This is a genomic window from Achromobacter sp. B7, assembly GCF_003600685.1.
Classification (GTDB): Bacteria; Pseudomonadota; Gammaproteobacteria; order Burkholderiales; family Burkholderiaceae_B; genus Achromobacter; species Achromobacter spanius_B.
In genome coordinates this window covers 6037217-6236552 of sequence record NZ_CP032084.1, presented here as the reverse complement: position 1 = coordinate 6236552, position 199336 = coordinate 6037217, and the positions used below count along the sequence as shown (strand labels likewise).

Sequence of the window (199336 nt, the reverse complement as noted above, 5' to 3'; positions counted from 1 at the left end):
GTCGCTCTTATTCAAACCTCGATTCTACCTTGCCTGGGCTGGGGTTATCCACAGGGTAGGACATAAGCGTCTACACTGCCCTGGCTTAACTGTTTGACAAGACAGGGAAAACTTGCTGAAATGGTGGGCTTTTCCGAATTCTGTCTGTCAGAAGGTTTCACAGAGAGCTTAGCCGGAGTTGTGGCAAGTACCCTCCTTTCATAGGTTTGGGCGCTTACTGCACTGTCCGGTTTTTAGCTTTGCTGAATAGGTCGCCTGGGGAGAAATCCCTTGTCCAGAGCCCCGTCTATGCGTTGTTTTTTGCACATGTTGCAAAAATGCTCACTAGATACCCGCTTCTGAATCCGCGACCTGGAACCCTCCGGGCAGGTCCCTTCTGACTTTTGTTCTTTTTGTGGATCGTCCATGAAACGTACCTACCAACCTTCCGTCACCCGCCGCAAGCGCACCCATGGCTTTCGCGTGCGCATGAAAACCCGCGCTGGCCGCGCCATCCTGAACGCCCGCCGCGCCAAGGGCCGCAAGCGTCTGGCTGTCTAAGTTCTGGTTTTCCGGTTCCTTTCCGGAAAAACCTGACTATTTGCACGGACCGGCCATATTGCAAGACCTCTCGCAATCTCGTTCTGGTTCCGCGCAAACGCCTGACCCGCAGTCCATGCCGCGCTCCACGCTTCCCCCGGAGGCGCGGCTGCATCGCCCCTCCGAGTTCGCCGCTGCCCTGAAAGGCCGGCGTCTTGCTCGAGGGGCGTTATTCATTGTGACTTCGGCTCCCAATGATCTGCCCCCCGGCCAGGATGCCTGTGCACGACTGGGGCTGATCATCGCCAAGCGCTTCGCCGCCCACGCCAGTACGCGCAACGCCATCAAGCGGGTCATCCGCGAAGCGTTCCGCCACCGGCGTCTGGCGTTGCCGGCCAAGGACTACGTCGTGCGTTTGCATAGCAAAGTCGCGCCCACTTCGCTCACCTCGCTAAAACGCTTGGTCAGAGCCGAAGTGGACGCTCACTTTGAGCGGATCCTGCGATGATTTTCAAAGCACTGCTCATTCTTCCGATCCGGTTCTACAGGTTCTTCCTGAGTCCCTGGATCGGCAGGCAGTGCCGCTTTACCCCCACTTGCTCGGCGTACGCGATTGAAGCAATCGAACGCCATGGCGCCTGGCGCGGCTTTTGGTTGGCGGTCCGGCGCATAGGCCGTTGCCATCCGTGGTCGCCCGGCGGCTGGGATCCGGTTCCGCAATCCAAGGGAACCAATGGCCCCCCGTGCTGCTCCCACAGCCACCGCACCGAGCACGATTGACGCTAAACTGGCGGGCTTTGCTGGCCCGTATTCACTTCAGTAGGCACCATGGATATCCGACGAACCGTCCTCTGGATGATTTTTTCCTTTTCGCTGTTGCTCCTCTGGAACAACTGGCAAATCCATAACGGCAAGCCGTCCCTGTTCGGGGGCCCGACGCCCGCGGCCAGCACGGCTGAACCGCAGGCCGGCGCCAATAACGCCACGCCTTCGGTGCCCAGCGCCCCCACATCCACGGCCACCGCGCCGTCGGCCGTGCCCGGCGCCACCGCACCCGCTGCCGCGCGTTCGGAAGAAGTCGTCATCACTACGGACGTGCTGCGCCTGACGTTCGACACCATGGGCGCCCAGTTGGTGCGCGCCGAGCTGCTGAAGTACCCGGCAACCGGCCAGGCCGACAAGCCCACCGTGCTGCTGGACCGTTCGGCTGGCTTGAACTACGTCGTGCAGTCCGGCGTGGTCGGCGCGCCCAATGGCCAGAGCTTCCCCACGCACCAGACGCCTTTCCGCGTCACGTCCACCGAACGCCAGATGACCGGCGACAACCTGGTCGTGTCGTTCGAAGGTGAATCGGGTGGCGTGAAGGTCACCAAGACGTTCACCCTGCACAAGGGCCGCTACGACATTGACGTGCGCCACGACCTGGCCAACGTCGGTTCCGCCCCCGTCACGCCCGCGCTGTACCTGCAGCTGGAACGCGACGGCAACGACCCGGCCGACACGTCCAGCTTCTATCACACGTTCACCGGTTTCGCCGTCTACTCCGAGCAGGACAAGTTCCAGAAGAGCACGTTCAGCGACATCGAGAAGAAAAAGGCCAACTACATCAAGCAGGCGGACAACGGCTGGATCGCCGTGGTGCAGCACTACTTCGCCACTGCCTGGGTGCCGCCGCAAGGCAAGCCGCGTACGAACGAACTGCTGGAAGTCCAGAAGAACCTGTACGCCGCCCGCAGCATTGAAGCCGTTGGCGAAATCGCCCCCGGTTCGGCCTCGCGCGTGGACTCGCACCTGTGGGTCGGTCCGCAAGACCAGAAAGCCATGGCGGCGCTCGCCCCCGGCCTGGAACTGGTGGTCGACTACGGTTGGCTGACCATCATCGCCAAGCCGCTGTTCACGCTGATGACCTGGCTGCACTCGTTGCTGGGCAACTGGGGCTGGACGATCGTGGCGCTGACCGTGCTGATCAAGGCCATCTTCTTCCCGCTGGCCGCCGCAAGCTACCGCTCGATGGCTCGCATGAAGCAAGTGGCCCCGCGCCTGCAAGCCCTGAAGGAAAAGTACGGCGACGACAAGCAAAAGCTGAACGCCGCCATGATGGAGATGTACCGCACCGAAAAGATCAACCCGCTGGGCGGCTGCTTGCCGATGGTGGTGCAGATCCCGGTGTTCATCTCGCTGTACTGGGTGCTGCTGGCCAGCGTAGAAATGCGCGGCGCGCCGTGGATTCTGTGGGTCCATGACCTGTCGATCCGTGACCCGTACTTCATTCTGCCCGCCATCATGATGGCCACCATGTTCCTGCAGATCAAACTGAACCCCACGCCGCCGGACCCCATCCAGGCCAAGGTCATGATGATCATGCCGCTGGTGTTTGGCGGGATGATGTTCTTCTTCCCGGCCGGCCTGGTGCTGTACTGGTGCGTGAACAACACCTTGTCGATCGCGCAGCAGTGGTCCATCACCCGCTCCATGCAGCGCAAGACCGAAGCGGCGGCAAACCGGTAAATCCGATCCGCCTGACCTTTGAAGTCTCAAAAAAACCGGTCCTTGTGGCCGGTTTTTTTATGCGCGCCGGGCGTCCCGGCGCCACAGACCGTTCCTGGAGATGAGTCCATAGTCGATAGGTTTTAATAATCGACAATGCTGTTTCAATCAACTTCACAAACGCAACCTTGGCCCCTATGATGTGTCCCACATACTGCCCTGCGCCACGCGTCGGGCAGTATCCACAACACGGCACGGGCCCGCACCGGCTCGCGCCTCCCAGAATTACGTACGGAGTGTGCTATGACCGACAAGAAGAATCTGACCACCGCCTCAGGCGCCCCGGTGGCAGACAATAACAACACGCTCACCGCCGGCCCGCGCGGCCCCGCGCTGTTGCAGGACTTCTGGCTGATTGAGAAACTGGCCCACTTCGACCGCGAACGCATCCCCGAACGCGTGGTTCACGCCAAGGGCTCCGGCGCCTACGGCACCTTCACCGTCACGCACGACATTTCGCGCTACACGCGCGCCAGCATCTTTTCGCAGGTCGGCAAGCAAACTCCGTTGTTCCTGCGCTTTTCGACCGTGGCCGGCGAACGCGGCGCGGCGGACGCCGAACGCGACGTGCGCGGCTTTGCCATCAAGTTCTACACCGACGAAGGCAACTGGGATCTGGTTGGCAACAACACTCCGGTCTTCTTCATCCGCGACCCGCTGAAGTTTCCCGACTTTATCCACACGCAAAAGCGCGATCCCAAGACCAACCTGCGCAGCGCCACCGCCGCCTGGGATTTCTGGTCGCTCAGCCCCGAATCGCTGCACCAGGTCACCATCCTGATGAGCGACCGCGGCATTCCCGCCAACCTGCGCCAGCAGCACGGCTTTGGCTCGCACACGTTCAGCTTCGTCAACAAGGACGGCGAACGCTTCTACGTGAAGTTCCACTTCAAGTCGCAGCAGGGCGTGGTCTGTATGAGCGACGAAGAAGCCGCCCAGGTCGTTGCGCATGACCGCGAAAGCTCGCAGCGCGATCTGTTCGAGAACATCGAAAACAAGAACTTCCCGAAGTGGACGCTGAAGGTGCAGATCATGCCCGAGGCGGAAGCCGCGACGTATCACATCAACCCGTTCGACCTGACCAAGGTCTGGCCGCATGGCGACTACCCGCTGATTGAAGTGGGCGTGCTGGAACTGAACAAGAACCCCGAAAACTATTTCGCGGAAGTGGAGCAGGCCGCCTTCACGCCGGCCAACATCGTGCCGGGCATCGATTTTTCGCCGGACAAGATGTTGCAGGGACGCCTGTTTTCCTACGGCGACACGCACCGCTACCGCTTGGGGATCAATCACCACCAGATTCCGGTGAACGCGCCGCGCTGCCCGTTCCACAGCTTTCACCGCGACGGCGCGGGCCGTGTCGACGGCAACGTGGGCGGCACGCTGAACTACGAGCCCAACAGCGCCGGCGAGTGGAAGGAAACGCCGTCCGCCGGCGAACCGCCGCTGGCGCTGGACGGCCAGGCCGCGGCACGTTGGAACCATCGCGTGGATGACGACTACTACTCGCAGCCGGGCAATCTGTTCCGCCTGATGACGCCGGAAAAGCAGGAGCTGCTGTTCGGCAACATCGGCCGCCACATGGCGGGCGTGCCGGAAGAAATCCAGCGCCGTCAGCTGGAACACTTCAAGAAGGCCGATCCGGCCTACGCGGCGGGCGTGGCCAAGGCGCTGGGGCTGACGCTGTAACGCTATAAGGCGATAGAGCGATAAGCCTGTAAGCCCGGCAAGCTGCCATCCCGTGGCACGAGAAAAAAGGGCGGTTCCACACGGAATCGCCCTTTTTATTTAACGCTGCATGCCCCAGCGCCGCACCGTCAAACGCTCCAACGTGTCGAACGCCAGGTTTTCCACAAGCAGGCCGATAACCACCACCGCGGCCAGCCCGGCGAACACGCGATCTGTGTATAACTCGTTGCGGTTCTGAAAGATGTACCAGCCCAGGCCCCCCTTGCCGCTGGACGCGCCAAAGACCAGTTCCGCGGCAATCAACGTGCGCCATGCGAATGCCCAGCCAATCTTCAGCCCGGCCAGGATCGCCGGCAGCGCGGCCGGCACCAGAATCTGCAACACATAGCGCAGCCCCGTCAGCCCGTAATTGCGGCCTGCCATGCGCAGCGTTTCGGATACGCCCAGAAAGCCCGCATACATGTTCAGCGCCAACGCCCACAGCACGGAATGGATCAGCACGAACACCAGGCTGCCTTCGCCCAGGCCGAACCACAGCAGCGCCAGGGGCAGCAGGGCAATAGCCGGCAGCGGGTTGAACATGGCCGTCAAGGTGGAAAGCAGGTCGCGGCCGAAGCGCGTCGACACGGCCAGCGTGGTCAGCACGAAGGCCAGCACCACGCCCGCCAGATAACCCTGCACCAAGACGCGCAACGACTGGCCGGCGCGCGCCAATAGCTCGCCGTTGGCAATGCCCTGGGCGAACGCCTGCGCGGTCTGCCACGCGCCGGGCAGCAGCAGGTCGTTATCGGTATAGCGCGCCGCCAGCTCCCACACGCAGGCCAGCAACACCAGGATGAACGTTTTGCGCAAGGCGGCGTGCCGCCACAGCCGCTCTTGCCAGGGCAGGGGCGTCTGGGCGGTCTGCGCGGGCAAGGGCGGCAGGTCGTATTCCACCTCGGCGCGGATCGGGGGCGTGGCGGCGTGTAGCGTATTCATCGGTCGCCCCAGCCTTAAGCCGCCGCGCGCTCGGCCACCGCAGGGGAAGCCGCCGGCGATTCGAACAACAGGTCGTGGATGCGGCGCGCGGCAGCCTGAAAGCCGGCGGAGCCCTGCGTCTGCAAGCCATAGGCGTGCGCATTCAGTTCCGCCCGCACCCGACCCGGATGGGGTGACAGCAACAGCACCCGGCGCCCCAATACCAGCGCCTCTTCGATCGAATGCGTGACGAACAGCAAGGTAAAGCGCACGTCATCCCATAGCGCCATCAGTTCTTCCTGCATGCGTCGACGCGTCAGGGCGTCCAACGCGGCAAAGGGCTCGTCCATCAACAGTACTCGCGGTTGCATGGCCAACGCCCGCGCAATCGCCACACGTTGCTTCATGCCGCCCGACAGCGTGTGCGGATAGGCGTCGGCAAACGCAGCCAGACCCACCTTGTCCAGATAGTGCATGGCGCGTTCATCCGCTTCGCGCCGCCCCAGCCTGCGCGACGCCACCAGCGGAAACGCCACGTTCTGACGCAAGGTTTTCCAAGGTGGCAACTGATCGAATTCCTGGAAGACGACAATGCGGTCGGGCCCGGGCCCCGTCACGGCCTGCCCATCAATCGCGATGCGGCCATCCGTGGGTGGGATGAAGCCGGCCACGGCCTTGAGCAGCGTCGATTTGCCGCAACCCGACGGCCCCAACAGAATGAATCGATCCGCTGCATGCACGTCAAAACTGACCTCGTGCGTGGCGCGCACGCGCCTTTCACGCGTCTTATATTCGATCGTCACCTTATCCACAGCCAGCAAGGGCGACGCTTTTTGAACGTTATCCACAGGGCCGGGCGCGATCGATGACATGTCAGCTTCCTTGCGCGGTCACCGCGTCGTCGAAGAAGTAGTCACGCCAGCTGGCCGGCGCGTTCTTGATGGCGCCCACCTGATGCATGAATTGCGCCAGCGCGTACGTGTTCTGCGGTTCCAGCTTGAATTGCACGTCCGGGTTCTTGATGACCTTGATCAAAAACTCGCGGTCCTGTTTGGCGCCGGTCACGCGCAAATACGTATCGGCGGCCTTCTCGGGATTGGCGGCGGCGAACGCGGCCGCTTCTTTCAGTGCCGCCTGGAACGCCTTGTACGTCTTGGGATTGTCGCGGCGGAATTTCTCGGTGGCGAACAACACGGTGGACGAACTGGGCCCGCCCAGCACGTCATAGGAATTGAGCACGATGCGCGCGTTGGGGTTTTCGGCCAGCTCTTGCTCCTGGAAGGGCGGGTTGCCGAAATGCCCGGTGATTTCGGTGCCGCCCGCAATGATGGCGGCGGCGGCATCCGGGTGCGGCAACGCCACGGAAATCTTGTCCAGCTTGTTGAATTGCGCGTCGCCCCAGAGCTTGGCCGACGCCAGCTGCAATACCCGCGACTGCACCGATACGCCCACCGCGGGCACCGCGATGCGGTCCTTGTCGGTGAAGTCGGCAATGGTTTTCACATTGGGGTTGTTGGTGACCAGGTAATAGGGAAAATTGCCCAGCGACGCCACGCCCTTCACGTTCTGCTTGCCGCGCGTGCGGTCCCAAATCGTCAGCAGCGGTCCCACGCCTGCGCCCGCGATATCCACCGCCCCGGACAACAGCGCGTCGTTCACAGCCGAGCCGCCCGACAGCTTTGCCCATTCAACCGAGATATCCACACCTTCGGCCTTGCCGTGCTTTTCGATCAGTTGCTGGTCGCGCGCCACATTCAGCAGCAGGTACACGATGCCGTATTGTTCCGCGATGCGGATGCGCCCTTCGGCCATGGCCGGCGTGGGCGAGGCCAGCGCCAACACCGCCAAGACCAACGCCAGACCCGCGCCGGTAGCGGTTTGGATCAGACGATCCCGAAGTGCAGATGACATGCGCATGGTGTTCCCTGTGGATAAGTGCTTTGTGTCGGCGCCGGCGCGTTTTCAGAACGGCACATCGCCTTCGATGGTCGTGCGGTACAGCTTTCGGCGCAGGTGGTCCGGCGTGCCGCCCGCCAGATGGATCAGCGAGCGGTTGTCCCAGAACACCAGATCGTGCGGCTGCCAACGGTGGCGATAGATGTGTTCGGGGCGCACGCTATGCGCGAACAGTTCCGCCAGCAACGCCCGGCTTTCGTCTTCGGGCAGTCCGACGATGCGCGTCGTGAATCCTTCGCTGACGAACAACGCGCGACGGCCGTTTTCGGGATGCGTGCGCACGACCGGATGCACCACCTCTTGCACCTGCGCAATCTGTTGCGCGCTGAGGTTAGGCCGCCAGTTGCCTTCTTTTTGCAGCTGCCCGTACTGCGCCAGGTACGAGTGCACGGCCCGCTTGCCGACGATGGCATTGCGCAACGCCGCGGGCAGCGTGTCATACGCCAGGTGCATGTTGGCGAACAAGGTATCGCCGCCTTCGGAGGGCAGCTCCTGCGCGTGCAGCAACGAGCCCAGGCTGGGCAATTCCTTGTATGAAATATCCGAATGCCAGTACTTGCCCGCATCGCCCAGGCCGATGGGCTTGCCGTCTTCCACGATGTTGGACACGGTAAGGATTTCGGGATGGCCAGGCAGATGAAACTGATGCAGCACATGGATCATCAGCGGACCAAAGCGGCGGCTGAAATCGATATGCTGTTGCGGCGTGATCCGTTGGTCGCGGAACACCAACAGGTGGTGGTCCAGATGCGCCTGATGCACGCGAGAGAAGTCCGCCGTGGTCAGCGCCTGAGACAGATCCAGGCCAATGAGCTCCGCGCCGACGGGGCCGGGCAGGGGCTTGATATCAAATGACTGCGCCCGAAGGGCGGGGGCGGCGTCTACTTCGCGCCGCAGGGCGTTGCTCTGGGACATCGATCGCTCCGTGTTGCCTTGCGGCCTATCTGGAACGATCGATTATGGAAACCTCGCCTTGTATCTCAAACGAAGTTATCGGCGTTTGATCAAAGCTGCACGTCATATAGAAAAAGCCGCGAGACAAAGGCTCGCGGCTTCATGGCTGTCGCGTATTAGCAAATAGCCGATCGGTTATTGGCGGGCGTTACGCAGCCGGCAAATAGGCCTCGACCAGCTTCACCCAATACGTGGCGCCCACCGGCAACAACGCGTCGTTGAAGTCATAGTTCGGGTTGTGCAACTGGCACGGACCCATGCCGTGATAGCTTTCCATGCGGTGATCGCCATCGCCATTGCCCAGGAACAGATACGCGCCGGGGATCGCTTCCAGGAAGAAAGAAAAATCTTCCGCGCCCATGAAAGGCGGCATGTCGCGCAACACGTTTTCCGCGCCGAACGCGTCTTCAGCCACCTTGGCCGCAAAGGCCGTTTCGTTTTCCCAGTTCACCAGCGGCGGATAGGCCCGCACGAAATCCAGCTCGCCCGTGCCGCCATAAACCTGCGGCAAGGTCGTGGCGATGCGGCGCATGTCGGCCTCGATCTTATCCAGCGTTTCCACCGAATACGTGCGCACGGTGCCGCGCAGCACGGCCTCTCCGGGAATCACGTTGTAGGCATCGCCCGCGTGAATCTGCGTGATCGACAGCACGGCCTGTTCCAAGGGGTTCTTGCTGCGCGAGATCACCGTCTGCAAGGCGTGCACCATGTCGGCCGCCACGATGATGGGGTCGACCGACGCATGCGGTTGCGCGGCGTGGCCGCCCACGCCCTTGATGACGATGTCCCACCGGTTGCTGGAGGCCATCGTGGGGCCGGCCCGAAAGCCAAACTGGTTGACCGGCATGCCCGGCATGTTGTGGATGCCGAATACCGCGTCGCACGGAAACTTGTCGAACAGCCCGTCCTGCATCATGGCGCGCGCGCCGGCGTTGCCGCCTTCTTCGGCCGGCTGAAAAATGAACACGACGGTGCCGTCGAAATTGCGATGGGTGGACAGGTATTGCGCCGCACCCAGCAGCATGGCGGTATGCCCGTCATGGCCACAGCCGTGCATGCGGCCGCTGATGGTGGACTTGTGCGCAAAGCGGTTGTGCTCGGGCATGGGCAGCGCGTCCATGTCGGCGCGCAAGCCGATCGTCTTCTTGCCGCTGCCGCCGCGCAACACGCCGACCACACCGGTCTTGCCTAGGCCCGTATGCACTTCCAGGCCCCATGCGCGCAAGCGTTCCGCTACCAGATTGGACGTGCGCGTCTCTTGGAAGGCCAGTTCGGGATGGGCGTGGATGTCCCGTCGCAAGGCAGTCAACTCGCCGTGCGCGCGTTCGATTTCGTCTATGGTTTTCATGGCGTTGGAATTAGGAATTAGGAGATTCAGATACGGCTTTCAATCGCTCAATCGCGGGCGCGCAATGCAAACACGCGTTTTCATTGAAGGATTCTCGCGCTTCGCCTCGTTCACGTCCAGTACGGCCATGCATGTGGGCTAGGCCATATCGTTCAAGTGACAGGCGCTGTACTGGCCCGGCGATATCTCGCGCAACAGGGGCCGCTCTTCTTTGCAGCGCGGCATCGCATGCGGGCAACGCGGATGAAACGCGCAACCGCTGGGCGGATCCAGCGGCGACGGCAGCTCGCCCTTGATCGGCTGATATGTGCGCCGCCCGGGCGTCAACGTCGGCAGCTCCTTCAACAGGGCCTGCGTGTACGGATGATTGGCGCGTTGAAAAACGGTGTCGGTCGGGGCAAGCTCGACCACGCGGCCCAGATACATGATGGCCACGCGGTCCGAGATGTGACTGACGACGCTCAGGTTGTGGCTGATGAACAGATACGTCAAATCCAGGTCATCGCGCAGCTGTTCAAACAGGTTCAGCACCTGTGCCTGGATGGACACGTCCAGCGCCGCGACGGCTTCGTCGCACACGATCACGGATGGCTTTAAGGCCAGCGCCCGCGCAATCCCGATACGCTGGCGCTGCCCGCCCGAAAACTGATGCGGATAGCGTTGCGCGAAGGATGGGTCCAAGCCCACCTGCCGCATCAATCCCGCCACGTAGTCGGCCTTGTCGCGGGATCGAATCAAGCCGTGCGCAACGGGCGCCTCGCCGATGATCTCGCGCACGCGCATGCGTGGGTTAAGTGATGCGTAGGGGTCTTGGAAAATCATCTGCACGCCAAGCTCGTAGGCGCGCCGCTGTGTGCCCGTCATGGACTTCACGGCTTTGCCCTGATAGTGCACGTCGCCGGAAGTGGGCGGCAAAATGCCGGACACGACACGGCCCAGCGTGGATTTCCCGCAGCCCGACTCCCCCACAATGCCGATGACTTCACCCGGCTGCACGTCCAGGTCCACGCCGGCCACGGCATGCACCACTTGCGTCTTCAAGCCCGCGCCCAGCAGGTTGGCGATGCGGCCGGCCAGGTCCACGGGCTGCACAAAGCGCAGCGCCACGTCGCGCAGGGACAGGATGGGGGTGGCGGCGTCGCGTTGTGCTTCGCTCATTTGGGGTCTGGGTCTCCGGCATGCCAGCAGCGCACCCATTGCGCCGGGCGAACTTCAGCGGGCTGCGGTTCGATCAGACAGGCGTCGGTAGCGCGCGGACAGCGCCCCCGGAACGCACAGCCTTGTGGCAGGTTCAACAGCGAGGGGGTCATGCCAGGAATCGGCACCAACGGCTTGCCACGCGATTCCGGCGTGGGGATGGATGCGATCAAGCCATGCGTGTACGGATGCATGGGATGCGTGATGACGTCGTGCGTGCTGCCAGTTTCCACGACGCGCCCCGCGTACATCACCGACACGCGGTCCGCCAGGCCGGCCACCACCGCCAGGTCGTGCGTAATCCAGATCAGGCCGGTGCCGGTCTCGCGGCACAGCTTCTGCACTTCAAAAAGAATCTGCCCCTGAATGGTGACGTCCAGCGCGGTGGTGGGCTCGTCGGCGATGATCAGGCGCGGGGAATTAAGCAGCGCGATGGCGATCGCGACACGCTGGCGCATGCCGCCCGACAACTGATGCGGATAGGCGCGCAGGCGCTCTTGCGGCGACGGAATGCCCACCATCGTCAGCGTCTGCAAGGCCCGCGCGCGCGCCTGCTCGCGCGACACGTTGTGATGTGCGCGCACGGCCTCGATCATTTGCGTATCCACGCGCAGAACGGGGTTCAGCGTCATCATCGGGTCTTGGAAGATCATTGCGATCTCTTCGCCGCGCAGTTGACGCCAGCGCGCGGGCGTCGCGCCGCGCAGGTCTTCCCCATTCAGGCGCAGGTGGCCTTCAACGATGCGGCCGGGCTCATCCAGCAGGCCCATCAACGAGAAGCCCGTGATGCTCTTGCCCGATCCCGATTCGCCGACCAGCCCCAGGATCTCACCTTCAGCCAAGGTCAGGTCCACGCCGTCAACGGCTTTCACCACGCCATTGCGCGTGAAGAAATGCGTTTTAAGTCCCTGGACCTCAAGTACAGGCCGGGCCACGGCCAGGGGCGATTGCACGGCGTTTGTCTGCATCGCGTTCGCCCTTAATTTGCGTGACGCGGGTTAAGCACGTCGCGCAGGTGGTCGCCCACCAGGTTGATGGCGATGATGGCCAGCGCCAGCGCGATGCCGGGAAAAAACGATATCCAGTACTGGCCGGACAACAGGTATTCAAAGCCGTTATAGATCAGCATGCCCAACGACGGCTCGGTTACCGGCACGCCCACGCCCAGGAACGACAACGTGGCTTCCAGCGCGATGGCGTGCGCCAGGTCGATGGTGGCGATGACGATCAGGGGAGGCATGCAGTTGGGCAGCACATGGCGAAACAGCACGCGGCCCCACGACAAGGACATGCAGCGCGCCGCTTCCACATATTCCTTGCCGCGTTCCACCAGCGCCGCGCCGCGCGCGGCGCGCGCGAAGTACGCCCACTGCACAACAATCAGCGCGATGATCACCTTATCCACACCCTTGCCCAGAATCGCCAACAGCATCAGCGCAACGAGGATGGCGGGGAAGGACAACTGGATATCCACAATCCGCATGAGCAACGCATCGATGCGGCCGCCAAAATAGGCGGCGATCAGGCCCACCGTGGCACCGATGCCAAACGCTGCCAGCACCGAGATCGTGGCCACCATCAAGCTGGTGCGCATGCCGTACAGGATGGCCGACAGCAAGTCTCGCGCTTGGCCATCCGTGCCCAGCCAGTGATGCATGGACCCGTCACTGCTTTCGCTGCCGGGCTCGAGCTTGGAATCCATGATGTCCAGCGATGCCAGGTCGTACGGGTTCTGCGGCGCGATCCACGGCGCCAACACCGCCGCGCCGACGATGACCAGCAGCATCACCAGGCCCAGGGTGGCAAGCTTGCTGGCGAAAAAATCAGAGACGAAGCGGCGCCAGGGCGTTTGTTCTTTTTTGGCAGCGATGGGCACGGCCGGGCTGGCGGGGCTGACGGGACTATTCATCGGCGGCTATCCAAGCGTACGCGGGGGTCCAGCACCGTGTAGATGATGTCCACCACCAGGTTCAACATGACCAGAAAGAACACGATCAAGAGCAGGTAGGCCACGACCACGGGGCGGTCCAGGTTGATGATGGAATCGATCAGCAGCTTGCCCATGCCGGGCCACGAAAAGACCGTTTCGGTGACCACGGCAAACGCCATCACCTGGCCAAATTCCAGGCCTGCGACGGTCACGACGGGGATCAGGATGTTCTTTAACAGATGCACGCCCAGCACGCGTCTTTCCGACAGGCCCTTGGCGCGCGCGAACTTGATGTAGTCCATCGGCAGCGCTTCACGCGTGGCGGCCCGCGTCACGCGGATGATCATGGCGCACTTGGCGATGGCGATCGTTGCGGCGGGCAGCGCCAGGCTCATCCACCCGCTTAAGGTCAACACGCTAAGCTGCAACGAGCCGATGCTGACGGTCTTGCCGCGCCCACCCGCAGGCACCCACCCCAGCATCACGGCGAACACCATGATGAGCATCAGGCCGACCCAGAAGTTGGGCAAGGAAAAGCCCAGCACCGACCCCGTCATGATGGCGCGCGAGCCGGGCGCTTGCGGCTTCAAGCCCGCCAGGATGCCCAGCGGCACGCCGATCAGCACGGACAGCAGCATTGCCACACAGGCCAGTTCCACGGTGGCCGGCATGCGCTCAAGGATGAGGTGCATGGCGGGCTCGCCCGTCAGAAAGCTGTTGCCGAAATCACCGCGCACCGCCTGGCCCATGAAGATCAGATATTGCCGCCACAGCGGCAGATCCAAACCCAGCGATGCGCTGATGGCGGCGCGCTGCGCCTCGGTGGCTTCCGGGCTGGCCAGCATCGAGACCGGGTCGCCCACCATGTAGATGCCCGCAAAGACCAACGCCGACATGACCAGCATGACGACGATGGTTTGCAGCAGTCTTCTTACGATTGTTGCCAGCACTGGAGACCGCCCGCGTAGCGCGTTACTTCTTCAGGGTTGCGAACTGCGCAAGCGTGACCTGGTCGGGGCGGCCCTGGTAGCGGATGTCGCCCTTCATCGCCCATACCGACAGTTCAAAGTGCACCGGCAGCATGGCGTAATCGTCCATGGCCATGTTGCTGGCCTTGGACAGCAACTCGGCGCGCTTGGCCTCATCCATGGTGGAAGACGCTTCCTTGACCAGCTCGTCCATCTTGGGATTGGAATAGCGGCTGCGGTTGGTCGTGCCCAGACCCGCTTCCGGGTTGCGCGTGACCAGCAAGGACGTCAGCGCGTTGGACATTTCACCGCTGGTCACGGACCACCCTGCCAGATACGCCGAGAACTGATAGCTGTCGCGATTCTTGAAGAACACCGGCGGCGCCATCGCGTCCACGCTGGTCTTCACGCCGATGCGCGTCCACATCGATGCGATGGCTTGCGCCACCTTCGAATCGTTCACGTAGCGGCCCGACGGCGACCCCAGCGTGATCGAAAAGCCGTTGGGATAACCGGCTTCCTTAAGCAGGGCCTTGGCCTTTTCCACATCGGCCTTGGGTGCCTTCGAATGCTCTTTGCTGGAGCCGAACATGGGGTAGGGCAGCAGGTTGCCGGCGGGCAGCGCCACGCCCCCCATAACGCGTTCCACCAGGGCATCGCGATTGATGGCCAGCGACAGCGCTTCACGCACGCGCTTGTCTTTCATGGGGTTCTTATCGGTGCCCTGGATACCGGGTGACGGCTCGGCGTACTGGTCCAGCGCCACGTACACGACGCGCACCGACGGCGTCTCTTCCACAAAGAGCTTTTTGTCCGCCTTGAGCTTGGGCAGATCGTCGGTGGGGGGGTCCTCGATCATGTCGACGTCGCCGGCAAGCAATGCGGCCACGCGCGCGGCGGCATTGCTGATCGGGCGATACACCACACGGTCCCACTCCGGCTTCTTGCCCCAGTAATTCTCATTGCGCGCCAGCACGAATTCGGCGCCGCGTTTCCATGACACGAACTTGTACGGACCCGTGCCCACCAGGCCATCGCCGCTATTCAATTCGGTGGTGGTCTTGCCTTCAGCCGCCGGGCCCGACGCGGCCTTTTTCGACATGATGGGCAACTGCGCAAGGTTCACCAGCAGGTTGGGCGCGACTTCCTTCGTGGTGATGCGTACGGTCATGGGATCGACCGCTTCGGTCTTCGCCACCGAGCCAAGATACAGCGTGAAGGGCGAGGGGCTGTTGGGTACTTTGGGGACTCGGTCGTAGGTAAATACGACGTCTTCCGCGGTGAACGGCGTGCCGTCCGAAAACTTGACGTTGGGACGCAGCTTGAACGTCCAAACCTTGCCGTCGACCGTCCACGATTCGGCCAACGCGGCCTTCGGTTTCAACTGGGCGTCGGTAGCAACCAGGGTGTCGAAGATGGTTTGGGAGATTTGCGTGTTGGGCGTCAACGCGTGGTACTGCGGATCCATCGATGAGGGCTCGGTCTTCAAAGCGATCACCAGATCGCGAGCCATAGCGGAACTAAATGTGCCAAAGGCCAACATCACCGCGGCCGAGCCGCAGGCCAAGACACGCGAAAACCGAGATGCCATCGTGATCTCCCAGAGTTGTTTCGGGTTTTGAACCTCGGGGCCACATTAACCAGCAAACAAGGAGCCGCGCAACAGTTATATTCCCCTATTGTTCTCGCTTCCCCGCCTCTCAGATATGTCCGCTTACGCCCCTATTGCCGCCATTGCCACCGCCCCCGGAAGAGGTGGCATCGGCGTCGTGCGCGTTTCTGGTGCGGACCTGTCCGAATTGGTGCGGCGCGTTTTCCAACGCGAACTCACGCCGCGCCACGCGCACTATCTGCCGTTCAAATCCATCGACGGCGAACTGCTGGACGAAGGCATCGCCCTCTACTTTCGCGCACCGCATTCCTATACCGGTGAAGACGTGCTTGAGCTGCAAGGCCACGGTGGCCCCGCCGTGTTGCGGCGCGTGCTGGAAAGCTGCCTGGCGGCCGGGCGCGACCTGGGCGTGCGCCTGGCCGAACCCGGTGAATTCACGCGTCGCGCCTTTCTGAACGACCGCATGGATCTGGCGCAGGCCGAAGCCGTGGCGGACCTGATCGATGCGTCTTCCGTGGCGGCGGCGCGAGGCGCCATGGCGTCGTTGTCCGGCGAATTTTCATCGCGCGTGAACGACCTGTCCGACCGCATCATTCACCTGCGCATGCTGGTCGAGGCGACGCTGGATTTCCCTGAAGAAGAAATCGACTTCCTTGAAAAGTATCAGGCGCGTCCCACCTTGGACGCGCTGACGGCGGACCTGTCCAAACTGATCGCGCAAGCCCGCCAGGGCGTCATCCTGCGCGAGGGCCTGCATGTGGTGCTGGCCGGCCAACCCAACGTCGGTAAATCAAGCCTGCTCAACGCGCTGGCAGGCGACGACATCGCCATCGTCACTCCCATTGCGGGCACGACACGCGACAAAGTGGTGCAGGAAATCCATATCGACGGCGTGCCATTGCACATTGTGGACACGGCCGGATTGCGCGAAACCGAGGACACGGTTGAGAGCATCGGCATCGCGCGCACCTGGCAGGAAATCGAACGGGCTGACGTTATTTTGCATCTGCAGGATGCAACGCAGCCGGGCGATGAACTGGACGCGCAGATCACCGCGCGCCTGCCGCCCCGTACCCCGGTGTTGAAGGTGTTCAACAAGGTGGACCTGTTATCCACAGCGTTCACGCCGGGCGCGGGCGAACTGGGTATCTCCGCCAAGCGCGGGGCCGGCCTGGACGCGCTGCGCGCCGAACTCTTGAACATCGCAGGCTGGAACCCCGGCGCCGAATCACCCTGGCTGGCGCGCGAACGTCACCTGCACGCCTTGCAACAGGCGGCTGAACATTTGGAATTGGCCGGCGAACACGCGGGTCAGGACGACCGGGTGCTGGACCTGTTTGCGGAAGAGCTGCGGCTGGCGCATGAAAGCCTGACCAGCATCACCGGAAAATTCACCAGCGATGATTTGCTGGGCGAGATTTTCTCCAGCTTTTGCATCGGTAAGTAACCGGACAAGGGTCTGATTTGAAAGGCCATATAGCAGATAGCTTTCACGATCTGCTCCTCGATGCGCGTCCCTACGCCTCGTCAAGAAAACAGGATCTATCTCACGCGCTTATCGGACTGTTCTTATTTACCGGGTCTGGCAGTTTCTTCTAAAAGTGGTCATCGCTAATTGACGCCATCGACGACTACCAAAGTGGGTCGTCCCCAAGAGCACGCCATGCCCTCACCATCTGACTTGCCCACAACCCCACCATCCGGCGGTTACTCAAGGCTACGTTCAAGGCTGCAAGCCCCCCGAGAGCGACCTGATGAACACGTTGCCCGACCAACCCCATTGGTCGCGTCAAGTGGTGAATCCGCTGCCTGACATGTGCTGGGCCAAGCTACAACAGGGGGCACGCCCTTGGCTTTGGCTAAACGGAGCACACAGCGAAACTCTTGAAAAAGACGTGCTGGCAATAACCAGGGCTTTTAACTATCGCCGGCTGTGGCGCGACACAGCTGTACCTTTTTGGCGTGGACTACAGCATGGACCCGCCGACAGAAATCTGTGCGGCATGCGGCAATCTTGGCATGTTTGACGGCGACCGTTCGGCCAAGGCCCTTTGGTCCTATTTGCAAATCTTCATGGAACGAGGTCCTGAAGGCCTGCCCAAGCCCGCGCCGCTGCCGCCGCGACAAAGCCGCTGGCAAGAGACCCTGCAACCATACCGGGACTGGTATGCAGGGTTACGACGCCGGCTGGCGAAGCCCTATGGAATGTTCAAGGCTCCCCTCACCATCCCGCTCTGGCTGGGCTGGCTGCTCATCAACGCATTTCCGGACAGCGTCGAGGCCTTCATCCAGTACAACGTGCCGTACACGCTGTTCCCCAAGGAAATCGATAAGTTGTGCGGCTTCGGTGAGAAGCGCAGTCCGGTGATCCGCGTAAACGGGGAACGCATTGATCCATGAAGTGCTGCCGACGCATGACAGACAAGGCAATCGAAGGTCTGACTGAACAATATGAGCTTTTGCTCATGTTATTCACTCAGCTTTCCTTTCAATACCTCTTGCCAAATTTCACCTTTAGGCGTCACCTCTCGACGTCAGTTTTCGCCGCCACTTTCCACACCGCACGCTGCGCGCGCTCGTTGTTCGCCAGTGATTTCGCATACACCGATTCCGGCCGTATCCGATGTGCAATGACGTACCCCGTAATGCAGGCCAACATCAGCGGCAGCATCACTTCATAGCTCAGCGTCATCTCAAAAATCATCAGCGTCGACATCAGCGGCGCGTACGTGGTGGCGGCCAGCAACGCCCCCATGCCGACCACGGCATAGCTGGAAATTGCCGACACATCACCCGCCGGCAACAGCGCTTGCAAGCCGCTCGCATACAGCGCACCCAAGGCCGCTCCCACAAACAGCGTCGGCGTGAACACGCCGCCGACCGCGCCCGACCCCACGCTGGCGCCCGTGGCCACTATCTTCATCAGCAAGATGGCCGCCACGGCCTGCCAGGCCCATTGCGTATGCAGCATGCTGTTGACCACGCTGTAACCATTGCCCCAGACCTGGGGGTTGACGACCGATAAGGCACCGACCACCAGTCCGCCCAACGCCATCCGGAGCCAGAGCGGGAAGGGCAGCCGCGAAAACGTGGCGCGCGACAGATCCAGAAATCGCAGGAATTGAGGCGCGACCAGGCCTGCGGCCACGCCCAGACCCAGGTAATTGATCACTTCCCACCCCGACACAAATTCAAAATGCGGCATATGGAAGACAGCGTCGTAGTGCAGGATCTGGCGCGTGACGATGTTGGCCACCACTGACGACACCACAAGCGGCACCAGCGTGGCGGACGAAATCACGCCAAAGACGATCTCGGATATGAACAAGGCGCCCGCAATGGGCGCGTTATAGGCGGACGTGATGCCTGCCGTGGCCCCACAGGCGACCAATAGCCGCAGATGGCGGGGCGGCAGCAGCAGGAATCGGCCGGTCAGCGATGAAAACATGGCGGCCAGCTGGACCATCGGGCCTTCGCGCCCGATCGACGCCCCGGAGCCGATTGAAAAAATGGACGACAGGCTGCGCGCGAGTGTCTGGCGCAGGCCAATGACGCCGCGGCCAATGGAAATGGCTTCCATATAGTCGGCTGCGCCCCGCTTTGGCAGCCACCGGGCAGCCATTTGCAGGACGAGACCGGCGACGGCGCCCCCCGCAGCGGGCAGCAGGAACCGTTGCCAGGGGTCCAGCCCCCGCGCCAGCGACACCATGCCGCGCGGAACCTCTTCGCCGCCCAGCAACATTTGCGTCCAGCCCAGCAGTTCGCGAAACACCACGGTTGCCAGGGCGCCGAACAGCCCCATCAGCGCCGCCGCACACAAGGTGGCGGGCAGATTGTCGGCCACCAAGCGGGCCCTTAACCGGTAAACCAAGCCGTGTTTCGCCCTGGATTTCATGATGCTTTTTTCTATAGCCATCGCCGGATTTTACGGCGGAAGCTGCTCACTTTTTGTTCAGTCCCCTGTCAAGAAAGCGCCGGCGCGCCCCCTCGAATGCCCGGTCGCCCAAGTGCCTCAAAAGGCGATTTTGACCCCCTGCAAGGGCGAAAAACCCGGTAGGCAACGGCCGGTTTTTCGGGGTAAAAGTGCCGCTTTCCATCCTATTTCCCATGGCCGACCCTGTGGATAACTCCTAAGTAGCCAGGTTGTGCACATTGTGTGGAGGCAAGTTGAACAAGGTGGTGTTTTTGGGGGTGGCCGAAATGTTGTCCAACTTCAACTTTTTTCCCACACAGAGTTCTTGCACAGGCAAAAACCGCTGCAAGCTGATGAAAAGAATGAGGTTTTCAAGGTTAAGGTAGTTATCCACAGGCCTTATTAATCATTAGTCTTTATATAAAGAGAAATAAAGGAAAAGCCAAACATGCTTTCCCATTCCGCCCAGCCACTCCCCCCCGGACTCCGTCCATGCGCATCCTTCTGATAGAAGACGAAGCCGAACTTGCTCGCTGGCTTTCAAGAAGCCTGGCCCGACACGCGGGCTTTGTCGTTGAATGGGCTGACGACGGATTGGTCGCCGAAAGACGGTTGGCAATCGAAGAATTCGATGCGGTCGTCCTGGATCTGGGACTTCCCGGTATGGACGGCCATGCCTTGCTGGCAAAAATTCGCGCGCGAGACGATCGAACGCCGGTGTTGGTCTTGACCGCGCGCGATTCCTTGGCCGAAAAAATTGGAACGCTGCACCTGGGTGCAGACGATTTCCTGCCGAAACCGTTTGTTGTGGAAGAGTTGGAAGCGCGTTTGATCGCACTGATTCGGCGCAGCCGGGGACGCGAACACCCGCGTCTGTCTCTGGGAAACCTGGTTTTTGAGACTGCGGCTCAAAAATTCATGGTCTCGGGACAGACTTTGCAGTTATCCCCACGTGAACATGCCGTACTTCGGGTGTTGATTCAGAAAAGTGGCGAGCCCATCAACAAGCAGCAAATTCTTGACCGCATCGTCACGGACGATGCGGACATCAACCTGGAAGCCATCGAAGTGCTGGTACACCGCCTGCGCAAGAAATTGGCGGATACCGGTGTGCAGATCGTGACCATGCGGGGCATGGGCTACTGCCTGGAGAACCTTGTTGACAACTAGAAATCCGAAAAAAACGGGTTTTTTCGCGGGAAAAAAACGTAATCGCACCCTGAAAACGCAGTTGCTCTGGTGGCTTATCCCCACGTTGGTCCTGGTGATGATGGGCGCGCTGTGGCTGTCGAACCATCAACTGCGCAACCAGGTCGACATTGCCTATGACCGATCGCTGGCTGGCGCGCTTCGCGCGATCGACCACAACATATCCACAGCCAGCGGTGGATTAGCCATGGAACAGCCTTACCTGATGCTTGAATTTTTTGAGCTGACGGCCAATGGCAGCGTTTTCTATCGCGTGGCAACCGAAGACGGGCTGGCCGAAATCGGGCATCCCGGCTTGCCGTTGCCCGAGCAGCCGCTGGAATCGGGCGAACCGCGTTTTTTTTACGCGACCTACCAGGGCGCTCCCGTGCGCGTCGCCGCCCTGGCCCGGCCGATGGATCCGCCCCTGTATGCAAACAAAGGGGGACGGGTAATCGTGCAGGTGGCCGAGGGGTTGGAAGGCCGCCAGGCGTTCATGCACCAGGTGCTGTTGCGCTCGGTGGAACGGGACCTGGCCGTGATTCTGATCAGCGTTCTGGTCATCATCCTAGGGGTTTTCATGGCGCTGCGCCCGTTGGTTCGACTAAGGCAGGAGGTAGAAGGGCGTTCTGGAGACGATTTAAGCCCCGTCAGCGCATCCGAGATGCCGGGCGAGGTCCTGCCCTTGGTTTCGGCTGTAAACCTCCACATGGCCCGTTTTGCGGCCCAGGCGAGGGTGCAGAGCCAGTTCCTTGACGACGCCTCGCACCAATTGCGCACGCCCTTGTCCGTTTTGCGTACCCAAACAGCCTATGCCCTGCGCGAAACAGACCCCCAGGAGGTCCGTACAGCCCTTCTGGCGATGCAGGAGGGCCTGGACAGGGCCGTGCGCACCACCAACCAAATGCTCGCCCTGGCGCGCGCTAAGGACGCTTCCGTGGCCGAAGGGGGGTTTACCGCGGAACCGGTGGATCTGGTCGAGCTGGCCGACGCCGTCATCAGAAGCCTGCTGCCCGCCGCGCGAGCGCGTCAGCTGGACATCGGGCTGGAAGCGGAAAGTCGGCCGGTATGCGTCAGCGGCGCGGAGTGGCTACTGCGCGAGGCCGTCACGAACCTGGTCGATAACGCCATCCGCTATGCGCGGCCGGCCGGCGAGGTCACCGTGACGGTGCACGTGGAAGGGAGCCAAGCGCGTCTGGCCGTCGAGGACGACGGCCCGGGGATGTCCGCGGACGACATCGCGCGGGCCTGCGTGCGCTTTCGCCGGGGTGCGGCAGGCAAGAACACGTCGGGGGCGGGCCTGGGCCTGGCCATTGTGGGCACCATTGCCGGAATACTGGGCGCCACCCTCGTGCTGGAAAACCGCACGCCCTTGCCGGGCTTGCGTGCGGCCCTGGTGTTTTCCCTGGCGCCCGCCCGCAACCGCGACCCCGATGCTGCGCCGCGTCACGAAATCGGGCGAAATTGAAAGGCTTTGGAAAGCTTCGATTTTGTACGGTAGGGTCCGCTGGGCCCATGCAGGCAAGGCATCGCCGGCCTGGCGGCATCAGCCATACCTAGACCTATAAAACCTGGAGAAGAGACAAATGCAGACCAGCCTGAAGCTGCGCCTGGCCGCCGTGGCCGCACTTGGCGCGATGACCCTGTCCCTGGGCGCCGCCCACGCCGCCGACGAGCCGCGCCGCCCCGAATGCATCGCACCGGCCCAGCCGGGCGGCGGCTTTGACCTGACCTGCCGCCTGGCGACCGAGGGCTTGAAGCAAAGCGGCGCGATCAAGAACACGATGCGTATCGTCTACATGCCGGGCGGCATCGGCGCGGTGGCCTACAACAACATCGTGGCGCAGCACCCCAATGAGCCCGGCACCATCGTCGCGTTCTCGGGTGGTTCGCTGCTGAACCTGGCGCAGGGCAAGTTTGGCAAGTACAACGTCGACGACGTGCGCTGGCTGGCGGCCATCGGCACCGACTACGGCGTGGCTGTGGTGCGCAACGATTCTCCGTACACGGACCTGAAAAGCCTGATGGACGCGTTCAAGCAGGATCCCACCAAGATCGTGCTGGGCGCCGGCGGCACGGTGGGCAGCCAGGACTGGATGAAGGCGGCGTTGACCGCCAAGGCGGCGGGCGTGGACTTCAAGAAGATGCGATTCGTCGCATTCGAAGGCGGCGGCGAAGCGGTCACCGCGCTGCGTGGCGGGCATATCCAGGCGTACATGGGCGACGCGGCCGAAGCGTTCACCATGCTGGAAGGCGGCGCACCGATCCGCGTGCTGGCCGTGTTCAACGACCAGCGCCTGCCCGGCAAGTTGGGCACGGTGCCCACGGCCAAGGAACAGGGCTACGACATCGTCTGGCCCATCATCCGGGGCTTCTACGTGGGTCCGAAGGTGTCCGACAGCGACTATCAGTTCTGGGTCGACGCGTTCAACAAGGCGACTGCCTCACCTGAGTTCGACAAGCTGCGCCAGCAACAGGGCCTGTTCCCCTTCAACAAGACCGGGCCCGACCTGGATGCCTACGTCAAGAGCCAGGTCAAGGTCTATGGCGAACTGGCGGATTCGTTCGGCCTGATCAAGAAGTAAGCCGGCCGCAAGGCCTTCCCACCGATCGCGCCTTGCCGGCGCCCCCGCGCCGCCGAGTTTGTCGGTGGCGCGCGGGGCGACTGCGTCCGCGCATTCATTCACAACGGAAAGTGGATCATGAACGATCGAATCCTGGGCATCGGCGCGTTGGCGCTGGCCGCCTTCATGACATCAGCCGGATGGGGCATCGAAGCCCCGTTCGCCTACGAACCTGTCGGCCCGCGCGCCTTTCCCCTGTTGGTGGCGGCCATGATCGGCCTGTGTGGCCTCTGGCTGGTCTACAAGGGCGGCCACCCCGTTGAATCAAACCCGCCGGGCGCCAACGGGCGCATCGCGCTGATGATGGCGTTTACGGTCGCCTACGCGTTCCTGTTCCAGTGGCTGGGATTCATCGTCGCGACCACCCTGATGACGGTCTTCGTCGGCCGCCTGTTTGCCGGCAGCTGGATCAAATGCGCCATCGGCGGCATCGTCATGAGTCTTCTCTTTTTTGTGTTGTTCGACAAAGTGCTGGACGTCGTCCTGCCGGGCGGCTTGCTGGAGACCCTGCTATGAGCAGCATTCTTGATCATCTTTCGATCGGATTCGGCGTTGCGTTTTCGCTGACCAACATTTTGGTTGCCATGATCGGTTCGTTCATCGGCACCTTGGTGGGCGTGCTGCCCGGCCTGGGGCCCGTCAACGGCGTGGCGATGCTGATTCCCATCGCGTTCGCGATGAACCTGCCGCCGGAAACCGCGTTGATCCTCTTGGCCGCGGTGTACGTGGGTGCGGAGTATGGCGGCCGTATCACGGCAATTTTGCTGAACGTACCGGGCGAGGCAAGCGCCATCATGACGACGCTTGATGGTTACCCGCTGGCGCGACAAGGCATGGCCAACGTGGCGTTGTCGCTATCGGCATGGTCGGCGTTTTTCGGCGCCATCGTGTCGGTGGTGGGCATCATCCTGCTGGCGCCGTTGTTGGCCAAATGGGCGTTGGCGTTCGGGCCGGCCGAGTACTTCGTGCTGATGATCTTCGCCTTCTGTTGCCTGACCAGCTTGCTGGGAAAACAGCCGGTCAAAGGCGTGCTGGCGGCGATGATCGGTCTGTCGATTTCGGTGGTCGGCGTGGATGCGAACTCGGGCGTATATCGCTACACGTTTGAATCGGTGCACTTGGCTGACGGTATTGATTTCGTGGTGGTGGTTATTGCGTTGTTCGCGGTCAGCGAGATGCTGGAAATGTTGGAAAAGGTGATGGCCGGGCATAGCGTCGAGGTCACGCCCAGCGGGCGCAAAATTTTCAATCTGAAAGAGCTGGCGTTCACGTGGTGGAGCGTGGTGCGCAGTGCGCTGGTGGGCTTCGGCGTGGGGGTGTTGCCGGGGGCGGGCGCAAGCGTGGCCGCGGCGGTCGCGTATTCGCAAGAAAAACGCATCATCGAAGCCAAGGACCCCGATGCCAAGTTCGGCAAGGGCGACATGCGCGGCCTGGTCGCGCCGGAGGCGGCCGCCACCGCATCGGCGATCGGTTCTTTTGTGCCGATGCTGACGCTGGGCGTGCCCGGGTCGGGCACGACGGCGGTCATGATGGGGGCGCTGACGCTCTACAACATCACGCCGGGGCCGGTGCTGTTCGATACGAAGCCCGAACTCGTGTGGGGCCTGATTGCGTCGTTGTTCGTGGCAAACGTGCTGCTCTTCGTCATGAACGTGCCGCTGGTGCGCCTGTTCTCGAAGGTACTGTCGGTGCCGGGGTGGTTGATGGTGCCGGGCATTCTGTGCATCAGCTATATCGGCGTCTATGCCATCAACGCCGGCACGTTCGACCTGTTGCTGGTGGCGGGCATCGGCGCGCTGGGATACTTCCTGCGCAAGTTTGGCGTGCCGATGGCGCCGCTGGTGCTGGGCGTCGTGCTGGGCAACATGATGGAACAGAACCTGCGCCGTGCCTTGTCGATGACCGATGGCGATGTGCGAGTGTTGTTCGCCAGTCCAGTGTCGATGTCGATGTGGGCGGCGGCGGTTGCGGTCGTCGTAGTTCCGCAGATTCTTCGCCGCGTGCGGCGCGCGCGAAAAGCGGCAGAGAATGCGGCTTGACGTAGGCAACAGGGGCGCTTTTAAGCGCCCCTGTTGTTTGATTTATGAATATGAGTAATCACTCATATTCCGGTGCTTTGGTTTTGGTTTTGGTTTTGGTTTGGCCTCTGGCTAGACTTGCGCCAATCGTTCCAAGGCGGCGTCCAAGGTCGCGTCTTTCTTTGCAAAGCAGAAACGGACGATACGGTGGTTGGATTCCGCCGCGTCGGGTTGGCGATAGAAAGCCGAAACGGGAATCACGGTCACGCCGTGGTTGACGGTCAGGTCGCGGGCGAAGTCGGCTTCGTTCTGCTTGGAAATCTGGCTGTAGTCCGCCAGCAAAAAGAACGTGCCCGGGCTGGGCAACGGCCGGAAACGCGTCTTGGCCAGGCCTTCCGACAAACGATCGCGCTTGGCTTGGTAGAACGCCGGCAAATCCAGATAAGGCTTGGGATCACGCATGAACTCGGCCAGCGCGAACTGCATCGGCGAGGGCACCGTGAACACCATGAATTGATGCACCTTGCGCAGTTCGGCGCTAAGTTGGCGCGGCGCGCAGCAGTAGCCGATTTTCCAGCCGGTGGTGTGATAAGTCTTGCCGAAAGAAGAAATCACGAATGCGTGTTCGGCCAGCAACGGACGACGCGCGACGCTGGCGTGCGGCTTGCCGTCAAACACGATGTGTTCGTAGACCTCGTCTGACACCAGCAAAACGCCGGTGTCCCGAACGATGGCTTCCAGCGCATCCAGGTCGCTGTCATCGAGCACGGCGCCCGTGGGGTTGTGCGGAAAGTTCAGCATCAACAGGCGCGTCTTGGACGTGATGGCGTCACGCACGCGCTGCCAATCGATGCGGTAGTAGGGGTCGGCTTCGGTGGGCGCGCGCAGCGGCACCGGGACCGCGGTGCCGCCGGCCAGACGGATCGCGGGCAGGTACGAGTCATAGCAGGGCTCGATGACCACCACTTCGTCGCCGCTGCCGACGGCGGCCAGCACGGTGGCCATCAGGGCTTCGGTGGCGCCGCTGGTCACCGTGATTTCGGTTTCCGGGTCGTAGGCGTGGCCATACAGGGCCTGGGTCTTTGCCGCGATGGCTTCGCGCAAGGGCGCCACGCCGGGCATGTACGGATACTGGTTATGCCCGTTCGCCATGGCCTGTGTGACCAGCGCGCACAGCGCTGGATCGGGATCAAAGTCGGGAAAGCCCTGACCCAGGTTGATGGCCTTGTGCTCGATGGCCAGGCGGCTCATGACGGTGAAGATGGTGGTGCCAACGTCGGGAAGTTTGGATCGGATCATGGTGGATGCGAGGGAATGCGCGATGGGCGAAGAGAGTTTTCGTAAGTATCCCACTAACTCATAATTCGTTTTTTTCGCAATGAGCGAAAGCGATGAACGTGGACGGAATCGTGCGGCGGAACATGTTGTTGAGGGTGGCGGGGGGATTGTCGATTGCGTCGGTGGGCGCGCTGTTGGCGGTGTGGGCGCAACTGCCCTTGCCTTGGATGCTGGGCGCCTTGCTGGCGACGGCTGCAACGCGTATTGCTGGCGTGGGAACCGCCTGCCCGCGCCCGGCGCGCAATGGGGGCCAGTGGGTGATCGGCACGTCGCTGGGTTTGTATTTCACGCCGCAGGTGGTGGAACACATCGGCGGCAACGCCGGCCCCATCATCGTCGGCATGGTGTTCGCCCTGGGGCTGGCGTTCATGGGTACCGCGATGCTTCGCCGCTATACGGATGCCGACTTTAAGACTGCCTGGTTTGCATCGGCCATCGGCGGGGCCAGCGAAATGGCCAGCCTGGCGGAACGCCACGGCGCGCGCATTGACCGCGTTGCCACAGCTCATAGCGTGCGCGTCCTGCTGGTGGTGATAACGGTGCCGTTTATCTTCCAGTGGTGGGGCGTGGCCGGCCTGGATCCGACGGTGCCTGGACCCCAGAGGGTGCACGGCTCGGGCCTGGCCGCATTGGTGCTGCTGACGTGCTTGGGCGGGCTGGCATTCATGAAGCTGCGCTTGCCAAATCCGTGGGTGCTGGGGCCCATGGTGGTGGCAATGCTGTTAACTGTTTTCGGCATTGAACTGTCCGCGCTGCCCGACTACGTGCCCAAGGCGGGACAGCTGCTGATCGGCTGGTCGCTGGGAGACCGTTACCGACCGGATTTCTTTCGCGCGGCGCCGCGTTTTATTGCGGTGGTGGCCGCCTTCACGCTGGGCGCCCTGGTGCTGGCTTTTGGTTTGGGCGCACTGCTGTCGTATTGGTCGGCAGCCCCGGCCCCGACGCTGATATTGGGGACGACGCCGGGGGGCATTGCTGAAATGGCCATCACGGCCAAGGTGCTGCAACTAGGCGTGCCGGTGGTCACCGCGTTTCACGTTACGCGCATGGTTTTTGTCGTGACTGCGACGGGACCGATTTACGCCGTTCTTGCGCGGCGGCAAGCCTAATTCCGCAGTGCGGGCCTTGGGCCGAGTCTGAAAAATGCGACATTGGGGTAAACAACAATATGAGTCGCCGATGCCGGATGAGTATGCTGATTCCGCAGTTGATTCAAGCAGCGCGCGGACTCGTTCTGTTGCTTGGCGACGAGCGAGAACACAGCGGCAACGCAGGGTTTTATACCGGTCGTTCAGTTCTCACGGCGTCCCCCTTGATTCATTGCATTTCAAGTTAATTACAGGACGCTAGAGAAAATGGCTCAGAAGGGCAAAGTTAAGTGGTTCAACGCTGACAAGGGTTATGGCTTCATCACCCCGGATGTTGGCGGAACCGAAGTTTTCGCACACTTTTCCGCCATCCAGGGCCGCGGCTATCGCAGCCTGAACGAAGGGCAGGAAGTCGAATTCGAAGTTAAGGATGGTCCGAAAGGACCTCAAGCGGCCGAAATTCGCCCGCTCTAAATCGGGAAATCCCTTTTCCCGTCTGCCAGGTCCAAACCTGGCTACAACGCCCCAAGATCTCCGGATCTGGGGCGTTGTTTCATTTGTGCGGCCTAATGGTCAGCAACGCCTCTGGGTCAGCGACAGCTTAATGTTAGTGTCCACTAACATGTTCTCAAACCTTGGATAACTCTGTGGATAATTATTTTTGAGCATCGAGGTTTGGGTGCTCATTAATGAAGCACCGTGCTCGGCATATACGGGGTTTTGCACAGATTTTTGGTTTTTACCATTTACTCGATGGCGCCGGCCAAGCAAGGCTCAAATGGCGGCCTGCCATGCCCTCGTATCAGAAGAAAACCAGCATTTCCCCAGGGAAAACGGGCGCTTGGCGGCACTTTTCAATGGGGCCGTCTTTCGGATGGGGCCGCCCTCGATGAGGGGTTTAGCGGCCGTTTAGACCGGCCTTTTTTTCATTTCGGCGCGGTTGTTCACAAAGATATCCCCATCCCGGTTATGCACAGATTCTTGCCCGAAAGCCGCCAAAATAGCCTGCTCAGCCTGTGGATAGAATTGGGGATAGGAACGCGGGCCGGCCCGTTTTGGCATCGCGTCCAGCCCGCCAGATTGTGCTTTCGCTGTTCGCTGTGGGAGTTTTCTGCCCAGGCCGCGTCAATCGCGAAACAGGTTCTCTCCAAGTGCGGAAGAACTCTGCGAAGCCGGCCGAGCGAGTTTTCCACAGGGTTCACATGAAACCGCCGCCTCTCCTCCAAATGGATGATGGCGCACGGCGTTTCCGCCGGGCAAGATACTTGTGCAATCAATAATTGCTGCGCCCGTGCTTGCGGAAAATACGCGTGACAAAAACGGTAAGTCTGCACAAGTTTGTGGATAAGCCGTGCGCGAGTTTTCGTCGCAATTTGACTTGCCGCTGCGGATCTAGTTCCCGGCAATGGCGATCGCTTCAAATTAAAAGTGTGCAGGACTTGTGGGCGGTATTGCGTGCGGATTGGCATCTTATCCACAAAGTTGTCCACGTGAAAAATAGCGTTCGCTTGGGTTTGGCTTAATGCCAGATTACTCGCGCGTCTGACGGGGAATTCCTCTTATTTGAAGCGGGTTCTCCTATGAAGCCCGCTCTAGTAATTTAAATGCCAATGCTGATGTTGCCGTCGCGGACTGGCTGGTTTGAATCACGGTAAGGCCCGGTGGTTGTCGTCGGCCCAACAAGTTATCCCCAAAGTTGTTCCACGTGAATTCGCCTGCGGTTATTAGATTTTCAGCTCGCCAGTTGTTGATAAGTCGTTCGTCTGGGTTTCAGGAATGGAGTCGACTTACTCACATGACGGTGTGCATAACCTGGAGCCATTAGGTGGCCTCCGACTGATTGGCCCGTCCTCGGAAGTTCGACGCTGGCGCGACCGTGAGAGTTCGAATTCGGGAGCTGTACACAAATGCTCTGTCGGACTTATTGCATGGCGATGCAAGCGGTGATATTTCCTGGGCTCGATTTTTGCTGTACAGAAAAGTTTGCCTTCGCGCTCTCCGTGGTTTTGTCGGTGGACGGTTTACCTAAATAAGAAAATAACGGCTTGTTCTGGGTAAGGGGTAGGGTAGGGGGTAGAAAACGCATTTTTTTAGATATGGGCGTTGCGTTTTCTTTGCAGTTAATTGGCCGAGTCATCGCGCGCTCAAGGCCGATCAAGTCGATGCAACGTTGCAAGTTTGGATAGACGTCGGCATACACGCGAGGATGTTCCACGTGAAACACCCGCGTTATGGCGATTACGCGTCAACGAGCGCGCGGGTGTTTCACGTGGAACAAATACCGCAGGCATGATTGAAGAGATTGTTGTCCTTTCCCCTCGGGCGCTTAACCGATGTTTCACGTGAAACGTCGCCCGCTACTACTTCATCGGACCGTGGATACAGTGCAACCATTCCACGCGAAACGGACCGCTGTTTTCTTTGCCCACTACGTTCGGCATGGTTTCGACGTTTCACGTGAAACATCGCGGACGGCCGGTTGTTCCACGTGAAACATCGGGGTGGGCTCAGGATCAAGGGCGAGGAACCTCCACGCCGACCCCCGTCAGCTCGCCAGCGTGCTATTCGTTCTTCACATCCGGCGATATGTTCCACGTGAAACATTGAACGGGACGCCGGCACTTGCCGACATATTCGTCGATCGCACCTACCCGCGCGTTGTCAATAACAGACGCCGCAGCTGCAACCGCCGGCTCAATCTGAGTGCCGGAATGTTTCACGTGAAACATGCAATCCCTGCCTCTATAATGAGCACCGAACGCCTTCTTATCTTTCCTTCCCATCATGGACTATCCCCGCGAATTCGATGTCATCGTCGTTGGTGGCGGCCACGCCGGCACTGAAGCGGCACTGGCTGCTGCCCGCGCTGGCGCGCGCACGTTGCTGTTGACGCACAACATCGAAACCCTAGGCCAAATGTCTTGCAATCCCTCCATTGGCGGGATCGGCAAGGGCCATCTGGTTAAAGAAGTCGACGCCCTGGGTGGCGCGATGGCTTTGGCCACGGACGAAGCGGGGATTCAATTCCGCATTCTCAACGGCTCGAAGGGGCCAGCTGTGCGCGCCACGCGCGCCCAGGCCGACCGAGTCCTGTACCGTCAAGCGATCCGGGGCCGCCTGGAGAATCAGCCGAATCTCTGGCTGTTCCAGCAAGCGGTGGAAGACCTGATGGTGGAAGGGGACCGTGTCGTTGGCGCTGTGACGCAGGTTGGCCTGAAGTTTCGTGCAAAGACCGTTGTCCTGACGGCCGGTACCTTTCTGAACGGCCTGATTCACGTGGGACTGCAAAACTATTCGGGCGGTCGGGCGGGTGATCCTCCCGCCATTTCCCTGGGCCAGCGACTGAAAGAACTGAAGCTGCCGCAGGGGCGCCTGAAGACCGGAACGCCCCCGCGCATCGACGGGCGGACCATCAACACCAGCATCCTGGAAGAGCAACCCGGTGACCTGGACCCGGTCCCCGTGTTCTCTTACATGGGCAATGTGTCCATGCACCCCCGCCAGCTTCCCTGCTGGATTACGCATACCAACGCGCGTACCCACGACATCATCCGCGGTGGCCTGGACCGTTCCCCGATGTACAGCGGCGTCATCGAAGGGGTGGGCCCGCGATACTGCCCGTCCATCGAAGACAAGATCCATCGTTTCGCCGACAAGGAATCGCACCAGGTCTTCCTGGAACCCGAAGGGTTGGATACGCACGAGGTCTATCCCAACGGCGTCTCCACCAGCCTGCCGTTCGATGTGCAGCTAGAGCTGATCCACTCTCTGCGGGGGCTGGAAAACGCGCACATCATGCGCCCGGGCTACGCGATCGAATACGACTACTTTGATCCACGTGGATTGAAGAGCACCCTTGAGACCAAAGCGATTGGCGGTCTGTTTTTCGCGGGTCAGATCAACGGTACGACCGGGTACGAAGAAGCTGCCGCGCAAGGCCTGCTGGCAGGCGTCAACGCCGCGCTGCTTTCCCTTGGCCGGGACCAGTGGACGCCGCGCCGCGACGAAGCCTATCTGGGTGTGCTGGTGGATGACCTGGTCACGCGCGGCGTGACCGAGCCTTATCGCATGTTCACCTCGCGTGCGGAATACCGGCTAAGCCTGCGCGAAGACAACGCCGACCTGCGCCTCACCGAAATCGGTCGACAGCTGGGTATTGTTGACGACGCCCGTTGGGACGCCTTCAACCGCAAGCGGGACGCTGTGGCGGCGGAAGTGGAACGGCTAAAGTCCTCGTGGGTAAATCCGCGAGTCATGCCGGTAGAGATTGCCGAGCCGTTGTTGGGCAAGGCGATTGAACGTGAGTACTCACTAGCTGATCTGTTGAAGCGCCCGAATGTTTCCTATGAAGCATTGATGGCCGTGCAAAACGCCGACGGCTCATTGTTGGCCGGCCCCGGCGTGGTCGCTGACGACATCCTGGCCGAACAGGTCGAAATCCAGGTGAAGTACGCCGGCTACATCGCGCGGCAGCAAGATGAAGTCCAGAAGCAGATCTCGCACGAGCTGCAGCCCATTCCGGCGGACGTCGATTACGACGCCGTGACCAGCCTGTCGTTCGAAGTGCGCCAGAAGCTCAAGACGCATCGCCCCGAAACCGTCGGCCAGGCCGCGCGTATCTCGGGCGTGACCCCGGCCGCGATCTCGCTGCTGCTCATACACCTGAAGCGCCTGCACTACGGCTCGCGCAAGCAAGCCGCATGACCGCCCACACCGATCAGGCCGGCGCTGACATGGCCGGCCGCCTGTCTCGTGCGTGCGAGCAGCTGGGGCTGCCTGCCGATGCAGATCAGCAAGCCAAGTTGCTGAACTACATGGCGCAGATGCAGCGCTGGAACCGCACGTACAACCTCACCGCCATCCGCGATCCGCAACAGATGTTGATCCAGCATCTGTTCGATAGCTTGTCGGCCGTGGCGCCGTTTTACAAGGCGCTGGGCGACGCGGGCGTATCGGCAAAGGTCTACGACGTGGGATCGGGCGGCGGCTTGCCAGGCGTCGTTCTGGCCATCATGCAGCCCGCATGGTCGGTGACCTGCATCGACGCCGTTGAAAAGAAAACCGCATTCGTGCGTCAGATGAGCGGCGCGCTCAGCCTGCCGAATCTGCACGCACTGCATGCACGCATCGAAACGCTGGAGCCCGCCGAATGTCACATCGTGACCTCGCGGGCCTTTGCTTCGCTGGACGATTTTGCGCAGCTTGCGGGTCGCCACGTGCGCAACGATGGTACCCTCGTCGCGATGAAGGGCAAGGTCCCCGAAGAAGAAATTCTTGCGCTGCACGCGCGCGGGGACTGGCAGGTCGATCACATTCAGCCGCTTCGCGTGCCGGAGCTGCAAGCAGAACGCTGCCTGATCTGGATGCGCCGCAATCAAGGGCGCGGCGAAGGACGCAGTCAAGGAACCCTATGAAGAACTTACCCCCCAGCACAGCCGCCCGCGTCTTCTGCATCGCCAACCAAAAGGGCGGTGTGGGCAAGACGACGACCGCCATCAATCTGGCGGCGGGCCTTGCCACGCACAATCAACGCGTGCTGCTGGTGGACCTGGACCCGCAGGGCAATGCCACGATGGGCAGCGGCATCGATAAGAATGCGCTGGAATCGAATCTGTACCAAGTGCTGATTGGCGAGGCCACCATTGAACAGGCCCGCGTGAAGTCCGAATCCGGCGGCTATGACGTGCTGCCGGCCAATCGCGAACTTTCCGGCGCCGAGATCGACCTGGTTCAGATGGAAGAGCGCGAGCGCCAGCTGAAAAGGGCGATCGATACTGTTTCGGGCCAGTACGATTTTGTATTGATCGATTGCCCGCCCACGTTGTCGCTGCTGACGCTTAACGGCCTGGCCGCGGCGCACGGCGTCATCATCCCGATGCAGTGCGAATACTTCGCCCTTGAAGGCTTGTCCGATCTGGTCAACACCATCAAGCGCGTTCACCGCAACATCAACGATGATTTGCGCGTGATCGGATTGTTGCGCGTCATGTTCGATCCGCGCATGACGTTGCAACAGCAAGTGTCCGCGCAACTTGAAGCGCACTTTGGAGACAAGGTGTTCAAGACGGTCGTGCCCCGCAACGTGCGCTTGGCCGAAGCACCCAGTTACGGCATGCCGGGTGTCGTGTATGACCGCGCGTCACGCGGCGCACAAGCCTATATCTCGTTCGGCGCCGAAATGATCGAGCGCGTCAGAAAGGATCTGGATTAAGCCTTTCGCCATGTCCGTCACCGCGCTCTTTTCCCGCCCCGTATCGCCCACGTTTCGCCCGCCGCCTGCCGACGAGCGCGACCGCCTGCGCGTGCGCCTGGAAGAGGCCGCGTTGAATGCCACGGCGGTGCGCGCGCAGCTGCTCTATGATGGCTGGCTCGTGCGTTTTGCAGCGTCGCCCGCCAAGCGGGTGCGCAGCGTCAACGTGCTGGGGTTATCCACACGTCCGCTGGACGAGCGGCTGGCGTATTGTTCTTCGTTGTATGCGCGCCAGAGCTTGCCCATGGTGCTGCGCATAACCTCCATCGGCCCCGATTTCTCGCTGGATGCCGAGCTGGAGGCCCGAGGCTATACCTACACCGGTGAGACCCGAGTCATGAGCATGTCGCTCGCCCCCAGACTCAGCGCCCGGGGCGGCCTGTCTTTCAGGAACGTCGACACCGATCGCTTCGCGCAAGCGGTCGGCGCCATGCGTGGGTCTACGCCGGAGCACATCGTCGAACACCAGGCGCGGCTGCAAGGACTGGCTGTGGATAAGCTGCCCGTGCTGGCATTCGATGCCGCCGGGCAATGCGTCGCCGCAGGCCTGGCAGTCCGCGACGACGACTTGGTGGGCCTGTTCGACATCGTCACCGATCCCGCGCAACGGCGTAAAGGCTATGCCGATGCCTTGATGGATCACCTACTGAGCCAGGGCGCCTGCGGCGGCGCCACGACGGCATATTTGCAAGTCGAGCCGGACAATACCGCCGCGCGCGCCCTGTATGGCCGCTACGGTTTCAAAGACTGTTACGCGTATTGGTACCGCTTGCCCGCCGAGCAGCGGCACGCCTGAGCTTCGGCCCAGGATACAAAAACAGAAGGAAAGAGGATTTAACTATGGCCACCAAGAAACCCAAGGGATTGGGTCGCGGACTGGACGCCTTGCTTGGCGCGGACGCGCCTGCGATCGACAACATCGGCAAGGCCGCCGCGGCCAAGCCCGAGGGTCCGCCATCCACCTTGCCCATCTCGAAGATGCGCGCCGGCAAGTATCAGCCGCGTACGCGCATGGACGAGGGCGCCCTGGGTGAGCTGGCCGAATCGATCCGCACGCAAGGCATCATGCAGCCCATTCTGGTACGCGGGCTGGGCGATTCCGCGCCTGGCCATTACGAGATCATCGCGGGCGAACGCCGTTTTCGCGCCGCGCAACTGGCCGGCTTGAAGGAAGTGCCTGTGCTGGTGCGCGAGGTGGCCGACGAAAACGCGGCCGTTATGGCGCTGATCGAAAACATCCAGCGCGAAGATCTGAATCCGCTTGAAGAGGCGCATGGCGTGCGCCGTCTGCTGGACGAATTTGGTCTGACGCACGAGCAGGCCGCGCAGGCGATCGGGCGTTCGCGTTCGGCCACCAGCAACCTGCTGCGCCTGTTGAACCTGGCGGCGCCGGTGCAAACGATGCTGCTGGCCGGCGACGTAGACATGGGCCACGCGCGTGCGCTGCTGGCGGTGGATGCGGCCACGCAGATCCAGTTGGCCAACCAGATCATCGCGCGCCGCCTGTCGGTGCGCGAGGCCGAAAAGTTGGTCGCCAAGACCGCCAAGGACGCCGAGTCTGCCTCGTCGCCGCGCAAGAAGGCCAACGGCGCCTCACGCGACCTGACGCGTCTTGAAGAGGCGCTGTCCGACCATCTGGGAACGCGCGTTGCCTTGAAGGTGGGCGCCAAGGAAAAAGGCCAGATCGTCATCGACTTCCATGGTTGGGAACACCTGAATTCGCTGCTGGAACGCCAGGGCTTGTCCGGGGTCGTGGATGCCTGAGCACGCGTTGCCGGTCATTGCCGTATTGGCCACGGGCGGCACCATCGCGGGCGCTCAATCCGACGCGACGTCGGCCGGCTACAAGGCCGGTTCGTTTTCGGTCAATGACCTGCTGGGCGCGGTGCCGCAGCTGGCCCGCATTGCGGATATCCGCGCGGAACAAATCGCCAACGTAGGCAGCCAGAACATGACGCACGCGGTCTGGCATGCGCTCGCTGCGCGCGTTGACGCGCTTTGCCAGGATGCCTCGGTGGCCGGCATCGTCATTACGCACGGCACCGATACGCTTGAAGAAACGGCTTACTTTCTCAGCCTGATCATTCAACACGACAAGCCCGTGGTGCTGGTCGGCGCCATGCGCCCGGCCACGGCCCTGGGCGCCGAAGGCCCGGCCAATCTCTACAACGCAGTGGCGCTGGCGCGCCACCCCGATGCGCGCGGCCGTGGGCCGCTGGTCGTCATGAATGAAGACGTGCATTACGCACGTGAAATCCAGAAGACCGCCAGTGCGGGACTGTGCGCCTTTGCGTCGCCCAATCGTGGTCGTGCCGGCGTGATGCATGGTGGCGAGCCATGTTTTTATTCTCGCAACACCACCGTTCATTCCGCACAAAGCGAGTTTTCACTCGCATTACTGGAAAAGTCCGGCTGGCCGCGCGTGGACGTGGTTTACGCCCATGCCGATATGCAAGGCGACGTGATCGACTTTGTTGCGCGAGCCGCCGACGGCATCGTGCTGGCCGGCGTGGGCGATGGCAATGCGCCTGATCTGGCCATCGGTGCGCTGGGTCGTGCCGTGGCCGACGGCGTGGCGGTGGTGCGGTCCAGCCGCACCGGCAGCGGTTTCGTGGCCCGCGATGTCGAATTGGACGACGGGCTGCTGGGCTTCATCGCTGCACGCGACTTGAACCCGCAAAAGGCGCGCATCCTGTTGATGCTGGCCTTGTCCGTCACGCGCGACGCGACGCAGATCCAGACCATCTTCGACCGCTACTAAAAGCGCGATAGCTACGACGCGCGCGGCACTTGCGCCGCCGCGTCGGGCTGCTGCGCCAACCCCAGGTTGCTGCGCAACATGTCGTAGACCTGCCGCGTCAGCGGATTGATCAGATCGCGTCTTATCCACAGGAAATAGGTCACGTCCGGCAAGGGCGGCAAGCCTTCCTTTTCGCCCAGCACGCGCATTTCAGGCCCCAACAGCTCTACGCTGCGTGCCGTCACGCCCAGGCCGGCGCGCAACGCCGCCTTGATCCCCACCAGATTCGGCGCCACGTAATTGGTATGCCAGCGTACGCGCGCCTGTTCCAACGCGTTCAAGGCCAAGCGGCGAAAAATGCTGGGCTCGTCGGCCAGCACCAGCGGAACGGGCGCGTGCGGGTCATGCACATAGTCGGCGGACGCCAACCATACCGTGGGAGATGTACGCAGTGCGACGCCTTCGAAGTCCTGATCAAACCGCGTCGAAATCGTCAGGTCGATCTCGCCGGCGCGCAGTGCGTCCATCAGGAAAGGGCTGCGATCCACCCGAATCTCCAGCTTCACCCGCGGCGCCGACCGGGCGATGTGCGTCAACAGCGTCGGCAGGATGGTGTCCGCCACATCCAGCGGCGCCCCCAGGCGCAGGTCTCCTTCCAGTGGGCCGTCCTGCAACGCGCGCAGAGCCTCATCGTTGATGGCCAGCATGTGGCGCGCGTATTCCACCAGCCGCCGCCCATGCGATGACAGCACCTTGTTGCGCCCCTGCTTTTCAAACAACGGCAGCCCGATGGTGGATTCCAGCCGCTGCATCTGCTGTGTGATGGCCGACTGCGTCTTGTGCAGCCGGTTGGCCGCCTCAGAAAAGGTGCTGTGCTGGGCGATAGCAGTCAGTGTGCGAAGCAGATCCAGATCCAGATTGCGCATGGTGCCCTCAACGTATTAGCGATGCTAATGAGATGTTAAGGCAATTTAAATTGTTGGTGCCCGTTCCCGGCGATACAGTAATCCCAATAACTCATGCACCAAGAGGGAAAAGCAAGGTGAACAACGCACATCCAAATCAGGCGGGCATTGAGGCCGCTATTGAAAATATTAAAAAAACTGTAGGAAATAAAGGGCTGAATCGAGACAGCCTGGACGCGGTCCTGCAAGAGTTGATTGGCCTTGCCGCGCACACCGACTGGTGGACGGGTGAACGGTACGCGCCGCCCGAGGACGGCGAACGGCAGGCCCGCTACCTGATCGCCGAAGACGACGACAAAAGCTACGCGCTGTACCTGAACGTCATGCGCCCGGGCAACAAGATCGTGCCGCACAACCACACCACCTGGGCCTGTATCGCCGCCGTGGAAGGGGTGGAATACAACTACGTCTACGACCGCCTGGATGATGGATCCGTGCCGGGCGTGGGCCGCCTGGAAAAGAAGGGCACCGTGGTGGTGGGCCCGGGCGCCGGCATTGCGTTGATGCCCGACGATATCCACGCCGTGGAAATCCAGGGCGACAGCGTCATCCGCCACCTGCACATGTACGGCCGCGCGCTGGAAACCCTGGACCAGCGCCTGGGCTTCGACCTGGAGGCCGGCACCTGCAAGGTCATGCCGATTGGCGTGAAGACGCGCCGCTGATCATGAAAAAGCCCTACCAGTCGGCGACGAGGCTGTTGCGTGCCGGGCGCCCGCATCAGGGGTGGGTGAACACCCCCGTGACGCGCGCCAGCACTTACGTATTCGACAGCGTTGCCGCGTGGCGCGACACGCGCACGCGCCGCGAACAAGAGCGCTTGCCTTCGTACGGCGCGCGCGGCACCGACAGCACGCACGCGCTGGAAGATGCACTGGTTGAACTGGAGCAGGGCCACCGCGCCGCGCTGTATCCCACCGGGCAGGCTGCCATTGCGATGGTGCTGCTGGCATTTTTGCGCTCGGGCGATCACGTGTTGGTCACCGACGCCGTGTATGAACCCGTGCGCCGCTTCTGCGTCGAACACCTGAGCCGGTTGGGCATCGAGTACACGTTTTATCGGCCCGATGGCGTTGGTGTCGAAGCACTGATCCGGCCGAACACACGCATGATTTACGCCGAGGCCCCGGGTTCGTTGACGTACGACATGCCCGACCTTTGCGACTTATCCACAGCCGCGAAAAAACACGATTGCTGGCTGGCTGTGGATAACACGTGGGCGTCGGGGTTGATATACAAACCGCTGACCTTGGGCGCGGATATTTCCGTGATGGCGGCGACCAAATACCTGGGCGGCCATGCCGACGTGATGATGGGCGCCGTGGTCACGAATGCTCGCGCCTGGCGCGCGCTGGAACGCGCCAATATCGACTTCGGCCAGACCGTGGGCGCGGATGACGCCTTCCTGGTCTTGCGCGGCATGCGCTCTTTGCCGTTGCGCATGGCGCAGCACGCCGCCAATGCGGCGCGAGTCGCTACGTGGCTTCAAGGCCGCCCCGAAATAAAGCGCGTGCTGTGTCCGGCGCTGCCCGGCGACCCTTCGCATGCGATCTGGCGGCGGGACTGCACCGGCGCCAACGGGCTGCTGACCCTTGAACTGGATGGCGCGTATACCGCGGCGGACGCCGACCGCCTGATCGACAGCCTGGAGCTGTTTGGTATCGGTGCGTCGTGGGGCGGTTTTGAAAGCCTGGTGATTCCTGTGCGGCTGGACACGCGTGCGCTGCCCGACGCAACGCCGCGCGGCGCCATGTTGCGCCTGCATATCGGCCTTGAAGACCCCATAGACCTGATCGGCGACCTTGAACAAGGGCTGTCCGCCATGACCAAAATTTCTCGTTCCCTTTGAATTCCATGATGCACGCAACCTCCGCTTCCCCCGCCGCCGACATCGACGCGCATACGCTCAAGCAATGGCTGCACGATGGCCAGGAAATCGCCTTGCTGGACGTGCGCGAACACGGCCAATATGGTGAGTCGCACCTGTTTTACGCCGCGCCCGTGCCGTACAGCCGGCTTGAAGTGGACATCGTGCGTCTGGCCCCCCGACGCAATGCGCGGGTGGTGGTGTACGACGAGGGCGGCGATGACCAGACGGCCGCGCGCGCCGCCCGGGCGCTGAGCGACCTGGGCTATCAGCAGGTGCGTCGGCTGGCCGGCGGCATCGCCCAGTGGCAGCGCGACGGTTACGCCGCCTTCGCGGGCGTGAACGTGCCCAGCAAAACGTTCGGCGAACTGGCTGAAGAAGTTTTCCACACCCCCCGTATCAGCGCGCGGGAATTGGCTGCGCGCCAAGAGCGAGGCGATGATCTGATCGTGCTTGACGGTCGGCCGTATGCGGAATACCAGAAGATGAGCATTCCCGGCGGCATCTGCTGCCCCAACGGTGAACTGGCATTGCGCGTACACACGCTGGCCAAGGATCCGAAGACCACGATCGTGATCAATTGCGCGGGCCGCACCCGCAGCATCATCGGCGCGCAGACGCTGATCAACCTGGGCGTGCCTAACCCCGTCTATGCGTTGGAAAACGGCACGCAGGGTTGGTATCTGGAAGACCTGCAACTGGAACACGGGGCACGCCGCCGTTACGAAGACGGAATCGAAACGGAAGCCTTGCCTGCGCTTGCCGAGCGTTCATCGCGGTTGGCTGCGCGCCACGGCGTGCCGATCGTGGATGCCGCCACCGTGCGGCAATGGCTGCGCGACACGTCGCGCACCAGTTTCCTGTGCGACGTGCGCAGCGCGGAGGAATTCGCGCAGGGGTCGCTGCCTGGCGCGCAGCATGCGCCCGGTGGCCAGCTGGTGCAGGCCACCGACCAGTACCTGGCCGTGCGCGGCGCGCGCATCGTCGTGTTCGACGCCGAAGGCGTGCGCGCACCCGTGACGGCAAGCTGGTTGCGGCAGATGGGTTGGGACGCCTGCGTGTTGAAAGAGGGCACCAGCGCGGTCCTTGATCCCGTCGAGCCACGGGCGGACACGCCGGCCGTCTCGATATTGTCCGACGAGGCTCTGGCGGCGGCATTGCGCACCGGTGCACAAGCCATCGATATCCGCCCGGGCATGCGCTATCGCGCCGGGCACATCGCGGGGGCGCGTTGGTCCATTCGGCCGCGTCTTGATCGCCTGGACTTGCATGCCGGCCAACCCGTCATCCTGCTGGCCGAGGATGCCGCGTTGGCCGCATGGGCCGCCAAGGATCTGCGGGCGCTGGGCATCGCCGACATCAAGGTGAACATCGGTACGCCGGCAAGCTGGTCGGCGGCTGGCATCCCGCAGGAATCCACGCCCGACCGGCCCGCCGATAGCGAGTGCATCGACTATCTGTTCTTCGTGCATGACCGCCACGACGGCAACAAGGCGGCGGCGCGGCAATACCTGTCGTGGGAAACCAACCTGGTCAAGCAGATTGATGACCGCGAATTGGCGGGCTATCGCTTCGCGGCGGGCTGAGCCGCCGCGCTGACGCTGCCGTGACGGTCCGCAGAGACCGCGCGGCGCTTACAACGCATCAGATCGATCATTACGCCCCGGCGTTTGCGCCGGGGTGCGGACGGTTCATGGCGAACCGACATGCAGGGGACGGCCGAGTATCCGGCCGCCGACACAAGGGGAAATCCAGATGAAGCATCAAGCACAACATGCAGGACATGCACGACACGTACAACACGCACGCGGCTGGGCCGCATTGACTGCCGCCGGTTTGCTGCTGGCCGGCGCATTGCAAGTCCAGGTCCAGGCGCAGACGCTGAAGGCGCCGGCCGACTATCCCAAGCAGGCCATCACCGTCGTGTCGCCGTTTCCCCCCGGGGGCGGCAACGACAACGTCGCCCGCCTGATCGCGCAGGAGCTGGGCGCCATCACGGGTCAGAGCGTGGTGGTCGAAAATCGTTCGGGCGCCGGCGGCAACGTGGGCACTGCGCAGGTGTCCCGCGCCAAGCCCGACGGCTACACGTTGGTGATGTCGCAAACCAGTGTCATGGCGGTCAACCCGCGCCTGTACAAGAACGTCGGCTTTGATCCGGTCAAGGATTTCACGCCGATTTCGCAGATCACGTCCGCGCCGCTGGTTTTGGTGGCTCGCACCGAAAGCCCCTACAAGACACTTTCCGACTACCTGGACGCCGCGCGCAAGCAACCGGGCATCATCACGTACGCGACACCCGGCAACGGCACCATGAGCCATCTGATGGGAGCGCTGGTGTCCAAGAAGGCGGGCGTGAATCTGGTGCACGTGCCATATCGTGGCGCCGCCCCGGCCATCACGGATCTCATGGGCGGCACGGTCGACATGCTGATTACGTCGCCGGCGTCCGCTGAACCGATGGTGGCCGCCGGCAAGCTGCGCATCCTGGCCCTGAGCCACGAGAACAGCATCGGCATTTTCAAGGGGGCGCCGACCCTCAAGCAAAGCGGTCTGGACGGCATTACGGCGGACGACTGGTATGGCCTGTTCGCCCCGGCGGGCACGCCGCCCGAGCGCGTGGCGTACCTGGCCCAGGCCGTGGCGCAGGCAATGAAGTCGCCCAACGTGATTGCCAAGATCAACAGCGGCGGCAGCTGGCCGGTGGGCAGCCAGCCCGACGCCTTCAAGACGCGCCTGCAGGAAGACACCGTCTACTGGGCCGACATGGTGAAAACGGCTGGCGTGTCACTGGACTGAGGCCATGGCCCGGCCGCCCCTGACCCTGCAACCTAGGGAAAATACTGCACGCACAGGGCTGCAAATTCGCGGCAAGGTGTCTAGACTCGGAAAAACCCTGAGAGCACGCCGGTAGGTTTCCCTTGTCCCGCAAGCGGGGGCCGCGGCGTTTGTCCGCAGTCCCACGCAAGGCTTCAGCCACAAGGTGAACAAGCATGCATTCGCTAGGGGTAGCATCGGTGGAAGACGCGGAGCGGCTGGTGCAGGCCAGCGCGCTTTCGCACATCAAGGTGGGCTTGTCCGACGTCGACGGCGTCATGTTGGGCAAGTACCTGCGGCGTGACAAGTTCCTTGGCGCGCTGCGCTCCGGCCTGGCATTTTGCGACGTGGTGCTGGGCTGGGATCTGGACGATCAGCTCTACGACAACACGCAATACACGGGCTGGCACACCGCATACCCCGACGCGCAACTGCGTATCGTGCCGCAAACCGCGCGCCGCCTGCCGCTTGAGCAAGGCCCGAACGGCGAAGACATGTTGTTGTTCCTGGCCGAGTTCGAGGGCGACGCCGCCGCCATCTGCCCGCGTCGCCTGCTGCACCGCACGCTGGACCGTGCGGCGGACATGGGGTTCGACGTCTACGCCGCGCTGGAATATGAATTCTTCATGTTCCGTGAAACGCCGCACTCGGTGCGCGCCAAGCACTATCGCAACATGGAAAACTGGACGCCGGGCAACTTCGGCTATTCGGTGCTGCGCAGTACGGTCGAAGGGGACTTCTACCGCAAGCTGCTTGATTTATGCGAGCGCATGGACATGCCCATCGAAGGCCTGCACACCGAGACGGGGCCGGGCGTGCTGGAGGCGGCGTTGGCGGTGGACCAGGCGGCCCTGGCCGGCGACAAGGCATTTCTGTTCAAGACCTTCGCCAAGGCGCTGGCGCAACAGAACGGCTTGATGGCCACGTTCATGGCCAAGTGGTCGCACGAGCATCCGGGCCAAAGCGGCCACATCCACTTGTCTTTGCGCGACAAGAAAAGCGGGCAGTCGGCGTTCTACGATAAGTCGCAGCCGCATGGAATGAGCGCGACGCAGGTTGCGTTCATGGCGGGTGTGCAGCGTTACCTGCCCGAATTCATGGTGTTGTACGCGCAGAACATCAACAGTTATTCGCGGCTGGTGCCCGGCTATTGGGCGCCGCTGGACGCCACGTGGGGCATGGAAAATCGCACCACGGCCCTGCGGCTTATCCCGGGCAGTGATAAATCGCAGCGGGTGGAAGTGCGCATCGGCTCGGCGGACGCCAATCCTTATCTGGCGCTGTCGGCCGCGCTGGCGTCCGGCCTGTACGGCATCGAACAGGGGTTGACCCCGGAACCCATGGTGCAGGGCAACGCCTACACACAACAATTTCCCGCGCATCTGCACCTGCCCACGACGTTGTGGGACGCCGCGCAGCGCCTGCGCGGGTCAGACGCGGCGCGCCATCTGTTCGGTGATGCGTTCGTCGAGCATTACGCGGCAACGCGCGAATGGGAAGAACGGCAGTTCCGGCGCCACGTCACCGACTGGGAGCTGGCGCGTTATTTCGAGATCATCTGATATCTGAACGCAAAGCCAACGCTTGCATAGGGCGACCATGACTCAGGAACTCATCACCATCAGTCCCATCGACGGGCGCGAGGTTGTGCGCCGTGCCTACGCCGACGATGCGCAGGTCGCGCGAGCGTTGGAACAGGCCCGGCAGGCTCAGCGCGTGTGGCAAGCGTTGAGCATCGCCGAGCGGGGGCGCATTGTGTCGGCGGCGGTCGACAGCTTTGTCGCGGCACGCGAGGAGATCGCACGGGCGATCACCATCCAGATGGGCCGGCCCTTGAGATACACGCCCGGCGAGGTGGGCGGATTCGAATCACGCGCGCGCCACATGATTGCGATCGCCGAGCAAGCGCTGGCGCCGATCCGCGTGCCCGAGCAATCGGGCTTTACCCGCTTTATCAGCCGCGAGCCCCTCGGCGTTGCGCTGACGATAGCCCCGTGGAACTATCCGCTGTTGACCGCCGTGAACAGCATCGTTCCGGCGTTGATGGCGGGTAACACCGTCATCCTTAAACACTCCGACCAGACGCCGCTGTGCGCTGAACTGATCGATCGCGCGTTTCGGGACGCCGGCGCGCCCACGGGCGTGTTCCAGTATCTCCATGCCAACCATGACACCGTGCAGCGGCTGGTTCGCGCACTCGAGATCGGCTATGTGTCGTTCACGGGCTCGGTGCGCGGGGGGCGCAGCATCGAGGAGAGCGCGGCCGGCCGGTTTATCGGCGTGGGGCTTGAATTGGGCGGCAACGACCCCGCCTACGTGCGCGAGGACGCCAAGCTGGATCACGCGGTGGAATCCCTGGTGGACGGTGCGTTCTTCAACTCGGGGCAATCCTGCTGCGGCATTCAGCGGATCTACGTGGCGCGGTCGCGGTACGACGAATTTGTCGAGCGCGCCGTTGCGCTGACGCAAGACTATGTACTGGGCAATCCGCTGCATGCCGACACGACGTTGGGGCCGGTGGTTCGCACGCGCGCGGCGGCAGAAATTCGCGACGTCATTGCAGAAGCGATATTGGCGGGTGCGCAGAACGCGATTGATCCTTCATATTTTCCTAATGCGAGCGAAGGCTCGTGTTATGTCGCGCCTGCCATCCTTACGCGAGTAAACCATCGCATGCGCGTAATGAGCGACGAATGTTTCGGTCCCGTCGTAGGCATCATGCCGGTCGATGGTGATGACGATGCGGTCGCTCTGATGAATGACAGCCCCTACGGGCTCACGGCCGCCGTCTTCACGCAGGATGAAGACGCCGCGTTATCGCTAGGCCGGCAAGTGCAGGCGGGCACGTTCTTCATGAACCGTTGCGACTACCTGGATCCGGCGCTGGCCTGGACCGGCGTGAAGCACTCGGGGCGGGGAGTATCCCTGTCCGTAGTCGGTTACGAGCAGCTGACCCAAGCCAAGTCCTTTCATCTACGCAGCGTCTGAGACAGCGCTTTGACACGACGTTAATCAGGAATCGAACCATGTCAGGAATCGAACCATGACTGTGCCCAGCGTTAACTGGAATTACCCGACCGCGATGAAGGTCGGACCCGGCCGAATCAAGGAGCTGCCCGAGTGGTGCCGGGAACTGGGCATGCGCCGGCCGTTGCTTGTCACGGATCCGGGCTTGGCGCCGTTGCCAATGCTGTCCGACGCCGCGCGCGCCTGCCGCCAGGCGGGGCTGGACTGCGAGGTATTTCACGAGATCAAGGGCAATCCAACAGGGCGTAACGTGGAAGACGGTGTTCTCGCCTATCGGCAGGGCGGGCACGACGGCGTCATTGCATTTGGGGGCGGATCGGCATTGGATGCCGCCAAGGCGATTGCGTTGATGGTGGGACAAGACCGCCCGCTGTGGGATTTCGAAGATATCGGCGATAACTATCTGCGGGTGAACGTGGCGGGCATGGCGCCGGTGGTAGCGGTGCCCACCACGGCCGGCACGGGGTCGGAGGTGGGCCGTGCATCGGTCATCACCGACGAGGCCGCGCAGGTCAAGCGCATCATTTTTCACGCGCGCATGTTGCCGGCCGTCGTGATCCTGGACGCCGAACTCACCGTCGGCCTGCCCGCAAGAATCACCGCCGCCACCGGTATGGACGCGCTGTCGCACAACCTGGAAGCGTATTGTTCGCCGGTCTTTCATCCGATGGCGGCCGGCATCGCGGTTGAAGGCATGCGCATCATCAAGGAATACCTGCCGCAAGCGGTGGCCGATGGCACCGACTTGCAGGCACGCCAGCAGATGTTGGTGGCCTCGACGATGGGCGCCACGGCATTCCAACGTGGCCTGGGCGCCATGCACGCGCTGGCGCATCCATTGGGGGCGCTGTACGACGCCCATCACGGCATGCTCAACGCGATCCTGATGCCTTACGTGCTCAAAGCAAACCAGCATGCCGTGGCGCCAAGGCTGGAGGCGCTGGCGCGTTATCTGGATTTGCCCGGGGATGGCCCGGGCGCGGTGCTGGACTGGGTGCTGAGACTGCGCGAGGCGGTGGGCATCCCCCACACGCTGGCCGAGATCGGCATCGACGAAGGGCAGGCCGAGCGGGTAGGGCGCATGGCCAGCGAGGATCCCTCAGGGGGAACCAACCCCGTAAATTTCACCGCCGACGCTTATTCGCAACTTTTGCAAGCAGCAATTCGCGGAAACCTGTAAACTTCGGCCCCTCTGCGCGGAAACGCGAGTGGTTGAACAAAAGGTTTGAATATTTTCATCCGAAGCGTTTGACACCGGATTCGAAAGTGTTCATAATCTCAAGTTCTCCGCTGGAGGGGTGCCCGAGTGGTTAAAGGGGGCAGACTGTAAATCTGTTGGCCTTGCGCCTACATTGGTTCGAATCCAATCTCCTCCACCAGAGACCCAACTCTATAAATCCAGGCGATGTCTGCCTGGATTTTTAAAATTAGGCCTAGGGAACTGGGCGGCCTTCGCAAAGAAGGTTGTAAGGTTCCCCGGGCCTTGATTTTGAGGGTTTGGGATAAAGAGATGGTGAATGGGTATGCCGCGGGTGTAGCTCAATGGTAGAGCAGAAGCCTTCCAAGCTTACGACGAGGGTTCGATTCCCTTCACCCGCTCCAAGATTTTTAAATGCCCATGTGGCTCAGTGGTAGAGCACTCCCTTGGTAAGGGAGAGGTCGCGCGTTCGATCCGCGCCATGGGCACCACAAATTTCCAAGTTCTTTTCTTCAGTCTGAAGCGCAATCCAGGTCAGGAGTCAGCCATGGCAAAAGGCAAGTTTGAACGTACCAAGCCGCACGTGAACGTGGGTACGATTGGTCACGTTGACCACGGCAAAACGACGTTGACGGCAGCTATCACGACCGTTCTGTCGAACAAGTTCGGTGGCGAAGCCAAGGGCTACGACCAGATCGATGCGACTCCTGAAGAAAAGGCTCGCGGCATCACGATCAACACCGCCCACGTCGAGTACGAAACCGAAGCGCGTCACTACGCTCACGTTGACTGCCCGGGCCACGCTGACTATGTGAAGAACATGATCACGGGCGCGGCGCAAATGGACGGCGCGATTCTGGTTGTGTCGGCCGCTGACGGCCCGATGCCGCAAACGCGTGAACACATTCTGCTGAGCCGCCAGGTTGGCGTGCCGTACATCATCGTCTTCCTGAACAAGGCTGACATGGTTGACGACGCCGAGCTGCTCGAGCTGGTGGAAATGGAAGTTCGCGAACTTCTGTCCAAGTACGACTTCCCGGGTGATGACACCCCGATCGTCAAGGGTTCGGCCAAGCTGGCGCTGGAAGGCGACAAGGGCGAACTGGGCGAGCAAGCCATCATGGCTTTGGCCGCTGCACTGGATTCGTACATCCCGACGCCCGAGCGCGCCGTGGACGGCACGTTCCTGATGCCGGTTGAAGACGTGTTCTCGATCTCGGGTCGTGGCACGGTGGTGACTGGCCGTATCGAACGCGGCATCGTCAAGGTCGGCGAAGAAATCGAAATCGTGGGCCTGGTGCCGACGGTCAAGACGACTTGCACGGGCGTTGAAATGTTCCGCAAGCTGCTGGACCAAGGTCAAGCTGGCGACAACGTGGGCATCCTGCTGCGCGGCACCAAGCGTGAAGACGTCCAGCGCGGCCAAGTGTTGGCCAAGCCGGGCTCGATCACCCCGCACACGGACTTCACGTCCGAGGTGTACATCCTGTCCAAGGAAGAAGGCGGCCGTCACACTCCGTTCTTCCAAGGCTATCGTCCCCAGTTCTACTTCCGCACGACGGACGTGACGGGCACGATCGAGCTGCCGGCCGACAAGGAAATGGTTCTGCCGGGCGACAACGTGGCCATGACGGTCAAGCTGTTGGCTCCCATCGCCATGGAAGAAGGCCTGCGTTTCGCTATCCGTGAAGGCGGTCGTACCGTCGGCGCCGGCGTCGTCGCCAAGATCCTGAAGTAAGCAATACCCAGATGGGTAGAGTGGACTCTCAAGTCCCTCTATCCATCTTTGCTGTAAAAGTAGTATGATGTTCGGTTCCGTGACCCTGCGCGTAGGCGCTGAGCGGAAAGTCAGTGAATGTAGTGCAAGCCAGTAGTGTTTTAGGGGCATAGCTCAATTGGCAGAGCGTCGGTCTCCAAAACCGAAGGTTGTAGGTTCGATTCCTACTGCCCCTGCCACCGCCAGGATAAACCCGCGGGAGATCATCGCGAGTTACGCATTCACGGCGGCTCGCGTCGCAATATGTCTAATACCAGCGTAGAAACCGTAACTAGCACCGCCGACCGGGTCAAGCTCGGCCTGGCGGTTCTCGTCGTTATTGCTGGCATCGTCGGGTTTTCCGTGCTTAGCGCACAGCCGATGCCTGCACGTATCGGCGTGTTTGTCGGCGGCCTTGTGATTGCAGCCGCAATTGCCTGGTTCAGCGAGCCCGGCCGCCGCACCCTGAGCTTTGCCAGCGAGTCCTACAACGAAGTCAAGCGTGTCGCATGGCCCACCCGCAAGGAAACGACCCAAATGACGGGTATCGTTTTTGCGTTCGTGGCGGTCATGGGCATTTTCATGTGGGTGCTCGACAAGGGCATCGAATGGATTCTTTACGGCCTGTTGTTGGGCTGGAAATAAGGACGGCGAATGAGTAAGCGTTGGTATGTCGTCCATGTGTACTCCGGCATGGAAAAGAGCGTTCACAAGGCCCTGGTAGAGCGCATCGAGCGCGCGGCCTTGCAAACGTCCTTTGGCCGCATCCTTGTGCCCTCCGAGGAAGTCGTCGAGGTCAAGGGTGGTCAAAAATCGATCACCGAACGCCGCATTTTCCCCGGTTATGTCCTGGTAGAAATGGACCTGACCGACGAAACGTGGCATCTGGTCAAGAACACGAACCGCGTCACCGGCTTTTTGGGTGGCTCGGGCAACCGTCCGACCCCGATTTCCGAAAAGGAAGTCGAAAAGATCCTCTCCCAGATGGAAGAGGGTGTCGAGAAGCCCCGCCCCAAGATTCTTTTCGAAGTGGGCGAGATGGTTCGGGTCAAGGAAGGTCCGTTTGCAGACTTCAACGGCAACGTCGAAGAAGTCAATTACGAAAAGAGCAAGGTGCGCGTGTCGGTCACCATTTTTGGTCGTGCCACACCCGTCGAACTCGATTTCAGCCAGGTCGAAAAGACCTGATTTCAACCCCCGGGGAGCCCAGGCTGTTAACGCCGGGGCGATATAACCCGCAAGGAGCAAAGCATGGCGAAAAAGATCGTCGGCTTTATCAAGCTGCAAGTACCGGCTGGTAAAGCTAACCCCTCCCCCCCGATTGGCCCGGCACTGGGTCAACGCGGCCTGAACATCATGGAATTCTGCAAGGCGTTCAACGCCAAGACCCAAGGCATGGAGCCTGGTCTGCCGATTCCGGTGGTGATCACCGCCTTCGCGGACAAGAGCTTCACCTTCATCATGAAGACCCCGCCCGCGACGGTCCTCATCAAGAAGGCTGCCGGTGTGCAAAAGGGTTCGCCCAAGCCGCATACCGACAAGGTCGGCACGCTGACCCGCGCCCAAGCTGAAGAAATCGCCAAGGCCAAGGGCCCCGATCTGACCGCCGCTGATCTGGACGCCGCTGTGCGTACGATCGCTGGCAGCGCCCGCAGCATGGGCATCACGGTTGAGGGGATCTAATCATGGCAAAACTGTCTAAGCGCGCCGCCGCTATTGCACAAAAGATCGACCGCACCAAGCTGTACCCGGTCGCTGAAGCCCTGACCCTGGTCAAGGAAACCGCCGTCGCCAAGTTCAATGAATCCATTGACGTGGCCGTGCAGCTCGGCATCGACCCGAAGAAGTCGGACCAACTGGTTCGCGGTTCGGTCGTGCTGCCCGCCGGTACCGGCAAGTCGGTTCGCGTTGCCGTGTTCGCCCAAGGCGACAAGGCTGAAGCCGCCAAGGCCGCCGGCGCCGATATCGTTGGCCTGGACGACCTGGCTGACCAGATCAAGGCCGGTCAAATGGACTTTGACGTGGTCATCGCTTCGCCCGACACGATGCGTGTCGTGGGTGCCCTGGGCCAGATCCTGGGTCCCCGTGGCCTGATGCCGAACCCGAAGGTCGGCACCGTGACGCCTGACGTCGCCACCGCTGTCAAGAACGCCAAGGCCGGTCAGGTTCAGTACCGTACCGACAAGGCTGGCATCATCCACGCAACGATCGGCCGTGCGTCGTTCGGCGTGGAACAGCTGCAAACCAACCTGGCTGCTCTGGTCGACGCCCTGCAAAAGGCCCGTCCCGCAGCTGCCAAGGGCATTTACCTGCGCAAGCTGGCCGTTTCGTCCACGATGGGCGGCGGTGCTCGCGTTGAAATTGCCTCGCTGTCGGCTTCCAACTAAGCCAACAGCAGTAAACGTACTTTGGGCTGCATCCGGATTCCTCCGGATGTTGCTGTCAAAGACCGCTGGAGCAGGGTAGTGGAACGGTGCTCGCACCCCCGCTGCCCCGCTTAATCCCGAAGCTCATCTAGTTCGGATCCAGCGTAGACGGCGTCCCCAGGAAGATTTCTTTACACGAAGAACTCGACCAGGCGCCGCATTCGGTTGACGCGCAAGGCTCCGGCCCCAGGCGTCTTTTGATGGAGTGTTCAAACCGTGAGTCTCAATCGTCAAGAGAAAGCGGTGGTAATCGAGGAAGTCTCGGCTGAAGTCGCCAAGGCACAATCGATTGTTATCGCTGAGTACCGTGGTCTGGACGTCGCCTCTGTCACCGTACTGCGCAAAACTGCGCGTGAATCGGGCGTGTATCTGCGAGTTCTGAAGAACTCGCTGGCCCGTCGTGCTGTTGCCGGCACGGCTTTCGAGCCGTTGGCTGAGCAACTGACCGGTCCGCTGATCTATGGCATCAGCACTGATCCGGTTTCGGCGGCCAAGGTTATCGCTGGTTTCGCGAAAAGCAACGACAAGCTGGTCATCAAGGCGGGCGCATTGCCCAACAGCCTGCTGACTCAAGATGGTGTGAAGGCCTTGGCCACCATGCCGTCCCGCGAAGAGTTGCTGTCGAAACTGCTTGGCACCATGCAAGCCCCGATCGCGCAATTCGTGCGTACGCTCAACGAAGTTCCGACCAAGTTCGCCCGTGGCCTCGCGGCTGTGCGCGACCAAAAGGCAGCGGCCTAATCGCCCTGCTGTCCGGAATTCGCTGAACGACGAAGCGACACCCAAACCCTGGCATTACCAAAATATTTGGAGTTCTTAAAAATGGCACTTAACAAAGCTGAAATCCTTGACGCCATCGCTGGCATGACCGTGCTCGAGCTGTCCGAGCTGATCAAGGAAATGGAAGAGAAGTTCGGCGTGTCGGCTGCTGCCGCCGCTGTCGCTGTTGCTGCTCCCGCCGCTGGTGGCGCTGCTGCCGCTGCTGAAGAGCAAACCGAGTTCAACGTCGTCCTGCTGGAAGCCGGCGCGAACAAGGTCAGCGTCATCAAGGCCGTGCGCGAGCTGACCGGTCTGGGTCTGAAGGAAGCCAAGGACCTGGTTGACGGCGCTCCGAAGCCCGTCAAGGAAGCTGTGGCCAAGGCTGACGCCGAAGCCGCCAAGAAGAAGCTGGAAGAAGCTGGCGCCAAGGTCGAAGTCAAGTAAGACCTGCGTCAACTGCCCGGGGACAGCACAGTTTGCAGTCCCCGGGCTTTTGCGTTTCCAGGAAACCCCTACTGGGGGTATGCCCTTTCAGGGGGGTTTCCTGGAGTCGTATCACCTAGGGCCGTGGTTGACGGCCCATGCAACCTCGAGTCGGAGTGCTCATGCCTTACTCGTACACCGAAAAAAAGCGCATCCGCAAAAGCTTCGCCAAGCGTGAAGACGTTCAAAACGTTCCTTTCCTTTTGGCGACACAGCTTCAATCCTACCTAACTTTCCTGCAGGCGGATACCGCCCCGTCCGATCGCGTAGCCGACGGTTTGCAGGCGGCGTTCTCGTCGATTTTCCCGATCGTTAGTCACAACGGTATGGCGCGCTTGGAGTTCGTGAGCTACGTGCTCGGCGAACCGGTGTTCGATGTCAAGGAATGTCAGCAACGTGGTCTGACCTATGCCTCGCCCCTGCGAGCCAAGGTCCGCCTGGTGCTGCTTGACCGCGAAGTCAGCAAGCCGACCGTGAAAGAAGTGAAGGAACAGGAAGTCTACATGGGCGAAATTCCGCTCATGACCAGCACGGGTTCCTTTGTCATCAATGGCACCGAGCGTGTCATCGTGTCGCAGCTGCACCGTTCGCCTGGCGTGTTCTTCGAACACGACCGCGGCAAAACGCACAGCTCCGGCAAGCTCCTGTTCTCGGCCCGCGTGATTCCTTACCGCGGCTCGTGGCTGGACTTCGAATTCGACCCCAAGGACGTCCTGTTCTTCCGCGTCGACCGTCGTCGCAAGATGCCTGTCACGATCCTGTGCAAGGCCATCGGCATGACGCCGGAATCCATCCTGGCCAACTTCTTTGACTTCGATAACTTCGAACTCAAGAGCGAAGGCGCCATGATGGAATTCGTGCCCGAACGTTGGAAGGGCGAAATGGCCCGCTTCGACATCTCGGACCGCGATGGCAAGGTCATCGTCGAAAAAGACAAGCGCATCAATGCCAAGCATTTGCGCGACCTGGCTGCCGGCGGCATCCAGCGCATCTCCGTGCCGGAAGACTTCCTGTACGGCCGTGTGCTGGCCAAGAACATCGTTGACGAAGATACCGGCGAAGTCATCGCCAACGCCAACGACGAAATCACGGAAAGCGTGCTGGGCGCCTTGCGCGCCTCGAACGTCTACGACATCCAGACGCTCTACACGAACGATCTGGACCGTGGTCCGTACATTTCGCAAACCCTGCGCACTGATGAAACCGCCGACCAGATGGCCGCGCGTGTTGCCATCTACCGCATGATGCGTCCTGGCGAGCCCCCCACCGAAGAAGCGGTGGAAGCGCTGTTCCAACGTCTGTTCTACAGCGAAGAGACGTACGATCTGTCGCGCGTGGGCCGCATGAAGGTCAACAGCCGTCTGGGCCGTGGTGAAGACATCACCGGTCCGATGACGCTGACCAACGAAGACATCCTTGAAACCATCAAGGTGCTGGTTGAGCTGCGTAACGGCCGTGGCCAGATCGATGACATCGATCACTTGGGCAACCGTCGCGTGCGTTGCGTTGGCGAACTGGCCGAAAACCAGTTCCGCGCCGGCCTGGTGCGTGTCGAGCGTGCCGTCAAGGAACGTCTGGGCCAGGCCGAGACCGAAAACCTGATGCCGCACGACCTGATCAACTCCAAGCCGATCTCGGCTGCCATCAAGGAGTTCTTCGGTTCGAGCCAGTTGTCGCAGTTCATGGACCAAACCAACCCGTTGTCGGAAATCACGCACAAGCGTCGCGTTTCCGCACTGGGCCCGGGCGGTCTGACCCGCGAGCGCGCCGGCTTTGAAGTCCGCGACGTGCACCCGACCCACTACGGCCGTGTCTGCCCGATCGAAACGCCGGAAGGCCCGAACATCGGTCTGATCAACTCCATGGCGCTGTACGCTCGCTTGAACGAGTACGGCTTCCTGGAAACGCCTTACCGCAAGATTATCGACGGCCGCGTCAGCGAGCAGATCGATTACCTGTCGGCCATCGAAGAAAGCCACTACGTCATTGCACAGGCTAACGCCGCGCTGGACGAGCAGGGCGCCTTCGTTGACGACCTGGTCGCTTGCCGTGAAGCAGGCGAAACGATGCTGACCTCGCCGGCCAACGTGCATTACATGGACGTTGCCCCGTCGCAGATCGTGTCGGTGGCTGCTTCGCTGATTCCGTTCCTTGAGCACGACGACGCGAACCGCGCACTGATGGGCGCCAACATGCAACGTCAGGCCGTGCCTTGCCTGCGTCCGGAAAAGCCGGTCGTGGGTACGGGTATCGAACGCACCGTGGCCGTTGACTCGGGCACGACCGTGCAAGCACTGCGTGGCGGCCTGGTCGACCACGTTGACGCCGAGCGCGTCGTGATTCGCGTGAACGACGAAGAAAACGTCGCCGGCGAAGTCGGTGTCGATATCTACAACCTGATCAAGTACACCCGTTCCAACCAGAACACGAACATCAACCAGCGTCCTATCGTCAAGCGTGGCGACAAGGTCGCCAAGGGCGACGTGCTGGCTGACGGCGCATCGACCGACCTGGGCGAACTCGCCCTGGGTCAGAACATGCTGATCGCGTTCATGCCGTGGAACGGCTACAACTTCGAAGACTCGATCTTGATCTCCGAGAAGGTTGTTGCCGATGACCGCTACACCTCGGTGCACATCGAGGAACTGACGGTTGTCGCCCGCGACACGAAGCTGGGTCCGGAAGAAATCACGCGCGACATCAGCAACCTGGCTGAGACGCAACTGAACCGTCTGGACGATTCGGGCATCACGTACATTGGCGCCGAAGTCAGCGCCGACGACGTGCTGGTCGGCAAGGTCACGCCGAAGGGCGAAACCCAGCTGACGCCGGAAGAAAAGCTGCTGCGCGCCATCTTCGGTGAAAAGGCGTCCGACGTTAAGGACACCTCGCTGCGCGTGCCTTCGGGCATGACCGGCACCGTGATCGACGTGCAAGTGTTCACGCGTGAAGGCATCGTGCGCGACAAGCGCGCCCAGTCCATCATTGACGATGAACTGCGCCGCTATCGCCAAGACCTGAACGACCAGCTGCGCATCGTTGAAAACGACCAGTTCGACCGTATCGAAAAGATGCTGGTCAACAAGACCGTCAACGGCGGCCCGCGCAAGCTGGCCAAGGGCGCCACGATCACCAAGGCTTACCTGGCTGATCTGGACCGCTGGCAGTGGTTCGACATCCGTCTGGCCGATGAGCCGCACGCTGTCGTGCTGGAGCAAGCCAAGGAATCGCTGGAGCAGAAGCGTCACCAGTTTGATCTGGCCTTCGAAGAGAAGCGCAAGAAGCTGACGCAGGGCGACGAGCTGCCCCCGGGCGTGCTGAAGATGATCAAGGTCTACCTGGCCGTGAAGCGTCGTCTGCAACCTGGCGACAAGATGGCAGGCCGTCACGGTAACAAGGGTGTGGTTTCGCGTATCACCCCGGTGGAAGACATGCCGCACATGGCTGACGGCACGCCGGCCGACATCGTTCTGAACCCGCTGGGCGTGCCCTCGCGGATGAACGTCGGTCAGGTGCTGGAAGTGCACTTGGGCTGGGCTGCCAAGGGCGTGGGCCACCGCATTGCCGATCTGCTGCGCGACGAGCGCACTGCGCAGGTCAAGAACGTCCGTGCCTACCTGGACAAGGTCTACAACACGACCGGTTCCGGCGCCCGCATCGACGAGCTGACCGACGAAGAAGTCATGGAAATGGCCCAGAACCTCAAGAACGGCGTGCCGTTCGCGACGCCCGTCTTCGACGGCGCGACGGAAGAGGAAATCACCACGATGCTGGAGCTGGCCTATCCGGACGACGTCGCCGAGCGCATGGCACTGACGCCTTCGCGTACGCAGGCATGGCTGTTTGACGGCCGCACGGGCGAGAAATTCGAGCGCCCCGTGACGGTTGGCTACATGCACTACCTGAAGCTGCACCACTTGGTCGACGACAAGATGCACGCGCGTTCGACGGGTCCGTACTCGCTGGTCACGCAGCAGCCGCTGGGTGGTAAGGCGCAGTTCGGTGGTCAGCGTTTCGGGGAAATGGAAGTGTGGGCGCTGGAAGCATACGGCGCCGCGTACACCCTGCAAGAAATGCTGACGGTGAAGTCGGACGACATCACCGGCCGTACGAAGGTATACGAAAACATCGTCAAGGGCGACCACGTCATCGACGCCGGCATGCCGGAATCGTTCAACGTGCTGGTGAAGGAAATCCGCTCGTTGGCCCTGGACATGGATTTGGAGCGTAACTAATGAAAGCGCTACTCGACCTATTTAAGCAAGTCTCGCAAGACGAGCAATTCGATGCCATCAAGATCGGCATCGCCTCGCCCGAGAAGATCCGTTCGTGGTCTTACGGCGAAGTTCGCAAGCCCGAGACCATCAACTACCGCACGTTCAAGCCTGAACGTGACGGTCTGTTCTGCTCCAAGATCTTTGGCCCGATCAAAGACTACGAGTGCTTGTGCGGCAAGTACAAGCGCCTGAAGCATCGTGGCGTGATCTGCGAAAAGTGCGGCGTTGAAGTCACCGTTGCCAAGGTTCGCCGTGAACGCATGGGCCACATCGAGCTGGCCAGCCCCGTCGCGCACATCTGGTTCCTGAAGAGCCTGCCGTCGCGTCTGGGCATGGTGCTCGACATGACCCTGCGCGACATCGAACGCGTTCTGTACTTCGAAGCCTGGTGCGTGATCGAACCTGGCATGACGCCGCTCAAGCGCGGCCAGATCATGTCGGACGACGATTTCCTCGCCAAGACCGAAGAGTACGGCGACGATTTCCGTGCCCTGATGGGCGCGGAAGCCGTGCGCGAATTGCTGCGCACCATCGACATCGACCGCGAAGTGGAAACGCTGCGCGGCGAGTTGAAGGCCACCAGCTCTGAAGCCAAGATCAAGAAGATTTCCAAGCGCCTGAAGGTGTTGGAAGGCTTCCAGAAGTCGGGCATCAAGGCCGAGTGGATGGTCATGGAAGTGCTGCCCGTGCTGCCGCCGGACCTGCGTCCGCTGGTCCCGCTGGACGGCGGCCGCTTCGCGACCTCCGACCTGAACGACCTGTACCGCCGCGTCATCAACCGCAACAACCGCTTGAAGCGCCTGCTGGAGCTCAAGGCGCCGGAAATCATCCTGCGCAACGAAAAGCGGATGCTGCAGGAAGCCGTTGACTCGCTGCTGGACAACGGTCGCCGTGGCAAGGCCATGACGGGCGCCAACAAGCGCCAGCTGAAGTCCCTGGCCGACATGATCAAGGGCAAGAGCGGTCGTTTCCGTCAGAACCTGCTGGGCAAGCGCGTCGACTACTCGGGCCGTTCGGTCATTGTGGTGGGCCCGCAGCTCAAGCTGCATCAGTGCGGTCTGCCCAAGCTGATGGCCCTGGAACTGTTCAAGCCGTTCATCTTCAATCGTCTGGAGATGATGGGCCTGGCCACGACCATCAAGGCTGCCAAGAAGCTGGTGGAAAGCCAGGAACCGGTGGTCTGGGACATCCTGGAAGAAGTCATCCGCGAACACCCGGTCATGCTGAACCGTGCGCCCACGCTGCACCGTTTGGGCATCCAGGCGTTCGAACCGGTCCTGATCGAAGGCAAGGCCATCCAGCTGCACCCGCTGGTTTGCGCGGCGTTCAACGCCGACTTCGACGGTGACCAGATGGCTGTCCACGTGCCGCTGTCGCTGGAAGCCCAGCTGGAAGCGCGCACGCTGATGCTGGCGTCCAACAACGTGCTGTTCCCGGCCAACGGCGAACCGTCGATCGTGCCGTCCCAAGACATCGTGTTGGGTCTGTACTACACGACGCGTGAGCGCATCAACGGCCGCGGCGAAGGCATTTTCTTCACCGACGTCGCTGAAGTGCAACGCGCCTATGACAACGGCGAAGTCGAACTGCAATCCCGCGTGACCGTGCGTCTGAAAGAGCACGAGCGCGACGAGGCAGGCGAATGGCAACCCGTGATCCGCCGTCATGAAACGACGGTCGGCCGCGCGCTGCTGTCCGAAATTCTGCCGAAGGGTCTGCCCTTCACGGTCCTGAACAAGGCCCTGAAGAAGAAGGAAATTTCGCGCCTGATCAACCAGTCGTTCCGCCGTTGCGGCTTGCGCGACACGGTGATCTTCGCCGACAAGCTGATGCAGTCCGGCTTCAAGCTGGCCACGCGCGGTGGTATCTCGATCGCCATGGGCGACATGCTGATCCCGACCGCCAAGGAAGGCATCCTGGCCGAAGCCAGCCGCGAAGTGAAGGAAATCGACAAGCAGTACTCGTCGGGTCTGGTCACGTCCCAGGAACGCTACAACAACGTGGTGGACATCTGGGGCAAGGCCGGCGACAAGGTCGGCAAGGCGATGATGGAACAACTGGCCACCGAGCCGGTTGTGAACCGTCACGGCGAAGAAGTGCGCCAGGAATCGTTCAACTCGATCTACATGATGGCTGACTCGGGCGCCCGCGGTTCGGCCGCCCAGATCCGCCAGCTGGCCGGTATGCGCGGCCTGATGGCCAAGCCGGACGGCTCGATTATCGAAACGCCCATTACCGCGAACTTCCGTGAAGGTCTGAACGTGCTTCAGTACTTCATCTCGACTCACGGCGCGCGTAAGGGTCTGGCTGATACGGCACTGAAGACCGCGAACTCGGGTTACCTGACTCGTCGTCTGGTCGACGTGACGCAAGACTTGGTGATCACCGAGGACGATTGCGGTACGTCGCTGGGCTACAACATGAAGGCCCTGGTGGAAGGTGGTGAAGTCATCGAACCGCTGCGCGACCGCATCCTGGGTCGTGTTGCCGCCGTGGACATCATCAACCCGGACACGCAGGAAACGGCCATCGTCGCCGGTACCCTGCTGGACGAAGACCTGGTCGACACCATCGACCGCATCGGCGTGGACGAAGTCAAGGTCCGCACCCCGCTGACGTGCGAAACGCGTCACGGTCTGTGCGCACACTGCTACGGCCGCGATCTGGGTCGCGGTTCGCCGGTCAACCAAGGCGAGGCAGTTGGCGTTATCGCTGCCCAGTCCATCGGTGAACCGGGCACGCAGCTCACGATGCGTACGTTCCACATCGGTGGCGCGGCGTCGCGTTCGGCTCTGGCCAGCGCGGTCGAAACGAAGTCCAGCGGTCTGGTCGGCTTTGCCAGCACGATGCGCTATGTCACGAACGCCAAGGGCGAACGCGTTGCGATTTCGCGCTCGGGCGAACTGGCGATCTTCGACGACAACGGCCGCGAGCGCGAACGCCACAAGATCCCGTACGGCGCGACCGTGCTGGTTGGCGATGGCGAAGCTGTGAAGGCTGGCGCACGTCTGGCGACGTGGGACCCGCTGACCCGTCCGATCGTGTCGGAATACGGCGGCGCCGTCCGCTTCGAGAACATCGAAGAAGGCGTGACCGTTGCCAAGCAGGTGGACGAAGTCACCGGCCTGTCGACGCTCGTCGTCATCACGCCGAAGACCCGTGGCGGCAAGATCGTCATGCGTCCGCAGATCAAGCTGGTCAACGAAGCTGGCGAAGACGTCAAGATCGCCGGCACCGATCACTCGGTGAACATCTCGTTCCCGGTGGGCGCGCTGATTACCGTGCGTGACGGCCAGCAGGTTGCCGTGGGTGAAGTTCTGGCGCGCATTCCGCAAGAATCGCAAAAGACCCGCGACATTACCGGCGGTCTGCCGCGTGTGGCCGAACTGTTCGAAGCCCGTTCGCCCAAGGACGCCGGCATGCTCGCCGACGTTACCGGTACGGTGTCGTTCGGTAAGGACACCAAGGGCAAGCAGCGTCTGGTTATCACCGACCTGGAAGGCGTGAGCCACGAGTTCCTGATTCCGAAGGAAAAGCAGGTTCTGGTGCACGACGGCCAAGTGGTGAACAAGGGCGAAATGATCGTGGACGGCCCGGCCGATCCCCACGACATCCTGCGCTTGCAAGGCATCGAGAAGCTGGCGACGTACATCGTCGACGAAGTGCAGGACGTGTACCGTCTGCAAGGCGTGAAGATCAACGACAAGCACATCGAAGTGATTGTTCGTCAGATGCTGCGTCGTGTGAACATTGTTGACGCTGGTGATACCGAGTTCATCCCGGGCGAGCAAGTCGAGCGCTCCGAACTGCTGAACGCCAACGATCGCATGGCTGCCGAAGACCGTATCCCGGCAACCTACGACAACGTGCTGTTGGGTATCACGAAGGCCTCGCTGTCGACCGACTCGTTCATTTCGGCCGCTTCGTTCCAGGAAACCACGCGTGTCCTGACCGAAGCCGCCATCATGGGCAAGCGCGACGACCTGCGTGGCCTGAAGGAAAACGTCATCGTCGGCCGCCTCATCCCGGCGGGTACCGGCCTGGCTTACCACCACGCACGCCGCGACAAGGAAGAGCTGGAGGCAGCGGAACGCGAAGCCGCTCGCCAGCAGGCCAACCCGTTCGAAGACTCGCCGGTTACGGTGGGCGCGGACGATCAGGCCCCGGCTTCCGACGCCGGCACGGACGATTCCGCAGAATAAGCGGAATCCCGGACAGTTCCCCGCGCGCTGGGTTGGCGCGGGGGCTGCAAGCAAAAAGGCCGCTGATGCGAATCAGCGGCCTTTTTTTATTATCCCGACCAGGTAGCGGTTACTTGGCTGCCTGGCTGCGGGCGCGTTGGAAGACGGGCCCCCAGGACGGATGGCCGGCTTCGTTGGGAGCCAGTTCGAATGAGGGGTCCAGCGCCAGGATCCGGGCGAAGCTGTCTTCGCACAGTTGGGTGTAGCGGCTGACGCAATAGCTGAACGCCTGCAACTTGTAAGCTTCGATGCGGACGGCCTTGGTGGACGAGGCCAACGTGTCCGAGGTGGCAACCGTTCGGATGACTTCCCCGTAGCGGCCCGCGCCGTAGGTGTCCCGGACTTGTTGCAATTGCGCCAGGGCGTCGGCGGTGGGGGGGCTTTCCGGTTTCTGGGACGAGATCCCGGCGCAGCCCGCCAGCATCACTGTCGCGCCGAGCAGACTGCTCAGAAGGCGATTTTTCATAGCTTATAAGGGGGGTAGGAAGAATGAGTGAAACGCCATCGTGCCACAGCCTGATGCGCTCGGACATTTTCGGCAATGTCCTGGTGTTGCGAATTGGATAATATTCACGCTATTCCATCTTCGCACCAGTCCGCGCATGAGCGCAATTCCCATCATGTCCACGTCCACCGGCCTGCTGACGCCGCGTGGCCCTTTCTCCGGCGCCGCGCCTCTGGCTTTGCGTCCTCTTAGCGCTATTGCCGCCAGCATGGCGGGCGGTGTGCCGGAATCGCGTATCAAGCGGCTGGTCTCGGACCTGCTGCCGTCCCTGATCTCCTTGCATGCGCAGGGTGAAATCTGCGGCGATATCACGCTGGATACGGTAGGCATGGACGAAAACGCGCGGGCGCATCTGTTGCCCGAGCTTGTCGTGGCGCGCTCGCGCCGAGCTAGCCGAAGCCCGAGCCCCGGGTTTGCGCCGTTTGAACTCTATACGGATTCGATGGAATGGCCGCGTGGCTCGTGGAGCGACATCTACGCGCTGTGCGCCGTGATGCATGCATTGGTAACAGGCCACCGGCCGCCGCCTGCGCCCGAGCGCCGGGCGACTGATGCATACGAGCCCCTGGCGTCCTTGGGCCTGTCGAAATACAACCCGGATTTTCTGGCCGTGATTGATCGCGGCCTGGCCATGTCGCCGGCCGACCGGCCGCAGACGCTGGCCGAATTCGCAGCCCTGCTGGGCGTGGCCGCTTACATAGAACCGGCGGCAAGCGACGACGAGCCCACAGCCGAGGCCGGCCATTCCGCGCCACCAGCCGCCGCGTCGGCGATGCGCAAGCCGGCACGCAACCGTCGTCCGCTGCTTGCCTTGCTTGCCCTTCTGGCTTTGATCGGCCTGGCGGTGTATGGCTGGTTTCATTGGGGGGCAGGCGCGCCGAACGCGCTGATCACAAGTTCGGAAGTTGTCATGCCGAACCCACCTGCCGTGCATCCCGTGCCGCCGCCGGCGGCACCCCCCGCCGCTTCCACCGTGCCACCTGCTGCCGTCCCGCAAGCGGCGTCGAGACCGCCGCCCGTTGTGTCGGGCGCGGGGGCAGAGTCCGGCACGCAGCCGTCCACCCAGAACAGCGCCGCGACGGCAAACGCTCCGGCAGAACCGTCCGTTTTGCCTGCCGCTGGCACGCCGGCTTCTACGCAAGGCGCCGCCACTTCAACCGCGGTGACGCCGGCCGAAGACACGCCCAAGCCGAAGCCGCTGGCAGTACCGGTCACCGTGCGTCTGGATATACGCCCTTGGGGCGAAGTCTGGGTGAACGGAGTGGCACGCGGGATCAGCCCGCCCGTCAAGGAAATCCGCCTGATTCCGGGCAAGTATCAGGTGGTCCTGCGCAACGCAGACCTGCCACCGTATCGCGCAACGATCGAAATCAAGGCCGGCAAGCCCGCAGTGATTTCGCACGTTTTCCAGTAGGCGCGGGTGGGCGCGTCTGCGCCTGGCCGGTCAGGCCGATGGCTCGGTCGGTGCGGCGGCGTCTGAAGCCGCGTCCGGCGCCACGGGCAGGCAGAAGGTAAACACCGACCCGACGCCGATCTTGCTGCTGACCTGCACGGAGCCCCCGTGGCGCTCGGCCACGGTACGCACAAATGCCAGGCCCAGGCCGGCGCCGCCCACGTCATTCCGGTTCTCTACTCCCACGCGCGAAAACGGTTCGAACAGGCGTGCAAGATCCGACTCGGCGATGCCCTGGCCTTGATCTCGAATGGTCACGCACCAGAGCCCGGGCGATGCGTCGATCGCGCACTCGATGCCCGTGTGGGGGGCGCTGTATTTGATGGCGTTGTCGATCAAATTGCACAGCGCGCGCATCAACAGCGTCTGGTCGCCGCGTATGTAGGCTACGGGCAACGGCGTACGCAGTCGCAGCGTAATGCCGCGCTTGTGCGCCGACGCCCAGAATTCGTCCACGGCGTCTTGCAGCAGGCTGCCCACATCAAGCTCGACGGCGCTGATCGTCATGGATTCCGCCCGCGTCAGGTGCACGAAGTCGTCCACCAGATGCAGCGTGCGGTTGGCTAGTGTTGCGATCCGCGCAAGCGTTTCGCCCTGGCCCTCATGGACACCGCTTTCCTGCTTCATCTCGACCAGCGCGAGGATGGAGCTTTGCGGCGCGCGCATATCGTGCGAAATGAATCGCAGCGTCTCTTCGCGCTGGCGCTCGGCTTGGCGAATGCGCGAAATATCGGTCAGGGTGGCCACCGTGCCCGCAAAATCGCCTTCGGCGGTATGGATGGGGGCGCACTTCAGGATAAGGTCACGACCGGCGTAGTCGCGTACCTCCAGATCGGCGGTCCAGCGAGTCGAATCATCCGTCGGCAGCTGGCCGCGCAAGGCATCGGCCACGCGCTGTCGCGTCGAGGTGTCGGAAATGGTCTTTTCCAGCAAGTGCGTGGCCGGGTGGCCCACGCGCGGCGGCCGCATGCCAAGCCGCTGGAAATACATGACCGCCGCCTGGTTGCGAAATTGCATGCGCCCGTCCTGGTCGAATACCAGCGTGGCATCGGGCATGCCATCCAGCCCGTCGGCCAGGAAGCGCCGCAGGTTGCGCACGCGTTCCAATGCGCGTTGAAGTTCGCCCACGCGGCTTTCCAACGACGCGTTCGGGCCGGTCAGCTGGGCCCGCGCTTCGTTAAGAACGGGCGGGTACTCACGTTGAAGCCGGCGCAGTTCGTAGTCCATGTAGCGCAAGGCGGCTTCCTGGCTGCGCCAGCTCCACAGCGGATAGCAAAGCGCAACGCCGACGAGCGCGGCGGTAGGCGCGAACCATAGGCTCGCGTACGCCAGCAGCAACCACGACGCGATCAGTATGCAGGCGATCAGTGCAATGCTCACCAGCAGGGCGCGCTTGGGCGACAGCCGCCACAGCGCCAGGCAGGCGAGCAACACCGGAAGGACGGAAAACAGTGCGTTCCAGGCGGCTGCCGGCCGCTGGTAGAACAGCCCGTCGCGCCCCGCCTGCATCAGGTTGGCGATGATTTCCACGCCCGACATTCCGCTAAGGTCGTGCGACACCGGCGTCGGATATGCGTCACCCAGCCCCGTCGCCCACGCACCCACCAGCACGTACTTGCCTCGTATTTCTTCGGGCGGGATATCGCCGCGCAACACCGCCAGGTACGAGACGGTGCGCATGTGACCCGCCGGGCCGGCGTAGGGAATCAGGATGTCGCTGCTGGGGGCGGCGCGTTGCAGAAGGCGTTCCACCTGATCTGCCTGCCCGCCGATGTCGAGCATGGACAGGGCCATGTGCATGTAGGGCGCGCCGGCGAACTGGGCAGTCAGCGAGGCTTCACGCACCACGCCGTCCGGATCCACGCGCGCGTTGATGAAGCCGCTGGCGGCCGCGGCATTGCCCACCACCGCAATGGGTGAGGACATGGCCAAAGGATTGTTCAAACGGTCCAGCACCACCGGCAAGACGGTTCGTCCGTTACGCAAGATGCTCTGGGCCAGGATGGCATCGTCGTTGGGATTGACCGTGTCGCTTTCCGCGAAGATCAAGTCCAGACCGACCGCGCGGGCGCCTTGCAGGCGGTCCATCAAGGCGGCGTGGATCGCGCGCCGCCAGGGCCATCGGCCCAGCGTCTCTATGCTGGCGTCGTCAATGGCGACGATCAGAATGTCGGGGTCGGCGGGGCGCCCCGTCAGGGTCAGGGCGCGGTCGTAAAGGATCTGGTCGACGCGGCCCAAGCCATTCAATAAGCCCAGCAGCGCCGCCAGGATCCCCAGAATCACCGTCAGCCACAGCCCTGAGCGCGAGGTCCGGTCGAGGGCGTCGGTGGCATCGGCCATGGATTCGGCCCTAGTACTCGGTCAGCGTGATGAATCCGCCGCTGCCGCTGCTGACCCCAAGGCCGGACGACGTCATCAATTGATTCGCGCCTTCGAACATTGCAACCGCGTCCTGGCCGCGCAAGCCCAGCTCGTCGACCGCGCGCACGGATACGTAGTACGTACCGGGGCCAGGGGCCCGGAACTGAATGTCGTTTGCGGCGAAACTTTCGGATGATACGGGCAGGGCGCCTTCCGCATCGCGCGAAACACGCACGAGGTAGCTTTGGGCACCCGGCACCGGTGCGAATGCGCTGGTCCATGCACCGCCGCCCCGGCGCGTGGGCTGGCCCAGTTCTGGCGCGGCCAGCAGCTGGCGCACGCCCGCCATGCTGCCGTCGTTGCGCACCGCGGCGCCATAGCCGCGTGCCACCGCGACTGGCTTGGTCAGTTCGGTGCCGGGTGCGTGCGCTTGCAAGCGCACGCTGCCTTCCAACACTTCGCTTTGCACGCCACCCGCGCCGCTTTGCACGCGAAACCGCGTGCCGCGCACGCCGGTCACGGCGACCGGCGTCCGGATCTCGAAACGGCCCACGCCTTGTCCGGTGGGGGCGACAGTGGATTCAACACCGCCGCGCTGAACGTTGATGACCGAGTCGGTCAGCGCGGTGCCTTCAAACTGGCGCAGCCGGGACAATTCAACGGCCCCGCCGGCAGGTAACGTCAGCTTGGATCCGTCAGCCAACTCCAACGTGACAAAGCCGTTCGCCGAGGTCACGACCGTGCTGCCTTCGGAGACGCTCGCGCCGGCTTGCAGTGCCTTGCCGTCCATATTCGCTTGGCCGCTAACGTGCACGACGCGCGCCGGCGCGGGCCGCACCGGGATCATCGACAGCGGGATCCGCAGTTCAAGGCCGATCGGCAGTTGCTCGGGCTTGTCGACCTTGTTTACGGTTTGCAGCTGCGTCCAGTTAGCTTGGTTGCGGGTGTATTGCGTAGCCAGCTCGATCAGGGTGTCGCCCTGGCGGATGCGGTAGATGAAGTCGTCGCCCAATGCACCCGCGGGCTGGCTGTGCGCCACGCCGGACACGGTCAGGCAGCAGAGCAGGGCAAGCGAAGAAAGCGCGCGGCAGCGGCTCATAAATCGTGTTCTCCAGGAAAGCGCGCGTAGCGTCTATGACGGGTTGGTGGCGCTGTCGTCAGCGGCGCTTATCAATTCCAACCGGTAGCCAAGCGCGTACGACGAGCTCAGGCGCACGCCGTGCTCGGGGCGGATCTGGAGCTTTTGACGGATGTTGGACAAATGCGTATCCAACGTGCGGGACGTGGCGGGAATTTCGCGGTTCCAGACGCATTCGGCGAGCACGTCGCGCGACATCAGCCGGCCCAGATTGCGAAAGAAAAGCAGCGCCAGCTCAAATTCCTTGGGCGCCAGTGACACGGGGGCGCCGTGCAACGAAATGACGCGCGCCGCAGGCTCGATGCGGTAATGCGCAACCTCGAACGCATCGTTGGCCGGCTCGGCGATCTGACTGCGCCGCAGCAGCGCGGCCACACGAGCCAGCAACTCCAGCGGGCGCAGGGGCTTGACGATGTAGTCGTCGGCGCCCGCGCGCAGCCCTTCGACCAAATCATCTTCCGACGAGCGATTGGTCAAGAAGATAACCGGTACGCGCGGACCGATATTGGCGCGCAACCAGCGCACCACATCGTCACCGTCAATGTCTGGCAGGTGCCAATCCAGCAGCACCAGATCAAAATTTTCGGTGCGCAACGCGGCCAACAGATCCCGGCTCTGGTGATAACTGAGGCACGTATATCCCGCAGCGGTCAGCACTTGGTGTATGCGCCGGGCTTGGTCAAGATCGTCTTCCAGCGACGCGATTTTCATCGGAATTTCTCGCGGAGTTTTGCCACTTCTGCGCGCTCGTTGGCGGCCTGATGCAAAGGTGAGCGAATTTGTGTAAACGAATGATAACTCGGGCAAGTGAGAGTCTGGCTACGTTGTGGCAAGAACTGTCAAACATTGCAAAGTTAACGAATATTGACTGGAGTTGTTGCGTAACACCACGCCACACTGTCTCAACCGTCCCCTTCGCCGACGTCACAAACGGTCGGCAGCGGGGCTCGGGTCAGAGGTGGAATTAGCTATGAATCAATTGCGCATACTTATGATGTCGCCGGACGAGGTCGCCCGAAACGCCGCCGTGTCCGCGTTGCTGCAAGCCGGAATTTCCGCGCGCGGGTGCTCGACATCCCTTGAGCTGTTCGGATTACTCGATAGCGGCACCTACGATGCCGTGATCCTCGATGTGGGGGCGATGGGTGAAATCGGCTATGCCCTGGTTGCGCGCCTGCACGGATCTTCGTCGATGGGAATCGTGGTTACCGGACGGGGCATGTCGGTGGACAGCCGCCTGCGCTGCCTGCAAAGCGGCGCCGACGCCTGTCTGCCCGAACCGCAGGATCCGCGCGAACTCTCCTGCATCCTGCTGGCGCTGGCGCGCCGCCTGCCCGCGACACCCGACAACAAGGCGGACGAGGAGCCGGTCAACGGCCAATGGGAGTTGCGAGACCAGGGCTGGACGCTGGCTGCGCCCTCGGGCGCCACGATCTCGCTGTCGGCCAACGAACGCCTCATCGTCCGTTCATTGCTGGAAGTGGCGGGCAGGGCAGTGGGCCGGTCGGAGCTGGGCGACGAACTTCGGGTGGAAGGCGGTGGCGTGCGATCTAGCGGATCGCGCAGCATCGACGTGATCGTCAGCCGCTTGCGGCGCAAAGCGGAATTGGCGGGCGTGATGTTGCCCATCCGCACGGTGTACGGCAGCGGTTACTTGTTCGCCGACCATTAACGCCCGCCCGGAGCTACACTGCGCCGTAGGCCAAAAATACTCATGGTTTACCCCAGGCACCGCAACGTCCGACGAGTGCGGCGCGGCGCGTTTCAAAGGGTTGGATCCGTCCTGCTACGTGACCCTATTTTGCGCCAGCCGGCCCTAAGTCCCTGCCTTTTTGCCGCCAACGCGCGGCGTCCGGGGGCTTACAAAATACTTTGACAGTACGCCTTGATCTCAGTTATGCTAAAGGGCTTACTGCTTTATTTCGCGCGCAAAATCTGTACGCAAAAGGCAAACAGTTCAAGAACTTAGTCCAGGATCTAAAACCAGGTGCGTCACGAGCCTTCGGTTTTGGGTCCATCTGTTGCGACTTCGTCCTTGAATGCCGGCCGCTATCAGTTTTGTGCGTTTGTCATGGTTTGTTGGCAAGCCCGCTCTTTTACGTATATGAACGTTTGAGGCGGTTTTGCGCGAACTGCCTTCTCCGAGAGAATTCACTGCTTGAGGAGACGAGTACGTAAGTACTTACCAGTGGTACGTAAAAGGGATTTCAAAGGTCATGCCTACCATTAGCCAACTCGTGCGCAAGCCGCGCGAAGTCAGCATCATCAAAAGCAAGAGCCCCGCGCTCGAAAATTGCCCGCAACGCCGCGGCGTGTGCACTCGCGTGTACACCACCACCCCCAAGAAGCCGAACTCCGCTCTGCGCAAGGTTGCCAAAGTGCGTCTGACCAACGGTTACGAAGTCATTTCGTACATCGGCGGTGAAGGCCACAACCTGCAAGAGCACTCGGTGGTTCTGGTGCGTGGCGGTCGTGTGAAGGACTTGCCCGGTGTGCGTTATCACATCGTGCGCGGTTCCCTCGACCTGCAAGGCGTCAAGGATCGTAAGCAAGCCCGCTCGAAGTACGGCGCCAAGCGCCCGAAGAAGGCTTAATAACGAGTCAGCAGTAACCCCGCGTGGCGGAAGCCCATCACTAGGGAAGTGCGACCGCGCCCTCCGGCTTTTGGGAAGGAGCGCGGCACGTAAGGGGTCGTCCCAATGGGCGGCCATGGCCGTGTAATGAAACACGGTTCAACTGAACAGACACAAGGAAGCAACAATGCCCCGTCGTCGCGAAGTACCCAAGCGCGAGATTCTGCCCGATCCCAAGTTCGGCAGCGTCGAGCTCGCCAAGTTCATGAACGTCGTCATGCTGGACGGTAAGAAGGCCGTCGCCGAGCGCATCGTCTACGGTGCCCTCGAGCAAGTGCAAACCAAGACCGGCAAAGAGCCGATCGAGGTTTTCAGCCTGGCGATCAACAACATCAAGCCGATCGTCGAAGTGAAGAGCCGCCGCGTTGGCGGTGCCAACTACCAAGTGCCGGTTGAAGTGCGCCCCGTGCGCCGCCTGGCCCTGGCTATGCGTTGGCTCCGTGAAGCCGCTAAGAAGCGTGGCGAGAAGTCGATGGATCTGCGTCTTGCTGGCGAACTGATCGACGCCTCCGAAGGTCGTGGCGCCGCGATGAAGAAGCGCGAAGACACGCACAAGATGGCAGAGGCCAACAAGGCCTTCAGCCATTTCCGCTGGTAATTTAAGGACTAATCCACCATGGCCCGCAAAACCCCGATCGAGCGCTATCGCAACATTGGTATCTCTGCGCACATCGATGCAGGGAAAACCACCACGACCGAACGTATCCTGTTCTACACCGGCGTCAATCACAAGATTGGCGAAGTGCATGATGGCGCAGCCACCATGGACTGGATGGAACAAGAGCAAGAGCGTGGCATCACCATTACGTCGGCAGCTACGACGGCGTTTTGGCGTGGCATGGCGAAGAACTATCCCGAACACCGCATCAACATCATCGACACCCCGGGTCACGTGGACTTCACCATTGAGGTGGAACGTTCCATGCGCGTCCTGGACGGTGCTTGCATGGTCTATTGCGCGGTGGGTGGCGTTCAGCCGCAGTCCGAAACCGTGTGGCGCCAAGCCAACAAGTACGGCGTGCCGCGTCTGGCCTTCGTCAACAAGATGGACCGCACCGGCGCCAACTTCTTCAAGGTCTATGACCAGCTGAAGAACCGCCTGCGCGCCAATCCCGTGCCGATCGTGATCCCGATCGGTGCCGAAGACACGTTCCAAGGCGTGGTCGACCTGGTCAAGATGAAGGCGATCATTTGGGACGAAGCCAGCCAAGGCATCAAGTTCGACTACCACGATATTCCCGCCGAGCTGGAAGGCCTGGCCAACGAATGGCGTGAAAAGCTGGTTGAAGCCGCCGCTGAGTCGTCGGAAGAGCTGATGAACAAGTACCTGGAAACGGGTTCCTTGGACGAAGCCGAAATCAACCTGGCCATCCGCCAACGCACCATCGCTGGCGAAATCCAGCCGATGCTGTGCGGCACCGCCTTCAAGAACAAGGGCGTGCAGCGCATGCTGGACGCGGTCATCGACTACCTGCCTTCGCCCGTGGACATTCCCGCGGTTGACGGCCAGGACGACGATGGCAATCCCGTCACGCGTGAAGCGGACGACGGCGAGAAGTTCTCGGCACTGGCATTCAAGCTGATGAGCGATCCGTTCGTGGGTCAATTGACCTTCGTGCGCGTTTACTCGGGCGTCCTGAAGTCGGGCGACACGGTCTACAACCCCATCAAGGGCAAGAAAGAACGTATCGGCCGCATTCTGCAGATGCACGCGAACAACCGCGAAGAAATCAAGGAAGTGTTGGCAGGCGACATCGCCGCCGTGGTGGGTCTGAAAGACGTGACCACCGGCGAAACGCTGTGCGACACCGACTCGCACATCTTGCTCGAACGCATGATTTTCCCCGAGCCCGTGATTTCGCAGGCCGTGGAACCGAAGTCGAAGGCTGACCAGGAAAAGATGGGTCTGGCGCTGTCGCGTCTGGCGCAGGAAGATCCGTCGTTCCGCGTGCGCAGCGACGAAGAATCCGGCCAAACCATCATTTCCGGCATGGGCGAGCTTCACCTGGAAATTCTGGTCGACCGCATGAAGCGTGAGTTCGGCGTTGAAGCCAACGTCGGCAAGCCGCAAGTGGCCTACCGTGAAACCATCCGCAAGACCTGCGACGAAGTTGAAGGCAAGTTCGTCAAGCAGTCGGGCGGCCGTGGCCAGTACGGTCACGTGGTGCTGAAGGTCGAGCCGTTGCCTCCTGGCGGTGGCTACGAATTCGTGGACGCCATCAAGGGCGGTGTGGTTCCTCGCGAATACATCCCCGCGGTGGACAAGGGCATTCAGGAAACGCTGCCTTCGGGCGTGTTGGCTGGCTACCCGATCGTCGACGTCAAGTGCACGCTGTTCTTCGGTTCGTACCACGATGTGGACTCGAACGAAAACGCGTTCAAGATGGCCGGCTCCATGGCATTCAAGGAAGGTCTGCGCAAGGCCAGCCCCGTGCTGCTGGAACCGATGATGGCCGTTGAAGTCGAAACGCCGGAAGACTACGCTGGTACCGTGATGGGCGATCTGTCCTCGCGTCGCGGCATGGTCCAAGGCATGGACGACATGGTCGGTGGCGGCAAGACCATCAAGGCTGAAGTTCCCCTGGCCGAGATGTTCGGTTACGCCACGAACCTGCGTTCGTTGACGCAAGGTCGTGCCACGTACACGATGGAATTCAAGCATTACTCCGAGGCTCCCAAGAACGTCGCTGACGAAGTCATCGCCGCTCGGGCCAAGTAAATAACCCTAGCCAGGTCCGCCCATCCGGGTGGCCTGGCAGATTCAAGTTTCCTTGAAAGTTAAAGGATAGAGATCATGGCAAAAGGCAAGTTTGAACGTACCAAGCCGCACGTGAACGTGGGTACGATTGGTCACGTTGACCACGGCAAAACGACGTTGACGGCAGCTATCACGACCGTTCTGTCGAACAAGTTCGGTGGCGAAGCCAAGGGCTACGACCAGATCGATGCGACTCCTGAAGAAAAGGCTCGCGGCATCACGATCAACACCGCCCACGTTGAGTACGAAACCGAAGCGCGTCACTACGCTCACGTTGACTGCCCGGGCCACGCTGACTATGTGAAGAACATGATCACGGGTGCGGCGCAAATGGACGGCGCGATTCTGGTTGTGTCGGCCGCTGACGGCCCGATGCCGCAAACGCGTGAACACATTCTGCTGAGCCGCCAGGTTGGCGTGCCGTACATCATCGTCTTCCTGAACAAGGCTGACATGGTTGACGACGCCGAGCTGCTCGAGCTGGTGGAAATGGAAGTTCGCGAACTTCTGTCCAAGTACGACTTCCCGGGTGATGACACCCCGATCGTCAAGGGTTCGGCCAAGCTGGCGCTGGAAGGCGACAAGGGCGAACTGGGCGAGCAAGCCATCATGGCTTTGGCCGCTGCACTGGATTCGTACATCCCGACGCCCGAGCGCGCCGTGGACGGCACGTTCCTGATGCCGGTTGAAGACGTGTTCTCGATCTCGGGTCGTGGCACGGTGGTGACTGGCCGTATCGAACGCGGCATCGTCAAGGTCGGCGAAGAAATCGAAATCGTGGGCCTGGTGCCGACGGTCAAGACGACTTGCACGGGCGTTGAAATGTTCCGCAAGCTGCTGGACCAAGGTCAAGCTGGCGACAACGTGGGCATCCTGCTGCGCGGCACCAAGCGTGAAGACGTCCAGCGCGGCCAAGTGTTGGCCAAGCCGGGCTCGATCACCCCGCACACGGACTTCACGTCCGAGGTGTACATCCTGTCCAAGGAAGAAGGCGGCCGTCACACTCCGTTCTTCCAAGGCTATCGTCCCCAGTTCTACTTCCGCACGACGGACGTGACGGGCACGATCGAGCTGCCGGCCGACAAGGAAATGGTTCTGCCGGGCGACAACGTGGCCATGACGGTCAAGCTGTTGGCTCCCATCGCCATGGAAGAAGGCCTGCGTTTCGCTATCCGTGAAGGCGGTCGTACCGTCGGCGCCGGCGTCGTCGCCAAGATCCTGAAGTAATTCGGATCACTTAAGCAGCACACAACCAGCGAGGGCGCCTCGTCGCCTTCGCCTCTCGTTCTTTAGGAAACGCCATGAAAAACCAAAAGATCCGTATCCGCTTGAAAGCATTCGATTACAAGCTGATCGATCAATCGGCCGCTGAAATCGTCGACACCGCCAAGCGTACCGGCGCCGTCGTCCGCGGCCCGGTGCCGCTGCCCACGCGTATCCGTCGCTACGACGTTCTGCGTTCGCCGCACGTCAACAAGACGTCGCGCGACCAGTTCGAAATCCGTACGCACCAGCGCCTGATGGACATCGTTGATCCCACCGACAAGACCGTTGACGCTCTGATGCGTCTGGACCTGCCGGCCGGCGTCGACGTCGAAATCGCGCTGCAGTAAGGCGATTCGGGCCTGCTACCTTCGCCGGTAGGCTCGATAAGAATGGCCGTGTTCCCAAGGGAATGCGGCCATTTTGTTTTGGTCGGGGCAACGCCGTCCAAAGTGTGGCAAATATGCGCGCGTGCGCATGCCTTTAAGCCGCTAAGTGCTTGTGCTGTCTGAAAAAATCATGCTAATATGCCAAGCTTGCCATTTTGTGGCAAGTCTAACTATGGGCGGATTGGCTTGAATCCCTTTGCTGCAAGGCAAGGCGGCCTATAAGGCAATACCAACCAGGTTGAACATAGTCGTAGGGCAAAGGCCGTTACCTTTTGCCTGATTAGCCCTGACCAATCGCAGTCAGGAATGGAGAAAACGATGTCGAATTCGACACCCACGCCCGCCGCTCACCGGCTGGGGCTGGTGGGTCGCAAGGTCGGCATGACCCGCATTTTTACCGAGGAAGGTGAATCCATCCCGGTAACCGTGCTGGACGTGTCTAACAACCGCGTGACCCAAGTTAAGTCGCTGGAAACCGACGGCTACGCCGCGATCCAGGTGGCTTATGGCACTCGTCGTGCCTCGCGTGTGGCTCAGCCGCAAACGGGCCACTACGCCAAAGCCGGCACTGAAGCCGGTAGCATCCTCAAAGAATTCCGCCTTGATCCCGCCCGCGCTGCTGAATTTGCAGCCGGTTCCGTGATCGCCGTGGAATCCGTGTTCGAAGCCGGCCAACAGGTCGACGTGACGGGCACGACCATTGGTAAAGGCTTCGCCGGTACCATCAAGCGTCACCACTTCGGTTCGCAACGCGCGTCGCACGGTAACTCCCGTTCGCACCGCGTCCCGGGCTCGATTGGCCAAGCTCAAGATCCGGGCCGCGTGTTCCCGGGTAAGAAGATGGCTGGTCACCTGGGTGATGTCACCCGCACCGTTCAAAACCTCGACGTCGTTCGCGTTGACGTTGAGCGTGGCCTGCTGTTGGTCAAGGGCGCTGTCCCCGGCCACGCTGGCGCCGACATCGTCGTGCGCCCGGCCATCAAGGCCCCGGCCAAGAAGGGAGCGTAAGTAAATGGATCTCAAGCTCCTGAACGACCAAGGTCAGGCCGCTGCTACGTTCAGCGCGCCCGATACGATCTTCGGCCGTGACTTCAACGAAGCGCTGATTCATCAGATCGTGGTGGCTTTCCAAGCCAATGCCCGTGCCGGCAACCGCGCTCAGAAGGATCGTGCCGAAGTTAAGCACTCGACCAAGAAGCCCTGGCGCCAGAAGGGTACCGGCCGCGCACGCGCTGGTATGACTTCGTCGCCGCTGTGGCGTGGCGGTGGTCGGATTTTCCCGAACTCGCCCGAAGAGAACTTCAGCCAGAAGGTCAACAAGAAGATGTACCGCGCCGGGATCCGTTCGATCTTGTCGCAACTGGCTCGTGAAGACCGTATCGCCGTTGTCGAATCGTTTGATCTGGAATCGCCCAAGACCAAGGCTGCTGCTGCAAAGCTGAAGAGCCTGGGCCTGGACTCGGTCCTGATCATCACCGACAGCGTTGATGAGAATGTTTACCTCGCCACCCGCAACCTGCCGCACGTTGCTGTTGTCGAGCCCCGTTATGCCGATCCGTTGTCGCTGGTCCACTACAAGAAAGTGCTGATCACCAAGCCGGCCATCGCTCAACTCGAGGAGATGCTGGGATGAACGCTGAACGCTTGATGCAAGTCATTCTGGCTCCGATCGTGACCGAAAAGGCCACGTTCGTCGCTGAGAAGAATCAGCAAGTCGCTTTCCGTGTCGTGGCTGACGCTACCAAGCCGGAAATCAAGGCTGCCGTCGAACTGCTCTTCAAAGTGCAGGTCGAGTCCGTGCAGGTCCTCAACCGTAAGGGCAAAGTCAAGCGCTTTGGCCGATTCGTTGGCCGTCGCCGTAATGAGCGCAAGGCTTACGTGTCGCTCAAGGACGGCCAGGAAATCGACTTTGCGGAGGTGAAGTAAATGGCCCTCGTAAAAGTTAAGCCGACATCGGCTGGCCGCCGTGGCATGGTGAAGGTTGTTAGCCCGAACCTGCACAAGGGTGAGCCCTACGCGCCGCTGCTGGAAAAGAAGACCCGTGGTTCTGGCCGTAACAACAACGGTCACATCACGATCCGCCACCGTGGTGGTGGTCACAAGCAACACTACCGTGTCGTCGACTTCCGTCGCGACAAGGACGGTATCCCGGCAAAGGTCGAGCGTCTGGAATATGACCCCAACCGTACGGCGCACATTGCTCTGCTGTGCTACGCCGACGGCGAACGTCGTTACATCATCGCTCCGCGTGGCCTGGAAGTGGGTGCTACCTTGCTGTCGGGCACCGATGCTCCGATCCGCGCTGGTAACACGCTGCCGATCCGCAACATCCCGGTGGGTACGACGATTCACTGCGTCGAAATGCTGCCTGGCAAGGGTGCTCAAATGGTCCGTTCGGCCGGCGCTTCCGCCGTCCTGCTGGCTCGCGAAGGCATCTACGCTCAGGTTCGTCTGCGCTCGGGTGAAGTTCGCCGTGTGCACATCGAATGCCGCGCCACCATTGGTGAAGTCGGTAACGAAGAACACAGCCTGCGCCAAATCGGCAAGGCCGGTGCAATGCGTTGGCGTGGTATCCGCCCGACGGTTCGTGGCGTTGCCATGAACCCGGTGGATCACCCGCACGGTGGCGGCGAAGGCCGTACCGGTGAGGCACGCGAGCCGGTCAGCCCGTGGGGCACCCCGGCGAAGGGTTTCAAGACCCGTCGCAACAAGCGGACGAACAATATGATCGTCCAACGGCGCAAGCGCAAGTAAGAGGCGAACACTATGTCACGTTCGATCAAGAAAGGCCCGTTTGTCGATGCTCACCTGATCAAAAAGGTGGACACGGCCGTCGCGGGCAAAGACAAGAAGCCGATCAAGACCTGGTCGCGTCGTTCCACGATCCTGCCCGAGTTCATCGGTCTGACGATCGCGGTCCACAACGGCAAGCAACATGTCCCCGTGTACATCAACGAGAACATGGTCGGTCACAAGCTGGGCGAGTTCGCGCTGACCCGTACGTTCAAGGGCCACGCTGCGGACAAGAAGGCGAAGAGGTAAGCGATGGAAACTACTGCCATTATCCGTGGGGTGCACATCTCGGCACAGAAGACCCGTTTGGTTGCGGACTTGATCCGTGGCCAGAAGGTCGGCCGTGCCCTGGAAATCCTCACCTTCTCGCCGAAGAAGGCTGCCGTCATCCTGAAGAAGGCTGTCGAGTCCGCCATCGCCAACGCCGAGCACAACGACGGCGCCGATATCGACGAACTGAAAGTCACCACGATTTTTGTGGACAAGGCTCAGTCGATGAAGCGCTTCTCCGCTCGCGCCAAGGGCCGCGGCAACCGTATCGAGAAGCAGACCTGCCATATCACGGTCAAGGTCGGAGCTTAAGGAGTCACGATGGGTCAGAAAATTCACCCCACTGGGTTCCGTCTCGCGGTCACCCGTAATTGGTCCTCGCGTTGGTTCGCCGACGACAAGGCCTTCGGCACGATGCTTGCCGAAGACATTCGCGTTCGCGAGTACCTGAAAAAGAAGCTCAAGAGCGCCTCCGTTGGTCGCGTGATCATCGAGCGTCCGGCCAAGAATGCCCGCATCACCGTCTACTCGGCTCGTCCGGGCGTGGTGATCGGCAAGCGCGGCGAAGACATCGAAAGCCTGAAGGCTGATCTGCAGCGTCTGATGGGCGTGCCTGTGCACGTCAACATCGAAGAAATCCGCAAGCCGGAAACCGATGCTCAACTGATCGCCGACTCGATCTCGCAACAGCTCGAGAAGCGCATCATGTTCCGTCGCGCAATGAAGCGCGCGATGCAAAACGCGATGCGTCTGGGTGCCCAAGGCATCAAGATCATGAGCTCGGGCCGTCTGAACGGTATCGAAATTGCTCGCACCGAGTGGTATCGCGAAGGCCGTGTGCCGCTGCACACCCTCAAGGCCAACATCGACTACGGCACCTCCGAAGCCCACACCACGTATGGCGTGATCGGCATCAAGGTCTGGGTCTACAAGGGCGACATGCTGGCTAACGGCGAATTGCCGCCGGAAACCGCTGCCCCGCGCGAAGAAGAACGTCGTCCGCGCCGCGCTCCGCGTGGTGATCGTCCGGACGGTGCTCGCACCGGTCGTCCGGGTGGTCGTGGTCGTGGTGGTCCCCGCAAGGCGGACGCTGCTCCGGCGCCTGAAGGAGAATAACCATGCTGCAACCCTCTCGCAGAAAGTATCGCAAAGAGCAGAAGGGCCGCAACACCGGTCTGGCGACTCGTGGTACCCACGTGTCGTTCGGCGAATTCGGTCTGAAGGCCACCGGCCGTGGCCGTCTGACCGCTCGCCAGATCGAAGCCGCTCGTCGTGCTATCAATCGTCACATCAAGCGTGGCGGCCGTATCTGGATTCGCATTTTCCCGGATAAGCCCATCTCGCAAAAGCCCGCCGAAGTCCGTATGGGTAACGGTAAGGGCAATCCTGAGTACTGGGTCGCTGAAATTCAGCCCGGCAAAGTGCTCTACGAAATGGAAGGTGTGAGCGAAGAGATCGCGCGTGAAGCTTTCCGCCTGGCCGCTGCCAAGCTGCCGATTTCGACCACGTTCGTCGCGCGTCATATCGGTGCTTAAGGAGTACTAACATGAAAGCTAGCGAACTCCGTTCGAAAGACGCCGCCGAGCTCGGCAAAGAGCTCGAAAGCCTGCTGAAGGCACAATTCGGTCTGCGTATGCAGAAGGCCACGCAGCAACTGGCCAACACCAGCCAGCTGCGCAACGTGCGTCGCGACATTGCGCGCGTTCGTACCTTGCTGACCGAGAAGGCAGGGAAATAAACATGAGCGAAACTCAAAACACCCAAGTGGCCAAGCGCCAGCGTACGCTGGTTGGCAAGGTCGTCAGCAACAAGATGGACAAGACTGTCGTTGTGCTCGTCGAGCGCCGCGTCAAGCACCCCATCTTCGGCAAGATCATCATGCGCTCCGCGAAGTACAAGGCGCACGATGAATCGAACCAATACAACGAAGGCGATACGGTTGAAATCGCTGAAGGCCGTCCCATCTCGCGCTCGAAGTCGTGGCGTGTGGTGCGTCTGGTTGAAGCCGCACGTATCATCTAAGTGATGCAGTCATCGGAACGGTTCGCCGTTCTGATATAAAACGGCAAGGGCTAAACCCCTTGCCGTTTTTTTTTGTCTTTGAGATCCATGCCGAGTCGAGTCAGCAACGTCCTGCGCAGTATCGTCACGGCCCATGCGCTCGGGGCCGCCTTGTGCCTGGCCGGCGCGGCAGCCGCGCAAGCCCTGAACACGGGCCAAGCTGCCCCTTCGGCGCCGTCGCCCGATGACGCCAGGACCGGTAAGAACGTCTTGAATGCGGGACCCGAGCCTCGGGTCAAACCGCCTACCGGATCTCGCGACCACGCAGCCATCTTCGGCTCGGAAGACGAGGACGAACAGGCCTTGGCGTCGCAGGAGCAGACGCTTGAAAACCAGCGCAATCAGCTGCTGATGCTGGAACGCCTGTTCACCCAGAAGCCTGCGGGCGCCGGGACTGCGCCGCCGGCGATGATGCCGTTGAACTCCGGCTCGACGATGCGGCCTTTGCAGCCCACGCCCTCTGGCTCGCAGCTTGATAGAGGCAAGATCGACGAGATGCAGCGGCGCGTCGACGGTATGCGCCGCGACGCGGAATCGATGCGCCAGAGCGGAAAATAAACGCTGAAGCCGGCCGGTGCCGCTTTTGAAACGCAGCGTAGCCGTTATCGGCACCAGCGTTGTTACAACGGCCCATGGTTCTTGATATAAGTGCTGTCAGCGCACCTATTGCGCTGACAATTCTGACCACAGGAGTGGCATAGATGATCAAGTCTCCGGGCAAGCTTGGCGCTGCAGCTTTCATGGTGTGGGCGGGCGTGGGATTTTCTGCAGCCGCAAGCGCGCAAAGCATTGTTTTCAAGGATGTGGAAGTCTCTCGGCCCATCTACGACAGCGTTTTGGTCGTTGGTAGCGATAGCCGAGCGCGAACTGGCATGGAAGTCCGAGAGTTGCAGAGGACGATGGATCAGGTTCGTGATCAAACGCGTACTTTGGATGACCTGAAGAACCAGAACCGCGCGCTGCAACGCAAAGTGGACGATCAGGAGAAAAAGATTGCCGCATTGGAGCGAAAACAAAGCGACAGCAACCGTAGTAGCAGTAGCAGTAGCAGCAGCAACAGCGCGAACGAGCGGCAGTTCAGCGCGATGCAGCGCCAGATCGATCAGCTTAGCCGCGACCTTGATCGTGTACGTAGCAAGGTGAAATAACGCGAGGTGCCTGCGCGCGCGGCGAGGTCGTGCGCGCGGGCGCGTCCCCGCGTCAGCGCCGTCGCGCCAGTTCCCGCAGGCGTCCCGCGATCCCCGTTGGAAAGTAATACACCGACACGACGAACAGGATGCCCAGCCACAGCAGCCAGCGGTCCGGTTCGAACAGCAACGCCAACGGCGCCACGCCGGTCACCGCATCGTGGAGGACGTGCAGGCCATCTTGAAGATAGCTTTGCGCGAACACGAACAAGCTGGCGCCCACCACGGCGCCATACATCGTCCCCATGCCGCCGATCACCAGCATCAGCAGGATGTTCAGCATGATCTCGAACGACAGGGAGGTGTCCGGCCCGTTGTAGCGGAGCCATAGCGCGTACATCGCGCCGGCCAGCGTGGCGAAGGCGGCGGCAAGCAGGTTGGACAGGCTGCGATACAGCACGGTGCGATAGCCGATGGCTTCGGCGCGGAAGGGGTTTTCGCGGATCGCTTGCAGCACGCGGCCGAACGGAGAATTGACGATGCGCAGCAGCATCAGGAACAGCACGACGCAGACGGCGGCGATCAAATAATACGTAATGATGCGGCCGTCGATCGTGACGCCCAGTACGGGTTCTGACAACGGTCGGAACGCGGGGCGAAGCAGTTGCGGCACCTTGAAGTTAAGGCCGTCTTCGCCGCCCGTCAGCGTGGACAGTTGCGAGACCAGCGTCTGGAAGGCGGCAGCCACCGCCAAGGTGATCATGGCGTAGAAGATTGCGCGTACACGCAGGCTTGCCAAGCCGATCAGCAATGCAAAGGCCAGCGACACAAGCAGGCCCGCGCCCACGCCGGCGAACACTGCCGTCCAACCGGGCTCCATACGGATGCTGGCGATTGCCACGCCATAGGCGCCGATGCCGAAGAACATCGTGTGCGCAAAGCTGACGATGCCGGTATAGCCCAGCAGCAGGTCATAGCTGGCCACCAGGATGACGAACACCAGGATCTTGGCCGCCACGGCCAGCGACTTGGGGCCGGGAAAGAGAAACGGCGTGGCAAGCAGCAGGACGACAATCACAATCAGCGCCAGCGCCAGCAAAGGGCTGCGCGGCGGGTCGCCGGAGAGCAGGCGGAATGACATGTCGCGGTTCCTAGCGGTTGGTGACCGGATACACGCCTTGCGGCCGCCACAACAATATGGCGACCATCAGGGCGATGTTCGAGAACAAGGCCGCCTTGGGGACCAGGAAGCCGGTGTAGTTGGCCATCAAGCCAACCAGCAGCGCGCCGATCAGGCAGCCCACCGTCGAGCCCAATCCGCCGATCATGATGACGATGAAGATCAGCACGTTTACCTGCGCACCCAACTGCGGCACGATGGATTGCTGATACATGCCCCACAGCACGCCGCCCAGGCCGGCCAGCATGGACCCCGCCACGAACACGCCCACGAACAGGTGCCGGATGCGATAGCCCAGGCTTTCGACCATTTCCCTGTCTTCAACGCCGGCGCGGATCAGCAGCCCCAACTTGGTCCGGTTCAGCACCCACAGCATGCCGCCCAGCACTAGCACGCCCACTGCCAGCGCGACGATGCGAAATTTCTCGATCGCGGCGTCGCCCAGCAGGAACGCGCCGCGCAGCGCCTCGGGCAGCGGGAGCGACAGCGTTTGCGGACCCCAGATCATCTTGATGATCTCTTCGCCGATGATCATGCCGCCCATGGTGATCAGGATCTGCTTCAGATGCTGGCCGTACACCGGCCGCACAATGACGCGTTCGAAGGCCAGGCCCACCGCGCCGGCCACAAGCATGCCCACGATCATGGCCGGCAGTACCGCAACCATGTTCGTCCACAGGCTTGCCGTCTGCGTCCAGTCGGACATCGACCCCAGCACCGTGGCCGCCATGTACGCGCCGATGGCAATGAACAGGCCGTGGCCGAAGTTCAAAACATCCATCAGCCCGAACACCAGCGTCATGCCCGAGGCGACGATGAAGATGATCATGCCCATGGCCAGGCCGGCCAACGTCAGGGTGATCCAGGTCGACAACGAGCCTACCAGCGGCAGTGCAAGCGCGGCCAATGCGACGACCAGCAGCACGGGGCGCAGGTCCGCGCGCACGCGTGGCCGTGGGGTATCGATATCCAAGGTGCTCATTGATGGCTTCCCAGCGATAGGCCCAGCAGGCGGGTCTGTAGCGCCTCGTCTTGCGCCAACGTCTGCATGGCGCCCGCGTGGACGATACGGCCGTCGTCCATGACGGCGACATGGTCGCCGACCCGGCGCGCAAAGTTGAAGTTCTGCTCGACCAGCAAAATGGTGGTGGACGCCTGCTTGAGTTCGATGAAGGCGTCGATCATGTTCTGGATGATGGCGGGCGCCAGGCCCTTGCTGGGCTCGTCGATCAGCAGCAGTCGGCGCGGTTCGATGATGGCGCGCGCCACGGCAAGCATCTGTTTCTGGCCTCCGGACAGCTTGCCGGCGGGGTGTAGCCAGAACTTCTTCAGTGCCGGGAAGAATCCGAAGATCCATTCCAATCGCGCCGTGTCCAACTGCGCCTCGGTTCGGGCCTGGCGCGCGGCCAGCAAGATGTTTTCCTTGACGGAAAGGTCGGCAAAGATGCCCATGTTCTCGGGTACGTAGGCCATGCCCATGCGCGCCATGTCGGGCGGCGATGTGCGGGTGCCCGGCCCGCCGACGGGCGCGCCGTCAAACCGCACCTGGCCTTGCGAGGCGCGCCACAAGCCCATGATGGTGCGCAGCGTCGTGGTCTTACCCGCGCCGTTGCGGCCCAGCAGCATGGTTACCGCCGACGCGGGCACCGCAAGATCGACGCCGTGCAGGATTTGATACGCACCGATGTGCGTGTGCACGTCCTTCAATTCAAGTAGCGGCGGCGCGCTCATGCGGGGTTCTCCACGGGCGCGATACCCAGGTATGCCTGTTGCACGATGGGCGAGGCGATGACAGCGGCGGGCTCGCCATCGGCCATCAATTGGCCGTTATGCAGTACGACGATGCGGTCGGCCAATTCGCGCACCACATCCATCTTGTGCTCGACCAGCAGGATTGTTTTCGAGGGGTCGGCTTTCAGTTCGCGAATCAGCTCCAGCACCACGGGTACATCGTCCACGCTCATGCCGGCCGTGGGCTCGTCAAACATGAAAACCTGCGGCTCCAGGGCGATCAACATGGCGATTTCCAGCTTGCGCTGATCGCCATGCGGCAGGTCGGCCGCAGCCTGGTCGCGGCGTGCCGACAAGCGGGTACGTTCAAGCAGCACATCGGCGCGCGCCAGCAGCTTGCGATCATCGTCCCAGGTTCGCCAGAAGCGAATCTGACGCCAGCTCAGACCTTGTTGGCGCGATTGCAGCGCCAGCCGCACGTTCTCGTGCACGGACAGGCGCGGGAAAAGCTGCGTCAGCTGAAATGCACGGCCCAACCCCGCGTGCATGCGCGCAGGGGCCGACAGCGACGTCAGGTCGCGCCCGTTCAGACTTACCGACCCAGCGCTGGCACGCAGCTGGCCAGAGATCAAGTTGAAGTAGGTTGTCTTGCCCGCGCCGTTGGGGCCGACAATGGCCGTCAGCGTGCCCGGCTCGTAGCGGCAACTGACGTTGTTGACGGCCACGTGCCCGCCGAAGCGGATCGTAAGCGATTGGGTTTCCAGCATGGCGGCAACCGGCCTTCAACGCTTGTTTTGAATGGGCACATTCATCTGATCGGGCGTGATTTCCTTGACCAGATCCTGCACGGCCCACGGCACGGAAGGATCGTTCTTGATGCGGAAGTGGTACATCGACTGCATCGCCTGATGGTCTTCGGGGCGGAACGTCATCTTGCCCTTGGGCGTATCGAAACTCATGCCTTCCATTGCCTTGATGAGCGTGTCGGTGTCGGCGTTGCCCGCGGTCTTGTTCAGCGCCGCCACGATCGCGATGCCCGAAGACATGCCGCCGGCCGTGAAGAAGTCGGGCGGCTGCCCGAAGCGCTTCTGATGTTCGGCAACCAGCCAATCGTTGATGGGATTCTTCGGAATGCCGTAGTAGTAATACGTGGCGCCTTCCATGCCGGCCAGGGACTTCAGCGGCGTCATCGCGGCCAGCGTGTTGCCGCCCGTGGCAATTTCAATGCCGAAGCGCTTGGGGTCCAGGTCGGCTATCTTGAACGGGTTGCCGGCGCCGGCCCACAGGATGAAGATGATCTTGCGGCCGGGCTTGTCTTTCAACGCATCAAACAGGCGCTGCGCGCCGGCGGTGAAGTCCGTGGCGTTGGCCGGCAGATATTCCTCGTGCACGATCTTGGCGTTTTTCAGCGCACCCTTGAAGGCCTTCACGCCGTCACGGCCAAATGCGTAGTCTTGCGCCAACATGGCGATGGATGTGCCCGCCTGGTCGAACGCGACCGCGTTGGCGATGGCGTCCTGCGACGAGTTGCGGCCGGTGCGGAAAATGTACTTGTTCCATTTTTCGCCGGTGATCGAATCCGCGACGGCGGGCTCGACCAGCAGGATCTTTTCGTATTCCTCGGCGATGGGCAGCATGGCCAACGCGACGCCTGACGACGTGGGGCCCACCGCGATGTCGGCATTGTCGTCCGCATAGGCCGACGCCAGCTGCGCGCGGGCAACGTCGGGCTTGCCCTGATTGTCCTTTTCAATGACGCGGATCTTGCGGCCAGCCACGGTCATCGTGCCTTGCGTGGCGTACTCCAGGCCCAGCATCAAGCCGTTCTGCGTCTGTTTGGCATAGGCCTCCAGCGGCCCGGTCTTGTCGTACACGTGGGCGACGACGAAATCCTTGGCGGCGACCGTCGAGGTCATGCAAAGCGCCGCCAGCGCGGCGAGCAGTATGCGATTCATGGGAAGTCTCCTGGTATCAGTATCAACGGGCGCAAGCGTTCGCCGTGTGATCCGGCGTGGCAAGAAATTGGCGGATGGCGTCGATCTGCGGCGCGACGTTCAATGCGGGGGCGTGGCCACAGTCGGGGAAGTCGATGCGCGTTGCACGGGGACCGCGCTGCGTCATGGCATCAGCGACTTCCGGCAGCAACAGGTCGGACTGCGCGCCGCGCAGCAACAGCACCGGCATGCGCAGCGAGTCGTAGCCGCTCCAGCGGTCGTAGTCATTGGGATGATGGCGGAATTGGGCGACGATGGCGGGGTCGTAATGCGGCGTGACGCGGCCATCGGGAAGCCGGCGGACCGACGTCTCGGCCATACGCCGCCATTGCGCATCGCTTTGCCACCCATAGGGCTGGTAGGCGACGCGCAGCCAGGCTTCGAGTTCGGTGACGGTATCAAAGGCGGGCGGGTTGCCCGCGTACGCCAGGATGCGTTCGATGGCCGGCTTGGGCAGCTCGGGTCCGATGTCATTGACCACCAGATGCGAGATCCGGTCGCGCAAGGTGGTGGCGGCCGCGTGCATGCCGGTGGCGCCGCCCATCGATGTGCCGACCCAGCGCATACGGGTAAGCGACAAGGCATCGGCCAGCGTGCGCGCCAGCCTTGCATAGAAATCCAGGCAGTATTCGGCCGCCGGGTCGGGGCTCCATTGCGACAGGCCGCGGCCGATCGTGTCGGGGCAGATGACGCGGTAGTCACCGGCCAGCGCTTCTGCCAGGTCGTCGAAGTCGCGGGCGGTTCGAGCCAGGCCGTGCCACATGATGAGGGGCAGCGCGTCGGGCGCGCCCCATTCCATGTAGTGCAGCTCGCGTCCTTCGCAACGCACATAGCGCGAAACCGGCGTGTGGCGGGCGGCCGTTGCGGGCTCGGTTGCCATGAGTCTCCTCTCGGGTTGTCCAGGTTGTGTGCTTATCGGGCTGAATATAGACTTGCGCCAGACGCATCGACAATGCGCCGCGCACCCCAGGGCAGGGTGAGTCAAGAACTTGTAGACGCAAGATCAAATTGCGCTGGGCCGCGTACAGGAGACCGCGACATGTCGGACACGGAATTCGCCATATCGGCCACCGCAGGCGCCGACGGGCGCGAGCAATGGCGGGCGGCGCTGGCCGACGCGTTCGGTCCGTTCGAGGTGCACCGCGGCAAAGCCGACCATTTCGCCGGCCATGTGCGCTACGCGCGTCGCGCCAGCTTGCAGTTCAATGACCTGCACTATCAGGGACAGAAGCTGGAACGCACGGCCGGTAACGTGTCGCGGCTGGACCAGGAGTTCTATACGTTTGGCATGCCGCTGGCGGGGCCGTTGGCCGTGCGGCAGCAGGGGCGCGATTTTCAGGTGGAGCCGGGCTGCGTGTACCTGATGAACCAAAGCCTGCCGTATCAGGCGACGGCGTTGGGGGCGGCCGGCTACCGTAGTCTTAGCGTGTCGTTTCCTCGCAGTGCGCTGACGCAGCGCGATTCGCGCATCGGCGCGTTCCACAAGTTGCGCATCGATGACGGGTCGCCGCGCGGGGCGATGCTGGCCGGCTTCATGGACCACCTGTTCAAGGGCATGGGCAGCTGGTCCGATACCGAAGTGACCGAGCTTGGCGAAAGGTTGATCGACCTGATCGTGCTGTTCCTGGTGCAGGCGGGGCAGGGGCATGCGTCTGAAACGGACAGCAGCGTTACGTTGGCGCATCGCCAGCGCGTGTTGGCCTACATCCGCCAGCACCTGGCCGACCCTGGCCTGTCGCCGCAGCACGTCGCGCAAGGCTGCGGCGTGTCGGTGGCGTATCTGCACCGCATCCTGCGCGCGGGCGGCCTGTCGGTGGAGTCGTTCATCTTTGATCAGCGCCTGGATAAATGCCGCGAGCTGCTGCTGGACCCGCGGCATCGGCACCGCGGCATCGCCGAGCTGGCCTATCAGGTCGGCTTTTCACACCCGTCTCATTTCAGTCGGCTGTTCAAGAGCCGCTTCGGCATCACTGCGCGCGATATGCGCGCACGCTGCTGAGTCAAAAAAGACGGCTCACGAATGAGCCGTCTTGTCTTACCGGTCAGCCGTTGAGCGCTGGCTTAGAACGGTGACGGACGATTCGACAGATCCACAATGCTGTTGCTGGTCAGGTCCAGCCGGATGTGTTCGGACGGCGCGCCTGCCGCCAGCTTCAGCATGATCGCCATCAGCGGCTTGAAGCGCGCCTTGAACAGGTCGGCAAGCGTATTGGCGTTGCTGACGCTGTTGCCGCTCATTTGCACGGAAGCGTTCGTGTTGGCCAGCGCCTGGGCCAGCAGCTTGTACTGGCTGGCGCGTTGGGCCGGCATGTCGGCAAAGGCCAGGTCGCCGGCATTGGCAATGCGCACGAAGTCGCCCGCCATGTCCAGCGCCTTCCACTGCGCGAAGTCCGACAGCTGCATGCCGTTGGCTTGCGCCAGGGCTTGTGCACGCGCCTGCGCGTCGGCCAGGTTGCCGGCATACGCCGCGTTGCTGGCTCCGGTACCGCCGCCGTCCGACAGGCAGGCAAAGAAGGCCGGCGTCAGATTGCTCTGATTGCCGGTGTTCGCCAGTTCCTTGAGCGTGACGCTGGTTTGCAGTTGCGACAGCGTCAGCAGGTCGGCGCCGGTCAGCGGGCTTTTGACCAGTTCGCGCATCTCGCAACGCCAGTCGTCGTTAAGCAGGCGCAGGCGCACCAGCTCGCTCATGTAGCGATACGTGAAGTCGCCGTAGTCCTTGGCGTCAAGGATCGACACGTCCCAGCGGGGCGGCGTGGTGTAGGCGTTCTCGGCGCGATACAGGTCGAACAGTTCGTCAAAGCGCGGCACCTTGTCCAGGCGGATGGTCTGTACTTCGATCTTGTCGGCGCTTTGCAGCGTCATCAGCTTGTAGGCCGGCACGTACGCCGCCATGGACGGCGCCTGGATATTGAACAGCGCCGTGTCGCCGCCGTAGTTGCGGGCGGCCATGTCGTTAAAGTGCATATGTCCGCCCACGTGCACCTTCAGGCCGGTTTCGGCCAGGGCGCGGGTGGTGTTCTCCGCCGGACGCCGGATCATCTGCATCTTGTTCGCGCCCAGCAGCGCTTCGATGTCGTCGGAGGCGCCGTTGAAAAACTCGGACATCGGGAAGTGGCTGAACGCGATGACCTGCTTGCCCTGCGCCTTGCCGCGCGCGACGACGTCAGCCAACCATTTGATGACGTGGGCCTTGTGCGTCAGCATCTTGTTGTAGCCCTGGTCACCCGAGCCGGTGAAATCATTGGCGCCGATGCCCGTGGGCACGTAGACGTTGGCATCGATGCCGACCAGCCACACGCCCTTGACCGGCTCAACTACGTAGGACGTGTCTGGCACCATCTTGCACAGCGTGTAGTTCTGCGGCTTGTTTGGGCCGCCCGTGCCTTCGGCGCAGATCTCGTACTGGCGGTTGATCCAGTTGGCCTGATCCAATGCCGTGGTGTAGTCGTAGTCTTCGTACTTGTAGGTGCTGTACGGCGTTTCGTAATAGACGTTTTGCGGCTGCGGCATGAAGCCATGCTGCTTGAGCGCGTCCGTGATGCCGGCGTAGCCCATGTGCAGGACTTCTTCCGTGCAGTACGTGTTGCCGATGCGCGCCCAGTCGCCGCTGTAAGGCGTGCTGCACGCGGCGTTGCCGCCGCGGCTGTAGATCGGTTGCGAGAAGCCGATGGCGCCGGTCGTGGGGTCCAGGCCCAGGTAGTCGCTCTTGCCGGCCGCCTGGTTGAAGGGCCGGTTGGGGTCATGGTTGCCGGGGGCGGCAAAGAACTGGATGCCGTGCTTCTTGGAGTAGTCATCCATGATCTTCACCAGGCCGCGCATGTGCACGGGCTGGCCGTCGTCCGAGAAGTCGCCCGGCAATGCGATGTACTTCACGCCGCGCGCAACGGCGTCGTCCAGCGCGGCCAGGAAGGCGAAGTAGTTCTCGTTGAACAGGCGCGTCGACGTCAGCTGCGCATACATCGTGCGGATCGTTGCGTTGTCGCCGTGCTTGGGATTCGGAATGCCCGGGAACGAACCGTCCTTGAAGTCGGCGTACACATCGTGGAAGTGAATGTCGGGCATGAACGCCACTTGCACGGGGGCGGGTGGCGCGGCCGGCGTTTCCGTGACGGGTGGGGGCGTCTGTGCGACCGGGGGATTGTTGTTGTCGTCATCGTCGCCGCCACAAGCGGCGAGCAAGGCCACAAGGGTGGCGGCGCCGGCCGTGCGGGCGAAGCGGGAAAGGGCGTTCATTGCGCGATCTGATCCTGAAGAGTGGGGCGGGCAGCCACTTCCCTTGGGGTGGTCAGCTGCCTGTCAGCGAGGCGCAATGTTCTCGGACGTGCATGACAGCATCATGAAACGGCGCCGCGCCATGGCCGTCTGCCGCAGGACGAAAAAAAGCCCCTTGCGGGGCTTTTGGGCTGAAGCGCGGAACGCTCAGATGTGCGTGATGAATTTCGTGACGAGGTAGCCGTCAAACGTTTCCAGGCCGCCTTCGCTACCGATGCCGCTGTCCTTGATGCCGCCGAACGGCGTCTCGGCCAGCGCACTGCCGAAGTGGTTGATGTTGACCATGCCGGCTTCCAGTCCGTTCGAGACCTTGGTGGCGGTCTTCAACGAATTGGTGAACACGTAGGACGACAGGCCGAACGGCAGGCTGTTGGCGCGGCGCAGGACTTCGTCGGTGTCCTTGAAGCGGACCACCGGCGCCACGGGGCCGAAGGGTTCTTCGGTCATCAGCATCGAGTCGTCCGGCAGTTCCGTCACGACCGTGGGGGCGAAGAAAAAGCCCTTGCGGTCCAGTGGGCCACCGCCCACCACGACCTTGCCGCCGTGCTTCTTGGCGTCGTCGATGAAGGCGCTCATGGCGGGTACGCGGCGTTCGTGCGCCAGCGGACCCATGTCGGTGCCGGCTTCCAGGCCGTCGCCGACCTTGATGTTCTTGAGCACGTCCGAGAAGCGGGCCAGGAACTGCTCGTAGGCGCCTTCCTGCACGTAGAAGCGAGTGGGCGACACGCAGACCTGACCAGCGTTGCGAACTTTGAACTTGGCCAGCATTTCAGCGGCGCGGTCGATGTCGGCGTCGTCGAACACCAGCACGGGCGAATGGCCGCCCAATTCCATCGTGACGCGCTTCATGTGCGCGCCGGCCAGCGCGGCCAGCTGCTTGCCCACCGGCACGGAACCGGTGAACGACACCTTGCGCACGATCGGCGAACGGATCAGGTAGTCGGAGATCTTGGCGGGCTCGCCCCAGACGATGTTCAGGCAGCCCTTGGGCAGGCCGGCATCGTGGAACATGCGCGCAATCGCCATGACGGCGCTGGGCGAATCTTCCGGACCCTTGAGGACCACCGTGCATCCCGCGCCGAGCGCGGCGGCGATCTTGCGGATGGCCTGGTTGTACGGGAAGTTCCACGGCGTGAACGCGGCGCAGACGCCGATGGGTTCGCGCACGACAAACTGGCGTACATCGGGATTGCGGGGCGGGACCACGCGGCCGTAGATACGGCGGCATTCTTCGGCGTGCCAGTCGGCGTGTTCAGCGCAAGAGGTGACTTCGCCCACGGCTTCGGCCAGCGGCTTGCCCTGGTCCAGCGTCATGTTGCGGCCGATTTCCTTGGCGCGCTCGCGCGACAGCGTGGCAACCTTGCGCAGGATGGCCGAACGATCCATGGGAGAAGACTTCTTCCACGATTCGAACGCGCGCTGGGCGGCGGCTAGCGCACGGTCCAGATCGGCTTCGGTTGCGTGAGGCAGCTGGCCCAGCACTTCAAGCGTGGCCGGGTTGATGACGTCCTGGGTGCGCCTACCCTCGCCGGAGATGAATTCGCCGTCGATATACAGCGCCAACTGTTCATACATGCCTGTCTTTCCTTGCGAAATAGGAGTGGAGTGCGATCGCGTGTCGCCCACGCCAGTCTAAACCAGCTTGCGCGATGCGGGGAGGGCCAATCCGCAGCGCAGGATTGGAGCCAATGGGAGGGGCCAAGTCTTGCAAGCCCGGGCGGGCTTGGACACAATGGGCCATCTTAGGCAGCCTGATTCCATACCCATCGTGCAACCCGTTGACGCGCTTTCCGGCAACAAGCCCAGTCTGTATTCGCGCGTGCTTTTTCGCTTCATCGATTGGCTACGTCACCGGATCGCGCGGGCGTCGCTGGTGGGCGACAAGCCGATCTTCCAGAATGACCAGTTCCCGTGGATCCCCGAGCTAGAGGCGCGGACCCCGGCCATCCGCGCCGAACTCGCCGAATTACTGGCCGAACGCCAGCATCTGCCGGCATTTCATGAGATATCCCCGGATGTCGGGATGATCACGTCCGACGACCAATGGAAGACGTTTGTCTTCATGGGGTACGGGCTGCGATCTGAACGCAACCTGGCGCGTTGCCCGGAAACCGCCCGCGCATTGACCGCGATACCGGGTATCCGCAGCGCGTTCTTCTCGATCCTGGAACCGGGCAAGCGAATTCCTCTTCATACTGGCCCCTACAACGGCGTGCTGCGCCTGCACCTGGGGCTGGTGGTGCCCGAGCCGGCCGATCGCTGCTGGATAGAAGTCGGGGGGGAACGGTATAGCTGGCGGGAAGGTCGGGCCGTGGTGTTCGATGACCTGTATCCCCACCAGGTTCACAACGACACGGACGGGCTACGCGCCGTTCTGTTCGTCGACTTCGAAAGGCCGTGCCGTGTTCCGGTAAAATGGCTGAATCGCCTGGTGCTCAGAGCGGCCCCGTTCACGGACGAAATCCGTCGCGGCAAGGCCAATCACGATGCCTGGGAGAAGGGCTACTACCGCCAGAAATAGGGGGCAGAGGGCCCGCAAACCGTTCCCCTTATTGGGGAGCGTGGTCTTTTGTGCGTCATACCAACAAAGTACTTGCGCTCAAAATTTAACCACGCTAGAATGATCAGCTTTCCCAGATTGTCGATTGAGTTAAGGAAGATTTAGCTCATCGAGTTGGGGGAATACCCGCAGGATTTCAACCCAGGGTCGTTGCGTTGCCAACCCGTTGCAGAGGTAGAGCGAAAGCTCTAGGTCTACAACACAAAAGCAGGGCGGCAGACCTGACGGGACCAAAACTGGCAGGAATTGCAGAGTTCCTCGGGGGGAAAACCCCGGGAAAACAGTATTTCCAGTTAAGTTGGAACAGGAAAAATCATGATCCAAATGCAGACCACGCTGGACGTGGCCGATAACACTGGTGCGCGTCATGTCATGTGCATTAAGGTGCTCGGTGGCTCCAAGCGCCGTTATGCCGGTATCGGCGACATCATCAAGGTGAGCGTCAAAGATGCGGCTCCGCGCGGACGCGTCAAGAAAGGCGAAATTTACAATGCCGTGGTGGTTCGTACCGCCAAGGGCGTGCGCCGTAAAGACGGTTCGCTGATTAAGTTCGGTGGCAATGCCGCCGTATTGCTCAACGCCAAGCTGGAGCCCATCGGCACCCGCATCTTCGGACCCGTTACGCGTGAACTGCGTACCGAGAAGTTCATGAAGATCGTGTCGTTGGCCCCGGAAGTGCTGTAAGGAGCCCTACGATGAATAACATTCGTAAAGGCGACGAAGTCATCGTCCTGACCGGCCGCGACAAAAAGCGTCGCGGTACCGTGCTGGCTCGTGTTGATGCCGACCACGTTCTGGTCGAAGGCGTCAACATCGTCAAGAAGCACGTGAAAGCCAACCCGATGGCTAACAACCCGGGCGGGATTGTCGAAAAGACCATGCCGATCCACATCTCGAATGTGGCGCTCTTTAACCCCGCAACCGGTCGTGGCGACCGCGTGGGCGTTCAAGAAGTCGAAGGTCGCAAGGTCCGCGTGTTCCGTTCCAATGGTGCCGTTGTCGGCGCCAAGGCGTAAGGGGCGATAGACATGTCTCGTTTGCAAGATTTCTACAAGAGCAAGGTCGCTGGCGACCTGCAGGCCAAGTTTGGCTACAAGAGCGTCATGGAAGTGCCGCGCATCACCAAGATCACCCTGAACATGGGTGTCTCGGAAGCCGTGTCCGATAAGAAGGTTATCGAACACGCGGTGTCGGACCTGACCAAGATCGCTGGCCAAAAGCCTGTCGTGACGAAGACCAAGAAGGCTATCGCCGGTTTCAAGATCCGCGAAAACTACCCGATTGGTTGCATGGTCACGTTGCGTGGTCAACGCATGTACGAATTCCTGGATCGCCTCGTTGCGGTCGCGCTGCCTCGCGTGCGCGACTTCCGTGGTATCTCGGGTCGTGCGTTCGACGGCCGTGGCAACTACAACATCGGGGTGAAAGAGCAAATCATTTTCCCCGAAATCGAGTACGACAAGATCGACGCGCTGCGTGGGCTGAACATCAGCATCACCACCTCCGCGAAGACCGACGAAGAAGCCAAGGCGCTGTTGACGGCCTTCAGCTTCCCGTTCCGTAACTAAGGGGCTGATGACGTGGCTAAACTTTCCCTCATCAATCGCGACATCAAGCGCGCCAAGCTGGCTGACAAGTTCGCTGCCAAGCGCGCTGAGTTGAAGGCGATCATCGACGACCAGTCGAAGACCGACGAAGAACGTTACCAAGCTCGGCTCAAGCTGCAACAGCTGCCGCGCAATGCCAATCCGACGCGCCAACGTAACCGTTGCGTGGTCACCGGTCGTCCGCGCGGCGTGTTCCGCAAGTTCGGCCTGACGCGTCACAAACTGCGTGAAATGGCGATGAAGGGCGAAATCCCCGGCATCACCAAGGCCAGCTGGTAGGAGATACATTATGAGCATGAGCGATCCCATCGCCGATATGCTGACCCGCATTCGCAATGCGCAGCAAGTGGACAAAGTTACGGTGAGCATGCCCTCCTCGAAGCTGAAGGCGGCAATTGCCGCTGTGCTGAAAGACGAAGGCTACATCGACAGCTTTGAAATCAAGGGCACCCAGGCCAAGCCTGAGCTCGAGATCACCCTGAAGTACTACGCTGGTCGCCCGGTTATCGAACGCATCGAACGCGTTTCGCGCCCCGGTCTGCGTATCTACAAGGGCCGTACCAGCATTCCTCAGGTCATGAACGGCCTGGGCGTGGCTATCGTTTCGACCTCGCGCGGCGTCATGACCGACCGTAAGGCTCGCGCCAACGGCGTCGGCGGCGAAGTGCTGTGCTACGTGGCCTAAGGAGAAATTCGAATGTCACGTATCGCTAAGTATCCGGTCGAACTGCCCAAGGGTGTCGAAGCTGACATCAAGCAGGATCAGATCATCGTCAAGGGCCCGCTGGGCACCCTGACTCAAGCCCTGACTGGCGACGTTACGGTTGCGATGGACGAAGGCAAGCTCACGTTTGCCGCCGCCAACGAATCTCGTCACGCCAATGCCATGTCGGGTACCGTGCGCGCTCTGGTGGCCAATATGGTTACCGGCGTGAGCAAGGGCTTCGAGCGCAAGCTGACCCTGGTTGGCGTGGGTTACCGCGCCTCGATCCAAGGCGATGCCGTTAAGCTGCAGCTCGGTTTCTCGCACGACGTTTTGCATCAGTTGCCGGCCGGTATCAAGGCCGAATGCCCCACCCAGACGGAAATCGTCATCAAGGGCGCCAACAAGCAAGTCGTCGGTCAGATGGCCGCTGAAATCCGCTCGTACCGCGAACCCGAACCCTACAAGGGCAAGGGTGTGCGTTACTCGGACGAACGCGTCGTCATCAAAGAAACCAAGAAGAAATAACGGCGCACGCAAGGACGAATCATGGACAAAAAAGTTTCCCGTTTGCGTCGTGCGGTTCCGACCCGCCGGAAGATCAACGAGTTGCGCGTTCACCGCCTCTCGGTCTTCCGCTCGAACCAGCACATCTACGCCAACATCATTTCGCCGGAAGGCGATCGCGTTCTGGTCAGCGCCTCGACGGTGGAAGCCGAAGTGCGTGCGCAACTGGCCGGCCAAACCGGTCAAGGCGGCAACACTGCCGCTGCGACCCTGGTTGGCAAGCGCGTGGCCGAAAAGGCCAAGGCTGCCGGTATCGAACTGGTCGCTTTCGATCGCTCGGGCTTTCGTTACCATGGCCGCGTGAAAGCGCTGGCCGATGCCGCGCGTGAAGCCGGCCTGAAGTTCTAAGCGAGGATCTGTCAAATGGCTAAAGTACAAGGCAAGAACGCCGCGGAAAAAGAGAACGATGACGGCCTCCGCGAAAAGATGATCGCGGTCAACCGCGTGAGCAAAGTGGTCAAGGGTGGTCGCACCATGAGCTTTGCCGCGCTGACCGTGGTTGGCGATGGCGATGGTCGCGTCGGCATGGGTAAGGGCAAGGCGCGTGAAGTGCCGGTGTCCGTCCAGAAGGCAATGGAACAGGCCCGTCGCGGCATGTTCAAGGTTGCTCTGAAGAACGGCACGCTGCACCACACCGTGGTTGGCAAGCATGGCGCCGCTACCGTGCTGATCTCGCCGGCTGCTGAAGGTACTGGCGTTATCGCCGGCGGCCCGATGCGCGCTATTTTTGAAGTGATGGGTGTGCGTAACGTGGTTGCCAAGAGCTTGGGCTCGAGCAACCCCTACAACATGGTTCGCGCCACGTTGAACGGTCTGCGCGCTTCCCTGACCCCGGCCGATGTTGCTGCCAAGCGCGGCAAGTCGGTCGAAGAAATCCTGGGGTAAATCATGGCTCAGAAGCAGATCAAAGTGACCCTCGTGCGCTCCGTGATCGGTACCAAGCAATCGCACCGTGATACGGTTCGCGGTTTGGGCTTGGGCCGCATCAACAGCAGCCGCGTGTTGGTCGATACGCCCGAGGTGCGTGGGATGATCCGTAAGGTGGATTATCTCGTTTCCGTCTCGGAAGCCTAAGGAATCACCATGTCGGATATGCAACTTAATTCGCTGAAGCCCGCTGAGGGCAGCAAGCACGCCAAGCGCCGCGTCGGCCGTGGTATCGGTTCGGGTCTGGGTAAAACCGCCGGCCGTGGCCACAAAGGTCAGAAGTCGCGCTCGGGCGGTTTCCATAAGGTTGGCTTCGAAGGCGGTCAAATGCCGCTGCAGCGTCGTCTGCCCAAGCGTGGTTTCACCCCGCTCGGTCAGCACCTGTACGCCGAAGTCCGTCTGTCGGACCTGCAAGCCTTGCCCATCGACGAAGTCGACGTGCAAGTGCTCAAGGCGGCTGGCGTGATTGGTCAGGCGGTTCGTTACGCCAAGGTCATCAAGTCGGGTGAACTCTCGCGCAAGGTAGTGCTCAAGGGCATTACTGCGACGGCCGGCGCTCGCGCCGCCATCGAAGGCGCGGGCGGCTCGCTTGCTTGATCACGAGGTGACGAGTGGCTAACGCGCAGGCATTGGGCAAAACCGGAGCACGGTACGGTGATTTGAAGCGCCGTTTGGTGTTCCTGGTGCTCGCCCTGGTGGTTTACCGTTTGGGTACACACATCCCCGTACCGGGTATTAATCCGGATGCGCTGGCGGACTTGTTCCGCCAGAACCAGGGCGGGATCCTGGGCCTGTTCAACATGTTCTCGGGTGGGGCGCTCTCGCGTTTCTCGATTTTTGCCCTGGGGATCATGCCGTACATTTCGGCATCCATCATCATGCAGTTGATGTCGGTGGTGGTGCCGTCGCTGGAAGCGCTCAAGAAAGAGGGCGAATCCGGTCGTCGGAAGATTACCCAATACACCCGCTACGGCACAGTCGTGCTGGCGCTGGTGCAAGCAGTGGGCATTTCGGTGGCGTTGGAGTCCCAACAGGGACTGGTGATCGATCCGGGTATGCTGTTTCGCTTCACGACCGTTGTGACTCTGGTCACTGGCACCATGTTCGTCATGTGGCTGGGTGAACAGATCACGGAACGCGGTCTGGGCAACGGGATTTCCATCCTGATCTTCGCAGGTATCGTTGCGGGTTTGCCCGCGGCGCTGGCTGCACTGTTGGACCTGGTCCGCACCAACGCGATGTCCGTGCTTTCGGCACTGTTCATTGTGGCTCTGGTGGTGCTGGTTACCGCTTTTGTGGTGTTCGTGGAACGCGGACAGCGCAAGATCACGGTGAACTACGCCAAGCGTCAGGTCGGCAACAAGGTCTACGGTGGTCAAAGCTCGCATTTGCCGCTGAAGCTGAACATGGCAGGGGTGATTCCGCCGATTTTCGCATCGTCGATCATTCTGTTCCCGGCCACGATCACGAGCTGGTTCTCCAGCAGTGAGAACATGCGCTGGCTTAGCGACCTGGCTGCGGCCCTGTCGCCTCGTCAACCGCTCTACATCACGCTGTACTCCGTCGCGATTATTTTCTTCTGCTTTTTCTACACGGCTCTGGTGTTCAACAGCCGCGAAACGGCGGACAACCTGAAGAAGAGTGGTGCGTTTGTTCCGGGCATTCGTCCGGGTGAACAAACAGCGCGCTACATCGACAAGATCCTGATGCGTTTGACGCTCGCAGGTGCCATCTACATTACGTTGGTGTGCCTGTTGCCGGAATTCTTGGTGATGCGCTGGAACGTTCCCTTCTACTTCGGTGGTACGTCTCTGTTGATTATTGTGGTGGTGACGATGGATTTCATGGCACAGGTTCAGGCCTACATGATGTCTCACCAGTACGACTCGTTGCTCAAGAAGGCCAACTTCAAGGGCGCGGGTTTGCCGATGCGGTAAGCAAAAGAATGTCCAAGGACGACGTCATTCAGATGCAAGGCGAGGTTCTTGAGAACCTCCCGAACGCGACATTTCGCGTCAAGCTCGAAAACGGCCACGTGGTGTTGGGCCATATTTCCGGCAAGATGCGTATGCATTACATCCGGATCCTGCCGGGTGACAAGGTCACAGTGGAGCTCACGCCCTATGATCTGACGCGAGCCAGGATAGTTTTCCGCTCCAAATGAGCGGAACCGGATTACGGAAAATTAGGAGTCAACCATGAAAGTAATGGCATCGGTTAAGCGGATCTGCCGCAACTGCAAAGTTATCAAACGTCACGGCGTGGTGCGTGTTATCTGCACCGACCCGCGTCACAAGCAGCGTCAAGGCTAACTCGGGTTAGCGACTACGCAACAGATTTATTCAAGGAATAGTCATGGCCCGTATTGCTGGCATTAACATCCCGCCGCAACAGCACGCCGAGATCGGACTGACCGCCATTTTTGGCATTGGTCGTACGCGCGCTCGCAAAATCTGCGAAGCGGCAAACGTACCCTTTGACAAAAAGGTCAAGGATCTGAACGACGCTGAATTGGAACGCGTCCGCGAACATGTTGGTTTGTTCACGGTTGAAGGCGACCTGCGTCGTGAAGTACAGCTCTCGATCAAGCGTTTGATCGACCTGGGAACCTACCGCGGTATGCGTCACAAGCGCGGTTTGCCCGTGCGCGGCCAGCGCACTCGCACCAACGCCCGGACCCGTAAGGGCCCGCGTCGTGCTGCTGCGTCCCTGAAGAAATAATCGAGGAACTGGATTATGGCGAAAGCTTCCACCAGCGGCGCTTCGCGCGTGCGCAAAAAGGTTAAGAAGAACGTCTCGGACGGCATCGCGCACGTTCACGCTTCGTTCAACAACACCATCATCACCATCACCGACCGTCAGGGCAACGCTTTGTCGTGGGCCACTTCGGGTGGTGCTGGTTTCAAGGGTTCGCGTAAGTCGACCCCGTTTGCCGCGCAAGTCGCCGCTGAAACGGCTGGCCGCGTCGCGCTGGAATACGGCATCAAGACGCTGGAAGTGCGCATCAAGGGCCCCGGTCCTGGCCGCGAATCGTCGGTCCGCGCGTTGAACGCGCTGGGCATCAAGATTTCGTCCATCGCCGACATCACGCCCGTTCCGCACAACGGCTGCCGTCCGCCGAAGCGTCGTCGTATCTAAAGGGAATCCACATGGCACGTTATATTGGACCCAAATGCAAGCTCTCGCGCCGCGAGGGTACTGACCTGTTCCTGAAGAGCGCCCGTCGCTCGCTGGATTCCAAGTGCAAGCTGGATTCCAAGCCTGGCCAACACGGCCGCACTTCGGGTGCCCGCACTTCCGACTACGGCCTGCAGCTGCGCGAAAAGCAAAAGCTCAAGCGCATGTACGGCGTGCTGGAAAAGCAATTCCGCAAGTACTTCGCTGAAGCAGAGCGTCGCCGTGGCAACACCGGCGAAACCCTGATCCAGCTGCTGGAATCGCGCCTGGACAACGTCGTCTACCGCATGGGCTTCGGCTCGACGCGCGCCGAAGCTCGCCAGCTGGTCAGCCACCGCGCCATCGAACTGAACGGCCACACGGCTGACATCGCTTCGATGCTGGTAAAGGCCGGCGACGTCGTCTCGATCCGTGAAAAGGCCAAGAAGCAAGGCCGTATCAAGGAATCGCTCGACCTGGCCACCAGCATCGGCATCCCCCAATGGGTGGAAGTCGACGCGACCAAGCTGACCGGTACGTTCAAGTCGGTCCCCGATCGCGCTGACGTCGCTCGCGACATCAACGAATCGATGGTCGTCGAACTGTACTCGCGTTAATCAGGTCGGCCGGCGCCTCCTTCGCAGGTGTGCCGGCTACTGGTCCCGCGACCCGTTTGCACGTCTCGCAGCAGCCCGCCTTCCGCCTTTTGGTGGGGCGGGCTTTGCGGTAAGTATCGGCCGGCGCTTTCGCGCTGCCCGAGTTTCATGTTTCACCTGTCCATCAGCCTTATCGGTGTAACGAGCCGAGGGTATTGAAAAGGAACACAGTAAATGTCCACTCAAGGTTTTCTGAAGCCGCGCTCCATTGAAGTCGAACCGGTCGGCACGCACCATGCCAAGATCGTGATGGAGCCGTTCGAGCGTGGCTACGGTCATACGCTGGGCAACGCCCTGCGCCGCATCCTGCTGTCTTCGATGACCGGCTACGCGCCGACCGAAGTGCAAATGACGGGCGTGGTGCACGAATATTCGACCATCCCGGGCGTTCGCGAAGATGTCGTCGACATCCTGCTGAACCTGAAGGGCGTGGTTTTCAAGCTGCACAATCGCGACGAAGTGACCCTGGTTCTGCGCAAGACCGGCGCGGGCACCGTGCTGGCCAGCGACATTGAACTGCCGCACGACGTCGAGATCATCAACCCCGGCCATGCCATCTGCAACCTGACGGACGCAGGCAAGCTGGAAATGCAGATCAAGGTTGAGAAGGGCCGCGGCTACGTGCCGGGCAACGTGCGCGCGCTGTCGGAAGACCGCACCCACACCATCGGCCGTATCGTTCTGGACGCTTCGTTCAGCCCGGTTCGCCGCGTCAGCTACGCGGTGGAAAGCGCCCGTGTGGAACAGCGCACCGACCTGGACAAGCTGGTTCTGGACATCGAAACCAACGGCGTCATTTCGCCCGAGGAAGCGGTGCGCCAGTCGGCTCGCATCCTGATGGACCAGATCTCGGTCTTCGCCGCGCTGGAAGGCGCTGGTGATTCGTACGAAGCTCCGGTTCGCGGCACGCCGCAGATCGACCCGGTCCTGCTGCGTCCGGTCGACGACCTGGAACTGACCGTGCGTTCGGCCAACTGCCTGAAGGCCGAAAACATCTACTACATCGGCGACCTGATCCAGCGTACCGAAAACGAGCTGCTCAAGACCCCGAACCTGGGTCGCAAGTCGCTCAACGAAATCAAGGAAGTTCTGGCTGCACGTGGCTTGACCTTGGGCATGAAGCTCGAGAACTGGCCGCCCCTGGGCCTGGAGCGTCCCTAAGTTTTAACGGGTGGCACCCCGGCAACGGGGCGCCACCTGCAACGCCCGGCAACCCCGTCGGGCGGTTTGCGAATTCGTCGTAAAATGCACCGTTTTCTACCGGACCGCGGCCTGATTGCAGGTTGATAGAAGAGCCGGCAACCCGATGGCGAACGCCATCTTTAGATTCAAAGGAAACTTATCATGCGTCACGGTAATGGCTTGCGTAAGCTCAACCGCACCAGCAGTCACCGTCTTGCCATGTTCCGCAACATGGCCGTTTCGTTGATCACTCACGAAGCCATCAAGACCACGCTGCCGAAGGCGAAAGAATTGCGCCGCGTCATCGAACCCCTGATCACGCTGGGCAAAGAGCCCACGCTGGCGAACAAGCGTCTGGCATTTGCCCGTCTGCGCGATCGCGATGCGGTGGTGAAGCTGTTTGCCGAAATCGGCCCGCGCTACGCGGCCCGTAACGGTGGCTACACCCGCGTGCTGAAGATGGGCTTCCGTCAAGGCGACAACGCTCCCATGGCTTTCATGGAACTGGTTGACCGTCCGGAAGTTGATGAAGCCGCTGCGGACAGCGCCGAATAAATTCGGTTGCTAGATAAGCGACAAGGGCGGGTCTTCGGACCCGCCCTTGTTTTATTTGCGCGCCCCGCCACGCGACTGACGTCACGAGGCGTGCAGTTCCCCTCGCAGCTGCTCGGCGGTGGCTGCCAGTACCTCTTGAGGCGGTTGCGGCGGCATCTTGAACGTCAGGTCCTGCTGTTCGATGTACGCGGTGGATGTGACGTCCTGCGTGTGATGCATGGGGATGACGTGCGCGTGCGAATGCGCGACGTGTATGCCCGTGAACGCGAACCCCACGCGCTGCACGCCGTACAGGCGCTTCATGTGGCGTCCCAGCTTCTGTCCCAGGTTTACGATGTGCCCCGCCAGGTCGGCCGGCATGTCCTCGAAGTACGGGTAATGCTGCTTCGGAATGATCAGCGTGTGTCCCGGCCGTACCGGCTGGATGTCCAGGAAGGCCATCAAGCGGTCGTCTTCATGGATGATGTGCGCGGGAATCTCGTGCCGGGCGATCCGGCAGAACAGGCAATTGTCGGGCATGCGGGCCTCGTGAAAGCGGGTGGCATGGTGGCGGCGTCGATACGGTTGCGGGCGCTTGGCCGGCAGGTTCGAGCGCGGGTATCCGGGTCCGGCCGCCAGCGTCCGGCGTCCGGGCTTCGGCGCAATATCGATAAAATACCCCGAGTTACATCCCACACGGTTATCTCAAGGAGCCTCCATGTTGCGCGATGACGACGTCGTGCTGGTCATCAGCAATGCGCCCGACCTCTTGCTGGCCAAGCGCATCGCGCATGTGCTGGTGGAAGATGGATTGGCCGCGTGCGTGAACCTTGGCGCGCCGGGCCTGTCCATCTATCTGTGGAACGGAGAGGTCGAGGGGACGGAAGAAGTCCCCGTCCATATCAAAACCACCTACGCACGTCATCAAGCCGTTGTTCAGGCCCTGGCGCAGATGCATCCCTACGATGTGCCCGAAATTATCGTGCTGCCGGTCATCGGCGGCGCCGCGCCCTATCTGGATTGGGTGCGAGAACAAACGGCCGTCACCAAAAACAAGAGAGACTGATGTTTCAACCTGCCGGTATCGTCGACGCGCCCGGGCGCCCGATTCACGCCCCTCGCGCGGCGCGCACTCTGATCGGACGCTGCCTGGCATTGCTGGCAATGATGCTGTTGCTGCTGGGTTGGCAGGCGGCGCACGCTGAAGCCGACTTTCTTGAGCCCGAAAAAGCGTTCGTCTTCAGCGCGAAGATGGCCGCGCCCGACACGCTGGAACTGCACTACAAGGTTGCGCCCGGCTACTACATGTACCGCGAGCGTTTCGGCATCACGATCAGCCCGGCCGATGCCACAACGCTGGGCGAGGCCGTCTATCCGAAGGGCGAGGTCAAGTACGACCCGACCTTCGAAAAGGACATGGAAGTCTTCCACAAGGACGTCCTGATTCGCGTGCCGGTGGGCTCGGGCACCGCGCCTTTCACCCTGACGTTGACCGGGCAGGGGTGCGCGGACGCCGGGCTGTGCTATCCGCCGATGGACAGCAGCGTCAAGCTGACGCCGGTGGCGGGCGGATACGCCTTGGCGGGCGGTCTGCTTGCAACGGCCGGGCAATCATCGCAACCTGGGCAATCCACCTCAGCCCCCGCGGCTACCGGCCTTGGCGCCCTGGTCAACGCAGGCGATACCGGTCTGGCCGATGCGCTGGGCGGCCTGGGTTGGGCCAAGACGGCGGGCGTGTTTTTGATCCTGGGTTTGTTGCTGGCCTTCACGCCCTGCGTGTTGCCGATGATTCCCATCCTGTCTTCGATCGTGCTGGGTGGCGTGGCGCAGCCCCGGCCCACGCGCGGTCGGGGTTTGGCCCTGGCGGCGACCTATGTGCTGGGTATGTCGGTGGTCTACACCGCGCTGGGCGTGGCCGCTGGCCTGAGCGGCGCCGGTCTGGCCGCCTGGTTGCAAACCCCCTGGATCCTGACGCTGTTCGCCATCCTGCTGACCGTGCTGGCGCTGGCCATGTTCGACGTGTTCACGTTCCAGATGCCGTCCGGCGTCCAGGCCAAGCTGTCCGAGCGCTCGTCACGCGTGCCGGGCGGCCGCTACACCGGCGCGCTGCTGATGGGCGCCTTGTCCGCCTTGATCGTCGGGCCGTGCGTGGCCGCGCCGTTGGCCGGCGCGCTGCTGTATATCTCGCAAACGGGCGACGTCATCCTGGGCGGCTCGGCGTTGTTTGCCATGGCCTGGGGCATGGGCGTGCCCTTGCTGATCGTGGGCGCGTCCTCGGGCGCGTTGCTGCCCAAGGCCGGCCCGTGGATGGATGGCGTCAAGCGCCTGTTTGGCATGCTGCTGCTGGGGACCGCGTGGTGGATGCTAATCCCGGTGGTGCCGACCTGGGTGCAGATGACGGGTTGGGCCTTCCTGGCCGTCGTGTCCGCCGTGATGCTGCGCGCGTTTGACGCCTTGCCCGCGGGCGCCGGTGCCGGTCGCATGTTTGCCAAGGGGCTGGGGCTGCTGTTGGCGCTTGCCGCCGCCGCTTGGCTGATCGGCGCGGCCAGCGGGGGGCGCGATGTCTTGCAGCCGCTGTCGCATCTGGCCGCACGTGGCGAGGCGTCGGTGGGCACGGCCGTCGCCAAGGGCGACATGCAATTCACGCGCGTGCGCAACAACGCCGAGCTGGACGCGCTGCTGGCGCAAAGCCGCCAGCCGGTCATGCTGGATTTCTATGCCGACTGGTGCGTATCCTGCCGCGAAATGGAGCGCTTCACGTTCACCGATCCCGGTGTCGCACAGCGCATGTCGGGCATGTTGCTGGTGCAGGCCGACGTCACGGCAAACAACGCCGACGACCGCGCGCTGCTAAAACGCTTCCGGCTGTTCGGGCCGCCGGGAATCATGTTCTTCGAGCCGGGCGGCAAGGAACTTCCCGATGCGCGCGTAGTGGGTTTCCAGGATGCCAAGCGCTTCACGGAATCGCTGGACAAGGTGCTGGTGCGCTGACGGCGGGCGATATACCATGGCGGCTGCGCTGCGTGGGCGGCGCATCCCACTCCCTCCAGGCCGGCGCCCGTGACGTCCCCGACAGTTGATGCAAGCCAGGACCGCAACGGTCTGATCTATGTTCAATTGATGTTCGTCATGGCCACATGGGGCCTGAACATCGTCTCCATCAAGTACCTCACGCAGCACATGGATATCCAGGCGCTTGCCGCCGTGCGGATCGTGGTTGCGTTCATCACCGTCACCCTCATCATCAAGGCCCGCCGTGGCCGCGTGCCCAAGCTGGGCCGCGTGGAATTGGGCTGGGTGGCGCTGGCGGGCTTTCTGGTGGTCTACGCGCACCAGGTGGCGCTGGTCTCCGGGCTGCGCTTTTCTTCCGCCGCCAACGGCACGCTGATCATGGCCACCAGCCCCTTGTTGTCGGCACTGCTGGCCGCGCTGTTCTATCGCGAAAAACTGACCCTGGTACGCATCTGCGGCGCTCTGCTCGGGCTGCTGGGCGTGGGCATGGTGGTGGCCGGCAGCGGTGCCCAATTCGGGCTTAATGGCTGGGGCGACGCGGTGGTATTCGTGGCCGTGCTGGTGTTCGTGTTCGGCGGCCTGGTGATCCAGCGCATGTCGCGCACGATGGACCCGCTGGGCATGCTTTGGTACATGTACCTGGCAGGCGGGCTGATGCTGGTGGCGCACGCGTTGGTGACGCCGTCTTCTTACCAGACCGACACCTGGCAGATGACCTGGTGGCCGTGGCTGGTGCTGCTGTTTTCAGCGGTGATTGCCTCGGGCGTCAGCAACATCATCTGGAACGCCGGCATCGCGCGGCTGGGCATCAGCCGCGCCGCCTTGTTCGTGAACTGGCTGCCGATATTCGGGCTGTTGTTCGCCTCGCTGTTTCTGGATGAACACGTCACCTTGACCCATGTGTTGGGGCTGGCCTGCGTGCTCGGGGGAACGTGGCTGGGACTGCGCCGGACCACGCCGGCGCCTGACCCTAAAAGTGCTTAGCGCTGCGCTTTGAGCAGCGTGGCGGCTTCGATGGCGAAGTACGTCAGGATGCCGTCGGCGCCGGCGCGCTTGAACGCCAGCAGCGCTTCCATCATGACCTTGTCGTGGTCCAGCCAGCCATTGGCGGCGGCGGCCTTGATCATCGCGTATTCACCGCTGACCTGGTAGGCGAACGTGGGCACGCGGAAGGTGTCCTTCACGCGGCGCAGCACGTCCAGGTACGGCATGCCCGGCTTGACCATGACCATGTCCGCGCCTTCTTGCAGATCGGCGGCCACTTCGCGCAATGCTTCGTCCAGGTTGCCCGGGTCCATCTGGTAAGCCATTTTGTTGGACTTGCCCAGGTTGGTGGCCGAGCCCACGGCGTCGCGGAACGGGCCATAGAACGCGCTGGCGTACTTGGCCGAATAGGCCATGATCTGCGTGTGGATGTGGCCGTTGGCTTCCAGTGCCTTGCGGACCGCGCCGATGCGCCCATCCATCATGTCGCTGGGGGCCACCATGTCCACGCCTGCGGCGGCCTGCGTGAGCGCCTGCTTGACCAGGATCTCGACCGTGATTTCGTTGATGACGTAGCCGTTCTCGTCGATGACGCCGTCCTGGCCGTGGCTGGTGTACGGGTCCAGCGCCACATCACACAGGATGCCCAGCTCGGGGAAACGTTTTTTCAATTCGCCCACCACGCGCGGGATCAGACCGCGCGGGTTGGTCGCTTCGACGCCGTCGGGCGTCTTCAGCGACGGGTCGATGACCGGGAACAGCGCCATCACCGGAATGCCCAGTTCGACGCATTTCTCGGCCACGGGCAGCAGCGTATCCAGCGAATAGCGGACCACGCCGGGCAGGGACGGCACGGCTTGCTCGATGCCCGTGCCGTCGGCCACGAACACCGGGTAGATCAGGTCATTGACCGTCAGCGCGTTCTCGCGCACCAGGCGGCGGGTGAAGTCGTCGCGGCGCAGGCGGCGGGGGCGGGAAACCGGAAATTCAGGGGTGATGATCTGCGGGTTCATGATTCGACCTTCGGGGAAATCCAATTCTCAATGTGGGCGCCCGCTTCTTCCAGCCCGATGCGCTCGGGCGCCGAAAACGGGATGGTGTGCAGGGCGCCGATGTCGGCCAGGTCCTTGCGGACCGAGAACACGGTGCGCATGCGCTGGCCATAGGGCAGCTTGTCGGCCTTGGTCAGCAGCGCCAGCACGGGGCGGCCGGTGGGGGCGATGAAGTTGGCCAAGCGGCGGTCAAGCTCGGTGACGCCGCGGCGGATATCGATCAGCAGCACGATGCCCGCAAGCGACTCGCGGTCGCGCAGGTAGCCGCCAAGAATGTCCGCCCATTTTTCTTTTTCGTTGCGCGCCACGGACGCATAGCCGTAGCCGGGCAAGTCAACGAGAAAACCGATGTGGCCTTCCGGATCCAGCGGGTCGGGCAAGCCGAACATGTTGATCAAGCGCGTGCGGCCCGGCGTCTTGCTGGAAAACGCAAGACGGCGCTGGTTGCACAGCACGTTGATGGCCGTGGATTTGCCGGCGTTGGAGCGGCCGACAAAGCAGACCTCGGGAGCGCCGGCGGCCGGCAACTGGTCGAGGCGAGCTGCCGAGGTAAGGAAGGAGGCGCGATGTAGGAGGGACACGGATGGGCTTTGGATACGGTTGGTTTCGAGCCCTATTGTATAATCCGGCGTTTGCAACAGTGGTCCCCGTGCGCGGAGCCGTCTTTTTTGCTTACTGTTTAGGTGCCTGCGGCAACTTGGCAGGCAGAACGGGCAGAGAGGTTCGATACGGTTTTTCAGGGTGTGCGGGGTAGGCGTGGGCGCCTTTTTGCGCCTTGATCGATGTGATCGTCGAGGTCTTCATGAAGCGTGTGCTGTCCCGGATGTTGGTTGCGAGCGGGCTGTTGCTCGGCGCCTCCGCCTTCTCTACACCCAGTTTCGCCGCCGACGGCGCAGCGGGCCCGGCCAAGCCAGATGCCGCCAAAGGCGGTCAGCTGTTTGACCAGGGCGACGCCTCGCGGGGCATCATTGCCTGTGCGTCCTGTCATGGCGCGGCGGGCAATAGCACCATCCCGGTGAACCCCAACCTGGCCGCGCAACCCCACGAATACCTGGCCAAGCAACTGGCCGACTTCCAGATCAAGCAGGGCGCCAAGCTGCCCGTGCGCAATGGCGCGGGGGGCAATCCGACCCCGATGACGGCCATGGCGCAGAACCTGACGCCGGCCGACATGCAGAACATTGCGCTGTACCTGGCGCAACAACCCCTGAAAGAACCCGCCACGGCGGGCCAGGAAAAGTTGGTCGACCTGGGTCAGAAGATCTGGCGCGGCGGCTTGCCGGAGCGCAATGTGCCGGCCTGCGCGGCGTGCCACTCTGCAAACGGCGCGGGCATGCCCAGCCAGTACCCCCGCTTGTCGGGGCAGTTCCCCATGTACATCGAAGAGCAGCTCAAGCTGTTCCGCAGCGGCGACCGCAAGAACGAAATCATGTTCGCGATCGCAGACCGCATGTCGGACGCCGATATCAAGGCCGTGTCCGACTACGCAGCGGGCTTGCGGTAGGCCAACGCCGGCAACACGCGCGGCTGGTCCGCGTTCATGCAACCTGAGCGTGACGGAACCTGATTCCGTTGCGCGCTGTCTATGAGGGGGGTAGCCGATCGCGCGGCCCCCCTTTTTTCATGAATTCAACACGAACCCACACCCGCCCCTCTTTGCGCAGCCTGCCCGGCGACTTCTTCGAACTGCTTGGTTCGATGCGTTTTGCCGTCAGCCTGCTGATGTTCATCTGCGTGGCGAGCCTGGTGGGCACGGTGTTGCAGCAGAACCGTTCGTCCAGCAACTACATCGACCAGTTCGGGCCGTTCTGGTACGAGGTGTTCGACAAATTTTCCATCTGGCACGTCTACAACAGCTGGTGGTTTCTGCTGATCATGGGCTTTTTGGTCGTGTCGACCTCGGTGTGCCTGATCCGCAACGCGCCCAAGATGTTGCGTGACGCGCGCTCCTTCCGCGAGCACGTGCGCGCCAGCAGCCTGCGCGCCTTCCCGCATCGTGTGGAAACCGAAGAACCCACCGACGTGGCACAGACATCGGCCGGCCTGAAGGCGCTGCTTGAGCGGCTGGGCTATGCCGTACGGCAGCGGCAGGACGCCGACGGCGTGCTGCTGGCCGCCAAGAAGGGCAGCGCCAACCGCCTGGGCTACGTCTTCGCGCACGCGGCCATGGTCATCATCTGCATCGGCGGGCTGCTCGATAGCGAATTGCCGGTGCGGCTGCAGGTCATGTTTGGCGGCAAGCAGCCCATTGTGGACAACATGCTGATTTCGGAAGTGCCCGAAAGCGGCCGTTTGTCGGTCAACAACCCCAGTTTCCGTGCCAGCGTGCTGGTGCCCGAAGGCGGGCAGGCCAGCACGGCGGTGGTGATGGTGGGCGACGGCGCCTTGGTGCAGCCGATGCCCTTCACACTGAAGCTGAAGAAATTCGTGGTCGATTACTACTCGACCGGCATGCCCAGCCGCTTTGCCAGCGAAGTTGAAGTCACCGACCCGGACACGGGCAAGACCTTCGATTCCACCATCGAGGTCAACGAGCCGCTGCGCTTCAAGGGCATGACCGTGTACCAGTCCAGTTTTGACGATGGCGGCAGCACGGTGGTCTTGAAGGGCTACCCGCTGGTCGGCGCCAATGCCGCGACCTTCTCGGTGAACGGCACGGTGGGCAAGACCAGCGAAGTGACGGCGCAGACGTCGGGTGGCCCGCGCAGCATGGGTGTCGAAATCACCGCCATGCGCCCGATCAACGTCGAGGACCTGACGCGCGGTGACCCCAAGGGCGCCAACCAGAGCTTTGCCGAGCACGTGGCCTCGGTGTCCGGCAGCGCGGCGGGCAAGAAGAACGAAAACCTGCGCAACGTGGGCCCCAGCGTCGAATACAAGCTGATCGACGATGCCGGCCAGGCGCACGAATTCCAGAACTACATGCTGCCCATGGAATTGGACGGCGCCACCGTCTTCCTGGCCGGGGTACGCAACAATGCGTCGGAGCCCTTCCGTTACCTGCGCATTCCGGCCGACGACGACAGTTCCATCGGTGAATTCATGCGCTTGCGCGCCACCTTGGCCGACCCGGCCGCGCGCCGGGAAGCCGCCCGTCGTTTCGCCGAGCGCAACAGTCCGTCCGGCGCCGACCGCCAACCCTTGCAAACTGCCGCCGAGCGCGCGCTGGAAACCTTTGCCTCGGGCGGCCTGCAAGCGGTGGCCGCATTCCTGCAAGCCAACACGCCCGCTGCCGACCTGGAACGCGCCGCGGATGTGGTGATCCGGCTGATCGGGGCCAGCATGAACGAATTGCGCGCCATCGAGCGCGAGCGCGCCGGCTTGCCGGCCGTGGCCGTGGAAGGCCCGGATGGCGAACGCGCGGCCGTCTGGTCGCGCCTGGCCGTGGCGGCGCTGTCCGACCTGACGGTCTATCCGGCGCCGGTGTTCCTGTCGCTGGCGGACTTCAACCACGTGCAGGCCAGCGTATTCCAGGTCAGCCGCACGCCGGGCAAGAACACGGTCTACCTGGGCAGCCTGTTGCTGGTCCTGGGCGTGTTTTCGATGTTCTACATCCGCGACCGCCGCGTCTGGATCTGGGTCAAGCCGCAAGGCAGCGGCAGCAGCGTCCTGGCGGCCATGACGTCCCAGAAGCGTACACTCGACTTCAATCAGGAGTTTGAACGCTTCAAGCAGGCGCTGCTGCGCCAGAAGAGGCCTTAAGGTTATTTATGTCGACTACGACCACCCCGCACCCCTCCTCGCCGGACACGTTGAACGCGTCGCCCGATACCCTGTGGCAAGACAGCTTGTCCGAAACGGGCGATAACCGCGCCCGTCGCGGCAAGCCGGATTGGACCGACGTTGTTTTCTTCCTGCTGTTGGCAGTGGGCGCCGGCTTCGCGCTGACCAGCCACGGCAACGCGATGGACTACTACGAGAAGATCATCCTGTGCGGCACCGTGCCCGCGCTGGCCTGGATGGGCTGGCTGTGGCGTCCGCTGCGCCGCCTGATGGTCGCCTGTGCGATCGCGGCGGGGCTGGCCTTGATGCTGTACGGCAATGACCTGGCCCGCGCCGAGCAGGTGTTCTTCCTGAAATACCTGTTTTCTTCCCAGTCGGCCATCTTGTGGATGTGCGCGCTGTTTGCGCTGGCCATGGTCTGCTACTGGATCGGCGTGTTCAGCCCGACCGCCGCGTGGCTGGGCACGGCGCTGACGTGGGGCGCGGTGTTCGCCGGTGTCACCGGCCTGCTGGTGCGCTGGCGCGAAGGCCATCTGATGGGCCCTGACCTGGGCCATATTCCCGTCAGCAACCTGTACGAAGTCTTCGTGCTGTTCTCGCTGATCACGGCGCTGTTCTACCTGTATTACGAACGCAAGTACGCCACGCGCGCGCTGGGCGGCTTTGTACTGCTGGTGGTGACCTCGGCCGTCGTGTTCCTGCTGTGGTATTCCTTCACGCGCGATGCCGGCCAGATCCAACCGCTGGTGCCCGCGCTGAAAAGCTGGTGGATGAAGCTGCACGTGCCGGCCAACTTCATCGGCTATGGCACGTTTTCGCTGGCCGCGATGGTGGGCTTTGCCTATCTGATCAAGCAGCATGGCCAGACCACGTCGTGGGCCAAGCTGGCGCCGCTATTCATCCTGGGTGTGTTGCTGTGCGCCGAGCCGATGGTGTTCCGTACCGACGGCTTGTCGGCCACGTGGATGCTGTACTTCGGCGTGGGCGCGGTGATCGTGGGCGCCATTCTGCTGGGCCGCCGCCGGATCGCCGTGGCGCTGCCCTCGCTGGAGGTGCTGGACGACATCATGTATCGCGCCATCGCCATCGGCTTCGCCTTCTTCACGGTGGCCACGATCCTGGGCGCGCTGTGGGCGGCGGACGCCTGGGGCGCCTACTGGCAGTGGGACCCCAAGGAAACCTGGGCGCTGATCGTCTGGCTGAACTACGCGGCCTGGCTGCACATGCGCCTGATCAAGGGTCTGCGCGGCACCATGGCGGCCTACTGGGCGCTGATGGGCCTGCTGATCACCGGCTTTGCCTTCCTGGGCGTGAACATGTTCCTGTCCGGCCTGCACTCCTACGGCCAGCTGTAATTCACCCCAAGCGCGTCACGCCGCCAACGCAAACATCGATTTTTGCGGCGTGGCCGCCTTGAAGCCCGGCGTATTGATCGTGTTCTGCAACGTCAGGCTGGTCACGCGCACCAGCGGCGCGGCGCGCACCAGCACGGTGAACGCCCCGGTGATGTAGCGCGCCTGCCCCATGAACGTCTGGGATATCACGCCACCGCCCACGCCCGCGGTGTCGCCGAGCGTCACCGGTATCGTTGTGACCATGTTGTGCATGGGCATGCAGCTTAACCACACGTTCCACACCACCGGAATCCCCATGGACGACGTCGACACGTCAATGTGCGGCACCGGCGGCACGGGCGTCTTGCAGACGTCGGGAAATCCCAAGCCGACGCTGGGTAACTGGCAGAGCACTTGCATGGTTTGCACTCCTGTTGCGATGGGGTCAAAGGTTTGCGCGCGCTGCCGACCACAGTTCGGCTTCAAGCAGGGGCGCGTCGTTTTCGATGATGCCGTGGCGCTGCGACCAGCGCACACCGCCGGTCAGCGCGCGATGCATGCGTGTGCGCAGGAAAGTGGCGTCGCGCAGATCAGCGCCCTCCAGGTCCGCCAGCGAAAAATCCGCGTCCGCCAGTTGCGCGCCATGAAAGTCCGTACCGGCGCAGCGCGCGCGCTGAAAAATGCACAGGCAAAGGCTCGCGCCGCGAAAGTTCGCGCCGTCCAGCGTGGCCTCGGCCCAGATGGCGCCGTCAAAGCGACCGCCTTGCAGGTCCGCCCCGGTCAGATCCGCCTGGGGAAACAGAGCCTGCGGTGCGCAAGCGCCGGCAAAGCGCGCGCCCCGCAACGATGATCCCTTGAAGCCCGACTGACGCAAATCGCATTGGCGAAAATCCGCGGCGTCCAGCTGGCAATCCGTGAAATGGCACAACGCAAACGACTGCCCGGCGAAGCGCTGCGCTGTCAGATTGCATTCCGTGAACATCGTGCTGGCGGCGTTGGCGCCCGTCAGCGTGGCGCTGCGCAGGTCCAGCTGATGGAACAGGGTGTAGCCAAGCTGCGCTTGCGTCAGATCGGCGTTGGCGAAGGTGCCGCGCGAGAACACCGAGCGTTCCACGCAAGCGGCCTGCAACGATGCAAGCTCTAGCGACGTGGCGGTGAAAGACGATTCGTACAGGGCGGCCTGGTCCAGCCGGGCGCCCGTCAGGTCGCATTCCGTGAAGCTCGCGCCATGAAAGCGGCCGCCGCTGAACCTTGCTTCCCTTGCCTGGCAGCGTAGCAGCCGCGCAGTGTCCAGGTTGGCGCCGACGGCATCCACGTGGCCCATGGCGCAGCTGATGAACTGGCTGTCCTGTAACTGGCAGCCGGCCATCCGTGCACCCGTGAAATCAACGTGATCGAAAAAAGCACCCGCCAGATCCAGCCCGGCCAGATCGGCGCCTGCCAGGCTGATGTGTTGTATCGGCTCGCCATGGCGCACGCTGTCCAGCAGCTTGTCGATGTTCATGCGGGCTGCTCCGGCTGCCTGGCGGGCCAGCGCTTGGCGCCTTGCGTGTAGGTATGGTCCAGCCCGGTGCTGTCGTCCATTTGCGTTTGCGCGACATCGGCGCGGAAGAAGTTCGACCCGGTAAGATCGGCACGCAAGAAGATGGCCTTGCCCAGCAAGCTGTTGATCAGGTTGGCATTACGCAGGCAGGCGCCGGTGAAATCCGCGCGCACGAAGTGCGTGTCGGGGGCGGTCAGGCCGCTCAGGTCGGCATCTTGCAACTGGCACTCGGAAAAGTCACAGGCGTTCAGGGTCGCGCCGCGCAAGTCCGCGCCCGTCAATGTGGCGCCGCGCGCGCTGCCGTGCTTGAACTGCATGCCGCGCAGCCGGGCGCCCGCCAGCTCGACGCGCCCGGCGAAGGCGCAGCCGTCCAGCGTGGCATTTTCCATGCTGAAGCGGCCTGTGAAAGCCACGTCCATGAAGCTCAGCCGCACCAACGTCGCGCCAGCAAAGTCCGCATCGGCAAGCGCGCTCTGCATGAACACGCACTGCTCGAAGCGCGTGTCGCGAAAGTCGCAGTCTTCGAATGTGCCGCTCATCGCCGCCCACTGGCTGAAGCTGGCACGGCGGAAGTCGCAACGTATCAACCGCGCCTGGTGCAAGCGCCCCAGCTGCCATGCGCTGTCGGCAAAATTGCAGTCTTCGCACTGCGCGTGGTCCCACGTGCATTCCTTGAACTGGCCCTGCGCGAAGTGGGTCCTCACACATTGCGTGCGGCCCAGGTTGGCGCGCGTCAGGTTCGCGCCGGACAGGCTTGCGCGGGTCAAGTCCGCGCCCGTCAGCACGGCGTCGGTCAGGTCGCAGCCATCCAGCCGGGTATCCGCGAGCTTTGCGCCGGCGAAAATCGCGCGCTGAAAATTGACGCACGACAGGTCCATGCCCGATAGATCCGCACCGGTCAGGTTCATGTCGCGACAGTCGCGGTTGTTTTTCAGCTGCGCGTCCAGTTTGCGGCGCGTGCGCTGCGCGCGCAATGGCGGCATGGGCGGGGGCGGGGCAAAATGATGGGCCGACTGTTGATACGCCTGATGCACCTGCGGCCCCAGCGTGTCGGCCAGTGGCGGCAGGGACGTCGGGCTATCCGCCGATGCGCGTCCGGCCCGCGCATGCGGGCTGGCATCGAACTCGGCAATGTGTCGTTTGACCCTGCGGGGATCGAAGCCGGACGGCAGTGTGCCGTCCGGCCCCGGCCGGCGCAGCGCGTCCATGTCCACGCCGGCCACTTCGGCCATCTGCGGCAGGTTGGGATCCGCCAGCGCGCGCGCGCCCGGCCCGCCGGACAGGCGCTTGGCCTCTTCAAGCTCTTGCTGCATGCGCAATATCGTTTGTGGCAAATCGGCAAGCCTGGGCGCTGTAGGCGGCGGGTCCAACGGCGCCATGTACAGATCGGGGTCCAGGCCCTGCGCCAATAGCGACTCGCGTTCGCGCGCGTGGCGGCGCGCCAGCCCGGCGTGAACGTTCCTGTTGGTGGCACGCACGGCCAAGGTTTGCGCGTCCCCTTCCAACCCGCCGTCGCAAAGCTCTTCCGGCACGAGTTGCGCGTCTAGCAGGGCATAGACGGGGCCCAGCTCCGGGCTCAGGCGTTGCCGCACGACGTCCCGGTAATGGCTGACTTCGCGCGGCTGGTCCGCGTGTTCCAGCGCAGGCATGATGTGGCGGATATCCGCTGCGTCATCCTCGCGCACGTGCACCGCGCCGTGCCAGATCAGCACCATCTTCGTGTGATCGGGAAAAAACCACGCGGTGGTCAGGCGCAGCGGTACCTCTTCAAGCGCGCTGCCATCCGCCTGTCGGCTGACAAAACAGCGCGCGCGCCAGCGGGGCAGTTGGCCGCGCAACACCGCTTGTTCAGGATGCAGATTCCACAGCGCATAGTCCGTGCCACCGGCAAGCTCGGCGTTGGCCGGCCCCCATTGGTCGGGCGGCGCCGCGTTGAAGAAGCGCCAGTCCATGTCGCGCGCGAAACCGGGATAGTCGTGCTCCAGCCATTCCTGTCCGTAGTCGCGGCCCATGTGCGATGCGCGCTGCGGCCATTCCACGGGCAGTGCGCCAAAGCCCGCAGGCGCCACGCGTTGCCCGGGGGCGCTGATGCGCTGCAAGGGGTGTTCAATGTTTGGCAGCCGACGCGTGCGCACGCCATTGATGACCTCGTCCTGCGCGCCGATACCCAGCGGGTTTTCAGCGACGTCCGGGCCGCCATAGGCGTGGCTCCAGTCCAGGCGCATGCGCGCAAACGGCTGCGGCGCGGTCGCTTTGCCATCGATCCAGTAGCGGTCGCCAAAGACCAGCAATGACTTGTCGATGGCGCCCACCTGCACGCGCACGCCGCACGCGCCGGGCTGCTTGGCATCATGGGGGTAGGCATGGCCCGAAACCAGCACTTCCGGGTACTGCTTGGGCGTGGCCAGGTCCAGCGCGCCGATGCCTTCTTCGGCGGCAAGCTTCCAAAGGTCCTGGTCGGTCAACAACGTGGGGGACTGCGCGATGTCGACCAGGGCGAAGACCGACACGCCCAACAGATCGCGGCGCTGCCATCGGTAGGGCCGCGTCAGGACGCCCAGGCGGAAAGGCTTGATGGTCTTCATGGGCTATCCGGTGGGCTGATCAATGGCGACGTCATAGGTGGCGGCATTGTCCCGCGACCCTTCGCGCGACCGTTGCGCGGACCCCTCCCGCGCCTGCACGCGCACCTGCACGGTCTTGCCCGCACCGAACTCGGCCAGGTGCAGCGGCGATAGCGGCACGCGTACCGTGCGCGTAAACGCCGGCGTGGCATCGGTGGCGGCAATCTCCAGCTCCAGCTCGATGACGAAATACAACGTCTCGCCGATGCGGGTACGCGTGTCGCGCGCTGCCATCACGCGTGCGGTGCTGGCCACGCCCGTGGCGCGGACCGCGTCCAGGCGTTCGGTTTCCGCGCGCCCGGCCGCCCGGCGTCGGCGTTCGCGCCGAAGCATGAAGGCCGCCTGCACGCCCGACAACAGCAAGCCCAGCACGACCCATTTTCCCCAGTCCGGCCAGGCCGTCACGAAGTCCGACATGAGCGTCTCAAATGATGGACCACAGGCCGACCATGGATGCGCCCAGGCCGACCTGCTCGGCCTTCTGAAGGTCGAACGCGTAGCTGGACCCGGTCGTGCGGTACGACACCAACTGGCCAATACTGCTGACCGCCGCGTAGTTCGTGAACGACAGGTTCAGCATGACGGTGGTGCGGAACAATGCCATTCGATGCATCCCGAATTCGGCCTTGGCCACCGCCAGGCCGATCGAGAACGGTGTGGCCTGCAACCAGCTTTCCTTGGACAAATCCTTCACGTTGGCAGCGTCCATCACCACGTCGGCCGGCGTTTGCAGCGTGATGTTGCCCTGGGCCTTGACCATCACCGTCGAGCCTTCCGATTCGATGTGCGCCTTGCCTTTGGATTTGATGTCCATCGTGGCGGTTTCGGACTGCACCAACATCGCCGTCTTGGCCTTCACGTCCATGTTTGCATCGGTGGACAGCACCTCGACCTTGCCCTTGGCCTTTTCAGTCAGCGTGCCGTCCTTGACGTGATGCAGCGAGTTGCCGCCGGTGACGTTGACCTCCTGGCCCGTCTTCAAGGTCTCCTTGAACAGCCCCGTGATCTCGCGTTCTTCGCCCTTGGCGGCCACGGTGGTCTTCAAGCCGTTGTCGAACTTCTCATCCATCAGGCCGTCTTTCACGTTGACGGTGCGCGAGGCCTTGACGGTGTATTCCTCGTGCCCCGTGACGTACACGTCGCGGCGCTTGCCGACTTTCAAGTTGTCGGTGCCGGTGACGTTGATGTCGCGAAAGCCGCCTATCTTGGTGGTGTCGTTCTGGCCGATGGTGGTGTTGCGGTTCAGGTCGGTCGAGTGCGTCTCGTTGGCTTCGACCTCGGTGCACAGCTCGCGCTCTGCGTGCAGCCAGATGCGCTCGCAGCCGCTTTTATCTTCGAACATCAACGCGTTCGCGGTGGCCGGCGTACCGCTTTTTGAGCGGCTAAGAAAGCCGCTTTGCGTGGCATTGTCGGGCAGGTCCCACGGCGGCAGGTTGTTCGCATTGAACACGCGCCCGATCACGATGGGGCGGTCGGGTTGGCCGCCAATGAAATCCACGATGACCTCGTCGCGCACACGCGGCAATTGGATGCCGCCAAAGCCGCCGCCCGCCCAGGGGCTCGACACGCGCACCCAGCACGAACTGTTCTCGTCCTTCTTGCCATAGCGGTCCCAGTGAAACTGCACTTTGACGCGGCCCATCTTGTCGGTCCAGATTTCCTCGCCCTGTTTACCGACTACCGTTGCCGTCTGCGGCCCGTGGGTGCGGGGGATCGGCGTGACGCGCGGGGCGCGAAACTGCGTGCTGGAGGGCAGCACCACGAATTCCAGATCGAAATCGCCGGGGTCTATCTGACCGCTTGCGTAGCCCGTTTCGCGAATGCGGTAGTAGGTGCTGACGACAAGATACTCGCGGTTTTCCGCTTGCCGTGGATGATTGCGCAGCGTGAACAGATGCCCGGTCGACAGCCCGCGCGCATTGGATGCGCCGGTGCTTTGTTCCTGTCGGCATTGCAGGTCTTGCAGCCGCACGCGCGTGTAATGCTCGGCATCGTCCGGGTTGGTGTAGCCGCCTTGCCATTCGTACATTTCCAGGTCGCCGTGGTCATAGGCGCCCGGGTTGTTGCGCCGCGCTTCCAGACTGGCAGCGGGCGTCAGCGGGTGGTAATCCGTGGTGGCGAAGGCGCCCGGCGTGATCTGCTCGGCCACTTCCCATTTGTGGATGTAGTCTTCGCGCGGCACCGTGATGCGGTCGGGGCCGTAATACGGAATCTTTTCGTAGTCGGCAACCGGTTCGTGCTGCGTGATGTCGTCGGTCAGCACCAGCGTGTGCTTGCCGTTGTCGTGCTTGAACCAGAAATAGATGCCCTCGTGTTCCATCAGCCGACAGATGAAGGCGTAGTCGGTTTCCTGGTACTGCACGCAGTATTCCCAGTTGCGATAGGTCTCGGTCAGCTTGAACTCAACGGGGTAGCTGTAATCCTTGAGCACCTCGCGGATCACGTCGGGCACGTTCTTGTTCTGGAAGATCTTGTTGTCCGACGTTTGCGTCAGGTACCACAGCCACGGGCGTACGGTGGCGCGGTAGATGGTGTAGCGGGACGTGTTGTTCTCACGGCCCACCAGCACGCAGCGGGTGATGTGTCCGCTGAGATAGCGCGGCGCGCCCGGCGTGGTTTCGATTTCAAGCGTCAGCGGTTTGCCAAGCAGCGACTTCATGTCCAGCGAATAGGACTCCGAGACCAGCTCAACCTCGAACTCAAATAGCTGCGACAGGCTTTCGGCGCCGTGCATGCCGCGAAATTTCAATTGCTCGGGCGGCAGGGGCGTATGCGCCTTGACGACGCGTTCGCTTGGCACGTTGCGGTCCATCTCATCGTCTCCTTATGAGAATTCAACTGCTGCTGCTGCTGCTGCTGCGCTTGCTGGGTTGGGATGCACCGGACGCGCAAACGGCGCGCGTCGTAACGACTGCAATGGGATGGCCGGCCACACTGGGGCCGCTTGCAAAGGGCGGGCGCCGCCGTGCAAAAAGCGTAAAGCGAAAAACGCCGATGCCGGGGACGTCTGTCTCGTGAATCTGTTTACGCGCCGGTCTGCTGCCAGCGTGAGCGCCGATTGTAGGCACCGCGCAAAGCGGGTACGAAGCGCGATCACATGCTTTTGTGTTTTTTACGCTTCCGTAACAACACTTGCAGGTTGGCCCGTATCACGTAAGGAATATGTCAAAACATCAACGTAGCAGGGCGAGAAGTGTGCATTTGTTTAGTGGCTTGTTAGGTTTCTGTAAGAAAAATCTGAAGTTGTGAGTTGTCCGTTGCATACAGAAAGACCTGCCTAGAATTCTCCCTTCCGTGAAGCAGCGCGGAGCGTAGTGGTTGGTTCCAGGCAGCATCCCCAGGCATCTAAGCAATGACTATGGACTTCGCCGATATCCTCAATACACTCGATTCACGTCTGCCCTGCGGGGAAGACCTCGAATACGACGCTGACTTTCTGCAGTTGCAGCAAGCCGCGGCCGGCCGGGACGAACAGCAGTTCGGCTCGACCATCATCGCTGCGCAGCCGCCCGACTGGCGCGAGGTCGAACGCCTGGCCCGTGCCTTGCTTGAGCGCACGCGAGACCTGCGCGTGATCAGCCTGTTGACCTGTGCCTGGACCGAGATCCGCGGGATACCCGGCTACGCGGACGGTCTGGCGCTGGCCGTCGACACCCTTGAACGCTATTGGGAACCCGTGCATCCGCGCCTGGATAGCGTGGGCGAGGACGACCCCATGCCGCGCATGAACGCCTTGGCCGCGTTCGGCGATATGCAGGGCTGCGCGCGCAGCGTGCGCTCGGCCAGCCTGGTCAATGGTGTGCATGGGCAGCTCTCGCTGCGTGATACCGAGGCGCTGCTGGATGGCAGCCGCCAGGACGCCGACTGCTATCCGGGAGGCCGTCCCCGTGTGGTGGCGCGCCTGCGTGAGGCCTGGGCGCAACGCGACGCCGATGTGCTGGCGCTGGCCGCCGCATGCGATGCGTTGCGACGCATCCAGAAGTTGGTGACGGACAAACTGGGCGCCACGTGGACGCCGGATTACAGCGCAGTCTTGCGCACGTTGAACGTTGTGTTGGACGCCGCGCGCGACGGTCAGCAGACCTCTGCGGACGCGTCTGGAATGGCTGCCGAGGCGCACACGACCAGCGCCGGCAGCGGCCATGGGCCTGGCGCGCAGCAAGGCGATCATCAAGACGAAGCCGGGCAGTCGGCGGACACAGCGCGGGGCCTTGCCGCCACGCATGCCGGCGTGCGCTGGCAGGACGCCCGCATCCAGTCGCGCGATGACGCCATGGCCATGTTGAGCAAGGTGTGCGCGTACTTCGAAGCCAACGAGCCCGGGCATCCGGCGCCGTATCTCATTCGACGCACCCAACAGCTTATTCCGTTGAGCTTTCACGACATCATCAAGAACCTGGCGCCCCAGGGCCTCGAGCAATTCGAGGCCTGGCTGCCGCGTGACACCGACAGCCGGCCGGATTCGTAGCGCGGCGCAGCCCCCAGAGACCAACAAGAGGAGACAACACCATGGCGACCAGCCTGAAAGGAAGCGGCCAGAAGTTCATCGCCAGAAACCGCGCGCCGCGTGTCCAGATCGAGTACGACGTGGAGATCTACGGCGCCGAGCGCAAAATCCAGCTGCCCTTTGTGATGGGCGTGCTGGCCGACCTGGCCGGCAAGTCCGAAACGCCCCAGCCGGAAGTGGGCGAGCGCAAGTTCCTGGATATCGATATCGACAACTTCGATGAACGCATGCGCTCGATCCAACCGCGCGCGGCATTCCAGGTCGAGAACACGCTGACCGGCGAAGGCAACTTGAACGTGGACATCACGTTCGAGAGCATCGATGACTTTTCGCCGGCCACCGTTGCCAAGAAGGTTGGCGCGCTGAACGAGCTGTTAAGCGCACGGACCCAGCTGGCCAACCTGCTGACCTACATGGACGGCAAGACGGGCGCCGAGGAACTGATCGGCAACGTGCTCAAGAACCCGGCGCTGATGAACGCGCTAGCGGCGGCGCCCAAGCCGGAAGCCCCACCCGCATCCGACCCCGCCGGCACGGACCCGGCCGCCTAGTTTCCGCTGGAATCGCTTTTCGGAGAATGCCATGACCGCAGTGGCCAAACGCGCCGACGCGCGCGCTGTCGATACCCTGGAAGCCGACGACCTGTCCGCGCTCCTGAAGAAAGAATTCAAACCCAAGACCGAGCAGGCGCGCGAGGCGGTGGAACACGCCGTGCGCACCCTGGCGCATCAGGCGCTTGAGAACAGCGGCGTCGGCCTGTCGTCCGACGCCTACCGCACCATCCAGGCGATCATCGCCGAGATTGATCGCAAGCTGTCCGAGCAGATCAACCGCGTGATGCACCATCCCGAATTCCAACAGCTGGAAGGCGCGTGGCGGGGCCTGCATTACCTGGTCACCAACACCGAAACCGACGAGCTGTTGAAGATCCGCGTGATGAGTATTTCCAAGGCGGAACTGGGGCGCACGCTCAAGCGCCACAAGGGCGTGGGCTGGGACCAAAGCCCCATCTTCAAGCGCGTGTATGAAGAAGAGTATGGCCAATTCGGCGGCGAGCCGATCGGCTGCCTGGTGGGCGATTACCACTTCGACCACAGCCCGCCGGATGTGGAGCTGCTGGGTGAGATCGCCAAGATCTCATCCGCCGCGCATTGCCCCTTCATTGCGGGTGCATCGCCCAATGTGATGCAGATGGATTCGTGGCAGGAGCTGGCCAACCCGCGCGACCTGACCAAGATCTTCACCAACACCGAATACGCCGCGTGGCGCAGCCTGCGCGAGTCCGAGGATTCGCGCTATATCGGGCTGGCGATGCCGCGCTTTCTGGCACGCCTGCCGTATGGCGCGCGCACGAATCCGGTGGATGAATTCGACTTTGAAGAAGACACCGACGGCGCCAACCACGACCGCTACACCTGGGCCAACTCGGCGTATGCGATGGCGGCAAACGTGAACCGCTCGTTCAAGTTGTACGGCTGGTGCACGTCGATCCGGGGCGTGGAGTCTGGCGGCGCGGTGGAAAACCTGCCGTGCCACAGTTTTCCCAGCGATGACGGCGGCGTGGACATGAAGTGCCCGACGGAAATCGCGATCAGCGATCGGCGCGAGGCCGAGCTGGCCAAGAACGGCTTCATGCCGCTGGTGCATCGCAAGAATTCCGACTTCGCTGCCTTCATCGGCGCGCAGTCGCTGCAAAAGCCACACGAGTACTACGAGGCCGACGCATCGGCCAATGCCAAGCTGGCCGCGCGCCTGCCGTACCTGTTTGCGTGCTGCCGGTTTGCGCATTACCTGAAGTGCATCGTGCGCGACAAGATCGGCTCATTCCGCGAACGCGACGACATGGAGCGTTGGCTGAACGACTGGATCATGAATTACGTGGATGGTGACCCGGTGAACTCGTCGCAGGAAACCAAGGCGCGCAAGCCCTTGGCGGCGGCCGAGGTGCAGGTGCAGGAAATCGAAGACAACCCGGGCTATTACTCCGCCAAGTTTTTCCTGCGGCCGCACTATCAGTTGGAAGGGCTGACGGTGTCGCTGCGGTTGGTGTCCAAGCTGCCTTCGCTCAAGCAGAACGAAGGCTGAGCGTCAGACAAGATGGGCGCAGCCGCGCCCGATAACTTCAGGAGACAGATGTGGCTGTGGATATGTTCATGAAAATCGATGGCGCCAACGGTGAATCCAAAGACGCCAACCATAAGGACTGGACGGATATCGTGTCCTTCTCGTGGGGCGCGACGCAGCCGGGCAACCTGGCCAGCGGCGGCGGCCTGGGGGCCGGCAAGGCAAGCTTCAACGACCTGCACGTGGTGGCGCGCATCGACAAGGCGTCGCCCGCCGTGATGAAGCACTGCGCCAGCGGCAAGCACCTGGGCAAGATCGAGCTGTCGCTTTGCAAGGCGGGCGGCGAGCAGATCGAATATTCCAAGATCACGCTGGAAGACGTGCTGGTGTCCTCGGTGCAGATCTCTGGTGACCGCAGCGCCGAGGGCGTGGTGGTGAACTACGCTTTCCAGGCGGCCAAGGTCAAGCAGCAGTACTGGGAACAGACGGAGAAGGGCGGCAAGGGAGCTGAAAGCCTGGTGGCTTGGGACATCAAGCAGAACAAGGAAGTCGGCTAGGGCGGGGCCACGATGTCTATGGTTGCCGTTCCATTCGGCGCGATCAGCCTGTCCGGCCAGCTGGACGAAGTGCAGGCGCAGATTCGCCGCCGACCGGCTGATGCGGACTTGCGCGCGCAACTGTTCCAACTGTTGGTGGTGCAGGGAGACTGGGCTCGTGCCGCTGAACAGCTCAGCGTGTGTGGCGCGCTGAGTGCGCAGGCGCGGCCGACGGTCGCGCTGTATGCCAGCGCCATCGCGGCGGAGCGCGAGCGCGAGGCGGTGCTGGCGGGCGACGGCGAGCCCGTCATGTTGAGCGAGCCTGATGCGTGGATGCAGGCCCTGCTGTCGGCGCTGCATCGGGACGGGCAGGGTCCGAAGGACGAGGTCGCCGAGCAGCGTTCCCGCGCCCTGCAGGACGCCGATGCGCGCGGGGGCACCGTGCAAGGCGTTATGCAGGGGGTTGGGCGAGGGGGTGTGCAGGGGGTGGGGCAGGATACCCCACTGCCGTTCCAGTGGATGTGCGACGGCGACAGCCGCCTGGGGCCGGTGTTCGAGTTCCTGGGCGCGGGGCGCTACGTGTGGCTGCCCTTCACGGCGCTTAAATGCTTGCGCCTGCTGGCCCCCGAGGGGCTGTGCGATCTGGTGTGGTCGCGCGCCGAGATCGAACTGGTGGGCGGCCGTACGCTGCAAGGCCTGGTGCCGGCCCGTTACCCGCCGGCGCCGGGCGCACGCATGATCGACCAGCCCGATCCCGTCAAGCTGGGGCGCGTGACGGAGTGGCGGCCGTTGTATGCCGACACCTACGCGGGCGTGGGCCAGAAGATGTGGCTGACCGACGCGGGCGAGTTCGCACTGCTGGACCTGCGCAGCGTGGAGTTCGCGTGATGGGCCACGCCGACGACACCGCCCGCTGGAAGCCGGCCGTGCAAGGCTCGCAGAGCGCGCAAAGTGCGCCTGCCGAGCGTACGCGGCGCGCCATGCGGGATCGCCTGCAGCCGTCGTTGCTGGACCGCTTGATGGACAACGACCCCACGCGTCGCGAAGAACCTCGCGACAGCGCCATGCTCACGCATGAGCAGCTGCGCGCGGCGGTGTTGCGGGATCTGCGCTGGCTGCTCAATACCGTTAACTTGCAGACCTCGCAGGACTTGTCGGCGCATCGTCAGGTTGCCACATCGACCGTGAATTTCGGCGTGCGCGCGATGGCCGGCAAGCGTATGTCGGAGATCGACTGGATCGACGTCGAAGAGTCCATACGCGATGCGATATCCGCGTTTGAGCCGCGCATCCTGGATTCCTCGGTCGAGGTGCGCTGCGTAACGGACACGGGCACGCTCGAACATCACAATGTGCTCAGCCTGGAGATACGGGGCATGCTGTGGTGCGTGCCACACCCGCTTGAGTTCCTGTTCCGTACCGACATCGATCTGGAAAGCGGCCACATGGATCTGCGCGATCTGGGTGGGCTCTGATGGACGCGCGCTTGCTGGACTACTACAACCGCGAGCTCGTGTATCTGCGTGAGCTGGGGGCGGAATTCGCGCAGGCGCATCCCAAGGTCGCGGGGCGGCTGGGCATGAACGCGACGGAAGTGGCCGACCCTTACGTCGAGCGCCTGCTGGAAGGCTTCAGCTTTCTGACGGCGCGCATCCAGATGAAGATGGACGCGGAGTTTCCGCGCTTCTCGCAGCGCTTGCTGGAAGTGGTGTACCCGAACTATCTGGCGCCCACGCCGTCGATGGCGATCGTGCAGTTTGCACCCAGCATGAACGAGGGCACCTTGGCTGGTGGCTTCGAATTGCCGCGCGGCACGCTGCTGCGCGGCCGTGTACCGCGTGGCGAGCAGACGCCGTGCGAATTCACGACCGGGCACGCCGTGCGCTTGTGGCCGCTGCAAGTCACTCACGCCGACTTCACCGCGGCTCCGCAAGACTTGCCGTTGGCGCGGCTGGGCCTTGGCGGCCGCGCCGCGCGCGTGTTGAGCGCATTGCGCATACGGATCGAAATCGGCGGCGGGCAGCGGCTGGAAGACCTGGACCTGGACCAACTGGTGTTCCATCTGCACGGGCAGGATTTGCAGATGCAGCGCCTGCTGGAAGTGCTGATGGGGCACACGGTGGCAGTGCTGGGCCACGACACGGCCCGGCCGGTGGCGTGGATCAACAAGCTGCCGGCAGACGCGGTGCGGCATGAAGGTTTTGCCGACGACCAGGCGCTGCTGCCGGGCGATGCGCGCGTATTCCAGGGCTATCGCTTGCTACAGGAGTACTTTGCCTTTGCGCAGCGCTATCTGTTCTTCAGCGTGAATGGCTTGAAGGCGGGATTGAAAACGGGGCCGAGGTCCGCATCGGATGCGGGCGCCGGCGGCGCGCTGCCGGTCTCATCCACCCCACGCGAGACCCGCGCATTCGATCTGACCTTCCTGTTCTCGGTGGCCGCCCCGGAAATGGAAGGCGCGATCTCCGCCGCCAATCTTGCGCTGCATTGCGCGCCCGTCATCAACCTGTTTCCCAAGCGCGCCGATCGAGTGGCGATCACGCCGCGCACGTCGGAATATCACGTGGTGGTGGATCGCAGCCGCCCGCTGGACTATGAAGTGTTCGGCGTGACGCGGGTCACCGGGCACGCGTCGGCGCAGCAACAAGAGCAGGAGTTCCGTCCGTTCTACGGGTCCTTGGGCAGCGATCCGGACGACTACGGCGCGTACTACTCCGTGCGCCGCGAGCCCCGGCTGATCTCGGACACCGCGCAGCGCAACGGCACGCGCACCGGCTACACCGGCAGTGAAGTGTTCCTGTCGCTGGTGGACCGCCACGAAGCGCCGTTCTCCGGCCAGCTGCGCCATGTGTCGCTGGAAACGCTATGCACCAATCGGGACCTGGCGATGCTGCTGCCGCTGGGCACCGACACCGACATGACGCTGCGCGTGTCGGCGCCCGTGCGCGCGGTGAAGGTGCTGCACGGCCCCACGCGCCCCTGTGCGGCGCTGGCCGAGAACGCCGCCACCTGGCACCTGATCAGCCACTTGGGGCTGAACTACCTGAGCCTGACGGACCTGGACACAGAGCAGGGTGCGCAAACGCTGCGCGAGATGCTGCACGTGTACGGCAACCTGGCCGATCCGGTGGTGCGCAAGCACATCTCCGGGCTGCGGCACGTCAGCGCCAAGCCCGTGTATCACCGCTTGCCGGTGCCGGGTCCCATCGTCCATGGGCGCGGCGTGCGCATCGCGCTGCAAGTGGACGAGGCGGCCTTCTCCGGCATCAGCCCGTATTTGTTTGGCGCCGTGCTTGAACAGTTTTTCGCGCGCCATGTGTCGATCAACATGATGTCGGAGCTGGTCCTGTCGACCCTGCAGCGCGGCGAAGTCGCCCGCTTCAAGCCCCGCATGGGACGCCGGCCCGCGGTCTAGGCAGGCACCCCCACGAACCGGAGCGCATGATGAAATCCGCCGCAAGCTTGAACCGAATTGCCTATGACCCGGTGCATTTACTGGGTGAGGTGCTGCATGTCGAAGCCGACGGCCGCTACGCCGTCGCGTGCGATGGCCGCACCTGGCTGGCGCGTCGCGCCGCCAGCTGCCTGCTGGCACCCCAGCCGGGTGATGAGGTGCTGATCAGCGGGCCGGACCCGTCGCGCGTGTATCTCATCGCGGTCACCGTGCAGGCGGTATCCGCCGGCACGGTGTTGGAGACCCAGGGTGATCTGGTGCTGCGCTCGCAGGGCGGCAACGTGCGCGTGGAAAGCGCGGGCGACGTGACCTTGCAAGGCCGGGACGCCGTGCACATCCGCACGCCCGAATATTCCGTGGACGCCGACGAAGAACGTCATGCCGCCAAACGCATTCGCATGGTGGCCGAACACCTGCACGCCACTATCGGCGAGACGCGGCTGGTCGGCCGCAACTACGAAGCGGTGCTGGACCGCATGACGCTCATGGCGCGCGTGTCCATGCGCAGCGTCAGTGACGTGGACCAGGTGCGTGCGGGCTCCATCGATTTCCAGGCCGAGCAAAGCGCGCGGCTGCATGCGTCATACACGCTGGTAACCGGCGCCGACCTGGTCAAGGTGGACGCCAAGCAGATTCACATGGGGTGACGGGATGGACGTCACGCATCCCGTCGCCGACGCGCAGTGGTGGCGTGCCCTGGAGCGCGAGCCCTACGCGCACGATCTGTTCCACGCCCTGCGCTGGATCGATGCGCATTGCGGCGCGCGCAAACCGCTGGGGCGCGATACCGTGGCGCGTTACGAGCCCGTGCGCTTGCGGCAAGAGCCGTCGATGGCGTTCGCACCGTCCACGGTGGCGCGCGTGCGGCCGGCGCAGAACGGCCGGCCGGCTGAAGTTTCCATCTATGGCTTCGGCCTGTTTGGCCCCAACGGCCCCTTGCCGCTGCACCTGACGGAGCATGCGCACGAACGCATGGCGCACTACGGCGACCGCACGCTGGCCGCCTTTGCCGATGTGTTCCATCACCGCCTGATCCTGTTGTTCTACCGCGCCTGGGCAGATGCGCAAAGCACGGTCAGCCTGGACCGCAAGGACGCGCGCTTCACGCGCTATGTGGCCAGCCTGTTGCATATGGGCGAGCCGTCGATGCAGCGGCGCGATGCCGTGCTGGATCATGCCAAGTACTTCATGGCGGGGCACCTGGTGCGCCAGACCCGCAACCCCGAAGGGCTCAAGCACATCCTGCAAGCGTTCTTCGGCCTGCCGGTGCGCATCCGCGAATTCGTGCCGCAATGGATACGCCTGGAGCCCGAGCAGCGGCTTGGGCTGGGCAGCCCGATGGGCTTGGGGCGCGACTCGGTGCTGGGCGTGGCGGTGCGCGATGCCCAGCACAAGTTCCGCATCGAGGTCGGTCCGTTGACGTTCGACGATTACCAGAGCTTCCTGCCGGGCGGCTTGCGCGCGCGGCAGCTGACGCATTGGGTCAGGCATTACATCGGCGTGGAACTGGCGTGGGACGTGCGCCCGGTGTTGCGCGCCGATGAGGCCGGCGGCGTGCGCCTGGGCGGGCAGCGGCCGCTGGGCCTGTCGGCGTGGCTGGGAAGGCGCCGGCCCGCGCAGGGCGACGCCGACGATTTGCTGCTGGACTATGAACGCCGCGAACAGACGCCGGCACGTGGCCGCTTGCAGGCCCAACCTTCCAGGACACCGCGCGCTTGATCGCGCCATGACGCCATGTCGGATATCGGTCGCATCGAACTGTTCGGAAAGCTTAATCCGCTGCTCTACCAGGCGCTGGAAGGCGCAACGGCGTTCTGCAAGCTGCGCGGCAATCCTTACGTGGAGCTGGTGCATTGGGTGCATCAGATTCTGCACGCGCAGGATAGCGATGTGCACCGTATTGCGCGCGCGTTCGAACTGGACCTGGGGCAGTTGCAGGCCGACCTGACGGCAGAGCTTGATCGGCTGCCGGCCGGCGCCGGATCGGTGTCCGATCTGTCGGAACACATTGATCACGCCGTCGAACGCGCGTGGGTGCTGGGCTCGCTGCGTTATGGCGCCGCGCGCATTCGCAGCGGCCATCTGTTGGCGGGCCTGGTCCGGACGTACGCGCTGCGTCATGTGCTGCTGGGCATGTCGCCGCAGTTTGCGCGCATCGTGCCCGACAAGCTGCTTGAGCAGATGGACGAGATGGTGCAGGGGTCGCCGGAAGGCGTCACTGCGACGACCGCCGCCGGCGACGACGCGCAGGCGCCGCGCAAGGACCTGGCCGCGTTGGAGCGGTTTGCCGTTGACCTCACCGCCAAGGCTCGCGCGGGCGAGATCGACCCGGTGTCGGGGCGCGACGAAGAAATCCGCCAGATCGTCGATGTGTTGATGCGTCGGCGACAGAACAATCCACTGCTGACGGGCGAGGCCGGCGTGGGCAAGACCGCCGTCGTGGAAGGTCTGGCACTGCGACTGGCCACGGGCGATGTACCGCCGCCCCTGCGCGACGTGTCTTTGTATCTGCTGGACATCGGGCTGCTGCAAGCCGGCGCGGGCGTAAAGGGCGAATTCGAGCAACGCCTGCGCAGCGTGATCGATCAGGTCCAGGCAAGCGACCGGCCCATCGTGCTGTTCATCGATGAGATCCACACGCTGGTGGGCGCGGGCGGCGCGGCGGGCACGGGGGACGCGGCCAACCTGCTCAAGCCCGCGTTGGCGCGCGGTCAGCTGCGCACCATCGGGGCGACCACGTGGTCGGAATACAAGAAGCACATTGAAAAGGACCCCGCGCTGACCCGCCGTTTTCAGGTGGTTCAAGTGCACGAGCCGGACGAGGTGCGCGCGTTTGACATGCTGCGCGGCCTGGCCGAAACCTTGCAGGCGCATCACGGCGTACTGCTGCTGGACGAGGCCATCACGGCGGCGGTGAGCTTGTCGCATCGCTACATTCCCGCGCGCCAATTGCCCGACAAGGCGGTGGCGTTGCTGGACACCGCGTGCGCGCGCGTGGCGATCAGTCAGCACGCCGTGCCGCCCGCGCTGGAGGATGCACGCCGACGCATCCAGGCGCTGGAAACGGCGCTGCGCATTGCCCGGCATGAAACACATCTTGGCGCGGGCGACGCGCAGCGCGTTGAACGCCTGGAGGCCGAACGGGCGCAAGCCGCGCAGGCGCAAGCCCAGCTGGCCGCCAGCTGGGAGGCCGAACGCGAGCTGGCCGCAAAGGTGCTCTCGCTGCGCGAAACCTTGAGCGCGCCGGCAACGGCGGGCGTTGACCACGCGTCGACACGGCAGGCGCTGGCGGGCGCCGCACAGGCACTGGCGGGCGGCCAGGGCGAGGCGCCGATGATACACACCGCCGTAGACGCGGCGGCGGTGGCGGCCGTGGTGGCCGACTGGACCGGCATCCCCGTGGGCCGCATGGTGCGCGACGAGGCACACGCCGTACTGGCGCTGGCGGACACGCTGGAAAAGCGCGTGATCGGCCAGCGCGACGCCCTGGAAGCCGTGGCGCGCCGTATCCAGACATCACGGGCCGGTCTGACCGACCCGGCCAAGCCGGTGGGCGTGTTCCTGCTTTGTGGGCCCAGCGGGGTCGGCAAGACCGAAACCGCGCTGGCCCTGGCCGAAGCGCTGTATGGCGGCGAACAGAACCTGATCACCATCAACATGAGCGAATTCCAGGAGTCGCACACCGTCTCCACCCTCAAGGGTGCGCCGCCGGGTTACGTGGGCTATGGCGAAGGCGGCGTGTTGACCGAAGCCGTGCGCAGGCGGCCGTATTGCGTGGTGCTGCTGGACGAGGTCGAGAAGGCGCACCCCGACGTGCACGAGATTTTCTTCCAGGTCTTTGACAAGGGCTGGATGGAAGACGGCGAGGGCCGCTACATCGACTTTCGCAATGCGGTCATCATCCTGACGTCCAACGTCGGCACCGAGCGCATTGCCACGCTGTGCCGCGATCCCGCGTTGATGCCGGATGCCGAAGGGCTGGCGGCCGCGCTGCGCGAACCCCTGTTGCAGGCATTTCCGGCGGCGCTGTTGGGACGGCTGGTGGCGGTGCCCTATCTGCCGCTGTCGGACGACATGCTGGCGCGCATCGTGGCGTTGCAGTTTGACCGAGTACGCCGCCGTTTGCAGGAACACCACGACGTAGCGCTGGAGGTCACGCGGGAAGCAACGGCGCTGGCCGTGACGCGCTGCACGCAAGTCGAGTCAGGCGCGCGCATGGTTGACGCCATTCTTACCAACACGGTCCTGCCGCAAATCAGCCGCGATCTGCTGGGCGCGTCCATGCAGGGCCGCAAGCTGCAACGCGTGCGCCTGTCGGCCAATGGCGGGGAATTTCGCTATGACTATGACTACGCGTGAATCGCTAGCGGTTGGTGTCGTCCGGCACTTTCTTCACGGACGCGGGCCGCATGAAGCTGCCGATTTCCCGCAAGTGGTCGGCGGCGGCGCGGCTATCCGTGGCATCGCGCGGACCGTGCAGGGCGTCGTCGACGGGATGGCGCCGATGGTCGGCCAGCGGGTCGTGGGCGGGCAGCGTGGACGGCGTGCCGTCGGCGAAGACGCTGGGCGAGCCCTCATGGGCTGCGTCGAACAACGCCAGGGGGTCGGTGACCGGGCGCGAGACGGACGCGTCGCCGCGTGGCAGGTGGCGCAGCGGGTCGTCGGGGTTGCGCGCGGCGGCGGAATCCAGATCGAAAGGGTGGGTGGATACGTCCGGGGCGCTGCCCACGGGCAAGGTGCCGGGGCCGATCAGGTCGCTGAAGATGTCTTCGATGGCCGGGGCGGCGGCCGGCTGGGCTTGGGCATCGGTTGCGGCGGACGCGGCCGAATCCGCTCGCAGGCGGTAGGTGCCTATTTCCAGTTCGTCGCCCGGCACCAAGGGCAGTTCCTGACCGCATTGAACGCGCTGCCCATTGATGCGCACGGTGCTCATGCTGCTCAAGTTCATCAGAAAGCCGGTGGTGTCCCCGTCGTGGACGCGCAGTACTGCCTGCACTCGGCAGATGTCGCCCGTGGGGTCGGGCAGGGCCAGCTGATTCTCGGGGCTGCGGCCCATTGTGCCGCCGGGCGCCCGGAATTCGGTCTGGATCGGAGCGAAAGCCGGATCGCCGGCATGTTGGAACACCGTGAGCTTCATGCCTTTCTCCTTGGCGTCGGCGGCGCGTCAGCGGGCCTGGGCTGCCTTGGCCGACTTGAAAACCGGGCCCCATTGGGGATGCCCTGCTTCGTTGGGCGCAAGGTCGAACGAGGGCTGCAATTGCAGGATGCGGGTGAAGCTGTCCTCGCAAAGCTGGTGGTAGCCGATGACGCAGTAGCTGAAGGCTTGCAGCTTCAAGGCCTCGACGCGCACGGGCACCGGCGCGGTGGCCAGGGCGTCGGACGTGGCCACGGTGCGCGCGACGTCACCGAAACGGCTGGCGGCGTATTCGTTGCGCACCTGCTGCAAGGCGTCGGCGGCTTGCGGGGACGGCGAGGAACTACAGGCCGCGAGCACCGCAAGAATGGCAATCAGGCTAAGACGAACGGGCTGTTTCATGGCGCGGGCGTGTCGATGCACAAGGAAAGTGGCTCGGTTGTTCCGCCGATGATAGCGGCCCGGCGCGTGGCGGTTGCGTCGTGGCGTAACAGACGTGTGTGTTTTATTTCCGAGGGCTTATGAACCGGTTTTCTTACGAGACAAGCTTGCCCAGGGGGCGTCCCCGGGGGCGTTGGCCGCGCGTCGCGGCATGTCTGGCGGCGGGGGCGCTGATCGTCGGATGTTCATCGACCGCCAAGCGCGTGCCCGCGCCTTACGCCATCGAACTGCGCGCGGACCCGAAGGTAAACGCCAGCGCCAGTGGCAGGCCCTCGCCGGTGCAGGTGACCATCTATGAATTGAAGTCGGCCAGCACCTTCCAGGCCAGCGACTTTTTCACTTTGCAGGCCGATGCGCGCGCGGCGCTGGGCACCGAGCTGCTCAACACCGAACAGGTCATCTTGCGGCCGGGGGATACGAAGGTGCTGCATTACCCCGGCAACGCGGACGCGCGCGTGGTGGGCGTGGTGGCCGCGTACCGGGATCTTGAGCAGAGCAAATGGCGTTTGCTGGTGTCGCTGCCCGAACCGCAGAACACGAACATCTACAAGGTATGGCAGTTTTCACCGAACGAGGAGACGGTGAAAGTGGCCGTGACGCGCGCTGGCCTGGAAGAGGTGGACCGCAGCCGTTCGTGGTGGCCTTTCTAGCAGCACAAATCAAACGATAACAAGAGAACCTGAGCATGGTGAGCAGAGACAAAGTGATCTGGTCGGAGGGCATGTTCCTGCGGCCGCAGCATTTCCAGCAGCTGGAGCGTCATGTGCTGCACGCGGCGACGCAGCGTGCGGTGGCGGCGCAAGGGTTCTTCTGGGGGTTTTCGCATCTGTCGGTGGACCGCGAAGCACTCGCGATCGGCAAGCTGGTGTTGACTGACGCGTCAGGCGTCATGCCCGACGGCACCCCGTTCGACTTTGCAGGTCCGGCCGCCGCACCCGCCGCGCTGGAGGTGCCGGCGCGGGCGCGCGACGCGCGCGTCATGTTGGCGATTCCCCGTACGCGTCCCGGCGCGACCGATGTTGTCTACGAAGGCGAAGAAGACACCCTGGCCCGCTATCTCGTGCACGAGGCCGATGTGCACGACACCGGCTCGGTGGCGCTGGAGCCCGCCCTGCTGCAACTGGGCCGCCTTCGACTGCGGCTGATGCTGGAAGACGAGCTCACCGACGATTGGCTGGGCCTGGGCGTTGCGCGCGTGGTGGAGCGCCGGCCCGACAACCGCATCGTGCTGGACGACGGCTACGTGGCGCCGTGGCTGGCGGCCGGCGAACACCCTGTGCTGCGCGGGTGGATCAACGAACTGTATGGCCTGCTGGGTGCGCGTAGCGAAGCCCTGGCCGCGCGGCTGTCGCAGCCCGGTCGTGGCGGCGTGTCCGAGGTCTCCGATTTCATGCTGCTGGAAACCGTCAACCGCTACGTCGGGGCGCTTTGGCATGCCCGCCAGAGCGCCGGCCAGCATCCCGAGCGGCTGTTCCACGACTGGTTGATGCTGGCCTGCGATCTGGCCACCTTCACGTCCACGACACGGCGTCCAGAGGTGTTGCCCGAGTACGTGCATGACGATCTGCAAAACACGTTCGCGCCGCTGATGCACGAGTTGCGCCGGTCGCTGTCGGCAGTGCTTGAGCAGCGCGCGTTGCAGATCCCGCTGCAAGACCGGGGCCAGGGCGTACGCGTGGCGCAGATTGCAGACGCCGAGCTGCTGCAAACCGCCGGCTTCGTGCTTGCGGTGCATGCGGACATGGGCACGGACACCGTGCGCGCGCGCTTTCCCGCGCAGGTCAAGATCGGCCCGGTCGAACGCATCCGCGATCTGGTGCACCTGCAACTTCCGGGCGTTGCGGTACGCGCACTGCCGGTGGCGCCGCGCCAGATTCCCTACAGCGCGGGGCATGTGTATTTCGAGCTGGATAAAAGCGGGGAGTTCTGGAAGCAGCTGGAGCGCACCGGCGCGCTGGCCTTGCATTTGGCGGGTGACTTCCCCGGCCTGACGATGGAGTTCTGGGCGTTGCGGGATTGAACGCGGAGACAGCTATGCATGCATCGGACCACACCCTGTCCGCCCCGCCAGGAAGCCTGGGCGACACACCCGGCCAGGCCTCCAGCCGGCTGCGGCCTCATGACTACGTCATCAGCGGCGCCAACCCGCTGGTGGCGGCGGCCAACCCCTTGTTGGACTTGATCCCGCAAATCCGCGCCACCGCGTCGCACCCGTCGCCCGCGATGCTGCGCGAGCACTTGCTGGACGAGATCCGTCAGTTTGAGTTGCGCGCACAGCAGGCGGGCATTCCCAACGAAACGATCCTGGGCGCGCGCTACTGCTTGTGCACCGCGCTGGACGAAGCCGCCGCGTTGACCCCGTGGGGCGGGGGCGGTGTGTGGTCGGCCCACAGTCTGCTGGTGACCTTTCACAACGAGACCTGGGGCGGCGAGAAATTCTTCCAGCTGCTGGCCAAGCTGTCGCAAAACCCGGCGCAACACCTGGACCTGCTTGAACTGCTGTATTACTGCCTGCTGCTGGGCTTTGAAGGCCGCTACCGCGTGATGGACAACGGCCGTTCGCAACTGGAAACGCTGCGCCAGCGCTTGCTGCGCATCCTGCGGGGGGCACGTGGGGAGTACGCGCTTGCGCTGTCGCCCCATTGGCGCGATGAGCCCGCGCAAACGCCGCTGCGGCGGTTGCCCGTGCCGCTGTGGGTCTTCGGCGCATTGGCTGCCGTGCTGGCGCTGGCTTTGTATTGGGGGTTGGGATGGCGGTTGGGCAGCCAGTCGGACGGCGTGTTTGCGTCCATCAGCCAGCTCAAGCCGCCTGTCGTGCAGATCGCCCCGGCGGTGGTGAAGCGGCCCGCGCCCGCGCCGCGCCTGGCGGTGTTCCTGGCGCCCGAAATCCGCGACCAGCTGGTCAGCGTGCGCGACGAGGTGGACCGCAGCGTGGTGGTGTTGCGCGGAGACGGCGTGTTCGAGTCCGGTGCCAGTTCCGTTCGCGATCAGTACCTGCCCGTGCTGTCGCGCGTGGCAGACGCGTTGCGCGAGACGCAGGGCAGCATTCTTGTGCGCGGGTACTCCGACAACATACCGATGCGCAGCGCGCGCTTTCCGTCCAACTGGCATCTGTCGCAGGCCCGCGCGGACGCCGTCAAAGACATGCTGGAACAACGCCTGGGGCAATCGGCTTCGGCGCGCGTCCGGGCGGAAGGGCGTGGGGATGCGGACCCGGTCGCACCCAACGATACGGCGGCAGGCCGCGCGCTGAACCGCCGCGTGGAAATCACGGTGCTGGTGCCGCCCACCCCGCATGAGGGCGATGCACAAGGAGGCAAAGAATGATCTACCGATTGTTCGGATGGTTCTTCAGCCGGCGTGTGTGGAATTTCCTGGGCCTGGTGGCGCTGGCGCTGCTGATCTGGATTGCGGGGCCGCTGATCGCGGTGGGTGCCGTGCGGCCGCTGGAAAGCCAGACGGTGCGCATCATCGTCATCGTGGCGATGTTTGCCATATGGCTGCTGCGCTGGGTGTGGCGCAAGTGGCGGGAAGGGCGCTTGAACGCGCAGTTACTCGGCCAGCTGCGTCCCCGGCCGCGCGCCGAAAAGGCCGTGCAAGACGTTGCCGAGAACGACGAGATCCGCCAGCTGGAAGCGCGGTTTGATGAAGCCGTCGAACTGCTGCGCAAGACGCGCTTTGAGAATCGCGGCAAGCGCCGTCCGCTGGATCGATTCTCGAAACAGTATCTGTACCAGCTGCCCTGGTACGTCATCATCGGCGCGCCGGGGGCGGGCAAGACGACGGCGCTGGTGAACTCGGGCTTGAACTTCCCGTTGGCCGAGCGCTACGGCAAGGTCGCCTTGCGCGGGGTGGGCGGCACGCTCAATTGCGATTGGTGGTTTACCGACGACGCGGTGCTGCTGGATACGGCGGGGCGCTACACCACCCACGAAAGCGACCCCACGGGCGACGAGGAAGAGTGGCGCGGCTTTCTTCGCCTGCTGACCAAGTACCGTGGCCGGCAGCCGATCAACGGCGCCATGTTGACGGTCAGTGTCGAAGACCTGTTGTCGGCATCCGATGCGCAGCGTGCGCAGCACGCGGCGGTGCTGCGGCGCCGCTTGCAGGAACTACGCGAGCAGCTGGGCATCGCGTTTCCTGTATACGTGCTGGTGACAAAGACGGATCTGTTGTCCGGCTTCGAAGAGTACTTTGCGTCGTTCAGCCGCGATGAGCTGGCGCAGGTGTGGGGCTTTACCTTGCCCTACGCGCGCACGCAGGAGCCTGACTTCGATTTGTACGACGCCTTCCATGCCGAGTACGCGCTGCTGCAACGGCGGCTGGATGACGCCTTGCCGGAAGTGGTGGCCGCCGAGGAAGACCCTGCGCGGCGCGCACTGGCCTACATGCTGCCGCAGCAATTTGCCGGGCTGCAAAACATCCTGGGCCATTTCCTTAGCGACGTGTTCGCCACGTCGAAGTTTGAAGCGCGCGTCATCCCGCGCGGCGTGTACTTCACCAGCGGCACGCAAGGGGGCGAAACCTTCGACCAGGTGACCGGCCATCTGAAGCGCTACCTGCGCATCGATGGTGCGCCCTCGCCCGCGCCCAGCGTGCCGGGCGAAGGCGAGGGCCGCAGCTACTTCCTGAAAAACCTGCTGCGCGACGTCATCTTTCGGGAAGCGGGCCTGGCAGGCCGTAACCTGCGTTGGGAACGCCGCTATCGGCAATTGCACTGGGCCGGTTACGGGCTGGTCACGGCGATGTTCGTGGCGCTGATTGCCGGCTGGGCATTGAGCTATCGCAACAACTCGGCCTATGTGGATGAAGTGGCGCGGCGCGTGCCGGCCGTGGAAAAGCTGACGCGCGACATCAAGATCACGCGCACGGGCGACCTGCTGGGCTTGATGCCGTTTCTGGACAGCCTTTGGTATCTGCCGCGCCACGAACGCTTTGAGATCGACTCGCCGCCACTGGCGTACCGCTTCGGGCTTTATCAGGGCTCCAAGCTGCAAGCGGCCGCGCAGGGCGTGTATGACAACACGCTGGATCAGGTGCTGTTGCCGCAGGTGGCGCGGCGCGTGGAAGCCGCGCTGCGGGATGCGTCGGCAAGCGACCTGGAGTATTCGTACGAGGCGTTGCGCGCCTATCTGATGTTGTACGAGGCCGACCGCTACGACGCCGAGTTCATGCATGCGTGGCTGTTGTCGGATATGCAATCGACGTTGCCTGACGGGTACACGCGCCGCCAGTACGAACAGTTGTCGCTGCATTTGCGCCACCTGACACAGGGTCACGTGCTGGCATCGCCTTTTCCGAAGGACGAGGCGCTGGTGGCGCAGGCGCGCGAGAAGCTGGCGCGCTATACGCTGGCGCAACGCGCCTACAGCCGCTTGCGCCGCACGCTTGCCAATACCGATATCGCGCCCGAGAACACCGCCGTGACCTTGGGCGGGGCACAGGCCAGCGCGGTGTTCGTGCGCAAGAGCGGCAAGCCGTTAAGCCAGGGCATCCCGTCGCTGTACAGCTATCGTGGCTATTGGGACGTGTTCAACAAACGCGTGTCCAGCGTGGCCGAGGTGCTGCGGTCGGACGATGCGTGGATCTTGAACATCCCGGCCCCCGGCATGTTGGACCAAGCGGCGCAGCGCCAATTGGTGGCGGGCATCAAGCGCCTGTACATGAATGATTATGTGGCGCAGTGGGATGGCTATCTGAACGACTTGCAGCTGGCGCCCAGCAAGTCGTTGCTACAAAACATCCAGATGGCGCGTACCTTGTCCGCGCCGGAATCACCGCTGGTGCAGTTGGTGCGCGGGGTCGCGCGCGAGACTTCCTTGCTGCGCGATTCGGCCAAGGACGAGCGGTCGCTGGTGGACCAGGCGCGCGATCGTGTCGGCAGCACGCGCGAGGCGTTGGAGCAGATGTTCGGCCCGACGGGGCCGGGTGCCGCCGCGCGCGCGGATGCGTCGGATGAAAAGCTGGAGCGCATCGTTGACCAGTACTTCGAGCCGTGGCGCCGGCTGGCGCAGAACGAAGGCGGGGCGGCAGGCGCCGCGCCGCCCATTGCCGCCACCACGGGGTTGATCAATGAGCTTTACACCTATCTGACGGCGGCGGACGCGGCACTGCGTAGCGGCAGCCCGACCCCGAGTTCCGATTCGGTGACCAAGCTGCGCGCCGAAGCCGGACGCCTGCCCGGCCCGTTGCGTGACGTGCTCAACGCCTTGTCGGTGAACGCGTCGGGCGAGGTGTCGGACGTGGCCCGCGCGCGCATGGGCGAGACGGTGTCGGCCACGATCGGCGTGTTCTGCGGGCAATCGGTGGCGGGCCGTTATCCGTTCTCCAGCCGCTCCACGCGTGACGTTGCCCCCAACGACATGGCCAGGTTATTCGGGCCGAACGGCATGATGGACGACTTTTTTCAGAAGAACCTGGCGACGCAGATCGACGTGTCCGGGCCGCGCTGGCGCTTCAAGCCCGGTGTCGATGGCCGCTCGGGGGGCAGCTCGGCCACGCTGGACGCGTTCCAGCGCGCGGGCGTCATCCGCGATGTGTACTTCATGGCGGGCAACCCCATGCCGTCGTACCGCGTGGCGATCCGGCCGGTGGAGATGGACGCGGGCATCACGCAGTTTGTGATGGACGTGGATGGCCAATCGGTGCGCTACGCGCATGGCCCGCAGGTGGCGACCACGGTGCAATGGCCCGGGCCGCGTGGCAGCAACCAGGTGCGTATCGAATTGACGCCGCAAGTCGGCGCGGCAGGCCTGACAACGTCGGGCCCATGGGCGCTGAATCGCATGCTGGACCGCGCGCAATTGCAACGCGGCCCCTCGCCGGAGATCACGTTGGCCACGTTCGACCTGGGCGGTCGCAAGGTGGTGTTGGAGATCACGGCCAGCAGCGTCAAAAGCCCTTTTCATCTAGCCGAGATGCAGGGTTTCGCCTGCCCCGGCGCGTCGTGACCAGGACATCGACATGGAGCTTGGAGTGGAGAACGGGCAGGTGGGCTGGTACGGAAAGATCCCGGCCGCGGGCGACTTCGTGCATCGGCGTCTGCCGCGTGAACTGATTGCGTGGTGGGACCACTGGTTGCAGTTCGGGCTGGTGGCGTTGAAGCAGGCGCCGGACGCGGCCGCGGCGCGCAGTTTTGCTTCGGCGCCTATCTGGAACTTTGCCATTCCGGCAGGGCCCGGCGCCGGCGTGGCGCAGCTGGGTTGCATCACCCCCAGCCGCGACCGCGTGGGGCGCGGGTATCCGCTGTGTGTCGTCGCGGCGCTGCCGCCCGCGCAATATCACAGCAGCATGCTGGATGGCGCCGGCGACTACTACCGTCAAGTGGGCTCCAGCATGTTGGCCGCCGTACGCCATGGCTGCGCGCCCGAACAGTTTGACCGCAGCCTTCAGCAAGTCCGCATGCCCACTGCCGCGCCCGGCCCTGCCGCGCCGCGAGGGGGCAACGACATCATGGACATCTTGCGGGCGGGGCTGGACGCGGAATCCGCGCCCTTGGCGCGCCGCGCGTTGAATGCGTGGCCCGATCTGCCGTTTTGCTTCAACCCCAGTTCGCACACGAGCTATTGGTGGACCAACCAGGCGGACGGCGCGGCGTTGCAAACCTATGTGCATGGCGGCGCGCTGAACGCCACGTTGTTCGCCAGGCTGTTCTCGTCCCTGCCCACGTGGCGGCCATGAGTCTGATCGACCCCGGAGGACCGCGTATGACGACCGCTTCCATCACGCCACCGAGCCCGGGCACGGCTGGCATACCTGCCGCGCCTTGCCACCCGCGCCTGGCCGACCTGATGCGCTTGCCGCCGGGTCGCAAGCGCCAAGACGAGATCACCCGCATCGTCGCGGGGCTGGCCGCGTCGCTGGCGCCGTTGCACGCGGCGGGTCGGGTGCATGGCGGTATCCATCCGGGGGCGGTTGCGTTTGATGGGGGCGGGCCGTGGGACCCGATCGTCGGCAGGGCCGCAACGGGCGCGGCCACGTTGACGCCGCCGCCCGTAGCACCGGCGCCCGACGCGGAGGACGCGCCCCGGCATGCCGGATATGCGGCGTTCGAGCAATACACGGATGATCCGGCGTATGCCTGTGGGCCGTGGACCGATGTGTACGGACTGGCGGCGCTGGCTTACTTTCTGGCAACCGGCAGCGCGCCACCAAGCGCGCTGGCGCGTCGCGTGCGCGATGACTGCTTGCCGCTGGAGGAATGGGGCGCTAACGAGTACGAGAGGGCGTTTTGCGACGCGGTGGATAGCGGTTTGGCGATGACGATGCACGCAAGACCGCAAACGGCGCAAGCGTTCGCGGCAGCGATAGGAACGCCGCTGCTGCGTACGTCGCCGATATTGCCCGCGGCCTTGCCGACGGTGGCTACCCCTGCTGAGGTCAAGACGCCGCCGACCGCAGCATCGCCGCCCGGAGCATCGCAGCCCGAAGCACCGCCGCCCGCAGCATCGCCGCCCGAAGCGCGGACGGCACGCGAACTTCCGCGTGAACGCGCGCGCGTCTTGCCTTGGATCTTGGCGTGCGCCTTACTGCTGGCGGGCAGCGGGTACGCCTGGGTTCGCATGACGTCTACGCCTGTTGAACTGGCCGGTACGCCCGAGGCGTCGGCACGTATGCCCCAGGCGTCGCCTGCCGTGACAGCCTCCGCTCCCGCCCCTGCCCCCGCGCCGACCCCGGGTAGGGCGCCGGCTCCGCAGCAACCTCTGGCGACGGCGCCTGAACCGCCACAGGCTTCTCAGCCCACGCGCGCGACCCAGGCGTCGCAGGGGTCTTCGCCTGTTCCTGCAACTCAGCCATCGCAGGCTTCTCAGCCCACGCCTGCAACGCCGTCGGCTCATGTTGAAGCGGCCTCCAGCGGCGGCGCGCCTGCGCCCGCGTCTGATGGCAGTGCGAGCAATATCGACGCCGCATCCGCATCCGCATCCGCATCCGAATCCGCACCCGCACCCGCATCCGCATCCGCACCCGCATCCGCACCCGCATCCGCAGCCGCGCCCGTCTCAACCGCGCCACCCAAGGCCGCGCCTGTTTCGGTGCGTGTTGCCGTGCGTCCGTGGGGCGAAGTCTTGATCAACGGCCGTTCACGCGGGGTAAGCCCGCCCTTGCGGGAACTGTCTTTGACGCCAGGACGCTACCAGGTGACCGTGCGAAATGCGACGGCGGGCGAGCATCGGATGACCTTGACGGTTGCGGCCGACAAGCCGGCCGCGATCTCGCACGAGTTCAAGTGATACGCAAAAGTTGCGTGCCACGGAAATCGCGCCGGCGGATGACAAGCGGCTTGGCGGCGCGACGCCTGCCGCCGCCCCGGCGCGCCTTCAAGGTAGCGTGGACTCGCCCTTGAGCAGATCGTCCAGCGTCTCGCGTTGGCGCACCACGTGGTAGTGGTCGCCATCGACCATGACTTCGGCCGCGCGGGCGCGTGTGTTGTAGTTGCTGGCCATGGCCATGCTGTAGGCGCCCGCGGATTCCACCGCCAGCACGTCGCCTTGCTGGATGGCCAGTGCGCGCCCCTTGGCCAGCCAGTCCGCGCTTTCGCATACTGGCCCGACGAGGTCGTATTCGACTTGATCACCGGCGCGCGGGCGTAGCGGCTGCACGCCGTGATAGGCCTCGTAAAGCGCGGGACGCAGCAGATCGTTCATGGCGGCATCGACGATCGCGAAATTGCGCGCCGGCGAATGCTTTAGATATTGCACCGTGGTCAGCAGCATGCCGGCATTGCCCACCAGCGAACGGCCGGGCTCCAGCACCAGATGCAGATGCCCGTGGCCGCGCGCGTTCAGCCGTTCAAATACCCGGTCCAGCAACGCCTTGGGCGAAGGCGGCGTCTCGTCCGTATAGCGGATGCCCAGCCCACCGCCCAAATCCAGATGGGCGATGCGGATGCCTTCGCGTTCTAACGCATCGATCAGGTCCAGCAGCTTTTCCAGCGCATCGAAATAGGGGCTGATATCGGTCAACTGCGAGCCGATATGGCAGTCCACGCCCACGATCTCCAGGCCCGGCAGCTCCCGCGCGACGCGATAAACGTCCAGCGCCGATTCAATGGCGATGCCGAACTTGTTCTCTTTCAGGCCGGTGGAGATATAGGGATGCGTTTGCGCGTCCACATCGGGGTTCACGCGCAGTGACACCGGCGCGCGCAAGCCCATGTCCTGCGCCACTTCGGACAGGCGGCGCAATTCGTCTTCCGATTCGACGTTAAAGCATTTCACCCCGGCGACCAGCGCGTCGCGCATTTCCCAGGCTTGCTTGCCCACGCCGGAAAACACGATCTTGGAGGGCTCGGCGCCCACCGCCAGCGCGCGCTTGAGCTCGCCGCCAGAGACGATGTCAAAGCCCGCGCCCAACCGCACGAATTCCTTTAGGACCGCCAGGTTGGAGTTTGCCTTCATCCCGTAGCAGACCAGCACGGGCAGCGGCCCGATGGCGCTGCGATAGGTTTCCCAAGCGGCCTTGAGCGCCGCGCGAGAGTACACGTACAGCGGGGTGCCTAGCCCATGCGCCAGATGGTCCAGCGGCACATCCTCGGCGTACAGTACGTTATTGCGGTACTGGAAATAGGGATGGCCGGTCAACTCCGGCGGCAGGGGAAAGGCTGTCGTCATGGGATCGAAGGAGGGGGAGGGATCTGCGGCGCGGGCTGCGAACGCGACGGCGGCTTGCCGTCAGGCGTCGGCATGTATAAAGGCCCCTTGTAGCCGCATGCCGCCACCATGCCGGAGGCCACAAGCGTGGCTACAATGCGAAGAGCCATGCGGCTGAATGCCAATTGGAACACTGGGAACTCCGTAATTCTTGCAGGCTCGATTATGACCGAAACCGAATTTCTTGCGTTGATCGACCAGGTGCTGGACAGCATCGAAAGCCAGGCCGACGACTGGGCGGCTTCGCTCGACGTCGACGTGGAAACCACCCGCAGCGGCAATGTCCTGACCATGGTTTTCGAAGACAACACCCATGTCGTCGTCAACAGCCAGGCCGCCATGCAGGAACTGTGGGTAGCCGCCCGCAGTGGCGGCTTCCACTACCGCTACGACGGCCACCATTGGAACGACACCCGTGGCGGCCCGCAACTGCCGGACGCCCTGTCGCAAATCTGCTCGGCCGCGGCCGGCGTGCCGGTTACGCTGAAACTATAAAGCCGTCGTACTCGCAAAGTAACAAGGGCTGATAAGGCCGGCCGTCATGGCCGGCCCTTCAGATGCAACGAAGCCCCGGGTTTTACACCCCGGGGCTTTTCTTTATTTTCGCTTGGGGTTGGGTCAATGTGGGTCAGAACTTGAAGACTTCTTCCAGATCCACCGATTCTTCCACCGATTCCAGCTTCACGCTTTGTTCGATGTGCTCCAGGTGATGCAGCGTCAATTCCTCGGCGCGCTGGGCGTCGCGCGCCGCGATGGCTTCGGTTATCAGCTCGTGTTCGTCGTCGCGGCAGCTGGTGGCGGTGGGCAGGTTGTACAGGAAGATGACCAGGCAGGTCAGCGTGGACAGCTCGCGCATCGTGCGCGCCAGTTCGCCGTTGCCCGCTAGCTCGCTTAGAAGAATATGAAATTCGCCGGCCAGCCGGATGATGGCGCGCTTGTCGTCGCGCTTGCGGGCATCGTGTTCCAACAGCACGTGTTCGCGCAGGCGCGCCAGCTTCTCGGCAGTCAGGTTCTGCGTCAGGCGGCGCACGACGGCGGGCTCGATCAGCCTGCGCGCCTCGAAGACGTCGCGCGCTTTTTCGATGGACGGCTTGGCGACGTAGGCGCCACGCTGGGGGAAAAGTTCGACGATCTGTTCGTGGGCCAGGCGCGCAAGAACCTCACGGATGCGCGGCCGGCTGACTTCAAAGATTTCGGCCAGGCGCTCTTCGACCAGCTTGGTGCCGGGCTTGAGGCGGTTGTCCAGGATGGCGCGGTAGATGCGCTCGTAGATGCCGGTGACCGAGTTTTCGCGTTTGTCTGATGCCATGGGCTCGTTCTTGGTTTGCGCGTGGGAAGCCGGGGCGGGATCGCCGCCACGGGTAATGAGCGGTCTCTTGCCGCTTGTAGGTTGCTTATAGGCTGCACGTTGGCCGCAATTTGGCGGATGAACGTGAAGATACCCGATCATTCGCCGACATGGGCAAGGTCCAAAAGCCAGCGTCAAAAATAATGTTAACAATTTGACCTTGAAATGTATATTTCAGGGTAATCACTAGCGTAATCATTTTTGTATTCGGCCTAGAATCCGCTCACAACATGCCCATCCCGCCACGCTTTCACGGCAGGGAAAGGGCGGATCAGACGGGCTGACGCATATGACGAAGCAAGGTTTTGATCTGGTGCTGCGCGACGCGGTGCTGGCAACGGCCGGCGATACCTGTCGCGCGGATCTGGGGATCGTGGACGGCCGCATTGTGCAGATCGGCCGCGGCTTGGCGGCGGGCATGTGTGAAATCGACGTGGCCGGACGCGTGGTCACGCCGGGCGGCATCGACGCCCATTGCCACCTGGACCAGCCGATGGCGCCGCCCGTGAAGTTGGCGGATGACTTTTTCACGGGTACGCGCTCGGCCGCCTGCGGGGGCACGACCACCGTGATCCCCTTCGCGGCGCAGCGCAAGGGCGCCACGGTGCAGGCCGCCATCGACGATTACCACCAGCGCGCCGACGGCCGAGCCTGCGTGGACTACGCCTTTCACCTGATCCTGACCGACCCCACGCCCACCGTGCTGGCCGACGAGCTGCCGCGCCTGATAGCGGCCGGCTACACCTCGTTCAAGTTGTATATGACGTATGACGCGCTGAAGTTGTCCGACGCCCAGATCCTGGACGTGCTGGACGTGGCGCGCGTGCATGGCGGCATGGCGATGATTCATGCCGAAAACTCCGATTGCATCGCCTGGCTGACGCGCCGCCTGGAGGCCTCTGGCCGCACCGCGCCGCGCTTTCATGCCGTTTCGCGGCCGATGCTGGTGGAGCGCGAAGGCGCCCATCGCGCCATCGCGCTGTCCGAACTTATCGACGTTCCCATCTTGCTGGTGCACATCTCGGGCGGCGAAGCGGTCGCGCAAATCCGCGAGGCGCGTGCCAAGGGCTTGAATGTCTATGCCGAAACCTGCCCGCAATACCTTTTTCTGACCGCCGCGGATCTAGGCGTGGACGACAGCTATTTCGGCGCGCGCTGCGTGTGCAGCCCACCGCCGCGCGACAAGTCCAGCCAGGAGCAGATCTGGCAGGGGCTGGCGGACGGCCTTTTCACGGTGTTTTCGTCCGACCACTCGCCCTTCAACCTGACCGGCGAGGACGGCAAGACGCCCGGCGGCAAAGAGGTGGCGTTCCGTCATATTCCGAACGGCATTCCCGGCATCGAAACGCGCATGCCGTTGCTGTATTCGGAAGGGGTGTTGGGCGGCCGCATCAGCGTGAATCGCTTCGTGGAGCTGACCGCAACCCAGCCGGCGCGCGCCTATGGCCTGTACCCGCGAAAGGGCACGCTGGCCATCGGCAGCGATGCCGACCTGGTGATCTGGGAAGAGCGCGAGTTCACGCTCACCAATGAACATCTGCACCACGCGGTGGACTACACGCCGTACGCGGGCACGACGCTGCGGGCGTGGCCCGCGATGACGTTGTTGCGCGGACAAGTCGTTTGGGACGGCAAGCGCTTTACGGGCACGCCGGGCCAAGGAAAGTTTTTGCCGCGCGGGCTGCCCAGCCTGGCGCCGCCCAGCGCCCGCCAGGGCTCGCGGCCAGACTGGCGCTAACGCAGCGCGCCACATGGATATCCGCCCTTCATTTCAGAGGAAATAACGTTGAAGACTACCCTGATCAAGAACGCCGACGTTGTGGTTGCCTGGGACGCCTCGCGCCAGCAGCACGTCTACATGAAGAACGCCGACGTGGCCTTTGAGGACGGCCGTATCACGCACGTCGGGGCGGGGGCGCAGGCGGCCACGCCGGATGCGGAAATCGTCAGCGGCAACGGCATGATGGTGATGCCGGGCCTGGTGGACATCCACAGCCATCTGGTGCATGAGCCCATCAACAAGGGCTACACGGACGAAACCGGGTCACCGGGCCTGTACAACTCGAATCTGTACGAGTACATGCCCACCATGGAAGGCGACGACGAAGCCGCACCCGCGCAGCTGACGCTGGCCGCCGCCGAACTGCTGATGTCAGGCGTGACGACCGTGGTGGACATGTCGGTGGCACACGAGCACTGGATCGACATCATGGTGCAAAGCGGCCTGCGGGCGTATATCGCGCCCATGTTCCGCTCGGCGCGTTGGTACACGCGCAACGGCCATGTGGTGGAGTACGACTGGAACGAGAAGGCCGGCGAGGCGGGCATGGAGCGCGCGCTGGCGTTGATCGATAAGGCCGAGGCGCACGCGTGCGGCCGCCTCACAGGCATGCTGGTGCCCGCGCAGATCGACACCTGCACGCCCGAACTGCTGAAGGCCAGTCATCAAGAGGCAAAGCGTCGCGGCATCGGCTGGCAGACTCATGCCGCGCAGTCGCTGCCGGAATTTCACGAAATCACGCGCCGCCATGGCCTCACACCGGTCCAGTGGCTGCATAGCCTGGGCGTGTTGGATCCGGGCAGCATCGTCGGCCACGGCATCTTCGTGGACGACCACCCGAATACGCACTGGGGTACGGCGACCGACCTGTCCATCCTGTCCGAGACGGGCGCCAGCGTGGCGCACTGCCCCACGGTATTCATGCGCCGGGGCATGGCGCTGCGCGACTTTGGACGCTATCGCCGCGCGGGCATCAACCTGGGCATCGGCACGGACACCTATCCGCACAACATGATCGAGGAAATGCGCCACGTGGGCTATCTGGCTCGCTTGATGGCGCAAACGCCGCGCGCGGTCACCACCGGCGAAGTGTTCCACGCCGCGACGGTCGGTGGCGCGAAGGCGCTGGGCCGCGAAGACCTGGGCCGCATCGCGGTGGGCGCGCGCGCCGACCTCGTGATGGTGGACATGACGCATTACCTGATGCGCCCGTCGCGCGATCCGGTACGCAGCCTGGTTTACGCCGCTGCGGACCGCGCTGTGCACACCGTGTATATCGACGGCCGCCGCGTGCTGCACGAGGGACAGGTGCATACGCTGGATTACCGCAAGGCCGCCGAGCAGGTAGACGAGGCGCAGCGTCGCGCCGAGGCGCTGGTGCCTTCGCGCGACCTGGTGGCCGGCCGCAGCGCGCAACAGATGTCGCCGCTGTCATTCGACGTCGTGTGACCTGATCGACACTCCATCCGAAGGGCCGGCACAGGCCCAGTTCGTCCATAAAACTACAAGGGAATGACATGGCTTATCTGAATGCTGAAAGACTTGAAGCCCGCTATGGCCTGGGCCGCGTTGGCGCGGCAGTGGCTTGCGCCGCTGCCCTGGCCTGGGCGCCCGCGCAGGCGGAAACGCTGACTGTGGTGATGGCCAGCAAGCTGACGGTGCTGGACCCTGTGTTGACGGCGTCGCACCAGACGCGCAACCACGCCTACATGATCTACGACACGCTGCTGGCGACAGACGCGAACAACAAGGTCCAGCCACAGATGGCGGACAAGTGGGAGATCTCGCCGGACGGCAAGACCTACACCTTCACGTTGCGCGACGGGTTGAAATGGCACGATGGCACCGCCGTGAAGGCCGAGGATTGCGTGGCGTCGATCCAGCGCTGGGCGCAGTCGGACAAGACCGGTCGCCAGCTCATGCCGCTGGTTGCCTCGATGGACGCCATCGATGACAAGACTTTCAAGATCGTGCTGACGGCCCCTGCCGACGTGCTGTCGGCACTGGGCAAGCCCAGCGGCCTGCCCAGCTTCATGATGCCCAAGCGGGTCGCGCAAACGCCGGTGGCACAGGCCATCAGCGATTACACCGGATCCGGTCCCTTCAAGTTCGTGCAGAAGGAATTCCAGCCGGGCGTGAAGACGGTCTACGAAAAAAACACTGACTACGTGCCGCGCAAGGAAGCGCCCAGCTGGACGGCGGGCGGCAAGGTGGTCAATGTGGATCGCGTGGAATGGGTGGCGATGGCCGACCCGATGACGACTGTGAATGCCCTGCTGGGCGGAGAGGTCGATTACATCGAGACCGTGCCTTTCGACCTGGTGCCGATGGTGAAAGGTTCACCGGACCTGACGCTGCGTGTGCTGGACAAGATGGGCTACCAGCCCATGTACCGCTTTAACCAACTTAATGCGCCGTTCGACAACAAGCTGGTGCGCCAGGCGGCCATGTATGCGGTCGGCCAGGGTGACATCCTGAAGGCGCAAGTGGGCGACCCGGAATTCTTCAAGACTTGCGGCGCGGTGTTCGGCTGCGGCCTGCCGTATTCCAGCGATACGCGCGCCGACATGATCGTGCCGTCCAACATCGAGAAGGCGAAGGCGTTGCTGAAGGAGGCCAAGTACGACGGCGCGCCTGTCGTGATCCTGCATGCCACCGACATTGCCATGGCGTCCGCCATTCCCGTGGTGATGGCGCAGCAGCTGCGCCAGGCCGGCTTCAACGTGCAATTGCAGGCCATGGATTTCATGACCATGCTGTCGCGCCGCGCCAACCGCGACGTGCCCGCCAAGGGCGGCTGGAGCATTTTCGTGACCACGTGGCACGTCAGCGAAATCATGGACCCGCTGCGCAACTATGGCGTGTCCGCCAACGGCGAGAAGGCCTGGTTCGGCTGGCCGACCGTGCCTAAGGTCGAAGCGCTGCGTGACCAGTTCCTGGTGGCGGCGACGGAACCGGAACGCAAGCAGATCGCCGACCAATTGCAGGACGTGATGCTGGATGAAGGCGTGGCCGTCACACTGGGCCAGATCGAGACCGCCGCCGCTTACAGCAAGAAGCTGTCCGGCGTGTTGGAATCGCCCGCGCCGGTGTTCTGGAACATCAAGAAAGCCAGCCGGTAAGCCAGCATGTTCAGCTACCTACTCAGGCGCATCCTGGCGACCGTTCCGGTGGTGCTGACGGTGGCCGTGCTGGTGTTTTGCCTGCTGCGGCTGACGCCGGGAGATCCGGCGCTGATGCTGGCGGGCGATGCGGCCACCGAGACGCAGCTGGCCCAGATTCGCGAGCACATGGGGCTGGACCGGTCGCTGGCCACCCAGTTCCTTCTGTGGAGCGGCCAGGTGCTGCAAGGCGATCTGGGCGTGTCGCTGCATTCGGGCACGCCCGTCACCGCGATGATCGGCAATCGCGTGGGGCCGTCGCTGGCGCTGGCGCTGTCGACCATCCTGCTGTCCACGCTGATCGCGGTGCCGCTGGGTGTGTTCTCGGCGTGGCGGCGCGGCACCCGGACTGACCGGGCGGTGATGGCGTTTTCGGTGCTGGGCTTTTCGGTGCCCATCTTCGTCACCGGCTATGCGCTGATCCTGTTGTTTGCCATGAAGTTGGGCTGGCTACCCGTGCAGGGCTATAAGTCGCCTTCGGCGGGTCTTGTTGCCTTCGGCATGCACCTGTTGCTGCCCACCATCGCGCTCAGCACGGGGTTTGTGGCCCTGATCGCGCGCATCGCCCGCAGCAGCGTGCTGGAGGTGATGGGTGAGGACTTCATCCGCACCGCGCGCGCCAAGGGCATCACCGAACGCGCCGTGATGATGGCGCACGCGCTGCGAACCGCAGCCGTGCCCATCATCACCGTGATCGGCGTGAGCATCGCGTTATTGATCAGCGGCGTGGTCGTCACGGAGTCGGTCTTCAACCTGCCCGGCCTGGGGCGGCTGGTGGTCGAGTCGGTGCTGGCGCGCGATTATCCGCTGATCCAAGGGCTGATCCTGCTGTTCTCGCTGGTCTACATCGGGGTGAACCTGACGATCGACGTCCTGTATTCGGTGTTCGATCCGCGCATCCGTTATTGAAGGAACCTGCATGTCTACTTCCATACACTCGATCGCGGGTGGGGCCGGCGCTGCGCCCGCCATCCGCAAGCGACCCGCGTCCGCGCTGGTGCGCACGCTGTCCACGTGGCCGGTCATGGCGGCACTGGCTGTGCTTGGGGTCATCGTCCTGGCCGCGATCTCGGCCAATCTGCTGGGGCTGGCCGATCCCATGGCCATCGATCCCATGCAGCGCCTGAAGGGCTTTTCCGCCGAGCACTGGTTTGGCACCGATGCGTATGGCCGCGACGTGCTGTCGCGCGTGGTCCATGGCGCGCGCATTTCGTTGATGATCGGGGCGGGCACGGCCGTGGCCGCGTTGATACCCGGCTTGGCGCTGGGCGTGGTCGCGGGCTACTTTCGCTCGGCGGACATGGTCATCATGCGCGTCATGGACGGCATCATGTCCGTGCCCGGCATCCTGCTTGCCATCGCGCTGGTGGCGGTGACGGGCGCCAGTATGTTGACCGTGCTGATCGCCATTGCCGTGCCCGAGTTTCCGCGCGTGGTGCGCCTGGTACGCGGCCTGATCCTGAGCCTGCGCGACGAACCCTATGTGGAAGCCGCCATTTCGCTGGGCACGCCCACGCACGTGCTGATGCGGCGCCATCTGGTGCCCAACACGGTGGCGCCGCTGATCGTGCAGGGCACTTTCATCTTTGCATCCGCGATGCTGTCCGAGGCGGTCATGAGCTTTCTGGGCGTTGGTATGCCGCCCGAGTTTCCGTCCTGGGGCAACGTGATCGCCGAAGGCCGGATGTACTTCCAGATCAAGCCCGAGCTGATCCTGCTGCCGGGCATGTTCCTGGCGCTGACCGTGCTCAGCGTGAACATGCTGGGCGACGCCCTGCGCGACGCCCTTGATCCCAAGATGGCGCGAAGGGTCTGACATGAACAATTCCACAATGCCCGTGCTGCAAGTGCAGAATCTGTCGGTGACGCTCGTCGGCACGCCGGCGGATGAGCCGCGCCACGTGGTCGAAGGCATCAGCTTCGACATACACGCCGGCGAAACACTGTGTGTGGTCGGAGAGTCCGGATCGGGCAAATCCGTCACGTCGTTTTCGGTAATGGGCCTGTTGGCGCCGGATGCGCTGCGGCCCAGCGCGGGCCGCATTCTGCTTGACGGCGAAGACGTGCTGGCGTGCACGCCGGAGCGTCTGCGTGAGCTGCGCGCCACCCGCATGTCCATGGTCTTCCAGGAGCCCATGACGGCGCTCAATCCGGTGCGCACGGTTGGCTGGCAGATCGACGAGGTACTGCGCACCCATAGCGCGATGGACGCGGCCTCGCGCAAGCGCAAAATCCTGGACATGCTGGAATCGGTGCGCTTGCCTGAGGTGGAACGTATCTACCAGTCCTATCCACATCAGCTTTCCGGCGGACAGCGCCAGCGCATCGTCATCTGCATGGCGCTGATCCTGAACCCCAAGCTGCTGATTGCCGACGAGCCCACCACCGCGCTGGACGTGACCATCCAGAAGCAGATCCTGGCGTTGATACTGGAACTGCAGAAGTCGCACAACACCGCGGTGCTGTTCATCACGCACGACTTTGGCGTGGTGGCGGAAATCGCGGATCGTATTGCGGTGATGAACCGCGGAAAGCTGGTCGAGGTGGGGACGCGCGATGAGGTGCTGGCGCGTCCGAAAGAGGCTTATACGCGCATGTTGGTGTCATCGGTGCCGGGCCTTGCGCCGTCCGCTCGGCAGGCGCCCGAAGGCGAACCTGTGCTGGTGGTCAACGGTCTGCAAAAAACCTACAACGAGCGCGGCTTCTTCAAGGCAAAGCGCGCGGTGCACGCCGTGCGCGACGTCAGCTTCACACTGCGCAAGAAAGAGATCGTCGGCATCGTGGGCGAGTCGGGGTCCGGCAAGTCCACGCTGGCGCGCTGCATCGCTCGCTTGATCGATCCCAGTTCCGGCAGCGTGCGTCTGGACGGCACCGAGATCGCCACGGCCAGCAAACGGCAATTCCATCCTGTGCGCAAGCGCATCCAGGTGGTGTTCCAGGACCCGTACCGGTCGCTGAATGCGCGCATTCGCGTGGGCGATTCCATCATCGAGGGCATGCGCAACTTCGGTGTGCCGCAAGATGAGGCGCAAGCGAGGGCGATCGAACTGCTGGATATTGTCGGGCTGGGCGCGGACACCATGGAGCGCTATCCGCATCAGTTCTCGGGCGGGCAGCGCCAGCGCATCTGCATTGCGCGCGCGTTGGCGCTGCGGCCCGACATCCTGATCGCCGACGAGGCGGTTTCGGCGCTGGATGTGTCGGTGCAAGCACAGGTGCTGGAACTGATCGAAGACATACGTGCCCGCACTGACACCGCGGTGCTGTTCATCACACACGACCTGCGCGTGGCGGCGCAGATATGCAATTCGATCGTCGTGATGAAGTCGGGGCAGATCGTCGAGGCGGGGGAGGCGGCTGCGGTGCTGACTCGACCGCAGGATGGCTACACGCGCCAGCTGCTGGATGCCGCGCCGGGTCGGCATTGGGATTTCAAGCGGTTCAGGCCGGCGCAAGCGGCGTTGCAGTGAGCCGCCGGGGCCTACCCAAAAACTGAAAGGCCGGCCTATCCAGGCCGGCCTTTTTTCGTCAGAACGGGATCTTCTGCGACCACGGAGCCGCGTTTTGCGTTCCCACGCCCGGCGCCACCTTGATCTTCGTATCCGGGCTGCTGCTGCCGCCCAGGCCGTTCAGGAACTCGCCCAGGGTGTCGGCTTCGGCCAACCCCAGACGGGCCACGGCCTGTCCGGGCGGGAATTCAGAGAAGTAGAACTCGCCGTTTTCCACGATCAGGCCATCGGGGCGGGGGCGCGGCTTTTCTTCCGGCACGCCCTTGAGCACGTCTTGCATGTAGTCGACCCAGATCGGCATGGCGACGCCGCCACCGGTCTCGCGCGAGCCCAGCGATTTGGGCTGGTCAAAGCCCAGCCACGCCGTTGCCACCAGGTTCGGTGTGTAGCCCGAGAACCAGGCGTCCACGGATTCGTTGGTGGTGCCGGTCTTGCCGGCGATGTCGTTGCGCTTGAGCAGTGCGCGGGCGCGCGCGGCCGTGCCGTAGGTGGCCACGCCGCGCAGGATGTCGTCCATGACCCAGGCGGTGCGCGGGTCGATGGCGCGGGCAGCCGCGTCGCCGGCCACCACGGGCTTGGACTGCATGATGACCTTGCCGCTGCTGTCGGTGACGCGGTCGATCAGGTAGGGCGTGACGCGGTAGCCGCCGTTGGCGAATACCGAGAACGCGCCGGCCAGTTGCAGCGGCGTGACACTGCCTGCACCCAGGGCCAGCGGCAGCACGGCCGGTTGGCGTGCCTTGTCGAAGCCGAAGCGGGTCAGGTAGTCCTGTGCGTACTGCGGGCCAATGGCTTGCAGGATGCGGATCGACACCATGTTCTTGGACTTGTACAGGCCCTGGCGCAAGGTCAGCATGGGCTCGTACTGATTGCCGTAGTTCTTGGGGTTCCAGGCCTTCGAGCCGGTTTGCGCCGCCGTCAGTTCGAACGGCTGGTCGGAAATCTGCGTGGCGGGCGTCAGGCCGCGCTCCAGGGAGGCCGCGTAGATGAACGGCTTGATGTTCGAGCCCGGCTGGCGCCACGCTTGCGTTACACGGTTGAAATTGCCGCGATAGAAATCGAAACCGCCGACCATCGCGCGGATGGCGCCATCTTGCGGCGACAAGGCGACGAAGGCGGCCTGCACCGACGGCAGGTTGATGATTTCCCAGTTGTCGCCGAACTTGCGGATGTAGACCACCGAGCCGCGCTTGATGCGCTGTTCGGGCTTGGCCTTGTCATTGAGCGCGCGGGCGACGACGCCCAGCACCTTCTTGTCGGTGACGGTGATGATCTCGCGCGAGCTGCGCGCCAGCTTCACTTCGGTGGGGCTGGCCGACAACACCAGGGCGGTCAACAGGTCGCCGCTATCGCTGAATTTGTCGAACACGCCGTCCAGGAATTCATCCAGCGCGGCCGGATTGTTTTCGGTGCCCGGGGGCAGGTCCAGTTGCTCTTCGGGGCCGGGGTAGGGCGCGCGACGCGTGTATTCCAGCACGCCTTCGCGCACGGCGCGATACGCGGCTTCCTGGTCCTTGGACTGCACGGTGGTGTAGATGTTGATGCCGCGCGAATAGACGTTGTCCTGGTAGACGTTGTAGAGCAGCTGGCGTGCCAATTCCGCCACGTATTCGCCGTGAATCGAATAGCCGCCCGCCGGCGTGCCTTCCGCCGACTTCATGATGATGGGCTGCGCCATCGCCTGCTTGTATTCCGGCTCGGTCAGATAGCCCAGCGACTGCATCCGGCCCAGCACGTAACGCTGGCGCAGTTCGGCGCGGGGGCGGTTCGAAATCGGGTTGAAGCGCGAAGGCGCCTTCGGGATGCCGGCCAGCATGGCGGCTTCGGCCGGGGTCACTTCGGACAAGGGCTTGCCGAAGTACGTGCGCGACGCGGCGGCGAAACCGTAGGCGCGGTGACCCAGGTAGATCTGGTTCATATAGAGCTCAAGGATCTGGTCCTTGGTCAGCTCGGACTCAATCTTGAACGTCAGCAGCAGTTCGTAGAACTTGCGCGAATAGGTCTTTTCCGACGACAGGTAGAAGTTACGCGCCACCTGCATCGTGATCGTGCTGGCGCCCTGCGTCTTGGACATGTTGATCAGGTTGGTCAGGCCCGCCCGCACCACGCCCGTCCAGTCGATACCGCCGTGCTGGTAGAAGCGGTCGTCTTCGGCCGCCAGCACCGCCGACTTCATGACGTCGGGGATTTCATTGAAACGCAGCACGTTGCGGCGTTCTTCGCCAAATTCCCCGATCAGCACGCGGTCGGCCGTGTACACGCGCAGCGGCACCCGCGGGCGGTAGTCCGTCATGGCGTTCAGGTCGGGCAGGTTCGGCCAGGCCAGCGCCAGCGCCATTCCGGCCAGCAATACGCCGCACAGGAACAGGCCGGCAAAGAGGATGCCGGTTTTTACGAAGAATCGCAGGATCGGGGAGCCGCTCTTGGCGGGCTTGTCTTTCTTGGAGGAATTCTGGGGCTTGCTCATCGCGGCGATTTTACGGGTATCTCCGGTCCCATCTCAGCGCGAGGGATCGGTTTCTGTAACAAGATTGTTCTGTGTGGTGCGCGGGCAACTGGCGGCAGATGTGATAATGCCGACATGAACTTTTCCGCCCACTCATGTCCGGAGGCTGACCCGGACCCAGCGCCCTCCGACCAGGGGCCTGACCACGTGCCTTGCGCCATCGAGTGCACAGGCAAGACCGTGCCATTGCCGCATGACCTGCCCGTGTTCCTGGTGGGAATGATGGGCGCGGGCAAGACCACCATAGGCCGAAGCCTGGCGCGTGCGCTGGGGCGCGAGTTTATGGATCTGGATCATGAGCTCGAGGCGCGTTGCGGCGTTCGGGTGCCGGTTATCTTCGAAATCGAGGGCGAAGCCGGTTTTCGTCGCCGAGAGTCCGCCGCCTTGGAGGAGTGTACCCAACGGCGCAACATTATTCTTGCTACCGGTGGCGGCGCCATCCTGGCAAGTGAAAACCGCCAACGCCTGCGCGAGCGCGGAATCGTCATCTATTTACGGGCCAGCGTGGACGAATTGTTCCGCCGTACCTGCCGCGACCGCAACCGCCCGTTGCTGGCCACCGCCGACCCGCGCGGCACCCTGCGGGATCTGATGACCCTGCGGGAACCCCTCTATAAAGAAGTCGCCGACCTGGTCGTGGAAACCGGGGCCATGCCCATTCACACGCTGGTCAAGGCGCTGCTGCCGCAATTACAAGCCTTCGAGAAGCGCATATGAACGTTGTTGACGTCGACACCCCGGGCGGAAGCTATCCGATCCACATCGGCCCCGGCCGCCTTGATGCCCTGGACCAGTGCATTCCCGCCGACGCCACCGCGATTGCGGTCGTGACCAACCCCACGGTGGCCGCCCTGTACGGCGAGCGTGCCGAGGCCGCGTTGGCCCGCACGGGCAAGCGCGTGCTGCGCATTGAACTGCCTGATGGCGAGGCCTATAAAGACTGGCAATCGCTGAACCTGATTTTTGACGCCTTGCTGACGCATCGCCTGGACCGCCGCTGCGTGCTGGTGGCGCTGGGCGGCGGCGTCATCGGCGACATGACCGGGTTCGCCGCCGCCGTCTACATGCGCGGCGTGCGCTTCGTGCAAGTGCCCACGACGCTGCTAGCCCAGGTGGATTCGTCGGTAGGCGGCAAGACCGCCGTGAACCATCCGCTGGGCAAGAACATGATCGGCGCGTTCTATCAGCCGGTGGCTGTCGAAATCGACACCAACGTGCTGAACACCTTGCCCGCGCGCGAAGTGTCCGCCGGCTTGGCCGAAGTCATCAAGTACGGCCTGATCCTGGACCCGGACTTCTGGACCTGGTGCGAAGACAACGTGCAAAAACTGCGCGCGCTGGATCCGCAGGCCGTCGCCTACGCCATTCGCCGCTCTTGCGAACTGAAGGCGCAGGTAGTCGGCAAGGATGAACGCGAATCCGGCCTGCGCGCCATCCTGAACCTGGGCCACACCTTTGGCCACGCCATTGAATCGGGGCTGGGCTACGGCGCCTGGCTGCATGGCGAGGCCGTCGGTTGCGGCATGGTGCAGGCGGCTGAGTTGTCGGCCGATGTGGCCGGTTTCCAGCGAGCCGACGTGGAACGCGTGCGCGCGCTGGTGGCGGCTATCGGCTGCCCCGTGGTGGCGCCCGATCTGGGCGCCGACCGCTGGCTGGACCTGATGCAGGTCGACAAGAAAACCGAAGGCGGCTCGATTCGCTATGTGCTCATGCCGCGCATAGGCCAAGCGCTGATGCGCGCGGCCCCGGATGAGGCGGTGCGCGCCGTCTTGTTCCGAACCACCCAGTAACCGCGATGGAGACGGTGTTGCAGATGAAAGAGCTGGCTTCCTACGCATCCGACCCGTCCCAATCGCGCGGTCGGGCCTATGCCGAACCACCGCCCGAAAACCGGACCGAGTTTCAGCGTGACCGCGACCGCATCGTCCATTCCGGCGCCTTTCGCCGGTTGGAATACAAGACGCAAGTGTTCGTCAACCATGAAGGCGATCTGTTCCGCACGCGTCTGACGCACAGCCTGGAAGTGGCGCAGATTGCGCGCACACTGGCTCGCAGCCTGGGGTTGTCCGAAGACCTGACCGAAGCCATTTCGCTGGCGCACGATCTTGGCCACACGCCCTTCGGCCACGCCGGCCAGGACGAACTGAATGCCTGCATGCGCGAGCTGGCGCCCGAGGCCGGCGGCTTCGAGCACAACCTGCAAAGCCTGCGCGTGGTGGACGAGCTTGAAGAGCGCTACGCGGATTTCAACGGGCTGAACCTTTGCTTTGAAACGCGCGAAGGCATCCTCAAGCATTGCTCGGCCGCGCATGCCCGCCAGCTGGGCGATGTGGGCGAGCGTTTCCTGAACCGCACGCAGCCGTCCCTGGAAGCGCAGCTGGCCAACCTGGCCGACGAAGTGGCCTACAACAACCACGATATTGACGACGGCCTGCGTTCAGGCTTGATCACGCTGGAACAGCTGCAAGACGTGTCGATCTTCGAACGCCACCATGCCCAGGTGCTGGACCGCTATCCCGGCCTGGCGCCACGCCGCGCGGTGGCCGAGACGATCCGCCGCATGATCAACACCTTGATTGTCGACCTGACGCAAACATCGTTGGCTCGCATTCGTGACGCGGCCCCGACCAGCGTTGATGATGTGCGCCGCGCACCGCCTTTGGCCGGTTTCTCGGACGAAATCCGGCGCGAGGCCGACGCACTGAAGAAGTTCTTGTTCGACAACTTGTACCGGCATTACCAGGTGCTGCGCATGACCGCGAAGGCGCGCCGCATTGTGCGCGAGATGTTCGCGGCGTTCCTGGATGATCCGCGGCTATTGCCGCCCGACTACCGGCGTGAGGCATTCAATGAACAGGCCCGCGCCATTTCGGATTACATCGCGGGCATGACCGACCGCTACGCCATTCGCGAGCATAAGCGGCTGTTTGAAATGGGCTAAGCGGTGCCGCTGGCGTTGACGGGCTGCCGGGCCGTGGTGCGCGCCCCGTTGCGCCCGTCAGTTGTGCCCGTTCAGCGATGCGTGCGGTACGGCTCGTCTTCCGGCACGAACGTCGCTTCCGCATGCGCGTCGCGCATCCATTCTTGCATGGCGGGCAGCGCAATCACCGCGTCCATGTAGTCGCGCACGGCGCCCGTCGCGGCCACGTTGTAGGTGGTAAAGCGCGACACCACCGGTGCATAGAACGCGTCGGCAATCGAAAATTCACCGAACAGGAACGGGCCGCCCTGGCCGAACTTGGCGCGCGTGTCGCGCCAGATGGCTTGCACGCGTTCGATGTCTTGCTGCGCGGCCTGGGGCACGTCGATGTCCGGCAGATGCGCTTCGATATTCATGGGCATCGTGTTGCGCAGCGCCGTAAAGCCGCTGTGCATTTGCGCCACAATCGACCGCGCCCGCGCGCGCGCCTTTGCGTCCTTGGGCCACAGGGCCGCGTCGGGGTGCTGTTCAGCCACGTATTCGCAGATGGCCAGCGAATCCCACACGGCGAAGTCGCCGTCCAGCAGCACCGGCACCAGCCCGGCGGGCGACACCGCCGCCACTTGTCGCGTGAACGCTTCCGTGAAGAACCCGAGCTTTTGCTCGTTAAATTCGATGCCCGTCGCACGCAGCGCCAGCCAGGGCCGCAAGGACCACGATGAGTAATTCTTGTTGCCGATGATCAGGGTGTACATGGTGCGGTTTCTGCCTTAAGGTGCGCGTCGATTCGGTGCGCGTCGATTGGGTGCCCGTCGATTTACCGGCCTGCGTTGCGGCGCAGCAGCTTGCCCAGGTATTGCCCGGTGTGGCTGGCCTTTGTATTGGCAACAACCTCGGGCGTGCCTTGTGCCACGACATAGCCGCCGCCGTCGCCGCCTTCCGGGCCCATGTCGATCAGCCAGTCCGCCGTTTTGATGACGTCCAGGTTGTGCTCGATGATCAGCACGGTATTGCCGCTGTCGACCAGCTGGTTCAGCACTTGCAACAGCAGTTCGATATCGCGGAAATGCAGGCCGGTGGTGGGTTCGTCCAGGATGTACAGCGTGCGCCCGGTGCTGCGGCGCGACAGCTCCAATGACAACTTCACGCGTTGCGCTTCGCCGCCCGACAAGGTGGTGGCGCTTTGACCCAGGCGAATGTAAGACAGGCCGACATCGATCAGCGTATGCAGCTTGCGTGAGATCGCGGGCACGGATTCGAAATATTCCAGCGCCTGCTCAACCGTCAGGTCCAGCACTTCGCTGATGTTGCGGCCCCGGTAGCGGATTTCCAGCGTTTCGCGGTTGTAGCGCTTGCCGTGGCACACGTCGCAAGGCACGTACATGTCAGGCAGAAAGTGCATTTCAACCTTGACCACGCCGTCGCCCTGGCACGCTTCGCAGCGGCCACCCTTGACGTTGAAACTGAACCGGCCCGGGTCATAGCCACGCGTACGCGCTTCCGGCACGCCGGCAAAGAGCTCTCGGATCGGGGTGAACAGTCCGGTGTAGGTTGCCGGGTTGCTGCGCGGCGTGCGGCCGATGGGGCTTTGGTCGACGCTGATGATCTTGTCGAAATTTTCCAGACCCTGCATCGACACGTAGGGGGCGGGTTCGCTTTGCGCGTGATGCAGCTGGCGCGATACGGCAACCGCCAACGTGTCGTTGATCAGTGTGGACTTGCCGGAACCGGACACGCCCGTGACGCAGACAAGGCGGCCGGCCGGCACGCGCAGTTCTACGTCTTTGAGGTTGTTGCCGCTGGCGCCGGTCAAGGTCAGCCACGGCAGTTCGTCGTTGACCGGACGGCGCGGTGGAATTGCGATCTCGCGTGCGCCGCTCAGGTACTGGCCGGTCAGCGAGTTCGGATCGCGCTGCACCGTTTCAGGATCACCCTGCGACACGACTTCGCCGCCGTGCTCGCCCGCGCCCGGACCCATGTCGACCACCCAGTCCGCCATGCGGATCATGTCTTCGTCGTGCTCGACGACGATGACGCTGTTGCCCAGGTCTCGCAGGTGTTGCAGGGTGCCGATCAGGCGGTCGTTATCGCGTTGGTGCAGGCCGATGGATGGCTCGTCCAGCACGTACATGACGCCGGTCAAACCAGAACCGATCTGGCTGGCCAGGCGTATGCGCTGGGCCTCGCCGCCCGAGATGGTGTCGGCGCTGCGGTCCAGCGACAGATAGTTCAAGCCCACGTTGTTCAGGAAACTGAGCCGCGCCTCGATTTCACGCACGATGCGCTGCGCGATTTCCTGCTTGGCACCCGTCAGGCTCAGGTCACGGAACCAGGCCAGGCAGCTGGACAGCGGCATGGCCTCGACTTCATAAATGGCTTGGCCGTGGCGCTCGCCGCCGCGGGGATCGTGGCCGATCAGCACGTTGCGGGCTTCGGGGCGCAAGCGCGAGCCGGCGCAGTCCGGGCAGGTCTTGATGTTGCGGTACTTGCCCAGTTCTTCCCGTACGGTCGCGGAATCCGTTTCGCGCCAGCGGCGTTCCAGGTTCGGGATGACGCCTTCGAATGTGTGGCGCTTGACGGTGCTGCGGCCTTTCTCGTTCAAGTAGAGGAACGAAATTTCTTCTTCGCCCGACCCGTACAACACCTTGTCGCGCAGGGCTTCGGGCAGGTCTTCAAACGGGGCTTCAATATCGAATTCGTAATGCGCCGCCAGGCTGCTCAGCAGCGAATGCGTGAAGGCGTTGCGGCGGTCCCAGCCCCGGATGGCGCCGGCGGCCAGGCTCAGTTCAGGAAAGGCCACGACCCGCTTGGGGTCGAAAAAGCCCACCTGGCCGATGCCGTCACAGCTGGGGCAGGCGCCCATCGGGTTGTTGAAGCTGAACAGGCGCGGTTCCAGTTCGGGCAGGCTGTGGCTGCACACCGGGCAGGCGTAGCGGCTGGAGAACACCTGCTCGTGTTCGCTGTCCATGTCCAGCGCCAGCGCGCGCCCATCCGCCAGTTGCAGCGCGGTTTCGAAGCTTTCCGCCAGGCGCTGCTTGCTTTCCGGCTTGATGCGCAGCCGGTCGATGACGACGTCGATGTCGTGCTTTTCGGTTTTCTTCAACGGCGCCATGCCGTCGATTTCCATCAGTTGGCCGTCCACGCGCAGCCGCACATAGCCTTGCGCCTGCAAGCTGGCGCATTCGTCCTCGAAGCTGCCTTTTTTGCCGCGCGCAATGGGCGCCAGCACGGCCAGGCGCGTTTCGGGCGTCCAGCCCAGCACCGCGTCGACCATCTGGCTGACGGATTGCGCCTGTAGCGGCAGGCCGTGATCGGGGCAGTAGGGCGTGCCGACCCGCGCATACAGCAGGCGCAGGTAGTCGTGGATTTCGGTAATGGTGCCGACGGTGGAACGCGGGTTGTGGCCCGCGGCCTTTTGCTCAATAGAGATGGCCGGCGACAACCCTTCGATCAGGTCGACGTCCGGCTTGTCCATCAGCTGGAGAAATTGGCGGGCATACGCGGACAGGCTTTCCACATAACGTCGTTGGCCCTCCGCGTACAGCGTATCGAACGCCAGCGAAGACTTGCCGGAGCCGGACAAGCCGGTGACGACCACCAGTTTGTGGCGCGGCAGGTCCAGCGAAACGTTCTTGAGGTTGTGGGTGCGTGCACCCCGTATGCGTATTGTCACGTCGATCGGGTGTCCATCAGGCTCTTTTAAGCGGTTTCAAAGGCCAACTTGTTACTATAGCGCGCCGAAACCTCCCGCGTTCAAGGCAGTCCGACAAGTTGGACTGAACGGCGTTCGGCGCCGCACCGCCAGATCAGACTGTGAGCGTGTGACATCCACGCGCGCGCACCGCCCTTGTCATTGTTGAATTTTTCGCATGCCGGCAGACATCAAGCTGAAATTGACCCCCTCCGAACGTCGCGCCAGCGTCGCGTTGGCCGGCCTGTTCGCCGCCCGGATGTTGGGGCTGTTCCTGTTGCTGCCGGTGTTCGCCGTCGCGGCTGCCGGCTTGCCTGGCGGGGACGACCCCGCGCGCGTCGGCCTGGCGCTGGGCATGTATGGCCTGACCCAGGCATTCATGCAGATCCCGTTCGGCCTGGCGTCCGACCGCTGGGGGCGGCGCCCTGTAGTGCTGTTCGGACTGCTGCTGTTCGTAGTGGGCAGCATCGTCTGCGCGCAGGCGACCGACGTGTACTGGATCACCATCGGCCGCGCCATCCAGGGCGCGGGCGCGATCTCGGCCGCCGTCACCGCCTGGCTGGCGGACGCCACGCGCGACGAAGTCCGCACCCGGGCCATGGCCATGGTGGGCGGGTCGATCGGACTGTCTTTCGCGGTGTCGCTGGTCTTGTCGCCCGTGTTGGTGGGCTGGTGGGGCCTGTCGGGCTTGTTCTGGACCATCGCCTGCCTGGGCGTGATCTGCCTGGGCGTGGCGCGCTTTGTGGTGCCGGTCGTGCCGCGCACCCAAGCCCGCACCATGCAGGCCGCCCGGCCGCGTGAAGTGCTGACCCACCGTGACTTGCTGCGCCTGAACTTTGGTGTGTTCGTGCTGCATCTGATCCAGGTGTCGCTGTTCGTGGTGGTGCCGGCCTTGCTGGCCAAAGTCGGCGGGCTGGACGCGCGCGAGCTGTGGAAGGTCTATCTGCCCGTCATCCTGGTGTCGTTCGTACTGATGGTGCCCGTGGTGTTCGTCGCGGAAAAGCGTCGTGCCCACCGGGGCGCCTTGCGCGCCGCCGTGGCGGGCCTGGTGCTGGTGTGCGCGCTGCTGCCGGCGGCCAGCCATGGTTTTTACACGCTGGCTGTGGCGTTGACCGGTTTCTTTGTCGCCTTCAACGTGCTGGAGGCCTTGCAGCCTTCGCTGGTGTCGCGCGTGGCGCCGCAGGCGTACAAGGGGCTCGCGCTGGGCTTCTACAACACGGCGCAAGCGGCCGGGCTGTTCACGGGCGGTGCGCTGGGTGGCTGGCTGGCGGCCCATTCAGGCGCCAGCGCGGTGTTCGTCGGCGCGGCGATTCTGTCGGCGGTGTGGCTCGCGGTGACCTGGGCGCTGCGGCCGCTGGCGTAAGACCGCCAAGGCGGGATCAAGGCGGCAAGGGCGGTGATCGAGGGCGGGTGATCAGGCCTGGCGATTGGGCCGGCTACCGGGCTGGGGATGCGTCCCCGACTACGCCTCAACCGTCGCTGATCGCGCTGCCTATGGCGCCCAACAGCCCCTAAATCGATTCCCGGGGTGGATCGCTTTGTCACGAATCGCGTTTGGCGTGGCGGGGGCTTTTCGTCGATAATACGTACCAATTTAGGGCTTCACGGAAGTGGGGGTCGTCAGGATCCCAGGCGTCGCCGGTCATTGTCATGATGACCGGCGTGTTTCATGAAGCCGGTCTTCAACATCGCTTTTTATGTTGTTGCCGGCGCGCTCGCGGCAACGCACAGGCGCAGGCTGTCAACAACTGAGGGACATCGGCATGGCATCGGTTAACAAAGTCATTCTCGTGGGCAATCTGGGTCGCGACCCGGAAGTCCGCTATAGCCCGGAAGGGGCTGCAATCTGCAACATGTCCATCGCCACGACCTCCACCTGGAAGGACAAGGCTTCCGGCGAACGCCGCGAAGAAACCGAATGGCACCGCGTCGTCATGTACAACCGCCTGGCTGAAATCGCCGGCGAATACCTGAAGAAAGGCCGCTCGGTCTACATCGAAGGCCGTCTGAAGACGCGCAAGTGGCAAGACAAGGACACCGGCGCTGACCGTTACAGCACCGAAGTGGTGGCTGACCAGATGCAAATGCTGGGCGGCCGCGAAGACGGCGGTGGCGGCGGCGCCAGCTACGGTGGTGGCGGTGGCTACGACGACGCCCCGTCGCGTCCGCAACAGCAACGCGCCCCGGCGCAACGCCCGGCGCCGCAACAGCGCCCGGCCCCCGCAGCGGCCCCGGCCAGCAGCGGTGCGAATTTGGCGGATATGGACGACGATATTCCGTTCTGATTTTTCCCAACGGCTACGCAGCTATGAAAGGGCCCTCGCAAAAGCGAGGGCTTTTTATTTGTTCGGCGCTTGAAACACCTCAACCAGATAATCAATAAACGCCCGCGCCCGCGCAGTTTGATTTCTGCGTTGCGGGTAGTACACAAAGAGGTCCGCGGACGGCAGCGCGAAGTGGGGTAATACCATTCGCAGCCGTCCGCTTTTTAAATACTTGGCCAGATCCCATTCCGAGCGGATCAAGATGCCATGGCCGTCCAGTGCCCAGCCCAGCACGATATCCCCGTCATTGCTGGACAGCGCCCCATCCACCTTGATTGCCACGCTTTCGCCTTCGCGGGTGAATCGCCAGACGCCGTGTGCTTCGTCGTTTTGCGTATGCAGGATGCAGCGGTGCGAGGCCAGATCGGCCAGCGTGGTGGGGGTGCCGTGCTTGTCCAGATAGCGCGGGGACGCGCACAGGAAGCGGCCGTTGGACATGACGCGCCGGGCGCTGAGGCGTCTGTCGGGCAGTTCGCCGAAACGGATCGCCAGGTCGAATCCGCCTTCCACCAGGTCCACCGGCCGGTCCGTCACGTCCAGCTGTACCTGCACGTCGGGATAGCGCTTGGCAAAGTCCGAGACCAGCGGGGCGATGGTGGTGCGGCCGAATCCCAAGGTGGCGTTCACTTTCAGCGGGCCGCGTGGTGTGCCGCCGCTGCTGGAAACCGCGTCTTCCATGGCGCGCAGGTCTTCAAGGATCTTTGACGCGTGCGCCAGGTAGGTTTCGCCCTCGGGAGTCAGGCTGAGGTTGCGGGTGCTGCGGTTGACCAGCCGCACGCCCAACCGCCGTTCCATCAGCGCCAGGCGCTTGGTGGCGGCGGGGGGCGTCAGGTCGAGTTCGCGTGCGGCCGCCGAAAGGCTGCCCAGACGGGCCAGATGGATGAAAAACTCCAATTCGGATGCGATGTCGGTTTTCACTGAAAGTTAATAATCAAATGAATATGGGTGAATCTTAGTGCGGGTGTTCGCCTCTACGCTAGGGGTTCTGAACTTACCCGCGCCGCCACAGTCGGCGCATCAGGAGACACCCATGAGAATCGTCGAGATCCGCGAACAGACGCTGCCCATCAGCTCGCCCATCCGCAACGCCTATATCGATTTCAGCAAGATGACGCTGAGCCTGGTCGCCGTGATCACCGACGTGATCCGTGACGGCAAGCCGGTGGTGGGCTACGGCTTCAATTCGAATGGCCGATACGGCCAGGGCAAGCTGATGCGCGAGCGCTTTATTCCGCGCGTGATGGAAGCCGACCCAGAATCGCTCGTGGACGCGACGGGCAAGAATCTGGACCCGCACAAGATCTGGAACGCGATGTTCACGAACGAAAAGCCGGGCGGCCATGGCGAGCGCTCGGTGGCCATTGGCACCATCGACATGGCGGTGTGGGATGCGGTCGCCAAGATCGAAGGCAAGCCGCTGTTCCAGTTGCTGGCGGATCGCTACGGCAATGGGCAAGCCGACCGCCGCGTGTTTGTCTACGCGGCCGGCGGGTATTACTACCCGGGCCAGGACCACGGCAAGCTCAAGGATGAAATGCGCAGCTACATCGATCGTGGCTACACGGTGGTGAAGAAGAAGATTGGCGGCGCGTCGCTGGACGAGGACCTGCGCCGCATCGATTCCATCTTGAGCGTGCTGCAAGACGGGCAGAAGCTGGCGGTGGACGCCAACGGCCGCTTCGATCTGGACACAGCGATCCAGTATGCCAAGGCGCTGTCGCAGTACGACCTGTTCTGGTACGAAGAGGCGGGCGACCCGCTGGATTACGAGTTGCAGGCCACCTTGCGCAACTACTACAACAACCCGATGGCGACGGGCGAAAACCTGTTTTCCATGCAGGACGCGCGCAACCTGATCCGATACGGCGGCATGCGCCCGGACCGTGATTGGCTGCAATTCGATTGCGCGCTGAGCTACGGGCTGGTGGAGTATCTGCGCACGCTGGACATGCTGCGCCAGCACGGCTGGTCGGCCAGCCGCTGCATTCCGCACGGCGGCCACCAGATGTCGTTGAACATTGCTGCCGGCTTGGGCCTGGGCGGCAATGAAAGCTACCCGGACCTGTTCCAGCCGTTTGGCGGCTTTCCCGATGGCGTGAAAGTCGACGGCGGCTACGTCACGATGCCGGAACTTCCCGGCATCGGGTTCGAAGGCAAGTCGGACCTGATCGCCGTCATGCGGCAATTGTCGGCGTAGGGCCGACCTACCAGCGATACCGCAACGTCGCCATCACCGTGCGTTCGGCGCCCCAGTAGCAACTGACGGCCGTGCCCAGGCAGTTGGCGACGTAGCGCTTGTCGAACAGGTTGGACACGTTCAGCGCGACTTGCGCGCCGGCCAGGGTGGGGCTGACGCGGCCAAGGTCGTAGCGGATGGCGGCGTCCACCAGGGTGACGGCGGGCAGGGCGTAGCGGTTGTTCAAGTCGCCGTAGAAGCCGCCACGGTATGTGACGCCCGCGCCCACGCCGACGCCTTGCAGCGGACCTTCGCGCAGGGTGTAGTCGGCCCACAGCGCGGCTTGATGGCGCGGCACGAAAATCATCTGGTTGCCGCGCTGGGCGGCGACGTTGGTCTTGGTGACTTCGCTATCGCTCAGCGCATACGACATCGTCAGGTCCAGCCCGCTATCGAAGCTGGCCTTGCCTTCCAGCTCGATGCCCTGCACCTGCGCTTCGCCCGTCTGCACCACAAAGCTGGTGTTGACCGGGTCGGGCGTGCTGACGTTTTTCTGCGTGATCTGGAAGGCCGACAGCGTGACAAAGCTGTCGTAGCCCTCGGGCTGGTATTTCACGCCGGCCTCGTATTGCTCACCCGTAGTGGGCTTGAGCGGCGAGCCGTCGCGCGTGATGCCGGTCATCGGCTGGAACGACGTGGAATAGCTGAAGTACGGCGCGATGCCGTTGTCAAAGCGGTAGGTCACGCCGGCGCGGCCAGTGAAGCGGTCGGCATCGGCGCTGCGCGACGTCCAGCCCCATTGGCCGCCGCTACCCGCGACGCCGTTGTCGGTGGTGCCTTCGGTCCAGTCATAACGGCCGGCGAAGGTGAAGCGCAGGCGGTCCAGTTCGATCTGGTCTTGCGCGTACAGGCCCAACTGGCTGCGCGTCATGTTGATTTTGGTGGCCGTGGGCGGGCGCGTCACGGACGTGCCGTAGTCCGGGTCGAACACGTTGAACAGCGGGGAGGCCGGGGGTAGCATCAGGCCCAGGCTGCTTTCGTTATAGCGGGATTTTTCGCGCAGGTAGTCCAGGCCGAAGGTGATGTCATGGCGCGTGGGACCGGCGTTGAATTTGGCATTCAACTGGTTGTCGATCTGGAAGGTATGCGACGTTTCCGGAAACGCCCAGGCGTAGCGGATGGCCTGCGTGTCCGACACCATGGCGCCGATCTGCACGCGCCGCGTGTTGGTGTCGACATTGGTGTAGCGGGCGCTTTGGCGCAGGCTCCACGTGTCGTTCAAGCGGTGGTCCAGCGTGTAGCCGACCATGGTTTGTTCGTTGGTGAAGATGTCGTATCCGGGCTCGCCGACAAAGCGGTCGCGCGGGATGTAGCCCGCCGTGGCGCTTTTTTCCAGCGTGCCGATGACGGGCAGCACGGGGGCGCCGCCGCCGCCGTGGCTGGTGATCTTCTGGTACTGCGCGCTGACGTTCAAGCTGGTGTCGGATGACGGGCGCCACGTGAAGCTGGGCGCGATGAACTGGCGTTCATCGTCTACGTGCTGGTATTGCGTGTCGCTGTCGCGCAGCGTGCCCGTCAAGCGGTACAGAAACTTGCCTTCTTCGTCGGCGGGGCCCGAGAAATCGAACGCGCCTTGATAGCGGTTGAAGCTGCCTGCCTGCAACACCACTTCATTGATGGGTTCGGCGGTGGGGCGCTTGCTGGTCATGTTGACCAGGCCGCCTGGCGCGCTTTGCCCATACAGTCCGGACGACGGGCCTTTCAGGATTTCGATGCGTTCCAGGCCGTAGGTGTCGATGCGCGGTTGCGAATAGCCGCGCGCGCCGAAGGGCAGCAGCAGTCCGTCCAGATAGCGCGACGGCGTGAAGCCCCGCACGGTCAGCCAGTCATAGCGCACGTCGTTGTCGCCGTATTGGGCGAAGACGCCGGGGGTGTAACGCACGGCTTGCGCGACCGAGGTGACGCCGCGTTCGTCCATTTCTTTGCGGGTAATGACGTTGATCGTCTGGGGCGTGTTGATCAGTTCGGCATCTGACTTGGTGCCCGAGCGGCTGCGCGTGGCCACATAGTCCGCGCCGGAGGTCGGCGACGCGTCGCGCACCCCTTGCACCACGACCGGCGCCAGGGTGGTGACGCCGTTACCGGTGGCTTGGGCGGGCTGGGCGGTTTGCGCGATGGCAGAGGCGGATGCGGACGCCGCAAGGGCGGCCAGCAACGCCAGCGGCAGCGGCTTGACTGAAAAGGACACGGTGTTACCCCTGGATCAATTTATAATTAACAAGAATCATTTCTGTGCGTCGGCATGATTCCAGATCCCGCTTTTGCTGTCTGACGTTTTTTCGGCGCCGTTTGACGGTTTTGCTGCTGCCCCGTTTTTGCGCCCCTTTCCCATGCCCGCCAGCGCCGCCGCGCCCTTGCCCATTCTGTCTCTGCCCGAGCCCAGCACCGCACCGCCCAAGCGGCACGAGTGGTGGCGCGGCACGCTGCCGACCGTACCGGCCACGGACGACTGGGAAGACGTGATCGAGCGCGTGCTGAGGGTGGACGACGGCGTCAGCCTGGTGGTGCTGGACGGATCGCCCCGTCGGACGCTGACGATTCCCGCGCCGGGCGCCCCGGTGTTCGGCATGCAGGTCTGGCTGGAAGGCGAGGCTGTGCTGGCGGTGGAAGGCGGCGAGCCCCTGAAGGTGGCCGGTGGCGCGGCGCTTTTGTTCAACCACGAACACGCCGTCGGCTGGGCAACCCACCTGCCGGCCCATCGCCGCGTGCGGATGATAGACGTGCGCTACACGCCCGACGCGCTGACGCGCGCAAGTGGTTCGATGCCCGTTGCGCTGCTGCGCAAGCGGTTTCACCGCGACGTCAGCGTGCCGGCGCAAGGGTCCCTGGTGGCATCGCTGGATGCCCCGACCAGCTTGCTGGCGCTGGCGGGCAGCCTGACCGGCGAGGCCCCACCCGCGCCGGAAGCGAGGCGGCTTTGGTATTGCGCCAAATCGCTGGAAATGCTGTCGGCCTTTGTGCAATTGCTGTCGTTGCCCGACGCGCTGTCGGGCCCCTTGGCGCACGAACATCAACGCGTGCACCGCGCGTGCGAGCTATTGCGCGATCGCTGCGCCGAGCATTGGCCGCCGGGGCGCCTTGCCCGGGAAGTGGCCCTGTCTGAAAAGCGGCTTCAGCAGTTGATGCGTGAATGCGTGGGCAGATCGGTGCATGCGTATTTAAGCGAAATGCGGCTGGCGCGCGCATCGGATCTGCTGCAAGCGGGCATGAGCGTGACGCAGGCGGCGGGCGAGGTCGGCTTTTCCAGCCTTAGCCATTTCAGCAAGGTCTTCAAGGCGCGCTATGGCGCGTCGCCACGGTCCTGGTAAGGTGCAGCAACGCCGGCCAAGTCTTGCCGAGCCCGGTTCGGGCCGGCGCTGGCGCATCGCAAGGGGCACACCACCATGACGCAAAACATCTATGACACTGCCGAGTTTTTCGAGGCTTACAGCCAGATGGCGCGGTCGGTGCACGGCCTGGACGGCGCGCCCGAATGGCCGGCGTTGCGCGCGCTGATTCCACCGTTGCAGGGCCGCCGCGTCGTGGACCTGGGTTGCGGCTTCGGCTGGTTCTGCCGATGGGCGCAGGCGCAGGGCGCCAGCGAGATACTGGGTCTGGACGTGTCGCAAAACATGCTGGACCGGGCTCGTGGTGGCACGTCTGCCTCGGCAGCCGCCGGCGGCATCGTGTATCAGCGCGCCGACCTGGAGCAACTGCAATTGCCGGCGGCGGCTTACGACCTGGCCTACAGCTCGTTGACGCTGCACTACATCGAGCGGCTGGCTGAGCTTTTTGCCACCGTCCATCAAGCGTTGGTGCCGGGCGGGCATTTCGTGTTCTCGGCGGAACACCCGATCTACACGGCGCCCGCCAGCCCCGCCTTCGTGCAGGACGCCTCGGGCCGGCGCATCTGGCCGCTGAACCAGTACGCCGTTCAAGGGCCGCGCACCACGGACTGGTTGGCCAAGGGCGTCATCAAGCAGCACCGTACGCTGGGCGCTTATCTGAACTTGCTGATCCAGACCGGGTTCACCATCGCGCACGTGCAAGAGTGGGCGCCTACCCAGGAACAACTGGCCGCCCAGCCCGCGCTTGCCGAAGAGATGGACCGGCCGATGATGGTGCTGGTGGCGGCGACCCGATAGGCCGAAATATTTGGTTTCACAAAACCCGCTTGCGTTGTCTATCTAGTAGTAGGTAAGATTCATCCATCGACGCAGCACACACAAAACGCCGCTGACGCCGAAGCCAGAAATACAGTAGGACCGCTTTTTTATTTCCCCGGTTGTCTACCTACAAGTAGATAGCTAAACCAAAAACCTAGCTTAATCGAATCAACGCAAGCCTCGTTTATTCATCTGGAGATCAACCATGAAGACGCTCGTATCCGCCCTGATTTTGTCCGCCTCGTTCATCGGTGCCGCTGCTCAAGCCGGCGAACTGGACTACCCGCCCGAATTGAACACGGCCAGCACCGTGACGCGTGCCCAAGTGCAGCAAGAACTGGCCGCCGCCCGGGCAAATGGCGAGCTGGTGTCCGGTGAAGAAGGTTACGCCGCGACCGCGTTTGCCTCCGTTGGCGCCGACAAGACCCGCGCCCAGGTCAAGCAAGAACTGGCCGCTGCCCGTGCTCAAGGCCTGACCGAAAGCGGCGAACTGGATTACCCGCCCGTTCAAGGCTGATTTTTTTAGGCGCTTGTCTATCTAGCCATAGATAGCTTCGCAAACGCGACATACCCCTGATCCGCATCACGCAGCATCCCTTTCTACTGGAGATTCACCATGAAGACCCTCGTATCCGCCCTGATTTTGTCCGCCTCGTTCATCGGTGCCGCCGCTCAAGCCGGCGAACTGGACTACCCGCCCGAACTGAACACCGCCAGCACCGTGACGCGTGCCCAAGTGCAGCAAGAGTTGGCCGCCGCCCGCGCGAATGGGCAGCTGGTGTCGGGCGAAGAAGGCTACGCCGCCACGTCATTCGCGTCGGTTGGCGCCGACAAGAGCCGCGAACAGGTCAAGCAAGAATTGGCCGCTGCCCGCGCTCAAGGCCTGACCGAAAGCGGCGAACTGGACTACCCGCCCGTGCAAGGCTAAGCCGATGCCGGCACATGCGAACCCCGGGGGGCGGGATGTTTCCCGGCCGGGGTTCGCACGGGCCAAGGCCCACACCCTAGGGCGGCCACCAATGACGGACCGACCTATTAGTAGGTAATATTCAGCCATGGACACCCCGACCCCCAACACCACCCGAGACCTGCTGCTGGCGCACGCCGAGAAGCTCATCCGCACGCGCGGGTGCAATGGTTTCAGCTACCGCGATCTGGCGGAGCATGTGGGCGTGAAGACGTCCAGCATCCACTACTACTTTCCTGGCAAGGACGACCTGCTGTATGAAGCAGTCGAGGCCTACAGCGCGCGCGCGCTGGGCGCCGTCCGTGCCATTGATACCGCGCAGCCTGCCCAGGCGCAGCTGGAGCAATACCTGTCGATGATGGAATCGCGGGCTTGCGGTTCGGGCGAACTGTGTTTGGGCGGCATGTTGGCCGCCGACATCATGAGCCTGTCCGACCGCGTGCGCGGCGCGTTGCAGGGATTTTTCCGTGCCCACGAAGCCTGGCTGGCGCGTGTGCTGGCTGAAGGCGCGGCGCAAGGGACGCTGAAGTTCTCTGGTACGGCCGATGCGGCCGGCCGCGCGGTGTTTGCCACCGTCCAAGGTTGCCTGCTGGTGTCGCGGCTATTCCAGCAGCCGCCCGCATTGTGCGAGGCCATCCGTGCGTTGTATGTGGAGTGCGACAAGGCAGCCAAGCCCGCCGCAGCCGCATCCGAATCCGCACCCACTGTGTAACTGCGGCCAGACGTAAAAAAATCGCGACGGCGCGGGTTTTCGCGCCGGTCAGCGCTCCGCATTGAGCAGCCAGCAGTCAGCAGTGAATCCGATTTCCCATCACGGCCGCCCGGCATTTGCAGGCGGCCGTTGTCATTGCGCGCTCAGTGTTGCAATGCGCGCGCCATGTCCACGCTGGTGCGTTCTTGCATGCCCAGGTCTCGCATGCGTTGCAAGAACGCGGTTTGTGCGTCGGCGAATCCGGCCACGGGGCTCATGCAATCGGTCAGCAGGACGATGCGGGACAGGTTGCCGCCGGGCAGATGCTCGGCCAGATGTTCGACGGTGGCGCGCACGCAATGGCTGCCGGCCTCGCCCGCGACCAGAATCAGGTCTGAGCGATCCAGCGATCCCAGCAGCGCGCGGTTCAACTGGCTGCGCGGATCGTCGGGGTCTGGCACTTCGGCCATCAAGGCGCTGTAGTGCTCGGTCCACGGGTTGGTGCCTTTGGGCACCTTGCGCACGATGAATTGGCCGGCGTCTTCCCAGCGGTTGTACGCGGCGCGCACGTCGGGATGCACGTTGTGCCCCCAGGTGCCGATCTCGCAATGCACGGGCCACACCATCAGCGTGTAGCGGCCGCGTGCTTCCAGTTCGTCCAGATAGGTGGCGGTTCGGGGCAGGTCGTCGGCATGGCGTGGCACGAACTGGCCGGCGCGCAGCTGCGCGGCGGTTATTGGCGTGTAGGGGGCGACGGGCTCGCCCTTGCCGGTGTGCCAGAACGTGGGATGCGCGATGTCGACGCGATGGTGGGAGTCCAGCGTTACGGTGATCGAGGTCAGTGCGGAGGCGGTGGCGTCAATGAAACTTGCCAGCCGCTGCATGTCGGCATGCGCGCCGGGCACGGGCAGCGCGGGCCGCGTGGCTTGGCCGGTCAGCGGGTCGCGCGGCAGGTAGGGCTCGGGCAAATCGCAGAAGTCGTTCTGCGGATCGACGATCAGTAGATGGACGGAACGCGGCATGGCGAAATTCGATTGGGACTAAACCGGAATATAGACCGGGATCGCCGTTGTTCACTAGAACAGGACCAGATGTTCGGCGCGGTCGGGCAATTGACGCAGCAGCGCCGTCCATTGCCGCCAGAGGCAGGCGATGACGGCCAAGACGGCCAGCGCGATCAGTATCCACATGACAAGCTCCTGTTTATATTTCGCACGATCGTGCGAAATTAAGCGATTAAAACGCCGGCACCGGCCGGCAAGGGGGCGGACGATGCCGCCTGCGTCAAATCAATCCGGATCGAGCCACAGGCGTGCTTCCACGCCTGTCACGCCACCCGTCATTCTGAAATTGTGAAGCTGCGGTACGTTGATATCAGCCTGTCATAGGCCGCCCGCACGCGCGCGGGCGCTTGCGGATCGCGCAGGAAACGCGCGTCATGCATCAGCCCGATCATCAGGCTGTACACCTCGAAGACGAGTTGTTCGGGGTCGGTATCCGGCCGGAGATGGCCGGCGTCCAGCGCCTGGCGCACCGTGCGGACCATGGCGGCGCGCCATCGACGCAGGTTGTTTTCCAGCAAGGCGCGCAGCGGCGATTCCACATCGTCGTATTCGAACGCGCCGGCCACGTAGACGCAGCCCGTGGCCATTTCCACGTTGCTGGCGCGTTCCACCCACAGCGATACCAACGCGGTCAAGCGGGGCAGCCCGCGCGGGTACGCCATGGCAGGGGTGAAAACGGCCGCCACAAAGCGGCGGTCATATTCGTCCAGCACGGCCTGCTGCAAGGCTTCCAGCGAGCCCACGCGGGAAAACACACCGCTTTTGCTGATGCCCAGCCGCTTGGCGACCTGGCCCAGCGACAGGCTTTCCATGCCCTGGGTGGCGGCCATGGCCAAGGCCGCGTCCACAATGGCCGCGAAGGTCAGCTCGCTTTTTTCCGTTTTGGCAGTCATGAAGCGAAATTTAGCACGGTCGTGCGAAATGGACCGGCTATTTTTTGCGTGCAGTCGCGAGTCGCGAGTCGCCACCCGCCGGTCGGCAGTCCACATGCGCTGGCGCGAGCCTGATGCAGAGCCAAAAAAAACCGGACAGCCCAAGCTGCCCGGTTTGGTGTGCAATGATCCGCGCGATCGGCGGTCAGGCCTGCGCGGCAGCCTTGAATTGCAGACGGTACTTGTGCAGCAACGGTTCGGTGTAGCCGTTGGGCTGCGTCAAGCCTTCGAACACCAGTGCGCAGGCCGCCTTGAAGGCCAGCGACGTGTCGAAATTGCCGGCCATCGGCTGGTAGAGCGGGTCGCCGGCGTTCTGGCCATCAACGACCTTGGCCATGCGCTTGAAGGTTTCCGTGACCTGTTCCTTGTTGGTCACGCCGTGGCGCAGCCAATTGGCGATGTGCTGGCTGGAAATGCGCAGCGTGGCGCGGTCTTCCATCAGACCGACGTTATGGATGTCGGGCACCTTCGAGCAACCCACGCCCTGGTCGATCCAGCGCACGACGTATCCCAGGATGCCCTGCACGTTGTTGTCCAGCTCCTGCTGGATGTCGGCGGCGGACCACTTGGACGGATCGCCCACCGGCACGCTCAACAGCCCGCCCAGTAAGTCGTCGCGCACGCTGTCCAGCTTGGTGCGTTCCAGTTCCTTTTGCACCGCTTGCACGTCGATCTGGTGATAGTGCAGCGCGTGCAGCGTGGCGGCGGTGGGCGAGGGGACCCAGGCGGTGTTGGCGCCGGCCTTCGGGTGGGCGATTTTCTGTTCCAGCATGGCGGCCATCAGGTCGGGCATGGCCCACATGCCCTTGCCGATCTGGGCGCGCCCGCGCAGGCCCGTGTCCAGGCCAACCAGCACGTTATTGCGTTCGTAGGCGGTGATCCAGGCGGTGGACTTCATGTCGCCCTTGCGCAGCATCGGGCCCGCTTCCATGCTGGAGTGCATCTCGTCGCCGGTGCGGTCCAGGAAGCCCGTGTTGATGAACGCCACGCGGGATGCGGCGGCGCCGATGCACGCTTTCAGGTTGATGCTGGTGCGGCGCTCTTCATCCATGATCCCCATTTTCAGGGTGTTGCGCGGCACCTTGATCAGGTCTTCGACGCGGTCGAACAATTCGCTGGCGAAGGCCGCTTCGGCCGGGCCGTGCATCTTGGGCTTCACGATGTAGACGGACCCGGTGCGCGAATTCAGCTTGGCGGTGCGGTCGTGCAGCGCGGCCAGGCTGGTGACGACGGCGTCCAGAATACCTTCGGGGATTTCCTGGCCGTCGCGGTCAAGAATGGCCGGGTTGGTCATCAGGTGGCCCACGTTGCGCACGAACATCAACGAGCGGCCGTGCAAGGTCAGCGCGCTGCCGTCCGGACGCGTGTACTGGCGGTCGGCGTTCAGCTTGCGCGTGAAGGTTTTGCCGGCCTTAGTGACGGCTTCGGTCAGGTCGCCCTTCATCAGGCCCAGCCAGTTGCGATAGATGTGCACCTTGTCGTCGGCGTCGACGGCGGCAACCGAGTCTTCGCAGTCCATGATGGTGGTCAGCGCGGCTTCGACCAGCACGTCTTTCACGCCCGCGGCGTCGGTGCTGCCGATGGCGTTGGCGCGATCGATCTGGATTTCAAAGTGCAGGCCGTTGTTCTTGAGCAAGATGGCCGTGGGGGCTGACGCGTCGCCTTGGTAGCCGGCGAATTGCGAGCCGAATTTCAGGCTGGTGACCACGCCCTTGGCCAGGTTGACGCGCAGTTGATCGCCTTCAACGGTGTAGCTTTGCGCATCGGCGTGCGAGCCATTGGCCAGCGGGGCGGCCGTGTCCAGAAAGCTGCGTGCGCGCGCAATGACCGCGGCGCCGCGCTCGGGGTTGTAGCCCTTGCCCGTATCGCCGGGCGTGGCGGGGATGGCGTCGGTGCCGTAAAGCGCGTCGTACAGGCTGCCCCAGCGTGCGTTGGCGGCATTCAATGCATAGCGGGAGTTGGACATCGGCACGACCAGCTGCGGACCGGCCTGCTGCGAGATTTCGGTATCGACGTTGTCGGTGGTGGCTTGCACGCTTGCCGGTTGGGGCAGCAGGTAGCCGATGCTTTCCAGAAACTTGCGGTAGGCGGCCGGGTCGGCGATGGGGCCGGGGTTGGCGCGGTGCCAGGCGTCGAGCTCGGCTTGCAGACGGTCGCGTTCGGCCAGCAGGGCGCGGTTCTTGGGCGCCAGGTCATGTACCAGCGCCGCAAAACCCTGCCAGAAGCTGTCTGCATCCAGGCCGGTGCCGGGCAGGGCTTCCTGTTCGATGAATTGGGTGAGATTGGCCGCCACTTGCAGGCCGTGTTGCTGGGTGCGTTGAGTCATGCGGGTCTCTAGCGGTAAGAAGGGCTGGCCGGCGCCGGGCGCCGGGCGAATCTGTCCTGACATCATCGTTCGCACCCGCGCCCATGTCTACCCGAAAACCAACTGGTCATACCAGTTTATTTAGTCGCCGTAAGACAGGCAGGCGATTTTTATGTTTTTATATCAGCACCTTACAGAGGTGTGGCGGATAGCCGAAACCCCATGGCCGGCTTGGTCATACCACTGGTGCGGAGATTGCATGTACGCGGAAACAGAAGAAAAGCCTCGCCAGGTGGCGGACGAAGTCGCCGAGCGAATCGAGCGCCTGATCCTGGATGGCGTGCTCAAGGCGGGGCAGGCCTTGCCGTCCGAACGGCGGCTGACCGAAAAGCTGGGCGTGTCGCGCACCGCGCTGCGCGAAGGCCTGAAGCTGCTGCGCGCGCGTGAAATCATTCACACCGCGCAAGGCAAGGGGTCCTTCGTGGCGCACATCTCGAAGGTGGATGCCGGGCCGCTGATGCACCTGTTCAATTCGCAGCCGCGCACGCTGTACGACCTGCTGGAAGTGCGCTCATTGCTTGAAGCGGAATCCGCCCGGCTGGCTGCCATCCGGGGCACCGAAGCCGACTTCATCATGATCCGCCGGCGCTATGACGACATGGTTGCCGCGCAGGGCACGGCCACCGACACAGCCACGCACGCCCATCTGGACCACGCGTTTCACCTGGCGATCTGCGAGGCGTCGCACAACCCGGTGCTGGTGCATACGCTGCAATCGCTGACCGACCTGCTGCTGGGGTCGGTTTTTGCATGCGTCAATAACCTGTATCACCGCGAACCGGAAAAGCGGCAGATCGACCGTCAGCACACCCGGCTGTACAACGCGGTGACGGGGCGCCAGCCCGAACAGGCGCGCAAAGCCGCCGCCGACCATGTGGACAGCGTGCGGCAGAGTTTGTCGGATATCGAACAGGAAGAACAGCGCCTGGTGCGCGCGACGCTGCGTCTGGAAGGCTGGACGTAGCGCCGAATGGGCTGGGGCTGGGGCTTGGGCTTGGGCTGGGGCTTGGGCTTGGGCTTGGGCTGGGGCGCGGGCCTTGTCGGCCCGACGGGCATGGCGTGTTAGCGGTCGGCCGTTGCGCAGCCGGCCAGCGCCAGCGGCTTGCCGGCGTAGACGCGGCCAAAGCGGTTGTTCAGCAAGGCGTCCAGGTCGATGGCTTCCTGGCCCACAAACCCCTTTTGCGGCAAGACGCCTTGCGCCACCAGGTCCAGCGCGGCGCAAATGCCGGCGGCGGTGGACAGCTGGATCGCGCTTAGGCGGTGGCCGTCCACATCGGCGCCGAACACGCGGACGGGATAGGACTCTTCTTGCAGCCGGCCGTGGCGATGGCCGGATGCCGACGCCTGGATCACGATGACGTCCTGCTCGGTGGTGGGAATGGCTGACTCGAAAATATCCTTGAGCAGATCGCGGCGATCTCGCAGGCGCAGGTCGTTCAGCAGCAACTTCATGATGTTGCAGTGGCCGGGGTAGCGCACGGACTTGTAGTCGACGTTGCGGGCGCGCCCCAACAACGTTGCGGGCAGCGTGCCCAGCCCGCCCGACGTGTTGAAGGCTTCGTATTCAACCCCGTCCAACGCAAAGGTTTCGTAGCCTTCCAGCGCGGGCACGCTGGTCAGCTTGCCGTCGACGATGGCCTCGCAAGGGTTGCAGTATTCGTTGATCAGGCCTTCGGTGCTCCAGGTCAGGTTGTAGCGCAGGCTGTTGGAGGGGTAGCGCGGCAGGGCGCCCACGCGCATGCGCAAGTCCAGCAAGGTGTCGAAGCGGCGGGCCAACGCGTTGCCGACGATGCCGATGAAGCCCGGCGCCAGGCCACATTGCGGCATCAACACGCTGCGCACGTCGCCCGCCAGCGCCTGGATGGCGTGGGTGCTGGCGACGTCTTCGGTCAGGTCAAAGTAATGGACGCCCGCGCGCGCGCAAAGGCCTGCTACGGCGGTGGCGCGGTGGAACGGCAGGGCGTTGACGACGGCGTAAGCGCCTTCGATGCAACGCGCCACCGAGTCGTCGTCGCTGATCTGGCGCGTTTGGCAGCCCAATTCGGCCAGCACGCCCAGCCGGGCTGGATCCTGGTCGGCAACCAGCACCGAGTAATCGCCGCTGCGTTCAAGCATCAAGGCGATGGCAAAACCGATTTTTCCGGCGCCCAGCAAAACGATGGGGCGGGTGGCTGACGTGGACATGGTGCGGCTCCTGCGGATGGGGGGATGGGGTGGCCTCATCCTATGCGGGAGCGCTGTCGATTTGTAGAACCGAAAGTGTCGTAACGGCTTAAGTTATCGACAAAACGACTTAATAAGTAGTCGAAGCGTCAAAAACAAAGCCCCCCGGCGTTTGCCGAGGGGCTTTCGATGGGGCTGTCACGGCCTTTTCAGGCCAGTGGATCAGCTGCCCATGGGGGGGTAGTCCATGTTGCCGAAGGTCACCAGGCCTTCTGCCTTGGCTTGAGCCAGTTGCGATTCAACTTGGGCGCGGCTCAGCGACGTGGTGTGTTCAGCGGCGGCGACGGGCGGGTAGTCCAGGTTGCCGAAGGTGACTTCGCCGGCGTTCTTGGCTTGGGCCAGTTCAGCTTGAACTTGTTGCGAGGTCAGGCTGGACTTCTGGGCGATGGGGGCGGGGTAGCCTTCTTCGCCAAACGTGTATTGACCCGAGACCTTGGCTTGTTGCAGTTCAGCTTGCACTTGAGCGCGGGTGGGGGCTTGGTCGGCTTCGGCGGCTTGCGCGCCAGCGGCCAGAACGGACATGGACAGCATCAATGCGGTAGCAAGGGTTTTCATAGCAGACCTCCGGTGTCTTGTGAGCTTGGGATTCGAACCGCTGGCGTCATTGCCGGGGGTTCGCTTGCTGTGTCCCGATGAGATGCATTCTGTGCTCAAACAACCTCGGGATAAACCCTTATTACCTGAAAACATCTTTCCAAAAAATGTACTAATCGACGTGGATTTAACCGGATGGCACCATAGATGGCGATATTTCCATCTGATGACACGATAGGTTGTGGTCGGTGGCGACCCCCGATGACCATTCGCATCCGCGTCGCCCGGCAAAGTGGCCGGGGTCGCCAAAAAGCAAAGCCCCGGCTTTGGACCGGGGCTTTACGGGGCGGCGGTGGCTGTGAGTGCCTGACGCCGCTTAGCGATTCAGTTCCACCAGCGCCGCGTTGTACTCGGATTGGGCTTCTTCCAGCTTGCGCTGCGCCTTATCGATCTTGTCCTGCTTGCCCTTGGCGCGGGCTTCCTTCAGCTCTTGTTCGCGCTCGGACATTTTGGACTGCTTCTCTCGCACGTTTGCTTCGCGTTGGGATTGCAGGCGGCTGTCGGTGCAATTTGCCCGGGCTTCGGCCAAGGCCTTCTTCAAGCCGGCTTCGCGGCGCGTGTTGTTCTGTGCTTGCGCAGCGGCAATGTCGTTTTCGATTTCGCAGAACTTGGCGGCGCAGCCTCGTTGGGCCGAGCAATCGGTGGCGGCCTGAGCGGGCAGGGTGCCGAACACGGCGCACGCAGCGGCGGCGGCCAGGGATTTAACGAAAGAGGGCATGCGGTGTCTCCGTAAGGCGTTGCGGAAACACCATGATGGCCTGATCTGGCGCAGGCGGCAATGCGGCGGCCCGTGGTTGGCGGCCGGGCCGGGCCGGCGCCGGCGCCGGCGGTGCGCTGCGGTCCGCCCTGGGGCGTCGTCCTTGGCGGGCCAAGGGATCAGCAGACCAACGGATCCCGCGGACCAACGGATCAGCGGACCGACGGATCAGCGGACCAACGGATCAGCGGACCAACGGATCACCGGATCAGCGTGCCTGCCAACGCCGCTGCTACCAGCAGCGCGCCCAGCCACAGGTTGGCGCGAAACAGCATGAAGTTGCGGTCGGGGCGCTGGATGTCGAACACCTTCAGCTGCCATGCCAGATGCACCGCGACGGCGGCCATGCCAACCTGATACGCCCACGACAAACCCATGGCGTAACCACCCCAGGCCCACAGCAGGACGGTCGCGGCGTAGAAACCGCCGATCCACAATTTGCCTTGATCGCCAAAGCGCATGGCGGTGGAATGCAGCCCCAGGCTGCGGTCGTCGCGCACGTCGACGTACGCATAGATGCTGTCGTAGCCCACCTGCCAAAGCACCGCGCCCAACCACATGGCGATGGCGGCCAGCGGCACGACGTTTTGCGTGTCGGACCAGGCCATCAGCATGCCCCAGTTAAAGCAGATGCCCAACACCACTTGCGGCCAGTACGTGACACGCTTGCACAGCGGATAGATGAACACGAAGGGCAGCACGGCCAGGGCCAGCAAGCGGCTCATTTCGTTCAGGAAAAACAGCAGCGATCCGCACACCAGCAGTTGCCCGAGCAGGAACCACACTGCGTTCTTCATCGACAGCTGGCCGCTGGTCAGTGGCCGGAAGCGCGTGCGTTCGACGTGCTTGTCGAAGTTGCGGTCGCACATGTCGTTGACGGTGCAGCCGATGCCGCGCATCAGCAGCGCGCCCAGCGAAAAGACGATCAGCCGTTGCAGGTCGGGCAGACCACCGGCCGACTGCACCAGCGCGGCCACGGCCGGCAGCAGCGTCAGCCACGTGCCGATGGGCCGATCCAGTCGGCACAGGCGGGCGTAGGGTCGCCAGGATTTCGGAAGCCAGCGTTCGACCCAGTCGGTGAAAACGATGTCGCTGAGGTCGACGGGAGGTTGTTGCGAGGCGCTCACTGTCACGGTCAGAATTTGGTCGGGAAAGCCGACAGCATAAAACAACGGCCGGGCGTTGCGCCCGGCCGTTGAAGGTCAATCGCCGTTCAGGGTGCGGCTTTCAGGCCGCATTGCCCAGAAAGCTACGGTTTGCTTATGCCGTGTATTCCTTGAGCAGCTTGCCCAGGATGGCGATGCCGGTGCGGATCTTGTCTTCCGGCACGGTGGCAAAGCTCAGGCGCAGCGTGTTCTGCTTGCCCACGCCGCTGTAGAACGGCGCGCCGGGCACAAAGGCCACGTTTTGCGCGATGGCCTTTTCCAGCAGCTTGGTGCTGTCCATGTGCTCGGGCAGCGTCAGCCAGATGAACATGCCGCCTTCCGGCTTGGTCCACGTCACGGTGGACGGGAATTCGCGCTTGATGGCCTCCAGCATGCAGCTGCCCTGGGCGCGGTAGATTTCGCGCACGTTGGGCAGGTGCTCTTCCAGGAAGCCGTCCTTGACGATTTCGTACACGGCCATCTGCGTCAGCGTGGGCGTGTGCAGGTCGGTCGCTTGCTTGGCCTGCACCAGCTTGTTGATCAGCGGACGGGCGCCGGCGATATAGCCCAGGCGCAGGCCCGGGGCCAGTACCTTCGAGAACGTACCCAGGCGCACAACGTTGGCGCCGTATTCGGCGGCCAGCGCCACCAGGCCGGGCTGCGGCTCGCCTGCGTAGCGCAGTTCGCCGTAGGGGTCGTCTTCAATGATGGTCAGGTTCAGTTCGGCGGCGCGCTTGACCAGCGCGATGCGGCGTTCCAGGTTCAGCGTGCGGCCCGTGGGGTTCTGGAAGTTGGGCAGCGCATACAGGAAGCGCGCGCCGTCGGCCAGTTCGGGCGTGATGGATTCGGGGATCAGGCCGCCTTCGTCGGTGGGCACCGGCACGAACTTCGGCTGGTACAGGCTGAACGATTGCAGCGCGCCCAGGTAGCTGGGGTCTTCGACCAGGACCTTGCTGTCCTTGTCGATCAGTACCTTGCCCAGCAGGTCCAGCGCTTGCTGCGAACCGGAGACGATCAGGATCTGGTCGGCGGCAACGTTGGCGCCCGCGCGGTTCAAGTCGTCGGCAACCCATTGGCGCAGCGGCGCATAACCTTCGGTGGGGCCGTATTGCAAGGCCGCGCGGCCGTTGGTGGACAGTACCTTGTCGAACGCAGCACGTACCACTTCTACCGGGAAGCCGCCGGGCGCCGGCAAGCCGCCAGCGAACGAAATGACTTCGGGGCGCTCGGTGACCTTGAGGATCTCGCGGATGGCGGAGCTGGTAAGTTGCTGGGCGCGTTCCGAAAAGGAAAACGCAGGTTCGAGAGGCTTGTCCATGGATTGCTTCTTGAAGAAGAAGGGTAAAGGGAGAGGCTTGTGTAGGGGACTGCGACAAAAAAGTATTGTCCCATACGGTAGCAGCCCGGCCCCTTTAACGCGCGGAACCCCTAAAATCACCTGCATCGAAAACCGCCTGTACAGTTACATTTATCGCCATGTTCGAAGCCGCCCCGATCGTCGCCGAGTCCAAGTCCGCCCTGTACGCCGAATTGGTCGCGCAGGCCCGCGCGCTGCTGGAGGGCGAGCCCGACCGCATCGCCAATGCCGCCAACCTCAGCGCGCTGGCGTACCAAGCCTTGCCCGATCTGAACTGGGCGGGCTTTTATTTTTTTGACGGCACCGAACTGGTTCTTGGCCCGTTCCAGGGCAAGCCGGCCTGCGTGCGCATTCCGCTGAATCGCGGCGTGTGCGGCGCGGCCGCCAGCCAGCGTCAGACGCAGCTGGTGCCGGACGTGCACGCATTTCCCGGCCACATCGCCTGCGATGCCGCGTCGCGTTCCGAAATCGTGGTGCCGCTGGTGCATCAAGGCGAATTGATCGGCGTGTGGGATGTGGACAGCCCCGTGCCCGACCGCTTCGACGAAGACGACCGCCAAGGCATGCAGGCGCTGTGCGCCGTGTTCCTGGCCAGCCTGGGCTAAGCGCCGGCCGTTGACACGCCAACGGCCGCCCGGTAGATTTCCGCATCAGCCGCCGACGCGCGTCTTATCGTTTTATTCATTCATGATTCATCAGGCCATCCAATCCGCTTCCTGTATCCGCGCCCTGGGCGTGGTGCTGGCTGCCGTCGGCCTGAAATCCAAAAAACAGCCGCTCATCTGACCGGAGCATGCTGTTCCGTCAGATGGGCGACGGAACAGCGGCCTTCTGGCGGCGCTTTGGCGCCTCTTGCGCACCCCTGATATCCCGAGCACTTCTGTACGGTCCAACCGCGGTCCGCTTACATCGAAGGAGTGTTCTCATGTCCATTCAACAATCTGTGTTCCAAGGCGTGTGGGTGCCGCTGGTCACGCCGTTTTCGGGCGGTGTTGTCGACGGGGGCGCCTTGCGTCGCCTGGTGCGCCACTACGCGGCGGCGGGCGTCGACGGGCTGGTCGTGTGTGGCAGCACCGGCGAGGCCGCCTCATTGGACGACGCCGAGCAACTGGCGGTGCTGGACGCCGTGCTGACCGAAGCCGGCCGGTTGCCCGTCATCATGGGGCTGGCGGGCAACCACCTAGGGCACGTGCTGCAACGCCTGTCCGCCTTTGGCACGCGGCCGCTGGCCGGCATCCTGGCCCCGGCGCCGTATTACGTGCGAGCGGGCCAGGACGGAGCCGCCGCCTATTTTCGCCGCCTGGCCGATGCTTCGCGCTTTCCCCTGGTGCTGTACGACATTCCCTACCGCACGGGCACAACGCTTGAGACATCGACGTTGCTGTCGCTGGCCGCGCATCCGAACGTGGCGGCCATCAAGGATTGCGGCGGGTCGCTGGACAAGACGCTGGCCTTGATAACCGACGGCCAGATGAATGTGCTGGCGGGCGAAGACCTGCAAACCTTATCGGTGCTGTGCCTGGGCGGGGCGGGCATGATCGCGGCCGCCGCGCATGTGCGGCCCGATCTGTTCGTCGCCATGTACCAAGCGGTGCGCGCACAGCAGTTGGACGTCGCTCGGCGGTTGTTCCACGCCTTGACGCCGGTGATCCGCCTGGCCTTCGAAGAACCCAACCCCGGGCCGCTGAAGGCGCAGCTGAGTCGTCAAGGCTTGTTGATCGACGAATTGCGGCAGCCGATGCCGGCCGCCAGCGCGGCGTTGGCGGTGCGTCTGGATGCGGCCGTTGCCGGCCTGAACCGCCAGTTTCCTTGCCAGTAGACGGAAGTTAGGCCGCGATCACGTTGCGGTCCATCAGCTTTGTGTTGCCCGGATTCATTTGGTAATAAATGCCCTACCGGGATGCTGACGGATTGCTTATGATGCGGCCATTCTTCGGGGTGAAACAAAACGTTCATGGCCCAAGCTTTTGAAGCCTTGTCCGCCTGGCAGGTGATGCTGGCGGGGCTGCTGTTTTTCGGCGGCATCTATCTGGTCTTCGGCGCGGCTACCTGGCTGCTGACCCAGCACGTGTTGCCCGCACTGGGCATCGGCAAGCCGCTGGATCCGCGCCCCTTGGGGCCCGGCCAGCTACGCCGGGAACTCGCGCAATCCGGCCTGTCCATCCTGCTGTTCGGCACCGGCATGATTTTCCCGTGGGGCCTGCTGCAACTGGGCTGGGCGCATCTGGACCCGAACCCCAGCTGGCAAAAAGTCGTGGTCGAAATCCTGGTGCTGGTGGCCTGGAACGATGTCCATTTCTGGGTCAACCACCGCTTGCTGCACACCAAGCTGCTGCGTCGTTTCCACCTGCCGCATCACCGCTCCGTGGTTACAACGCCGTTCTCGACCTACAGCTTTCACCCCATCGAAGCGCTGATGCTGGGCAACGTCATCATGCTGCCGATGGTGTTGCATGATTTCAGCTTTTGGGCGCTGGCGTCGGTGCCGCTGTTCAGCCTGTTCTTCAATTGCATCGGCCATGCCAACTACGACTTTTTCCCCAAGGTGTCCTACGCGCATTGGTTCGCCGCCAGCCGGCGTCACCATCTGCATCACGCCTGCTACAACGGCAATTACGGTTTTCAGTTTACGTTTATGGACCGCCTGTTTCGGACGCGCCTGAAGGCCGAGGCCGCGGCAAACCAGCTGGATGCATTCCAGCGCAGAGACGCTGTTGGCGGCAAAGCCTGACACCCGGCGGCGCCTGCCGTCCTTGCGCAACCGGCGCGACTGGCAAAGCCTGGCCTACCTGGCCACGCTGCCCGCGCTGGCGGCCTGGCAATGGGTGTACGGATTCTGGTGGCCGCTTTACGCGCTGATGCTGTTCTTGACGCTGGGCATCGGCGTCATCCACCACAACCACACCCACATCCGCATGTGGCGCGGCCGCTGGACCAACCGCGCAACCGATTTCTGGATCACGCTGCTGCAAGGGCACCCGACCTTCGTCTTTTACCCGGCCCATGTGGCGAATCATCATCGCTACAAGCATGGTGCGCGCGACGCCGCGCGCACCTATCGTTTTGGCGGCGACACCAACCACCTGTGGGGCTACGTGCTGCACCCGTTTCAGGCGGGCTGGGTGCTGTACCCGATGTTCTTCGCGTGGCTGGGCCGGCTGCGCCGCCACTGGCCGGGCGCGTGGCGCTACAGCATGGCGCAATACGGGGCGTGGCTGGGGCTATGGGGTGGGCTGCTGGCCGTGAACCCCGTCAAGGCGCTGGTGTTCGTGATCGTGCCGCAACTGCATGGCCTGCATTGGTTGCTGGCCACCAACTACTTGCAGCACGCCCATGCCGACGGCGGGCCGCGCCATGTTGCCGGCCTGAACTACGCACGCAATTTTGAAGGGCTGGTCAACCCGTTGCTGTTCAACATCGGCCTGCACACCGCGCATCACGAGCACCCGCGCGCGCATTGGTCCGAACTGACCCGGCTGCATCGCGAACACTATCGCGCGCGCGTCAACCCGGCGCTCAATGAAGCGGGGCTGGTGCCGTATATGTTCCGTGTCTTCGTGCTGGGCGCCTTCGTACCGCGCCTGCGCAGCCGTTCCTGCATGGCGCCCGAGCATGTTCGCTAGCGCCTTACCCATTACCACTCGAGGCCTGTCACATGCCTATCGCGTTTAATCGTGTCTACCTGGAAGGCGCCGGCTATTTCATGCCGGGCGAACCCGTGTCCAACGAGGCGATGGACAACTACATCGCGCCGCTGAACCGCATGTCCAGCCGCATCAAAGGCCGCATCCTTGCCGAGAACGGCATCAAGCACCGTTACTACGCTATCGACGCGGAAGGCCAGACGGTCTATACGAATGCGCAGCTGGCGGCCAACGCCATTCGCGATTGCCTGCGGCGCGCCGACAGCGACCTGTCGGCCGTGTCCATGCTGACCAGCGGGTCGTCGGGCGGCGACGCCCTGATGCCGGGTTTCGCCAACATGATCCAGGGCGAGCTTGCTGCTCAGCCGATGGAAACGCTGTCGGTGCACGGCATCTGCGCGGCGGGGGTATCGGCGATCCAGGCGGCGGCGCAAGGCGTCGAGATGGGCGGGCACGCCAGTGCGCTGGCCGTGGCCAGCGAATTGCCGTCGCGTCTGTTCAAGCGATCGCGCTTTGCGGCGCGCGGGTACGACGCCGATTTCGATGCGCATTTCCTGCGCTGGATGCTGTCCGACGGCGCGGGCGCCTTGCTGCTGGGCAACAGCGGCCGCGCGCTGGCCGGGGCGTCCAAGGGCGTCAGGCTGAAACTGAAGTGGGTGCATCAGCGGTCGTTCTCGGGCGATTACCCGGTGTGCATGCAGCTGGGCCTGTCCGCCGACCGCGCAAAGGGCCATCTGGACTATCCGTCCTGGAACGAGGCCGAAGCCGACGGCGCCTTGTCGCTGCGCCAGGACATCCGGCTGTTGCCGCATCTGTTCGACATCGGCATCCATGAATACGCCAAGCTGGTGCGCGATGGTTGGGTGGACCCGGATCAGGTCGACCATTTCCTGTGCCATTACTCGTCGGAAAAATTCATCCCCGTGGTCGAAGACCTGATGGAAAAGGCCGGCCTGGTGATTCCGCGTGAACGCTGGTTCAGCAACCTGGCGTGGCGCGGCAATACGGGCGCGGCGTCGATTTTGATCATGCTGGCCGAGTTCCTGGAAACGCGTGAGATCAAACCGGGCGAACAGATTTTTTGCTATATCCCCGAGTCGGGGCGTTTCATGGCGGCCTACATGTTGCTGGAAGCGGAAGCGGTGCAGGCGCCGGCCGTGGCCGGGGCGTCGCGGTCCACGGCCGATCATCCTGTGAATCTGGCCGCAAACCCGGCCGCCAAATCCACCGCCCGCATCGACACGCAAAGCGATGACGCCGACGCCATCGCGCCGCCGCATGACCCCGACATGGCCCCGCAAGGCTTGGGCCAATTGCTGACCGAGCTGGCCGCCATCTGGCACGACTACCGTTCGCGCGTGTGGCGCACGCCGGTGGTGCGCCGCTTGCGCCGCCGCGAATTCCAGACGGGCGATTATCTGAACTGGATGGAAAACTGGATTCCCCAGGTGCGCGAAGGCAGCAAGTGGATGCGCGAGGGCGCGGCGTCGCTGACCGAGCAATACGCGCCGCTTGCCGCGCTGATCGACATGCACGCAGGCGAAGAGCAAAACGATTTCCAGATCCTGTTCCAGGACTACCGCACGGCGGGCGGCACCGTGGACAACATCGACGCCTTGCACCGCAACCCCGGCGGCGAAGCGCTGAACGCCTATCTGCACGGCCTGGCCGCCACGCGTGACCCGATCGGGCTGCTGGGCGCCATCTACATCATCGAAGGCACGGGCCAGCGCATCGTGCCTGCGCTGCTGCCCTTGCTCAAGGCCAGCCTGAAGCTGCCGCCCGACGCATTCCGCTTCCTTGAATATCACGGCCACAACGACGAGCATCACCTGGCGCGCTGGCTGTCGGCCGTGGAACTGGCGCTGGATTGCGACGAAGACGGCCGCGCCGAACAACGCATCGTGGACACCGCCCGCCGCACCGCCGCGCTGTACCTGATGCAGTTCCACCATGTCATGGAGGGCGATGCCGCATGAGCAAGGAACCCGAATTCCTGGCCAAGGCGCATGATCCGGCCGACCCCAGCCCTTGGCTGGCCTTGTACCTGGACCGCAGCACGCCGCTGCCGGACAAGGTGAAAAAGGCCTGGCTGACCGATTCCAGTTGCGCCTCGCGTCAGTACTTGCTGCCGTTCCTGCGTCCGCTGGCGCGCGCCTTCATCATCGTGATCCAGGTGGTCAAGACGTTCCTGCCGCGCCGCTGGTCGCATTCCCGGCTGCTGCATCGCATCCTGGCCTGGGGGCTCAAGCGCTTCGTATCGCCCGAGGCCAACTGGCTGATCCTGCGGCACTTTCACCTGGGCGCGCAGGCGCTGGCGTTCATCGGCGCGAACTCGCCGGTACCGATCACGACTACGCCGCTCAAGCCGTTGGACATTGACGACCTGAAGGACGAACTCTTCGTCAAGCACGACCTGAACCTGTTCAACTTCGTGATCCGCCTGAACCAGGCACTGCGCGAGGCGGGCGTGGAAATGCATGCGCCCAAGTCGGTCGATTTCTCGATGATCGAGGACCCGCCGCTGAAGCTGGAAGACATGCCGCAAGGCAAGCTGAACTTCCTGGACCTGCAAAGCGCCATCGAACTGTTTACCCCGCTGTACCAGTTGATGCTGACCGACAACGACTTCTGGCGCGCGGCCAACTCGTTGCAGCTGGATGAAACCATCGGCATCTACGCGGCCAAATTGCTGGGCGCGCCGCAGCACCTGATCCTGGTCAACAACAGCCACCCGCTGGTGCCGATGTCGACCTTGCGGGCGGGCTATCGGCTGGTGTTGCACGGCCTGTCCACCGAGATGCTGCACAGCTTGCTGATGGAGATGAAGGCCGCGCAACAGGGCGCGGAACCGCCCGCGCCGATCAGCTAGAAGGGGGCGCGGGCAGCAGAGCGTCTTCAGGAGTCACTTGGTGTAGACCCTGCGTTACACGGAAATAGGGCTGCGTTATATTGCCTGCCTTGTTCGGTAAGCAGCGCCGGATCGCGGTTGCGTCGCGCGTGGTTTGCGCCCCGCATCGCAGGTTTTTCCGTTGCGTGATTCCTTATTTCGGAAGTCCCTCTTATGCCCCAGCCCATTGAAGTCATTGCCACCATCCTGTTCGCGGTGGCGGTTCTTCATACCTTTTCCGTTCCCGTTTTTGCGCGCCTGGCCCATCGCGGCGGCCCGCATGCCGGCATCTGGCATTTGTTCGCCGAAGTCGAAGCGGTGTTCGGCGTCTGGGCGTTCGCGCTGATCGTCGCGATGGCCGCGCTGACCGGTCCGGCCAGCGCCATCAGTTACATGGACACGCGCAACTTCACCGAGCCGCTGTTCGTTTTCGTGATCATGGTGGTGGCGGCCAGCCGGCCGATCCTGGAAATGGTGGGCCTGATGGTGCGCGTCGTGGCGCGCGTGCTGCCCCTGCCGCGCGAACTGGCCACCTTCTTCGTGGTGATGGCGCTGGTGCCGCTGGGCGGCTCTTTCATCACCGAGCCCGCCGCGATGACGCTGGCCGCGATCCTGCTGCGTGACGCCTATTTCCGCACGAGCGGCCGCGCCGGCTTCAAGTACCTGACTCTGGGCGTGCTGTTCGTAAACGTGTCGATCGGCGGCGTGCTGACCGCCTACGCGGCGCCGCCGGTGCTGATGGTGGCGTCCACCTTCGGCTGGGATTCCGCTTTCATGGCGCAGCACTTCGGCTGGCGCGCGGCGGTGGCCGTGTGCTTGAACGCCGGCTTGTTGACGTTTATCTGCCGCAAGGCGCTGATGGACCGCTCGGTGGGCACGGGCGGCGGTGTCGACGGCGCGCAAGGCTCGGATTCGCGACCGCCGGTGCCGATGCTGGTCATCGCCGTGCATCTGGTTTTCCTGGTAGCCGTGGTGCTTACCGCGCATCACCCGGCCATTTTCATGGGCCTGTTGATGATGTTCATCGGCTTTTCCGAAGCTTATAAGCGCCATCAGAACCGCCTGTTGATCAAGGAAGGCCTGATGGTTGGGTTCTTCCTGGCCGGGCTGGTGGTGCTGGGCGGTTTGCAGAAGTGGTGGTTGCAGGATCTGCTGGGCGGCTTGCAGCCGTTCGTGCTGTTCTGGGGAGCAACGGCGCTGACCGCCATTACCGACAACGCCGCACTGACGTATCTGGGGTCGCTGGTTGAAGGCACCAACGAAGCCTGGCGCTACATGCTGGTGGCAGGCGCGGTGACCGGGGGCGGCCTGACCGTGATCGCCAACGCGCCGAACCCGGCCGGTTTCGCCATTCTGAAAAACCACTTTCCGGATGGCAGCATTTCGTCGGGACGGCTGTTTCTGTCCGCCTTGGGGCCCACCTTGATCGCGGCCCTGATGTTCCTGCTGCCGCTCTAGGAAAAGCCCGGCGACGCAAGGGTCGCGCCCTTGGGGATGCCGCTTGGCCCCCCAAGGCGTGACCGGGCACCGACGGTTTCCGAAAAACCGCTAAAATTCAAGACTTTCCCGAATTTTTTTCCGGCCTAGCCCCCCCGTCGCTCCTGACCACTTCGTGTCTGGCGTTTGACGGCTTTGATTTCCGGGCGTGTGCCTCGGAGCCCCTGATGCCCATCTACGCTTATAAGTGCAGCGCCTGCGGCCATGCCAAAGACGTCTTGCAGAAGATTTCCGATGCGCCCCTTTCGGTTTGCCCCGAATGCGGCCAAAGCACGTTCTCCAAGCAGGTGACCGCGGCTGGATTCCAGCTGAAAGGCTCCGGCTGGTACGTGACCGACTTCCGTAACAACGGTTCAAGTGGCGCAGCCGCCACGGGCGCCGCGGCGCCGTCGGAAGGTGCCCCGGCGGCCACGCCGGCGGCACCCGCCGCCAGCACCACGCCCGCACCGGCAGCCGCGCCTGCGGGCAGCCCCGCTGCGCCGGCCGGCGGTACGCCCGCCTAGAGCCCCCTGCGATGCGGATGCGCCTTATCAAGAAGTACTTCATCACCGGCTTGCTGATCTGGGTCCCCCTGGTCATCACGGTGTGGGTACTGGGCTTGCTGGTCGCCACCCTGGAAGGGTTCGTGCCCGGCTTCCTGTCGTCCGAATCGCTGTTCGGCATCGACATCCCGGGCTTCCGCTTCGTTCTGGTCATCGTAGTGGTGTTGCTGACGGGCATATTCGCGGCAAACCTCATCGGCCGTACCATGGTGGACCAGTGGGAAAGCCTGCTGGGCCGTATTCCGCTGGTGCGCTCCATCTACAACTCGGTCAAGCAGGTCAGCGACACCGTGCTGGCCCCCAATGGCCAGGCGTTTCGTCGGGCGGTACTGGTGCAGTACCCCCGCGCTGGTTCCTGGACCATCGCTTTCGTTACCGGCACGCCCAGCGGTGAAGTGGCCGGCCTGATGCCGGGCGACCACATCAGCGTGTATGTGCCCACGACACCGAACCCCACGTCCGGCTTCTTTCTGATGATGCCTCGCGCCGACGCGATCGATCTTCAGATGAGTGTGGACGCGGCATTGAAGTACATCGTTTCCATGGGCGTGGTCGCCCCGACCCAGGCGCTTGCGCCCGAGGGTCAACCGGCCCCGCTCTCTCCGGCAACCGGCGTGCAAGACGCGCCGCGAGCCGATTCGTAACCCTTACGCTCAAACTAAGCACACAACGGAGTCATCCCGCATGCGTACCTGCTACACCGGCCAGGTTTGCCGTGACCATCTCGGCCAGACCGTCACCCTGTACGGCTGGGTGAACCGCCGCCGCGACCACGGCGGGGTCATCTTCATCGACTTGCGCGACCGCGCGGGCCTGGCCCAGATCGTGTTCGATCCGGACAACGCCGCCTTCGCCACCGCCGAGCGTCTGCGCAATGAATTCTGCGTCCGCGTCACCGGCCTGGTGCGCGAGCGTCCGGCAGGCACCGCCAACAGCGAGCTGGCTTCGGGCGAAATCGAAGTGCTGTGCAAGGAAGTTGAAATCCTGAACGCGTCGGTCACCCCGCCGTTCCAGCTGGACGACGACAACCTGTCGGAGACGACCCGCCTGACGCACCGCGTGCTGGACCTGCGCCGCCCGCAAATGCAGCGCAACCTGATGCTGCGATACCGCGTGTCGATCGAAACGCGCAAGTTCCTGGACCAGCTGGGCTTCATCGACATCGAAACTCCGATGCTGGCCAAGAGCACGCCCGAAGGCGCGCGTGACTACCTGGTGCCCTCGCGCGTGAACGCCGGCCACTTCTTCGCGCTGCCGCAATCGCCGCAGCTGTTCAAGCAGATGCTGATGGTGTCGGGCTTTGACCGCTACTACCAGATCACCAAGTGCTTCCGCGACGAAGACCTGCGCGCTGACCGCCAGCCCGAATTCACCCAGATCGACTGCGAAACGTCGTTCCTGAACGAATTCGAGATCCGCGAAATCTTCGAAAACCTGATCCGTCACGTGTTCAAGGTGGTGCAGGGCGTTGATCTGGCGCAGCCGTTCCCGATCATGCCGTGGACCGAAGCGATGCGCCGCTATGGTTCCGACAAGCCGGACCTGCGCGTGAAGCTTGAATTCACCGACATGACCGATGTCATGCGCGATGTGGACTTCAAGGTGTTTGCCGCCGCCGCCACGGCGCCCGGCAGCCGCGTGGTCGCCCTGCGCGTGCCCGGTGGCGCCGAAATGTCCCGCAGCGAAATTGATGGCTACACGCAATTCGTGGGCATCTACGGCGCCAAGGGCCTGGCCTACATCAAGGTCAACGAAGTGGCCAAGGGCCGCGACGGCCTGCAATCGCCCATCGTCAAGAACCTGCACGACGCTGCCCTGGCCGAACTGGTCAAGCGCACCGGCGCGCAAGACGGCGACATCATTTTCTTTGGCGCGGATCGCGAGAAGGTCGTCAACGACGCCATCGGCGCGCTGCGCGTGAAGATCGGCCACAGCGAATTCGGCAAGAAGACGGGCCTGTTCGAGGCCGGTTGGCAGCCGCTGTGGGTGGTTGACTTCCCGATGTTCGAATACGACGAGGAAGACGGCCGCTACACCGCCGCCCACCACCCGTTCACCAGCCCCAAGGACGGCCACGAAGACTTCCTGGAAACCGATCCCAGCAAGGCCTTCGCCAAGGCTTACGACATGGTGCTGAACGGTTGGGAAATTGGCGGCGGCTCGGTCCGTATCCACCGCGAAGAAGTCCAGAGCAAGGTGTTCCGCGCGCTGAAGATCGGCGCCGAGGAAGCTCAGGAAAAGTTCGGCTACCTGCTGGACGCGCTGCAATATGGCGCGCCTCCGCACGGCGGCATCGCATTCGGCCTGGACCGCATTGTCACGATGATGACCGGCGCCGAATCGATTCGCGACGTGATCGCCTTCCCGAAGACGCAACGCGCCCAGGATCTGCTGACGCAAGCGCCTTCCGAAGTCGACGAAAAGCAGCTGCGCGAATTGCACATCCGCTTGCGTAACGTCGAGGCTAAGTAAGCCCCCCGAGGCGCCGGGGGCGCCTCCCCCCAGGGGGGCGCCTTGCGGGACCGGCGGAGCCGGATCCTCGGCGGCCCGGCTTGTGGGGCGGCATGGGCTTGCGGCGGGTTGCGTTCTTGGCTGCGTGGCTACTTGTGAGTGTTTTGTCGCGGCAGGGTGTGGCTGAATTGGAGTAATCTGGCAAACGCCGCTTTGTTGGCGGTGCTTGCCGGAGCTGCTCTTGGGTCTGGCCAGTGGTTCCTCTGCTTTCAAAAGGCGCCATCGCTTTTATGTCGCTCATCCGTGTCGTCAGCTACAACATTCACAAGGGCCGTTCGGCATTGGGCCGGCTCGACTCCCTGAATGAACTCCGCTTGGGCCTGTATGGCCTGCGCCCGGATCTTGTCTTCCTGCAGGAGGTCCAGGGCCGCAACGAGCAACGATCCCTGCTCCACGCGCAACACGAATCACTTGCCGCCGCCTTGAGGCTGGACGTGGCCTATGGCCGCAACGCCATCCGTCATGCCACGGATCACGGCAATGCGCTGTTGTCGCGCTTTCCCATTCTTGACCACGAAAACCTGGACATCTCCGATCACCGGCTGGAGCAACGCGGGCTGTTGCACGCGCGTATCGAAGTCGATGACCGCCCGGTGCACTGTTTCGTTGTGCACTTGGGCCTGTTCGCCGGCAGCCGAACGCGCCAGGTGCTGGCGCTGACCGAGCGCATTCGTCGCATGGTGCCTGACGGTGAACCCATCCTGATCGCTGGCGATTTCAACGACTGGAACGACCGCCTGGCCCCGTTGTTCGTACAGCAATTGGGGCTGTACGAAGTGTTCTCGCACGCGCCGCGCAGCCATGGTGGTGAATTGCCGCGCTTGCGCGATTCGGTCAAGCGCCTGAGCAACGCGTTGCGCGGCTTGCCCAACGGCGGCTTGTCCGTGATGGAACGCACCAATCAGCTGGGCATGGGCGGCAGCGCGCCGCCGCTGCTGCCGCCGCCCCGTACCTTTCCGGCCGTGTTCCCGTGGTTTCGCCTGGACCGCATTTATCAGCGCGGTTTCGCTGTGCGTAGCGCGCGCGTGTTGCGCGGACGGGAATGGGCGCGCCTGTCCGATCATTCTCCCTTGCTGGCGGAGCTGGAACTCCCGTGAAGGCCGAGCAGGTCAAGTTGGAATGGACGGACGGCAATAGCATTCGCTTGTTGCAGAACGGTGCCGACTTTTTCCCCGCGCTCTGCGCGGCCATCGATGCCGCGCAGGTCAGCGTGCATCTGGAAACCTACATCTTCATGCTGGACCGCACAGGCGTCCAGGTGCTGGAAAGCCTGATGGCGGCAGCGCGGCGCGGCGTGAAGGTCAGGGTGGTGCTGGACGGTTTCGGCAGCGCCATGCATGTGGAAGCCGTGCGCGCCCGCCTGCTTGAAGCGGGCGCGCAATGCCGCATCTTCCGGCCCGAACCACGCTGGTTTGCGCGCTACATCCCATCACGCAGCCGCCTGCGCCGCCTGCACCGCAAGGTGACCGTGGTGGACGGCAGCATCGCATTCATCGGCGGCATCAATGTCGTGGACGACTACGACGACCTGGACCCGACCGACGGCATCCCTGGGCCGCGCTTTGACTTCGCGGTGCAAGTGCAAGGGCCGCTGGTCACCGAAGCGGCCTATGCGCAAGACCTGCTGTGGGTACGCCTGAACTGGGCACGGCTGCGCCGCCATCCGCGCGACTGGAACCGCATGCGTCTGACCAAGCCGCACCACGCGCACGTCAAGCCCTGCGGCACGCTGCGCGCCGCGCTGGTGCTGCGCGACAACCTGCGTTTTCGCCAGACGTTTGAACGCGCTTACCTGTACGGCATCACGCAGGCTCGGCGCGACATTCTCATCGCCAACGCGTATTTCTTTCCGGGGCGGCAATTTCGCCGCGCCCTGGCCAAGGCCGCCGCGCGGGGCGTGCGCGTGCGCCTGCTGTTGCAAGGCAAGGTCGAATACCGCATGCAGTATCACGCCACGCGCTCGCTATACGACCAGTTGCTGCGCGACGGCATTGAAATCTATGAGTACATGCCCAGCTACCTGCACGCCAAGGTTGCCGTGATCGACAACGTGGCGACGGTGGGCTCGTCGAACCTGGACCCCTTCAGCCTGCTGCTGGCGCGCGAGGCCAACGTGGTCGTCGACGATCAGCCCTTTGCCTGGGACCTGCAAGAGCGCCTGGAAACGGCCATTCGCGAGGGTGGCAATTTCATCCGGCCGCTGGACTATCAGCGCCGGGGCTGGTTGCGGCGTTGGGTGGATGCGGCGTCCTACACGCTGCTGCGTATCGGCGTGGCGCTGACGGGCTCGTCCGACAAATACTGACGCGGCGGATCACGCGCGCCGCTTGACCAGTCCCAACGCCAGCGCGGTCCCAACCAGGATGATGGCGGCGCCCAGCACGATGGACGGCGTGATGCTTTCGTCCAGCAACCACGCACCCCACACCACGCCGAAGATCGGCACCAGGAACGTGACGCTGACCGCGCCGGTGGGGCCGACGTTGGCGATCAACCGGAAAAAGATGATGTAGGCCGCGCCGGTGCACACCACGGCAAGCAGCACCGTGGATATCCACGCCGTCATCGACGCGGGCGTCTCCGGCCAGGCGGACACGGCCAACGGCAGTAGTACCAGCGAGGCCGCGATCATGCTGCCCGTGGCGCTGGCCAGCGCATCCACGCCCGTCAGGAAACGCTTGGTCCAGTTCGCGGCGAGGCCGTAGAAAACGGGTGCGGAAACGGCGGCAAGCACGGCGGGGCCGGTGCCCCCGGCCTGGAAGTTCAGCTTGTCCCACACCAGCACGATGATGCCCACGAAGCCGATCAACAGACCCAGCGACCGCATCCACGGCAGCCTGTCCTTGAGCCACAGCCATCCCACCACGGCGCCCCACACGGGCGTTACCGCGTTGGCCACGGACAGGAACCCCGCGCCCAACGATTGCGCGGCATAGGCATACAGCAAGAACGGTACGGCGGCGTTCAGGGTGCCGACCACCAGCAGGGCCTTCCAGTGCCGCGCAATCACGGGCAGCTTGCCGCGCCACATCGCGGCGGGCAGCAGGAACAGCGCGGCCAGGCCGACCCGAAGTTCGATCAGCGCGACCGGCCCGAAATCGTTGACGGCAAGCCGCATGAACAGAAAGGAACCGCCCCAGACCCCTGCCAGCAGCAGCAGGTCCAGCAAATTGCGTTGACGCATGGTGTGTCTCGGTGAGCCTTATTTGCGGCTGGTGACCAGGTTCTTCATCTTGACCCGGTACGCCAGCAGCGCACAGGACAGGGACAGGACAATACACAAGACCAGCCCGGCCCGCACTCCGTTTAGTACCGTGCCATGCGAAATCATGATCCCGACCAGCGCGGTGCCCAGCGCGCTGCCGATGGCGCGGGTGGTTTGCACCAGCGCGGACGCCACGCCCACGTCTCGGCGTTCGCTCAGCATCTGCATGAAGAGCGTCAGATTGGGCAGCAGAAAGCCCAGCGCGCATCCGTTGACGAAGAACGCGGCAAGAATCCACCACGCCGACGTGCCAGGTGAAATCAGCAACACCATCAAGGTCCCGGCTGCCAGCAGCAGCCCGCCAAACACCATCAAGCGCTGCGGCTCGGTCTGCTTGGGAAACATGCGCCCGTTGATGATGCTGCCCACTGAAATCGCGGCAACCAGCGGCGTCAGCAGCAAGCCGGCTTCGCTGGGGGTATAGCCCAGCACCTGCTGCAACAGCAGCGGGCTGTAGAAGATCAGCACGAACATCACCGCGCCCACCATCATCGCGGCCAGGTTCAGCAGTTTGGATTCTTGTCCGGCCAGAACGCGCAGCGGAAAGATGGGCGACTTCACGCGGCGTTCGGTAGGAATCAGGATGGCGATGGCGGCCACGCCGATCACTGCCAACATGGCGCCCAGCAGGGGGTGGGCATGCTCGCCCTGGGCAAAGGCCAGCTCCAGCGCCGCGAGCGGCGCGCCCACGGCCAAGACGAGCAGGATGGCGCCCACCCAGTCGATTTTGCGGCTGCCGTCATGGATGGGGCGAATACGGGGAAAGTAGCGGGCCAACAGGAAAAACGCGCCCGCTGCCGCAACGGGAGATATGAAGAATGCCGCCCGCCAGCCCAGCGCCTGGGTCGCCGCGCCGCCCAGCACCGGGCCGATACCGCTGGCCATGGCAAAGGCGGCGGACACCAGCGCCATCCATCGCACGCGCTGCTTGGCGTCGGGAAACAGGTCGGCCGGCGCGGCGAAGGCGGTCGCGATCATCATGCCGCCGCCCACCCCTTGCAGGGTGCGAAAAACGATCAATTGAGTCATGGACTGCGCCAGCCCGCACGCAATGGAGCCCAGCGCGATGATCAGCACGGAAACCAGCATCAGCGGCTTGCGCCCGAACATGTCGCCCAACCGACCAAAGATCAGGATGGACGCGGCGGTGGCCAGCAGGTAGCCGGTGCCCACCCAGGCATAGAGCGCCATGCCGTTCAGCGCCTCTGCCACGCGCGGCAAGGTGGTACTGATGATGGTGGAATCCAGCGCGGCCAGCACCACGGTTGCCGAGACCCCCGCCATGGCCATCAGCAAATCCCTCTTGGAGCGGGTGGGATCGGCGGCGGGCTGGGTCGGTGTCGGCGGCGGAGTCATGCCGCCTAGGATATCACCGGCCCACTAGGGTTTTCACTTGTAAAACGAGTGGTAGCCCCAGAAAACCGCAATGATCACCACGACCAGCAGCCATGACCAGCGGGAATTGGACACGCCGCGAGGTTCGGGTTCTGGGGGAGGGGGCGGCGGCGCAATCCGTGGCTGGACGGCCATGTGGTCGATGAACGCGGCAAAGAACTTCTGGATGATCTTGTCGCCGGCTTTCAGCAACAGCCCTTCGCCACATTCAGCCAACTTGCCGCCCGCCATGCCGGCCACGGTATAGGCCACGCGGGTGCCCTGGTCCTTGGTGCTGAGATTGACCTGGGCGGTGCCGATGGCCAGGCAGGCCGCGCGGCCCTTGCCTTCGAACACCAGGGTGCAGCTGTCGGGGGCGTTGACGTCCGAGAGCAGGATCTCGCCCTCGTAGTCGGTGTCGATCCCCGCGATATTGGCACGCAGGGTGACGGCGTATTCGGTAGGGCTGCGCATCGCAACTTCCACGCAACCCGGTATGCACTTCTGCAAGACTCTCGGGTCCGTCAACGCATCCCATGTCTGGTGCTGCGTCGAAGGAATCCATTGGGCATCGGCAATGCGCATGGCAGTCTCCTTATAGAAGCTTTATGTGCACATTCTCTTCCCAAACAGCAGGTTTGGCTACTTGGGGCCCTGCGCCGATGCCGGTACGGAGATATTAGCGCCCCTGCGTCAGAACCGAAATCCAATGCTGGGTCGAAAGATCGTGATCGGCGTTTTGGCCTTGCCCGTGCAATTCGCGCAGGATGCCGCTGGCCATTTTCTTGCCCGCCTCGACACCCCATTGATCGAAGGGGTTGATCCCCCAGATCAACGCTTGTACGAAGATCTTGTGCTCGTACAGTGCCAGCAACGCGCCCAGCGCGTACGGCGTCAGGCGCGGCAACACGATCAGCGTAGAAGGCCTGCCGCCTTCGTGTCGGCGATGGCGCGCGAGCCATTCGGCCTTGTCCGCGGGCATGCCTTGGGCCAGCATGGCGTCGCGATCCGCATCCAGCGACGTACCCCGCAGGAGCGTCTGGCGTTGGGCCAGGCAATTGGCCAGCAGCATCGCGTGTTCTTCCGTCCATTGGTGGTCGGCTTCGCGGCACATGATGAAATCCACCGCCGCGCCGTCCGTGCCTTGGTGCAGCCACTGGAAAAAGGTGTGCTGGCCGTCGGTGCCGGGCATGCCCCACACCGACGGGCCGGTGGGCACGCCCACGGGATCGCCGGCCATATCCACGGATTTGCCCAGCGATTCCATATCCAGCTGTTGTAGATAGGGCGCCAGGAATTGCAGGCGCGCGTCATACGCGGCGATGCTGAGCGACCCATACCCAAGTACGCTGCGGTTGGCGACGCCGGCCAGCGCAAGCTGCGCAGGGGCGTTTTCGGCAATGGGCGCCTGGGCGAAGTGCTCGTCCATGGCGGCGGCGCCGGCACGGATGCCTTCGATGACGTCAATCCCGACCGCCATGGCCACCGGCAAGCCCACGGCGGACCACAAGGAATATCGGCCGCCAACCCAGTCCCAGAATTCGAAGACCTGCGAAGACGGAATCCCCAGCGCGCGGGCGGCGTCGGGGCGGGCGGTGATCGCCACGACCTGCTCATACGGCCGTTCCACGCCCGCCTGTGCCAGCCAGTCCACGGCGCGCCGCAGGTTGGCCAGCGTTTCTGCCGTCGTGAAGGATTTGGATGTGACGACCAAAAGAGTGTCTTGGGCATTCAGGCCCAGGATGGCGTCTTCAAGGGCATGCCCGTCAATATTGGCCACGAATTTCAGGGCTCTGCGAGCGCCGCTACCGCTGCACGCGTCCGTGGCCAAGCGCACGCCCCAGTCGCTGCCGCCGATACCAATATGGATTACCGCTTTCCATTTGCCCTGAGCGTCCGCCTGTTCCACGAATTCCCGAACACGTTGGTGTTCGCGGGCGACGGCTTCAATGGGTTCCGGCGCACGCAGCATGGTGTGCCAAGCGGCGCGGTCTTCTGTCTTGTTGACGTGGTCGCCGGCCAGCAGAGCCGCGCGTGCCTGGTCGAAACCACGGGCTTGGAGCAGGGCGGTTGCCGCAGCGCGGGCGTCTGGGGATGAGACCTGCGCGCTGAGGTCGATGGTTAGTCCGGCGGCGTGCAACAGGCGTAGTTCATCAGTGCAGATTGAGCCGTGCTGGACGGCCTGAGAGAACGCTTGCCATTCGGGAAGGCGCGGTAGCTTCGCAAGGTCAACGGGTTTTAAAGGCAGCATATTTTTTTGTAAATACGTCTTGATACTGATGTCCAAGTCCAGACGCGTCTCGTCAAATCGGAGGCGGGCGCGGTGCGCGCAATTCTGCAGATGCGCGAGTTTAGCCGGTTGATCAGGCGCC

General features: G+C 63.2%; 183 protein-coding genes and 4 tRNA genes. 132 read left to right on the top strand and 55 right to left on the bottom strand.

Annotated elements, in window-relative coordinates; genetic code table 11:
• Window positions 1-405: 405 nt before the first annotated feature.
• From rpmH to DVB37_RS28240, 5 genes are all read left to right on the top strand, one after another.
• A complete protein-coding gene (rpmH, locus tag DVB37_RS28260; RefSeq protein ID WP_003816025.1) occupies window positions 406-540 on the top strand; it encodes a 50S ribosomal protein L34 in 135 nt (44 codons plus the stop codon).
• A 115-nt stretch (window positions 541-655) separates the two neighbouring features.
• Window positions 656-1027 (top strand): ribonuclease P protein component, encoded by a 372-nt coding sequence (locus DVB37_RS28255; protein WP_046806088.1) that lies wholly within the window; start codon window positions 656-658, stop codon window positions 1025-1027.
• Window positions 1027-1299, top strand: a complete 273-nt coding sequence (yidD, locus tag DVB37_RS28250; protein WP_082134561.1) for a membrane protein insertion efficiency factor YidD — start codon at window positions 1027-1029, stop codon at window positions 1297-1299. Before DVB37_RS28255 ends, yidD begins: the two co-directional genes overlap by 1 nt.
• A gap of 48 nt (window positions 1300-1347) precedes the next feature.
• Window positions 1348-3027: a membrane protein insertase YidC gene (gene yidC, locus DVB37_RS28245; RefSeq protein WP_046806087.1), complete on the top strand. Its 1680-nt coding sequence runs from the start codon at window positions 1348-1350 to the stop codon at window positions 3025-3027.
• 282 nt (window positions 3028-3309) lie between these two features.
• Complete coding sequence (locus DVB37_RS28240) at window positions 3310-4755, top strand: catalase (protein WP_120157358.1); 1446 nt, start codon at window positions 3310-3312, stop codon at window positions 4753-4755.
• A gap of 99 nt (window positions 4756-4854) precedes the next feature.
• Here DVB37_RS28240 and DVB37_RS28235 read toward each other — a convergent pair whose 3' ends face one another.
• From DVB37_RS28235 to DVB37_RS28190, 10 genes are all read right to left on the bottom strand, one after another.
• Window positions 4855-5733 (bottom strand): ABC transporter permease, encoded by an 879-nt coding sequence (locus DVB37_RS28235; protein ID WP_120157357.1) that lies wholly within the window; start codon window positions 5731-5733, stop codon window positions 4855-4857.
• A gap of 14 nt (window positions 5734-5747) precedes the next feature.
• Entirely contained in the window at window positions 5748-6584 is an 837-nt protein-coding gene (locus DVB37_RS28230) for an ABC transporter ATP-binding protein (RefSeq protein WP_120157356.1), read from the bottom strand.
• Window position 6585: 1 nt separating this feature from the next.
• Window positions 6586-7623, bottom strand: coding sequence for an ABC transporter substrate-binding protein (locus DVB37_RS28225; protein WP_370512720.1), 1038 nt, complete (start codon window positions 7621-7623; stop codon window positions 6586-6588).
• 51 nt (window positions 7624-7674) lie between these two features.
• Window positions 7675-8583, bottom strand: coding sequence for a TauD/TfdA family dioxygenase (locus tag DVB37_RS28220; RefSeq protein ID WP_046806082.1), 909 nt, complete (start codon window positions 8581-8583; stop codon window positions 7675-7677).
• Window positions 8584-8770: 187 nt separating this feature from the next.
• Window positions 8771-9970, bottom strand: a complete 1200-nt coding sequence (locus DVB37_RS28215; protein ID WP_046806081.1) for a M20 aminoacylase family protein — start codon at window positions 9968-9970, stop codon at window positions 8771-8773.
• A gap of 138 nt (window positions 9971-10108) precedes the next feature.
• Window positions 10109-11128 (bottom strand): ABC transporter ATP-binding protein, encoded by a 1020-nt coding sequence (locus DVB37_RS28210; protein WP_046806080.1) that lies wholly within the window; start codon window positions 11126-11128, stop codon window positions 10109-10111.
• Window positions 11125-12135 carry an ABC transporter ATP-binding protein gene (locus DVB37_RS28205; RefSeq protein WP_120157355.1) on the bottom strand — a complete coding sequence of 337 codons (1011 nt, stop codon included), beginning with the start codon at window positions 12133-12135 and terminating at the stop codon, window positions 11125-11127. The genes DVB37_RS28210 and DVB37_RS28205 overlap by 4 nt, the downstream gene beginning before the upstream one ends.
• Before the next feature lie 11 nt (window positions 12136-12146).
• Complete coding sequence (locus tag DVB37_RS28200; RefSeq protein ID WP_120157354.1) at window positions 12147-13076, bottom strand: ABC transporter permease; 930 nt, start codon at window positions 13074-13076, stop codon at window positions 12147-12149.
• The gene (locus tag DVB37_RS28195) at window positions 13073-14047 is read right to left on the bottom strand and encodes an ABC transporter permease (protein ID WP_120157353.1); all 975 of its coding nucleotides are present in this window, start codon (window positions 14045-14047) and stop codon (window positions 13073-13075) included. The genes DVB37_RS28200 and DVB37_RS28195 overlap by 4 nt, the downstream gene beginning before the upstream one ends.
• A 22-nt stretch (window positions 14048-14069) precedes the next feature.
• A complete protein-coding gene (locus DVB37_RS28190) occupies window positions 14070-15656 on the bottom strand; it encodes an ABC transporter substrate-binding protein (protein WP_120157352.1) in 1587 nt (528 codons plus the stop codon).
• Between the two features lie 115 nt (window positions 15657-15771).
• On the opposite strand from DVB37_RS28190, the gene mnmE reads away from it, so the two are divergent.
• Window positions 15772-17124 carry a tRNA uridine-5-carboxymethylaminomethyl(34) synthesis GTPase MnmE gene (gene mnmE, locus DVB37_RS28185; protein WP_120157351.1) on the top strand — a complete coding sequence of 451 codons (1353 nt, stop codon included), beginning with the start codon at window positions 15772-15774 and terminating at the stop codon, window positions 17122-17124.
• A 527-nt stretch (window positions 17125-17651) separates the two neighbouring features.
• A complete protein-coding gene (locus DVB37_RS28180; protein ID WP_162941302.1) occupies window positions 17652-18077 on the top strand; it encodes a hypothetical protein in 426 nt (141 codons plus the stop codon).
• Between the two features lie 121 nt (window positions 18078-18198).
• Here DVB37_RS28180 and DVB37_RS28175 read toward each other — a convergent pair whose 3' ends face one another.
• Complete coding sequence (locus DVB37_RS28175; protein ID WP_120157349.1) at window positions 18199-19593, bottom strand: ClcB-like voltage-gated chloride channel protein; 1395 nt, start codon at window positions 19591-19593, stop codon at window positions 18199-18201.
• A gap of 489 nt (window positions 19594-20082) precedes the next feature.
• Here DVB37_RS28175 and DVB37_RS28170 point away from each other — a divergent pair, with 489 nt between their 5' ends.
• The 5 genes from DVB37_RS28170 to DVB37_RS28150 all read left to right on the top strand — a co-directional run bounded on the left by DVB37_RS28170 (window position 20083) and on the right by DVB37_RS28150 (window position 25441).
• Window positions 20083-20760 carry a response regulator gene (locus tag DVB37_RS28170; protein ID WP_046806072.1) on the top strand — a complete coding sequence of 226 codons (678 nt, stop codon included), beginning with the start codon at window positions 20083-20085 and terminating at the stop codon, window positions 20758-20760.
• Complete coding sequence (locus DVB37_RS28165; protein ID WP_120157348.1) at window positions 20750-22246, top strand: sensor histidine kinase; 1497 nt, start codon at window positions 20750-20752, stop codon at window positions 22244-22246. Before DVB37_RS28170 ends, DVB37_RS28165 begins: the two co-directional genes overlap by 11 nt.
• Before the next feature lie 169 nt (window positions 22247-22415).
• Complete coding sequence (locus tag DVB37_RS28160) at window positions 22416-23363, top strand: Bug family tripartite tricarboxylate transporter substrate binding protein (protein WP_370512721.1); 948 nt, start codon at window positions 22416-22418, stop codon at window positions 23361-23363.
• 117 nt (window positions 23364-23480) lie between these two features.
• Window positions 23481-23918 carry a tripartite tricarboxylate transporter TctB family protein gene (locus DVB37_RS28155; protein ID WP_120157347.1) on the top strand — a complete coding sequence of 146 codons (438 nt, stop codon included), beginning with the start codon at window positions 23481-23483 and terminating at the stop codon, window positions 23916-23918.
• Window positions 23915-25441, top strand: a complete 1527-nt coding sequence (locus DVB37_RS28150; protein ID WP_120157346.1) for a tripartite tricarboxylate transporter permease — start codon at window positions 23915-23917, stop codon at window positions 25439-25441. The genes DVB37_RS28155 and DVB37_RS28150 overlap by 4 nt, the downstream gene beginning before the upstream one ends.
• A 111-nt stretch (window positions 25442-25552) precedes the next feature.
• Here DVB37_RS28150 and DVB37_RS28145 read toward each other — a convergent pair whose 3' ends face one another.
• On the bottom strand, window positions 25553-26719 hold the full coding sequence (locus DVB37_RS28145; protein ID WP_120157345.1) for a pyridoxal phosphate-dependent aminotransferase: 1167 nt from the start codon (window positions 26717-26719) through the stop codon (window positions 25553-25555).
• 92 nt (window positions 26720-26811) lie between these two features.
• On the opposite strand from DVB37_RS28145, the gene DVB37_RS28140 reads away from it, so the two are divergent.
• The 8 genes from DVB37_RS28140 (at window position 26812) to DVB37_RS28105 (ending at window position 36857) form a co-directional block, all read left to right on the top strand.
• The gene (locus DVB37_RS28140; protein WP_120157344.1) at window positions 26812-27867 is read left to right on the top strand and encodes an AbrB family transcriptional regulator; all 1056 of its coding nucleotides are present in this window, start codon (window positions 26812-26814) and stop codon (window positions 27865-27867) included.
• A gap of 246 nt (window positions 27868-28113) precedes the next feature.
• Window positions 28114-28320, top strand: coding sequence for a cold-shock protein (locus tag DVB37_RS28135; protein ID WP_046806066.1), 207 nt, complete (start codon window positions 28114-28116; stop codon window positions 28318-28320).
• Between the two features lie 2310 nt (window positions 28321-30630).
• The gene (gene mnmG / locus DVB37_RS28130) at window positions 30631-32550 is read left to right on the top strand and encodes a tRNA uridine-5-carboxymethylaminomethyl(34) synthesis enzyme MnmG (protein ID WP_046806065.1); all 1920 of its coding nucleotides are present in this window, start codon (window positions 30631-30633) and stop codon (window positions 32548-32550) included.
• The gene (rsmG, locus tag DVB37_RS28125; protein WP_120157343.1) at window positions 32547-33260 is read left to right on the top strand and encodes a 16S rRNA (guanine(527)-N(7))-methyltransferase RsmG; all 714 of its coding nucleotides are present in this window, start codon (window positions 32547-32549) and stop codon (window positions 33258-33260) included. The genes mnmG and rsmG overlap by 4 nt, the downstream gene beginning before the upstream one ends.
• Window positions 33257-34057, top strand: coding sequence for a ParA family protein (locus tag DVB37_RS28120; protein ID WP_046806063.1), 801 nt, complete (start codon window positions 33257-33259; stop codon window positions 34055-34057). The genes rsmG and DVB37_RS28120 overlap by 4 nt, the downstream gene beginning before the upstream one ends.
• Before the next feature lie 10 nt (window positions 34058-34067).
• Window positions 34068-34892 (top strand): N-acetyltransferase, encoded by an 825-nt coding sequence (locus tag DVB37_RS28115; RefSeq protein WP_120157342.1) that lies wholly within the window; start codon window positions 34068-34070, stop codon window positions 34890-34892.
• 44 nt (window positions 34893-34936) lie between these two features.
• Window positions 34937-35860: a ParB/RepB/Spo0J family partition protein gene (locus DVB37_RS28110; RefSeq protein ID WP_046806062.1), complete on the top strand. Its 924-nt coding sequence runs from the start codon at window positions 34937-34939 to the stop codon at window positions 35858-35860.
• Window positions 35853-36857: an asparaginase gene (locus DVB37_RS28105; protein ID WP_120157341.1), complete on the top strand. Its 1005-nt coding sequence runs from the start codon at window positions 35853-35855 to the stop codon at window positions 36855-36857. The genes DVB37_RS28110 and DVB37_RS28105 overlap by 8 nt, the downstream gene beginning before the upstream one ends.
• A gap of 11 nt (window positions 36858-36868) precedes the next feature.
• On the opposite strand, the gene DVB37_RS28100 is transcribed toward DVB37_RS28105, so the two are convergent.
• Window positions 36869-37762 carry a LysR substrate-binding domain-containing protein gene (locus DVB37_RS28100; protein ID WP_046806060.1) on the bottom strand — a complete coding sequence of 298 codons (894 nt, stop codon included), beginning with the start codon at window positions 37760-37762 and terminating at the stop codon, window positions 36869-36871.
• A 116-nt stretch (window positions 37763-37878) separates the two neighbouring features.
• Here DVB37_RS28100 and DVB37_RS28095 point away from each other — a divergent pair, with 116 nt between their 5' ends.
• The 20 genes from DVB37_RS28095 to rpoC all read left to right on the top strand — a co-directional run bounded on the left by DVB37_RS28095 (window position 37879) and on the right by rpoC (window position 60610).
• Window positions 37879-38466: a cysteine dioxygenase family protein gene (locus DVB37_RS28095; protein WP_046806059.1), complete on the top strand. Its 588-nt coding sequence runs from the start codon at window positions 37879-37881 to the stop codon at window positions 38464-38466.
• A 2-nt stretch (window positions 38467-38468) separates the two neighbouring features.
• Window positions 38469-39650, top strand: coding sequence for a cystathionine beta-lyase (metC, locus tag DVB37_RS28090; protein WP_120157340.1), 1182 nt, complete (start codon window positions 38469-38471; stop codon window positions 39648-39650).
• A gap of 8 nt (window positions 39651-39658) precedes the next feature.
• Window positions 39659-41254 (top strand): rhodanese-like domain-containing protein, encoded by a 1596-nt coding sequence (locus tag DVB37_RS28085; protein WP_371683151.1) that lies wholly within the window; start codon window positions 39659-39661, stop codon window positions 41252-41254.
• A 169-nt stretch (window positions 41255-41423) separates the two neighbouring features.
• Window positions 41424-42464 carry a tripartite tricarboxylate transporter substrate binding protein gene (locus tag DVB37_RS28080; RefSeq protein ID WP_120157338.1) on the top strand — a complete coding sequence of 347 codons (1041 nt, stop codon included), beginning with the start codon at window positions 41424-41426 and terminating at the stop codon, window positions 42462-42464.
• 194 nt (window positions 42465-42658) lie between these two features.
• Window positions 42659-44044 (top strand): glutamine synthetase family protein, encoded by a 1386-nt coding sequence (locus DVB37_RS28075; RefSeq protein WP_046806055.1) that lies wholly within the window; start codon window positions 42659-42661, stop codon window positions 44042-44044.
• Window positions 44045-44081: 37 nt separating this feature from the next.
• On the top strand, window positions 44082-45470 hold the full coding sequence (locus DVB37_RS28070; protein ID WP_120157337.1) for an aldehyde dehydrogenase family protein: 1389 nt from the start codon (window positions 44082-44084) through the stop codon (window positions 45468-45470).
• 55 nt (window positions 45471-45525) lie between these two features.
• Window positions 45526-46689, top strand: coding sequence for an iron-containing alcohol dehydrogenase (locus DVB37_RS28065; RefSeq protein ID WP_120157336.1), 1164 nt, complete (start codon window positions 45526-45528; stop codon window positions 46687-46689).
• Between the two features lie 112 nt (window positions 46690-46801).
• A tRNA-Tyr gene (locus DVB37_RS28060) sits at window positions 46802-46888 on the top strand.
• A gap of 149 nt (window positions 46889-47037) precedes the next feature.
• A tRNA-Gly gene (locus tag DVB37_RS28055) sits at window positions 47038-47111 on the top strand.
• Between the two features lie 12 nt (window positions 47112-47123).
• A tRNA-Thr gene (locus DVB37_RS28050) sits at window positions 47124-47198 on the top strand.
• 56 nt (window positions 47199-47254) lie between these two features.
• Window positions 47255-48445: an elongation factor Tu gene (gene tuf / locus DVB37_RS28045; RefSeq protein WP_006221899.1), complete on the top strand. Its 1191-nt coding sequence runs from the start codon at window positions 47255-47257 to the stop codon at window positions 48443-48445.
• A 142-nt stretch (window positions 48446-48587) separates the two neighbouring features.
• A tRNA-Trp gene (locus DVB37_RS28040) sits at window positions 48588-48663 on the top strand.
• A gap of 64 nt (window positions 48664-48727) precedes the next feature.
• Entirely contained in the window at window positions 48728-49108 is a 381-nt protein-coding gene (secE, locus tag DVB37_RS28035) for a preprotein translocase subunit SecE (protein ID WP_046806052.1), read from the top strand.
• Between the two features lie 9 nt (window positions 49109-49117).
• Complete coding sequence (nusG, locus tag DVB37_RS28030) at window positions 49118-49651, top strand: transcription termination/antitermination protein NusG (RefSeq protein ID WP_006216576.1); 534 nt, start codon at window positions 49118-49120, stop codon at window positions 49649-49651.
• A gap of 63 nt (window positions 49652-49714) precedes the next feature.
• On the top strand, window positions 49715-50146 hold the full coding sequence (rplK, locus tag DVB37_RS28025; RefSeq protein WP_046806050.1) for a 50S ribosomal protein L11: 432 nt from the start codon (window positions 49715-49717) through the stop codon (window positions 50144-50146).
• Between the two features lie 2 nt (window positions 50147-50148).
• Window positions 50149-50850, top strand: a complete 702-nt coding sequence (gene rplA / locus DVB37_RS28020; RefSeq protein WP_006392088.1) for a 50S ribosomal protein L1 — start codon at window positions 50149-50151, stop codon at window positions 50848-50850.
• A gap of 255 nt (window positions 50851-51105) precedes the next feature.
• The gene (rplJ, locus tag DVB37_RS28015; protein WP_006216572.1) at window positions 51106-51630 is read left to right on the top strand and encodes a 50S ribosomal protein L10; all 525 of its coding nucleotides are present in this window, start codon (window positions 51106-51108) and stop codon (window positions 51628-51630) included.
• An 81-nt stretch (window positions 51631-51711) separates the two neighbouring features.
• Entirely contained in the window at window positions 51712-52092 is a 381-nt protein-coding gene (gene rplL / locus DVB37_RS28010; protein WP_006216571.1) for a 50S ribosomal protein L7/L12, read from the top strand.
• Between the two features lie 161 nt (window positions 52093-52253).
• Window positions 52254-56366 carry a DNA-directed RNA polymerase subunit beta gene (gene rpoB, locus DVB37_RS28005; RefSeq protein ID WP_046806049.1) on the top strand — a complete coding sequence of 1371 codons (4113 nt, stop codon included), beginning with the start codon at window positions 52254-52256 and terminating at the stop codon, window positions 56364-56366.
• Complete coding sequence (gene rpoC / locus DVB37_RS28000; protein WP_046806048.1) at window positions 56366-60610, top strand: DNA-directed RNA polymerase subunit beta'; 4245 nt, start codon at window positions 56366-56368, stop codon at window positions 60608-60610. Before rpoB ends, rpoC begins: the two co-directional genes overlap by 1 nt.
• Before the next feature lie 109 nt (window positions 60611-60719).
• On the opposite strand, the gene DVB37_RS27995 is transcribed toward rpoC, so the two are convergent.
• Complete coding sequence (locus DVB37_RS27995) at window positions 60720-61115, bottom strand: TssQ family T6SS-associated lipoprotein (RefSeq protein ID WP_046806047.1); 396 nt, start codon at window positions 61113-61115, stop codon at window positions 60720-60722.
• A 154-nt stretch (window positions 61116-61269) separates the two neighbouring features.
• Between DVB37_RS27995 and DVB37_RS27990 the strand changes: the two genes are divergently transcribed.
• Entirely contained in the window at window positions 61270-62568 is a 1299-nt protein-coding gene (locus DVB37_RS27990) for a serine/threonine protein kinase (RefSeq protein WP_120157335.1), read from the top strand.
• A 30-nt stretch (window positions 62569-62598) separates the two neighbouring features.
• On the opposite strand, the gene DVB37_RS27985 is transcribed toward DVB37_RS27990, so the two are convergent.
• From DVB37_RS27985 to DVB37_RS27975, 3 genes are read right to left on the bottom strand one after another with little or no spacing between them, the layout of a single operon-like run.
• Complete coding sequence (locus DVB37_RS27985; RefSeq protein ID WP_120157334.1) at window positions 62599-64947, bottom strand: CHASE2 domain-containing protein; 2349 nt, start codon at window positions 64945-64947, stop codon at window positions 62599-62601.
• Window positions 64948-64957: 10 nt separating this feature from the next.
• Window positions 64958-66067: a FecR domain-containing protein gene (locus tag DVB37_RS27980; protein ID WP_120157333.1), complete on the bottom strand. Its 1110-nt coding sequence runs from the start codon at window positions 66065-66067 to the stop codon at window positions 64958-64960.
• Window positions 66068-66100: 33 nt separating this feature from the next.
• Window positions 66101-66817 carry a response regulator transcription factor gene (locus DVB37_RS27975; protein ID WP_046806043.1) on the bottom strand — a complete coding sequence of 239 codons (717 nt, stop codon included), beginning with the start codon at window positions 66815-66817 and terminating at the stop codon, window positions 66101-66103.
• Window positions 66818-67076: 259 nt separating this feature from the next.
• On the opposite strand from DVB37_RS27975, the gene DVB37_RS27970 reads away from it, so the two are divergent.
• From DVB37_RS27970 to DVB37_RS27885, 18 genes are all read left to right on the top strand, one after another.
• Window positions 67077-67778 (top strand): response regulator transcription factor, encoded by a 702-nt coding sequence (locus DVB37_RS27970; RefSeq protein WP_120157332.1) that lies wholly within the window; start codon window positions 67077-67079, stop codon window positions 67776-67778.
• A gap of 544 nt (window positions 67779-68322) precedes the next feature.
• Window positions 68323-68700, top strand: coding sequence for a 30S ribosomal protein S12 (rpsL, locus tag DVB37_RS27965; RefSeq protein WP_005017264.1), 378 nt, complete (start codon window positions 68323-68325; stop codon window positions 68698-68700).
• 166 nt (window positions 68701-68866) lie between these two features.
• Entirely contained in the window at window positions 68867-69337 is a 471-nt protein-coding gene (rpsG, locus tag DVB37_RS27960; protein ID WP_006216561.1) for a 30S ribosomal protein S7, read from the top strand.
• A gap of 18 nt (window positions 69338-69355) precedes the next feature.
• A complete protein-coding gene (fusA, locus tag DVB37_RS27955; protein WP_046806041.1) occupies window positions 69356-71458 on the top strand; it encodes an elongation factor G in 2103 nt (700 codons plus the stop codon).
• 75 nt (window positions 71459-71533) lie between these two features.
• Complete coding sequence (tuf, locus tag DVB37_RS27950; protein ID WP_006221899.1) at window positions 71534-72724, top strand: elongation factor Tu; 1191 nt, start codon at window positions 71534-71536, stop codon at window positions 72722-72724.
• A gap of 74 nt (window positions 72725-72798) precedes the next feature.
• Complete coding sequence (gene rpsJ / locus DVB37_RS27945; protein ID WP_003806903.1) at window positions 72799-73110, top strand: 30S ribosomal protein S10; 312 nt, start codon at window positions 72799-72801, stop codon at window positions 73108-73110.
• Window positions 73111-73467: 357 nt separating this feature from the next.
• The gene (gene rplC / locus DVB37_RS27940) at window positions 73468-74157 is read left to right on the top strand and encodes a 50S ribosomal protein L3 (protein ID WP_052946063.1); all 690 of its coding nucleotides are present in this window, start codon (window positions 73468-73470) and stop codon (window positions 74155-74157) included.
• Between the two features lie 4 nt (window positions 74158-74161).
• The gene (rplD, locus tag DVB37_RS27935) at window positions 74162-74782 is read left to right on the top strand and encodes a 50S ribosomal protein L4 (RefSeq protein ID WP_006216558.1); all 621 of its coding nucleotides are present in this window, start codon (window positions 74162-74164) and stop codon (window positions 74780-74782) included.
• Window positions 74779-75075, top strand: a complete 297-nt coding sequence (gene rplW, locus DVB37_RS27930; protein WP_006216557.1) for a 50S ribosomal protein L23 — start codon at window positions 74779-74781, stop codon at window positions 75073-75075. The genes rplD and rplW overlap by 4 nt, the downstream gene beginning before the upstream one ends.
• Window positions 75076-75903: a 50S ribosomal protein L2 gene (rplB, locus tag DVB37_RS27925; RefSeq protein WP_006216556.1), complete on the top strand. Its 828-nt coding sequence runs from the start codon at window positions 75076-75078 to the stop codon at window positions 75901-75903.
• Window positions 75904-75915: 12 nt separating this feature from the next.
• A complete protein-coding gene (rpsS, locus tag DVB37_RS27920; RefSeq protein ID WP_006216555.1) occupies window positions 75916-76191 on the top strand; it encodes a 30S ribosomal protein S19 in 276 nt (91 codons plus the stop codon).
• 3 nt (window positions 76192-76194) lie between these two features.
• Window positions 76195-76524 carry a 50S ribosomal protein L22 gene (gene rplV, locus DVB37_RS27915; protein WP_006227021.1) on the top strand — a complete coding sequence of 110 codons (330 nt, stop codon included), beginning with the start codon at window positions 76195-76197 and terminating at the stop codon, window positions 76522-76524.
• A gap of 9 nt (window positions 76525-76533) precedes the next feature.
• On the top strand, window positions 76534-77328 hold the full coding sequence (gene rpsC, locus DVB37_RS27910) for a 30S ribosomal protein S3 (RefSeq protein WP_006216553.1): 795 nt from the start codon (window positions 76534-76536) through the stop codon (window positions 77326-77328).
• A gap of 2 nt (window positions 77329-77330) precedes the next feature.
• Window positions 77331-77747 carry a 50S ribosomal protein L16 gene (gene rplP / locus DVB37_RS27905; protein ID WP_006216552.1) on the top strand — a complete coding sequence of 139 codons (417 nt, stop codon included), beginning with the start codon at window positions 77331-77333 and terminating at the stop codon, window positions 77745-77747.
• A gap of 11 nt (window positions 77748-77758) precedes the next feature.
• On the top strand, window positions 77759-77950 hold the full coding sequence (rpmC, locus tag DVB37_RS27900) for a 50S ribosomal protein L29 (RefSeq protein ID WP_003806912.1): 192 nt from the start codon (window positions 77759-77761) through the stop codon (window positions 77948-77950).
• Between the two features lie 2 nt (window positions 77951-77952).
• Window positions 77953-78234, top strand: coding sequence for a 30S ribosomal protein S17 (gene rpsQ / locus DVB37_RS27895; protein ID WP_006216549.1), 282 nt, complete (start codon window positions 77953-77955; stop codon window positions 78232-78234).
• 87 nt (window positions 78235-78321) lie between these two features.
• Window positions 78322-78831 carry a hypothetical protein gene (locus DVB37_RS27890; RefSeq protein WP_120157331.1) on the top strand — a complete coding sequence of 170 codons (510 nt, stop codon included), beginning with the start codon at window positions 78322-78324 and terminating at the stop codon, window positions 78829-78831.
• Between the two features lie 143 nt (window positions 78832-78974).
• Complete coding sequence (locus tag DVB37_RS27885; protein WP_046806038.1) at window positions 78975-79421, top strand: hypothetical protein; 447 nt, start codon at window positions 78975-78977, stop codon at window positions 79419-79421.
• 52 nt (window positions 79422-79473) lie between these two features.
• Here the strand turns inward: DVB37_RS27885 and DVB37_RS27880 are convergent, their stop codons facing one another.
• Genes DVB37_RS27880 through DVB37_RS27855 form a run of 6 tightly spaced genes read right to left on the bottom strand, consistent with a single transcriptional unit; the run spans window position 79474 to window position 85185 of the window.
• Window positions 79474-80541 carry a branched-chain amino acid ABC transporter permease gene (locus DVB37_RS27880; RefSeq protein WP_120157330.1) on the bottom strand — a complete coding sequence of 356 codons (1068 nt, stop codon included), beginning with the start codon at window positions 80539-80541 and terminating at the stop codon, window positions 79474-79476.
• Between the two features lie 10 nt (window positions 80542-80551).
• Entirely contained in the window at window positions 80552-81562 is a 1011-nt protein-coding gene (locus tag DVB37_RS27875; RefSeq protein ID WP_120157329.1) for a branched-chain amino acid ABC transporter permease, read from the bottom strand.
• On the bottom strand, window positions 81559-82311 hold the full coding sequence (locus tag DVB37_RS27870; protein WP_120157328.1) for an ABC transporter ATP-binding protein: 753 nt from the start codon (window positions 82309-82311) through the stop codon (window positions 81559-81561). Before DVB37_RS27870 ends, DVB37_RS27875 begins: the two co-directional genes overlap by 4 nt.
• Window positions 82308-83078, bottom strand: coding sequence for an ABC transporter ATP-binding protein (locus DVB37_RS27865; protein ID WP_120157327.1), 771 nt, complete (start codon window positions 83076-83078; stop codon window positions 82308-82310). The genes DVB37_RS27870 and DVB37_RS27865 overlap by 4 nt, the downstream gene beginning before the upstream one ends.
• A gap of 15 nt (window positions 83079-83093) precedes the next feature.
• Window positions 83094-84266 carry a substrate-binding domain-containing protein gene (locus DVB37_RS27860; protein ID WP_104142456.1) on the bottom strand — a complete coding sequence of 391 codons (1173 nt, stop codon included), beginning with the start codon at window positions 84264-84266 and terminating at the stop codon, window positions 83094-83096.
• A gap of 22 nt (window positions 84267-84288) precedes the next feature.
• Window positions 84289-85185 carry an alpha/beta fold hydrolase gene (locus DVB37_RS27855; RefSeq protein ID WP_120157326.1) on the bottom strand — a complete coding sequence of 299 codons (897 nt, stop codon included), beginning with the start codon at window positions 85183-85185 and terminating at the stop codon, window positions 84289-84291.
• 159 nt (window positions 85186-85344) lie between these two features.
• Between DVB37_RS27855 and DVB37_RS27850 the strand changes: the two genes are divergently transcribed.
• Window positions 85345-86304 (top strand): helix-turn-helix domain-containing protein, encoded by a 960-nt coding sequence (locus DVB37_RS27850; protein WP_046806031.1) that lies wholly within the window; start codon window positions 85345-85347, stop codon window positions 86302-86304.
• A gap of 62 nt (window positions 86305-86366) precedes the next feature.
• On the opposite strand, the gene DVB37_RS27845 is transcribed toward DVB37_RS27850, so the two are convergent.
• Together DVB37_RS27845 and DVB37_RS27840 are read right to left on the bottom strand one after the other, a co-directional pair.
• Window positions 86367-88538, bottom strand: coding sequence for a metallophosphoesterase (locus DVB37_RS27845; protein ID WP_120157325.1), 2172 nt, complete (start codon window positions 88536-88538; stop codon window positions 86367-86369).
• A gap of 186 nt (window positions 88539-88724) precedes the next feature.
• Window positions 88725-90152 carry an NAD-dependent succinate-semialdehyde dehydrogenase gene (locus DVB37_RS27840; RefSeq protein ID WP_046807447.1) on the bottom strand — a complete coding sequence of 476 codons (1428 nt, stop codon included), beginning with the start codon at window positions 90150-90152 and terminating at the stop codon, window positions 88725-88727.
• Window positions 90153-90309: 157 nt separating this feature from the next.
• Here DVB37_RS27840 and DVB37_RS27835 point away from each other — a divergent pair, with 157 nt between their 5' ends.
• The 19 genes from DVB37_RS27835 (at window position 90310) to rplQ (ending at window position 100490) form a co-directional block, all read left to right on the top strand.
• Window positions 90310-91098: an aspartyl/asparaginyl beta-hydroxylase domain-containing protein gene (locus DVB37_RS27835; protein WP_205571641.1), complete on the top strand. Its 789-nt coding sequence runs from the start codon at window positions 90310-90312 to the stop codon at window positions 91096-91098.
• A gap of 354 nt (window positions 91099-91452) precedes the next feature.
• Window positions 91453-91821, top strand: a complete 369-nt coding sequence (gene rplN / locus DVB37_RS27830) for a 50S ribosomal protein L14 (RefSeq protein WP_046807446.1) — start codon at window positions 91453-91455, stop codon at window positions 91819-91821.
• An 11-nt stretch (window positions 91822-91832) separates the two neighbouring features.
• The gene (gene rplX, locus DVB37_RS27825) at window positions 91833-92153 is read left to right on the top strand and encodes a 50S ribosomal protein L24 (protein ID WP_006227036.1); all 321 of its coding nucleotides are present in this window, start codon (window positions 91833-91835) and stop codon (window positions 92151-92153) included.
• Between the two features lie 12 nt (window positions 92154-92165).
• Entirely contained in the window at window positions 92166-92705 is a 540-nt protein-coding gene (gene rplE / locus DVB37_RS27820) for a 50S ribosomal protein L5 (RefSeq protein WP_006216529.1), read from the top strand.
• Between the two features lie 12 nt (window positions 92706-92717).
• Window positions 92718-93023 carry a 30S ribosomal protein S14 gene (gene rpsN / locus DVB37_RS27815; RefSeq protein WP_006216527.1) on the top strand — a complete coding sequence of 102 codons (306 nt, stop codon included), beginning with the start codon at window positions 92718-92720 and terminating at the stop codon, window positions 93021-93023.
• Between the two features lie 10 nt (window positions 93024-93033).
• Entirely contained in the window at window positions 93034-93429 is a 396-nt protein-coding gene (gene rpsH / locus DVB37_RS27810; RefSeq protein ID WP_006216525.1) for a 30S ribosomal protein S8, read from the top strand.
• 12 nt (window positions 93430-93441) lie between these two features.
• The gene (gene rplF, locus DVB37_RS27805) at window positions 93442-93975 is read left to right on the top strand and encodes a 50S ribosomal protein L6 (RefSeq protein WP_046807445.1); all 534 of its coding nucleotides are present in this window, start codon (window positions 93442-93444) and stop codon (window positions 93973-93975) included.
• 21 nt (window positions 93976-93996) lie between these two features.
• The gene (rplR, locus tag DVB37_RS27800) at window positions 93997-94362 is read left to right on the top strand and encodes a 50S ribosomal protein L18 (RefSeq protein ID WP_006227039.1); all 366 of its coding nucleotides are present in this window, start codon (window positions 93997-93999) and stop codon (window positions 94360-94362) included.
• Window positions 94363-94377: 15 nt separating this feature from the next.
• Window positions 94378-94899 (top strand): 30S ribosomal protein S5, encoded by a 522-nt coding sequence (gene rpsE / locus DVB37_RS27795; RefSeq protein WP_006216521.1) that lies wholly within the window; start codon window positions 94378-94380, stop codon window positions 94897-94899.
• A gap of 3 nt (window positions 94900-94902) precedes the next feature.
• Window positions 94903-95088, top strand: coding sequence for a 50S ribosomal protein L30 (gene rpmD / locus DVB37_RS27790; RefSeq protein ID WP_006216520.1), 186 nt, complete (start codon window positions 94903-94905; stop codon window positions 95086-95088).
• A 9-nt stretch (window positions 95089-95097) separates the two neighbouring features.
• Complete coding sequence (gene rplO / locus DVB37_RS27785) at window positions 95098-95538, top strand: 50S ribosomal protein L15 (RefSeq protein WP_013397002.1); 441 nt, start codon at window positions 95098-95100, stop codon at window positions 95536-95538.
• A gap of 14 nt (window positions 95539-95552) precedes the next feature.
• Window positions 95553-96878 carry a preprotein translocase subunit SecY gene (secY, locus tag DVB37_RS27780; protein ID WP_039882533.1) on the top strand — a complete coding sequence of 442 codons (1326 nt, stop codon included), beginning with the start codon at window positions 95553-95555 and terminating at the stop codon, window positions 96876-96878.
• A gap of 8 nt (window positions 96879-96886) precedes the next feature.
• Window positions 96887-97105: a translation initiation factor IF-1 gene (gene infA / locus DVB37_RS27775; RefSeq protein ID WP_003806927.1), complete on the top strand. Its 219-nt coding sequence runs from the start codon at window positions 96887-96889 to the stop codon at window positions 97103-97105.
• A 34-nt stretch (window positions 97106-97139) separates the two neighbouring features.
• Entirely contained in the window at window positions 97140-97253 is a 114-nt protein-coding gene (gene rpmJ / locus DVB37_RS27770) for a 50S ribosomal protein L36 (RefSeq protein ID WP_003806928.1), read from the top strand.
• A gap of 43 nt (window positions 97254-97296) precedes the next feature.
• Complete coding sequence (gene rpsM / locus DVB37_RS27765; protein ID WP_006216517.1) at window positions 97297-97662, top strand: 30S ribosomal protein S13; 366 nt, start codon at window positions 97297-97299, stop codon at window positions 97660-97662.
• A 15-nt stretch (window positions 97663-97677) separates the two neighbouring features.
• Window positions 97678-98079, top strand: coding sequence for a 30S ribosomal protein S11 (gene rpsK / locus DVB37_RS27760; protein ID WP_006216516.1), 402 nt, complete (start codon window positions 97678-97680; stop codon window positions 98077-98079).
• An 11-nt stretch (window positions 98080-98090) separates the two neighbouring features.
• Complete coding sequence (gene rpsD / locus DVB37_RS27755) at window positions 98091-98714, top strand: 30S ribosomal protein S4 (protein WP_006216515.1); 624 nt, start codon at window positions 98091-98093, stop codon at window positions 98712-98714.
• 213 nt (window positions 98715-98927) lie between these two features.
• On the top strand, window positions 98928-99914 hold the full coding sequence (gene rpoA / locus DVB37_RS27750) for a DNA-directed RNA polymerase subunit alpha (protein WP_006216514.1): 987 nt from the start codon (window positions 98928-98930) through the stop codon (window positions 99912-99914).
• Between the two features lie 183 nt (window positions 99915-100097).
• Window positions 100098-100490, top strand: coding sequence for a 50S ribosomal protein L17 (gene rplQ / locus DVB37_RS27745; protein WP_006216513.1), 393 nt, complete (start codon window positions 100098-100100; stop codon window positions 100488-100490).
• Window positions 100491-100571: 81 nt separating this feature from the next.
• Here rplQ and DVB37_RS27740 read toward each other — a convergent pair whose 3' ends face one another.
• A complete protein-coding gene (locus DVB37_RS27740; protein WP_104142460.1) occupies window positions 100572-101009 on the bottom strand; it encodes an HIT family protein in 438 nt (145 codons plus the stop codon).
• 178 nt (window positions 101010-101187) lie between these two features.
• On the opposite strand from DVB37_RS27740, the gene cutA reads away from it, so the two are divergent.
• From cutA to DVB37_RS27725, 3 genes are all read left to right on the top strand, one after another.
• On the top strand, window positions 101188-101535 hold the full coding sequence (cutA, locus tag DVB37_RS27735; RefSeq protein WP_120157324.1) for a divalent-cation tolerance protein CutA: 348 nt from the start codon (window positions 101188-101190) through the stop codon (window positions 101533-101535).
• A 98-nt stretch (window positions 101536-101633) separates the two neighbouring features.
• A complete protein-coding gene (dsbD, locus tag DVB37_RS27730; protein ID WP_162941366.1) occupies window positions 101634-103460 on the top strand; it encodes a protein-disulfide reductase DsbD in 1827 nt (608 codons plus the stop codon).
• 129 nt (window positions 103461-103589) lie between these two features.
• On the top strand, window positions 103590-104465 hold the full coding sequence (locus DVB37_RS27725) for a DMT family transporter (RefSeq protein ID WP_104142797.1): 876 nt from the start codon (window positions 103590-103592) through the stop codon (window positions 104463-104465).
• On the opposite strand, the gene hemB is transcribed toward DVB37_RS27725, so the two are convergent.
• Both hemB and yihA read right to left on the bottom strand, forming a co-directional pair.
• Window positions 104462-105478 (bottom strand): porphobilinogen synthase, encoded by a 1017-nt coding sequence (gene hemB, locus DVB37_RS27720; protein ID WP_104142463.1) that lies wholly within the window; start codon window positions 105476-105478, stop codon window positions 104462-104464. The two genes, DVB37_RS27725 and hemB, sit on opposite strands and share 4 nt — an antisense overlap.
• On the bottom strand, window positions 105475-106098 hold the full coding sequence (gene yihA / locus DVB37_RS27715) for a ribosome biogenesis GTP-binding protein YihA/YsxC (protein ID WP_006216506.1): 624 nt from the start codon (window positions 106096-106098) through the stop codon (window positions 105475-105477). The genes hemB and yihA overlap by 4 nt, the downstream gene beginning before the upstream one ends.
• A 221-nt stretch (window positions 106099-106319) precedes the next feature.
• Between yihA and DVB37_RS27710 the strand changes: the two genes are divergently transcribed.
• From DVB37_RS27710 to ccsB, 3 genes are all read left to right on the top strand, one after another.
• Entirely contained in the window at window positions 106320-107021 is a 702-nt protein-coding gene (locus DVB37_RS27710; RefSeq protein ID WP_104142798.1) for a c-type cytochrome, read from the top strand.
• Between the two features lie 119 nt (window positions 107022-107140).
• A complete protein-coding gene (locus tag DVB37_RS27705) occupies window positions 107141-109219 on the top strand; it encodes a cytochrome c biogenesis protein ResB (RefSeq protein WP_046807441.1) in 2079 nt (692 codons plus the stop codon).
• Between the two features lie 8 nt (window positions 109220-109227).
• Entirely contained in the window at window positions 109228-110595 is a 1368-nt protein-coding gene (gene ccsB / locus DVB37_RS27700; RefSeq protein WP_240434014.1) for a c-type cytochrome biogenesis protein CcsB, read from the top strand.
• Between the two features lie 15 nt (window positions 110596-110610).
• Here ccsB and DVB37_RS27695 read toward each other — a convergent pair whose 3' ends face one another.
• Genes DVB37_RS27695 through DVB37_RS27675 form a run of 5 tightly spaced genes read right to left on the bottom strand, consistent with a single transcriptional unit; the run spans window position 110611 to window position 117553 of the window.
• Window positions 110611-110994, bottom strand: coding sequence for a DUF4150 domain-containing protein (locus DVB37_RS27695; RefSeq protein ID WP_046807439.1), 384 nt, complete (start codon window positions 110992-110994; stop codon window positions 110611-110613).
• A gap of 25 nt (window positions 110995-111019) precedes the next feature.
• Entirely contained in the window at window positions 111020-112078 is a 1059-nt protein-coding gene (locus tag DVB37_RS27690; protein WP_104142465.1) for a pentapeptide repeat-containing protein, read from the bottom strand.
• Window positions 112075-114702, bottom strand: a complete 2628-nt coding sequence (locus tag DVB37_RS27685) for a DUF2169 domain-containing protein (RefSeq protein WP_120157322.1) — start codon at window positions 114700-114702, stop codon at window positions 112075-112077. Before DVB37_RS27685 ends, DVB37_RS27690 begins: the two co-directional genes overlap by 4 nt.
• A gap of 3 nt (window positions 114703-114705) precedes the next feature.
• Window positions 114706-115158: a hypothetical protein gene (locus tag DVB37_RS27680; protein ID WP_120157321.1), complete on the bottom strand. Its 453-nt coding sequence runs from the start codon at window positions 115156-115158 to the stop codon at window positions 114706-114708.
• A gap of 7 nt (window positions 115159-115165) precedes the next feature.
• Window positions 115166-117553 (bottom strand): type VI secretion system Vgr family protein, encoded by a 2388-nt coding sequence (locus tag DVB37_RS27675; RefSeq protein WP_120157320.1) that lies wholly within the window; start codon window positions 117551-117553, stop codon window positions 115166-115168.
• Window positions 117554-118099: 546 nt separating this feature from the next.
• On the opposite strand from DVB37_RS27675, the gene tssA reads away from it, so the two are divergent.
• The 10 genes from tssA (at window position 118100) to tssH (ending at window position 129661) form a co-directional block, all read left to right on the top strand.
• On the top strand, window positions 118100-119209 hold the full coding sequence (gene tssA, locus DVB37_RS27670; protein ID WP_120157319.1) for a type VI secretion system protein TssA: 1110 nt from the start codon (window positions 118100-118102) through the stop codon (window positions 119207-119209).
• 41 nt (window positions 119210-119250) lie between these two features.
• Window positions 119251-119799: a type VI secretion system contractile sheath small subunit gene (gene tssB, locus DVB37_RS27665; RefSeq protein ID WP_046807434.1), complete on the top strand. Its 549-nt coding sequence runs from the start codon at window positions 119251-119253 to the stop codon at window positions 119797-119799.
• A 31-nt stretch (window positions 119800-119830) separates the two neighbouring features.
• Window positions 119831-121333, top strand: a complete 1503-nt coding sequence (gene tssC / locus DVB37_RS27660; protein WP_046807433.1) for a type VI secretion system contractile sheath large subunit — start codon at window positions 119831-119833, stop codon at window positions 121331-121333.
• Window positions 121334-121383: 50 nt separating this feature from the next.
• Window positions 121384-121869 carry a type VI secretion system tube protein Hcp gene (locus DVB37_RS27655; RefSeq protein ID WP_046807432.1) on the top strand — a complete coding sequence of 162 codons (486 nt, stop codon included), beginning with the start codon at window positions 121384-121386 and terminating at the stop codon, window positions 121867-121869.
• Window positions 121870-121881: 12 nt separating this feature from the next.
• On the top strand, window positions 121882-122736 hold the full coding sequence (locus tag DVB37_RS27650; RefSeq protein WP_120157318.1) for a type VI secretion system accessory protein TagJ: 855 nt from the start codon (window positions 121882-121884) through the stop codon (window positions 122734-122736).
• Window positions 122737-122828: 92 nt separating this feature from the next.
• Entirely contained in the window at window positions 122829-123323 is a 495-nt protein-coding gene (gene tssE / locus DVB37_RS27645) for a type VI secretion system baseplate subunit TssE (protein ID WP_120157674.1), read from the top strand.
• Entirely contained in the window at window positions 123323-125263 is a 1941-nt protein-coding gene (tssF, locus tag DVB37_RS27640) for a type VI secretion system baseplate subunit TssF (RefSeq protein WP_120157317.1), read from the top strand. Before tssE ends, tssF begins: the two co-directional genes overlap by 1 nt.
• Window positions 125264-125292: 29 nt before the next feature.
• Complete coding sequence (locus tag DVB37_RS27635) at window positions 125293-125949, top strand: DUF3540 domain-containing protein (RefSeq protein ID WP_046802892.1); 657 nt, start codon at window positions 125293-125295, stop codon at window positions 125947-125949.
• 4 nt (window positions 125950-125953) lie between these two features.
• Entirely contained in the window at window positions 125954-127021 is a 1068-nt protein-coding gene (gene tssG, locus DVB37_RS27630; protein ID WP_120157316.1) for a type VI secretion system baseplate subunit TssG, read from the top strand.
• A gap of 15 nt (window positions 127022-127036) precedes the next feature.
• Window positions 127037-129661, top strand: a complete 2625-nt coding sequence (tssH, locus tag DVB37_RS27625; RefSeq protein ID WP_120157315.1) for a type VI secretion system ATPase TssH — start codon at window positions 127037-127039, stop codon at window positions 129659-129661.
• A 4-nt stretch (window positions 129662-129665) separates the two neighbouring features.
• On the opposite strand, the gene DVB37_RS27620 is transcribed toward tssH, so the two are convergent.
• Window positions 129666-130439 (bottom strand): FHA domain-containing protein, encoded by a 774-nt coding sequence (locus DVB37_RS27620; RefSeq protein WP_120157314.1) that lies wholly within the window; start codon window positions 130437-130439, stop codon window positions 129666-129668.
• A 27-nt stretch (window positions 130440-130466) separates the two neighbouring features.
• Window positions 130467-130838: a TssQ family T6SS-associated lipoprotein gene (locus tag DVB37_RS27615; protein ID WP_120157313.1), complete on the bottom strand. Its 372-nt coding sequence runs from the start codon at window positions 130836-130838 to the stop codon at window positions 130467-130469.
• A 119-nt stretch (window positions 130839-130957) separates the two neighbouring features.
• On the opposite strand from DVB37_RS27615, the gene tssJ reads away from it, so the two are divergent.
• The 6 genes from tssJ to DVB37_RS28515 are packed head-to-tail and all read left to right on the top strand — an operon-like array spanning window position 130958 to window position 140107.
• Window positions 130958-131527 carry a type VI secretion system lipoprotein TssJ gene (gene tssJ / locus DVB37_RS27610; RefSeq protein ID WP_120157312.1) on the top strand — a complete coding sequence of 190 codons (570 nt, stop codon included), beginning with the start codon at window positions 130958-130960 and terminating at the stop codon, window positions 131525-131527.
• Between the two features lie 35 nt (window positions 131528-131562).
• On the top strand, window positions 131563-132897 hold the full coding sequence (gene tssK, locus DVB37_RS27605) for a type VI secretion system baseplate subunit TssK (protein WP_120157311.1): 1335 nt from the start codon (window positions 131563-131565) through the stop codon (window positions 132895-132897).
• A 14-nt stretch (window positions 132898-132911) separates the two neighbouring features.
• Complete coding sequence (locus DVB37_RS27600) at window positions 132912-134204, top strand: DotU family type VI secretion system protein (protein WP_046802899.1); 1293 nt, start codon at window positions 132912-132914, stop codon at window positions 134202-134204.
• Window positions 134201-137827 (top strand): type VI secretion system membrane subunit TssM, encoded by a 3627-nt coding sequence (tssM, locus tag DVB37_RS27595; RefSeq protein WP_120157310.1) that lies wholly within the window; start codon window positions 134201-134203, stop codon window positions 137825-137827. Before DVB37_RS27600 ends, tssM begins: the two co-directional genes overlap by 4 nt.
• Window positions 137828-137840: 13 nt before the next feature.
• Window positions 137841-138557 carry a type VI secretion system-associated protein TagF gene (tagF, locus tag DVB37_RS27590; protein WP_120157309.1) on the top strand — a complete coding sequence of 239 codons (717 nt, stop codon included), beginning with the start codon at window positions 137841-137843 and terminating at the stop codon, window positions 138555-138557.
• Window positions 138558-138583: 26 nt separating this feature from the next.
• Entirely contained in the window at window positions 138584-140107 is a 1524-nt protein-coding gene (locus tag DVB37_RS28515) for a hypothetical protein (protein WP_162941301.1), read from the top strand.
• An 87-nt stretch (window positions 140108-140194) separates the two neighbouring features.
• Here the strand turns inward: DVB37_RS28515 and lysA are convergent, their stop codons facing one another.
• Together lysA and DVB37_RS28820 are read right to left on the bottom strand one after the other, a co-directional pair.
• Window positions 140195-141487 carry a diaminopimelate decarboxylase gene (gene lysA, locus DVB37_RS27575; protein WP_120157306.1) on the bottom strand — a complete coding sequence of 431 codons (1293 nt, stop codon included), beginning with the start codon at window positions 141485-141487 and terminating at the stop codon, window positions 140195-140197.
• A complete protein-coding gene (locus DVB37_RS28820; RefSeq protein ID WP_240434190.1) occupies window positions 141484-141597 on the bottom strand; it encodes a lipoprotein in 114 nt (37 codons plus the stop codon). Before DVB37_RS28820 ends, lysA begins: the two co-directional genes overlap by 4 nt.
• A gap of 94 nt (window positions 141598-141691) precedes the next feature.
• Here DVB37_RS28820 and cyaY point away from each other — a divergent pair, with 94 nt between their 5' ends.
• Entirely contained in the window at window positions 141692-142021 is a 330-nt protein-coding gene (gene cyaY, locus DVB37_RS27565) for an iron donor protein CyaY (RefSeq protein WP_046802904.1), read from the top strand.
• A 133-nt stretch (window positions 142022-142154) separates the two neighbouring features.
• On the opposite strand, the gene DVB37_RS27560 is transcribed toward cyaY, so the two are convergent.
• Entirely contained in the window at window positions 142155-142835 is a 681-nt protein-coding gene (locus DVB37_RS27560) for a GntR family transcriptional regulator (protein ID WP_046802905.1), read from the bottom strand.
• Window positions 142836-143163: 328 nt separating this feature from the next.
• On the opposite strand from DVB37_RS27560, the gene hydA reads away from it, so the two are divergent.
• The 6 genes from hydA to DVB37_RS27530 all read left to right on the top strand — a co-directional run bounded on the left by hydA (window position 143164) and on the right by DVB37_RS27530 (window position 151285).
• On the top strand, window positions 143164-144612 hold the full coding sequence (gene hydA / locus DVB37_RS27555) for a dihydropyrimidinase (protein WP_120157305.1): 1449 nt from the start codon (window positions 143164-143166) through the stop codon (window positions 144610-144612).
• Between the two features lie 48 nt (window positions 144613-144660).
• Window positions 144661-146103, top strand: a complete 1443-nt coding sequence (locus DVB37_RS27550) for an amidohydrolase family protein (RefSeq protein ID WP_046802907.1) — start codon at window positions 144661-144663, stop codon at window positions 146101-146103.
• A 68-nt stretch (window positions 146104-146171) separates the two neighbouring features.
• Window positions 146172-147776: an ABC transporter substrate-binding protein gene (locus tag DVB37_RS27545; RefSeq protein WP_120157304.1), complete on the top strand. Its 1605-nt coding sequence runs from the start codon at window positions 146172-146174 to the stop codon at window positions 147774-147776.
• 6 nt (window positions 147777-147782) lie between these two features.
• Window positions 147783-148724 (top strand): ABC transporter permease, encoded by a 942-nt coding sequence (locus DVB37_RS27540; protein WP_104142492.1) that lies wholly within the window; start codon window positions 147783-147785, stop codon window positions 148722-148724.
• 10 nt (window positions 148725-148734) lie between these two features.
• A complete protein-coding gene (locus DVB37_RS27535) occupies window positions 148735-149631 on the top strand; it encodes an ABC transporter permease (protein ID WP_120157303.1) in 897 nt (298 codons plus the stop codon).
• A gap of 1 nt (window position 149632) precedes the next feature.
• Window positions 149633-151285 (top strand): ABC transporter ATP-binding protein, encoded by a 1653-nt coding sequence (locus DVB37_RS27530; protein ID WP_240434012.1) that lies wholly within the window; start codon window positions 149633-149635, stop codon window positions 151283-151285.
• Between the two features lie 58 nt (window positions 151286-151343).
• Here the strand turns inward: DVB37_RS27530 and DVB37_RS27525 are convergent, their stop codons facing one another.
• Window positions 151344-153791: a penicillin-binding protein 1A gene (locus DVB37_RS27525; protein WP_046802910.1), complete on the bottom strand. Its 2448-nt coding sequence runs from the start codon at window positions 153789-153791 to the stop codon at window positions 151344-151346.
• A gap of 114 nt (window positions 153792-153905) precedes the next feature.
• Here DVB37_RS27525 and DVB37_RS27520 point away from each other — a divergent pair, with 114 nt between their 5' ends.
• From DVB37_RS27520 to DVB37_RS27510, 3 genes are read left to right on the top strand one after another with little or no spacing between them, the layout of a single operon-like run.
• Window positions 153906-154547 carry a shikimate kinase gene (locus DVB37_RS27520; protein ID WP_046802911.1) on the top strand — a complete coding sequence of 214 codons (642 nt, stop codon included), beginning with the start codon at window positions 153906-153908 and terminating at the stop codon, window positions 154545-154547.
• Complete coding sequence (gene aroB / locus DVB37_RS27515) at window positions 154544-155620, top strand: 3-dehydroquinate synthase (RefSeq protein ID WP_120157302.1); 1077 nt, start codon at window positions 154544-154546, stop codon at window positions 155618-155620. The genes DVB37_RS27520 and aroB overlap by 4 nt, the downstream gene beginning before the upstream one ends.
• Before the next feature lie 23 nt (window positions 155621-155643).
• Window positions 155644-156771, top strand: a complete 1128-nt coding sequence (locus DVB37_RS27510; RefSeq protein WP_046803121.1) for a deoxyguanosinetriphosphate triphosphohydrolase — start codon at window positions 155644-155646, stop codon at window positions 156769-156771.
• Between the two features lie 71 nt (window positions 156772-156842).
• Here the strand turns inward: DVB37_RS27510 and DVB37_RS27505 are convergent, their stop codons facing one another.
• Entirely contained in the window at window positions 156843-157505 is a 663-nt protein-coding gene (locus DVB37_RS27505; protein WP_120157301.1) for a glutathione S-transferase family protein, read from the bottom strand.
• Window positions 157506-157567: 62 nt separating this feature from the next.
• Window positions 157568-160423, bottom strand: a complete 2856-nt coding sequence (uvrA, locus tag DVB37_RS27500) for an excinuclease ABC subunit UvrA (RefSeq protein ID WP_370638738.1) — start codon at window positions 160421-160423, stop codon at window positions 157568-157570.
• A 196-nt stretch (window positions 160424-160619) separates the two neighbouring features.
• Here uvrA and DVB37_RS27495 point away from each other — a divergent pair, with 196 nt between their 5' ends.
• Together DVB37_RS27495 and ssb are read left to right on the top strand one after the other, a co-directional pair.
• The gene (locus tag DVB37_RS27495) at window positions 160620-161804 is read left to right on the top strand and encodes an MFS transporter (protein WP_046802915.1); all 1185 of its coding nucleotides are present in this window, start codon (window positions 160620-160622) and stop codon (window positions 161802-161804) included.
• 400 nt (window positions 161805-162204) lie between these two features.
• Complete coding sequence (gene ssb / locus DVB37_RS27490) at window positions 162205-162726, top strand: single-stranded DNA-binding protein (protein ID WP_046802916.1); 522 nt, start codon at window positions 162205-162207, stop codon at window positions 162724-162726.
• 54 nt (window positions 162727-162780) lie between these two features.
• Here ssb and DVB37_RS27485 read toward each other — a convergent pair whose 3' ends face one another.
• Complete coding sequence (locus DVB37_RS27485; RefSeq protein ID WP_120157300.1) at window positions 162781-163683, bottom strand: LysR family transcriptional regulator; 903 nt, start codon at window positions 163681-163683, stop codon at window positions 162781-162783.
• Between the two features lie 112 nt (window positions 163684-163795).
• Between DVB37_RS27485 and DVB37_RS27480 the strand changes: the two genes are divergently transcribed.
• Window positions 163796-164962 (top strand): mandelate racemase/muconate lactonizing enzyme family protein, encoded by a 1167-nt coding sequence (locus tag DVB37_RS27480; RefSeq protein WP_120157299.1) that lies wholly within the window; start codon window positions 163796-163798, stop codon window positions 164960-164962.
• Between the two features lie 7 nt (window positions 164963-164969).
• Here DVB37_RS27480 and DVB37_RS27475 read toward each other — a convergent pair whose 3' ends face one another.
• Window positions 164970-167189 carry a TonB-dependent siderophore receptor gene (locus DVB37_RS27475; protein ID WP_120157298.1) on the bottom strand — a complete coding sequence of 740 codons (2220 nt, stop codon included), beginning with the start codon at window positions 167187-167189 and terminating at the stop codon, window positions 164970-164972.
• Between the two features lie 142 nt (window positions 167190-167331).
• Here DVB37_RS27475 and DVB37_RS27470 point away from each other — a divergent pair, with 142 nt between their 5' ends.
• The 5 genes from DVB37_RS27470 to DVB37_RS27450 all read left to right on the top strand — a co-directional run bounded on the left by DVB37_RS27470 (window position 167332) and on the right by DVB37_RS27450 (window position 170825).
• A complete protein-coding gene (locus tag DVB37_RS27470) occupies window positions 167332-168309 on the top strand; it encodes an AraC family transcriptional regulator (RefSeq protein WP_120157672.1) in 978 nt (325 codons plus the stop codon).
• A gap of 75 nt (window positions 168310-168384) precedes the next feature.
• Complete coding sequence (locus tag DVB37_RS27465; RefSeq protein ID WP_120157297.1) at window positions 168385-169125, top strand: bifunctional 2-polyprenyl-6-hydroxyphenol methylase/3-demethylubiquinol 3-O-methyltransferase UbiG; 741 nt, start codon at window positions 168385-168387, stop codon at window positions 169123-169125.
• Window positions 169126-169351: 226 nt separating this feature from the next.
• Window positions 169352-169663 (top strand): DUF4148 domain-containing protein, encoded by a 312-nt coding sequence (locus DVB37_RS27460; protein WP_104142507.1) that lies wholly within the window; start codon window positions 169352-169354, stop codon window positions 169661-169663.
• A gap of 99 nt (window positions 169664-169762) precedes the next feature.
• The gene (locus DVB37_RS27455) at window positions 169763-170074 is read left to right on the top strand and encodes a DUF4148 domain-containing protein (RefSeq protein ID WP_046802924.1); all 312 of its coding nucleotides are present in this window, start codon (window positions 169763-169765) and stop codon (window positions 170072-170074) included.
• A 127-nt stretch (window positions 170075-170201) separates the two neighbouring features.
• Entirely contained in the window at window positions 170202-170825 is a 624-nt protein-coding gene (locus tag DVB37_RS27450; protein WP_120157296.1) for a TetR/AcrR family transcriptional regulator, read from the top strand.
• 143 nt (window positions 170826-170968) lie between these two features.
• Here the strand turns inward: DVB37_RS27450 and DVB37_RS27445 are convergent, their stop codons facing one another.
• The 3 genes from DVB37_RS27445 to DVB37_RS27435 all read right to left on the bottom strand — a co-directional run bounded on the left by DVB37_RS27445 (window position 170969) and on the right by DVB37_RS27435 (window position 175126).
• On the bottom strand, window positions 170969-171826 hold the full coding sequence (locus DVB37_RS27445) for a cysteine hydrolase family protein (RefSeq protein WP_104142510.1): 858 nt from the start codon (window positions 171824-171826) through the stop codon (window positions 170969-170971).
• A 317-nt stretch (window positions 171827-172143) separates the two neighbouring features.
• Complete coding sequence (locus DVB37_RS27440; RefSeq protein ID WP_104142512.1) at window positions 172144-172761, bottom strand: TetR/AcrR family transcriptional regulator; 618 nt, start codon at window positions 172759-172761, stop codon at window positions 172144-172146.
• Window positions 172762-172945: 184 nt separating this feature from the next.
• Window positions 172946-175126 carry a malate synthase G gene (locus DVB37_RS27435; RefSeq protein ID WP_120157295.1) on the bottom strand — a complete coding sequence of 727 codons (2181 nt, stop codon included), beginning with the start codon at window positions 175124-175126 and terminating at the stop codon, window positions 172946-172948.
• Between the two features lie 238 nt (window positions 175127-175364).
• Between DVB37_RS27435 and glcC the strand changes: the two genes are divergently transcribed.
• Entirely contained in the window at window positions 175365-176129 is a 765-nt protein-coding gene (glcC, locus tag DVB37_RS27430) for a transcriptional regulator GlcC (RefSeq protein WP_046802929.1), read from the top strand.
• 98 nt (window positions 176130-176227) lie between these two features.
• Here the strand turns inward: glcC and DVB37_RS27425 are convergent, their stop codons facing one another.
• From DVB37_RS27425 to DVB37_RS27405, 5 genes are all read right to left on the bottom strand, one after another.
• Complete coding sequence (locus DVB37_RS27425; protein WP_120157294.1) at window positions 176228-177349, bottom strand: saccharopine dehydrogenase family protein; 1122 nt, start codon at window positions 177347-177349, stop codon at window positions 176228-176230.
• Between the two features lie 201 nt (window positions 177350-177550).
• Window positions 177551-177943 carry a DUF4148 domain-containing protein gene (locus tag DVB37_RS27420; RefSeq protein ID WP_082134336.1) on the bottom strand — a complete coding sequence of 131 codons (393 nt, stop codon included), beginning with the start codon at window positions 177941-177943 and terminating at the stop codon, window positions 177551-177553.
• 355 nt (window positions 177944-178298) lie between these two features.
• Window positions 178299-178700, bottom strand: a complete 402-nt coding sequence (locus DVB37_RS27415) for a DUF1090 domain-containing protein (protein WP_120157293.1) — start codon at window positions 178698-178700, stop codon at window positions 178299-178301.
• A 239-nt stretch (window positions 178701-178939) separates the two neighbouring features.
• Window positions 178940-179866, bottom strand: a complete 927-nt coding sequence (gene ubiA / locus DVB37_RS27410; RefSeq protein ID WP_120157671.1) for a 4-hydroxybenzoate octaprenyltransferase — start codon at window positions 179864-179866, stop codon at window positions 178940-178942.
• Window positions 179867-179999: 133 nt separating this feature from the next.
• Window positions 180000-181202, bottom strand: coding sequence for a PLP-dependent aminotransferase family protein (locus DVB37_RS27405; protein WP_046802933.1), 1203 nt, complete (start codon window positions 181200-181202; stop codon window positions 180000-180002).
• Window positions 181203-181360: 158 nt separating this feature from the next.
• On the opposite strand from DVB37_RS27405, the gene DVB37_RS27400 reads away from it, so the two are divergent.
• The 12 genes from DVB37_RS27400 to clsB all read left to right on the top strand — a co-directional run bounded on the left by DVB37_RS27400 (window position 181361) and on the right by clsB (window position 194630).
• Window positions 181361-181846: a GAF domain-containing protein gene (locus DVB37_RS27400; RefSeq protein WP_050448331.1), complete on the top strand. Its 486-nt coding sequence runs from the start codon at window positions 181361-181363 to the stop codon at window positions 181844-181846.
• Between the two features lie 320 nt (window positions 181847-182166).
• The gene (gene dapA / locus DVB37_RS27395; RefSeq protein ID WP_120157292.1) at window positions 182167-183060 is read left to right on the top strand and encodes a 4-hydroxy-tetrahydrodipicolinate synthase; all 894 of its coding nucleotides are present in this window, start codon (window positions 182167-182169) and stop codon (window positions 183058-183060) included.
• Between the two features lie 135 nt (window positions 183061-183195).
• Window positions 183196-183972: a sterol desaturase family protein gene (locus tag DVB37_RS27390; RefSeq protein WP_046802936.1), complete on the top strand. Its 777-nt coding sequence runs from the start codon at window positions 183196-183198 to the stop codon at window positions 183970-183972.
• Window positions 183932-184864, top strand: coding sequence for a fatty acid desaturase (locus DVB37_RS27385; protein WP_205571597.1), 933 nt, complete (start codon window positions 183932-183934; stop codon window positions 184862-184864). Before DVB37_RS27390 ends, DVB37_RS27385 begins: the two co-directional genes overlap by 41 nt.
• A gap of 32 nt (window positions 184865-184896) precedes the next feature.
• Entirely contained in the window at window positions 184897-186864 is a 1968-nt protein-coding gene (locus tag DVB37_RS27380; RefSeq protein ID WP_104142519.1) for a StlD/DarB family beta-ketosynthase, read from the top strand.
• Window positions 186861-187757, top strand: coding sequence for a hypothetical protein (locus DVB37_RS27375; protein ID WP_104142521.1), 897 nt, complete (start codon window positions 186861-186863; stop codon window positions 187755-187757). The genes DVB37_RS27380 and DVB37_RS27375 overlap by 4 nt, the downstream gene beginning before the upstream one ends.
• A gap of 192 nt (window positions 187758-187949) precedes the next feature.
• Window positions 187950-189233: a putative Na+/H+ antiporter gene (locus tag DVB37_RS27370; RefSeq protein ID WP_046802939.1), complete on the top strand. Its 1284-nt coding sequence runs from the start codon at window positions 187950-187952 to the stop codon at window positions 189231-189233.
• A 206-nt stretch (window positions 189234-189439) separates the two neighbouring features.
• Entirely contained in the window at window positions 189440-189775 is a 336-nt protein-coding gene (locus tag DVB37_RS27365; RefSeq protein WP_120157291.1) for an FmdB family zinc ribbon protein, read from the top strand.
• A gap of 17 nt (window positions 189776-189792) precedes the next feature.
• Window positions 189793-190458 carry a DUF502 domain-containing protein gene (locus tag DVB37_RS27360; protein ID WP_046802941.1) on the top strand — a complete coding sequence of 222 codons (666 nt, stop codon included), beginning with the start codon at window positions 189793-189795 and terminating at the stop codon, window positions 190456-190458.
• Window positions 190459-190498: 40 nt separating this feature from the next.
• Window positions 190499-192286 (top strand): aspartate--tRNA ligase, encoded by a 1788-nt coding sequence (gene aspS / locus DVB37_RS27355; protein ID WP_046802942.1) that lies wholly within the window; start codon window positions 190499-190501, stop codon window positions 192284-192286.
• Window positions 192287-192555: 269 nt separating this feature from the next.
• Complete coding sequence (locus DVB37_RS27350; protein WP_046802943.1) at window positions 192556-193422, top strand: endonuclease/exonuclease/phosphatase family protein; 867 nt, start codon at window positions 192556-192558, stop codon at window positions 193420-193422.
• Window positions 193419-194630, top strand: coding sequence for a cardiolipin synthase ClsB (clsB, locus tag DVB37_RS27345; protein ID WP_104142525.1), 1212 nt, complete (start codon window positions 193419-193421; stop codon window positions 194628-194630). The genes DVB37_RS27350 and clsB overlap by 4 nt, the downstream gene beginning before the upstream one ends.
• Window positions 194631-194639: 9 nt before the next feature.
• Here clsB and DVB37_RS27340 read toward each other — a convergent pair whose 3' ends face one another.
• The 4 genes from DVB37_RS27340 to pgi form a co-directional block, all read right to left on the bottom strand.
• The gene (locus DVB37_RS27340; protein WP_104142527.1) at window positions 194640-195509 is read right to left on the bottom strand and encodes a DMT family transporter; all 870 of its coding nucleotides are present in this window, start codon (window positions 195507-195509) and stop codon (window positions 194640-194642) included.
• Between the two features lie 18 nt (window positions 195510-195527).
• The gene (locus tag DVB37_RS27335) at window positions 195528-196946 is read right to left on the bottom strand and encodes an MFS transporter (RefSeq protein WP_120157290.1); all 1419 of its coding nucleotides are present in this window, start codon (window positions 196944-196946) and stop codon (window positions 195528-195530) included.
• Between the two features lie 33 nt (window positions 196947-196979).
• Entirely contained in the window at window positions 196980-197549 is a 570-nt protein-coding gene (locus DVB37_RS27330; protein ID WP_046802946.1) for a carbon monoxide dehydrogenase subunit G, read from the bottom strand.
• A 94-nt stretch (window positions 197550-197643) separates the two neighbouring features.
• A complete protein-coding gene (gene pgi, locus DVB37_RS27325; RefSeq protein WP_046803126.1) occupies window positions 197644-199215 on the bottom strand; it encodes a glucose-6-phosphate isomerase in 1572 nt (523 codons plus the stop codon).
• Window positions 199216-199336 lie beyond the last annotated feature (121 nt).

Coding starts and splice junctions, on each gene's coding strand:
- rpmH (WP_003816025.1), top strand. CDS start 406: ATGAAACGTACCTACCAACCTTCCGTCACCCGCCGCAAGCGCACCCAT.
- DVB37_RS28255 (WP_046806088.1), top strand. CDS start 656: ATGCCGCGCTCCACGCTTCCCCCGGAGGCGCGGCTGCATCGCCCCTCC.
- yidC (WP_046806087.1), top strand. CDS start 1,348: ATGGATATCCGACGAACCGTCCTCTGGATGATTTTTTCCTTTTCGCTG.
- DVB37_RS28240 (WP_120157358.1), top strand. CDS start 3,310: ATGACCGACAAGAAGAATCTGACCACCGCCTCAGGCGCCCCGGTGGCA.
- DVB37_RS28235 (WP_120157357.1), bottom strand. CDS start 5,733: ATGAATACGCTACACGCCGCCACGCCCCCGATCCGCGCCGAGGTGGAA.
- DVB37_RS28230 (WP_120157356.1), bottom strand. CDS start 6,584: ATGTCATCGATCGCGCCCGGCCCTGTGGATAACGTTCAAAAAGCGTCG.
- DVB37_RS28225 (WP_370512720.1), bottom strand. CDS start 7,623: ATGTCATCTGCACTTCGGGATCGTCTGATCCAAACCGCTACCGGCGCG.
- DVB37_RS28220 (WP_046806082.1), bottom strand. CDS start 8,583: ATGTCCCAGAGCAACGCCCTGCGGCGCGAAGTAGACGCCGCCCCCGCC.
- DVB37_RS28215 (WP_046806081.1), bottom strand. CDS start 9,970: ATGAAAACCATAGACGAAATCGAACGCGCGCACGGCGAGTTGACTGCC.
- DVB37_RS28210 (WP_046806080.1), bottom strand. CDS start 11,128: ATGAGCGAAGCACAACGCGACGCCGCCACCCCCATCCTGTCCCTGCGC.
- DVB37_RS28205 (WP_120157355.1), bottom strand. CDS start 12,135: ATGCAGACAAACGCCGTGCAATCGCCCCTGGCCGTGGCCCGGCCTGTA.
- DVB37_RS28200 (WP_120157354.1), bottom strand. CDS start 13,076: ATGAATAGTCCCGTCAGCCCCGCCAGCCCGGCCGTGCCCATCGCTGCC.
- DVB37_RS28190 (WP_120157352.1), bottom strand. CDS start 15,656: ATGGCATCTCGGTTTTCGCGTGTCTTGGCCTGCGGCTCGGCCGCGGTG.
- mnmE (WP_120157351.1), top strand. CDS start 15,772: ATGTCCGCTTACGCCCCTATTGCCGCCATTGCCACCGCCCCCGGAAGA.
- DVB37_RS28180 (WP_162941302.1), top strand. CDS start 17,652: ATGGACCCGCCGACAGAAATCTGTGCGGCATGCGGCAATCTTGGCATG.
- DVB37_RS28175 (WP_120157349.1), bottom strand. CDS start 19,593: ATGGCTATAGAAAAAAGCATCATGAAATCCAGGGCGAAACACGGCTTG.
- DVB37_RS28170 (WP_046806072.1), top strand. CDS start 20,083: ATGCGCATCCTTCTGATAGAAGACGAAGCCGAACTTGCTCGCTGGCTT.
- DVB37_RS28160 (WP_370512721.1), top strand. CDS start 22,416: ATGACCCTGTCCCTGGGCGCCGCCCACGCCGCCGACGAGCCGCGCCGC.
- DVB37_RS28155 (WP_120157347.1), top strand. CDS start 23,481: ATGAACGATCGAATCCTGGGCATCGGCGCGTTGGCGCTGGCCGCCTTC.
- DVB37_RS28150 (WP_120157346.1), top strand. CDS start 23,915: ATGAGCAGCATTCTTGATCATCTTTCGATCGGATTCGGCGTTGCGTTT.
- DVB37_RS28145 (WP_120157345.1), bottom strand. CDS start 26,719: ATGATCCGATCCAAACTTCCCGACGTTGGCACCACCATCTTCACCGTC.
- DVB37_RS28140 (WP_120157344.1), top strand. CDS start 26,812: ATGAACGTGGACGGAATCGTGCGGCGGAACATGTTGTTGAGGGTGGCG.
- DVB37_RS28135 (WP_046806066.1), top strand. CDS start 28,114: ATGGCTCAGAAGGGCAAAGTTAAGTGGTTCAACGCTGACAAGGGTTAT.
- mnmG (WP_046806065.1), top strand. CDS start 30,631: ATGGACTATCCCCGCGAATTCGATGTCATCGTCGTTGGTGGCGGCCAC.
- rsmG (WP_120157343.1), top strand. CDS start 32,547: ATGACCGCCCACACCGATCAGGCCGGCGCTGACATGGCCGGCCGCCTG.
- DVB37_RS28120 (WP_046806063.1), top strand. CDS start 33,257: ATGAAGAACTTACCCCCCAGCACAGCCGCCCGCGTCTTCTGCATCGCC.
- DVB37_RS28115 (WP_120157342.1), top strand. CDS start 34,068: ATGTCCGTCACCGCGCTCTTTTCCCGCCCCGTATCGCCCACGTTTCGC.
- DVB37_RS28110 (WP_046806062.1), top strand. CDS start 34,937: ATGGCCACCAAGAAACCCAAGGGATTGGGTCGCGGACTGGACGCCTTG.
- DVB37_RS28105 (WP_120157341.1), top strand. CDS start 35,853: ATGCCTGAGCACGCGTTGCCGGTCATTGCCGTATTGGCCACGGGCGGC.
- DVB37_RS28100 (WP_046806060.1), bottom strand. CDS start 37,762: ATGCGCAATCTGGATCTGGATCTGCTTCGCACACTGACTGCTATCGCC.
- metC (WP_120157340.1), top strand. CDS start 38,469: ATGAAAAAGCCCTACCAGTCGGCGACGAGGCTGTTGCGTGCCGGGCGC.
- DVB37_RS28085 (WP_371683151.1), top strand. CDS start 39,659: ATGCACGCAACCTCCGCTTCCCCCGCCGCCGACATCGACGCGCATACG.
- DVB37_RS28080 (WP_120157338.1), top strand. CDS start 41,424: ATGAAGCATCAAGCACAACATGCAGGACATGCACGACACGTACAACAC.
- DVB37_RS28075 (WP_046806055.1), top strand. CDS start 42,659: ATGCATTCGCTAGGGGTAGCATCGGTGGAAGACGCGGAGCGGCTGGTG.
- DVB37_RS28070 (WP_120157337.1), top strand. CDS start 44,082: ATGACTCAGGAACTCATCACCATCAGTCCCATCGACGGGCGCGAGGTT.
- DVB37_RS28065 (WP_120157336.1), top strand. CDS start 45,526: ATGACTGTGCCCAGCGTTAACTGGAATTACCCGACCGCGATGAAGGTC.
- tuf (WP_006221899.1), top strand. CDS start 47,255: ATGGCAAAAGGCAAGTTTGAACGTACCAAGCCGCACGTGAACGTGGGT.
- secE (WP_046806052.1), top strand. CDS start 48,728: ATGTCTAATACCAGCGTAGAAACCGTAACTAGCACCGCCGACCGGGTC.
- nusG (WP_006216576.1), top strand. CDS start 49,118: ATGAGTAAGCGTTGGTATGTCGTCCATGTGTACTCCGGCATGGAAAAG.
- rplK (WP_046806050.1), top strand. CDS start 49,715: ATGGCGAAAAAGATCGTCGGCTTTATCAAGCTGCAAGTACCGGCTGGT.
- rplA (WP_006392088.1), top strand. CDS start 50,149: ATGGCAAAACTGTCTAAGCGCGCCGCCGCTATTGCACAAAAGATCGAC.
- rplL (WP_006216571.1), top strand. CDS start 51,712: ATGGCACTTAACAAAGCTGAAATCCTTGACGCCATCGCTGGCATGACC.
- rpoB (WP_046806049.1), top strand. CDS start 52,254: ATGCCTTACTCGTACACCGAAAAAAAGCGCATCCGCAAAAGCTTCGCC.
- rpoC (WP_046806048.1), top strand. CDS start 56,366: ATGAAAGCGCTACTCGACCTATTTAAGCAAGTCTCGCAAGACGAGCAA.
- DVB37_RS27995 (WP_046806047.1), bottom strand. CDS start 61,115: ATGAAAAATCGCCTTCTGAGCAGTCTGCTCGGCGCGACAGTGATGCTG.
- DVB37_RS27990 (WP_120157335.1), top strand. CDS start 61,270: ATGTCCACGTCCACCGGCCTGCTGACGCCGCGTGGCCCTTTCTCCGGC.
- DVB37_RS27985 (WP_120157334.1), bottom strand. CDS start 64,947: ATGGCCGATGCCACCGACGCCCTCGACCGGACCTCGCGCTCAGGGCTG.
- DVB37_RS27980 (WP_120157333.1), bottom strand. CDS start 66,067: ATGAGCCGCTGCCGCGCGCTTTCTTCGCTTGCCCTGCTCTGCTGCCTG.
- DVB37_RS27975 (WP_046806043.1), bottom strand. CDS start 66,817: ATGAAAATCGCGTCGCTGGAAGACGATCTTGACCAAGCCCGGCGCATA.
- DVB37_RS27970 (WP_120157332.1), top strand. CDS start 67,077: ATGAATCAATTGCGCATACTTATGATGTCGCCGGACGAGGTCGCCCGA.
- rpsL (WP_005017264.1), top strand. CDS start 68,323: ATGCCTACCATTAGCCAACTCGTGCGCAAGCCGCGCGAAGTCAGCATC.
- rpsG (WP_006216561.1), top strand. CDS start 68,867: ATGCCCCGTCGTCGCGAAGTACCCAAGCGCGAGATTCTGCCCGATCCC.
- fusA (WP_046806041.1), top strand. CDS start 69,356: ATGGCCCGCAAAACCCCGATCGAGCGCTATCGCAACATTGGTATCTCT.
- tuf (WP_006221899.1), top strand. CDS start 71,534: ATGGCAAAAGGCAAGTTTGAACGTACCAAGCCGCACGTGAACGTGGGT.
- rpsJ (WP_003806903.1), top strand. CDS start 72,799: ATGAAAAACCAAAAGATCCGTATCCGCTTGAAAGCATTCGATTACAAG.
- rplC (WP_052946063.1), top strand. CDS start 73,468: ATGTCGAATTCGACACCCACGCCCGCCGCTCACCGGCTGGGGCTGGTG.
- rplD (WP_006216558.1), top strand. CDS start 74,162: ATGGATCTCAAGCTCCTGAACGACCAAGGTCAGGCCGCTGCTACGTTC.
- rplW (WP_006216557.1), top strand. CDS start 74,779: ATGAACGCTGAACGCTTGATGCAAGTCATTCTGGCTCCGATCGTGACC.
- rplB (WP_006216556.1), top strand. CDS start 75,076: ATGGCCCTCGTAAAAGTTAAGCCGACATCGGCTGGCCGCCGTGGCATG.
- rpsS (WP_006216555.1), top strand. CDS start 75,916: ATGTCACGTTCGATCAAGAAAGGCCCGTTTGTCGATGCTCACCTGATC.
- rplV (WP_006227021.1), top strand. CDS start 76,195: ATGGAAACTACTGCCATTATCCGTGGGGTGCACATCTCGGCACAGAAG.
- rpsC (WP_006216553.1), top strand. CDS start 76,534: ATGGGTCAGAAAATTCACCCCACTGGGTTCCGTCTCGCGGTCACCCGT.
- rplP (WP_006216552.1), top strand. CDS start 77,331: ATGCTGCAACCCTCTCGCAGAAAGTATCGCAAAGAGCAGAAGGGCCGC.
- rpmC (WP_003806912.1), top strand. CDS start 77,759: ATGAAAGCTAGCGAACTCCGTTCGAAAGACGCCGCCGAGCTCGGCAAA.
- rpsQ (WP_006216549.1), top strand. CDS start 77,953: ATGAGCGAAACTCAAAACACCCAAGTGGCCAAGCGCCAGCGTACGCTG.
- DVB37_RS27890 (WP_120157331.1), top strand. CDS start 78,322: ATGCCGAGTCGAGTCAGCAACGTCCTGCGCAGTATCGTCACGGCCCAT.
- DVB37_RS27885 (WP_046806038.1), top strand. CDS start 78,975: ATGATCAAGTCTCCGGGCAAGCTTGGCGCTGCAGCTTTCATGGTGTGG.
- DVB37_RS27880 (WP_120157330.1), bottom strand. CDS start 80,541: ATGTCATTCCGCCTGCTCTCCGGCGACCCGCCGCGCAGCCCTTTGCTG.
- DVB37_RS27875 (WP_120157329.1), bottom strand. CDS start 81,562: ATGAGCACCTTGGATATCGATACCCCACGGCCACGCGTGCGCGCGGAC.
- DVB37_RS27870 (WP_120157328.1), bottom strand. CDS start 82,311: ATGAGCGCGCCGCCGCTACTTGAATTGAAGGACGTGCACACGCACATC.
- DVB37_RS27865 (WP_120157327.1), bottom strand. CDS start 83,078: ATGCTGGAAACCCAATCGCTTACGATCCGCTTCGGCGGGCACGTGGCC.
- DVB37_RS27860 (WP_104142456.1), bottom strand. CDS start 84,266: ATGAATCGCATACTGCTCGCCGCGCTGGCGGCGCTTTGCATGACCTCG.
- DVB37_RS27855 (WP_120157326.1), bottom strand. CDS start 85,185: ATGGCAACCGAGCCCGCAACGGCCGCCCGCCACACGCCGGTTTCGCGC.
- DVB37_RS27850 (WP_046806031.1), top strand. CDS start 85,345: ATGTCGGACACGGAATTCGCCATATCGGCCACCGCAGGCGCCGACGGG.
- DVB37_RS27845 (WP_120157325.1), bottom strand. CDS start 88,538: ATGAACGCCCTTTCCCGCTTCGCCCGCACGGCCGGCGCCGCCACCCTT.
- DVB37_RS27840 (WP_046807447.1), bottom strand. CDS start 90,152: ATGTATGAACAGTTGGCGCTGTATATCGACGGCGAATTCATCTCCGGC.
- DVB37_RS27835 (WP_205571641.1), top strand. CDS start 90,310: ATGGGCCATCTTAGGCAGCCTGATTCCATACCCATCGTGCAACCCGTT.
- rplN (WP_046807446.1), top strand. CDS start 91,453: ATGATCCAAATGCAGACCACGCTGGACGTGGCCGATAACACTGGTGCG.
- rplX (WP_006227036.1), top strand. CDS start 91,833: ATGAATAACATTCGTAAAGGCGACGAAGTCATCGTCCTGACCGGCCGC.
- rplE (WP_006216529.1), top strand. CDS start 92,166: ATGTCTCGTTTGCAAGATTTCTACAAGAGCAAGGTCGCTGGCGACCTG.
- rpsH (WP_006216525.1), top strand. CDS start 93,034: ATGAGCATGAGCGATCCCATCGCCGATATGCTGACCCGCATTCGCAAT.
- rplF (WP_046807445.1), top strand. CDS start 93,442: ATGTCACGTATCGCTAAGTATCCGGTCGAACTGCCCAAGGGTGTCGAA.
- rplR (WP_006227039.1), top strand. CDS start 93,997: ATGGACAAAAAAGTTTCCCGTTTGCGTCGTGCGGTTCCGACCCGCCGG.
- rpsE (WP_006216521.1), top strand. CDS start 94,378: ATGGCTAAAGTACAAGGCAAGAACGCCGCGGAAAAAGAGAACGATGAC.
- rpmD (WP_006216520.1), top strand. CDS start 94,903: ATGGCTCAGAAGCAGATCAAAGTGACCCTCGTGCGCTCCGTGATCGGT.
- rplO (WP_013397002.1), top strand. CDS start 95,098: ATGTCGGATATGCAACTTAATTCGCTGAAGCCCGCTGAGGGCAGCAAG.
- infA (WP_003806927.1), top strand. CDS start 96,887: ATGTCCAAGGACGACGTCATTCAGATGCAAGGCGAGGTTCTTGAGAAC.
- rpmJ (WP_003806928.1), top strand. CDS start 97,140: ATGAAAGTAATGGCATCGGTTAAGCGGATCTGCCGCAACTGCAAAGTT.
- rpsM (WP_006216517.1), top strand. CDS start 97,297: ATGGCCCGTATTGCTGGCATTAACATCCCGCCGCAACAGCACGCCGAG.
- rpsK (WP_006216516.1), top strand. CDS start 97,678: ATGGCGAAAGCTTCCACCAGCGGCGCTTCGCGCGTGCGCAAAAAGGTT.
- rpsD (WP_006216515.1), top strand. CDS start 98,091: ATGGCACGTTATATTGGACCCAAATGCAAGCTCTCGCGCCGCGAGGGT.
- rpoA (WP_006216514.1), top strand. CDS start 98,928: ATGTCCACTCAAGGTTTTCTGAAGCCGCGCTCCATTGAAGTCGAACCG.
- rplQ (WP_006216513.1), top strand. CDS start 100,098: ATGCGTCACGGTAATGGCTTGCGTAAGCTCAACCGCACCAGCAGTCAC.
- DVB37_RS27740 (WP_104142460.1), bottom strand. CDS start 101,009: ATGCCCGACAATTGCCTGTTCTGCCGGATCGCCCGGCACGAGATTCCC.
- cutA (WP_120157324.1), top strand. CDS start 101,188: ATGTTGCGCGATGACGACGTCGTGCTGGTCATCAGCAATGCGCCCGAC.
- dsbD (WP_162941366.1), top strand. CDS start 101,634: ATGATGCTGTTGCTGCTGGGTTGGCAGGCGGCGCACGCTGAAGCCGAC.
- DVB37_RS27725 (WP_104142797.1), top strand. CDS start 103,590: ATGTTCGTCATGGCCACATGGGGCCTGAACATCGTCTCCATCAAGTAC.
- hemB (WP_104142463.1), bottom strand. CDS start 105,478: ATGAACCCGCAGATCATCACCCCTGAATTTCCGGTTTCCCGCCCCCGC.
- DVB37_RS27710 (WP_104142798.1), top strand. CDS start 106,320: ATGAAGCGTGTGCTGTCCCGGATGTTGGTTGCGAGCGGGCTGTTGCTC.
- DVB37_RS27705 (WP_046807441.1), top strand. CDS start 107,141: ATGAATTCAACACGAACCCACACCCGCCCCTCTTTGCGCAGCCTGCCC.
- ccsB (WP_240434014.1), top strand. CDS start 109,228: ATGTCGACTACGACCACCCCGCACCCCTCCTCGCCGGACACGTTGAAC.
- DVB37_RS27695 (WP_046807439.1), bottom strand. CDS start 110,994: ATGCAAGTGCTCTGCCAGTTACCCAGCGTCGGCTTGGGATTTCCCGAC.
- DVB37_RS27690 (WP_104142465.1), bottom strand. CDS start 112,078: ATGAACATCGACAAGCTGCTGGACAGCGTGCGCCATGGCGAGCCGATA.
- DVB37_RS27685 (WP_120157322.1), bottom strand. CDS start 114,702: ATGAAGACCATCAAGCCTTTCCGCCTGGGCGTCCTGACGCGGCCCTAC.
- DVB37_RS27680 (WP_120157321.1), bottom strand. CDS start 115,158: ATGTCGGACTTCGTGACGGCCTGGCCGGACTGGGGAAAATGGGTCGTG.
- DVB37_RS27675 (WP_120157320.1), bottom strand. CDS start 117,553: ATGGACCGCAACGTGCCAAGCGAACGCGTCGTCAAGGCGCATACGCCC.
- tssA (WP_120157319.1), top strand. CDS start 118,100: ATGGACTTCGCCGATATCCTCAATACACTCGATTCACGTCTGCCCTGC.
- tssB (WP_046807434.1), top strand. CDS start 119,251: ATGGCGACCAGCCTGAAAGGAAGCGGCCAGAAGTTCATCGCCAGAAAC.
- tssC (WP_046807433.1), top strand. CDS start 119,831: ATGACCGCAGTGGCCAAACGCGCCGACGCGCGCGCTGTCGATACCCTG.
- DVB37_RS27650 (WP_120157318.1), top strand. CDS start 121,882: ATGTCTATGGTTGCCGTTCCATTCGGCGCGATCAGCCTGTCCGGCCAG.
- tssE (WP_120157674.1), top strand. CDS start 122,829: ATGCGGGATCGCCTGCAGCCGTCGTTGCTGGACCGCTTGATGGACAAC.
- tssF (WP_120157317.1), top strand. CDS start 123,323: ATGGACGCGCGCTTGCTGGACTACTACAACCGCGAGCTCGTGTATCTG.
- DVB37_RS27635 (WP_046802892.1), top strand. CDS start 125,293: ATGAAATCCGCCGCAAGCTTGAACCGAATTGCCTATGACCCGGTGCAT.
- tssG (WP_120157316.1), top strand. CDS start 125,954: ATGGACGTCACGCATCCCGTCGCCGACGCGCAGTGGTGGCGTGCCCTG.
- tssH (WP_120157315.1), top strand. CDS start 127,037: ATGTCGGATATCGGTCGCATCGAACTGTTCGGAAAGCTTAATCCGCTG.
- DVB37_RS27620 (WP_120157314.1), bottom strand. CDS start 130,439: ATGAAGCTCACGGTGTTCCAACATGCCGGCGATCCGGCTTTCGCTCCG.
- DVB37_RS27615 (WP_120157313.1), bottom strand. CDS start 130,838: ATGAAACAGCCCGTTCGTCTTAGCCTGATTGCCATTCTTGCGGTGCTC.
- tssJ (WP_120157312.1), top strand. CDS start 130,958: ATGAACCGGTTTTCTTACGAGACAAGCTTGCCCAGGGGGCGTCCCCGG.
- tssK (WP_120157311.1), top strand. CDS start 131,563: ATGGTGAGCAGAGACAAAGTGATCTGGTCGGAGGGCATGTTCCTGCGG.
- DVB37_RS27600 (WP_046802899.1), top strand. CDS start 132,912: ATGCATGCATCGGACCACACCCTGTCCGCCCCGCCAGGAAGCCTGGGC.
- tssM (WP_120157310.1), top strand. CDS start 134,201: ATGATCTACCGATTGTTCGGATGGTTCTTCAGCCGGCGTGTGTGGAAT.
- tagF (WP_120157309.1), top strand. CDS start 137,841: ATGGAGCTTGGAGTGGAGAACGGGCAGGTGGGCTGGTACGGAAAGATC.
- DVB37_RS28515 (WP_162941301.1), top strand. CDS start 138,584: ATGACGACCGCTTCCATCACGCCACCGAGCCCGGGCACGGCTGGCATA.
- lysA (WP_120157306.1), bottom strand. CDS start 141,487: ATGACGACAGCCTTTCCCCTGCCGCCGGAGTTGACCGGCCATCCCTAT.
- DVB37_RS28820 (WP_240434190.1), bottom strand. CDS start 141,597: ATGGTGGCGGCATGCGGCTACAAGGGGCCTTTATACATGCCGACGCCT.
- cyaY (WP_046802904.1), top strand. CDS start 141,692: ATGACCGAAACCGAATTTCTTGCGTTGATCGACCAGGTGCTGGACAGC.
- DVB37_RS27560 (WP_046802905.1), bottom strand. CDS start 142,835: ATGGCATCAGACAAACGCGAAAACTCGGTCACCGGCATCTACGAGCGC.
- hydA (WP_120157305.1), top strand. CDS start 143,164: ATGACGAAGCAAGGTTTTGATCTGGTGCTGCGCGACGCGGTGCTGGCA.
- DVB37_RS27545 (WP_120157304.1), top strand. CDS start 146,172: ATGGCTTATCTGAATGCTGAAAGACTTGAAGCCCGCTATGGCCTGGGC.
- DVB37_RS27540 (WP_104142492.1), top strand. CDS start 147,783: ATGTTCAGCTACCTACTCAGGCGCATCCTGGCGACCGTTCCGGTGGTG.
- DVB37_RS27535 (WP_120157303.1), top strand. CDS start 148,735: ATGTCTACTTCCATACACTCGATCGCGGGTGGGGCCGGCGCTGCGCCC.
- DVB37_RS27530 (WP_240434012.1), top strand. CDS start 149,633: ATGAACAATTCCACAATGCCCGTGCTGCAAGTGCAGAATCTGTCGGTG.
- DVB37_RS27525 (WP_046802910.1), bottom strand. CDS start 153,791: ATGAGCAAGCCCCAGAATTCCTCCAAGAAAGACAAGCCCGCCAAGAGC.
- DVB37_RS27520 (WP_046802911.1), top strand. CDS start 153,906: ATGAACTTTTCCGCCCACTCATGTCCGGAGGCTGACCCGGACCCAGCG.
- aroB (WP_120157302.1), top strand. CDS start 154,544: ATGAACGTTGTTGACGTCGACACCCCGGGCGGAAGCTATCCGATCCAC.
- DVB37_RS27510 (WP_046803121.1), top strand. CDS start 155,644: ATGAAAGAGCTGGCTTCCTACGCATCCGACCCGTCCCAATCGCGCGGT.
- DVB37_RS27505 (WP_120157301.1), bottom strand. CDS start 157,505: ATGTACACCCTGATCATCGGCAACAAGAATTACTCATCGTGGTCCTTG.
- DVB37_RS27495 (WP_046802915.1), top strand. CDS start 160,620: ATGCCGGCAGACATCAAGCTGAAATTGACCCCCTCCGAACGTCGCGCC.
- ssb (WP_046802916.1), top strand. CDS start 162,205: ATGGCATCGGTTAACAAAGTCATTCTCGTGGGCAATCTGGGTCGCGAC.
- DVB37_RS27480 (WP_120157299.1), top strand. CDS start 163,796: ATGAGAATCGTCGAGATCCGCGAACAGACGCTGCCCATCAGCTCGCCC.
- DVB37_RS27470 (WP_120157672.1), top strand. CDS start 167,332: ATGCCCGCCAGCGCCGCCGCGCCCTTGCCCATTCTGTCTCTGCCCGAG.
- DVB37_RS27465 (WP_120157297.1), top strand. CDS start 168,385: ATGACGCAAAACATCTATGACACTGCCGAGTTTTTCGAGGCTTACAGC.
- DVB37_RS27460 (WP_104142507.1), top strand. CDS start 169,352: ATGAAGACGCTCGTATCCGCCCTGATTTTGTCCGCCTCGTTCATCGGT.
- DVB37_RS27455 (WP_046802924.1), top strand. CDS start 169,763: ATGAAGACCCTCGTATCCGCCCTGATTTTGTCCGCCTCGTTCATCGGT.
- DVB37_RS27450 (WP_120157296.1), top strand. CDS start 170,202: ATGGACACCCCGACCCCCAACACCACCCGAGACCTGCTGCTGGCGCAC.
- DVB37_RS27445 (WP_104142510.1), bottom strand. CDS start 171,826: ATGCCGCGTTCCGTCCATCTACTGATCGTCGATCCGCAGAACGACTTC.
- DVB37_RS27440 (WP_104142512.1), bottom strand. CDS start 172,761: ATGACTGCCAAAACGGAAAAAAGCGAGCTGACCTTCGCGGCCATTGTG.
- DVB37_RS27435 (WP_120157295.1), bottom strand. CDS start 175,126: ATGACTCAACGCACCCAGCAACACGGCCTGCAAGTGGCGGCCAATCTC.
- glcC (WP_046802929.1), top strand. CDS start 175,365: ATGTACGCGGAAACAGAAGAAAAGCCTCGCCAGGTGGCGGACGAAGTC.
- DVB37_RS27425 (WP_120157294.1), bottom strand. CDS start 177,349: ATGTCCACGTCAGCCACCCGCCCCATCGTTTTGCTGGGCGCCGGAAAA.
- DVB37_RS27420 (WP_082134336.1), bottom strand. CDS start 177,943: ATGAAAACCCTTGCTACCGCATTGATGCTGTCCATGTCCGTTCTGGCC.
- DVB37_RS27415 (WP_120157293.1), bottom strand. CDS start 178,700: ATGCCCTCTTTCGTTAAATCCCTGGCCGCCGCCGCTGCGTGCGCCGTG.
- DVB37_RS27405 (WP_046802933.1), bottom strand. CDS start 181,202: ATGGACAAGCCTCTCGAACCTGCGTTTTCCTTTTCGGAACGCGCCCAG.
- DVB37_RS27400 (WP_050448331.1), top strand. CDS start 181,361: ATGTTCGAAGCCGCCCCGATCGTCGCCGAGTCCAAGTCCGCCCTGTAC.
- dapA (WP_120157292.1), top strand. CDS start 182,167: ATGTCCATTCAACAATCTGTGTTCCAAGGCGTGTGGGTGCCGCTGGTC.
- DVB37_RS27390 (WP_046802936.1), top strand. CDS start 183,196: ATGGCCCAAGCTTTTGAAGCCTTGTCCGCCTGGCAGGTGATGCTGGCG.
- DVB37_RS27385 (WP_205571597.1), top strand. CDS start 183,932: ATGCATTCCAGCGCAGAGACGCTGTTGGCGGCAAAGCCTGACACCCGG.
- DVB37_RS27380 (WP_104142519.1), top strand. CDS start 184,897: ATGCCTATCGCGTTTAATCGTGTCTACCTGGAAGGCGCCGGCTATTTC.
- DVB37_RS27375 (WP_104142521.1), top strand. CDS start 186,861: ATGAGCAAGGAACCCGAATTCCTGGCCAAGGCGCATGATCCGGCCGAC.
- DVB37_RS27370 (WP_046802939.1), top strand. CDS start 187,950: ATGCCCCAGCCCATTGAAGTCATTGCCACCATCCTGTTCGCGGTGGCG.
- DVB37_RS27365 (WP_120157291.1), top strand. CDS start 189,440: ATGCCCATCTACGCTTATAAGTGCAGCGCCTGCGGCCATGCCAAAGAC.
- DVB37_RS27360 (WP_046802941.1), top strand. CDS start 189,793: ATGCGCCTTATCAAGAAGTACTTCATCACCGGCTTGCTGATCTGGGTC.
- aspS (WP_046802942.1), top strand. CDS start 190,499: ATGCGTACCTGCTACACCGGCCAGGTTTGCCGTGACCATCTCGGCCAG.
- DVB37_RS27350 (WP_046802943.1), top strand. CDS start 192,556: ATGTCGCTCATCCGTGTCGTCAGCTACAACATTCACAAGGGCCGTTCG.
- DVB37_RS27340 (WP_104142527.1), bottom strand. CDS start 195,509: ATGCGTCAACGCAATTTGCTGGACCTGCTGCTGCTGGCAGGGGTCTGG.
- DVB37_RS27335 (WP_120157290.1), bottom strand. CDS start 196,946: ATGACTCCGCCGCCGACACCGACCCAGCCCGCCGCCGATCCCACCCGC.
- DVB37_RS27330 (WP_046802946.1), bottom strand. CDS start 197,549: ATGCGCATTGCCGATGCCCAATGGATTCCTTCGACGCAGCACCAGACA.
- pgi (WP_046803126.1), bottom strand. CDS start 199,215: ATGCTGCCTTTAAAACCCGTTGACCTTGCGAAGCTACCGCGCCTTCCC.